Source organism: Georgfuchsia toluolica, from assembly GCF_907163265.1.
Taxonomy (GTDB): domain Bacteria; phylum Pseudomonadota; class Gammaproteobacteria; order Burkholderiales; family Rhodocyclaceae; genus Georgfuchsia; species Georgfuchsia toluolica.
The window spans coordinates 2,182,306-2,408,442 of record NZ_CAJQUM010000001.1 but is presented as its reverse complement, the minus strand read 5'-3'; the positions used below and the strand labels follow the sequence as shown (position 1 = coordinate 2,408,442).

Annotated in this window: 217 protein-coding genes and 3 pseudogenes (1 of these 220 only partly in view); 90 read left to right on the top strand and 130 right to left on the bottom strand. The window is 59.1% G+C overall.

Features of this window, described 5'->3' with window-relative positions; translation table 11 throughout:
- Positions 1 to 168 carry the 3' portion of an acyl carrier protein gene (locus tag K5E80_RS11380; RefSeq protein ID WP_220636264.1) on the top strand. Its footprint begins 75 nt before the window's first position, so only the last 168 of its 243 coding nucleotides appear in the window; its start codon lies beyond the left edge, outside the window; the stop codon is at positions 166 to 168.
- A 33-nt stretch (positions 169 to 201) separates the two neighbouring features.
- On the opposite strand, the gene K5E80_RS11375 is transcribed toward K5E80_RS11380, so the two are convergent.
- Positions 202 to 999 (bottom strand): helix-turn-helix transcriptional regulator, encoded by a 798-nt coding sequence (locus K5E80_RS11375; RefSeq protein WP_220636263.1) that lies wholly within the window; start codon positions 997 to 999, stop codon positions 202 to 204.
- 257 nt (positions 1,000 to 1,256) lie between these two features.
- Between K5E80_RS11375 and leuC the strand changes: the two genes are divergently transcribed.
- The 3 genes from leuC to leuB all read left to right on the top strand — a co-directional run bounded on the left by leuC (position 1,257) and on the right by leuB (position 4,552).
- Positions 1,257 to 2,666 (top strand): 3-isopropylmalate dehydratase large subunit, encoded by a 1,410-nt coding sequence (gene leuC, locus K5E80_RS11370; protein ID WP_220636262.1) that lies wholly within the window; start codon positions 1,257 to 1,259, stop codon positions 2,664 to 2,666.
- Positions 2,667 to 2,679: 13 nt separating this feature from the next.
- Positions 2,680 to 3,321, top strand: a complete 642-nt coding sequence (leuD, locus tag K5E80_RS11365) for a 3-isopropylmalate dehydratase small subunit (RefSeq protein WP_220636261.1) — start codon at positions 2,680 to 2,682, stop codon at positions 3,319 to 3,321.
- Between the two features lie 169 nt (positions 3,322 to 3,490).
- Positions 3,491 to 4,552 (top strand): 3-isopropylmalate dehydrogenase, encoded by a 1,062-nt coding sequence (gene leuB, locus K5E80_RS11360; protein ID WP_220636260.1) that lies wholly within the window; start codon positions 3,491 to 3,493, stop codon positions 4,550 to 4,552.
- 142 nt (positions 4,553 to 4,694) lie between these two features.
- On the opposite strand, the gene K5E80_RS11355 is transcribed toward leuB, so the two are convergent.
- The 29 genes from K5E80_RS11355 to K5E80_RS11215 all read right to left on the bottom strand — a co-directional run bounded on the left by K5E80_RS11355 (position 4,695) and on the right by K5E80_RS11215 (position 32,265).
- A complete protein-coding gene (locus K5E80_RS11355) occupies positions 4,695 to 5,399 on the bottom strand; it encodes a hypothetical protein (protein ID WP_220636259.1) in 705 nt (234 codons plus the stop codon).
- 311 nt (positions 5,400 to 5,710) lie between these two features.
- The gene (gene cimA / locus K5E80_RS11350) at positions 5,711 to 7,330 is read right to left on the bottom strand and encodes a citramalate synthase (protein ID WP_220636258.1); all 1,620 of its coding nucleotides are present in this window, start codon (positions 7,328 to 7,330) and stop codon (positions 5,711 to 5,713) included.
- A gap of 55 nt (positions 7,331 to 7,385) precedes the next feature.
- Positions 7,386 to 9,497: a bifunctional aldolase/short-chain dehydrogenase gene (locus K5E80_RS11345; protein WP_220636257.1), complete on the bottom strand. Its 2,112-nt coding sequence runs from the start codon at positions 9,495 to 9,497 to the stop codon at positions 7,386 to 7,388.
- Positions 9,498 to 9,670: 173 nt separating this feature from the next.
- Entirely contained in the window at positions 9,671 to 10,711 is a 1,041-nt protein-coding gene (gene mtnA, locus K5E80_RS11340; RefSeq protein WP_246590954.1) for an S-methyl-5-thioribose-1-phosphate isomerase, read from the bottom strand.
- A 9-nt stretch (positions 10,712 to 10,720) separates the two neighbouring features.
- Complete coding sequence (locus K5E80_RS11335) at positions 10,721 to 11,248, bottom strand: adenine phosphoribosyltransferase (RefSeq protein WP_220636255.1); 528 nt, start codon at positions 11,246 to 11,248, stop codon at positions 10,721 to 10,723.
- A 181-nt stretch (positions 11,249 to 11,429) separates the two neighbouring features.
- Positions 11,430 to 12,317, bottom strand: coding sequence for an S-methyl-5'-thioadenosine phosphorylase (locus tag K5E80_RS11330; RefSeq protein WP_220636254.1), 888 nt, complete (start codon positions 12,315 to 12,317; stop codon positions 11,430 to 11,432).
- Positions 12,318 to 12,480: 163 nt separating this feature from the next.
- Positions 12,481 to 13,245, bottom strand: a complete 765-nt coding sequence (gene lsrF / locus K5E80_RS11325; protein ID WP_220636253.1) for a 3-hydroxy-5-phosphonooxypentane-2,4-dione thiolase — start codon at positions 13,243 to 13,245, stop codon at positions 12,481 to 12,483.
- 288 nt (positions 13,246 to 13,533) lie between these two features.
- Positions 13,534 to 14,229, bottom strand: coding sequence for a monofunctional biosynthetic peptidoglycan transglycosylase (gene mtgA, locus K5E80_RS11320; protein WP_220636252.1), 696 nt, complete (start codon positions 14,227 to 14,229; stop codon positions 13,534 to 13,536).
- Positions 14,226 to 15,041 carry a shikimate dehydrogenase gene (gene aroE, locus K5E80_RS11315; protein WP_220636251.1) on the bottom strand — a complete coding sequence of 272 codons (816 nt, stop codon included), beginning with the start codon at positions 15,039 to 15,041 and terminating at the stop codon, positions 14,226 to 14,228. The genes mtgA and aroE overlap by 4 nt, the downstream gene beginning before the upstream one ends.
- 131 nt (positions 15,042 to 15,172) lie before the next feature.
- Positions 15,173 to 16,105: a TonB family protein gene (locus K5E80_RS11310; RefSeq protein ID WP_246590953.1), complete on the bottom strand. Its 933-nt coding sequence runs from the start codon at positions 16,103 to 16,105 to the stop codon at positions 15,173 to 15,175.
- Positions 16,106 to 16,114: 9 nt separating this feature from the next.
- Entirely contained in the window at positions 16,115 to 18,184 is a 2,070-nt protein-coding gene (locus K5E80_RS11305) for a ribonuclease catalytic domain-containing protein (protein ID WP_246590952.1), read from the bottom strand.
- Positions 18,185 to 18,401: 217 nt separating this feature from the next.
- On the bottom strand, positions 18,402 to 19,700 hold the full coding sequence (locus K5E80_RS11300) for a DUF1329 domain-containing protein (RefSeq protein WP_220636250.1): 1,299 nt from the start codon (positions 19,698 to 19,700) through the stop codon (positions 18,402 to 18,404).
- A 371-nt stretch (positions 19,701 to 20,071) separates the two neighbouring features.
- On the bottom strand, positions 20,072 to 20,896 hold the full coding sequence (locus K5E80_RS11295; RefSeq protein WP_220636249.1) for an undecaprenyl-diphosphate phosphatase: 825 nt from the start codon (positions 20,894 to 20,896) through the stop codon (positions 20,072 to 20,074).
- Positions 20,897 to 21,077: 181 nt separating this feature from the next.
- A complete protein-coding gene (locus tag K5E80_RS11290; RefSeq protein WP_246590951.1) occupies positions 21,078 to 21,590 on the bottom strand; it encodes a YbhB/YbcL family Raf kinase inhibitor-like protein in 513 nt (170 codons plus the stop codon).
- 57 nt (positions 21,591 to 21,647) lie between these two features.
- The gene (locus K5E80_RS11285; RefSeq protein ID WP_246590950.1) at positions 21,648 to 21,995 is read right to left on the bottom strand and encodes a PsiF family protein; all 348 of its coding nucleotides are present in this window, start codon (positions 21,993 to 21,995) and stop codon (positions 21,648 to 21,650) included.
- 58 nt (positions 21,996 to 22,053) lie between these two features.
- Positions 22,054 to 23,007 carry an HPr(Ser) kinase/phosphatase gene (gene hprK / locus K5E80_RS11280; RefSeq protein WP_220636246.1) on the bottom strand — a complete coding sequence of 318 codons (954 nt, stop codon included), beginning with the start codon at positions 23,005 to 23,007 and terminating at the stop codon, positions 22,054 to 22,056.
- Complete coding sequence (gene ptsN / locus K5E80_RS11275; RefSeq protein ID WP_220636245.1) at positions 22,992 to 23,450, bottom strand: PTS IIA-like nitrogen regulatory protein PtsN; 459 nt, start codon at positions 23,448 to 23,450, stop codon at positions 22,992 to 22,994. Before ptsN ends, hprK begins: the two co-directional genes overlap by 16 nt.
- A gap of 51 nt (positions 23,451 to 23,501) precedes the next feature.
- A complete protein-coding gene (hpf, locus tag K5E80_RS11270) occupies positions 23,502 to 23,822 on the bottom strand; it encodes a ribosome hibernation-promoting factor, HPF/YfiA family (RefSeq protein WP_220636244.1) in 321 nt (106 codons plus the stop codon).
- 10 nt (positions 23,823 to 23,832) lie between these two features.
- Positions 23,833 to 25,281 (bottom strand): RNA polymerase factor sigma-54, encoded by a 1,449-nt coding sequence (locus tag K5E80_RS11265; RefSeq protein WP_220636243.1) that lies wholly within the window; start codon positions 25,279 to 25,281, stop codon positions 23,833 to 23,835.
- Between the two features lie 18 nt (positions 25,282 to 25,299).
- On the bottom strand, positions 25,300 to 26,055 hold the full coding sequence (lptB, locus tag K5E80_RS11260; RefSeq protein ID WP_220636242.1) for an LPS export ABC transporter ATP-binding protein: 756 nt from the start codon (positions 26,053 to 26,055) through the stop codon (positions 25,300 to 25,302).
- A gap of 2 nt (positions 26,056 to 26,057) precedes the next feature.
- Positions 26,058 to 26,495: a regulatory protein RecX gene (locus tag K5E80_RS11255; protein ID WP_220636241.1), complete on the bottom strand. Its 438-nt coding sequence runs from the start codon at positions 26,493 to 26,495 to the stop codon at positions 26,058 to 26,060.
- Complete coding sequence (gene recA, locus K5E80_RS11250; protein ID WP_220636240.1) at positions 26,492 to 27,511, bottom strand: recombinase RecA; 1,020 nt, start codon at positions 27,509 to 27,511, stop codon at positions 26,492 to 26,494. The genes K5E80_RS11255 and recA overlap by 4 nt, the downstream gene beginning before the upstream one ends.
- Positions 27,512 to 27,614: 103 nt before the next feature.
- Positions 27,615 to 28,100, bottom strand: a complete 486-nt coding sequence (locus tag K5E80_RS11245; RefSeq protein ID WP_220637309.1) for a CinA family protein — start codon at positions 28,098 to 28,100, stop codon at positions 27,615 to 27,617.
- Complete coding sequence (locus tag K5E80_RS11240) at positions 28,100 to 28,615, bottom strand: phosphatidylglycerophosphatase A family protein (protein ID WP_220636239.1); 516 nt, start codon at positions 28,613 to 28,615, stop codon at positions 28,100 to 28,102. Before K5E80_RS11240 ends, K5E80_RS11245 begins: the two co-directional genes overlap by 1 nt.
- Complete coding sequence (gene thiL / locus K5E80_RS11235) at positions 28,612 to 29,604, bottom strand: thiamine-phosphate kinase (protein ID WP_220636238.1); 993 nt, start codon at positions 29,602 to 29,604, stop codon at positions 28,612 to 28,614. Before thiL ends, K5E80_RS11240 begins: the two co-directional genes overlap by 4 nt.
- A 15-nt stretch (positions 29,605 to 29,619) precedes the next feature.
- A complete protein-coding gene (nusB, locus tag K5E80_RS11230) occupies positions 29,620 to 30,054 on the bottom strand; it encodes a transcription antitermination factor NusB (RefSeq protein WP_220636237.1) in 435 nt (144 codons plus the stop codon).
- Positions 30,055 to 30,138: 84 nt separating this feature from the next.
- Positions 30,139 to 30,612, bottom strand: a complete 474-nt coding sequence (ribH, locus tag K5E80_RS11225; protein WP_220636236.1) for a 6,7-dimethyl-8-ribityllumazine synthase — start codon at positions 30,610 to 30,612, stop codon at positions 30,139 to 30,141.
- Positions 30,613 to 30,658: 46 nt separating this feature from the next.
- Complete coding sequence (ribBA, locus tag K5E80_RS11220; protein WP_220636235.1) at positions 30,659 to 31,762, bottom strand: bifunctional 3,4-dihydroxy-2-butanone-4-phosphate synthase/GTP cyclohydrolase II; 1,104 nt, start codon at positions 31,760 to 31,762, stop codon at positions 30,659 to 30,661.
- 119 nt (positions 31,763 to 31,881) lie between these two features.
- A complete protein-coding gene (locus K5E80_RS11215; protein ID WP_220636234.1) occupies positions 31,882 to 32,265 on the bottom strand; it encodes an endonuclease domain-containing protein in 384 nt (127 codons plus the stop codon).
- A gap of 59 nt (positions 32,266 to 32,324) precedes the next feature.
- Here K5E80_RS11215 and K5E80_RS11210 point away from each other — a divergent pair, with 59 nt between their 5' ends.
- The 9 genes from K5E80_RS11210 (at position 32,325) to K5E80_RS11170 (ending at position 40,579) form a co-directional block, all read left to right on the top strand.
- Entirely contained in the window at positions 32,325 to 32,495 is a 171-nt protein-coding gene (locus K5E80_RS11210) for a hypothetical protein (RefSeq protein WP_220636233.1), read from the top strand.
- A gap of 122 nt (positions 32,496 to 32,617) precedes the next feature.
- Complete coding sequence (gene galE / locus K5E80_RS11205; RefSeq protein ID WP_220636232.1) at positions 32,618 to 33,625, top strand: UDP-glucose 4-epimerase GalE; 1,008 nt, start codon at positions 32,618 to 32,620, stop codon at positions 33,623 to 33,625.
- 111 nt (positions 33,626 to 33,736) lie between these two features.
- A complete protein-coding gene (locus tag K5E80_RS11200; protein WP_220636231.1) occupies positions 33,737 to 33,988 on the top strand; it encodes a helix-turn-helix domain-containing protein in 252 nt (83 codons plus the stop codon).
- 41 nt (positions 33,989 to 34,029) lie between these two features.
- On the top strand, positions 34,030 to 35,313 hold the full coding sequence (locus tag K5E80_RS11195) for a type II toxin-antitoxin system HipA family toxin (protein WP_246590949.1): 1,284 nt from the start codon (positions 34,030 to 34,032) through the stop codon (positions 35,311 to 35,313).
- A gap of 107 nt (positions 35,314 to 35,420) precedes the next feature.
- Positions 35,421 to 35,777 carry a VanZ family protein gene (locus tag K5E80_RS11190; protein ID WP_220636229.1) on the top strand — a complete coding sequence of 119 codons (357 nt, stop codon included), beginning with the start codon at positions 35,421 to 35,423 and terminating at the stop codon, positions 35,775 to 35,777.
- A 117-nt stretch (positions 35,778 to 35,894) separates the two neighbouring features.
- On the top strand, positions 35,895 to 38,066 hold the full coding sequence (wbaP, locus tag K5E80_RS11185) for an undecaprenyl-phosphate galactose phosphotransferase WbaP (protein ID WP_220636228.1): 2,172 nt from the start codon (positions 35,895 to 35,897) through the stop codon (positions 38,064 to 38,066).
- 24 nt (positions 38,067 to 38,090) lie between these two features.
- Positions 38,091 to 38,924: a 6-hydroxymethylpterin diphosphokinase MptE-like protein gene (locus tag K5E80_RS11180; RefSeq protein ID WP_220636227.1), complete on the top strand. Its 834-nt coding sequence runs from the start codon at positions 38,091 to 38,093 to the stop codon at positions 38,922 to 38,924.
- Positions 38,921 to 39,757, top strand: a complete 837-nt coding sequence (locus K5E80_RS11175) for a glycosyltransferase (protein ID WP_220636226.1) — start codon at positions 38,921 to 38,923, stop codon at positions 39,755 to 39,757. The genes K5E80_RS11180 and K5E80_RS11175 overlap by 4 nt, the downstream gene beginning before the upstream one ends.
- Before the next feature lie 6 nt (positions 39,758 to 39,763).
- Entirely contained in the window at positions 39,764 to 40,579 is an 816-nt protein-coding gene (locus K5E80_RS11170; RefSeq protein WP_220636225.1) for a glycoside hydrolase family 16 protein, read from the top strand.
- 135 nt (positions 40,580 to 40,714) lie between these two features.
- Here the strand turns inward: K5E80_RS11170 and K5E80_RS11165 are convergent, their stop codons facing one another.
- From K5E80_RS11165 to K5E80_RS11120, 10 genes are all read right to left on the bottom strand, one after another.
- Positions 40,715 to 41,590 carry a class I SAM-dependent methyltransferase gene (locus K5E80_RS11165; RefSeq protein WP_220636224.1) on the bottom strand — a complete coding sequence of 292 codons (876 nt, stop codon included), beginning with the start codon at positions 41,588 to 41,590 and terminating at the stop codon, positions 40,715 to 40,717.
- Between the two features lie 13 nt (positions 41,591 to 41,603).
- On the bottom strand, positions 41,604 to 42,797 hold the full coding sequence (locus tag K5E80_RS11160) for an O-antigen ligase family protein (RefSeq protein ID WP_220636223.1): 1,194 nt from the start codon (positions 42,795 to 42,797) through the stop codon (positions 41,604 to 41,606).
- Positions 42,798 to 42,900: 103 nt separating this feature from the next.
- Positions 42,901 to 43,689, bottom strand: coding sequence for a hypothetical protein (locus tag K5E80_RS11155; protein WP_220636222.1), 789 nt, complete (start codon positions 43,687 to 43,689; stop codon positions 42,901 to 42,903).
- On the bottom strand, positions 43,679 to 44,884 hold the full coding sequence (locus tag K5E80_RS11150) for a hypothetical protein (protein ID WP_220636221.1): 1,206 nt from the start codon (positions 44,882 to 44,884) through the stop codon (positions 43,679 to 43,681). Before K5E80_RS11150 ends, K5E80_RS11155 begins: the two co-directional genes overlap by 11 nt.
- A 93-nt stretch (positions 44,885 to 44,977) precedes the next feature.
- Positions 44,978 to 45,733: an SDR family NAD(P)-dependent oxidoreductase gene (locus K5E80_RS11145; protein ID WP_220636220.1), complete on the bottom strand. Its 756-nt coding sequence runs from the start codon at positions 45,731 to 45,733 to the stop codon at positions 44,978 to 44,980.
- Positions 45,730 to 46,662 carry a phosphoglycerate dehydrogenase gene (locus K5E80_RS11140; protein ID WP_220636219.1) on the bottom strand — a complete coding sequence of 311 codons (933 nt, stop codon included), beginning with the start codon at positions 46,660 to 46,662 and terminating at the stop codon, positions 45,730 to 45,732. Before K5E80_RS11140 ends, K5E80_RS11145 begins: the two co-directional genes overlap by 4 nt.
- Positions 46,659 to 47,366, bottom strand: coding sequence for an acylneuraminate cytidylyltransferase family protein (locus K5E80_RS11135; RefSeq protein ID WP_220636218.1), 708 nt, complete (start codon positions 47,364 to 47,366; stop codon positions 46,659 to 46,661). The genes K5E80_RS11140 and K5E80_RS11135 overlap by 4 nt, the downstream gene beginning before the upstream one ends.
- 46 nt (positions 47,367 to 47,412) lie before the next feature.
- The gene (locus K5E80_RS11130) at positions 47,413 to 48,294 is read right to left on the bottom strand and encodes a glycosyltransferase family 2 protein (RefSeq protein ID WP_220636217.1); all 882 of its coding nucleotides are present in this window, start codon (positions 48,292 to 48,294) and stop codon (positions 47,413 to 47,415) included.
- A gap of 11 nt (positions 48,295 to 48,305) precedes the next feature.
- Complete coding sequence (locus tag K5E80_RS11125) at positions 48,306 to 49,055, bottom strand: MBL fold metallo-hydrolase (protein ID WP_220636216.1); 750 nt, start codon at positions 49,053 to 49,055, stop codon at positions 48,306 to 48,308.
- A 171-nt stretch (positions 49,056 to 49,226) separates the two neighbouring features.
- The gene (locus K5E80_RS11120; protein ID WP_220636215.1) at positions 49,227 to 50,429 is read right to left on the bottom strand and encodes a Wzz/FepE/Etk N-terminal domain-containing protein; all 1,203 of its coding nucleotides are present in this window, start codon (positions 50,427 to 50,429) and stop codon (positions 49,227 to 49,229) included.
- 151 nt (positions 50,430 to 50,580) lie between these two features.
- Here K5E80_RS11120 and K5E80_RS11115 point away from each other — a divergent pair.
- A pseudogene (locus K5E80_RS11115) lies at positions 50,581 to 51,744 on the top strand (IS4 family transposase).
- Positions 51,745 to 52,040: 296 nt separating this feature from the next.
- Here K5E80_RS11115 and K5E80_RS11110 read toward each other — a convergent pair.
- The 9 genes and pseudogenes from K5E80_RS11110 to K5E80_RS11070 form a co-directional block, all read right to left on the bottom strand.
- Positions 52,041 to 52,154 (bottom strand): annotated as a pseudogene (locus K5E80_RS11110) (IS5/IS1182 family transposase); the annotation flags it as partial.
- Between the two features lie 138 nt (positions 52,155 to 52,292).
- Positions 52,293 to 52,838: a dTDP-4-dehydrorhamnose 3,5-epimerase gene (gene rfbC, locus K5E80_RS11105; RefSeq protein ID WP_220636214.1), complete on the bottom strand. Its 546-nt coding sequence runs from the start codon at positions 52,836 to 52,838 to the stop codon at positions 52,293 to 52,295.
- A gap of 49 nt (positions 52,839 to 52,887) precedes the next feature.
- The gene (gene rfbA, locus K5E80_RS11100; protein ID WP_220636213.1) at positions 52,888 to 53,772 is read right to left on the bottom strand and encodes a glucose-1-phosphate thymidylyltransferase RfbA; all 885 of its coding nucleotides are present in this window, start codon (positions 53,770 to 53,772) and stop codon (positions 52,888 to 52,890) included.
- A 2-nt stretch (positions 53,773 to 53,774) separates the two neighbouring features.
- Positions 53,775 to 54,683 carry a dTDP-4-dehydrorhamnose reductase gene (rfbD, locus tag K5E80_RS11095; RefSeq protein WP_220636212.1) on the bottom strand — a complete coding sequence of 303 codons (909 nt, stop codon included), beginning with the start codon at positions 54,681 to 54,683 and terminating at the stop codon, positions 53,775 to 53,777.
- A gap of 54 nt (positions 54,684 to 54,737) precedes the next feature.
- On the bottom strand, positions 54,738 to 55,091 hold the full coding sequence (locus K5E80_RS11090; protein ID WP_220636211.1) for a four helix bundle protein: 354 nt from the start codon (positions 55,089 to 55,091) through the stop codon (positions 54,738 to 54,740).
- Between the two features lie 24 nt (positions 55,092 to 55,115).
- Positions 55,116 to 56,180 (bottom strand): dTDP-glucose 4,6-dehydratase, encoded by a 1,065-nt coding sequence (gene rfbB / locus K5E80_RS11085; protein ID WP_220636210.1) that lies wholly within the window; start codon positions 56,178 to 56,180, stop codon positions 55,116 to 55,118.
- A gap of 164 nt (positions 56,181 to 56,344) precedes the next feature.
- Positions 56,345 to 56,662 (bottom strand): GNVR domain-containing protein, encoded by a 318-nt coding sequence (locus K5E80_RS11080; protein ID WP_220636209.1) that lies wholly within the window; start codon positions 56,660 to 56,662, stop codon positions 56,345 to 56,347.
- A 3-nt stretch (positions 56,663 to 56,665) separates the two neighbouring features.
- Positions 56,666 to 57,547: a Wzz/FepE/Etk N-terminal domain-containing protein gene (locus tag K5E80_RS11075; protein ID WP_220636208.1), complete on the bottom strand. Its 882-nt coding sequence runs from the start codon at positions 57,545 to 57,547 to the stop codon at positions 56,666 to 56,668.
- Positions 57,548 to 57,550: 3 nt separating this feature from the next.
- Complete coding sequence (locus K5E80_RS11070) at positions 57,551 to 59,698, bottom strand: SLBB domain-containing protein (RefSeq protein WP_220636207.1); 2,148 nt, start codon at positions 59,696 to 59,698, stop codon at positions 57,551 to 57,553.
- 602 nt (positions 59,699 to 60,300) lie between these two features.
- Here K5E80_RS11070 and K5E80_RS11065 point away from each other — a divergent pair.
- The 5 genes from K5E80_RS11065 to K5E80_RS11045 all read left to right on the top strand — a co-directional run bounded on the left by K5E80_RS11065 (position 60,301) and on the right by K5E80_RS11045 (position 65,993).
- On the top strand, positions 60,301 to 60,564 hold the full coding sequence (locus tag K5E80_RS11065) for a hypothetical protein (protein ID WP_220636206.1): 264 nt from the start codon (positions 60,301 to 60,303) through the stop codon (positions 60,562 to 60,564).
- Between the two features lie 118 nt (positions 60,565 to 60,682).
- Positions 60,683 to 61,324, top strand: coding sequence for a YjbF family lipoprotein (locus K5E80_RS11060; RefSeq protein WP_220636205.1), 642 nt, complete (start codon positions 60,683 to 60,685; stop codon positions 61,322 to 61,324).
- Positions 61,325 to 61,340: 16 nt separating this feature from the next.
- Positions 61,341 to 64,868, top strand: coding sequence for a YjbH domain-containing protein (locus K5E80_RS11055; RefSeq protein ID WP_220636204.1), 3,528 nt, complete (start codon positions 61,341 to 61,343; stop codon positions 64,866 to 64,868).
- A 36-nt stretch (positions 64,869 to 64,904) separates the two neighbouring features.
- The gene (locus K5E80_RS11050) at positions 64,905 to 65,537 is read left to right on the top strand and encodes a methyltransferase family protein (protein ID WP_220636203.1); all 633 of its coding nucleotides are present in this window, start codon (positions 64,905 to 64,907) and stop codon (positions 65,535 to 65,537) included.
- Between the two features lie 3 nt (positions 65,538 to 65,540).
- Positions 65,541 to 65,993: a hypothetical protein gene (locus K5E80_RS11045; protein ID WP_220636202.1), complete on the top strand. Its 453-nt coding sequence runs from the start codon at positions 65,541 to 65,543 to the stop codon at positions 65,991 to 65,993.
- A 44-nt stretch (positions 65,994 to 66,037) separates the two neighbouring features.
- Here the strand turns inward: K5E80_RS11045 and K5E80_RS11040 are convergent, their stop codons facing one another.
- Positions 66,038 to 66,646: a riboflavin synthase gene (locus tag K5E80_RS11040; protein ID WP_220636201.1), complete on the bottom strand. Its 609-nt coding sequence runs from the start codon at positions 66,644 to 66,646 to the stop codon at positions 66,038 to 66,040.
- Positions 66,647 to 66,769: 123 nt separating this feature from the next.
- On the opposite strand from K5E80_RS11040, the gene K5E80_RS11035 reads away from it, so the two are divergent.
- From K5E80_RS11035 to K5E80_RS11010, 6 genes are all read left to right on the top strand, one after another.
- On the top strand, positions 66,770 to 68,215 hold the full coding sequence (locus K5E80_RS11035; protein WP_220636200.1) for a HAMP domain-containing sensor histidine kinase: 1,446 nt from the start codon (positions 66,770 to 66,772) through the stop codon (positions 68,213 to 68,215).
- Positions 68,212 to 68,811: a hypothetical protein gene (locus K5E80_RS11030; RefSeq protein ID WP_220636199.1), complete on the top strand. Its 600-nt coding sequence runs from the start codon at positions 68,212 to 68,214 to the stop codon at positions 68,809 to 68,811. The genes K5E80_RS11035 and K5E80_RS11030 overlap by 4 nt, the downstream gene beginning before the upstream one ends.
- Positions 68,808 to 70,145: a sigma 54-interacting transcriptional regulator gene (locus tag K5E80_RS11025; RefSeq protein WP_220636198.1), complete on the top strand. Its 1,338-nt coding sequence runs from the start codon at positions 68,808 to 68,810 to the stop codon at positions 70,143 to 70,145. Before K5E80_RS11030 ends, K5E80_RS11025 begins: the two co-directional genes overlap by 4 nt.
- Positions 70,146 to 70,368: 223 nt before the next feature.
- Positions 70,369 to 70,605: a glycine zipper domain-containing protein gene (locus K5E80_RS11020; protein WP_220636197.1), complete on the top strand. Its 237-nt coding sequence runs from the start codon at positions 70,369 to 70,371 to the stop codon at positions 70,603 to 70,605.
- A 15-nt stretch (positions 70,606 to 70,620) separates the two neighbouring features.
- On the top strand, positions 70,621 to 71,154 hold the full coding sequence (locus tag K5E80_RS11015; RefSeq protein ID WP_246590947.1) for an outer membrane lipoprotein: 534 nt from the start codon (positions 70,621 to 70,623) through the stop codon (positions 71,152 to 71,154).
- A 20-nt stretch (positions 71,155 to 71,174) separates the two neighbouring features.
- Entirely contained in the window at positions 71,175 to 71,558 is a 384-nt protein-coding gene (locus tag K5E80_RS11010) for a hypothetical protein (RefSeq protein WP_220636196.1), read from the top strand.
- A gap of 42 nt (positions 71,559 to 71,600) precedes the next feature.
- Here K5E80_RS11010 and dsbD read toward each other — a convergent pair whose 3' ends face one another.
- The 6 genes from dsbD to K5E80_RS10980 form a co-directional block, all read right to left on the bottom strand.
- Positions 71,601 to 73,361, bottom strand: coding sequence for a protein-disulfide reductase DsbD (dsbD, locus tag K5E80_RS11005; protein ID WP_220636195.1), 1,761 nt, complete (start codon positions 73,359 to 73,361; stop codon positions 71,601 to 71,603).
- 3 nt (positions 73,362 to 73,364) lie between these two features.
- Positions 73,365 to 73,694: a divalent-cation tolerance protein CutA gene (cutA, locus tag K5E80_RS11000; RefSeq protein WP_220636194.1), complete on the bottom strand. Its 330-nt coding sequence runs from the start codon at positions 73,692 to 73,694 to the stop codon at positions 73,365 to 73,367.
- Between the two features lie 52 nt (positions 73,695 to 73,746).
- Complete coding sequence (locus tag K5E80_RS10995; protein WP_220636193.1) at positions 73,747 to 74,538, bottom strand: ABC transporter permease; 792 nt, start codon at positions 74,536 to 74,538, stop codon at positions 73,747 to 73,749.
- Between the two features lie 23 nt (positions 74,539 to 74,561).
- Positions 74,562 to 75,533: an ATP-binding cassette domain-containing protein gene (locus tag K5E80_RS10990; RefSeq protein WP_220636192.1), complete on the bottom strand. Its 972-nt coding sequence runs from the start codon at positions 75,531 to 75,533 to the stop codon at positions 74,562 to 74,564.
- A 212-nt stretch (positions 75,534 to 75,745) separates the two neighbouring features.
- The gene (locus K5E80_RS10985; protein WP_220636191.1) at positions 75,746 to 76,228 is read right to left on the bottom strand and encodes a putative toxin-antitoxin system toxin component, PIN family; all 483 of its coding nucleotides are present in this window, start codon (positions 76,226 to 76,228) and stop codon (positions 75,746 to 75,748) included.
- Positions 76,225 to 78,060: a PHA/PHB synthase family protein gene (locus tag K5E80_RS10980; protein WP_220636190.1), complete on the bottom strand. Its 1,836-nt coding sequence runs from the start codon at positions 78,058 to 78,060 to the stop codon at positions 76,225 to 76,227. The genes K5E80_RS10985 and K5E80_RS10980 overlap by 4 nt, the downstream gene beginning before the upstream one ends.
- 105 nt (positions 78,061 to 78,165) lie before the next feature.
- Between K5E80_RS10980 and K5E80_RS10975 the strand changes: the two genes are divergently transcribed.
- On the top strand, positions 78,166 to 78,465 hold the full coding sequence (locus tag K5E80_RS10975) for a hypothetical protein (protein ID WP_220636189.1): 300 nt from the start codon (positions 78,166 to 78,168) through the stop codon (positions 78,463 to 78,465).
- Between the two features lie 294 nt (positions 78,466 to 78,759).
- Here the strand turns inward: K5E80_RS10975 and K5E80_RS10970 are convergent, their stop codons facing one another.
- From K5E80_RS10970 to K5E80_RS10905, 14 genes are all read right to left on the bottom strand, one after another.
- Positions 78,760 to 79,380, bottom strand: coding sequence for a DUF2478 domain-containing protein (locus tag K5E80_RS10970; protein WP_220636188.1), 621 nt, complete (start codon positions 79,378 to 79,380; stop codon positions 78,760 to 78,762).
- Positions 79,381 to 79,632: 252 nt separating this feature from the next.
- Entirely contained in the window at positions 79,633 to 80,100 is a 468-nt protein-coding gene (locus K5E80_RS10965) for a CBS domain-containing protein (protein WP_220636187.1), read from the bottom strand.
- 45 nt (positions 80,101 to 80,145) lie between these two features.
- Entirely contained in the window at positions 80,146 to 80,619 is a 474-nt protein-coding gene (locus K5E80_RS10960) for a hypothetical protein (RefSeq protein ID WP_220636186.1), read from the bottom strand.
- Positions 80,620 to 80,863: 244 nt separating this feature from the next.
- Positions 80,864 to 82,027: an NnrS family protein gene (locus tag K5E80_RS10955; RefSeq protein ID WP_220636185.1), complete on the bottom strand. Its 1,164-nt coding sequence runs from the start codon at positions 82,025 to 82,027 to the stop codon at positions 80,864 to 80,866.
- A 284-nt stretch (positions 82,028 to 82,311) separates the two neighbouring features.
- A complete protein-coding gene (gene narI / locus K5E80_RS10950) occupies positions 82,312 to 83,034 on the bottom strand; it encodes a respiratory nitrate reductase subunit gamma (protein ID WP_220636184.1) in 723 nt (240 codons plus the stop codon).
- Positions 83,031 to 83,726, bottom strand: coding sequence for a nitrate reductase molybdenum cofactor assembly chaperone (narJ, locus tag K5E80_RS10945; protein WP_220636183.1), 696 nt, complete (start codon positions 83,724 to 83,726; stop codon positions 83,031 to 83,033). The genes narI (K5E80_RS10950) and narJ overlap by 4 nt, the downstream gene beginning before the upstream one ends.
- Position 83,727: 1 nt before the next feature.
- Positions 83,728 to 85,260, bottom strand: coding sequence for a nitrate reductase subunit beta (narH, locus tag K5E80_RS10940; RefSeq protein WP_220636182.1), 1,533 nt, complete (start codon positions 85,258 to 85,260; stop codon positions 83,728 to 83,730).
- On the bottom strand, positions 85,257 to 85,853 hold the full coding sequence (locus K5E80_RS10935) for a DUF6448 family protein (protein WP_220636181.1): 597 nt from the start codon (positions 85,851 to 85,853) through the stop codon (positions 85,257 to 85,259). Before K5E80_RS10935 ends, narH (K5E80_RS10940) begins: the two co-directional genes overlap by 4 nt.
- On the bottom strand, positions 85,850 to 89,623 hold the full coding sequence (locus K5E80_RS10930) for a nitrate reductase subunit alpha (protein ID WP_220636180.1): 3,774 nt from the start codon (positions 89,621 to 89,623) through the stop codon (positions 85,850 to 85,852). Before K5E80_RS10930 ends, K5E80_RS10935 begins: the two co-directional genes overlap by 4 nt.
- Before the next feature lie 165 nt (positions 89,624 to 89,788).
- Positions 89,789 to 91,456: an MFS transporter gene (locus K5E80_RS10925; RefSeq protein ID WP_425514557.1), complete on the bottom strand. Its 1,668-nt coding sequence runs from the start codon at positions 91,454 to 91,456 to the stop codon at positions 89,789 to 89,791.
- Between the two features lie 49 nt (positions 91,457 to 91,505).
- Positions 91,506 to 93,002, bottom strand: coding sequence for an MFS transporter (locus K5E80_RS10920; RefSeq protein ID WP_220636179.1), 1,497 nt, complete (start codon positions 93,000 to 93,002; stop codon positions 91,506 to 91,508).
- 65 nt (positions 93,003 to 93,067) lie between these two features.
- Complete coding sequence (locus K5E80_RS10915; RefSeq protein WP_220636178.1) at positions 93,068 to 93,484, bottom strand: universal stress protein; 417 nt, start codon at positions 93,482 to 93,484, stop codon at positions 93,068 to 93,070.
- A gap of 191 nt (positions 93,485 to 93,675) precedes the next feature.
- Positions 93,676 to 94,347: a response regulator gene (locus K5E80_RS10910; RefSeq protein WP_220636177.1), complete on the bottom strand. Its 672-nt coding sequence runs from the start codon at positions 94,345 to 94,347 to the stop codon at positions 93,676 to 93,678.
- A 5-nt stretch (positions 94,348 to 94,352) separates the two neighbouring features.
- A complete protein-coding gene (locus K5E80_RS10905) occupies positions 94,353 to 96,287 on the bottom strand; it encodes a type IV pili methyl-accepting chemotaxis transducer N-terminal domain-containing protein (RefSeq protein WP_220636176.1) in 1,935 nt (644 codons plus the stop codon).
- 261 nt (positions 96,288 to 96,548) lie between these two features.
- Between K5E80_RS10905 and K5E80_RS10900 the strand changes: the two genes are divergently transcribed.
- Both K5E80_RS10900 and K5E80_RS10895 read left to right on the top strand, forming a co-directional pair.
- On the top strand, positions 96,549 to 97,226 hold the full coding sequence (locus K5E80_RS10900; protein ID WP_220636175.1) for a YceH family protein: 678 nt from the start codon (positions 96,549 to 96,551) through the stop codon (positions 97,224 to 97,226).
- Between the two features lie 48 nt (positions 97,227 to 97,274).
- The gene (locus tag K5E80_RS10895; RefSeq protein ID WP_220636174.1) at positions 97,275 to 97,592 is read left to right on the top strand and encodes a hypothetical protein; all 318 of its coding nucleotides are present in this window, start codon (positions 97,275 to 97,277) and stop codon (positions 97,590 to 97,592) included.
- 6 nt (positions 97,593 to 97,598) lie between these two features.
- On the opposite strand, the gene K5E80_RS10890 is transcribed toward K5E80_RS10895, so the two are convergent.
- The 11 genes from K5E80_RS10890 to tyrS form a co-directional block, all read right to left on the bottom strand.
- The gene (locus K5E80_RS10890) at positions 97,599 to 98,282 is read right to left on the bottom strand and encodes a transglutaminase domain-containing protein (protein WP_220636173.1); all 684 of its coding nucleotides are present in this window, start codon (positions 98,280 to 98,282) and stop codon (positions 97,599 to 97,601) included.
- A 95-nt stretch (positions 98,283 to 98,377) separates the two neighbouring features.
- Positions 98,378 to 99,841, bottom strand: a complete 1,464-nt coding sequence (gene ubiD / locus K5E80_RS10885; protein ID WP_220636172.1) for a 4-hydroxy-3-polyprenylbenzoate decarboxylase — start codon at positions 99,839 to 99,841, stop codon at positions 98,378 to 98,380.
- A 65-nt stretch (positions 99,842 to 99,906) separates the two neighbouring features.
- The gene (locus K5E80_RS10880; RefSeq protein ID WP_220636171.1) at positions 99,907 to 100,452 is read right to left on the bottom strand and encodes a M15 family metallopeptidase; all 546 of its coding nucleotides are present in this window, start codon (positions 100,450 to 100,452) and stop codon (positions 99,907 to 99,909) included.
- Between the two features lie 10 nt (positions 100,453 to 100,462).
- Complete coding sequence (locus tag K5E80_RS10875; protein WP_220636170.1) at positions 100,463 to 102,316, bottom strand: C1 family peptidase; 1,854 nt, start codon at positions 102,314 to 102,316, stop codon at positions 100,463 to 100,465.
- Between the two features lie 228 nt (positions 102,317 to 102,544).
- Positions 102,545 to 103,429, bottom strand: coding sequence for a 4-hydroxybenzoate octaprenyltransferase (gene ubiA, locus K5E80_RS10870; RefSeq protein ID WP_220636169.1), 885 nt, complete (start codon positions 103,427 to 103,429; stop codon positions 102,545 to 102,547).
- A complete protein-coding gene (locus K5E80_RS10865) occupies positions 103,426 to 103,947 on the bottom strand; it encodes a chorismate--pyruvate lyase family protein (RefSeq protein WP_220636168.1) in 522 nt (173 codons plus the stop codon). Before K5E80_RS10865 ends, ubiA begins: the two co-directional genes overlap by 4 nt.
- 22 nt (positions 103,948 to 103,969) lie before the next feature.
- The gene (locus K5E80_RS10860) at positions 103,970 to 105,283 is read right to left on the bottom strand and encodes an MFS transporter (RefSeq protein WP_220636167.1); all 1,314 of its coding nucleotides are present in this window, start codon (positions 105,281 to 105,283) and stop codon (positions 103,970 to 103,972) included.
- 115 nt (positions 105,284 to 105,398) lie between these two features.
- Entirely contained in the window at positions 105,399 to 107,426 is a 2,028-nt protein-coding gene (gene recG / locus K5E80_RS10855; protein ID WP_220636166.1) for an ATP-dependent DNA helicase RecG, read from the bottom strand.
- On the bottom strand, positions 107,419 to 107,799 hold the full coding sequence (locus tag K5E80_RS10850; protein ID WP_220636165.1) for a Rid family detoxifying hydrolase: 381 nt from the start codon (positions 107,797 to 107,799) through the stop codon (positions 107,419 to 107,421). The genes recG and K5E80_RS10850 overlap by 8 nt, the downstream gene beginning before the upstream one ends.
- A gap of 42 nt (positions 107,800 to 107,841) precedes the next feature.
- Entirely contained in the window at positions 107,842 to 108,438 is a 597-nt protein-coding gene (locus K5E80_RS10845; protein WP_246591098.1) for an SPOR domain-containing protein, read from the bottom strand.
- A 110-nt stretch (positions 108,439 to 108,548) separates the two neighbouring features.
- Positions 108,549 to 109,739 carry a tyrosine--tRNA ligase gene (gene tyrS, locus K5E80_RS10840; protein WP_220636163.1) on the bottom strand — a complete coding sequence of 397 codons (1,191 nt, stop codon included), beginning with the start codon at positions 109,737 to 109,739 and terminating at the stop codon, positions 108,549 to 108,551.
- Positions 109,740 to 109,814: 75 nt separating this feature from the next.
- Between tyrS and K5E80_RS10835 the strand changes: the two genes are divergently transcribed.
- Together K5E80_RS10835 and K5E80_RS10830 are read left to right on the top strand one after the other, a co-directional pair.
- Positions 109,815 to 111,146 carry a M23 family metallopeptidase gene (locus K5E80_RS10835; protein ID WP_220636162.1) on the top strand — a complete coding sequence of 444 codons (1,332 nt, stop codon included), beginning with the start codon at positions 109,815 to 109,817 and terminating at the stop codon, positions 111,144 to 111,146.
- A 9-nt stretch (positions 111,147 to 111,155) separates the two neighbouring features.
- The gene (locus tag K5E80_RS10830) at positions 111,156 to 111,485 is read left to right on the top strand and encodes an anhydro-N-acetylmuramic acid kinase (RefSeq protein WP_220636161.1); all 330 of its coding nucleotides are present in this window, start codon (positions 111,156 to 111,158) and stop codon (positions 111,483 to 111,485) included.
- Between the two features lie 51 nt (positions 111,486 to 111,536).
- Here K5E80_RS10830 and erpA read toward each other — a convergent pair whose 3' ends face one another.
- The 6 genes from erpA to rplM form a co-directional block, all read right to left on the bottom strand.
- Positions 111,537 to 111,887: an iron-sulfur cluster insertion protein ErpA gene (erpA, locus tag K5E80_RS10825; protein ID WP_220636160.1), complete on the bottom strand. Its 351-nt coding sequence runs from the start codon at positions 111,885 to 111,887 to the stop codon at positions 111,537 to 111,539.
- Between the two features lie 34 nt (positions 111,888 to 111,921).
- Positions 111,922 to 112,323, bottom strand: coding sequence for a bactofilin family protein (locus tag K5E80_RS10820; RefSeq protein WP_220636159.1), 402 nt, complete (start codon positions 112,321 to 112,323; stop codon positions 111,922 to 111,924).
- Positions 112,324 to 112,345: 22 nt separating this feature from the next.
- Positions 112,346 to 112,996 carry a DUF6776 family protein gene (locus K5E80_RS10815; protein ID WP_220636158.1) on the bottom strand — a complete coding sequence of 217 codons (651 nt, stop codon included), beginning with the start codon at positions 112,994 to 112,996 and terminating at the stop codon, positions 112,346 to 112,348.
- Between the two features lie 86 nt (positions 112,997 to 113,082).
- The gene (gene argC / locus K5E80_RS10810; protein ID WP_220636157.1) at positions 113,083 to 114,111 is read right to left on the bottom strand and encodes an N-acetyl-gamma-glutamyl-phosphate reductase; all 1,029 of its coding nucleotides are present in this window, start codon (positions 114,109 to 114,111) and stop codon (positions 113,083 to 113,085) included.
- 86 nt (positions 114,112 to 114,197) lie between these two features.
- The gene (gene rpsI, locus K5E80_RS10805) at positions 114,198 to 114,590 is read right to left on the bottom strand and encodes a 30S ribosomal protein S9 (RefSeq protein WP_220636156.1); all 393 of its coding nucleotides are present in this window, start codon (positions 114,588 to 114,590) and stop codon (positions 114,198 to 114,200) included.
- Between the two features lie 2 nt (positions 114,591 to 114,592).
- Positions 114,593 to 115,021 carry a 50S ribosomal protein L13 gene (gene rplM / locus K5E80_RS10800; protein ID WP_220636155.1) on the bottom strand — a complete coding sequence of 143 codons (429 nt, stop codon included), beginning with the start codon at positions 115,019 to 115,021 and terminating at the stop codon, positions 114,593 to 114,595.
- Positions 115,022 to 115,485: 464 nt separating this feature from the next.
- Here rplM and K5E80_RS10795 point away from each other — a divergent pair, with 464 nt between their 5' ends.
- On the top strand, positions 115,486 to 115,902 hold the full coding sequence (locus K5E80_RS10795; RefSeq protein ID WP_220637306.1) for an OsmC family protein: 417 nt from the start codon (positions 115,486 to 115,488) through the stop codon (positions 115,900 to 115,902).
- Here the strand turns inward: K5E80_RS10795 and coq7 are convergent.
- From coq7 to K5E80_RS10780, 3 genes are read right to left on the bottom strand one after another with little or no spacing between them, the layout of a single operon-like run.
- Positions 115,899 to 116,519, bottom strand: a complete 621-nt coding sequence (gene coq7 / locus K5E80_RS10790) for a 2-polyprenyl-3-methyl-6-methoxy-1,4-benzoquinone monooxygenase (RefSeq protein ID WP_220636154.1) — start codon at positions 116,517 to 116,519, stop codon at positions 115,899 to 115,901. The two genes, K5E80_RS10795 and coq7, sit on opposite strands and share 4 nt — an antisense overlap.
- Positions 116,516 to 117,037, bottom strand: coding sequence for a CNP1-like family protein (locus K5E80_RS10785; RefSeq protein ID WP_220636153.1), 522 nt, complete (start codon positions 117,035 to 117,037; stop codon positions 116,516 to 116,518). The genes coq7 and K5E80_RS10785 overlap by 4 nt, the downstream gene beginning before the upstream one ends.
- Entirely contained in the window at positions 117,034 to 117,561 is a 528-nt protein-coding gene (locus K5E80_RS10780) for an RNA pyrophosphohydrolase (protein ID WP_220636152.1), read from the bottom strand. Before K5E80_RS10780 ends, K5E80_RS10785 begins: the two co-directional genes overlap by 4 nt.
- Before the next feature lie 108 nt (positions 117,562 to 117,669).
- Between K5E80_RS10780 and K5E80_RS10775 the strand changes: the two genes are divergently transcribed.
- Genes K5E80_RS10775 through K5E80_RS10765 form a run of 3 tightly spaced genes read left to right on the top strand, consistent with a single transcriptional unit; the run spans position 117,670 to position 121,375 of the window.
- Positions 117,670 to 119,376, top strand: coding sequence for a proline--tRNA ligase (locus K5E80_RS10775; protein WP_220636151.1), 1,707 nt, complete (start codon positions 117,670 to 117,672; stop codon positions 119,374 to 119,376).
- Positions 119,367 to 119,960 (top strand): lytic transglycosylase domain-containing protein, encoded by a 594-nt coding sequence (locus K5E80_RS10770; RefSeq protein ID WP_246590945.1) that lies wholly within the window; start codon positions 119,367 to 119,369, stop codon positions 119,958 to 119,960. The genes K5E80_RS10775 and K5E80_RS10770 overlap by 10 nt, the downstream gene beginning before the upstream one ends.
- A gap of 50 nt (positions 119,961 to 120,010) precedes the next feature.
- Positions 120,011 to 121,375, top strand: a complete 1,365-nt coding sequence (locus tag K5E80_RS10765; protein WP_220636150.1) for a TrpB-like pyridoxal phosphate-dependent enzyme — start codon at positions 120,011 to 120,013, stop codon at positions 121,373 to 121,375.
- Positions 121,376 to 121,546: 171 nt separating this feature from the next.
- On the opposite strand, the gene K5E80_RS10760 is transcribed toward K5E80_RS10765, so the two are convergent.
- The 3 genes from K5E80_RS10760 to ffh form a co-directional block, all read right to left on the bottom strand.
- Entirely contained in the window at positions 121,547 to 122,827 is a 1,281-nt protein-coding gene (locus K5E80_RS10760) for an OmpP1/FadL family transporter (protein ID WP_220636149.1), read from the bottom strand.
- Between the two features lie 313 nt (positions 122,828 to 123,140).
- On the bottom strand, positions 123,141 to 124,004 hold the full coding sequence (locus K5E80_RS10755; protein ID WP_220636148.1) for a YihY/virulence factor BrkB family protein: 864 nt from the start codon (positions 124,002 to 124,004) through the stop codon (positions 123,141 to 123,143).
- Between the two features lie 5 nt (positions 124,005 to 124,009).
- Positions 124,010 to 125,365 carry a signal recognition particle protein gene (gene ffh / locus K5E80_RS10750; protein ID WP_220636147.1) on the bottom strand — a complete coding sequence of 452 codons (1,356 nt, stop codon included), beginning with the start codon at positions 125,363 to 125,365 and terminating at the stop codon, positions 124,010 to 124,012.
- A 76-nt stretch (positions 125,366 to 125,441) separates the two neighbouring features.
- Here ffh and K5E80_RS10745 point away from each other — a divergent pair, with 76 nt between their 5' ends.
- From K5E80_RS10745 to nudB, 8 genes are all read left to right on the top strand, one after another.
- A complete protein-coding gene (locus K5E80_RS10745; protein WP_246590944.1) occupies positions 125,442 to 126,260 on the top strand; it encodes a cytochrome C assembly family protein in 819 nt (272 codons plus the stop codon).
- A 168-nt stretch (positions 126,261 to 126,428) separates the two neighbouring features.
- Positions 126,429 to 127,721 (top strand): HlyC/CorC family transporter, encoded by a 1,293-nt coding sequence (locus tag K5E80_RS10740; protein WP_343213245.1) that lies wholly within the window; start codon positions 126,429 to 126,431, stop codon positions 127,719 to 127,721.
- Between the two features lie 137 nt (positions 127,722 to 127,858).
- Positions 127,859 to 129,082 carry a type II secretion system F family protein gene (locus K5E80_RS10735; RefSeq protein ID WP_220636145.1) on the top strand — a complete coding sequence of 408 codons (1,224 nt, stop codon included), beginning with the start codon at positions 127,859 to 127,861 and terminating at the stop codon, positions 129,080 to 129,082.
- A 143-nt stretch (positions 129,083 to 129,225) separates the two neighbouring features.
- Entirely contained in the window at positions 129,226 to 130,086 is an 861-nt protein-coding gene (locus tag K5E80_RS10730) for a prepilin peptidase (protein ID WP_220636144.1), read from the top strand.
- Positions 130,087 to 130,181: 95 nt separating this feature from the next.
- Positions 130,182 to 130,451: an FmdB family zinc ribbon protein gene (locus K5E80_RS10725; RefSeq protein WP_220636143.1), complete on the top strand. Its 270-nt coding sequence runs from the start codon at positions 130,182 to 130,184 to the stop codon at positions 130,449 to 130,451.
- A 26-nt stretch (positions 130,452 to 130,477) separates the two neighbouring features.
- Positions 130,478 to 131,098, top strand: a complete 621-nt coding sequence (locus K5E80_RS10720; RefSeq protein WP_220637303.1) for a DUF502 domain-containing protein — start codon at positions 130,478 to 130,480, stop codon at positions 131,096 to 131,098.
- A gap of 47 nt (positions 131,099 to 131,145) precedes the next feature.
- Positions 131,146 to 132,945: an aspartate--tRNA ligase gene (aspS, locus tag K5E80_RS10715; protein WP_220636142.1), complete on the top strand. Its 1,800-nt coding sequence runs from the start codon at positions 131,146 to 131,148 to the stop codon at positions 132,943 to 132,945.
- A 19-nt stretch (positions 132,946 to 132,964) separates the two neighbouring features.
- Complete coding sequence (gene nudB / locus K5E80_RS10710; protein ID WP_220636141.1) at positions 132,965 to 133,420, top strand: dihydroneopterin triphosphate diphosphatase; 456 nt, start codon at positions 132,965 to 132,967, stop codon at positions 133,418 to 133,420.
- Here nudB and K5E80_RS17200 read toward each other — a convergent pair.
- Positions 133,389 to 133,577: a cysteine-rich CWC family protein gene (locus tag K5E80_RS17200; protein WP_220636140.1), complete on the bottom strand. Its 189-nt coding sequence runs from the start codon at positions 133,575 to 133,577 to the stop codon at positions 133,389 to 133,391. The two genes, nudB and K5E80_RS17200, sit on opposite strands and share 32 nt — an antisense overlap.
- A gap of 136 nt (positions 133,578 to 133,713) precedes the next feature.
- Here K5E80_RS17200 and K5E80_RS10700 point away from each other — a divergent pair, with 136 nt between their 5' ends.
- The 3 genes from K5E80_RS10700 (at position 133,714) to slmA (ending at position 135,880) form a co-directional block, all read left to right on the top strand.
- Positions 133,714 to 134,130: an Hsp20/alpha crystallin family protein gene (locus K5E80_RS10700; RefSeq protein ID WP_220636139.1), complete on the top strand. Its 417-nt coding sequence runs from the start codon at positions 133,714 to 133,716 to the stop codon at positions 134,128 to 134,130.
- Positions 134,131 to 134,241: 111 nt separating this feature from the next.
- Positions 134,242 to 135,126 (top strand): acetylglutamate kinase, encoded by an 885-nt coding sequence (gene argB, locus K5E80_RS10695; protein WP_220636138.1) that lies wholly within the window; start codon positions 134,242 to 134,244, stop codon positions 135,124 to 135,126.
- A gap of 178 nt (positions 135,127 to 135,304) precedes the next feature.
- Positions 135,305 to 135,880: a nucleoid occlusion factor SlmA gene (gene slmA, locus K5E80_RS10690; RefSeq protein WP_220636137.1), complete on the top strand. Its 576-nt coding sequence runs from the start codon at positions 135,305 to 135,307 to the stop codon at positions 135,878 to 135,880.
- Between the two features lie 12 nt (positions 135,881 to 135,892).
- Here slmA and hemB read toward each other — a convergent pair whose 3' ends face one another.
- Both hemB and yihA read right to left on the bottom strand, forming a co-directional pair.
- Positions 135,893 to 136,909, bottom strand: a complete 1,017-nt coding sequence (gene hemB, locus K5E80_RS10685; protein WP_281420240.1) for a porphobilinogen synthase — start codon at positions 136,907 to 136,909, stop codon at positions 135,893 to 135,895.
- A 218-nt stretch (positions 136,910 to 137,127) separates the two neighbouring features.
- Entirely contained in the window at positions 137,128 to 137,733 is a 606-nt protein-coding gene (gene yihA / locus K5E80_RS10680; RefSeq protein ID WP_220636136.1) for a ribosome biogenesis GTP-binding protein YihA/YsxC, read from the bottom strand.
- Positions 137,734 to 137,854: 121 nt separating this feature from the next.
- On the opposite strand from yihA, the gene K5E80_RS10675 reads away from it, so the two are divergent.
- A complete protein-coding gene (locus K5E80_RS10675; protein WP_220636135.1) occupies positions 137,855 to 138,514 on the top strand; it encodes a c-type cytochrome in 660 nt (219 codons plus the stop codon).
- Positions 138,515 to 138,852: 338 nt separating this feature from the next.
- Here the strand turns inward: K5E80_RS10675 and K5E80_RS10670 are convergent, their stop codons facing one another.
- From K5E80_RS10670 to argS, 4 genes are read right to left on the bottom strand one after another with little or no spacing between them, the layout of a single operon-like run.
- On the bottom strand, positions 138,853 to 139,614 hold the full coding sequence (locus K5E80_RS10670) for an SDR family oxidoreductase (RefSeq protein WP_220636134.1): 762 nt from the start codon (positions 139,612 to 139,614) through the stop codon (positions 138,853 to 138,855).
- A 9-nt stretch (positions 139,615 to 139,623) separates the two neighbouring features.
- On the bottom strand, positions 139,624 to 140,259 hold the full coding sequence (locus K5E80_RS10665; protein WP_220636133.1) for a thiol:disulfide interchange protein DsbA/DsbL: 636 nt from the start codon (positions 140,257 to 140,259) through the stop codon (positions 139,624 to 139,626).
- A gap of 12 nt (positions 140,260 to 140,271) precedes the next feature.
- Complete coding sequence (locus K5E80_RS10660; protein WP_220636132.1) at positions 140,272 to 140,904, bottom strand: SPOR domain-containing protein; 633 nt, start codon at positions 140,902 to 140,904, stop codon at positions 140,272 to 140,274.
- Entirely contained in the window at positions 140,904 to 142,661 is a 1,758-nt protein-coding gene (gene argS, locus K5E80_RS10655; RefSeq protein WP_220636131.1) for an arginine--tRNA ligase, read from the bottom strand. Before argS ends, K5E80_RS10660 begins: the two co-directional genes overlap by 1 nt.
- A gap of 140 nt (positions 142,662 to 142,801) precedes the next feature.
- Here argS and ubiB point away from each other — a divergent pair, with 140 nt between their 5' ends.
- From ubiB to recQ, 4 genes are all read left to right on the top strand, one after another.
- Positions 142,802 to 144,340: a ubiquinone biosynthesis regulatory protein kinase UbiB gene (gene ubiB, locus K5E80_RS10650; RefSeq protein ID WP_220637301.1), complete on the top strand. Its 1,539-nt coding sequence runs from the start codon at positions 142,802 to 142,804 to the stop codon at positions 144,338 to 144,340.
- A 106-nt stretch (positions 144,341 to 144,446) separates the two neighbouring features.
- The gene (locus K5E80_RS10645) at positions 144,447 to 144,659 is read left to right on the top strand and encodes an AbrB/MazE/SpoVT family DNA-binding domain-containing protein (protein ID WP_220636130.1); all 213 of its coding nucleotides are present in this window, start codon (positions 144,447 to 144,449) and stop codon (positions 144,657 to 144,659) included.
- Positions 144,659 to 145,036, top strand: a complete 378-nt coding sequence (locus K5E80_RS10640; protein WP_220636129.1) for a type II toxin-antitoxin system VapC family toxin — start codon at positions 144,659 to 144,661, stop codon at positions 145,034 to 145,036. The genes K5E80_RS10645 and K5E80_RS10640 overlap by 1 nt, the downstream gene beginning before the upstream one ends.
- A gap of 28 nt (positions 145,037 to 145,064) precedes the next feature.
- Entirely contained in the window at positions 145,065 to 146,885 is a 1,821-nt protein-coding gene (gene recQ / locus K5E80_RS10635) for a DNA helicase RecQ (protein ID WP_220636128.1), read from the top strand.
- A 183-nt stretch (positions 146,886 to 147,068) separates the two neighbouring features.
- On the opposite strand, the gene K5E80_RS10630 is transcribed toward recQ, so the two are convergent.
- The 14 genes from K5E80_RS10630 to K5E80_RS10565 all read right to left on the bottom strand — a co-directional run bounded on the left by K5E80_RS10630 (position 147,069) and on the right by K5E80_RS10565 (position 157,055).
- A complete protein-coding gene (locus K5E80_RS10630; protein WP_220636127.1) occupies positions 147,069 to 147,323 on the bottom strand; it encodes a hypothetical protein in 255 nt (84 codons plus the stop codon).
- A gap of 91 nt (positions 147,324 to 147,414) precedes the next feature.
- Positions 147,415 to 147,777 (bottom strand): transposase, encoded by a 363-nt coding sequence (locus K5E80_RS10625; protein WP_220636126.1) that lies wholly within the window; start codon positions 147,775 to 147,777, stop codon positions 147,415 to 147,417.
- A gap of 138 nt (positions 147,778 to 147,915) precedes the next feature.
- Complete coding sequence (gene hisD, locus K5E80_RS10620) at positions 147,916 to 149,220, bottom strand: histidinol dehydrogenase (RefSeq protein ID WP_220636125.1); 1,305 nt, start codon at positions 149,218 to 149,220, stop codon at positions 147,916 to 147,918.
- Positions 149,217 to 149,855: an ATP phosphoribosyltransferase gene (gene hisG / locus K5E80_RS10615; protein ID WP_220636124.1), complete on the bottom strand. Its 639-nt coding sequence runs from the start codon at positions 149,853 to 149,855 to the stop codon at positions 149,217 to 149,219. Before hisG ends, hisD begins: the two co-directional genes overlap by 4 nt.
- A 40-nt stretch (positions 149,856 to 149,895) precedes the next feature.
- Positions 149,896 to 151,146 (bottom strand): UDP-N-acetylglucosamine 1-carboxyvinyltransferase, encoded by a 1,251-nt coding sequence (gene murA, locus K5E80_RS10610; protein WP_220636123.1) that lies wholly within the window; start codon positions 151,144 to 151,146, stop codon positions 149,896 to 149,898.
- On the bottom strand, positions 151,139 to 151,384 hold the full coding sequence (locus tag K5E80_RS10605) for a BolA family protein (RefSeq protein ID WP_220636122.1): 246 nt from the start codon (positions 151,382 to 151,384) through the stop codon (positions 151,139 to 151,141). Before K5E80_RS10605 ends, murA begins: the two co-directional genes overlap by 8 nt.
- A 14-nt stretch (positions 151,385 to 151,398) precedes the next feature.
- The gene (locus K5E80_RS10600) at positions 151,399 to 152,154 is read right to left on the bottom strand and encodes an ABC transporter permease (RefSeq protein WP_220636121.1); all 756 of its coding nucleotides are present in this window, start codon (positions 152,152 to 152,154) and stop codon (positions 151,399 to 151,401) included.
- Between the two features lie 115 nt (positions 152,155 to 152,269).
- A complete protein-coding gene (locus tag K5E80_RS10595; RefSeq protein ID WP_220636120.1) occupies positions 152,270 to 153,181 on the bottom strand; it encodes an ABC transporter ATP-binding protein in 912 nt (303 codons plus the stop codon).
- A gap of 38 nt (positions 153,182 to 153,219) precedes the next feature.
- Positions 153,220 to 153,501: an STAS domain-containing protein gene (locus K5E80_RS10590; RefSeq protein WP_220636119.1), complete on the bottom strand. Its 282-nt coding sequence runs from the start codon at positions 153,499 to 153,501 to the stop codon at positions 153,220 to 153,222.
- The gene (locus K5E80_RS10585; protein WP_425514540.1) at positions 153,498 to 154,151 is read right to left on the bottom strand and encodes an MlaC/ttg2D family ABC transporter substrate-binding protein; all 654 of its coding nucleotides are present in this window, start codon (positions 154,149 to 154,151) and stop codon (positions 153,498 to 153,500) included. Before K5E80_RS10585 ends, K5E80_RS10590 begins: the two co-directional genes overlap by 4 nt.
- Before the next feature lie 2 nt (positions 154,152 to 154,153).
- Positions 154,154 to 154,906: an MlaA family lipoprotein gene (locus K5E80_RS10580; protein ID WP_246590943.1), complete on the bottom strand. Its 753-nt coding sequence runs from the start codon at positions 154,904 to 154,906 to the stop codon at positions 154,154 to 154,156.
- A 63-nt stretch (positions 154,907 to 154,969) separates the two neighbouring features.
- Positions 154,970 to 155,443 (bottom strand): outer membrane lipid asymmetry maintenance protein MlaD, encoded by a 474-nt coding sequence (gene mlaD / locus K5E80_RS10575; protein ID WP_220636117.1) that lies wholly within the window; start codon positions 155,441 to 155,443, stop codon positions 154,970 to 154,972.
- Entirely contained in the window at positions 155,444 to 156,214 is a 771-nt protein-coding gene (gene mlaE, locus K5E80_RS10570; protein ID WP_425514556.1) for a lipid asymmetry maintenance ABC transporter permease subunit MlaE, read from the bottom strand.
- Positions 156,215 to 156,239: 25 nt separating this feature from the next.
- A complete protein-coding gene (locus K5E80_RS10565) occupies positions 156,240 to 157,055 on the bottom strand; it encodes an ABC transporter ATP-binding protein (protein ID WP_220636115.1) in 816 nt (271 codons plus the stop codon).
- A gap of 52 nt (positions 157,056 to 157,107) precedes the next feature.
- On the opposite strand from K5E80_RS10565, the pseudogene K5E80_RS10560 reads away from it, so the two are divergent.
- The 13 genes and pseudogenes from K5E80_RS10560 to K5E80_RS10505 form a co-directional block, all read left to right on the top strand.
- Positions 157,108 to 158,025: pseudogene (locus K5E80_RS10560) on the top strand (sigma-54-dependent transcriptional regulator); the annotation flags it as partial.
- Positions 158,026 to 158,093: 68 nt separating this feature from the next.
- Positions 158,094 to 158,567 (top strand): AAA-type ATPase lid domain-containing protein, encoded by a 474-nt coding sequence (locus tag K5E80_RS17050; protein WP_484840041.1) that lies wholly within the window; start codon positions 158,094 to 158,096, stop codon positions 158,565 to 158,567.
- A 151-nt stretch (positions 158,568 to 158,718) separates the two neighbouring features.
- On the top strand, positions 158,719 to 160,140 hold the full coding sequence (locus K5E80_RS10555; RefSeq protein ID WP_220636114.1) for an ExeA family protein: 1,422 nt from the start codon (positions 158,719 to 158,721) through the stop codon (positions 160,138 to 160,140).
- 136 nt (positions 160,141 to 160,276) lie between these two features.
- A complete protein-coding gene (locus K5E80_RS10550; RefSeq protein WP_220636113.1) occupies positions 160,277 to 162,091 on the top strand; it encodes a type II secretion system protein GspD in 1,815 nt (604 codons plus the stop codon).
- Entirely contained in the window at positions 162,088 to 163,401 is a 1,314-nt protein-coding gene (locus K5E80_RS10545; RefSeq protein WP_220636112.1) for a tetratricopeptide repeat protein, read from the top strand. Before K5E80_RS10550 ends, K5E80_RS10545 begins: the two co-directional genes overlap by 4 nt.
- Before the next feature lie 41 nt (positions 163,402 to 163,442).
- Positions 163,443 to 165,146, top strand: a complete 1,704-nt coding sequence (locus tag K5E80_RS10540; protein ID WP_220636111.1) for a GspE/PulE family protein — start codon at positions 163,443 to 163,445, stop codon at positions 165,144 to 165,146.
- A gap of 7 nt (positions 165,147 to 165,153) precedes the next feature.
- Positions 165,154 to 166,356, top strand: coding sequence for a type II secretion system F family protein (locus tag K5E80_RS10535; protein ID WP_220636110.1), 1,203 nt, complete (start codon positions 165,154 to 165,156; stop codon positions 166,354 to 166,356).
- A complete protein-coding gene (locus tag K5E80_RS10530) occupies positions 166,356 to 167,900 on the top strand; it encodes a hypothetical protein (RefSeq protein WP_220636109.1) in 1,545 nt (514 codons plus the stop codon). The genes K5E80_RS10535 and K5E80_RS10530 overlap by 1 nt, the downstream gene beginning before the upstream one ends.
- Positions 167,901 to 167,948: 48 nt before the next feature.
- Positions 167,949 to 168,509 (top strand): hypothetical protein, encoded by a 561-nt coding sequence (locus tag K5E80_RS10525; protein WP_220636108.1) that lies wholly within the window; start codon positions 167,949 to 167,951, stop codon positions 168,507 to 168,509.
- Positions 168,506 to 168,940, top strand: coding sequence for a hypothetical protein (locus K5E80_RS10520; RefSeq protein ID WP_220636107.1), 435 nt, complete (start codon positions 168,506 to 168,508; stop codon positions 168,938 to 168,940). The genes K5E80_RS10525 and K5E80_RS10520 overlap by 4 nt, the downstream gene beginning before the upstream one ends.
- 11 nt (positions 168,941 to 168,951) lie before the next feature.
- Positions 168,952 to 171,192: a hypothetical protein gene (locus tag K5E80_RS10515; protein WP_220636106.1), complete on the top strand. Its 2,241-nt coding sequence runs from the start codon at positions 168,952 to 168,954 to the stop codon at positions 171,190 to 171,192.
- 24 nt (positions 171,193 to 171,216) lie between these two features.
- Positions 171,217 to 172,026, top strand: a complete 810-nt coding sequence (locus tag K5E80_RS10510; RefSeq protein WP_220636105.1) for a prepilin-type N-terminal cleavage/methylation domain-containing protein — start codon at positions 171,217 to 171,219, stop codon at positions 172,024 to 172,026.
- Positions 172,027 to 172,261: 235 nt separating this feature from the next.
- Entirely contained in the window at positions 172,262 to 173,584 is a 1,323-nt protein-coding gene (locus K5E80_RS10505; RefSeq protein ID WP_220636104.1) for an adenylate/guanylate cyclase domain-containing protein, read from the top strand.
- Positions 173,585 to 173,606: 22 nt separating this feature from the next.
- Here K5E80_RS10505 and K5E80_RS10500 read toward each other — a convergent pair whose 3' ends face one another.
- The gene (locus K5E80_RS10500) at positions 173,607 to 175,331 is read right to left on the bottom strand and encodes an ATP-binding protein (RefSeq protein WP_220636103.1); all 1,725 of its coding nucleotides are present in this window, start codon (positions 175,329 to 175,331) and stop codon (positions 173,607 to 173,609) included.
- Between the two features lie 185 nt (positions 175,332 to 175,516).
- Here K5E80_RS10500 and K5E80_RS10495 point away from each other — a divergent pair, with 185 nt between their 5' ends.
- On the top strand, positions 175,517 to 176,218 hold the full coding sequence (locus tag K5E80_RS10495; protein WP_220636102.1) for a prepilin-type N-terminal cleavage/methylation domain-containing protein: 702 nt from the start codon (positions 175,517 to 175,519) through the stop codon (positions 176,216 to 176,218).
- 439 nt (positions 176,219 to 176,657) lie between these two features.
- Here the strand turns inward: K5E80_RS10495 and K5E80_RS10490 are convergent, their stop codons facing one another.
- On the bottom strand, positions 176,658 to 178,628 hold the full coding sequence (locus K5E80_RS10490) for a monovalent cation:proton antiporter family protein (protein ID WP_220636101.1): 1,971 nt from the start codon (positions 178,626 to 178,628) through the stop codon (positions 176,658 to 176,660).
- Positions 178,629 to 178,860: 232 nt separating this feature from the next.
- On the opposite strand from K5E80_RS10490, the gene K5E80_RS10485 reads away from it, so the two are divergent.
- From K5E80_RS10485 to K5E80_RS10465, 5 genes are all read left to right on the top strand, one after another.
- Positions 178,861 to 179,856: a KpsF/GutQ family sugar-phosphate isomerase gene (locus tag K5E80_RS10485; protein WP_246590942.1), complete on the top strand. Its 996-nt coding sequence runs from the start codon at positions 178,861 to 178,863 to the stop codon at positions 179,854 to 179,856.
- Positions 179,856 to 180,377, top strand: coding sequence for a KdsC family phosphatase (locus K5E80_RS10480; protein WP_220636100.1), 522 nt, complete (start codon positions 179,856 to 179,858; stop codon positions 180,375 to 180,377). Before K5E80_RS10485 ends, K5E80_RS10480 begins: the two co-directional genes overlap by 1 nt.
- Positions 180,374 to 180,949 (top strand): LPS export ABC transporter periplasmic protein LptC, encoded by a 576-nt coding sequence (lptC, locus tag K5E80_RS10475; protein ID WP_220636099.1) that lies wholly within the window; start codon positions 180,374 to 180,376, stop codon positions 180,947 to 180,949. Before K5E80_RS10480 ends, lptC begins: the two co-directional genes overlap by 4 nt.
- Positions 180,946 to 181,485: a lipopolysaccharide transport periplasmic protein LptA gene (lptA, locus tag K5E80_RS10470; protein WP_220636098.1), complete on the top strand. Its 540-nt coding sequence runs from the start codon at positions 180,946 to 180,948 to the stop codon at positions 181,483 to 181,485. Before lptC ends, lptA begins: the two co-directional genes overlap by 4 nt.
- A 328-nt stretch (positions 181,486 to 181,813) precedes the next feature.
- Positions 181,814 to 182,377: a phasin family protein gene (locus K5E80_RS10465; protein WP_220636097.1), complete on the top strand. Its 564-nt coding sequence runs from the start codon at positions 181,814 to 181,816 to the stop codon at positions 182,375 to 182,377.
- 46 nt (positions 182,378 to 182,423) lie between these two features.
- Here K5E80_RS10465 and K5E80_RS10460 read toward each other — a convergent pair whose 3' ends face one another.
- From K5E80_RS10460 to crcB, 3 genes are all read right to left on the bottom strand, one after another.
- Positions 182,424 to 183,209 (bottom strand): competence/damage-inducible protein A, encoded by a 786-nt coding sequence (locus K5E80_RS10460; RefSeq protein ID WP_220636096.1) that lies wholly within the window; start codon positions 183,207 to 183,209, stop codon positions 182,424 to 182,426.
- Positions 183,210 to 183,390: 181 nt separating this feature from the next.
- Complete coding sequence (hrpA, locus tag K5E80_RS10455; RefSeq protein ID WP_246590941.1) at positions 183,391 to 187,161, bottom strand: ATP-dependent RNA helicase HrpA; 3,771 nt, start codon at positions 187,159 to 187,161, stop codon at positions 183,391 to 183,393.
- Positions 187,158 to 187,541 (bottom strand): fluoride efflux transporter CrcB, encoded by a 384-nt coding sequence (gene crcB, locus K5E80_RS10450; protein ID WP_220636094.1) that lies wholly within the window; start codon positions 187,539 to 187,541, stop codon positions 187,158 to 187,160. Before crcB ends, hrpA begins: the two co-directional genes overlap by 4 nt.
- Before the next feature lie 64 nt (positions 187,542 to 187,605).
- On the opposite strand from crcB, the gene K5E80_RS10445 reads away from it, so the two are divergent.
- From K5E80_RS10445 to K5E80_RS10420, 6 genes are all read left to right on the top strand, one after another.
- Positions 187,606 to 189,378: a glutamine--tRNA ligase/YqeY domain fusion protein gene (locus K5E80_RS10445; protein ID WP_220636093.1), complete on the top strand. Its 1,773-nt coding sequence runs from the start codon at positions 187,606 to 187,608 to the stop codon at positions 189,376 to 189,378.
- Between the two features lie 11 nt (positions 189,379 to 189,389).
- Complete coding sequence (locus K5E80_RS10440; protein WP_220636092.1) at positions 189,390 to 189,902, top strand: DUF3617 domain-containing protein; 513 nt, start codon at positions 189,390 to 189,392, stop codon at positions 189,900 to 189,902.
- Between the two features lie 5 nt (positions 189,903 to 189,907).
- Positions 189,908 to 190,105 (top strand): hypothetical protein, encoded by a 198-nt coding sequence (locus tag K5E80_RS10435; RefSeq protein WP_220637384.1) that lies wholly within the window; start codon positions 189,908 to 189,910, stop codon positions 190,103 to 190,105.
- Positions 190,102 to 190,914 (top strand): orotidine-5'-phosphate decarboxylase, encoded by an 813-nt coding sequence (pyrF, locus tag K5E80_RS10430; protein WP_220636091.1) that lies wholly within the window; start codon positions 190,102 to 190,104, stop codon positions 190,912 to 190,914. Before K5E80_RS10435 ends, pyrF begins: the two co-directional genes overlap by 4 nt.
- A gap of 273 nt (positions 190,915 to 191,187) precedes the next feature.
- A complete protein-coding gene (locus K5E80_RS10425) occupies positions 191,188 to 191,949 on the top strand; it encodes a sulfite exporter TauE/SafE family protein (protein WP_220636090.1) in 762 nt (253 codons plus the stop codon).
- A 43-nt stretch (positions 191,950 to 191,992) separates the two neighbouring features.
- Complete coding sequence (locus K5E80_RS10420) at positions 191,993 to 192,463, top strand: HugZ family pyridoxamine 5'-phosphate oxidase (protein WP_220636089.1); 471 nt, start codon at positions 191,993 to 191,995, stop codon at positions 192,461 to 192,463.
- 60 nt (positions 192,464 to 192,523) lie between these two features.
- Here the strand turns inward: K5E80_RS10420 and K5E80_RS10415 are convergent, their stop codons facing one another.
- Together K5E80_RS10415 and K5E80_RS10410 are read right to left on the bottom strand one after the other, a co-directional pair.
- On the bottom strand, positions 192,524 to 193,147 hold the full coding sequence (locus K5E80_RS10415) for a response regulator transcription factor (RefSeq protein WP_220636088.1): 624 nt from the start codon (positions 193,145 to 193,147) through the stop codon (positions 192,524 to 192,526).
- A complete protein-coding gene (locus K5E80_RS10410) occupies positions 193,137 to 194,678 on the bottom strand; it encodes an ATP-binding protein (RefSeq protein ID WP_220636087.1) in 1,542 nt (513 codons plus the stop codon). Before K5E80_RS10410 ends, K5E80_RS10415 begins: the two co-directional genes overlap by 11 nt.
- A 398-nt stretch (positions 194,679 to 195,076) precedes the next feature.
- Between K5E80_RS10410 and gdhA the strand changes: the two genes are divergently transcribed.
- Positions 195,077 to 196,426, top strand: a complete 1,350-nt coding sequence (gene gdhA / locus K5E80_RS10405; protein ID WP_220636086.1) for an NADP-specific glutamate dehydrogenase — start codon at positions 195,077 to 195,079, stop codon at positions 196,424 to 196,426.
- A 64-nt stretch (positions 196,427 to 196,490) separates the two neighbouring features.
- Here the strand turns inward: gdhA and tolA are convergent, their stop codons facing one another.
- Entirely contained in the window at positions 196,491 to 198,047 is a 1,557-nt protein-coding gene (tolA, locus tag K5E80_RS10400; protein WP_220636085.1) for a cell envelope integrity protein TolA, read from the bottom strand.
- A gap of 347 nt (positions 198,048 to 198,394) precedes the next feature.
- On the opposite strand from tolA, the gene K5E80_RS10395 reads away from it, so the two are divergent.
- Positions 198,395 to 198,886: a flavodoxin family protein gene (locus tag K5E80_RS10395; RefSeq protein WP_220636084.1), complete on the top strand. Its 492-nt coding sequence runs from the start codon at positions 198,395 to 198,397 to the stop codon at positions 198,884 to 198,886.
- Between the two features lie 106 nt (positions 198,887 to 198,992).
- Here K5E80_RS10395 and K5E80_RS10390 read toward each other — a convergent pair whose 3' ends face one another.
- The 3 genes from K5E80_RS10390 to infA form a co-directional block, all read right to left on the bottom strand.
- Complete coding sequence (locus K5E80_RS10390; protein ID WP_220636083.1) at positions 198,993 to 199,238, bottom strand: hypothetical protein; 246 nt, start codon at positions 199,236 to 199,238, stop codon at positions 198,993 to 198,995.
- A 30-nt stretch (positions 199,239 to 199,268) separates the two neighbouring features.
- Positions 199,269 to 201,230, bottom strand: a complete 1,962-nt coding sequence (locus K5E80_RS10385) for a DEAD/DEAH box helicase (protein WP_220636082.1) — start codon at positions 201,228 to 201,230, stop codon at positions 199,269 to 199,271.
- A 427-nt stretch (positions 201,231 to 201,657) separates the two neighbouring features.
- A complete protein-coding gene (infA, locus tag K5E80_RS10380) occupies positions 201,658 to 201,921 on the bottom strand; it encodes a translation initiation factor IF-1 (protein ID WP_220636081.1) in 264 nt (87 codons plus the stop codon).
- Between the two features lie 302 nt (positions 201,922 to 202,223).
- On the opposite strand from infA, the gene K5E80_RS10375 reads away from it, so the two are divergent.
- From K5E80_RS10375 to K5E80_RS10360, 4 genes are all read left to right on the top strand, one after another.
- Positions 202,224 to 202,664 carry a CBS domain-containing protein gene (locus K5E80_RS10375; RefSeq protein ID WP_220636080.1) on the top strand — a complete coding sequence of 147 codons (441 nt, stop codon included), beginning with the start codon at positions 202,224 to 202,226 and terminating at the stop codon, positions 202,662 to 202,664.
- A gap of 352 nt (positions 202,665 to 203,016) precedes the next feature.
- The gene (locus K5E80_RS10370; protein WP_220636079.1) at positions 203,017 to 204,024 is read left to right on the top strand and encodes an AI-2E family transporter; all 1,008 of its coding nucleotides are present in this window, start codon (positions 203,017 to 203,019) and stop codon (positions 204,022 to 204,024) included.
- A 16-nt stretch (positions 204,025 to 204,040) separates the two neighbouring features.
- Entirely contained in the window at positions 204,041 to 204,793 is a 753-nt protein-coding gene (locus K5E80_RS10365; RefSeq protein WP_220636078.1) for an MgtC/SapB family protein, read from the top strand.
- A 571-nt stretch (positions 204,794 to 205,364) separates the two neighbouring features.
- Entirely contained in the window at positions 205,365 to 205,925 is a 561-nt protein-coding gene (locus tag K5E80_RS10360; RefSeq protein WP_220636077.1) for a hypothetical protein, read from the top strand.
- A 421-nt stretch (positions 205,926 to 206,346) separates the two neighbouring features.
- On the opposite strand, the gene pabB is transcribed toward K5E80_RS10360, so the two are convergent.
- Positions 206,347 to 208,080: an aminodeoxychorismate synthase component I gene (pabB, locus tag K5E80_RS10355; protein ID WP_220636076.1), complete on the bottom strand. Its 1,734-nt coding sequence runs from the start codon at positions 208,078 to 208,080 to the stop codon at positions 206,347 to 206,349.
- Positions 208,081 to 208,233: 153 nt separating this feature from the next.
- Here pabB and K5E80_RS10350 point away from each other — a divergent pair, with 153 nt between their 5' ends.
- A complete protein-coding gene (locus K5E80_RS10350; RefSeq protein WP_220636075.1) occupies positions 208,234 to 208,785 on the top strand; it encodes a cob(I)yrinic acid a,c-diamide adenosyltransferase in 552 nt (183 codons plus the stop codon).
- A 231-nt stretch (positions 208,786 to 209,016) separates the two neighbouring features.
- Here K5E80_RS10350 and K5E80_RS10345 read toward each other — a convergent pair whose 3' ends face one another.
- From K5E80_RS10345 to aroG, 3 genes are read right to left on the bottom strand one after another with little or no spacing between them, the layout of a single operon-like run.
- Complete coding sequence (locus K5E80_RS10345) at positions 209,017 to 209,886, bottom strand: decaprenyl-phosphate phosphoribosyltransferase (protein ID WP_246590940.1); 870 nt, start codon at positions 209,884 to 209,886, stop codon at positions 209,017 to 209,019.
- Positions 209,874 to 211,403: an ArnT family glycosyltransferase gene (locus K5E80_RS10340; RefSeq protein ID WP_220636074.1), complete on the bottom strand. Its 1,530-nt coding sequence runs from the start codon at positions 211,401 to 211,403 to the stop codon at positions 209,874 to 209,876. Before K5E80_RS10340 ends, K5E80_RS10345 begins: the two co-directional genes overlap by 13 nt.
- Before the next feature lie 46 nt (positions 211,404 to 211,449).
- Positions 211,450 to 212,517, bottom strand: coding sequence for a 3-deoxy-7-phosphoheptulonate synthase AroG (gene aroG, locus K5E80_RS10335; RefSeq protein ID WP_220636073.1), 1,068 nt, complete (start codon positions 212,515 to 212,517; stop codon positions 211,450 to 211,452).
- Positions 212,518 to 212,659: 142 nt separating this feature from the next.
- On the opposite strand from aroG, the gene K5E80_RS10330 reads away from it, so the two are divergent.
- Positions 212,660 to 213,616, top strand: coding sequence for a GGDEF domain-containing protein (locus tag K5E80_RS10330; RefSeq protein WP_220636072.1), 957 nt, complete (start codon positions 212,660 to 212,662; stop codon positions 213,614 to 213,616).
- A 369-nt stretch (positions 213,617 to 213,985) separates the two neighbouring features.
- On the opposite strand, the gene K5E80_RS10325 is transcribed toward K5E80_RS10330, so the two are convergent.
- Positions 213,986 to 215,956: a hypothetical protein gene (locus tag K5E80_RS10325; protein ID WP_220636071.1), complete on the bottom strand. Its 1,971-nt coding sequence runs from the start codon at positions 215,954 to 215,956 to the stop codon at positions 213,986 to 213,988.
- A gap of 813 nt (positions 215,957 to 216,769) precedes the next feature.
- Here K5E80_RS10325 and K5E80_RS10320 point away from each other — a divergent pair.
- From K5E80_RS10320 to K5E80_RS10290, 7 genes are all read left to right on the top strand, one after another.
- The gene (locus K5E80_RS10320; RefSeq protein WP_220636070.1) at positions 216,770 to 217,360 is read left to right on the top strand and encodes a hypothetical protein; all 591 of its coding nucleotides are present in this window, start codon (positions 216,770 to 216,772) and stop codon (positions 217,358 to 217,360) included.
- Positions 217,361 to 217,406: 46 nt separating this feature from the next.
- Entirely contained in the window at positions 217,407 to 221,030 is a 3,624-nt protein-coding gene (locus K5E80_RS10315; RefSeq protein WP_220636069.1) for a nitrate reductase subunit alpha, read from the top strand.
- Positions 221,031 to 221,051: 21 nt separating this feature from the next.
- Positions 221,052 to 222,605 (top strand): nitrate reductase subunit beta, encoded by a 1,554-nt coding sequence (narH, locus tag K5E80_RS10310; protein WP_220636068.1) that lies wholly within the window; start codon positions 221,052 to 221,054, stop codon positions 222,603 to 222,605.
- Positions 222,606 to 222,610: 5 nt separating this feature from the next.
- Complete coding sequence (locus K5E80_RS10305) at positions 222,611 to 223,318, top strand: hypothetical protein (protein WP_220636067.1); 708 nt, start codon at positions 222,611 to 222,613, stop codon at positions 223,316 to 223,318.
- Between the two features lie 21 nt (positions 223,319 to 223,339).
- On the top strand, positions 223,340 to 224,071 hold the full coding sequence (gene narI, locus K5E80_RS10300; protein ID WP_220636066.1) for a respiratory nitrate reductase subunit gamma: 732 nt from the start codon (positions 223,340 to 223,342) through the stop codon (positions 224,069 to 224,071).
- Positions 224,041 to 224,715, top strand: coding sequence for a hemerythrin domain-containing protein (locus tag K5E80_RS10295; protein ID WP_220636065.1), 675 nt, complete (start codon positions 224,041 to 224,043; stop codon positions 224,713 to 224,715). The genes narI (K5E80_RS10300) and K5E80_RS10295 overlap by 31 nt, the downstream gene beginning before the upstream one ends.
- 138 nt (positions 224,716 to 224,853) lie before the next feature.
- The gene (locus K5E80_RS10290; protein ID WP_220636064.1) at positions 224,854 to 226,134 is read left to right on the top strand and encodes a DUF3422 family protein; all 1,281 of its coding nucleotides are present in this window, start codon (positions 224,854 to 224,856) and stop codon (positions 226,132 to 226,134) included.
- The last annotated feature ends 3 nt before the right edge of the window (positions 226,135 to 226,137 follow it).

The following is a 226,137-nucleotide window of genomic DNA, read 5'->3' as shown; positions in this document are numbered from 1 at the left end:
TTGCAGCCAGACCAGCCATTGCGCAAGCAGGTCGATCTCGATTCGATGGACTGGCTGAATTTCCTGCTCGGCTTGAATGAAAAGACGGGAGTGGAAATACCGGAGTCCGACTATGCCAGGCTGGTGACGCTCGACGATGTTGCGAACTATCTCGTCGCCAAGCAGTAACCCTCACGCAAGAAAAACCAATTCCCCATCAACTCATCGAACCTGGGCCGGACTCAGTACCACCAGCTTCAGGTGCTCCTGTTCCACCGGCCGCAGGGTGATCTGGCGGTAGGCGACGAGACCGCGCCTGGGGTGGTGGAAGGAACGCTCCCCGCCTTGACGTTCGAGCACATCATGCTGTTTCCAGAAGCGGGAGAACTCGGGGCTCGCCTGCTTCAGTTCTTCCACCAGGCGCTGCAATGCCGGCTCTTCGAAACGGCTGCGGCAGTCGGCGCGGAATTCGGCAGTGATGCGGCGGGCGCGGGTTTCCCAGTCTACGACGAAGTGCCGGGCGTGCGGCTGCAGGAAGACAAAACGCAGCATGTTGGGCGGTGCACTGCCCACAGCCTGCGGCTGGTCCAGCCAACCGGCGAACAGTTCGGCCGCCTGTCTATTCCATGCGAGTATATCCCAATAGCGTCCCATGAGGTAGGCCGGGATGGTGATGTCGGCGAGTAGATCGGCAAGCGTTTCCGGCGCACCGTCGGCTTCCGGCACCGCCGCGTGCGGATCGCGCCGCCCCGCCATTTCGAACAGATAGGCGCGTTCGGTGCCAGTCAGCCGCAGCGATTGCGCCAGCCGATCGAGCACTTCGGGCGACACCTTCACCTCGCGCCCCTGTTCGATCCAGGTGTACCAGGTCGGGCTGATGCCGGCGAGCTGAGCGGCTTCCTCGCGGCGCAGGCCTTGCGTGCGACGGCGGCTGCCGGTGGCAAAGCCGAAAGCCTCTGGCGCAGAGCGCTTGCGCATGGCTTGCAGGAAGGCGCCAAGTTCCTGGCGACGTGTGTTCATGGACGAATTCCAGTTAGTGTTGATACTAGTATAACTACTAGGCTTGTTCCGGTATCCAGCGCAGTCTATATTTCCATTCTGGAAAAGCACTTAGCCACAGAGGGCACAGAGTTCACAGAGGAAAGACAATGCCTTGCATAAGCTGGCGGTCTCACCCGGAGGGTGAGCGTGGCAATCGTCCGAAACCCCGCATTTTCTCTGTGTCCTCTGTGACCTCTGTGGCTTGAGGTTTTTGTATTCATCGAAAAGGAGTCGTCATGCCCGGCAAAACGCTCTATGACAAATTGTGGGATTCGCATGTCGTCAGGGAGGAAAGCGATGGTACCTGCCTAATTTATATCGACCGTCACCTGGTGCACGAAGTCACCAGTCCGCAGGCCTTTGAAGGCATGCGCCTCGCCGGCCGCAAGCCATGGCGCAAGGACAGCATCGTCGCCAACCCCGACCACAACACGCCGACCAACCACTGGGATAAGGGCATCGAGGAGCCGATCGCGCGCCTGCAGGTGGAGACGCTCGACAGCAACATCAAGGAATTCGGCGCGCTGGTGTATTTCCCGTTCAAGCACGCGAACCAGGGCATCATCCATGTCATCGGCCCGGAAAACGGCACCACGCTGCCGGGTATGACAGTGGTTTGCGGCGACAGCCACACCTCGACCCATGGCGCTTTCGGCGCACTGGCGCACGGTATCGGCACGTCCGAAGTCGAGCATGTGCTGGCGACGCAAACGCTGGTCGCCAAGAAATCCAATCGCATGCTGGTCAAGGTCGAAGGCACCCTGGGCCGCGGCATTACTGCCAAGGACGTGGCGCTCGCCATAATTGGCAGAATCGGTACTGCCGGCGGCACCGGATATGCCATCGAGTTCGGCGGCTCCGCGATTCGCGGCTTGTCCATGGAAGGCCGCATGACCGTTTGCAACATGGCCATCGAAGCCGGCGCTCGCGCCGGCCTGATCGCGCCGGATGAAAAAACCGAGGCCTACCTGAAGGGCCGTCTCTACGCACCCAAGGGTGCGGACTGGGACAAGGCCGTGGCCTACTGGGCGACGTTGCCGTCGGATGCCGATGCAACTTTCGATGCCGTGGTCGAATTGCGTGCCGAAGACATCGCGCCGCAAGTGACTTGGGGCACCTCACCGGAACAGGTGCTGCCGGTCGGCGCCAAGGTGCCAAATCCCGCTGCCGAAGCCGATCCGGTCAAGCGCGGCGGCATCGAGCGCGCCCTGCAATACATGGGGCTTGCTGGTGATACACCGATTACCGACATCCGCGTAGACAAGGTGTTCATCGGCTCCTGCACCAACTCGCGCATCGAAGATCTGCGCGCGGCGGCCAGCATCGCCAAGGGCAAGCAAAAGGCTGCCAGCGTGAATCAGGTGCTGGTGGTGCCGGGTTCCGGCCAGGTCAAGCGCCAGGCCGAAGCCGAAGGCCTCGACAAGATTTTCGTCGCCGCCGGTTTCGAGTGGCGCGAGCCGGGCTGCTCGATGTGCCTGGCGATGAACGCCGACCGCCTGGCGCCGGGCGAGCGCTGCGCCTCGACTTCCAACCGCAATTTCGAGGGGCGCCAGGGGCAGGGCGGCCGCACTCACCTCGTCAGTCCGGAAATGGCCGCCGCCGCGGCGATTGCCGGCCATTTCGTCGATATTCGTACTTTGCTCTGAAGGGAATCCTGCCATGAAATCATTCAAGCAACTCAAGGGCCTGGTGTTCCCGCTCGATCGTGCCAACGTGGATACCGATGCGATTATTCCAAAGCAATTCCTCAAGTCGATCAAGCGTTCCGGCTTCGGCCCCTACCTGTTCGACGAGTGGCGTTATCTCGATCACGGCGAGCCGGACATGGATTGCAGCAAGCGTCCGCTGAACAAGGACTTCCTGCTCAACCAGCCGCGCTATGCCAAGGCGCAGATCCTGCTGGCGCGCGACAATTTCGGCTGTGGTTCGAGCCGCGAGCATGCGCCGTGGGCCATCGACGGCTACGGCTTCCAGGTCATCATCGCGCCCTCGTTCGCCGACATCTTTTTCAGCAACTGCTACAAGAACGGCCTGCTGCCCATCGCCGCGCCCGCCGCGATGGTCGAGCGCATGCTCAAGGAAAGCCTCGCCAGCGAAGCGTATTACCTCGACGTCAATCTTGAAGCGCAGACCGTGACGCTGCCATCCGGCGATTCGTTCGGCTTCGACATCACGCCGCACCGCAAGCACTGCCTGTTGAACGGCCTCGACGAAATCGGCCTGACCCTGATGCATGCCGAAGACATCAAGACCTTCGAGGTGAAGCACAGGGCCGCACAGCCTTGGCTGTTCTCCGCATAAAAGTATGATGCCCATCTCTCGCCTGTCATTCCCGCGAAGGCGGGAATCCAGGGACTTTTTATTGCCAAGACACCGGATTCCGGCTCGCGCTGCGCGCTTCCGGAATGACGGAGAATTTGTTATCCAATATCGTAATGCTCAATAATCAGACCACGACAAGGAATCCAGCATGAAAATCTGTTACCTGCCGGGCGACGGCATCGGCCCCGAAATCATGGCGCAGGCCCTGCGCGTGCTCGACGTTTTCCGCAAGGAGGGCATGAAGATCGAGTTGGAACAAGCCCTGCTCGGCGGCGTCGCGGTCGATGCCACCGGATCCCCCTATCCCGAGGCCTCGCAGAAACTCGCTCGTGCCGCGGACGCCGTGCTGCTCGCCGCTGTCGGTGGTCCCAAGTGGGACACCTTGCCGCGCCCGCAGCGTCCCGAGCGCGGCCTGCTCGGCATCCGCAAGGATCTCGGTTTGTTCGCCAACCTGCGTCCGGCCGTGCTTTATCCGGAACTCGCCAACGCCTCATCCTTGAAGCCCGAAATCGTTTCGGGCCTGGACATCATGATCGTGCGCGAACTGACCGGCGACATCTACTTCGGCGAACCGCGCGGCATCAGCGTCGAAGACGGCAAGCGCATCGGCCGCAACACCATGATCTACAGCGAGGACGAAATCCGCCGCATCGGCCACGTCGCCTTCAAGGCAGCGCAGAAGCGCGGCAAAAAGGTCTGTTCGGTCGACAAGATAAACGTGCTGGAAACCACCCAGCTCTGGCGCGACGTGATGATCGAGCTGTCCGCCGAATATCCGGACATCGAACTCAGCCACATGCTGGTCGACAACGCGGCGATGCAGCTCGTGCGCAATCCGAAGCAGTTCGATGTCATGGTCACCGGCAACATGTTCGGCGACATCCTTTCCGACGAAGCCTCGATGCTGACCGGCTCCATCGGCATGCTGCCCTCCGCCTCGCTCGACGCCAACAACAAGGGCATGTATGAACCTTGCCACGGCTCGGCACCCGACATCGCTGGCAAGAACCTGGCGAACCCGCTGGCGACGATCCTTTCGGTAGCGATGATGATGCGCTACACCTTCGGCAACGAAGCGGCGGCGGCGCGGATCGAAGCCGCGGCGAAGAAGGTGCTGGCGGCGGGCTATCGCACGGGCGACATCTACGAGCCAGGGACGAAGAAGGTTTCCTGCTCCGAGATGGGCGACCAGGTCGTCGCTGCACTGTAGCCCCCGAGACGGCGCTGCCGCCTATTGGATGACTGTCAGATGCGTAGCCGTTCGTGGTGAGCTTGTCGAACCATGAACGGCTGCGCACTGCGCGCCTTCACCCCCTTTATCCAGCTCGGGACATGCTTCGAGCAGGAGCCAATCAAGAGTAGGTCAGAACCAGATGCATACCATCTGCATATAAAATGTCGGCTGAAATCGGCGTCAGGGTGCCGGCCGCATCAATCCGATAACGGTCTTGTTCAGTAGCGATCAATGTGTCGGAAGCATCGTATATATTGGATATCAGATTCACGATAGCGGTGTTTGCGGTATCCGCTTCAATAACATAAGTAGTTATCTGCTTGCCGTCGCCGGTTGCCTTCGTGCTGTCTGTGTAGAAGGTTTTTGTCCCGATTGTCCCCGTTGCGCCGACAGTTACGGAAGTAGGCATTGACGGCGGCGTTAACCAAACATCATAGCCGACGGCGACATCGGAATTGCCAAGCGGAACATAGTTGCTGTCGTAATAATCGAGAGTCGTATCTGTGATGGATGCCGGCGTGCAGTTGCTGAGCGACATCGTGAGCGTCGTTGTTGCAGACAGGCCGGCCACCCCTTCAAAGGTGGCGGCGGTATTGGCCGGCGATGTTGAATGTGTGCCAGACCCGGTGCAACTGCCAGTAACGGTAAAGCTTTTCGTTAATCCATTGACGATAAGCGCTTTGTATCCGGTCTGCAATGGAAAAGACAATGTGGAAGCCACGGGCCCCCTGCTGCCGCCACCCCCGCCGCCGCCGCCACCACAGCCTGAAAGGGTAATCAGCAACACGAGTGTCTGCGCGATAATTGCCAGTGCTTTATACATATCGTTCCCCCATCAATAACGACGAAAAAGAGGTTGTGACGACAGCTTGGCGGTTAATCAACAAGCGCCATGGCCTGATTGCTGATACTTAAGGCATATCCCGAATTGGCATAAGCAGCTGCTTCGCTTGCTCCCGTGGCGAAGTTAGAGCGAGTCGGTGGAAGCGTCGACCGTTCTATGCTTCTATCCTGCCACTATGCGCATTGGAAGGCAATCGGAATTGTCTGATTTGTGACCGGTTCGGGCCGGTCTTCGGCAGGCTCAGGGCGAATGGTTGCACGATTCCTGCAACCATTTATCCGGGTCTCGGCTCAGCGCGGCGCGGTCTGTCGTTCCTGTTCCCGCACCAGCTTGTACTCGATGGCGTCCACCAGTGCCAGCCACGAGGCGTTGATGACGTCGGTCGAGACGCCGATGGTGGTCCAGCTCTCGGTGTGATCGGTCGATTCGATCAGCACCCGCACCTTGGCGGCGGTCGCCCTGTCGGAGTCGAGCACGCGCACCTTGTAGTCGGTAAGCTTGACTTCCCTGATTGCCGGATAGAAGCGCTCCAGCGCCTTGCGGATGGCCTGGTCGAGCGCATTGACCGGACCGTCGCCCTCGGCGGCGGTGATTTCTTCCGTGTCGCCGACGCGAATCTTGATCATGGCAGATGAATTCACGCCACTGGCTGAAGGTTCGTCGACGATGACCTTGAATTCCTTCAGTTCGAAAAACGGCTGGTACTTGCCGAGTTCCTTGCGCACGATGAGTTCGAAGGAGCTTTCCGCCGTCTCGAACTGGTAGCCCTCATGCTCAAGCTGCTTGAGGCGGTCCATGATGTGCTGGGTTTGTGGTGAATTCCGTTTGATGCCCGGATCGATGGCATTGATCAGCGCCAGCAGCGTGCTGCGCCCGGCGACTTCCGACATCAGGATAGTGCGGTGGTTGCCGACCAGTTCCGGATTGATATGTTCGTAGGCGGTTGGGGTTTTATTGACTGCGTCGATGTGCATGCCGCCCTTGTGTGCGAAGGCGTGGCTGCCGACATAGGGCGCCTTGTCGTTGGGCGCCAGGTTGGCGATCTCGCTGGCGAAACGCGCAATCGAGGTCAGATGCTTCATGCATTGCGGCGGGATGCACTCGAAGCCGAGCTTCAACTGCAGGTTGGGAATGATCGCGCACAGGTTGGCATTGCCGCAGCGTTCGCCGATGCCATTGAGCGTGCCCTGCACTTGCGTGGCGCCGGCCCGCACGGCAGCCACAGAATTGGCCACGGCCATCTCGCCGTCATTGTGACAATGAATGCCAATGGCACACTTAAAGCGGCTGCACACGACCTTGACGATGTCGAATATCTCGTCCGGAAAGGAGCCGCCGTTGGTGTCGCACAGGCACAGGCAGCCGGCGCCGGCCTCGGCCGCCGCCGCCAGTGTCTGCAGGGCATAGCCGGGATTGGCCTTGTAGCCGTCGAAAAAATGTTCGGCATCGAACACCACTTCCAGCCCGCCCTGCCTGAGGTGGCGAATGGTGTCGCCGATCATGCGCAGGTTCTCGGCCTGCGTGGTGCGCAGAATGTCGGTGACCTGGAAGTCCCAGCTTTTGCCGAAGATGGCGACGGCGCTGGCACCGGCCCGCAGCAGCGACTGCACATTGGCGTCGGTGGCAGCGTCGCCGCCAACTTTGAAGGTGCTGCCGAAAGCGATGATTTTTGCGTGCCTGAGCCTGAGTTCGCCGAGGCGGGCAAAGAATTCGAGATCCTTGGGATTGGAGCCGGGGTTGCCAGCCTCGATATAGCGAATGCCCAGTTCGTCGAGCCGCTGCACGATCTTGATCTTGTCTTCGACCGAATAGGAAACACCCTGGGCTTGCGCGCCATCGCGCAAAGTCGAATCGTAGATGTCGATCTTGGTCACGTTTTGCACTTCGCTGGTATGGGTGATTACGGTCATGGGGTGGCCCCGCAAGGTGCCGTCATTTTAGGCGATTGGGCCGATTTTAGGCCCCTCAGCGCGGGAACGCTTCGACCACGCCGCCGTCGACCGGGATCGAGGCGCCCGTGGTCGGTGTCTGGTTGCTGGCCAAAAACACTACCGCGTTGCCGACATGCCGGGCGCGTACCCGCACGCGCAGCAGGTTGCGGTTGCGGTAGTACTCGGGCAGCTCGTCGAGCTTCATGCCGCGGCTCTGCGCGCGGTCGGGACCGACCGTCGCCCACAGGCCGGATTCGATGTCTTCCTCGGCGAAGATGGCGTCGGGATTTATCATGTTCACGCGGATGCCCTCGGCCGCCAGTTCGATGGCGGAAACCTTGGCGAGCTGGTGTCCGGCCGCCTTCGAGGCGCTGTAGGCGCCGAAGTCCTTGCCCGGGCCGAACACGTTCTTCGACGAATTGACGACGATGTTGCCGCCCAGACCCTGGGCGCGCAGCACGCGCACGCCCTCCTGGATGGTGTGGAACATGCCGATGAAATTGACATTCATGACGCGCTCCAGGTCGCGCTGCGCCAGATCGGCGACCGCGGCGACGTGGGCGATCCCGGCATTCGGCACCACCACATCGACGCCGCCATAGCGCCGGCAGGCCTCGGCGAAGCCGGCGCGTACCGATGTTTCGTCGGTGACGTTCATGGCGATGCCCGTGGCGCTGCCCGGCCCGTATGTCGCTTCGATATCCGCGACGACGTGGTCGAGGCGTTTTGCCTCGATGTCCGTAACCACCACGTGCGCCCCCGCTTCGGCGCAGGCGCGGGCGATGCCGAAGCCGATGGCGCCGGCGCCACCGGTGATCAGCACCACCTGGCGTTCCAGCGGACGCGGCGCCGCGCGGCCAAGCTTGGCCTGCTGCAGGCTCCAGTATTCCATGGCGCACAGATGCTCGGGCGCCGCGGCCTGGTAGCCGCCCATCCCGTGTGCGCTGCCTTGCACGCGCAGCGTCTGCACGGTGATATCGGCGGCGATCCGCGCTTCGCGCTTGCTGCGGCCGAAGCAGAAAGCGCCCGCGCCGGGAATCAGCACGACGCGGGGCAACAGGTCGAGCGTGGCCGTGGCGGTTTGTTCCGGGTCGAGATGTTCGCTCACGTAGGCCCGATAGCGCTGGCCGTACTCTGCCACCGCTGCGGCGAGATGCGTGCGCATATCCTCCGTCGAATCCGTCGCCAGGGCCGGCACGAACAGCGCAAACGGTCGTACCCGAATGACATGATCCGGGGTGATCGGCCCGGCAGCGGCCAATTGCGCCGCCTCGGCACTGTTCACAAACGCCAGTACTTCGTCGTCTGCGCGCCAGTCGAGGATCGGGCGCCGGTAGGGGTTGTCTTCCTCCCCGCTTTTCTCGGCGAGCACGCCGCGCAGTACCGGCGCGATGCGCGCGGCGAGCTCCGCGGCCGGTGTTTCGCACCGATAAGCGGGCGTGAGACGTCGCGTTGGTTTGCGCGATGCGATGAATTTTTCGCACGCGGTGACGATCTCGATGTGACGCTCATAGGCGCCGCGGGCATCCTCGCCGAAGGTGAACAGGCCGTGCTGCGCCACCGCGACGCCGATCGCGTCGGGTTGCCGCTGTAGCGCCGCCGCGACTGCTTCGGCCAAGGGAAAACCGCAGGCCACATAAGGCAGGATCACAACTTGCGGCCCGAGTGCGGCGGCAAGCAGGCGCTCCCCCTCTGGCTGGTTGCTGAGGCATAGCAGCGCCTCGGCGTGCGAGTGATCGATGTACCGGTGCGGCAGGAAGGCGTGCAACAGCGTTTCCACCGACGGCGCCGGCGCGTTCGCATCGAACCGGTTTGCCAGCAACTCGTTTGTCATCGGTGCATCGGCAAGCGCCGGCAGCGTGCGCAGGCGTTGCAGCCGGGCGAGGTCGAGCGCCGTGAAGCCCGCCGGTTCGATGTTGAAGAGGTCGGCGCCGGAGCCCTTGACGTAGAGTGCAGGCACCTCTTCGTCGAACAGGTTGCGCACCGATCCCTTGCACGAGGTGTTGCCGCCGCCATGAAGCACCAGCGCCGGGTCCGCTCCGATCAGGCGCGAGCCGTAGGCGCATAGTGCCAGATCACGACCCCACTGCGCCCCCCACATGTTGATCGCCTTGTCGGCGTCGCGGTCGTTCCATAAATTTTTCATCCTGAAAACCTTAATTCAAGCCACAGAGGACACAGAGAACACAGAGAAAACCAGATTCCGAACACTTCGCCATATCGCCTGGGGGCGATAAGTCACCCGTTCGTAACAATAGAGGTTTCCTCTGTGAACTCTGTGTCCTCTGTGGCTAACTGCTTTTTCCCGGTTCATATATGTCATTTGAAAAGCGCGGCCACGTTTTGCCGGTTGGGTTGCTTGACGACGCCCTGCTCGGTAATCAGCGCCGTCACCAGTTCCGCCGGCGTGACGTCGAAGGCGGGATTGCGTACGGCAACGCCCGCCGCCGCCCACTGGCAATCGCGAAACCCCGTGACTTCGCTGGCATCACGTTCCTCGATCGGAATCGCGTTGCCATCGGGAATGCCGAGATCAATGGTGGATAAGGGGCAGGCCACATAGAACGGGATGCCATGACGCCGTGCCAGCACTGCCACCATGTAGGTGCCGATCTTGTTGGCGACATCGCCATTGGCGGCGACGCGGTCGGTGCCGACGATGACGGCGTCGACCTCGCCCCGGCTCATCATGAACCCCGCCATGTTGTCCGTGATCAGGGTGACCGGAATCTTCTCCTGCACCATTTCCCACGCCGTGAGCCGGGCGCCCTGCAAAAAAGGCCGGGTCTCGTCAGCGATCACCGATATTTTTTTGCCGGTTTCTACTGCCGAGCGGATCACGCCCAGCGCCGTGCCGTGTCCGGCCGTCGCCAGCGCGCCGGCATTGCAATGGGTCAGCACCCGCGCCCCGTCGGCCAGCAGTGCCGCGCCATGCGCGCCCATGCTGCGGTTGATGCGGATATCTTCGGCCAACACTTCATGCGCTTCCGCCAAAAGCGCATTGGCGAACTCGTCGCCGGAAGCGCCGCCAAGCCGGTCCCACAAGGCGCGCATGCGTTTCAAGGCCCAGAACAGATTGACCGCGGTCGGCCGGCTCGCCGCCAGGACGTCGAACGCCTTCGTCATTGCGCTGCGCCGCTCAGCGGCGGACGCAGCGCGCAACTTGAGGGCTTCGAGCGCCACGCCATAAGCCGCCGCGACACCGATCGCCGGTGCGCCGCGCACCACCATGGCGCGAATGCCTGCGGCCACCGACGCGGCATCGGCATAGGCGAGATATTCGAAACGCGCCGGCAGCACGCGCTGATCGATCATCTCCAGACAGCCGTCCTTCCAGCGCAGGGTTTCAACTTTTTCCAATGGCATAACTCAATTGCCCTCGAATTCAGAGAGCGCAAACACCTTGTGCCTGAGTTTTTCCAGCCGCTTGCGCCCACCCAGATCAGGCAGGTCGATGACGAAAGCGCATTCGACGATCTTGCCGCCCATGGTCTCGATCAGTTTCACGGCGGCCTCGGCGGTGCCGCCGGTGGCGATCAGATCGTCGACCAGTAGTATCTTTTCGCCCCTGCCGATGGCATCGACGTGGATCTCGATCTTGTCGGTGCCATATTCGAGCTCGTATTCCTGGCCGACGGTCTCGGCCGGCAGCTTGCCCTTCTTGCGGATCGGCACAAAACCCACACCAAGCTGATAGGCCAGCGCGGCACCGATGATGAAACCGCGCGCCTCGATCCCCGCCACCTTGTCGATCTTCATGCCGGTGTAGTGATTCACCAGATCGTTGACCATGACGCGGAACCCCACCGCATCCTTGAGCAGGGTGGTGATGTCGCGGAACATGATGCCCTGCTTGGGGTAGTGGGGCACGGTGCGGATGCGGGATTTGATCGGCATCAATTACTCCGTTGTCATTAATTTCAAAGAGTCATGTCAAGAATTGCGAGCGCAGCGAGCCTAATGGTCGCCTCCCCCGTGAGGGGGGAGGCTGGGAGGGGGCGGGCCTTTCTTCTGCCTTTTCGGCCAAGTTACCCAGCACTTCATCGAATGCAATCCTGTTTGGTTCCAGCTTGGTCGGTTAGGCATTCAGCAGGCGGCCGGCAACGGCATCGAGCATCTTCATCACCTCTGGATCGCGTGCTTCCGGGGCAGTAATCAGTGCATATTGCAAGGCGGTGCGGCAGCTGCATTGGTCGGCAGCCTGGTCGTTGAAAGCGAACGGCGCGACCGCCTTGACCAGGGCGCGGGCCTTGTCGGCGTTTGCCAGCAGCACCTTGACAATGGTATCCACTGTCACGTCGTCATGCTGCGGATGCCAGCAGTCGTAATCCGTCACCATCGCCACCGTCGCATAACAAAGCTCGGCCTCGCGCGCCAGCTTGGCTTCCGGCATGTTGGTCATGCCGATCACGTCGCAGTTCCAACTGCGATACAGCTCGGATTCGGCGAGGCTGGAGAACTGTAGCCCCTCCATCACCAGATAAGTGCCGCCGCGTATCGTCTCGATGCCGGCCGCTTTCGCCGCCGCTTCGATGTGGTCGCCCAGCCGCCCGCATACCGGGCGTGCCATCGAGACATGGGCCACCATCCCGGTGCCGAAGAAACTCTTGTTGCGGGCAAAAGTGCGGTCGATAAACTGGTCGACGATGACGAACATGCCTGGCCGCAAGTGCTCGCGCAGCGAGCCCACGGCGCTGACCGAGATGATATCGGTGACCCCGACCCGCTTCAAGGCATCAATATTGGCGCGGAAGTTGATCTCCGAGGGCGGGATCCTGTGACCGCGTCCGTGGCGCGGCAGGAACACCAGTTGCTGACCGTTCAGTTCGCCGAACAGCAGCTCGTCGGAAGGTTCGCCGAACGGGGAGGAAACTTTTTGCCAGCGTGTATTCGTGAGGCCTGCGATGTCATAGACGCCGCTGCCGCCTATTACCCCCAGCACCTGGGGCTTGTTTTGCTGTGCCATGCGGGAACTCCAAAAGAAACCTATAAACCCAGAAACTTCAATTCAAGCCACAGAGATCACAGAGAACACAGAGAAGAAACAAGGTTTGGGCTTTTCCTCTGTGAACTCTGTGCCCTCTGTGGCTAATGCTTTTCGGATAACTCGGAGAGCAAGCCGAGTCCGTTCACAGGGAACGGAACGCCTCGGCGGGACTCTTCCGTTCCTGCACCACCTGCTTCACGGCGCGAATCATGCCGACGGGATTGGCCGATTGGAAGATGTTGCGGCCCATGTCCACGCCGACCGCGCCGCGGGCAATCGCGTTGTCGGCCAGTTGCAGTGCCTCCAGTTCTTCGATCTTTTTGCCGCCGGCGATGACGACGGGCGCGGGGCAGCCGCCCACCACTTCCTCGAAGTCATCGCAGTAGTAGGTCTTCACAATGCGCGCGCCGAGTTCGGCGGCGATGCGGCAGCAGAGACCGAGATAGCGCGCGTCGCGCACCATGTCACGGCCCACCGCCGTGACGGCGAGCACGGGAATGCCGACTTTCTCGCCCTCATCGACCAGCTTTGCCAGATTCGCCAGCGTGCGGCGCTCGTTCGGCGAGCCGACGAAAATCGAAATGGCCACAGCGGAAACATTAAGTCGAATGGCATCTTCCATCGAGACCGTGAGCGCTTCGTCGGAGAGTTCGCCGAGGACGCTGGTGGCGCCCGATACCCGCAGCACGATCGGGACGCGCTGGGTGGCGTCGATGCACTGTCGCAGCACGCCGCGCGTCAGCATCAGCGAGTCGGCGTAGGGCAGCAGCGGCGCGACGGTTTCCCCCGGCCGCTCCAGCCCGGTGGTCGGGCCCTGAAAATAGCCGTGGTCGACCGCCAGCATCACGGCGCGGCCGGTTTCGCGCGGGATAATGCGCGCGAGACGATTCTGCATGCCCCAGTCCATTAAAGCTCCTATCGATAATCAGTGTTGTGAAGATGAATCAGGAATTTGCCAATAATAAACCTAGAAAAAGCAGTTCACCACGGCGAACACGGCGACACGGCGAAAACACAAGGCATGGCAGGCATGCGGCGCCTCACCCATCGGGTGAAACGAAGTCCATTGGCAAGCTTTTGATTTTCCGCCGTCCCACGGGGATCCCACAGGGATTCCCTGTGGTCATTTCCTTTGCTTGTGCCCGCCGCGTCGTCGTGGTTCAAATGAGGTTTTCAGGATAAATGACTACGCCGCCTATGGCACCTCGGAATACTGCATGCGTCCCAGTACCCGTTGGGTGCGGTAGTTGAGGTAGGCCGAGTAGGGGTTCTTCTCATACTTGCGTGGCGCCGGCAGCATGACGGCGAGGCGCGCCGCCTGCTCGGCGCCGAGCTGTGCCGCCGATATGCCGTAATAGCGCCGTGCCGCAGCCTCGGCGCCGAAAATGCCCTGCCCCCATTCCACCGAGTTCAGGTACACCTCAAGAATGCGGCGCTTGTCCCACAGCGCTTCGATCATTACCGTGATGACGGCTTCCTCGACCTTGCGCCAGGGCGTCTTGGAGGCGGAGAGAAAAAGATTCTTCGCCAGCTGCTGGCTGATGGTGGAGCCGCCCGCGACCACCTTGCCGCGGCGCTGGTTCTTTTCCAGCGCCTTTTGCATGCCTTCCCAGTCGAAGCCGTCGTGGTCGACGAACTTGTCGTCCTCGGCCGCGACGGCCGCCTGCTTGAGGCGCAGCGATATCTTTCCGTAGGGCACCCAGACATGCTTGAGCTTGGCCTTGGGGTTTTTCTCCTGCATCTGGTCGAGGCGTTGCGACATGAAGCTGGTCATGTTCGGGTTGAAGTACTTCCACCACACCACCCAGCCCAGATACCAGCCCTGCCAGAGCAGGCCCAGTATGGCCAGCAAGGCCAGCCCCTGCTTGAAGCGACGAGTCACGCTCTTCATGCGCCGCGCAGTTCCCTCAACACCGGCACCGTATCGGGACGCACGCCGCGCCAGACGTAAAAGGCTTCCGCCGCCTGTTCGACCAGCATGCCCAGTCCATCGGCCACGCGCGCACCAGCCAGGGCGGCCCGGCGCATGAAAGCAGTCTCGCGGCCATAGAGCATCTCGTAGGCCAGGCAGCCGGGAGCGAAAATGCCATCCGGCAACGGCAGTTCAGCGTTGGCCAAACCCGCCGAGGTGGCGTTGATGACCAGATCGAAAGATTGACCGGCGAGCGTTGAAAATTCGCTACAACTCAAGATGCCATGTGCATCGTCAGTAAAACTGTCGACGAGCTTCATGGCTTTCCCTGCGCTGCGATTGGCGATGACCAGAGATCCTGGTTCTTCATGCAGCAGTGGCAGAACCACGCCGCGTGCGGCGCCACCGGCGCCAAGCAGCAGTACACGCTTGCCGATGATCGAGAAACCCAGATTGGTTTGCATGTCGCGCACCAACCCTGCGCCATCGGTGTTGTCGCCCACAATGGCGTCTTCTGCAAAGATCAGCGTATTCACCGCACCCGCCGCCTTTGCCCGCGTCGTCAATTGGGTCGCAAGACGAAAGGCAGCTTCCTTGAATGGCACAGTAACATTCGCACCACAGCCGCCGGCGGTGATAAACCCGCGCACGCTTTGTTCAAAACCATCGAGCGGGGCGAGGATGGCTTCATAGCGCATGTCCTGTCCGCTCTGTCGCGCGAACAGCGCATGGATCCGCGGCGACTGGCTATGCGCGACGGGGTTGCCAAAAACGGCGTAGTGATCAGTCATGGGTTATTCAGGCAGTTTTGGGCAAGAACAAATGAAGGTCTGCAAGGAGGAACCGTTTTTCAGAGAAGGCTGACATGCGCGCAGCGAATGTTAAGCGCAGCGGCCGGAACTAAAAACGGCGTAGCGATCAGTCATCGATTGGCTGCTTGCGTCTGCACCATGTCCTCGCGCGTGAAGGCCCATTTGCGCGTGATTTCGATGATGTCGGTGTCGCGCTTGATGTTGTCGGGGAAAGCGGCATAGGGCGCCGCCATGCGCACGATGCGCCTGGCGGCATCGTCGAGCAGTGGCACGCCGGAGGAACGGTTGACCTCGACGTCCTTGAGTTGACCATCATTGAGAATGGTCACGGTCAACACGAGGCTGCCATACCAGCGTCCCCTGGCTGCTTCGGGATAGTTGAGGTTGCCGATACGCTCGATTTTTTGCCGCCAGTCCTCGACATATTGTGCGAAACGGTATTCCTCGGCGCGGATGCCGATATTCTTCTTGCGCGGGCGCTTGTTGTATTCATTCGTCTGCCGGTCGATTTGCGCTTCGAGTCGCGCGATCGCCATGGCGCGGCTGGCGAGGTCGAGCCCGGACTCGGCGGGCTGCTCCTGCTGCCGCACTGGTGCGTCGTTGTGTTTCGGCGCCGCGTTGCTCAGCGCCTTTGCCTTGAGCTGGGTCATGAGCTGGCGCTGCTGCGCTTCGAGCCGGGCCACGCGCTGGCGCGCCTCGATGACATCGTTGCCTTCGTGCGTCGCTGCCGAGGGCGGCAGCGGCGTAGCGGCGCGTTCGTTATTTTCGCTGTCGCCACCGCCATCGAGATTGGTTTGCGCATGGACCTGCGCATTCTTCGGTTTGTGCGCGTGCTTGCTGTTGACGAGGACAACGTCGAGCGCGTTCTCGGCATTGCGCAACAGCGCTTCGGGCAGACGAAAATGGATCGAGAGCAGGATAGCGTGGAACATCAGCGACGCCGCCATCGCCAGCGTGAAATTTCGCTGGGAGGGGGGCATCGCGGCAAGGAATGCCGGCCAGGCAAAAGGCGGCCCGGGGTGTCTGGCGGCTACTGAAGACATGTGGAGATTTTACTCTCCGCCCTCCCCCTCTTCGGCTGCTTCTAAAGCGACATCAGTGGCATCTGATGCCAACAATTCCACGTATCGGGCGCGAATGGCGGCATCGAGCAGATCGATTTTTTCGATCTCGATGCTGACGCGCGTGCCGCGATCGAGTGCCGGCAGCGAGGGCAGGCGCATGAACAGCGGCATGTCTTCCAGCACCACCAGGTTTTCACGCACCACCCGTGCCGTTAAGGTATCACGCGCGTTCTGCATGAGTGCGCGCAAACACCAGTAATGTTCCATGCCGCGCTGGAATTCGGCATAGGCGGCGTAGGTCAGTTCGAAATCGCGCAGTGCCGAGAGCAAGGCCTCCGACTTCGCAGTGAATGGCGGCGGCGTCTGCTGCAGCAGCGCAATGAGCTGCCATTGATTGACGAGATCAACGTAGCGGCGCAGCGGCGACGACGACCAGGCATAGCAATCGACGCCGAGGCCTTCATGGGCTGCAGCGACGGTGGTCATGCGTACCTTGCCTGCGCTCTGGGCGCGATACAGGCCGGCCACACCGGCATCGCGCAGCAGCGCCCCCCAGGTGGAGTTGGCGACAATCATGAGTTCGGCGACCAGCATGTCGAGCGGGCTGCCGCGCGGGCGCTCGTCGATCTCGACGTGGCCCTTGCCCAGCGCCGTGTCGGCGTTCCAGTCGACATGGAAGTTGTAGTCCTTGCGCTGCGCCGCCGCGCCCGCCTTGCCGCGGCCGGCTTCAAGCACGGTGGCGAGTTCCCACAGGCGGCGCAGTTCGTCGCTGAAGGGAAACTCGGCGAGGCCCGCGGCCAGCGTCTCGGCGTTGAACAGCGGCTCGATGTCGTGGTGGCGCAGGTTGGCCACCACCGGCACGCGCTCGATGCGCGTCTCGTGGCCGCGCAGCTTGAGATCGGGCGCGACATCGAGATAGAGCGACAGCGCGGGTACCGTTTGCCCCGCCGCGAGCGTGAAGCGCTCGACCACAACTTCGGGCAGCATGGTGATCTTGCGCCCCGGCATGTAGACGGTGGACAGTCGTGCACGCGCGACCTGGCCCAATGTCGAATCGGGCGTCACGCCCAGCCCCGGCGCGGCGATGTGGATGCCAACGCGCAGGCTGCCATCCGGCAACACCTCGATGGAGAAGGCATCATCGATCTCTGTTGTATGGGCGTCGTCGATTGAGAAGGCTTGAACATTCGCCATGCTCAGTTCAAGTCCTTCCCCATCGCCATATTGTTTGCCTTCCCCCCGCCCCCCGGAGGGCTCGCTTTGCACAGCTCGCCCGCTCGGTTGGCTCGGAGCATTGCTCCTCGAAACCCCACCCTCGCCCCATGGAAGGGGGTGACTATCAGGGCGCTGCGCGCCATTGTTATTTGACGGCATCTCGTAAGGAGGAAATCCCGTTCCCTGCGGGAAATACTCGAACAGGAAACGGCCGAGGTGATATTCGTGCGTATCGCGGATCGCGCCACATTGCTGCATCAGGGCAGCGACCGAAAGCCCGCTCTCGGCACAGGCGGTCTCCAACGCCTTGGTCTCCAGGCGGTTGCGGTCCGGCTTGTAGAGCAGTTGCGGCAGCATCGACACAAACTCGTCGGGCAGCTTGCCGGCCTTGAGGTCCGCGACCATGCGTTCGACGGTAAGTGCCTGCTGCCGCTTTTTCTCTTGCCCTGCCAGTGCAGCCTGCAAAATCTCGGACGGCGCCTTGCGGAAGCGTCCCTTGCCCTTGCGATGGAAATACATCGGCGCGGCATGCAGGCGCAACAGCAGTGCGGTAGCTTCCACCGCACCCGGTGCGTGGCCGTAATAATCGGCGGCGAATTCCTCGAAGCCGAATTCCTGGTCGGGACAGGCTTCCCAGAGGAAGTCGGTGTCCATTGCGGCGGCAGCTTCTTCGGCGGCTTTGATCAACTCTGCCGCACTGGGCTGGGCAAAGTGCAGCAGCACGTTGGCCGCCTTGACCTTGACCCGCTTGCCGCCGGGCAACTCGACCTGCAAGGAGGTGTTGTTGTCGGCAAGGATGTGGCCAGCCTTGAAGCTGCCTTCGTCTTCAAACAGGATGTTCATCGGGCTGGCGCGGACGGGGCAGTCAAGACATCAAACCCGCGCATTTTCGTCAGGGGCGCGGATTATAGCGTGGCGCCAACGGCGGCAATATCGTCGCCACAAACCGCACGTCTGACGCCGGGCACTGCTCGTTCATCACCACTCATGCTTCATACGAGCGCCGTCCCAATAGAAGAAAAATCGTGGCCTTCCCCCCCATTACTACACTTCATTGGCATCAATCTCCGCGCATGTTCTGAACCTGAAACAGTGACGGACGGTTAACCGTAGCATCAACCCGGCTCTTGAACTGGCCCGTCGTGCAGTGCATAGCCTGGACATCGACCGCAGAGAAGGCATCGTCAATCGGCGTGCCGGTACCCTTGTTCTCGGGCAGATGAAAATCTGGGTGAGTCTTGCCGAGAGTCCCGATCTTCCATAGTTCCCCCCTGCGATCGTAAATCAGTGCTCGGCTGATTTGCATGGACTGGGCGTCCAGGTAGAAAATGCGCTTGCTGACTGGATGACCGGCTGCGAGTGGTACCGCTTCAAGAACGAACACCTTGCGTAGCTGCCAAGTCACATCCGGAAAACAGCCGCCGTAGCCGCTGAAGTTTACAAAGCGGTAACCATCGGCCTCGGTCGGCATGTCGCTGGCGAGCGACAACTCATTGTGATTGAAGATTGGCAGCAGCAGGATCTGGCTACCGCGGTAGGCCCATTTCATATCCGAAATTTGCGCGTTGTAGCCTTCGAAATCCTCGATCATCACATCCGACCCAAGGAAGGCATCGGTCGTCTGACCTGTTGCCAGACGGCGTACTCTCCGCTGAAAACCGAAGTACATGTAGGCGTCGTCTATCCTGTGGTCGTCGTCATAGCGATGAATCAGCAGTTGCGTATCTTTCAGATCCAGCGGCGCCAACACCCTGGCGTAAATTCCCAAAAACAAATTGGCGGGATTTGGTGTGATTTCTGGCGCCGGGTCGCGTGTGCGGTGCTTGTATTTGAGAAAATGAAAGCTGAAGTTGACCGTGCGCTCCACGTTCCCGGTCCTCATGTCGCGGTAGCGCCAATAGAATGGAAAAATTGTGGCGTTTTCGCCAACGCCTGCGCTGTACTTGAAATTCAAGGCTAACTTTTCTCCGGCACGGGGATCCTTGATATCTGGCTCCTCAATGAATGGCCGGCCTGCGCCATAAGCTTCGATGTCCCCGCTTCTGGGTCCCAAGCTGGTCTTGCCCATGCTCTTACGGGTTGCTTCCAACTTCGCTGGATCGACCGGGAGGGCCGTGGTCGGCATCACCTTCACTTCCTGCCAACCATTCTTGATGGTCAAGTAGAGACCGGGGTCAATTGCCTCCTTGAACTGCTCGACATTGTTCTTGCGGATAACGGTACCGGCGACAAGGCCAGGGAACTTTGGGTAGCCCGATCGGTAGGGGTTAAACGATTGTTCCAGGTCATCCGAACTTGCAGCAACCGCACCGCTACCAAGTGCGACAAGCAGCCAGAACACACCAATATATCGGTTCATCCTTATGACTCCAATGCTGTTGTGCTATCAGGTTAATGCGATACGCCTACTATGGCGAGAAGGGAATGGACAGGTTCGTCGCTGGCCACTACGCACGTGGCAGCCCATCAATAATAAGGGACACACTCATTTTTAGCATCTACACCAAATCGGTTTATCTGGATTGAATTGGCAAATACATATTGCATTTATGCAATTGTTGTACTGTCTTGATCTAGTCCTTGTTGCCCGGTTTGTCATTGCGAGCCTCGGAGGGGCGCGGCAATCCAGCGGTGGATCGCCACGGGTGAGTGGCTCTTGCGATGACCGAAGGGAATCCCTGTGGGATGACGGTTGCCATATTTACCTTGATTTATGAAATTTGCAATAGATCAAGGCGCCGCCCAGTTCACCATGTCGAGTTTCCAGGTGGCGATGACGACAATGCCGAAGGCGATGCGATACCAGGCGAATAACGTGAAGTCGTGGCTGCTGATATAGCGCAGCAGCCAGCGCACACAAAAGAATGCCGAGACGAAGGCGGCGACAAAACCGGTAGCCCACATGCCCAGATCGTCGGTGGAGAGCAGGGCGCGTTCCTTGTACAGCTCGTAGGCGGTGGCGGCGAGCAGGGTGGGGATCGCGAGAAAGAAGGAGAACTCGGTCGCGGCGCGGCGCGACAGGCCGAACAGCAAGCCGCCGATAATGGTGGCGCCGGAGCGGGAGGTGCCGGGGATCAGGGCGAAGGCCTGCGCGCAGCCAAGCTTGAAGGCGTCGATGACATCCAGTTCATCCACGCTGTCGACACGAATCCTGTGCTGGCGCCGCTCGGCCCAGAGGATGACGAAACCACCGATGATGAAGGCCAGCGCCACCGGCAGCGGCTGGAACAGATGTGTCTTGATGGTTTTCTGGAACAACAGGCCGAGAATCGCCAGCGGCAGGAAGGCGATGACGAGGTTCAGCGTGAAGCGCTGTGCCGCACGGTCGCTGGGCAGCCCGCTTAACACGGCGGCAATGCGCACACGGTATTCCCAGCACAGCGCAAAAATGGCGCCGGACTGGATGACGACCTCGAACAGTTTGCCCTTGTCATCATTGAAGTGGAGCAGGTCGCCGACCAGGATAAGATGGCCGGTACTGGAGACAGGCAGGAACTCGGTCAGGCCTTCGACGACGCCGAGAATCAATGCGTGAACAATGCTGACGATATCCATGTCGGGGAAGTTGAATAGTCAAAAAATAAGTGGCGCGGAGCAATGTGCCACCAAACTATTGTCATTCCCGCGCAGGCGGGAATCCAGGGTCTTGAAAGTCGCTGGATTCCGGCTCACCGCTGACGCGGCGTCCGGAATGACGGCTGCTTGTTGTATGTTTCGATATCGCCGTGTCGTTCTGCTAGCGACCGTAGCGCGCGGTGAAGCTGGCCTTGGCTATGGTGTTGCCATTGATGTTGTAGCCGACCATCGCCCCGGGGGCATCCTGCGGCAGGTCGAGCTTGTCGGTCTTCAATGCATGCAGAGTGAAAATGTAGCGATGCGGTTTGTCGCCCTCTGGCGGGCAGGGACCGCCCCAGCCGGGCATGCCATAGTCGGTGCGCGTTTGCAGCGATCCGGCAGGTGCCTTGCCGGAAGAAGGATCGCCCGCCCCCCGCACAAGTTCTTTGGCATCAGCCGGGATATTGATCACCAGCCAATGCCACCAGCCGCTGCCGGTCGGCGCATCGGGATCGTATACCGTCAGGGCAAAGCTCTTCGTTTCGGGCGGGGCATTCTTCCAGACAAGTGCCGGCGAAACATTGCAGCCCGTGCAGCCGAAACCGTTCAGGACAAAGTCCTCGGGAATGGGCTTGCCGGCGGGCAGGTCTGGGCTTTCCAGGGTAAAGGCAGTGGCAGTTGCGGGAATAGTCATGGACATCTCCTTTCAATCAAACCGGTTGCACTTTGCAGCGCAACCGGTTGGTAAAGACTACTTCTTGTCGGCGGAGAGACATTCTTTCATGAAGGCCTTGCGCTCGTCGCCCTTGAGCGCCTTGGTCTTGGCTTCGGCGTTGCAACTCTTCATCTTGTCCTGTTGCGTTATTTTGGCATCTTCAGCCTTTGCAGCCGGTTCTTCTGTCTTTGCGGCGGCTCCTTCCTTCTTGGCCGAGAGACAGTCCTTCATGAAGGCCTTGCGCTCATCGCCCTTGAGCGCCTTCTCCTTGGCCTCGGCATTACAGGTTTTCATCTTGTTCTGCTGGGTGGTTGCGGCCAATGCCTGCCCCTGCAGGCCAAACACAAATGCCGCCGCTGCCAGCGTGCCGATCAGTTTGCTCATGTGCATCTCCTTTGCAGAATTAATTGGCATATGCCGGGAGCGATTCTACCGCTTCCTGTCACGTTCCGGATAGTTCGCCGGGATCTGCATTCAGCGCCTCCTGCTGGCGGTCAAGAAATTCCTGCATACAGTCGATGCCGCGCAATTTGAGGATGGTCGAACGCACCGCCGTCTCCACCAATACTGCCAGGTTGCGTCCGGCGGCGACGGGAATCGTCACTTTGCGAATTGGCACACCAAGAATCATTTCTTCCTGCGCGTCGAGCGGCAGCCGCGCCGACTGGGGAACTCCGGCCAGAGGACGTTGCAAATGGGTGATCAGACGCAGGCGCATTTTGCGCCGGCAGGCCGTCTCGCCGAATACGGTGCGCACGTTGAGCAGACCCAGCCCGCGCACTTCGATGAAGTTGCGCAACAGTTCGGGGCAGCGCCCCTCCAGCGCATCGGGGCTGATGCACGACACTTCCACGACATCATCGGCGACCAGGCCATGGCCGCGCGAAATCAGTTCCAGGCCGAGCTCGCTCTTGCCGACGCCGGAGTCTCCGGTGACCAGCACGCCGATACCGAGCACGTCCATGAACACGCCATGCAGCGTGACGGTCTCGGCAAACTTGCGCGAAAGATAGCTGCGCAAGGAGTCAATGACAACGGCGGACTGCACCGGCGTTGAGAACAATGGCATGTTGCCGGCCTTGCACGTTGCGATCAGCGATTCGGGCAGGGGACTGCCATCGGCGACGATAATGCCGGGTGAATTGGCGGCAATGATCCCCTCGATCGGGCGACGCAGCCGCTCGGTCGGGTGTTTCTCTGCCCATGCCCACTCGGGAGCGCCAATCACCTGCAAGCGGTCGGGGTGGATCAGGTTGAGGTGCCCGACGATATCGGCCGGCGAACTGCTTTCATGGCCGAGGGTGATGGAGCGATTGAGATCGCCGCAGATATGGGTCAGTGCCAGCTTGTCGCGGCGTTCATCGAACAGCTCGGCGATGGTCAGTTGGCGACGCATTGGTCGATCAGCTCCTTGATGGCCGCTGCGTCATGAGCGGCGGCCAGTTGATCACGGAATGTCTTGCTGGAGAGCATCTGCGCCAGTTCAGACAGCAAATGCAGGTGTTTTTCGGTGGCGGCTTCCGGCACCAGCAGGACGAACAACAGGTTGACCGGCAGTCCGTCGGGAGCATCGAAAGGCACTGCAGCCTTGAGGCGAAACAGGGCGCCCACTGCTTCCTTGAGGCCCTTGATGCGGCCATGCGGAATCGCGATGCCCTGACCGAGGCCGGTTGAAGCAAGTTTTTCCCGCGCGAACAGCGCCTCAAACACCGTCGCCCGGGCGATGCCGTTCTGATTTTCAAACAGCAATCCGGCCTGCTCAAACGCGCGTTTCTTGCTGCTGACGTCAAGATCGATAACGATGTTTGAGACAGGCAGGATTTTCGCGATCTGGTTCATCGGCAGGCGTTGGCCATGAGAAACGGCGCAGTATACCCCGGACAATTCGGCTTATTCCCCGGCTTCTGGTGCGAGCTTGTCGTGCGGATGGTCGGTCACCTTTTCCTTGTGCTTGACCACCTGGCGGACCAGTTTGTCGGCAACCGCGTCGATCGACGCATACAAATCGGCGCCGGTGTCGTAGGCGTGGATGTCCTTGCCTTTCACATGCAGCGTCACCTCGGCCTTCTGCAAGAGTTTTTCTACCGAGAGAATGACGTGGACGCTGATGACGTGATCGAAGTGGCGGATGACGCGATCCAGCTTCGAGGTGGCATAGTCGCGGATGGCAGGCGTGACTTCGATGTGATGTCCGGTGATATTGATGTTCATGATGACTCCCTTAAAGCGACTTGCGCAGGTTAACCGGCGGGATACTCAGGGACTCGCGGTACTTGGCGACGGTGCGCCGCGCCACCACGATTCCCTGCTCGCCGAGGATTTCCGCGATGCGGGCATCCGAGAGCGGCTTGTGGCCGTCCTCGGCGCTCACCAACTGCTTGATCAGCGCCCGGATCGCGGTGCTGGAAGCCGCGCCGCCACTGTCGGTGGCAACGTGACTGCCGAAAAAATATTTGAGTTCAAACGTTCCGCGCGGGCTGGACAGGTATTTCTGCGTCGTCACGCGCGAGATGGTCGATTCGTGCAAGCTGAGGGCATCGGCGATTTCACGCAATGTGAGCGGGCGCATTGCCACTTCGCCGTGATCGAAAAATGCGCGCTGGCGGTCGACGATGGCCTGCGCCACGCGCAGGATGGTGTCGAAGCGCTGCTGCACGTTCTTGATCAGCCACTTCGCTTCCTGCAATTGCCCCGCCAGCCCGCTGCCACGATTGCGCTGCAGGATGTTGGCATACATGCGATTGATGCGCAGGCGCGGCATGGCCTCGCGATTGAGGCTGGCGGTCCATTTGCCGCGCAGCTTCTTGACCATGACATCGGGAGTCACATAGCGCGCCTCGGAGGCCGAATATTGCGCGCCGGGCCGCGGATTGAGCGAAAGAATCAGCGCATGCGCCGCGCGCAGGTCTTCATCGCCGCAGCCGAGCGCCTTGCGGATGCGGGTGAAATCGCGCGCCGCCAGTTGGTCGAGATGATGACTGACAATGGCCAGCGACAGTTCGCGCAGCGGCCTGGTTTCATCGTCAGTATCGAGGTTATGCAATTGCAATTCCAGGCATTCGCGCGGGCTGCGCGCACCGACGCCAGAAGGATCAAGACTCTGGACATGACGCAGGGCAATCCGCAATTCCTCGAGGGCTTCCTCCTCGGACTCGCAAAAGCCCTCCGGCAATACCGCCACCAGATCTTCCAGCGGCTGCGCCAGATAGCCATCCTCATCGAGTGCCTCGACGATGAAGTGCACGAAACCGCGGTCACGATCAGACAGTTGCGTCATGCCCAACTGCGCCAGAAGATGATCGCGCAGGCTGGACACTGCCGTCTGCGTCTCGGCGAAATCGTTGTCCTCGTCGTTGGCATCGCGCGGCGAGCCGCCGGAAAAGCTTTCATTGCTCCAAGGCGTGTCCTCGCCGTCATCGGCGCCATTGTTGGAACTTTCGGCGGGAGGCTGTTCGCTCGATTGCAGCGAGGGCATTGCCTCTTGTGCCGGCACGAAGGCGGCGCCGTCGGTATTGGGCTCGTCACGCTCAAGCAACGGGTTGGCTATCAGGAATTGTTCGATTTCCTGATTGAGATCCAAAGTAGACAACTGCAGCAACCGAATCGACTGCTGCAGCTGCGGCGTCAGGGCCAGGTGTTGGGAAAGTCTGAGTTGTAGCGTCTGTTTCATAACCTGGCGGGGGGAGCACTACATGCGGAAATGCTCGCCCAGATACACCTTTCTTACGTTTTCATTATGGACGATTTCTTCGGGATGACCAGAAGCAAGCACTTCACCGGCATTGATGATCGTGGCGCGATCGCAAATCCCCAGCGTTTCGCGCACGTTATGGTCCGTGATCAGTACGCCGATGCCTCGGTTGCGCAGGAAGCCGATGATTTTCTGGATATCGAGCACGGCAATCGGGTCCACGCCGGCAAAGGGTTCATCGAGCAGGATGAAGCGTGGTTCGGTGGCCAGGGCGCGGGCGATTTCAACACGGCGCCGCTCGCCGCCCGACAGTGAGGCTGCCCGGTTGTCCTTGATGTGGCTGATGTGCAATTCCTGCAGCAATCCATCGAGCCGACCTTCGACTTCCTGCTCGTCGAGGTTCTGCAACTCCAGGATGGCGCGGATGTTGTCGCTCACCGTGAGGCGGCGGAACACCGAGTTTTCCTGCGGCAGGTAGGACAGGCCAAGCCGGGCACGCTGGTGGATCGGCATATGCGTCAATACCGCATCATCTATATGAATGGCGCCGCCATCCGACGCCACCAGGCCGACGATCATGTAGAAGCAGGTGGTCTTGCCGGCGCCGTTGGGGCCGAGCAGACCGACCACTTCGCCGCCGTTGACATCGAAGGACACGTCCTTGACCACCGGATGCGATTTATATTTTTTGTGCAGATTGTGGGCACTCAAGCGTGCTGCCGGTTTTTCTGCCGTCGTGCTTGCTTCTTCCATGGTCACTCTGGATCCTGCCCCTTCAACAAGCGGCGTATGACATCGACGGAAAATCCGCGCGATTGCAGAAACCGCACCTGGCGCGCCCATTCGTGCGGATCCCGCGGCGCAGTGCGGAACTTGCGCTGCCAGATGGCGCGGGCGCGTTCGAGTTCGCCCGGAAGTTCCGCGTTTTCCAAACCTGCGGCGATGGTGTCGGCGTCAACACCTTTGGCGCGCAGCGTCTGTTTGAGCCGGGCAGCACCAAAGCGTGCGCCGTGGCCACGCAGATAGCTGGCCGTTGCACGCTCATCCGAGAGCAAGCCGCAACCGGCGAGATCGGCGAGCACGGCGTCGATTTCGGCGGTCGTGCCTTCGCCTTCAAGTTTTTTGCGCAACTCTGCATGGGTGTGTTCGCGTCGGGCGAGCAGGCGGATCGCCTGCTGGCGCAGTTCCTTCATTCAGTAACGGGCGCGGCTGCCAGGGCGGTGACGCCGACAGCGGCGCGAATCCTGTTCTCGATCTCGGCGGCGATTTCCGGATGATCGTTGAGATACTCGCGCGCGTTGTCCTTGCCCTGCCCGATTTTTTCGCCGTTGTAGGCATACCAGGCGCCGGATTTCTCGACGAACTTGTGTTCGACGCCAAGCTCGACGACCTCGCCCGTGCGCGATATTCCCTCGCCATAGAGAATATCAAAGTGCGCTTCGCGGAACGGCGGTGCCACCTTGTTCTTGACCACCTTGACACGGGTTTCGTTGCCGATGATTTCGTCACCCTTCTTGATCGAACCGGTACGGCGGATATCGAGGCGGATCGTAGCGTAGAACTTCAACGCATTGCCGCCAGTGGTGGTTTCCGGGTTGCCGAACATGACGCCGATTTTCATGCGGATCTGGTTAATGAAAATCACCAGCGTGTTGGTGCGCTTGATATTGGAGGTCAGCTTGCGCAGTGCCTGGCTCATCAGGCGCGCTTGCAAGCCGGGCAACTGGCCACCCATTTCGCCTTCAATTTCCGCCTTCGGAGTAAGCGCCGCGACCGAGTCCACCACAATCAGGTCAACCCCGCCGGAGCGCACCAGCATGTCGGTAATTTCCAAGCCCTCTTCGCCGGTATCGGGTTGCGATATCAGCAGATCGCCGACGTTGACGCCAAGCTTGCCGGCGTACACCGGATCGAGCGCGTTTTCGGCGTCGATATAAGCGGCGGTGCCGCCCGCCTTTTGTATCTCGGCCACGACTTGCAGGCAAAGCGTGGTTTTGCCCGACGATTCCGGGCCATAGATTTCGACCACGCGACCGCGCGGCAAACCGCCGACGCCGAGCGCAATATCAAGACCGAGCGAGCCGGTAGACACTACTTGCAGGTCGTTATCGATCTGTGCCTGGCCCATTTTCATGATCGAACCCTTGCCGAACTGCTTTTCGATCTGGGCCAGCGCCGCCTGCAGCGCCTTGCTCTTGTTGTCGTCCATGTGGAATCCTTCCTGAAGGTTGGTGAAATTATGGCACAGATGTTGCCTAGCCAAGGTTACATAAGGGAGTGGCTCGCTACATGAGCCAGCGGACGAATCCGGGTTACACCTGTTCAAGCTGGCGCAGCAGGCCTTCGAGCGCAAACAGCACTGCCAGGCGACGGACACTCGTGCGATCGCCGGCAAAGTGGCGGGTAGCCGTTTGCGGTGTTCCATTCCTGCGGCACCAGCCGAAACAGACTGTGCCGACCGGCTTATCCACGCTGCCGCCGTCAGGCCCGGCAATGCCGGTCACGCTGAGCGCGACGCCGGCGGTGCTGTGCGCCAAGACGCCCAGTACCATTGCGGCGGCAGTGGCTTCGCTCACTGCGCCATGCGCTGTCAGCGTTGCCGCGGCGACATTGAGCAAGCGTGTTTTCGCCGCATTCGAATAAGTGACGAAGCCGCACTCGAACCAGCCCGAACTGCCGGCCGTTCGCGTCACTACTTCCGCGACCCAGCCGCCGGTGCAGGACTCGGCTGTCGCCAGCGTAAGGTTTGCCTTTTGCAGCGTTTTACCGACTTGCCGTGACAACGCATCAAGTTGCATCAAATACGACCCCACAGTTGTTGGGCCAGCAACAGCACCAGCACCGTATAACCTGCGGCGACAACATCGTCCATCATCACGCCCAAGCCATTCTTGACCTGTTTGTCGAACCAGTTGGCCGGAAACGGCTTGATGATGTCGAAAAAGCGAAAAGTCAGAAAAGCCAGCAATTGCCATTCAAGGGCAGACAATGAAAACCCCGCGGGCACAAACATCAGCACGGTCCAGAACGGCACGATCTCGTCCCAGACAATGGCGCCGTGATCGACGACGCCGAGGTGACGCCCGGTGATATTGCAGACGATGATGCCGAGGATGAACAACACAGCGAGGGCCTCGAAAATGATCGCGGCGCTGGGCAACAACAAAACGAACAGCGGAAAGGTGATCCAGGCGAACAGAGTGCCGGCAGTGCCCGAGGCAAACGGCGACAGGCCGCTGCCGCAGCCGCAGGCGATGAAATGCGCGGGGTGGGCAAACAGGAATTTCAGCGGCGGCGGGATGGATTTTTTCATTTGTGCCCAAGAAAATGGTCATAGCCAAGGCGGCCGACCGCCACCTTTTGTCCGTGGCTGTCGATCAGGCGAAGTTTATCTGTGCCCTTCTGTGCAATCGATCCTATGCGAGTAAGCGCTAACTGGAGAGAGCTGGCAAGCGATTCGATGCGGGGCCGAAACCCGGCCGCAGCAGTAAATGCCAATTCATAGTCATCGCCCCCGGCCAGTATGCAATCGCGCACCAGATCCTCGGGTACCCGACCGTCGGCGAGCAATGTCGGCAGACGATCCAACTGAATTTCCGCCGAGACATGCGAGGCGTCGAGGATATGGCCGAGATCGGCCAGCAATCCATCCGAAACGTCGATTGCGGCCGAAGCGACATTGCGCAAGGCGAGGCCAAGCGCTATCCGCGGTTGGGGGCGATGCAGAGCGGCGAGACATTCGTTCCTGGCCGCATCGTCGAGAACGCAGCGCCCCTGCAAATGCGCCAGCCCGAGCGCCGCGCGGCCGGGTTGGCCGGAGACCCAGACATCGTCGCCTACGCGGGCGCCGGAACGCAACAGCGCCTGTCCGGCAGGCGCTTCGCCGAGGATGGTGACGCAGAAATTCAGCGGCCCGCGCGTAGTATCGCCGCCGATCAGTTCGATGCCGAAGGCGTCGGCGCAGGCGAAAAAGCCACGCGCAAAGGCAGCGATCCATGCCTCGTCGGCCTCATTGGCAACCTTGGGCAGCGCCAGCGCCAGCAGCGTCCAGCGCGGCGTGGCGCCCATCGCGGCGAGGTCGGAGACATTCACGGCCAGGGTTTTCCAGCCCAACGCTTCGGGCTCGGCATCGGGCAGGAAATGCGTGCCGGCCACCAGCATGTCTGTGGACATCAGCAACTGCATGCCGGTTGCGGGTTCGATGATGGCGGCGTCGTCGCCGACGCCGAGCAGCGCACTGGGCGCAGTGCGCTTGAAGTAGCGCTCTATCAAATCAAACTCGGAAGGTGTCTCGGCGGGCATGAGACTGCCTTGCGTCTAGCGCGGCGCTGCTTCCGCGGACCGCAACGCCGGCGCCAGTTTGTCGAGCACCCCGTTCACGAACTTGTGTCCGTCGGTGCCGCCGAAGGTCTTGGCTAGTTCGATGGCTTCGTTGATAACCACGCGATACGGCGTCTCGATCCGCTCTTTCAGTTCGCAGGCGGCCAATAGCAGGATGCAGCGCTCGATCGGCGATATTTCGCCCCACGGCCGCGATATATGCGGCTGCAACAGATCGCGCAAGGTATTTGCGTTAGTCATGACATCGTCGAGCAGGGTCTGGTAGAGCTCAAGGTCGGCTTTGTCGAAACCGGCCACGCTTTCAGCTTGTACCCGGATCGCCGCCACGTCCTGCCCGCCGACCTGCCATTGATAAAGCCCTTGCACGACAAATTCGCGCGCCCGATGGCGTGGCGATTTCACGGCCGCCATGTCACCGTCCTTTTTCGCGAAGCGATTCGTTAGTCACCTCCCTCGCGTGGCGAGGGAGGTTGGGAGGGAGTGCCGTCATTTGTGTCACCGGCGAATCTCCCTCTGGAGATTCGCCATTTCGACTGCGGCTTGCGCCGCCTCGGCGCCTTTTTCCGCCATGCGCGCCAGGGCCTGGTCGTCGTTCTCAGTGGTTAGCACGGCATTGGCTATCGGCACGCCGGTCGCCAGTTGCACATCGGTAATGCCGCGTGCGGACTCGTTGGAGACGATCTCGAAGTGATAGGTTTCACCGCGGATCACGCAGCCCAGCGCCACCAGTGCGTCGTACTTGCCGCTCTGCGCCATGGTTTGCAGGGCGAGTGGAATCTCCAGCGCACCGGGCACAGTGACCAGCCGGATGTTGTCGGTGGCGACGCCAAGGCGCAGCAGTTCGGCGCAACAGCCCGAGAGCAGGCCCTCGCCGATGTCTTCGTTGAAACGGCTCATGACGAGGCCGATGCGCATGCCCGTGGCGGCGAGACTGGGTTCGATTTCGGGAATTTGCCTGTCGCGTGCCATGTCCGTCCTCCTGCTGGCCCTCTGCGAGTTTGATGGGCGTTTCATATCAATCCTTTGCTTCGTCGGGCGAAATGTAGCCGCAGACTTCCAGGCCGAAACCGCTCATGCTCGGCATTCTGCGCTGCGACGACATGAGCAGCATCTTGCTGACGCCAAGGTCGCGCAGGATCTGTGCGCCGATGCCGTGATTACGCGGATCCCAGGCGAGCGCTGGACGTTTGCCATCGGGAGCGTCGAGTGCGGCAAGCATATCCTGCCCCATTTGCGGGCTGTGCAGCAGCACCAGTACACCGAGGCCGCGCCGGGCAATGGTTTTGAGCGCGCGATCAATGCTGAAACTGGGATGCCGTCCCGGATAATCGACAAAATCGAGAATCGACATCTGCTCATGGACGCGCACCGGCGTCTCAGTCTCGGCGCTGATGGCACCTTGCGACAGCGCCACATGCACCTGGCCGTTGGTCTTGTCCACATAGGCGCGCAAATGAAACTGGCCGTGCGCGGTGCTGACTTCCTTTTCCGCGACGCATTCGACCAGCTTGTCATAATTGGCGCGATAGTGAATCAGGTCGCGGATGGTGCCGACCTTGAGCTGGTGCTCGCGCGCGAATTCGAGCAGGTCGGGCAGGCGCGCCATGGTGCCGTCATCCTTGAGGATTTCGCAAATCACGGCGGCCGGCGTGAGGCGTGCCAGTTGGGCCAGATCGCAGCCGGCTTCAGTGTGACCGGCGCGCACCAGCACGCCACCTTTCTGCGCTTCGAGCGGGAAAATGTGGCCTGGCTGCACCAGATCGCTGGGCTTGGCGTCGCGCGCCACGGCAGCCCGGACGGTGCGCGAGCGGTCGTGGGCCGAGATGCCGGTGGTTACGCCTTCCGCCGCCTCGATGGAGACTGTGAAGGCGGTGCGATGCTGCGACTGGTTATCGCTCACCATCGGCGGCAGGTTCAACTGGCGGCAGCGTTCCTGCGTCAGCGTCAGACAGATCAGACCGCGGCCGTATTTGGCCATGAAGTTGATCGCTTCCGGCGTGACATGCTCGGCCGCCAGCACCAGATCGCCTTCGTTTTCGCGATCTTCGTCATCGACAAGGATGACCATGCGCCCGGCGCGGATGTCGGCAATGATATCGGTAGTGGAACTGACGCTCATGGTGGGAAAAATGTTGCAAGGAGGAGGCGCGCATTTTACGCGGGATTGGGCATCCTCTCTATTTATCGGCCTGTCCTGGTTGCCAAACGAAAGTGGTCGACGCTCCAACCCCCTCCCCTTCAAGGGGAGGGCAGGGGTGGGGATGGGTCCGATTCGCCCAATTTCCGCCAAATGGCTTCAACGACGGCATCGGTTTGCTCCAGAACATCGTTGTTCCAGAAGCGCAATACACGAAATCCCGCTGACATCAGCCGACAATCCCGAACGCGATCCCGCGCACTATCCAGGTGCTGGCCACCATCGAGCTCAACGATCAGGCGCTTTTCAAGACTCACAAAATCGAGCACATAGCCATCGAATGGATGTTGCCGGCGGAACTTGACGCCAGCGAGTTGGCCGCCCCGCAAGCGTTGCCACAGACGTCTTTCGGCGTCGGTTGCATTCTTTCTCAGGTCGCGCCGAAACTCTCTGTCGTCAATGGAACGGTGAGCCTGGCCTTTCATGTCTTCATGCTACCCCATCCCCACCCTGACCCTCCCCTTGAAGGGGAGGGAAGCATCCAGTGGAAATCAAATCATCAGCCACTGTTACTGAAGATATGTTCAAGGGGCTACGCAAGTGGCTTAATGTTGCGGGTGATGCCGCCATATTGCCACGCCTGGTCTGTGCGGCACCTGAAAGCTATACGCGTGCAGGCATTGATGTGCGCCGCTGGCAGGAAACGGCGAAATAGCTTGCCACCCGCCTGATTGCGCGTCCTTGCGACTTGAACCTTGAATCTTGCATCTTTGACCCATTGGCCAAATGGGCGATAATCGCTCCTCAGTTTTGGCACTTCCACAAAGAACAAACTCAATGATATTGGTCACCGGCGGTACCGGCTATATCGGTTCGCACACCTGCGTTGCACTGGCAAAGGCGGGGCACGAACTGCTGATCCTCGACAACCTCTGCAACAGCCAAGCAGATGTGGTGGACCGGCTGGAAACTCTCTGCGGCAAGCGCCCCGCTTTCATCCAGGGCGATGTGCGCGATAGTCAGTTGCTCGGCGATCTGTTTGACCGCCACCCCATCAGTGCCGTAATGCATTTTGCCGGCCTCAAGGCCGTGGGCGAATCGGTAGCAAAACCGCTCGAGTATTACGACAACAATGTCCATGGCACGCTGCAACTGCTGGCCGCCATGCGCAGGGCACAGGTCAAGACCTTTGTCTTTTCGTCGTCGGCCACTGTCTATGGCGACCCGGCCAGCGTGCCGATCCGCGAAGATTTCCCGCGCTCGGCGACCAACCCCTACGGCCGTAGCAAGCTCATCATCGAAGATATCCTGGCCGATCTGCATCGCGCCGAGCCAGACTGGCGTATGGCGCGGCTGCGCTACTTCAACCCCGTCGGCGCCCATGAATCCGGACTGATTGGCGAAGATCCGCAAGGCATCCCCAATAACCTGATGCCTTTCGTCGCCCAGGTCGCCGTCGGCAAGCGTGAATTCCTCAACGTCTGGGGCAATGACTACCCCACTCCAGATGGCACCGGCATACGCGATTACATCCACGTCGTGGATCTGGCGGAAGGCCATGTCGCCGCGCTCGACTACCTCAAGCGGAAGGGTGGGTTGCTTACCGTCAATCTGGGGACCGGCCGGGGCTATTCAGTGCTGGACATGGTCAAGGCCTTTGAAATAGCCAGCGGCCGCTCAATTCCCTACCAGATCGCCTCCCGCCGCGCCGGCGATATCGCCCAGTGCTGGGCCGACCCAAGCCTGGCGCGGGAGATGCTGAACTGGAAAGCAGAACGCGGGCTGGATCAAATGTGTGCCGATGTGTGGCGGTGGCAGCAGGGTTCCCGCTCGGCGCATCCCTGAGTCTCTTTCCCCGATTTCCACCCAATCCTCGGAATCAACCCTATAGGGTATCTATTGAGTATATCCCTTACAGGGTATATAGTGCGGATATGCCTTACAGGGGGGTATTCAATGGAAACCGTCGCCAGGACACCGCAGCAGCTTTCGCAGATTCTGCGCGCCCAACGCAAACGCAAGAGCATCACGCAGAGCGGCGCCGGCGCCAGCGTCGGGCTGCTGCCGAAGACCATTTCCGCACTCGAAACCCGGCCCGAAGGCAGTTCCATTGAAAGCCTGTTCCGGATGTTGTCGGCACTGAATCTTGAACTGGTCATCCGGGAAAAATCGCCGGCGGGATGCGGCCAAGCCGGATCGGAGTGGTAATAGTGGGGCGGCGTTCAAAGACCCAAGCCCTGGGTGTCTGGATGAATGGCGAGTTGGTCGGGCGCTGGTCGGTCGATGCCCAAGGCGTTCACCACTTCCAGTATGACGACTCCTGGATCGGGTCACCCCTGGGCCGGCCTATTTCCCTGTCAATGGCGCTTACGAACCGCAAATATAGCGGCCCCGTGGTCAAGCACTACTTTGACAACCTGCTTCCCGACAACCAGAAAATTCGCGAGAGGATTCAACAACGCTTCGGTGCCAAGTCTCAAACATCTTTTGACCTGCTGGCGGGAATCGGTCGTGATTGCGTTGGCGCGCTTCAACTCCTGCCGGACGGCGACTCTCCCGGAGACTTCCGGCGCATCGAAGGCGAAGCGTTGAGCGAAGCGCAAATCGAAGGCATCCTGACCCATATTCCAGTGTTTGGCCGGTACCAGGATGACGATGAGTTCCGCATCTCCCTTGCCGGCGCTCAGGAGAAAACCGCGCTCTTGCTCCATGCCGGCGCGTGGAAGAAACCTTTGGGCGCAACGCCAACCACGCATATCCTGAAACTGCCCATTGGCCATCATGGCCATGGCGGAATCGATCTCACGACTTCGGTGGAAAACGAATGGCTGTGCGCGCAAATATTGAAGGCCTACGGCGTACCGGTGGCCGATTGCTGGCCGGCGAAGTTTGGACAACAAGCCGTCCTTGTGGTGGAGCGCTTCGATCGCCGGATTTCCGCGGATGGCAAATGGCTGATACGGCTGCCGCAGGAGGATATGTGCCAGGCCAAGGGCGTTTCCGCAGCGGCAAAGTACGAAAATGAAGGCGGGCCAGGCATTGAATCGATCATGAATCTGCTGTTGGGTTCCAGCGACGCAGAGTTGGATCGCCAGGACTTCTTCCGTACTCAGGTAATTTTCTGGTTGCTCTGCGCGATAGACGGGCATGCAAAGAACTTCAGCATTTTCATCGAACCGCGTGGCGGATTCCGGCTGACGCCGAGGTATGACGTAATGTCGGCCTACCCGGTCGTTGGCAATGCCCCCCAACGCATTCCGGAAAAGAAGCTCAAGATGGCCATGGCATTGCATGGAAAAAATGCGCATTACAAGTGGAGCGAAATCAAGCGGCGCCACTTTAATGACCTTGCAAAACATTGCGGATTCGAGGCGCCGGGGAAGCGCATCGTCCGCGAGTTGGTCGAGAGAACCCCGGCGATTGTCGAGGCCGTTTCCGCCGGGCTTCCGCAAGGATTTCCTGCAACCGTCGCCGATCCGATCCTTGTCGGCCTGAAAGCAACAGCGCTTCGGTTGGCGAGGGAAACTGAATGATGAAAGCCGCCTGCTCCTGCTGGGCTTGATCGGAGTGAGAGACCAGGGTCGTGGCGATTCAGTTCTACCCTCCGTCATAATGTAAAATCATCGCCATGAATGCAGCAATGCACCCTCTCATCAACTCACTGGCGCGCGCGGCGGCCGTCTTGCTCACGCTCGGCCTCTTCACGATCGGCAGCATCCCCAACGTCGGCCATGCCTTTCCCGGCGTATTGCATTGGGTGGCGCACCTTGCCGTCTACGCGATGATCGGCCTTACCTCCTCGCTCGGTTGGCCCCGGCAACCGGCGCTCCTCATTGCGGTGCTGATCGCGCTCATCGGCTTCGCCCATGAAGCCACCGAAATCGTCACGCATGGACATGTCTTTGAAACCGCGGATGCGATCGTCAACGCCATTGGTACCATCATCGGCGTGGCGATTCAGCGCATAACGCAACGAACACTACGGCTTCGCCCATGAAGCCACCGAAATCGTCACGCATGACCATGTCTTTGAAACCGCGGATGCGATCGTCAACGCCATTGGTACCATCATCGGCGTGGCGATTTAGCGCATAACGCAACGAACACTACTCCAATGAGCAAGGAAATCAGCACTGCCGCTCTCGGCAGCAATCACATCGCCTCGGCGCAACAACATACCACTCAACCCAAAATGTTTCCCCGCCGCTCGCTTATCGTCCTTGTTGTTCTCGTCCTCATCGCCATCGGCTTGATCGTCCTGCCTCAGCCAACGCTCTATTACCCCCATGTCGTCATGGAAGCCGGCGGCGGCATGCGGCTCGACTTCCTGCTCAACGGCCGGCAGGACAAGGCGGCCTGCGAAAACACAGCCGCTTCCGTGGTCAACGCCATCACTACCAGTTGTCATTTATGCCGCACCGACATCCAGGCCTGCATCGAAAATCCAACCGCCGAACTGCGTCAACGCTTCGATGAAACCCCGCTCTCCGTTGCCTCCGCGCGTATCGCCAATGGGGTCATTCTCTACACTGCTCCGCACGCGGACGCCGCGCTCCTTGCCTGCCGGGAAAGCGAACATCAGGCTACACTCAGAGGCGACCGAGCCAAAGTCGCCTGTTATCCCGCCGGCGCGGCACGACCCCATACGGCTTTCGAGGTACGGCAAAAGGAAGCAGCGGATAACACCTTCACTTCCTTAATGGACCTTGTCGGCAGTCTGATTGCCGCCTTGACCCTGGCCATTGTCGCCACCTACATACGCCACCGGCGTTATCTTGCCAATCCCGCCATAGGCCCCGCCGGTATCCTTATCCTGCCGACCTATCCATGGCTTCAAAAGTTCACCCTGGCCAGTGTCGATGTCCTCATCCTGCTCGGCACCTTCATCGCCATTTCCTGGCCGGCGAGCGACGATTTCTATAGCTGGAGCCGGCTTGACCGTGACGCCGTCATCAGCCAGGCCGTGGTTATTGTCATCACCATCGGCTGGTTCTGGCTGCTGCTGGAGCACTATGCCCGACGCCGCCCCTTCTGGGACGAACTGCGCGCAATCATTCGCGTGCTGGCCATGATGTTCATGGTTTCCAGCGCCGTTGCCTTTGTCGCCGACCTGGAAACCGGCCGCACCAGCCATCTGATTGCCTGGGGGCTCAACTTTATCCTGATCCCGCTTGGACGCTACGGTGCGAGACACCTGCTCGACGACCTCGGCCTCTGGCAGCTCCCTGCGGTCATCGTCGGCACCGGCGAAAACGCCCGCGCCGCCTTGCTCGCCATCAATAGCGAGCGCGAAATGGGCTATCGCATACTCGGTTTTATCAGAGTCGATACTAACTCGTCATCCCAAGGGAGCCCTCTTCGCTCATTGCCAGGGGACGCAACCGACGGAGCCATCCACACTAGCCTCACCATCGGCCAGGAAACATTCCCCATCCTTGATCAATCACAGCCATTGGATCTAGTGCTCCAAAACCTTGACAATCCCAGGGTCATCGTCGCATTCGACTCGCTTATCGATCCGGAAAACCAAACCATTATCCAGAGCCTCCTCTCTACCCACGCCAACATTCACATCATCCCGGCATTGCGTGGTCTGCCCCTCTTCGGTACCCAGGTTTCACATTTTTTCAGCCATGAGGTGCTGTTTCTCACGGTACGCAACAATCTTTCGCGTCGCGGGTATGTCTGGATCAAGAGGTCATTCGATTTGGTGGTGGCCAGTTTGCTACTGATTTTGTTGTCACCATTCTTACTTGCACTGGCCATCCTGATCCGACGCGAAGGGGGTACAGCAATCTATGGACACACTCGCATTGGACGAGGCGGTAAGCCTTTCAAGTGCCTCAAGTTCCGGTCCATGCGGCCGGATGCGGACAAAATTCTCAAGCAACTGCTCGAGAACGACCCCGCTGCAAAAGCTGAATGGGAAAAGGACTTCAAGCTCAGGAACGACCCGCGCATTACTCCCGTGGGCCATTTTCTGCGCAAGACCAGCCTAGACGAACTCCCCCAGCTCATCAATGTCGTCAGAGGCGAAATGAGCCTTGTCGGCCCGCGGCCCATCGTCACAGCCGAGCTGGAGCGCTATGAAGACAGCGTAGACCTCTACCTCCAGGTGCGCCCGGGGGTCACCGGACTATGGCAGATCAGCGGCAGAAACGAAACCAGCTACGCCCAGCGCGTAAGCCTCGATGCATGGTATGTGCGGAACTGGTCACTCTGGTATGACATAGCCATTCTATTCAAGACGATAAATGTGGTATTCAATAGGCATGGGGCTTATTGACTTGTTTTTGGACTGGAAATCAGCATGGAAACTCGGGTGAAGAATCTGGCGAAGCAGGCGTTGCATGCCATGGGCAATACCTATCTGGAGGAACCCTTCTCGGTTCTTGCGTCTTCCTCCAGCGCCCTGCGGCGCTTTCATAATGCGCATCGTGGCGAACGGTGCTTCATCATCGGAAACGGCCCCTCCATAAACCAGATGGATTTCGGCCTACTGGAAAACGAATACACCTTTGCCGTTAACGGCATCTTTTACAAGACAAAAGAGAACGGTTTCCGGCCCTTCTATTACGTCGTGGAGGACTACCACGTCGTTCGTGACAACGCGCCAAGCATCCGCGACTACGAACCAAGGCAAGGCGGGGCCAAATTCCTGCCGGCACGCTTCAGGCACCAATTCCTCCGTTCCCAGGGCGATACCTACTTTCTCAACATGAACCGTGGTTTCTACGAACCCCGTTCCGCCTATTACGAAACTCCCCGATTCTCTGTCGATGCCGCGCACAACGTATATTGCGGGCAATCCGTCACAATCGTAAATCTGCAACTGGCCTATTACATGGGGTTCTCTGAGGTGTACCTGATTGGAATGGATTTTTCTTATCAGATACCCACCACGGCGATCAAAGAAGGCGACGTCATTGAGTCGACCGAAGATGATGTGAACCACTTTCATCCAGACTATTTTGGCAAGGGGAAAAAGTGGCACGACCCGAAACTGCACAATGTGCTCAAGAGCTATCAACTCTGCAAGCTGATGTTTGAACTGGATGATCGCAAGGTCTTTAACGCCACCCTCGGCGGGAAACTGGAGGTTTTCCCCCGCGCTGATTTTTCCAGCCTGTTCGCGAGAGAATGATGGCGCCTGCCCCCTTGTCGGTCCTGATGGCCGTCTATCGCAACGATAACTTGCAGTATCTGCGGGACTCTTTTGATTCCGTAGCCGTCCAGATACCCGCGCCGGAGCAAATTGTCATCGTCCGCGACGGACCGGTTCCATCAGAGATACAGCACTTTCTTGATGAATTGCAGGCATCGCGGCCGCATCTGGTGACCCTCGTGCAACTGCCACAGAACAGAGGTCTGGCCGAAGCCCTGAACGAAGGGCTGAAAGCGTGCCGAAACGATCTCGTTGCCAGGCAGGACGCCGACGATGTCAGCCTGCCCGGCCGGTTCGCGGTGCAGTTGCGGAGCTTCCACCAGGACCCCGGATTGGCCCTGGTAAGTTCTTGGTATGAGCAATACGATGAGAAACTTTCCCGGAAAGAATCCGTCAGGCGAGTGCCTGAATGTCATCAGCACATCGCGAAGTATGCCCGCTATCGCACGCCCTTCAACCATGCCGCCGCTGTTTTCAGGAAGTCGCTGGTCGAAAAGGTGGGCGGGTATCCCCAGATAAACGGCCTATGTGAAGATTGGTGGCTCGCGCTTCGCCTTTTGAAGGACAACCAGCGCCTGCATAACGTCCAGAGTTCCCTCGTCAAGGTCAGGGGAGGAGGCAACTTTTACGGCCGCAGGCGAGGATGGGCCTACATCGCGCAGGAATACAGAAATCTTGTTGGCCTGCGCAGAGAGCGTCTCTTGACTTTCAGGGATACTATGGCGAATCTGCTTATCCGCCTGCCCATAAGGCTGTTGCCCGTTTCGCTGCTGCGCATCGTTTATCTGGGCCTGCTTCGCTCATGGAGGTAACGAGAAATGACGGCCATTCTGTTTTCCCTGCTCATGTTGCTGCTGCCTGCCACTGTTCATGCCGCCGATTGGGAGTTGGCATGGTCGGACGAATTTAATTACAGCGGACTTCCGGATGAAAGCAAGTGGGGCTACGAGGGTGGATTCACCCGAAATGAAGAGGCACAGTGGTACTCCATTCGCCGGAAGGAAAATGCCAGGGTGGAAAACGGCCTGCTGATCCTCGAAGCCCGAAAGGAACAAATCCCGAATCCGGGTTACAAGTCGACGGCAACCAACTGGCGGCAGAGCAGGCCGTACGCGCAATACACCTCGGCGAGCTTGATCACCAAGAACAAGGCCAGTTGGGCCTATGGCCGCATTGAAGTCCGCGCCAAACTCCCCAAAGGGAAGGGCCTATGGCCAGCAATCTGGACTATTGGCGCCAATATAGATCAGGAGAAGTATCCAAAATGTGGCGAGATCGACATCATGGAATATTACGGGAAGATTCCAGATCAGATATTTGCCAACCTTCACTTCGACAAGAATGGAGCGCGCACCTCGTCCTCGGGGAAAATGGCGCTAGATAACGCCAGCGGGAGCTTTCATGTATTTGCCATAGAATGGGATCATGACCGGATTGATTTCTTTGTGGATCAGGTGAAATATCATTCCTTTGCCGTGTCATCTGCCGACTCTGGAGACTACAACGCATTCCGCAACGAGCACTACTTGCTGATAAATCTGGCAATGGGAGGCGCTTCGGGCGGGTCCATTGATGATTCGATATTGCCCGCGCAATTTTTGATCGACTACGTTCGAGTGTACCGTCACAAGTAGCGCTATAAACTATGGCCAAAAATCCCCCTCAATATGTGGCCCGACGCGTATTCTCGGCCATGACTAAATAGCGTCTGCGCGACGTGCATCCTTGCCATATTGGCAAGGATGCGACAAATCCATCAAAGCCGCAGCTTACCCAGTTGCGTTACCTGAACTTTCCTTATCATAGAAAGTAATCCTAGGCTGTGGCTTTTTCCATAGCTCAATCATGTCCTTGCAGCTTATCAGATCCTCAAAAACGCCAGTCCTGTAAGGGTGATTCGTCAATGGAAAATTGGCAAACGATTTTTTCTCCGCAGAGGCGCTTTTGTTTTTGCGGATTAAAACAAGAAAGTGCGGGACAGGGTCTTCCGGGTCATTCGATATCTCCAAAATCTCGTATGGCGCTTCACTAAGGCATCGATCTAAAGCTTCGGCCGTGATCTTTGCGCCAGTACGGCGAGAGCCAGTAGCTTGCGTGTGATGAACCTGAAAGGTGAAGAGATATAAACCACCATCCTTCAGAACTCGCAAGACTTCCTTGACGTAACCACCGATTACATCGAAATCCGGAATATGTTGAATGACACCAGTGCACAGAACATACTCAATCGATTCATCAGCAAACGATCCAAGTGTGTGACCATCGTTTGCGTAAAATGAAATATTTGGCGCTGACGAGCAATATTTTCGGGCTGCCCGAAGGATCTGCTTGGAGATGTCGACTGCATGGACATGCTGAAAACGGCATGCAAGTGGCAGCGTATATCTGCCCATACCACAGCCCAACTCGAGAATCTCGCTGTGCCCAAGCGGCGTGCCGCCGTGTTCTTCGAATCTGCGCATCATCACATTAAGCAAACGAAGTCCGTAGATGTGAAATTCACGACTATTCCCACTATTCCTTTTCTCCAAAGTTATCGCTAGCTTCGGATTAATGAGTGCCACCCATCCCAGAAGCCCTCCCCAATACTGACCCTTCAAATACTTCGTTCTGCGATTACGGCTCGCTTGATCAACTCCATGCATTGTGTATTCCCTTTTATATGACATTACGGACCCCATTGCCCACGCGTAGTGGAAGCGGATGCAACAACCTCCACGCGGACATAAGCAAAAACAGATAGAAAAAAACCAGGTTGTTTTGATTCAACGTTAGGTCTACTCCCCCGGCCAAGATTGAATAGAAGAAGAAACCTAACACCAACGGCCAAGCGATGTAATCACCCCTTTGCGGGGCTTGCAGAAGGGTGTGCATTCGATGGAAGGCCACTCCCATCACGGAAAGCAAACCGATTAGTCCGAAATCGAGTACCACCTGAAGTGCCGAGCTATGAACATTCATTTTTTCAGGATCAATCCCGCGGAGGTGCTCAAATAACTGTGAATACCCCTGCGAAGCCCCCGACGGCACTTGGCCTTGGTAGCCCCAGCCAAAAATCCACTCCAGAGCACTAAAGGTCCTTGCCCGGTCCCAGACCGCTTCCCAAATAACATCGCGCCCCGACAACAGCCCGCCGCTAGCACGGACAAGAGCCGCATAATCACCCAAAATCCAATTGATCGTATTGAATATCATGAGGGTAACCAGGGGATAAGCGATCACTACAAGCGTTATTAATAGGGTGGGAAAGTAGCGAATGCGCCGGATCAGATACGCCAAGGCAAGGATCAGCAGCGTTAAGAAGGTGAAGCCTAGGGCGCCTCTACTATCAGAAAGCAAGAGGCTTAGCGCGCACATCATGAGCAATGCGAAGTTGAAAAAACTGCGCTTGAGGAAAAAAAATATAAAACTTGATACGCTGGCAAGGCCTGCGACCACACCAAAACCATTAACCCCCAGAGAAAAGGGAAAGAAAACCCGCTGCACATTCAGGCCGAGCAAGCCCAAAATAGACGCTGCGCCTGTTTCATCACCATAGGGATTTTCTGGCAGAGGGACACCGATGAGCCAGCCGATGAGATTCAACGCGACGTAAACCTGCACGCCGCGCCAGCAAGCATGCGCTGGAATATGCAGCCTTCTCCATGAAGGAAAGCCAAGCAACAAGATGACCCAGATTAATGTCAGCGCAAGCATCTTTATTGGCTCAAAGTTGCCGTCGATCACTGCGCGCAAATAGGCAATCGTTACCAGCAGAAGAATCAATACCGGCAAGATTGCGGATTTATTCAAGCGATAAAAGAAACCCGGTCTAAAAATGGTAGGGACGCTGAGGGTGAGGCAATAGGCCATAAGAACGGGTACACCAAAGGCCGCTCGAATTCCCCCCAAGGACATCATAACCAACGCCCAGGGAAGCATCAGAACCGAAGTGTATGCGATTAACCTGGCCACACTAGGTAACCTTTCCCTGATCGACACATTGAGAAATTGACCGCGCCAAGTACTGGAATCCGGCTTGGGTAAAATGAATATTGTCTATCGTATCCTCAATGATCTGCGTTCGTTCCCAACTTCTCAACCCGATTTTCGTACCTTTGAAGAGCCGGTCTATGATTTCCTGATACTCAAGAATTGAATTCATGTTCTTGGGTCGCTCCCGGCGATAATTTCCCACCCAGTCAGCCAGAACTGGATTTACTCCGATCCAGATCACTGGCTTAGGCAATGAATCAATTGCCGGAAGGATATGCTTTTTCAGCACTTCAATTCCATACAGACTCGCCGTCTGTTCTCCTTCATACTCTTCTTCATACAATCTGGGGGGAAAATCCCTGAGCGCCTCCTTGCCGAACAGGGATTCGATGCGTCTGGCTTTAGCCCCGAGAATTTCCTTTGCCTGGTTGAGCGGCCGCGGCGAAAAATCGACGATTCCCGCATGGAGGATGATGAAGTCAACCTCGCACAAATCGAGTTTCCGGACGTCATAAAGAAAATCAATGAGCGTGGTGGGGCTGTAGCGGCTAATGGAATACTCGGTGCGATATCGGGTTGCAAGATCGTGCACATAGGACCGGATCGGGTTTTTCTTGCAATACCAGAGGTCCGCCCTGAATCCCCGGGAATCGGTGAATACATAAAGCCGTGCGGTGCCCTTCCTCTTTAGTCGCGCCAATGCACGGTAATAGGCATCCGCAAGCAGGCGAACGCCGCCGTAGACCGGATGCAGCCATTTAGTTGCCATGCAACTGCCTCCATCTGAATAAAACTACTGTAGCGACCAGCGCATTCGACACCACCAGGCCCGCGGCAAAAAGAATTGAAAGCCCCGTTGCCTTCGCCAGCAGCAGTCCGCTCAGGGCCAGAAACAAATAGCCCACGTAGCCGCCGCGAACGGAATAGTCCTTCATGCTCAACAGCAGCTGCGACATCAGGGTCGCGACGCGTTCCAGCAGCCATCCGACCGAGATCAGCAGCAGCAGTATTCCACCTTCGATCCGGAGTCCCGCCGGCATCCAGAGGTTCCAGAATGGCGATGCCACGTTGAGGGTGGCAAACAAGACAAGACAGATCAACAAAGATTGCCGGTAGTTCGTTCTGAACAGCGAAAGCGCTTCTTCGTGAAGCTGGCCAGCCAGCCGCATGGTGATCTCCGGCATCCTCACTATCAACGGCAGGGAAGCCATTTCACAGATCAATGCACCGATCCTGTAACTCAGGAGGTAGGCGGCCTCCAACTGATTGCCCGTGGCCGCATTGAGGGCCAGCAATCCCAGGTTGACGGACAGACTGCCGCCGAACGCGATAAACGCACTTTGAACCAATCCCGAGTATTCGAATGCCGACCTGGCCGGAATCTTGTTTTCCTGAAGGAAGCGGAGAGACTGGGCCTGTCGCGCCCGGATACCTTTGACCGCCAATCCGAGCATGGATCCCACAATGTGGACCATGACGAACCATTCATAGTTTTGCGCCCACATGCTGGCAATGATGACCAGAAATGCCAGCACGCCCTGCAACTGAACTTCGAGCTTCTGAAGATTGAAGGGGCTCAGGTGCGCGCGCGCGCGACTTTCATTTGTTTTGAAATAGGCAAATCCGCCCAGCAACACGGTCATTGGAAGCCGCATCTCGCCCGACAACGCGAAATAGGCTGCCAGGGTACAGCCCATTGCCAAGACAAGGTAAACCCCGCGCTGGTGGGAATAACATTTTCTTAGCTGGTCCGCGTCAGTTCCAGCACGCAGGAATTCCCGCATGAAGTATTGGGACAACAATCCGTCAACCGCGTTTATCGCCGCCGTCAGCGTGATGTAGAGAATCCACGCCTTGACGTTACCGGAGCCGTAACAGTACTGGACGACGACCACCAGCCCCAGGCCCAGCAGGATGCGCAGGATGAGATTGGCCCAGCCAAAAAGATTGGTCTTGTTGAACATCGCGGTCAACGGCGCTCGATGTTTTGCGGAAGAAAGCCGTCCGGGTCCGTGGTTCGAGACAACTTTGCTCAAGGCCGGCCGAGGGGAAGGCGATCAGACGGGATCATGCAAGCGCGCGCGCATTCCGCCATCCAGCCCGAATTCCGCGCCATTGATGAATTTCGCATCGTCCGACGCAAGAAAAAGAGCCAGGGCCGCCACCTCGCCCGGCTCGCCGAGTCGGCCCACGGGATGCATGCCGGCGAGGTCTGCCAGCGCGGCCTTTTTACCTTCGAAGCCCGCGAGCAGCATGGGGGTGGCGATGGCCGCCGGACAGATGGCATTGATGCGGATGCGCCGGCCCAGTTCCACCGCGAGGCTGCGGGTGAGGCCGCCCAGGGCGCTCTTGCTGGTTGCATAGGCGGTAAATTCGGGTTTCGTCAATGCGGCATGAATGCTGCCGATGTTGATGACGCTGCCGTTCGCTGCCTCCAGTTCCGGCAGAAAGGCCTGTGTCAGCAAGAAAGGCGCGACAAGATTGATGTTGAGGGTACGCGACCAATCTTCGACCGTGAGCCGTTCAACCGGCTTGACGACCTGGAGGGCGGCATTGTTGATGAGCACGCCAAGCGGGCGCGCCTCCAAAGCGTGACGTATCCGGGCCATCGCCGCGACCCGTGCTTTCTCGTCGGTGCAGAATTGATCCAGATCCACAGGCACGTAGGCATGACTCGCCGTCGCCTCTTCGGGTAACGCCTGATCGGTGCCGACCACGTAATACCCGGCCTCGGCGAAAGCACGGCAAAGAGCGGCACCGATCCCGCCGGCCGAGCCGGTGATGATGGCCGCGCGACCGCGTGCTTTTTTCATTGGATGCCGAGAAAGCCGAACAGCTTGCCGATGGCAATCTCGCTGGTGCGCCGCACCGCATCGGCGGTATTCGAGGCGTTATGCGATCCGAAAACGCAATGCGGGTGCTGGCGCAAGGGCGAGCCGGCTGGCAGGGGCTCGGTCTCGAAGACGTCGAGGGCCGCCGAATGGGCGTGCCCTGATTCCAGGGCGGCGATCAGCGCGGTTTCGTCGATGATCGGACCGCGGGCGACATTGACGATTCGCACGCCGGGCTTCGCCATGGCGAGCGTGTCCGCGTTGATCATATGATGACTGGAGGGTGTCAGCGCGCACGTCACGACGATGTAATCCGCCTCTGTCAGCCGCTGGGGCCACTGCGCGAACTCGACGGCGGCCATCGCCGGCAATCGGGACGCCGCCGGATCATGGGCGATCACTTTCATGTCCGCCGCCAATAGGCGTTTGGCCGTATTCCTGCCGATGTCGCCGTAGCCGATGAGTGCCACCGTCTTTCCGGCAAGTGAGATGCCCCGGGGCTTGGGCCAGTTGCCTGCCCGCACGCCACGGTCGATCTGGAACGTCTCCCTCGCCAGGGCGATGACGTAGCCAACCGCAACGTCCGCGACCTCGGCGCCGAACATATCGGGAGTATTGGTGATGGGAATGTCAAGATCCTTGCAGGCGGCGAAATCGACATTATCGACTCCGATTCCCCATTTGACGGCGGCCTTGAGCTTGCCCGCCTTCCCGGCGGTGAATACTTCGCGGCTGGCGGGATCGTCTCCGATGATCCAGCCATCGTGTCGCGGCACCAGTTCCTTGAGCTCCGCCACGGACAAGGTCTGCACTACCTTGGGGGCCGTCAGTCCGATGCCTTTGGCATCAAAGCTGGGGCGGAACGACTCGATCATGCCGAGCATGGGGGGGCAGGTGACCAGCACTTTCATGCGGCGTTTCCTTTCGTTTCCCGCAGGTAGCGAGCAGCTACCACGGCGAGGTCCCAGTCGTCCTGGTCGTCTATGTCGATGGATTCAAAGCGCGGGCCTTCGAACATCATCGGCCTTTTCCCGATCCGTGCGCCCGTGGCGGCAAAGCTGCCGCGCGTGAAGATGTACAGATTGGAGTTTTCCTCAAACCATGGCTCCAGGTCCTGGGTGCGTATGAGATTGTCGGGATCATGGTTCACGGGGCTGCAATCCGCGCGATAGAAACGCGTTTGTATCTTGTCGACAGTGAACAGCGAATCGGCGCGGCCATCTTTTTTCGCCTGTTCGAAGGTCTCGATCGCGCGGCGGATGGTGTCGGCGCTCATCAGCGGGTTGGTGGTATGGGTCATCAGGTAGGTATCGGCGGCAATGTTGGCGACGTCATCGGCAAGCACTTTGTTCATGCTGACCAGGTCGCCGCAGATTTCAGGCTTGCGGTCGCGGATCAGGACGCGATCCGTGTCGGTCAGTCCATTCTCGGCAAGAATGTGCCGGGCATCGGTATTGATGACGATCCGGTCGATTTCGTCCACTTCGAGCAGGGTATCAAGAATCCAGCGGAACAGCGGCTTTCCGTTGAAGTCGCGGAAGTTCTTGCCTTTGACCCGCTCGCTATTGGCTTTCATGGGTAGCAGAGTGACGATTTTGCTGGTTTTGCTGCTCATTTCAATCCTTGATGGAATGTTGGAATCGGTTTGACTTCATGTTGAATCAGCGGGGATAGAAGTAACGCTCCTTGCGCTGCCGGGATATTTTCCGGTGATAGTGGTTGCCCCGGTACGAGCCCCAGTATTGGGAGATCCGGTACATGACGATCTCGGGCGCGTATTTTATGAATTGCCCGCTTTGTATTGCCTCGCCGCAGTCATGGAAAATGGACGTGCATGTGTAGCGCAGAAAGTCGGAGAACGACAAGTGCACTTCTGGCATGATGTATTGTAGGGCGATTGCTTCCCGCTCGAAGCGGTTTTTGATGCGGCTCCAGGTTTCGTCGTGCAGGTGCTGAACGACCGCGTCGGCAACGTAACCGATAGCCATGCCCTTGCTTGTGAGCTGCTTGGCGAAGTGCATGTCCTCCAGTCCGGTCAGGCTTTCGTCGAACGGGTTCTGCTGCCACACGCTTCGCAGTATTGCCGAATTGGCGTTGTTGCAGAAAAACCCTTCCTGTGGCACCTGGCTTGCCGGCGGGAAATATTTCTCGAAAATCCGGCACTCGCTGAAACGGCTGGTGCCATTGCCGATCTGCCGGCCATAAACGAGAACCACCCTGCCATCCGCGAGCGGGGCAACGATATTGGCAAGCCAGTTGTCGTTTGCGGGTATGCAGTGGCCGCTGACGATAACCAGCGCGTCTCCTGATGCGGAGGCGCAGCCCAGATTGAGGGAGCGGCCGAACGAGAAGTCTTCCTTGCGAATATGTTCAATGTTGCAATCGTAATGTTTTGCAATGTCCAGCGTTTGGTCCGTGGACCCTGAATCGACGACAACCACCTCGCTTTCCACGCCGGGGGAGACCTGCGACCGGATTCCCTTGAGCAGATCGGGAAGATGGCGCGCTTCGTTGTAGGTACGGATGATGATGCTGGCTTTCATTGGCTACGACTTCATATCTGGGTGGGATTGAGCAGCATGCGAAACGGCGGCTGCGCCAGGCGGAAATAAGTTTCTATTTCTTCCCGATAAACGCTATTGGGAACAAACATATCCCAATGCATCGGGACAAGAGTGGCGACCTGAATATTCTCGGCAAATTGAAATGCTTCGCGAACGGACATGTTGCCGATAATTCCACGAGCTTCGCGGTAGTAATTGCACTCGTTGACCGGAAGGATGGCCACGTCAATCGGTTTGAAAGCGCTTACCGCCTCTATGACTGAAGTGTTGAGTGAGGTATCGCCGGAATGGTAAATACGCTTGCCACGGTATTCGATGAGGTATCCGACGTAACGCGAACTGCCCTGCGGATCAACCTCGATTTCCGGGTGTGCGGCAGGTAACGGATGAACCCGGAGGTCATTGCCCAGCGAAAACCAGCCGTGCTCGGCACGGACAAACCTTGTTGTCTCGATGCCCTGAGCTGCGAGGACATCGCCGACATCCTGCGGGCCCATGAAATGGCATTGACATGATGCGCAGGATAGTGGCACCAGGGTCTTGACGTCGCAATGGTCCATGTGCGCATGGGTAATTAATACCCAGTCAGCATCATCAACCATTCGTGGCGTCTTCCAGACCGGCACCTGACGCCGGAATTCCGGACCGTCGGTCTCTTCAACGCTATTGGGGGTCCACGTACAGGGTAACCATGCCGCACTGAAAGCGAAATCCTGCCTGTCCCAAGGGGATGACGGCAATGGGATTGTCTGGCGTCGTGGCGTGCATCAGCGGGTCTCGTCCTTGCGTGGTCTAACAGCCGGTCTTGCTGCGTTAATTAATGAGCCCGTTCCCTTTCCGCGGAACGGTTCACGAACCGCGCGTGGCTCTGGCCGGAACGAAACAGGTGATTCACAATGACGGGAACCGGGCTAGCGCTTGCGCCATGACAAATAGCGCCGGAACGTATCCAGCCGCTCGGCGTTTTGAGGATTCCGGCGTTCCATTTCCAAGCTTTCCTTGATAAAAACCCACAATACCGCCGCCACCCCGGCCACCAAGGTGGAAAGCAAGATAATAAGAATGCGTTTGCGCCAGGATTGCCTGTCCGGCACTATCGCCTTATCGACAACTTGAACCAGCGCCGGGTCCTTGGCTTCGTCGATCCTGGCCATCTCCAGTTGCTGGGCGAGGAGTTCATATACCGATTCATAATATTTTACGTCGCGCAGCAGGCCGAGATTCTTCATGCCTTGCGTGGTTGGCGGCTTATCGGCGGATGCGGCGTCCCCCGTGCCTTCCATGCGCGCGAGTTCGTGCTTCAGGGCGGCCACCTCCTGCTGCACCGCGAGCAATTGCGGGTTCTGGCTGGTGGCGAAACTGCGCATAGCGCCGATCTCCACTTCCTTGACGGCCACTTGGGCGCGCAGGCGCGCCGTCGTTTCAACCAGGGCGCGTCCCTGCGTGTCCACCTTGACCAGACCTCCTTCGCTGATGGCCGCGCGCGCCGAGGTTTCCACCTTGACGAGATTGTCGCGCGCCTGTTCCAGTTGTTTTTCGAAGAACAGGCGGCGCTGCGCCGCTTCGGTCACGGCCAGGGTCTTGGTCAGGGCGAATAATTCATCCACATAGGCATTGGCCATGTCGGCCGCCCGCTTCGCATCCTCATCATCGACATCGATGCTGATGATGCCGTCCTTGCCGGCGGTAATCGTGGTTTTGTCATCGAGTCTCTCGCGGGTCTTGCTCTGATAATCCTGTTCGTAGACGGCATTGAGGTCAAACCGCTTGATCAGGTTGTCCGCGACGGTCCGGCTGTTCAGCATGCCCACATAAAGATCCGCCGGGTTCTTGAGGCCCGACGCAACCCCCGCCAGACCCGCCAACCCGCCCAACTGGGCCAGCATGGCCGATGCAGCGGACTGGCCCTGCTGGGGCGGGAGAATTTTCGTCGTCGCCGTATAGACATTGGGCAATGCCAGCGCTAACGCCGTGGCCAGGATTGCCACGGCCAGTGGAAAGCCCAGCACTAGTTTCTTGCGCTTTGCCAGCACGATGCCCAGATCAAGCAGGGAAATCTCGTCTTCGCGTTCCATGTGGTCGGCAATTGCCTGGGTATTTTCAGTCGTTCCCATATTTTCTCAGTACAGTAGTGTCCCAACGTTTTCACGCCGGAGTCATGTAACAAGTTGAAGAAAAGAGGATATTCCGTGTTCGAAACTGGTTTCGATTTGAACGGCGCTCGTAGCATTCCAGGTTCTTCCAGCCGGACTGCGGGCGTCGCCAATGAACACGGGCAAACTTGTCTTTGCGCAGGTCATGACGCATCTGCCGCTGACCACTTTTCGTCGCTGTGTCGCCCGCTACGACGGAGAATACAAGGTCAAGTATTTCACCTGCCTCGACCAGCACCTGTGCTTGGCTTTCGCACAATTGACCTACGGGGAGAGCCTGCGCGACATCGAAGTCTGCCTGCGCAGCCAAGCAGGCAAGCTCTATCACATGGGGTTTCGCAGCACCGTGGCGCGGGACACACTGGCCAACGCCAATGTCGTGCGCGACTGGTGCATCCAGGCCGGTTTTGCCCAGAGCCTGATCGGTATTGTCAGGAAGCTCTATATCGACGAACCCTTCGGCGTCGATCTGTCCAATACAGTTTATGCGCTGGATGCCACGACCATCGCCCTTTGCCTGTCGGTGTTCCCCTGGGCGCCGTTTCGTTCCACCAAGACGGCGGTAAAAATGCATACGCTGCTCGACCTGCGCGGCAACATCCCGAGCTTCATCCACATCAGCGAAGGCAAGTGGCACGAGATCAATATCTTCGACATGCTGGTGCCCGAGGCGGGCGCCGTCTACGTCATGGATCGAGGCTATATTGACTTCGAGCAGTTGCACCGGCTGCACCAGGCCGGCAGCTTCTACGTCATCCGTGCCAAGTCGAACCTGCGCTTCCGGCGGCGCTATTCCATGGAATTGGATCGGGCCGTCGGCATCATCTGCGATCAGATCGGTACGCTTACCAGCTTTTACTCGACCAAGGACTAACCGGCGCCGTTGCGTCGAACCCGCATCATGAACGACACCGACAAGACGCTGGTCTTCTTGACCAACAATACCGACTTGCCGGCGCGAACCATCGCCGAGCTTTATCGCTGCCGCTGTCAGGTCGAGTTGTTCTTCAAGTGGATCAAGCAGCATCTGCGTATCAAGTCCTTCTTCGGTACCTCGGAGAACGCGGTCAAGTCCCAGATTTGGAACGCCGTGTCCGTCTATGTGCTCGTCGCCATCCTCAAGAAGCGGTTGAATCTCTCCGCTTCGCTCTACGAAATCCTACAAATCCTGAGCCTCACCATGTTCGAGAGAACCCCCCTGGATCAGCTACTTGCTCGCATTCCGCCTGCATCAGATCAACCGGAAAATCCCAACCAGTTGATCCTGTTCAATTAACGCCGGGACACTACTGATGTTGAGTATTTTCCTAATTTTTCTTGCATATAGCGATAAGCGACTTCTGACTTTGAAAGAAAATCTTGAAATCGCATTGGGTTGACTCACTGCTTCAACCATTTCCGTACTCCTATATCCTGAGCAAATAAGTTTGACCTTATAGGCAACAATAGTAAATTGTATCCTCATTCGTACTGGCAGTGCATCGGTGATCCCTAGCCGCCTTCGGTGACGCGTTTATCAATGGCACTCGTTGCTGTTTGCGTCTTCCGCCGCACCTCGACCAAGATTGGATCCAAGGTGCCATCGACGGAGAAGTGCTCCTTCGAGAGCAACCCCTTCTTGTCAGCCAAGGCCATCACCTCGGCGAAGAAGGATTCGACCACTTCGCGGGCAAGCAGCTGGTCGCGGTGTCGGCGCGCGTTCGAAGCGTCACCCAACAACGTCTCTACCTCTGTTGGCCTGCAATATCTGGGGTCGACACGAACAACAACGCGAGAAGAGGACTGAGATCCAGTACTGAGGGCCCGTGGGATGACATTTCAAGCCTATTCATAGCAATCCGCATCGGCCAAGTGCTTCCCCTCCGCATCTTTTTTGGCGAGGGTTGGCGGAGTTGTTAATGGCCACGCAATAGCTAAAACCGGGTCATTCCACAGCAGGCAACGTTCAAATTCTGGATACCAGTAGTCGGTGGTCTTATAGAGGAACTCTGCTGTTTCCGATGTTACGCTGAAGCCATGCGCGAACCCCGGTGGTATCCAGGCCATGCGCTTGCTCTTTGCCGAAAGTGTAAAGCCCACCCATTTACCGAAGGTGGGCGAGGCTTTGCGCAGATCTACGGCGACATCAAAGACCTCGCCTGCAATGACCCGGACCAGCTTGCCTTGCGGATACTGGATTTGATAGTGCAGCCCACGCAGCACGTTCTTGGCTGATTTCGAATGGTTGTCCTGCACGAACTGGACATCGAGGCCGGTGGTTTTCTGAAAATCTCTGGCGTTGAAGCTCTCGTAGAAGAAGCCGCGCTCATCGCCGAAAACTTTTGGTTCGATGATGAGGACGTCGGGAATGGCGGTGGGGATGACTTTCATAATTCAAGATACAAGATGCAGAGCGCGAGGTTCAAAAGGCAAGGGGCGCCTACCTTTCCTTGAGCAGGCCATGGAGGTACTGGCCATAGCCGTTCTTGGCCAGGGGTTGCGCCAGGTTTTCCAATTGAGTGTCATCGATCCACTTTTGCCGCCAGGCGATTTCTTCGGGGCAGGACACTTTGAGTCCCTGGCGACGCTCGATAGTTTCAATGAAGTGGCTGGCTTCGAGCATCGACTCGTGGGTGCCGGTATCCAGCCAGGCATAGCCGCGGCCCATGGTCTGGACACTCAGTAGACCACGCTCCAGATAGAGGCGGTTGAGGTCGGTTATTTCAAGTTCGCCGCGGGCGGAGGGCTTGAGGGACTTGGCCAGTTCGACGACGTGTTGATCGTAGAAATACAAGCCGGTAACGGCATAGTGGGATTTTGGCGCCTGGGGTTTCTCTTCCAGGCTCACGGCCTTGCCTTGGGCATCGAATTCGACCACGCCATAGCGTTCGGGGTCATTGACGCGGTAGGCGAAGACGGTGGCGCCGCTTTGTCTTTGGGTCGCTTCTTGCAGCAGGCCATTGAAGTCGTGACCGTAGAAAATATTGTCGCCGAGCACCAGCGTGCAGCAGTCGTTGCCGATGAACTGCTCACCGATGAGGAAGGCTTGGGCGAGGCCATCGGGCGAAGGTTGAACAGCATATTTAAGGTAGAGGCCCCACTGGCTGCCATTGCCCAGAAGCTGCTCGAAACGCGGTGTGTCCTGCGGAGTAGAAATGATGAGGATGTCGCGTATGCCCGCCAGCATGAGAGTGCTGAGAGGGTAATAGATCATCGGCTTGTCGAAGATTGGCAGCAGTTGCTTGGACACAACTTGCGTCGCGGGATAAAGCCGGGTGCCGGAGCCGCCAGCCAGGATAATGCCTTTACGGTTGACTTTTGGCATATTCAATTTGCTTCCAAGTATTCTTTTAACATTCTATCAACACCCTGTCGCCAATCCGGCAGTACTATCCCGAAAATATTTCGAATCCTGGAAGTGTCGAGCCTGGAATTCAACGGCCTTGGTGCCGGTAACGGATATGCAGATGTTGGGATCGGCAGAACGGCATCTAGTGCTACTCGTATATTGCTCGCACCGCCTTTTTCGTTCATGCGCGCATATTCGATCACGTGCCGCGCATAGCCATGCCAGCTCGTCTCCCCGCTTGCGGTCAGATGGTAAAGACCGGCGAGATCCGGGCTGTTTCGTACTGTGCGCAGAGCCAGCGCTGTAATGTCGGCCAGCAATTCGGCCCCGGTAGGGGCTCCAATCTGGTCGTCAATCACGGTGAGCCGGTCGCGCTCCCGCGCCAGGCGCAAGATGGTCTTGGCGAAGTTGCTGCCATGCGCCGCATAGACCCAACTTGTTCGAAATATCAGGTGCCTTTCGCACTTGGCAACTTCTATTTCTCCCTCCAGCTTGGTGCGTCCATAAACGCTCAGAGGACTTGGTTTATCCGTTTCGCGCCACGGTGCAGAACCACTGCCGTCAAACACATAGTCGGTGGAGTAATGCACCAGCCAGGCGCCGAGCTTTTGAGCTTCCACCGCTAGCACGCCGGGCGCCAGTGCATTGAGGATATGCGCGAGTTCAGGTTCCGATTCAGCCTTATCCACGGCGGTATGCGCCGCCGCATTCACGATTACATCGGGGGCCACCTGGCGAACCGTGGCGGCAAGCCCCGCCAGGTCTGCAAAGTTGCCGCACAGCCCAACACTATCGAAATCCAGTGCAATGATTTCGCCGAGCGGCGTCAGGCTGCGTTGCAGCTCCCAGCCTACCTGCCCGCCTTTGCCGAAGAGGAGAATTTTCATGATATGAAAGGTTCAAGGTTCAAGGTTCAAGGGGCAAGGTTCAAGGGGCAAGGATCAGGAGGTTCTGGAGCGGACTGATTTGATCAAGCCATGGAGCATTTTGGAAATTTCTTCTGCTTGGATAAGCCAGCATTTACCTGTCTCGTGCTCGATATAGCCGATGTCCATGCCGATATATATTTGCGTCCTGAGTTCTCCTGCAGAGCCTTTGGCATAGTTCAAGAAATTGGCAATTTCTTTATCTGTTGCCCGTTCATAGCCTTCTGCAATATTAGAAGGTATGGAAAGCCCTGCGCGGGTAATCTGGTCGCGAAATCCAAAATCCTTTAATTCGGCCATGCTTTTGTATAGATCGGCGCTAAGTCTTGCCGCTTTTTTCCAGACATCAAGTTCTTCAAACCGGGGCATGATTCAAGGGGCAAGGGACAAGATTCAGGGTTTGCCGTAATGCTTGACGACCCAATCGCGGTACTCGCCGCTTTGCACATTGGCCACCCAAGACTGGTTATCGAGATACCACAGGACGGTTTTGCGGATGCCGGATTCGAAGGTTTCCAACGGTTTCCAGTCCAGCTCGCGTTCGATCTTGCCGGCGTCAATGGCGTAGCGCTTGTCGTGGCCGGGGCGATCGGCAACGGAAATTTTCTGTTCGCGATAGCTGCGGCCATCGTGCCGTGGTTTTAATTCGTCGAGCAGGGTGCACAGGGTATCTACCACCTGCAGATTGGTCATTTCATTGTGGCCGCCGATATTGTAGGTTTCGCCGGGCAGGCCACGCTCGAACACAAGGCGCAAGGCACGGGCGTGATCATCGACGTAGAGCCAGTCGCGCACATTGTCGCCCTTGCCATAAATCGGCAACGGTTTTTCAGATAAGGCGTTGAGGATCATCAGCGGAATCAGCTTTTCAGGGAACTGGCAGGGACCGTAGTTGTTGGAGCAGTTGGTGGTGACTACCGGCAGCCCATAGGTATGGTGCCAGGCGCGAACCAGATGATCGGAAGCTGCCTTGGAGGCTGAATACGGGGAATTCGGCTGGTACGGCGTGGTCTCAGTGAAGAAGCCCGTATTGCCCAGGGATCCATACACCTCGTCGGTTGAAACATGGTGGAAACGGAAAGTGGATTTTGCGGCATGCTCCAGGCTGCTCCAGTAACCGCGAACCGCTTCCAGCAGCGTGTAGGTTCCCGAGATATTGGTCGCAATGAAATCGCCGGGGCCATGAATCGAGCGATCCACGTGAGACTCGGCGGCCAGATGGATGACGCCTGCCGGCTGGTAATGATCAAAGAGTGTATCCAGTGCAACCCGGTCGCAAATATCGGTTCGCGAAAACTGATAGCGTGGATTGTCCATCACCGAAGTGAGCGACTCAAGGTTGCCGGCATAGGTCAGCTTGTCAATATTGACAACATGCCAATCGGTTTCCGCCATCAACAGGCGAATCAGGGCTGACCCGATGAAGCCGGCGCCGCCAGTGACGAAAATGGTTTTCACGTTTTCAGGTACAAGATGTAAGACTCAAGGGGCAAGGAAAGACGGGCTTTTTTCCACGTCCAACCATTAATGCCAGATTGCAGTGGATGATGGTTTTGTCATTGGTATATGCGAAACGGCCGCTGCGGCGCACCTATCGACAATGAGGGTTTGATCAGGGCTGCTTATCCCTTGCGCCAGGACCAATAGCGTCTGAATGTCGCCAGCCGCTCTGCGCTTTCAGGGTTCTGGTGTACCTTTTCCAGGCCTTCCTTGACGAATGCCCACAATACCGCCGCGAACCCTGCCGCCAGGGCGGAGAGCAACACTATCAGACTGCGTTTGGGCTTGGATTTGCGATCTGGCACTACGGCTTTGTCGACGACCTGAATCAGCAATGGGGCCTTGGCTTCGTCGATTTTGGCCATCGCGAATTGCTGGGCCATGAGTTCGAAAACCGTTTCGTAGTATTTCACGTCGCGCAGCAGGCCGAGATTCTTCATGCCTTACGTGTTTTGCGGCCTGTCGGTGGATGCGGTGTCGGCAGTGCCTTCCATGCGGGCAAGTTCGCTCTTCAGGGCGGCTACCTCCTGCTGCGCCGCGAGCAATTGCGGATTCTGCTCGGTGGCAAAGCTGCGCATGGCACCGATTTCCACTTCCTTGACGGCTACTTGGGCGCGCAGGCGCGCCGTCGTTTCAACCAGGGCGCGCGCTTGTGTGTCTACTTTGACCAGCCCCCCCTCGCTTATTGCCGCGCGCGCCGCGGTTTCGGCCTTGGCGAGATTGACGCGCGCCTGTTCCAGTTGCTGTTCGAAGAACAGACGGCGCTGCGACGCTTCGGTTAACGCCAGGGTCTTGGTCAGATTGAATAATTCATCCACATAGGCATTGGCGACCTCGGCCGCCCGCTTCGGATCCTTGTCGTCGAACTCGATGGTGATGATGCCGTCCTTACCGGCGGTAATCGTGGTTTTGTCATCGAGTTTCTCGCGGGTCTTGCTCTGATAATCCTGTTCGTAGACGGCATTGAGTTCAAACCGCTTGATCAGGTTGTCCGCGACGGTCCGGCTGTTCAGCATGCCCACATAAAGATCCGCCGGGTTCTTGAGGCCCGACGCGACCCCCGCCAAACTCGCCAACCCGCCCAGCTGGGCCAGCATGGCCGATGCCGCGGACTGGTCCTGCTGGGGCGGCAGGATCTTCGTTGTTGCCGTATAGACATTGGGTAATGCCAGCGCTATCGCCGCGACCAGAACTGCCACGGCCAGTGGAAAGCCCAGCACTAGTTTCTTGCGCTTGGCCAGCATGATGCCCAGATCAAGCAGGGAAATCTCATCTTCATCTTCCACGCGACCGTGGATTGTCTGGGTATTTTCAGTCGTTCCCATCTTTTATTTATTCAAGGTGTGTACGGCAGCTGCCGCCAAGCCAAAATTGGCAAAGATCTGGGAAATATCTTTCGTACCGCGCACAAAGGCGTTCCAGGTGGTTTCCACATCGACTTTTTCAGGCACAACGATAATGTCGCCGGGAAGTGCTTGCTGTCCTTTGACACTGCTCAACCAGCGGCCGAAATTGGAAAGCACCATGCCGCTGGCGCGCATGACGAACGCGCCATCCTCGTCGGCTGTCGCGCTAACTCCCGATTGTTCGAGATAGTCCGAGATTGTCTTGCCGGGTTGCCAGAGCATTGCGCTTTCGGTATTGACCGCGCCAAAGGCATGTACAAAATCCGGACGGTTCGGTACGAAAAGCCGATCACCGTTTTCGAGGCGAAAGTCGGGAAGTTGAGCAAAACCTTTGTCCTGGGGAGATACATTGAGCGCAATTCTACCGGTCGCCTTGAGTTCGCGCAGTTTTTGCAGAAAGCGATTACGTGACGTGGCTTCCAAAGCCACCTGAGCCTGCGCTTGCTGGGCCGCCGCCGTATCAGTTACGCCAAGATTGGAAAGGTTTTTTTGTGATGCCTGCAGCATCTGCTGTTCGAGACGACTCACGAATTTGTCAAGATTTTGCTGTTGTTGTGTGCGCACCGACTCACGGTAAAACTCCGTCCCAAAGAGAAAGGCATCACCCGTCAAACCGCCGGCTTTCTGCAATACGCCAATCAGGCTGTCGCCGGATGTGACCTGATATACGCCCGGTTTCTGAACCTCGCCTTCGACCCGAACGAAGACGCGGCGCTTGGTAATCGGCACACGCACATCATTGATCGAAAATACGGTCACCGTGTCGCCGGCCTGGAGCGGCACATCGTCGCTACCGCCGGGACTCGCGAGGGCCTTGCCGAGATCGAAGGATATGAGTTTGACACTCAAGTCGCTGCGATTGAGACGTTCCACCACGGCATAATCCCAATTGATCTCATCGTAGAGATTGCCAATATCCCGCGTCAAATTCTTTGGCTCGCGAGCCTCGCGATTCTGCTTCAACAGAGAAGCGCGGGATCCCGGCACTTCCTTATTAGATATCGAATCGGCTGCTGTCATGTCATCATGATTTTGCCGCTGCAACGAAGCACGGGATACCAGCTCTTCCCTGTTTGGAATCAAGCTGGTTACTGTCATGCCATCATGATAAGGAACCCGCAGCGTGTCATAAAATGTGCCCCTTAGCGTGACGGCGTTGGAAAATTCGGGCCGCATGGGAAGGACTGTTAGCAGGTCACCGGACTTTAGCGACTTCTTCAAGCCCTCTTTATCCAGAGCAAATTCCTCCACGCTACGCGGCCGGCTGTTGCCCGGCTCGATACGTTCCAGCAAAGCACGGCGCGGGTCTGCGACCACGGGTAGCCCCCCCGCCAATTCCAACACGCTTTGCACGTCGGCGGACTGATCTCTCACCTCATATATCGCGGGCTTTTCAACCGCCCCGGCCAGCGCCACATAGCCGGCTGCGGCGGGGATGACAATCACATCCCCATCGATCAGTTTGACATCGTTGGATTTATCCCCCTTGGCGAGAAAGGCGTAAAAATCCAGTTCGGCGATTTGTTTTCCGGCGCGCAAAACCTGCACATGACGCAATGAACCGATCTGGTTGGGCCCGCCGGTATCGCTGAGTGCCGTTACCAGCGTGGAAAGGCTGGATACCGTATAGGTCCCCGGCCGTTTTGCCTGCCCCACCACATAAATGGTGATAGTGCGCAATTGGCCTAGCGTTACGTTCAGATTGAAGCCGTGAAAGTATTTGCTGATTGCGTTGTGAACCACTTCTTCGGCATCGGCCGCGCGGACACCGGCCACAGAGACGGTGCCGACTTTGGGAATACTGATGAGACCGTTGCGGTCTACAACTGCCCGCAGGTCGATATCAATCGAGCCCCAACCCCGGATCAGCAGTTCATCGCCGGGCCCGAGTGGATAGTCATTGGGGACAGGTGCGCCCTGTGCGGGACGGGCCGAATCTGCACCTTCAAAAAAATCCGCACCATAAATGGGCAACAGTTTGCCGGTAGCTTCCAGCATGAATTTCTGGAAATCGTTGGGCTCATTGCGTGGGATTATTCGCGGCAACTGCCGCGCCGGAACGGGTTCCATTCCCGGCTGTGCGTTCGGTTGGGCGGGATTACTGACGCCGCCGCTGCCGCCGATACGGGGATTCTGATATGCAGCCGGAGCGGCCCAGTCGCCTGGCACGGCAGACCGATCCTGAGAGTCGGCAGACATGTCCGCCGCATAGGGCGCCTGTGACTCCCGGGTCGACAAGCTCTGGGCACCCACTCCCATAGCACCCAGCAACAATACGCACACTACCGATTGAATAACCGCGGTTTTTAACGAAATCAATCTGATTTCCTCAGTTTGTCAGAAAAATGCCACATACTGTACGCCCGAATGCCCAGGTTTTTATCGAATACCAGCGGATAACAGTGGCCTATCCTGCAATACAATGCTCCGCTCGTAATGAAAAAGCTCCGCATGGCCAACCCAATTCAACATCTCGGCGAGCGAAGCAGAGTGTAACCCATGTAAGCCTTACACCAATGATGTGACAAAAATCGCTTGCACATGCCATAAAATTTTACTAGTATTCAACGCTGAGTAAAATCTCGATGGATTCGTATTCCGGATTTTTATATAGTGCGGGGCTTTACCTCTTGCCTTGCTGAGCTATCAGTCACTTTTCTGGAGATTACCAAATGAGTAAGAAGATGCGTTTGATTTCGCTGCTGGCCGCCACAATAATGGCTGCAGGGCAAGTTGTTGCTGCTGAAGAAACTCCCGCAGCTGGAGCCGGTGCTGAGGGTGGAGCAGGTGCCGCAGTTGCAACTGATTCAGCCGTTGGATCCGTCAGCACGGCAACCATTGTCGCTGTCGCCGTTGGTGTCGCTGCCGTGGCCGCAGCAGCATCCAACAGCGACAACAACAACCACCCCGCCACCACGACCACGACCACGCAATAACGATCTCGTTGTACCATCAAAGCCCCAAGGAGTTCCTTGGGGTTTTTTTTGGCTGTTTATTTCGACACCTTTGCGCTTATACCCTCATCTCCCGTTCCTCTCCGTGCGCAGCCTGTATTTGATTGTCATCCCCCTGCTGCTCGCCGCCTGTACCTCGGGAACATCGGCCATCGTTCGCACCCTCGAACTGGCTTCCAACAGCGGGGTTCAGGAAACGGCCGCACCCACCACGCCCGGAATTTCCTATATCCGCGTCTTGAGTGAGGGGCATACCGCCTATCTCGCCCTGGGCTATGTCGAGCCGGAGCCGGAAGGCAATACAGAAATATGGTACAGCGCCAAGGGTGAGGTGCTGAGGCTGCGCAATGGCCGCATCGTCGGCACCACAGGCCTGGCTACGGATTGGCGGGAAGTCAGGTTGCCCAAGCTGCCGCCGTGGTCCCACATCGGAAACTCTCCCCTGCAATACCAGCGCTCACGCGACGAGATGCCGGATTATCGTTTCGATATTGCAGAAACTGTGTCCGTCCGTGCGGTAATGCCGCCCAAGACCAGCCAGTTAAAAGACCGCGATCCCGCAGGACTCCGCTGGTTTGAGGAAACCGTCACAGCAGGGCCGCAGATATCAAAGGAACTCCCGCCCTCGTTATATGCGGTCGAGCTTGCCAAAGACAAAGAGCTAGTGGTCTATGGCGAAACCTGCCTGACTGCAACCCTTTGTCTGGCATGGCAACGCCTGCCCAAAGGAAGTACCAATTGATCAGGCGGCAATCCTGATGACTCACGCGAAACGGAAAGTCATTGCCGCGCTGATCGGCTCACTGTTTGCTGCTGCCGCCATGGCGGGGGAAACCGGGATCCGCAGTGGCGAACGCCTAAGCGACTGGATATTGCGGCAACGTGATGCCGGCAACAATTATCTGCCGGGATTGAGCTGGAGAACGCCGGAACAGAAACTCCCGCAAGCGCGGATGCAGCAGCAACTGCTCGATACCCTGATCGCAGCACCCGATTTCCCCGTCTCTGCCGACATTCGCCGCAGGATGGCGGCATGGATCGGGACCTTGCCGGTAACCGGACGAGTCCCGCTTGCCATGACGGATCCAAGGTGGCTGCAGGCGCATCCCGAAGCTGACCCGGTACTGCAAGCGGGGCAATCGGTACAGTTGCCGCGGCGTGACAACACGATAACGGTGGTGAATGGCAGTCTGCAGCGCTGTACCCTGCCGCATAGGGCCGGGGCCGAAGCCACGACGTATCTGCTGACTTGTTTCTCCAAGGGCGCCTTGGCGATTGACCGGGTCTGGCTGATACAACCTGATGGTCATGTCCTGAACCTGGCCGTCGCCGCATGGAACCGCGAGGCGCAAAGCGAACCCGCGCCCGGTGCGCTGATCTGGGCACCAGAACGAGACACGGAATGGCCGGCATGGTTCTCCACCCGGCTCGCGCAATTCCTGGCCTCGCAGAAACCGGGGTTTGCAGAGCAGGCAGCAATATTGGCGACTGTTGCTCCCGCCGCTCCGCCGCCCGGTCCCGATGCACTTGCAACGTGCGCGCGCAACCGCGTCGTCAGCGCCAACGACTGGGGCCTTATCGGGCTGCTGCAAACGCCGACCGCCCGCATGGCCGTTACCGGAGACATGCGCTTCGGGTATAGCCATGTCTACCCCTATACCCGCGGCAATATTCTGTTCCAGCCGCTTGACTGGCTGGAAGCCGGATTCCGCTATACGGCGATCAGCAACCAATCGTATGGGCCCGGTATCAGCCAGAGCTACAAGGACAAAAGCATTGACGTGAAATTCCGCCTGGCGAAGGAAACAGCGTCGACGCCGGAACTGGCGTTGGGCTTTATCGATATTGGTGGCACAGGCCTGTTTTCGAGCGAATATCTGGTGGCGAACAAGCGCTGGAATGATTTCGACGCGAGCCTGGGACTGGCCTGGGGATACATGAGTAGTCGAGGAAATATTCGCAATCCATTTTCAATATTTAGTAAGGGATTCCGAACCCGGAAAGGCAATCAAGGAAGCTCAATCGGCCAGACCACCGGCAACTTCAATACGAATTCTTATTTTACCGGGCCTACCAGCCTGTTCGGCGGTGTTCAGTACCACACGCCCTGGAACCAGGCCCTCACCCTGAAACTCGAACTTGACGGCAACGATTACAAGCACGAGCCCTTCGGCTACGCCCCCGGCGCCAAATCGTCGTTCAATGCCGGGCTCAATTATCGACTGTCGGACTCCGTCGATCTGTCGGCCGCACTGGAGCGTGGCAATCGACTGATGTTCGGATTTACATTCCACGGCGGCCTCGACAAGATCACCGTGCCCAAGCTGCTCGATCCCCCCCCGGTGCCGGTGCGCCAGCAAATGCCGGTGAAGGCCCCGGACTGGAGCAAGACCGTGGCCGACATCGAGGATCACACGCTGTGGACGATTGGCGACATCTCGCTGCATGGCAGGGAATTGTGTCTGACGATCAGCAAAAGCAGCGGGGTCTATTGGGCCGACCGCATCGAGCGTGCCGTGCGCATATTGCATCGGGATGCACCGGCCAATATCGAGCGCTTCGTGTTCCGACACGTTGAGCGTGGTGCTTCGATCACCGAACAGGTGGTCTTGAGAGAACAATGGCTCGTGCAACATACACGCTTCCTGTTGCCCTCCGAGCGCACCGACATTGTCACGGCACGCCGGCCGAATACCAGTCTGGTAAGGGAGACGCCCGTTTGGCATGGCGAGCCGGACTGGTTCGATATCGGTCTGACGCCGACCTTCTCTCAAACGATCGGTGGGCCGGATGGCTTCTTTCTGGTCCAGGCCGGTCTTGGCGCCCGCTCGGAACTGAAGTTCAACGAGAGTACCTGGACGTCCGGGTTCCTGAATCTCCGGTTGATAGACAATTACAGCAATTTCAAAACCGACGGTCCCAGCGACCTGCCCCGCGTGCGCACCGATCTGCGCAAATATCTGGTGACCTCGCGCGTCACCCTGCCGAACCTGCAAGTCAATCATGTCGGCACACTGTCGGACACTCAGTACTACAGCGTCTATGGCGGTTATCTCGAACCCATGTTTGCCGGTGTCGGGGGCGAGTGGCTGTACCGGCCCTGGCACAGCCCGTTTGCATTCGGAGTCGATGTCAATCATGTCAAGAAGCGCCAGTTCAACCAGGGCCTGGGGCTGCTCGACTACAGCGCCAATACGGGCCATGTGACCTTGTACTGGGAAACCGGATGGCATTCGATCGAAGCCAGCCTGAAACTGGGACAGTATCTCGCCGGCGACAAGGGCGCCACGATCGATGTCCATCGCACGTTCGATAACGGCACCGTGATGGGGGCACTGATGACCAAGACCAATGTGTCATCCACCAAATTCGGCGAGGGCAGTTTCGACAAGGGAATCTACCTGTCGATTCCCTTCGATGCGATCCTGCCCCGCTCCAGCGGGCAGATGGCCAACTTCTCCTGGCACCCGCTCACCCGCGATGGCGGCGCCATCCTGGAGCGGGCATTCAGCCTGTTCGACTTCACGCGCGGCCGCAACCGGCGCATGCTGTCGTATCGCGAACCAGATAATGGCCAATGGAACGGCGAAGATGCGCCGATGCCCGACCCCGATCATTCGATGTTCAAGGATGTCGGCAGTTCCGGCAAGCGACTTGTCCGCCAGATCGGAGCGACACCGTTGGAGACGCTGCTCATGGGTGGCGGTATCGTATTGGCATCGTCCCTGCTGGACCAGCCGGTAAGCAAATGGGCCGCGAAACACCAGGGCGGCAAGTGGGACCGCATGGGCCGTACCGCCACTGCCATTCCTATCGGATTGGCCATCGGCACCGGTTTGCTCTGGACCGGCCTCGGTGACGAAGCGGCATCCAACACCGCCTGGACTGCAATAAAAGCCGCGGGGCTGACCTACGCCACCGGCGAGTTGACCCGCTTCGCGGTAGGCCGGGCCAGGCCGGAAGCCGGCCAAGGTACTCATCATTTCTCCAGTTTCAGCCACAAGGGATTCACCTCCAGCTTCCCCTCCCAGCACATGGGTGTGGCCTTTGCGCTGGCAACGCCGTTTGCGGAGCGCTATGGCGCGAACTGGCTCTATGCCGTAGCGGGAGCAACGGCCTTCGGCCGCGTCCAGCAGCGGCAGCACTTTGTTTCGGACACGGTCGCAGGCAGCCTCATCGGTTATGGCATTGGCAACCTGATGCTCGACCAGGAGCGCGGCAGAAACAGGCCAAGAATCTCCATTGGTCCGGACCGCTCGCTCCGTGCCTATTGGGAATTCGATTGAATGTTATGGAATCGCGCATCGATCCATGACGCGGTAATGCGGCTGCCGATCGTCTGCTTCACGGCCTTTTGGCTGCTCCGGGAATTCAGGGGGCTGCAAAACCTGGTCGGAGCACATCCCTATTTCGAATGGAACCCGCGCTTTCAGCTTGGCGTGATCGCCCGTGTCACCCTGTTGCTGCTCTTGCTGTGCTTCGCCCTTCTGCATCTTGCACGGCGCCAGCCGATACAGAAACTGCCTGGATGGCGGCCCCGGATTGATGCCCTGCTGGGACTCACCACCGCCTATTTCGCATTGCTGCTGCCCCGCCCTCCCGCTGCGCCAATTTGGGACGGGCTTTCGATTCTGTTCATGCTGGGTGGAAACCTGTTTTGTATCTTCGCGGCACTTGATCTCGGGCGCTCGCTGAGCATCATGCCGGAAGCGCGCCGTCTGGTGACGCGCGGAATTTATTCTGCAATCCGGCATCCGCTCTATCTTGGCGAGACGATTGCGTTTTTTGGTGTATTCCTCCAGATCCGCTCATGGCCGGCATTCGCGATCATGGCCGTGCAGCTTTTTTTTCAGATCCGCCGCATGATCTGGGAAGAAACGGTCCTGGGCAAAGCGTTTGCCGAATACGGCGAATATCGGAAGCGCTCCTGGCGTCTGATTCCTGGATTTTATTGACCCATGTTGCGCACATTCGCTGTTGTCTTTGGTGTGCTTGCCTTGATAGTCGCATTGTCTGCTGCAGCCATTGAATACCTGCCAGCCACCTTGTATTTTCCGATCGTTCGACTCCATAGCGGCGGCGAACTCGATGTCACGTTCCTTGGCGCAGGCTTCGCCAATAGCGAAGCCTGCGCGACAAAGTCCGATGAACTGGCTAAGCCCCTAAAGGCAAGCCGCGCAGGAATCATTACCGCGGCCTGCGCCAGAGGACTCGACGACGAATCCCGGAAACTCTTGTCCAGGGCTGCGCTGGATGTGCCAACGGTCAGAATGCAGAATGGCGTTGTGATTGTTTTTCAGTCACGAGAGCCGCGATTATCGTTGGCTGCCTGCTTGCAGAGCGAGGCGGCAAGCCGTTCCTTTGGCGTTGAGAGGCGATTGAAATGCATTCCGGCGGGTAATCCACGCTAAATTATTTTAGCGCCAGTGATTTCGTTTAATACTCCATCGCATGGTCAAGTCATATTCTGGATGTCTTCGGACATGGATAGCATGCGCTCAACATAGCGGGCAATCAGGTCGACTTCAAGATTGACGCGGCTGCCTGCCGCCAGATGCTTGAACGTGGTCACTTCGATGGTGTGCGGGATGAGGTTGATGGAAAATTCCGGCCCGTTGACCCAGTTGGTGGTGAGGCTGACGCCATCCACCGCGACAGAACCCTTGCGCGCAATGTACTTGGCCAGTTCCTGCGGCGCGCGAATCACCAGTTCGTGCGATTCGCCGATGGGCTCGAATTTGAGCACTTCGCCGACGCCATCGACATGGCCGGACACAAGATGGCCGCCGAGCCGGTCGGCCAGGCGCAACGCCTTTTCCAGATTGAGCGGGTTATTGCCGGCGAGGCCGGCGGTGCAGTTAAGGGTTTCGCGCGAAACCTCTACGCTGAAACTGTCGGCGCCGACTTCGATAACGGTCAGGCAAACGCCATTGCAGGCAATGGAATCGCCGATCGCGACGTCGGACAGATCGAGCGAGCCTGCCTCAATGGTCAGCCGCACACCGTCTTCCAGTGCCTGTGAAGTACGCACCTTGCCTGTGGTTGCAACAATTCCTGTAAACATGGGTCTATCGCTCCGTGAATATCCGTGCGCAGTTTACCGGAGTGGCAACTGCCCATGCGTTAATAATGCGCACAGGCGTAGCATAGGCATCCGCTATCCTGCCCCGGTACGGCTCTTGCTCACATGAATGGCGTGAAGCTTCGTTATCCGATTCGCTACCCAAAATCCTTCTTCAAGCTGCTTGCGGCGGGCTTCGTGCTGGCTGTGCTACCGCTGGTTGCTGGCCTGCTCTTCAATATGGTCGCCATTCAGCGACTGGCCAACCAAAGCCAACGCGCGGTGTATGAGGCTGCCCGCATCGTGCATGCGACGCGCGAGTTGAGCGAAACCGCAACCGCGCTCGAGCGCGCCGCGCAGCAGGGCATCGTGCTGCAGGACAGCGCACTATGGGACAGTTATCTGGACTTGCATCGCCGCTTTGTCGACACAGGCGCCAAGGTTGCGGCACTGTCACCGAGCGTATCGATTCGCAATGATCTCGATGCGCTGATGAAGACAGAACAGGAAATCAACGACTCACTCTCCGCAGTCGGCGCCAAATCGACGCAGGCACGGGAAATCGCACGCCGTTACGAGGAAGTCACGTTTGGCGCGCGCGATTTGCTCGCGCGTTCCTCCGCGATTATCGATCAGGAGGTTGAATCCCTGCGCAGTTCGGCGGAGAAGACCGAAGCGACCCTAAAACAACAGTTGTTCATGCTGTTGCCGGTGGCATTTTTTGTGGTCGTCGGATTCACTTATCTGCTGGCGCGGCCCATTGCGCAAATCGAGCAGGGCATCCGTGACCTTGGGGAACGCCGCTTGGATAAGCGCATCGAGGTCTACGGCCCCGATGATCTCGAACAACTCGGGCGCCAGCTCGATTGGCTGCGCTTGCGCCTGGTGGAACTGGAAGAACAGAAGAGCCGCTTTCTGCGCAATGTCTCGCACGATTTGAAGACACCGCTTACCGCGCTGCGCGAGGGTTCCGATTTATTGGCCGAACAGATAGCCGGCCCACTCACCGAGCGCCAGCAGGTAATCGTGCGCATCCTGCGCCAGCACAGCCTCGATCTGCAACGATTGATCGAAAAATTATTGCAGCATGGCGAGCAGGAATTCCAACAGGCTTCCATCAAGCTGCAGCCGCTGAATCCCGCCGAGATCATGCACCGGATTGCCGACAAACAAGTGCTGCCGATGGCGGCGCGCGGCATCCGCCTGAACCTGCAAGTCGAAGAATTCCCAATGCGAACCGATGCCGAGCGCCTGCGCATCATCCTCGACAACCTGATCTCCAACGCGGTGAAATATTCGCCAGACGGCGGCGTGGTCGGCGTGTCGATCAAGCGCAACGGCAGCAGCGCCGCATTCGAGGTCACCGACGAGGGCCCCGGCGTGGCCGCCGAAGACCGCGACCATATCTTCGATCCCTTCTATCGTGGGCGCACCGCCGGCAGCGGCTTGGTGAAAAGCAGCGGCATCGGTCTTTCCATCACCCAGGAACATGTCCTTGCTCTAGGTGGCAAAATAGACGTTGGCAGCGGTCACGGACAATTTACGGTACATCTGCCACTGAATACCCCATGAAGACATTCACGATAATTATCGCACTTGTCATGCTGCTGACGGGTTGCGCGCAACTCTCGCAGTTGCGCACACAAATTGCAGACAATGGCTACTACTGGATCAAGCCGGGGCAGGCGCATGCCAGCGGCAGGGCAGCCGCACTGCTTTACTACGCGGATTATGTGCGCAACCTCAACGCCACTGATTACGCACAGGAAGCCGAACATGTGCGGTTGCTCTATACCAGTGAGAAAACTGATTTTCGTCTGCTGCAATATGCGCTGGCACTGTCTGTTCCCGGCGGTGATGCGCGCAAGGCGCAACAAATGATTGAACCATTGCTTAAGAAAAACAAGTCCGCCGACACGGAACTGGATGCACTGGCCCAGTTGCTCGATTCGGACCTGGCGGAGCGGCGGCGTCTCGAAGCCGAGACCAGGCAGGCCGAGGCTGAGGCTAAACGGGCCGAGGCTGAGGCCAAACGAGCAGAGGCCAGCGCCAGACGCGCCGAAGCCGGGGCCAAGCGCGCCGAGGAGTTGGAGAAACAATTGGAAGCCATTAAGAATATCGAGAAAAACATGATCGAGCACGGCAAGAGCGGCGGTGAAAAGCAATGAACGCGAAGTGCAACCTGTTACTGGTCGATGATGACAAGGATCTGCTCAAGCTGCTGACCATGCGGCTTGAGGCCGCCGGCTATACCGTCACCGCGGTCAGCAGCGGCGAAGAGGCGCTGGCGCGCATCGGCATCGAGCGGCCGCAATTGGTGATTACCGACATGCGCATGCCGGGCATGGATGGTTCGGCCTTGTTCGATGCCATACGCGTCAGCCATCCGGCCCTGCCGGTGATGATGCTCACCGCGCACGGCAGCATTCCTGATGCGGTGGCCGCCACAAATCGCGGCATCTTCGGCTATCTGACCAAGCCCTACGATGTTAAAACCTTGATCGAACAGATCGAGCGCGCGCTGAACCTTTCCGCCAACCGCGCGGACGGTGGCAAAGTCGATGAGTGGCGCCGTGAAATCGTGACGCAGAACGCGGTAATGGAGGACCTGCTGGCCCAGGCCATGCTTGTTGCTGCCAACGATGTCAGTGTGATGCTGGCCGGCGAATCGGGCAGCGGCAAAGAAATCGTGGCGCGCGCCATCCATCGCGCCAGCCCCCGCCACGGTGAAGCCTTCATTGCCGTGAATTGCGGCGCGATTCCGGACAACCTGCTCGAATCGGAATTGTTCGGCTATGTGCGCGGTGCATTCACCGGCGCCAACAAGGATTACAAGGGCCTGGTGCGCGAAGCCAACGGCGGCACCCTGTTCCTCGACGAAATCGGCGATATGCCCTTGTCCTTGCAGATCAAGCTGCTGCGCGTGCTCGAAGAACGCGAAGTGCGTCCGGTCGGCTCAACGTCGACCTATCCCGTCGATATCCGCGTCATCAGCGCGACCCATCGCAACCTGGAAACGGAGATGGCTGAAGGACGTTTCCGCAGCGACCTGTTCTATCGCCTCAACGTTGTAAGACTGGCGCTGCCGTCGCTTGCCGAGCGCCGCGACGATATCCCCCTGCTCGCGAATCATTTTCTCAAGAGCGTTGCCACGCGCTATCGCAAGGAGGTCAATGCCTTCGCGCCCGATGCGATGGATTTGCTGGTACGCGCCAGTTGGCCCGGCAATGTCCGTCAATTGTTGAATGTGGTGGAGCAGGCGGTGGCGCTGTCTACCGCTCCGATCATTCCGTCGACACTGGTGCAGAAAGCAATCCGCGAACTCGAAGACATCGTTCCCTTCGACGAAGCACGGCGGCGCTTCGAGGCCGCCTATCTGACGCAATTGCTGAAAATGACCGGCGGCAATGTGGCGCAGGCCGCCAAGCTGGCGCAACGCAATCGGACGGATTTCTATAAATTATTGCAGCGTCACGCACTGGAACCCGGGCTTTTCAAATAACCCATCTGTCGCAACGCAGCGACAGATCAATTCCATGCACTTCAGATGTTTATACCCTTTGGCCCGGTCCATGTTGCCAGGCGGCGACATATTGGCTTCGAGACGTTGTCGAGTGACTGTCTAAGCCACTGTTTGTATTGAAAGTTAACATTGGCACGGCGATTGCGAGAACTCTTCCAACAGATGACCCCATGAAGGAGTTGTCATAAGAGAGGACCGCAGGATGAAAACACTTGCCTCCATTGGCCTTATTGCGCTGCTACCGCTCCTTGCAGCGCCATATACGAATCTAAGCAAAGAAAACATCGGCACCGTTACCGGGGCCTTGATCGGTGGCGCCACCGGTGCGGCGCTGACCGGCATCTATCCCGGTGTCATCGGTGGTGCAGTGGTGGGCGCCTATTTTGGCAACCGCATCGGCGGGGATTTCGATTTCCAGCCACCGACTGCAGACCGCTAACAGCAGGAGACCATTATGGAAATCCTTGACCGCCCCAAACTACTTTATCCCTCCCTGGTGATTGCGGCGATTGCCGTTACCGTCTTCAGTTTGCTCGGCATCGCCACACTTACCGGCGCATTGCCGTTCGCGCATTCCGAAATGCGCGAAGCGACGGCTGCCAAAACCCAAGCAGAGAGCGACCGTATGACGTCGAAAAAACTGGCGGCGACTTGCCCCAGTTGTGGAACCGTTGAATCGGTGCACGCAGTTCAGGTCAAGGGCGAAGGCAGCGGCGTCGGCATTGTCGCTGGCGGCATTGCCGGCGCCCTGCTCGGTAATGGTATCGGCCGGGGCGCTGGCCGCAGTCTCGCCACGGTCGCCGGGGCGGCGGGTGGCGCTTACGCCGGCAACGAGATCGAGAAAAACACCAAGAAACACATCAGCTATCGCATTCGTGTCCGCATGAGCGACGGCAGCATTCGCACCTTGCATCAAAGCGAGGCGCCCGGCGTCTCGGCTGGAGACCGCGTCAAGATCGTTGACGGCACCATTGTGCAGCTATCGTAATCGCAAAAGGAGAAATCGTTATGCTGGAATCCACCGAAATTACAAAGCCTGAATTGCTGGCAATGACCGTGATCGGGTCGGCCTATATGCTCAATGGAATGGTGTTTCGTGTTTGTGCCGGTTCCGCAGCCGCAGTGAAGGTAGCTGCCGTGAAAGCCTTGAACCGGATGCGCATCAAGGTCGTCTCGATTACCAAGGATGCCGGGCAGGATGTCATCCTCGCCGTGTCAAACGAACATATGGTGGAGGTGCGCGTTAAGACGCTTAATCCGCAATCAGTTCGGATGTGCATCTCCGCGCATCAAGATGATGATCAAAACGATGTGCAGACTGCGGCCGAAATCATCGCTTGTACCGAACGCCTGCTCGCCCATCCCGAATCGTCCTACGCGATCACCAGGTGAGGTGGGGCGTTTGCCGCTTTCAGCCAGGGCGGATGGTCATTACTACGGCGCCGCCGCGTGCTTCAGCACGGGAATGAATTGCTCCGGCGGCTGGTAGCCGATGATGCGCAAGGACTGATTCTCGATGCCTTGCCTGAAGAACAGGATTCCCGGTGGACCGACCAGGCCGAAGCGTTTCAGCAAGGCGGCATCGTCTGCGCTGTTGGCCGTCACATCCGCCTGCAGCAGGGTGAAACCGGCGAGCGCCTGTTTCACCGCAGTATTGGAAAAGGTATTGCGCTCCATTTCCTTGCAACTGGCACACCAGTCGGCATAGAAATCGAGCAACACCGGCTTGGAGGAATTTTTCAGACGCGCGTCGAGTTCCACGAGCGTGGCGACGCGCTCGAAATGCGGCGCGCTTTCCGCCGCCACGGTCTGGCCGAGAAACGCGAGCGGGCGCAAAGGATCGCGCGAACCGCCGAGCGCACCAGCCAGCATTGCCGTGCCGGCCAACAGCATCACCAGGCCGATGCCTTTCCAGAACTTTTGCCAGCCGCCGGCATTGGCTGGCAGTAAATCGAGCGCATGCATGTAGATTGCGGGCACGATCAACAACGCCGTCCAGCCCAGCAACTGTGCCCAGACCGGAATTACCGGAGAAACCAGCCACAGCGCCGTGGCCAGCAACAGCACGCCAAAAAATTTCTTTACGGCGTCCATCCAGGGCCCTGTCTTCGGCAACAGCGAGCGCGAAAACACGCCGACCACGAGCAGCGGTGCGCCCATGCCCAACGCCATCGCGAACAGCGCCCCGCCGCCGAGCACCGCATTTCCGGTTTGCGCAATGTAGAGCAGCGCGCCTGCCAGCGGCGCCGCCACGCAAGGGCCGACAATCAGCGCCGACAGGGCGCCCATGATGGCCAATGCCGTCACCGAACCGTTGCGGCGATTCGCGCTTTCCGACAAGCGGCTCTGCAGGGCACTGGGCAGTTGCAGTTCGTAAAAACCAAACATCGACAACGAGAGCGCGACGAAAATCAGCGCGAAGCTGCCAAGCACCCAGGCGTTTTGCAAGGCGGTCGACAGCAGCGTGCCGGAGTAACCAGCCGCGACACCCGCCGCAGCATAGGTTACCGCCATGCCAAGAACATAGGCCAGGGTGAGCGCGAAGGCGCGCGCATGGGTCACCGCGTGACCGTGGTTGACGATGATGCCGGAGATGATCGGCACCATCGGCAGCACGCAGGGCGTGAAGGACAGCAAAATACCGAAGCCGAAAAAGGAGGACAGCACCAGCCACAGGCTGCCGTTATGCAGCAGGCGGCCGATACGGGAAGTACTGTTGGCATTATCGAACGGTTCGAGCTTGCCCATGGCGGGAACCATGGCGGGACTGGCGCTCAACTCGACGACGGCCTGTTGCGGCAGGGGCGGATAGCACACGCCGAGATCGGCGCAGCCCTGCACTTTCGTTTTCAGCGTCCAGCTCGCCGTGCCGGCCGGTGCCTCGAAGGGAATTAACACTTTCACTTCATGGCGATAGGCTTCGACCTTGCCGAAGTTGGGATCGTCATGAAATTCGCCGGCTGGCGTTTGCGCCGTGCCGAGTTTGACGGTCTCCGGTTCGGCGGCGAACTTGAAGCGCGCGCGATACAGATAGTAGCCATCCGCGATCTGCCAGCGCGCCTCGACCAAGCCTGGTTCAACCACCCGTACCGAGCCAAGCCGGAAGGCCTGTGCCGCTTCCAGCGGCGCATCGGATGCGAACGCGGCGTAATGAACAAGCAGGGTCAACAACAACGAAAAGATACGCATCAACATGGTTTAATTTTCCGGATTTTCACGGGTTTCCTCGGCGACCCAGTCGACATAGGCCGGCAGGCCTTTGCTTAGAGGGACAGCGACAATCTCGGGAAGTTCGTAAGGATGTTGCGTGCGGATTGCCCGTTCCAGCGCAGCGTAGCGTTCCGCAGTGGTCTTGATCAGCAGCGGCACTTCTTCCGCAATCTCGATTTTCCCCTGCCAGCGATAGACCGATCGGCATGGCGCAAGAATGTTGACGCAGGCCGCCACGCGACTTTCGATCAGGTTGGCGGCAAGCGCCTGCGCGCTGGCCGCATCGGGCAAATGGGTGAAAACGAGCAGGGTTTCCATGTCCGCATTCTAACGCCACGCCTGGCAGCGTCCGTGATGTCGGGACCTCTGCTTATTTAAGCAAACGCCGGCGCGCCAGCTTCAGCGCGATGGCGAAGGCGATGACGGTGATGGCGGCAAGAAAACCGGTATGGAGCAGCGCATGATCCGGCCACTGGCCCGCAAGCAGCGGCCGCACCAGCAATACAGCGTGCGTGAGGGGCAGCGCATGGGCTGCCGCCTGCAGGGGCAGCGGCAACTGCGAGAGCGGGAAGAACACGCCGGAGAGCAGCGTCATCGGGGTGATGAACAGCGTGAAGTAATACATGAAAAAATCATAGGAGGGCGCCAGCGCGGTGACGATCAGGCCCAGCGCGCCAAAGGTGAGACCGACCAGAAATACCACCGGCAGCACGAGCAACGCGAGCGGCGAGTGGGCCAGGCCGAGCAGCAGGATGACGATGAAGATTGCCATGCCCGACAGCAGCGCCTTGGTGGCCGACCATACCAGTTCACCGGCCACGACGTCGTCGAGCGACAGCGGCGCATTGATGATGGCTTCCCAGGTGCGCTGCACATGCATGCGCGAAAAGCCCGAATAGAGGGTTTCAAAGGTTGCCGCATTCATGGTGGAGGCGCACAACGTGCCACCGGCGAGGAAGGCGATGTAGGAGCCGCCATTCACCTGTGGCATCAGCGAACCGAGGCCATAGCCGAGGCCGAACATGTAGATCATCGGGTCGGCCAGATTGCCCAGCACCGAGGGAATCGCCAGCTTGCGCCAGACCAGGAAATTGCGCTGCCAGACATGACGCCAGCGTAGTGACCACAGGTCGGCAGCGGTGTTGGAGATCGCGGCACTCATTATTTTTCCCTTTCCCACAAACGTCAGTCGCGCAGATCCCTGCCGGTCAGCTTGAGAAACACGTCTTCCAGATTCGCCGGCCGGTGCAGCACGCGCAAGCCCGGCCGCATTGCAAGATGCTCGAGCAGCGTGGCCGGTTCATCGACATAACAGAACAGCGTCTCGCCGGTCATTTCGCAACGCCGCGCATATTGCCCCGCTTCGCGGTGTGCCCACTCGATCGACTGCGTATCCCCGGCGTCGCCAAAGACCTCGACCACATGCGGCTCGATATGTTGCGCGATCAGCTCGCGTGGCGAACCCTGCACGACGATGCGGCCGGCATCCATGATCGCCAGCCTGTCGCAGAGGCGCTCGGCCTCGTCCATGAAATGCGTCGTCAGCAGAATGGTCTTGCCCTCGGCGATGAGCCGCTTTAACCGATCCCAGATCAAGTGCCGCGCCTGCGGATCAAGGCCGGTGGTGGGTTCGTCCAGCAGCAGCAGGTCGGGGTCGTTCACTAGCGCCCGCGCCAGGGTGAGGCGACGCTTCATGCCGCCTGACAGCGTGCGCAAACCGGTCTTTTCCTTGCCGGCCAAACCGGCGAATTCGAGCAGGTCGAGGATGCGCGCGCGGACATACGCGTCGCTGAGGCCGAAGTAGCGGCCATAGACCAGCAGGTTCTCGGCGACGGTGAAATCCGGATCGAGATTGTCGAATTGCGGCACCACGCCGACACGCGCACGCGCGCTGCGCGCCTGTTGCGGCACCGGTGCGCCAGCCAGTATGATAGTGCCGCTCTCCGGCGTGGTCAGCCCGAGACAGCAGCGCAGCGTGGTGGTCTTGCCGGCGCCGTTGGGTCCGAGCAGGCCGAAACATTCGCCGCGCTTGAGTTCGAAGGAAATGCCGGCGACCGCGGCGCGGCCGTCATAGGATTTGACGAGATCGCGAACCGAAAGCGGAGAATGATTCAACGTAGCTTGCTGGTTGGCGGATGCCGGAACGGGAGGTGCCATGATTGAAGGGGCAGAAGCGATGTATCGATTTTGATTCTACAGGGAGCTGGAGCAACCTTCATTTCCGACCATCAACAACCGTTTCGGTATCAATGAGGCCTTGCTTGGAAACAGCCTATTGATGCGGCAAACTGATGTTTGGATAACACCCTTCACCCCAGCCCTCTCACAATGGGAGAGGGAGAAATCAGCGGCACGATGAAGTTGATACTTCATCCCGGATCATAAGCAGGCTCGACGGCAGACAACTCTGCCAGCACCGCATCCGGCGTGACGATGTGGAACAGGCCGGCAAGCTTGTTCCTTCTTGCCATTTTCAGCAGCGCCTTGTCTGCCGTGACCAGCCACCCAGCGCCTGCATTGCGCGCGAGTTCGAGAAATTTCTGATCATCGCGGTCGGAACAACGCGGCAGGACGACAGGAAATGTCTTGCGCGGGTGGCCGGCCTGGGCAATGGCGCTGTAATCGCAAAGGATTTGCGCCTGTTGTTCGGCGCCGAGCTTGAACTGGCTATAGCCGAGCACGCGCTTGAATTCGGCGAGGCAGTGTTCGTCGGTGAGCGCAATCCATTTGCCGCGGTCAACATACTCTCGCAGCGGAGCAAACTTGCTGTCCGCGAATACCCAGAGCGAGAGCAGCACGTTGGTGTCGAACACGACGCGTGCCGGTGCGCCATCGAGTCCGTGCCGAATCATTTCTTTACGCTTGCCTTCGGTTGCTGGTTGAGGTGGAACTTGGCAAACGAGCCAGGCGTATCCTCCAGCACCTTCAGTTTGCCCTTTGCCGGATTGCGCGCAGGCACCATGTCATCGCCGTTGAGGGAAGCTATCCATTTTTGCCAATCCGTCCACCACGATCCCTCGTGCTGCTTTGCATCGGCCAGCCAGGCATCCGGATGGTCGGGCATGATCTTGCTGGCATTGGTCCAGTAGCAATACTTGTTGGCGGCGGGCGGGTTGACGATACCGGCGATGTGGCCGGAACCGGCGAGCACGAAGCGCGTCGGCCCACCCAGTGCGGTAGCGCCAAGGTAAGTGCTCTTCCATGGCGCGATGTGGTCTTCGAGAGTGGAGATGAAATAGGAGGGCGCCTTGTTCAGTGAGATGTCGATCGGGACACCATCCAGTTCGATGCCACCCGGGACTCGCAATAAATTCTTTAGGTACATGTTGCGCAGATAAAAGCTATGCATCTTGTAGGGCAGGCGTGTGGAATCTGAATTCCAGAACAGCAAGTCGAACGGGAATGGCTCCTTGCCCATCAAGTAGTTGTTGACGACAAAGGACCAGATCAGGTCGTTGGCGCGCAGGCTGTTGAAGGTACCGGCCATATCCGAACCTTCCATGTAGCCGCGCACTTCCATCTTCTTTTCCAGGGCGGCAACCTGCTGCTCATCGATGAACGTGCCGAGTTCGCCCGGGATTGAAAAATCGAGCAGGGCAACGAAGAAGGTTAGCGAGGCGATGCGCTTCTGCTTCTTCGCGGCAAGATAGGCCGTGGTGGCGCCGAGGAGGGTGCCGCCGAGGCAGTAACCGATCGCATTGACTTCCTTTTCGCCGGTTTGTTTCTCGATGGCGTCAAGCGCAGCCAGTGCGCCGTGAGTGAGGTAGAAGTCGAAACTCTTCGCGGCGAGCTTCGCATCCGGGTTGACCCACGAAATGCAGAATACGGTATGGCCCTGATCGGTGGCCCACTTGATGAAGGAATTGTTCTGGCGCAGGTCGAGGATGTAGTACTTGTTGATCCACGGCGGCAGGATCAGCAACGGTTTTTTGTACTGTTGCGCGGTGGTCGGGTTGAATTGCAACAACTGAATAAGTTCGTTCTGGAATACCACTTTCCCCGGCGTCGAGGCGACGTTTTCGCCGAGCACGAAAGCCTTATCGTCGGTCATCTTGACGCGCAACTGACCATCGCCGGCCTCGATGTCACGCAACAGGTTGTTGAAGCCCTTGAGCAGATTTTGCCCATGGCTCTTTACCGTCTCGCGCAGCACCTCGGGATTGGTCAGCGCAAAGTTGGTCGGCGAGAGTGCGTCGACGAACTGGCGCGTGAAGAAGGTCACCTTCTTGCGCGCCACTTCGTCGAGCCCTTCAACATCGCTCACCGCTCCCTGCATGTGGCGCGCCGTAATCAGATAGGACTGCTTGATGAAATCGAACAGGAAATGATCTTCCCATTCCTGATCCTTGAAGCGCCTGTCGTCTCTGGCGGGTTTTGCGACGGGCGTGGTATTCATGCCAGAAAAACGCAGCATGGAATGCTGCCAGAGCGAAAAATAGTCCCACACCAGGCCCATTTGCACCTGCGCCAGCTTGTACGGATTGGCGAGCATCTTGGCCATCATGTCCATGAAGGCCTGCGCGATGCCCAATTCGTCGGCGGGTGGTGTGGCGCCCTTCTCAAGCTGGCGCTGCAGATGTTCGTTAATCAGCTTCGAGGCGCGCTTGGCTACCTCGGCATAGGTTAAGGCAACCTCTTTCGGGTCGGGGAGCTGATGTTGTTCTTTATGATCGTGTTTCGACATCGAAATCTCCTGATCGTAGACACTACAGACAAGACAACTGGCACGAGGAGTGAACAGGCTGGGGAATAAGCCAGACTCCACTTGGCCTGAGAGGCAGGTTGCCGAATGCAGGCATTCTATACTGGACAAACAAAATATTGTTGCAACGCAACAATATGCTTATTGTCATACGCCATTCGTTCGCTCCGAACAGCCGCGCTGCGGGGGGGGGTGGCCTGGGCCTTCGTCGAGGCAGCGCACTTCGCATTGCGTTTCTGCCCGGAGGCCAAGCGCTTTTACGAGCGCAAGAAAGCCAAGACCAACAGCATCATCGCCATCAAAGCGTTAGCGCACAAGCTGGCACGGGCTTGTTATCACATGCTGAAGGAGAACAAGCCATTCAATGTACACAGGTGCTTTGCCTGAAGGTTTGGCACGGCACGATGAGTCACCTAAGGGGCCTGGAGCAAAGCCATGAGCCTGATTGAACGCCGTGTTGCGCCTCTTGTTTTACCGATGTCACCGATTTCTGTTTCTGGATCGCCCGGACTGCGAGCTACTTTGGGATTGGTGCCGAAGATGCGGCAACCACGATTCTGTCCAATTACTTGGACGCGGGACGGGCCGAGGTTTTTCCGGGGCGGCATAGCCGCCCGGGCGATTGCAATGTGGAAGCAAGATGTACGGTAATTGCTGTCGTAGCAGATTTACTAAATCACATCACGATTTATCATGATGCGTCGTCGTTTTACCACTTGACTCGGGCCGACTAATGGGTGGCCCCTTTAGCTGTGATAAGTCGGAAAACCACGCTTCCAATGCCTCGCGCTGTGGCCGCAATTCCTTGGCGGCACCCCCGGTAAAGCGCCGCCAGTCGTTGAGATATTTCTCGACTACCACTGTAATCAGGGGCACACCTTCCGCCATCAAGGCCAGCATCTCGGCGGCGAAACCGCCACCGGTCGCTTCCAGTTCACCGAAGCGGTTGGCGACGACGAGGTCGGGCTTTTCGCTGAGTGCGCGGCGCAGGACGGCGCTCGCCGCTGCGATGCTTATTTCGTCGAGACCGCAAGAGGTAGAGCCGGTACCGAGATTCTGGAAGAGTGGAAAACACTCGCCGCCGTCGAGGTCGACGAGCATTGCTGACTCCTTGTCGGTATCATCCTTGTATTGCTGTATCAGACCACACACGCGCCGACCGCTTGCGCGCAGACCAAAAACAAAATCGGCAAGCAGGCCGTCGGCGGTGCCGTGTTCGGCATGGACGATGGCAGCAATGTGGGGCCAGTCGCTGCTTTCGTCCATGTTGGCATCAGTAAAGGTAAAAGGGACCAGACTCATTATATTTTTCACAACCCTAGTTCACCCTGATTTTGCATCCAGTTATCAAGAGAGAGAACCCGGTTATCTTTCGTCACCACACCGATTCTGTCTATCTGGATTGGATTAAACGATACATCCAGTATTTTGGCAAGCGCCATCCGTGCGAACTGTCTGCCCCGCTTGTCGAGCCCCGGGTGGAATTAATCTTGAAAATTTCAGACCATTGGCCAATGCCCTTCGAAAGGCCTGTCCTGAGCTTTGCCGAAGGACTCAGGGCGAACGGATATATGTAAGACTCTGGATTCCCTCTTTCGAGGAAATGACCGAAGGGGCCAGCCGGCTTTGCACTGCGCGCAGAATGTCAAAGCGCGTGATGGCGCCCACCAGGCGGCCATTCTCCACCACCGGAAAGCGACGATAAGGCACCTCCAGGAAAAGCCCGGCGACGTAATAGATGTCCATATCGGGCGGGATGGCCTGCACCGCGGAAGCCAGGGTCATGAAGTTTTTCACTTGCCCCTTGGGAAGTACGCAATCCGCGTCCCCCAGCGTCAGCAGTTTGAGGCAATCGAGTTCGGTGAGGATGCCCAGCAACTCTCCCTTGCTGTCGACCACGGGCGCACTGGTGACTCTTTTTTGCAGCAGGAATTTCACTGCCACCATAATGTCAGTCTCCGGGGACAGGGTATCGACATAGTTGTCCATGAATTCCCGAACCAGGGGTAGGTGCATGTTCATATGGCCCTCCGCGCACGCAACGCCTGCATTGCGGCAGACGGTTATCTATTGATAATACTTTGCTGCGATCTCCTCGCTGGCACGATGCAAGGCCAGGCAGTAATCCTGGCGCAGTGCGCTCTCATCGACCTGATCCCAGTGCAGGCCGCATAGACCGAGGGCAGTCTGCATGGCCTCGGCAAAGGCTTCTTCGTCGTAATCAACGTCTTCGCTGTCGATCATCTTCTGATAACGATCGACGAAGGTCTCTGCCGCCGACTCCGCCAACTGTTGCATGATCAGGTCGATATCGGCGGGATTTACCCTCAGCACCGCCTCCATACCCTCCTCACCCTCGCCCGGCTCCCAGTTGCCGAGGGTGACTAGCAGGCCCGTCAACTCGGCGATTTCATCCATCACACGTTCCGCAACGACATGGGTGCTGTTCGTCACCCACACCCGGCGCGGCAAGCCGTGTTCGAGATAGACATCGCCGCAGGTCGGCAAACTCACCCACCCATTTATAAAGGCGCGTCCCATGCTGATTTCCTCCGTTTGGTTTGCAGCAACAGCAACGACGATTTCCGTGTCGCTACAACCCACATCATCTGTTTTCTTTATAGCGCGTGGCCGGCGTAAGGCAAATCGGGATTGGCCCGCCACAGCAGGTCCGGCCAATCGCCACTATCTGACTGGGACCAAAGAGCTCGACTGCGCATGGTTCGGCAAGGCATGTCCTGGGCGGGGACGAGGGGACTTACCACAAACAAACTTTGGCGCTTCCTTAGTACGTCTTCCCATCCACCCGCGCTTGCATCAGGAAAGGGATGTAGCGCCAGCCAAGCAGCGCAAAACAGGCAAACCAGCACAGCGCCGAGAACTCGACCCAGCGCAGATAGAGCGCCGGGAAAAATTGCGGCGCGACGATGCGCAGGACGAAGGCGGCCATCATGATCCAAAGCGCCAGCTTGTCGCGCCCATCGAACACCACTTTGCGGCCGGTATGGCCGTTGCAGATGCGAATCAGCATGGCCGGAATGATCAGACCCATGACGCCGAAAGCAAACACATGCACCGAGACACTGCCGACCCAGGCGGCGAGATGCAGAACGCCGGCAACAATGACCAGCAGTTGCGCGGTGAGCGCCAGATATCCAAGATACATGATGCCGGTATCAAGCCGGCGCAGGGCCAGCTGCGGTTTCCAGAACATCAGGCGCAACAGGAGCAGCAGGGCGAGCAGCAGTGCGATAACGGCGGCCAGCCATTGCGGCAGCAGGCTTTCGAATACAAATGCCAGCGCCAGCAGCCTGATCGAACTGTCGAGCAGCTTATTGCGCAGGATGTCGACCTGGAACACGCCCTTCATGAACTGCGTCAGGGTGCGTTCGAGCATGAGCAGAAAAGCCATGCGGAACAGTCCAAGCGTCATGCTGTAGCCGATGGCGGAGTAAGCCTGGCTCAGCAGCAGGTTCTTGGCGAGCAGGAAGGCAGGCAGGACCAGCAAAAAGAACAGGTTGCCACTGCGATAGCTATCGGTTTCGCGGTAGCGCAGCAGCGTCCACAGCAGCATGGCGATGATCGCCGCCAGGAACAGATTGTTCGTAATGGCAAATAGCAAGGGCGGCAGGCTGCCCGCGAACCACATGCCGGCACGTTCGATGAGCCAGGCGACAACCAGCAGAATCAGCGTGTTGCCACGATAGCCGCGAATATTTACCCAGTTCTTGGTGGCAGTGAGCAGGAAGCCGCCCAGCACGCTCCAGCCGAAGCCAAAGAACATTTCGTGCGCATGCCATTGAACTATGCTGAATGGCAGCGCCGGCAGTGTCAGCGCGCCGGAGAACACCAGCGCCCAGAGAATGGGGAGTGCCATTCCGGTGAGAAAAGCGAGGGTAAAGAAGGGGCGGAAACCTGCAAGCCAGAGTGAGTGTTCGGAAATTTTCATTATTTAACCCAGAAAATGCAGTTCACCACAGAGTACACAGAGGACACGGAGGAAAACAAGACATTACCGTCTCTTATCCCTTTACCCATCGGGTGAGATAGGTCAATTTCGATTTTCTCAGGTTTCCTCTGCGTCCTCCGTCCCACGGGGATTTCCTCAGGTCTCGTCCTCTGTGGTGAGAATTGAGGTTTTCAGGTTCAAAGAAAGATCATCCCCTTGTCTTCAGGAGCGGCTGCTCAAGTTTCCGACATGACGCGATCCTCTTTAGGTCCCGCACCGGGCTATTATGGCAGGTTATGGCCAGCCGGCAGGTTCAGGCGCCGTGCGCGTACCATCTGGTAGGGCCGCACGAGGTAGGTCAGCGCGCCGAAGCCGCTCCAGATATGCACCAGGCGCGAGAACGGAAATAGCAGCGCGATCGTCAGGCCGAGGAACAGGTGCAGCTTGAACAGGATCGAGACATCGGCCAGGTAATCGGCTGCGCCGCCGCGGAAAGTCGCGATATGTTGCGCCCATTCCACCAGCTTGATCATTTCACCGCCACTCATGTGCTGCAAGGACACCGGAATCGTCAACAGGCCCAGCGCCAGCTGTGCCGCCAGCAACAACAGGATGACGATGTCCATCGGCGAACTGTTCTTCAGAATGCGCGCATCGCCGAGGCGGCGCTGGGCCAGCAGCAGGGCGCCGGTCAGACCGAGGACACCGCAGGTGCCACCGCCGTAGATCGCGATCAACTGCTTGTTGGCCAGCGAGAGCCCGAGCGTATGCCAGACTTCGAGCGGCGTCAGCAGGCCGCCCAGATGGCCGAAGAAGATGCCGAGCACGCCGATGTGGAACAGGTTGCTGCCCCAGCGCAGGCTGCCCTGGCGCAACAACTGCGAGGAGTCGCTTTTCCAGGTGTATTGATCGCGGTCGAAGCGGAGCAGGCTGCCGAGCAGAAGCACCGTCAGGCAGAGGTAGGGGTAGTAGCCGAACAGCAGCATGTCGAGCCAGGTTGTTGTCATGCTCGGTCTCCTTCGATGACGTATGATTTTTTGATGATATGAACGGGTTGTGGCTGATCGGGTTTGGCTTGTCCCCGCGATGAGCAACCGCCGAATATCTGCGGTTCTTCCCAGCTGGCGTCGAGCGCTTCATCGGGCGCGAGTTCGACCGTTTGCGTCTCCGTACCGGCCAGTTCGAGCAGCGCGGCGAGAACGCTGGCATAGCAACTCTGATGCCGTTGCAGGGCCGTGAAAACCGCGCTCAGGATATGTGCCATCTCGGCCAGGAAAGCACGCGCCTCCTGCGGCGGCTGCGTCGACACGAATTCGAGCACCGCCGGCAGATAGTCGGGCAGTTCCTCAGGCGCCAGGTACAGCCCGGCCTTCTCATAGGTTTGCGCCAGGTCGATCAGCGCCGGGCCGCGCTCGCGCGAATCGCCGTGCACATGCTCGAACAGATGCAGCGAAGTGGCCCGGCCGCGGTCAAACAGTTCGACGTAGCTTGATTCGGCGTCGAGCGCGTCTGCCTGCGCCAGCGAGTCAATCAGTTCGTCGAGCCCGGTGCATCGAGCGGGCGATAGCACCCCCTCGCCGTGCAGCGCAGCGCGCAGTTCCGGCAGATGCCGGCGCAGTTCCGCATCGGGATAGCTCAGCAGCTTCGCTAGTACGCGCAGGGTGCGCGGCGCATGGGGAATCCGGTTTGGCGTGTTCATCTCAGACCACCGCCTTGATCGGAATCGTGCGCCGTCCGCTGCCGCCGAACAGGCTCTTGTCACTGCTGCCTTCCGAGCAGCCGTTGCCGAACGAGAAGCCGCAGCCGCCGCGCACGTCGAAGGTGTTCTCGGCGTATTCGCGGTGCGTGGTCGGTATGACAAAGCGGTTTTCGTAGTTGGCGATTGCCATTACGTGATACATCTCCTCGACCGTGGCTTCGTCGATCTGCACCTGCTTCAGCACGGCCGTATTGACACGGTTGTCGACATGCTTGTCGCGCTGGTAGGTGCGCATCGCCAGCATGCGTTCGAGTGCACGCACCACCGGTGCCGTGTCGCCCGCGGTGAGCAGGTTGGCAAGGTACTCGATGGGGATGCGCAACTGGTTGACGTCGGGGATTTCGCCATTGACGCCGACCTGCCCCGCATTCGCGGCAGCGGTGATCGGCGACAGTGGCGGCACGTACCAGACCATCGGTAGCGTGCGGTACTCGGGGTGCAGCGGCAGTGCCACTTTCCATTCGACCGCCATCTTGTAGACCGGACTTTTGCGCGCTGCTTCCATCCACGCGTCGGGGATGCCGTCGCTGCGCGCCTGCGCGATCACCTGCGGATCGTTGGGGTCGAGGAAGATGTCGAGTTGGGCCTGGTACAGGTCGCCGTCCTGCTTGACACTCGCCGCCTGTTCAATCCGATCGGCATCATAGAGCAGCACGCCGAGATAGCGGATGCGGCCGACGCAGGTCTCGGAGCACACCGTCGGCTGGCCGGCTTCGATGCGCGGGTAGCAGAAAATGCACTTCTCGGCCTTGCCGCTTTCCCAGTTATAGTAGATCTTCTTATAGGGACAGCCGGAGACGCACATGCGCCAACCGCGGCACTTGTCCTGGTCGATCAGCACGATGCCGTCTTCCTCGCGCTTGTAGATCGAGCCCGAGGGACACGACGCCACGCAGGCCGGGTTGAGGCAGTGTTCGCACAACCTGGGCAGGTACATCATGAAGGTGTTCTCGAACTGGCCGAGCATATCCTTCTGCAAGTTCTCGAAGCCCTCGAGGTTCTTGTCTTTGCTGCGCTTGGCGAACTCGCCACCGAGGATTTCTTCCCAGTTCGGGCCCCACTCGATTTTCTCCATGCGCTGGCCAGTGATCAGGCTGCGCGGCCGTGCGGTCGGCGCGGCCTTCATCTCGGGTGCCGAGTGCAGGTGATCGTAGTCGTAGGTGAACGGCTCGTAATAGTCGTCGATCTGCGGCAGGTTGGGGTTGGCGAAGATGTTCAGCAGTAGCTTGGCTTTGCCGCCCTGGCGCAGCTCGATCTTGCCATTCGCTTTGCGCACCCAGCCGCCGTTCCACTGGTCCTGATTCTCCCATTGTTTCGGATAGCCGATACCGGGCTTGGTCTCGACGTTGTTGAACCAGGCGTACTCCATGCCTTTGCGGCTGGTCCACACGTTCTTGCAGGTCACCGAACAGGTGTGGCAGCCGATGCACTTGTCGAGGTTGAGCACCATGCCGATTTGGGCGCGAATTTTCATGACGGCTCCTTATGGTTGTGGGTGATCGGCGCGCCGTGGGCCGCGGGCGATTCTGCTACATCGTGGAGTCGCTCCACGTAATGCAAGTACTCGACGTAGGCGCTCGCGGCGGCGCGACCCGCAGGCACGTCGTTGGGGTCTTTCGCCGCGGCGCGGCGCTCGATCACCTCGTGAAAGCTTCGCTCGAGGGCCGCGCGCAGGCGCTCCATGACGAGCGCATCGACCCTGTCGAGCTTGCCCGTGCGCAGCGACCCGTCGGCCGCGGCGACCGCCGGATGCGTCTCACCGGCCGGCTTGAGTCCCGTGTAATCGGCACCCTCACCCATGCGATGGATCCGGACCAGCGTCTCGAAGAAGTAGCGATCGGCGAGCTCCTGCGCCGCAGGACCGCCTTTGCGCACGGCAAGCGCCTTCGCGAAGGCCTCGCGAATTGGCGCCTCATCGGCGGCGCGGACCCACACGAGCGCGGGATTCAAGTTGCCGCTATCCAACGCCTTGCGCGCCGAGGTGACCACCGGACCGTCGAGCGTGTCGCAATGCGCGAACGCGGCGCCCGCCCATGCCAGCATCAATGCCACGAGGAATGTTTTCATTGTGCCGCTCCTTCCGTCTCCTGGTCGAGCCAAGCGACCTTGTTCATCTTGCGCACCACGACGAACTCGTCGCGGTTGGTGCCGATGGTGCCGTAGTAGTTGAAGCCGTAGCTGAACTGCGCGTAGCCGCCGATCATGTGCGTCGGCTTCAACACGATGCGCGTTACCGAATTGTGGATACCGCCGCGCTGGCCCGTGATTTCGGAGCCCGGCGTATTCACGATCTTTTCCTGCGCGTGGTACATCATTACCATGCCGGGTTTGACGCGTTGACTGACCACCGCGCGCGCCACGATGGCGCCGTTGATGTTGAACAGTTCGATCCAGTCATTGTCGACAATGCCGGCGAGTTTCGCGTCGTCCTCGCTGATCCACACGCAAGGTCCGCCGCGGCTCAATGTGAGCATCAGCAGGTTGTCGGTATAGGTGCTGTGGATACCCCATTTCTGGTGGGGGGTGATGAAGTTCAACGCGATTTCAGGATTGCCGTTCGGCTTGATGCCCTGGATGCCGGCGGTCGTCTTCAAGTCCACCGGCGGGCGATAACTGGAGAAGCCTTCGCCGAAAGCGATCATCCACGGATGATCCATGTAGAACTGCTGGCGTCCGGTCAGCGTGCGCCACGGGATCATCTCATGCACATTGGTGTAGCCGGCGTTGTAGGAGACGGTCTCGGACTCGATGCCGCTCCAGGTCGGCGAACTGATGATCTTGCGCGGCTGCGCCTGGATGTCGCGGAAGCGGATCTTCTCGTCCTCGCGGTGCAATGCCAGATGGGTATGATCGAGGCCGGTCTGCTTGCCCAGCGCATCCCATGCCTTGACGGCGACATGGCCGTTGGTTTCGGGGGCGAGTTGCAGGATGACTTCGCAGGCGTCGATGTCGCTCTCGATCTTCGGCATGCCCTGTGTGACGCCCTCGGCGCGCACCACACCATTGAGTTCACCGAGTTGCGTCACTTCGGTCTGCGTGTTCCAGGCGATGCCCTTGCCGCCGTTGCCGACCTTGTTCATCAAGGGGCCAAGCGCGGTGAAGCGCTTGTAGACGTTGGGGTAGTCGCGTTCGACCACCACCATGTTGGGCGCCGTCTTGCCAGGGATGAGATCGATCTCGCCGCGCTTCCAGTCCTTGACATCGAAGGGTTGGGCCAGTTCCGCCGGACTGTCGTGCATCAGCGGCGACAACACCAGTTCCTTCTCCACGCCCAGATGGCCGACGCAAACTTCGCTGAACTTCTGCGCAAAGCCCTTGTAGATTTCCCAGTCGCTCTTCGCTTGCCAGGCCGGGTCCACCGCCGTCGACAGCGGATGGATGAAGGGGTGCATGTCACTGGTATTGAGGTCGTTCTTTTCGTACCAGGTGGCAGTGGGCAGCACGATGTCGGAATAGAGGCAGGTGGTGCTCATGCGGAAGTCGAGCGTCACCAGCAGATCCAGCTTGCCCTCGGGGGCCTGGTCGTGCCAGACGACCTCGGCTGGTTTGGCCTCCTCGCGGCCGAGATCCTTGCCCTGCACACCGTTGCTGGTACCAAGCAGGTGCTTGAGGAAATATTCGTGACCCTTGCCCGACGAACCGAGAATATTGGAACGCCACACAAACATGTTGCGCGGCCAGTTCTGCGGCGCATCCGGATCTTCGCAGCTCATCTGCAATGAGCCATCCTTCAATGACTTGGCCGCATAGTCCTTGGGATCAAGGTGGGCCGCCGCCGCATCCTTCACCACCTGCAGCGGGTTGGTCTTGAGTTGCGGCGCCGACGGCAGCCAGCCCATGCGCTCGGCGCGCACGTTGTAGTCGATCATGCTGCCGCCATACTGCTTGCGGTCGGCCAGCGGCGAGATCACTTCTTCCATGTCCAGCTTTTCATAACGCCACTGATCGGTGTGGGCGTAGAAGAAGCTGGTGGAATTCATCTGGCGCGGCGGGCGGATCCAGTCCAGCGCGAAGGCGAGCGCGGTCCACCCGGTCTGCGGTCGCAGTTTCTCCTGGCCGACATAATGCGCCCAGCCGCCGCCGCTCTGGCCGATGCAGCCGCACATCATCAGCAGGTTGATGACGCCGCGGTAGTTCATGTCGCAGTGGTACCAGTGATTCATCGCCGCGCCGATGATCACCATCGACTTGCCGTGCGTCTTGTGCGCGTTCTCGGCGAACTGGCGCGCCACCGTGATGATCTGGTCGCGTGGCACGCCGGTGATGCTTTCCTGCCAGGCCGGCGTGTAGGGCGTGTCGTCGTCGAAGTTTTTCGCGGCCAGCTCGCCCGGGATACCCCGCGCGACGCCATAGTTTGCGACTTGCAAATCGAATACCGTGGCGACCTGTACCTCGCGCCCGCCAAGCGTGATGCGCTGCACGGGAACGGTGCGCACCAGCACATCGCTCTGCACATTGTTATGGAAATGCTCGCTGACGATGCCGCCAAAGTAGGGGAAGCCGACCTTCGCCGTTGCGGTGCTTGGCTGTCCGCCTTCGAGCAGCGACAGCTTGAGCTTGACCTCGTGGCCGTCGCGCGCATCCCTGGCTTCGAGGTTCCACTGGCCCTGGTCGGCACGCCCGTCGGCGCCCCAGCGGAAACCGATGGCGCCGTTGGGCAGCACCACCTGGCCCGCCTCGTCGAAGGCGACCGTCTTCCATTCCGGATTGTTGGCCTGGCCCAGCTTGTCGTCGAAATCGGAAGCGCGCACATAACGGTCGGGCACGGTGATGATTTCGCCGCTGGGCAGAGTATGCTGTTTCAATAGCACCAACATCGGCATGTCGGTGTAGCGGCGCACGTAATCGTCGAAGTAGGCGCTGCGCTCGCCGCTGGCCGGGAAATAGAATTCCTTCAGGATCACATGGCCCATCGCCATCGCGACCGCGGCATCGGTGCCCTGCTTGGGATGCAGCCAGAGGTCGGAGAGCTTGGCGACTTCCGAGTAGTCTGGCGTCACCGCCACGGTCTTGGTGCCCTTGTAGCGCACCTCGGTGAAGAAGTGCGCATCGGGCGTGCGCGTCTGCGGCACGTTGCTGCCCCAGGCGATGATGTAGCTGGAGTTGTACCAGTCGGCTGATTCGGGCACGTCGGTCTGTTCGCCCCAGATCTGCGGCGAGGACGGCGGCAGATCGCAATACCAATCGTAGAAACTCATGCAGACGCCGCCGATCAGCGACAGGTAACGCGAGCCGGCGGCGTAGCTGATCATCGACATGGCCGGGATCGGCGAAAAGCCGATGACGCGGTCGGGGCCGTATTTCTTGATGGTGTAGACGTTGGCCGCGGCGACGATCTCGTTGATCTCGTCCCAGCTCGAACGCACGAAGCCGCCGAGGCCGCGCACGCTCTGGTAGTCGCGCCGCTTCGCATCGTTCTCGACGATGGAAGCCCAGGCGTCGACCGGGTCACAGTTCATGCGCGCCGCACGCCAGGCCTTGAGCAGGCGGCCGCGTACCAGCGGGTATTTGACGCGGTTGGCACTGTAGAGATACCAGCTATAGCTCGCGCCGCGCGAGCAGCCACGCGGTTCGTGGTTGGGCATGTCCCAACGCGTGCGCGGGTAGTCGGTCTGCTGGGTTTCCCACGTGACGATGCCACCCTTGACGTAGATTTTCCACGAGCAGGAGCCGGTGCAATTCACGCCGTGGGTGGAGCGCACGATCTTGTCGTGCGCCCAGCGGTCGCGGTAGGCGTCTTCCCAGGTGCGGTCTTCGCCGGTGGCTACGCCGTGGCCATTGGAGAAACTTTCCTTGGGTTGCAGGAAGTAAGTCAGTCGATCGAGAAAATGGCTCATGGTTTATCACTCATCTAAGTCGTGGCAAGGCACCCGAAAATTTCGAGCACAGCGAGCTATTAATCGCCTCCCCCGTGAGGGGGAGGATGGGAGGGGGTGGGCCTTTCGCTGTTTTTCAGGCCCAGCATCAAAATCCTTCATGGAAACCATCCTCGTTTGAGCAGCTCAAGGGTTCTTCACATACGCATTGGCGCGCAGGTAGAACCACCAATTCAACACCAGGCACACGGCATAGAAGACGGCGAAGCCGTACATCGCCATCTCGGGCGTGCCGGCCTTGATCTGGTCGCCGATCACGACGGGGGCGATGAAGGAGCCGTAGGCGGCGACGGCGGAAGTCCAGCCCAGCACCGGGCCGGCCTGCTCACGGTCGAAGATCACGCCGATGGTGCGGAACGTGGAGCCATTGCCGATGCCGCTCGCCGCGAACAGCACGACGAAGGTCACCATGAACTGGGTGAAATAGACTTCCGGCGTGGCCGAGTGGTAGGCCTGCATCATCAGGTAGCCGGCGTAGGCGGATGCTACCACCATGACCGCCGAGATGATCTGGGTGACAATCGAACCGCCCACCTTGTCGGAAATCCAGCCGCCCACCGGGCGGATCAGCGCGCCGACAAAGGGGCCGATCCAGGCATAGGCCAGCACCGGGGGCGCGCTCGGGTTGTTCAGCGAGTGCGCCCAGACGCCGGTGACTGGATCCTGGATATGCTGCACGCCGAAGATCACTTTCATTGCCAGCGGCACCGCATTGGAAAAGCCGATGAACGAACCGAAGGTGACGATATACAGTGCCGTCATTGACCAGGTGTGTTTGTTGCTGAATATCCTGAATTGCCGTTCCAGGTTGGCGCGCATGTCGCCGAAGGCGAACACTTTCATCGCCAGCAGTGTGCCGACGATGATCAGCGGCATCGCGACCCACATGTTGAGCAGCCCCAGGCCGAACGGCTTGGGCAGGTAGCAATACAGGCCGAGCACCGACGTCACCAGCCCGAGGAAATACAGCCACACCACCTTGGTGAAGGCGGCCGGGGTGGATCCGATGTTGGGCGAAATCGGCACGAGATTGTTCATGCCGAAGAAGCCGAAGAAGGCCAGCGGTACCAGCAGCAGCAACCAGACGAAGCCGCCGTTTTGGATATAGGTGGGCGTACCCGCCGCGATCTTGCCCAGGATCCAGCCGCTGTCCTTGAGCAGGGTCATGGAACCGCCGGCGAACGTGCCGAACAGTCCGACTGTCATCACCAGCGGGATGAGGATCTGCATGGTGGTGACGCCGAAATTGCCCAGACCCGCATTAATGCCCAGCGCCGTTCCTTGCAGGCGCTTGGGGAAAAAGCTGGTGATATTGGACATGGAGCAGGCGAAGTTGCCGCCACCGATGCCGGACAGCAGCGCGCAAAGCTGGAACACGATGAGCGGCGTGCCCGTGTCCTGCAAGGCGATGCCGGTCAGCAGCGCCGGGATCATTAGCAAGGCGGTGGTGAGGAACACCACGTTGCGGCCCCCGGCGATGCGGATGAAGAAGGTGGCGGGAATGCGCAGGGTGGCGCCGGAAAGCCCGGCGATGGCGGCCAGGGTGAACAGCTCGGCCTGCGTAAACGGGAAGCCCAGGTTGAGCATCTGCACCGTGAGGATTCCCCACATCATCCACACCGCGAAGCCACAGAGCAGGCTGGGCACGGAAATCATCAAGTTGCGATAGGCGATTATCTTGCCGGCGGATTCCCAAAAATCATTATCTTCCGGGCGCCAATCGGCGATATCGGTGGAACCGTATGCAGAAGCACCGCCCACACCTATGGAACCGCGCTGCCCCTTTTTGTTCATCATGATTTGCGTCTCCATTTCATTTTATGAATTCGATAAATCGACCGCATCAATGCCCGCCAACCGCCATCATCTTCTGGTCGACTGACGAGAGATGATATTCCTTGGCGAAGGCGCCTGTCGGCTCGTTCATGAAGAACAGGCAGAAGACAAAGGCCAAGCCCGCCGTGCCGCCGATGAGCAGGAAGAACTGGCTGTCGGTCAGGAAGGTATAGGCGGTGGTATAAATGACGGCGCCGACATTGCCGTAGGCGCCGGTATATCCCGCCACATTGCCGGTGATGCGGCGCTTGACGAAAGGCACCAGCGCGAAGGTAGTGCCGCAGCCGCCGGTCACGAACATGGCGCAGAACATTACCACCAGAACCGCCATTGCCAATGGCCACTGTGGTCCGATCATGCCCATCAGCACAAAACCTGCCGTCACGCCGGCGAGATAGATCAGGTGGGCAAGCTTGCGTGTCGGCGTGCGGTCCGACACGTAGCCGCCGAGTGCGCGCGAAAAGAAGTTCAGTACCGCGAACAGCGAACCGAAGAGGCCAGCCATCACGGGACTCAACTGGAATGTCTTCTGGAAGAAGAAAGGCAGCATTGAAATGATCGCCAGTTCCGCGCCGAAGGTGACAACATAGGAGGCGCAGAGCGTGCCGACCTGGGTAAAGCGGTACTTGTCGTCCTCGGGCACGCCCTTTCTGAGAATCGGCAGGTTGACCTTGAGCAGCGCCACAACCTGATACAGCACGCCGATAAGTACTGCGGCATAGAGGATGTACGAGACATCGGCGGATATATAGCCCTTGCTCGTCACCGTTCTGACCAGAAGGGAAAGGACGCCGAAGACGGGTATGGTCCAGCAAATCGCGATTACCAGATCGCCCCAGGTGGAAACCTCAATGGCCTGGGCCTTCCTTCCTATTGGCCGTTTCGTGCCGACCGGACCGTCGGTGATGGCAAACCAGTAGTAGGTGCCGTACGCGAACATCACCAGGCCGCTGATCGCAATGGACCAACGCCAGCTATCCAGCAGGCTGAGGGCAATGAACGGCAGAGTGATCGCCGCCACCGATGACCCCCAGTTGCCAAGCCCTGCCTCGACTCCCTGGGAGAAGCCCGCGTCCCGTGGCTTGAACCAGAGCGAGGTCATCGCGATGCCAACGACAAAACCGGTACCAACCGTACCCAGGATCAGCCGCGATATCAGCATTTCCGTATAGGTGCTGGCGAAAGCGAACCAGATGCAGGGGAAAGCCATGGTCCATAGCACGAGGCAGAACGTCTTGCGCGGGCCGATCCTGTCGCAGATCATGCCAACGATGACACGGGCGGGGACAGTCAGCGCCACATTGCAGATGGCGAGAACCTTGAGCTGGTCGAGGGTAAGTCCGGTGTCCTTGATGATGGTCGACACCAGCGGCGCCATGTTAAACCAGACGTAGAAGGTGATGAAGAAGGCAATCCAGGTCTTGTGCAGGGCGCCGATTTCCGCTCGCTTGAAGTCGAGCAGATCCAGCCACCCCATCGTTTTTTCATCTGCTTTTGCGGACATTTTCAAAGCTCTTTCTTGAAAGACGTATGAAAACTCAAATTGTCACGTTCGCGTTATGCGCAAAATCAATGCATGATCAGAATGGGACAATCATCAATGTGGTGGATCAGGTAGTCGCTGACGCTGACAGTGACATTGCCGAACCTCACGCCCCCCTTGGGAGGACGGCTCGTAATCACCACAAAATCCGGCTGTTTTTTCCTGACGACTTCCACCAGCATCTTGCGCGGATCACCGATCGCCAGAATCGCGTCTACATCAAGCCCCTGTTCGCTTACCCACTCCGCCGCTTTCTGCAGGCCCGCTTCCCGCTGCGCACGCCACCCCTCGAAGGCTTCCTCGTCGTAGCTGCTGGCGTCGGCAGGTTCTTCCGCAATGGTCACCAGGATGATTTCCAGGCTGGCCCCCTTGAACATCGCAACCGACTTCTCAAGCGCAGACTGCGCCGGTCCCGAACCGTCATGGCAGACTAGAATCTTCATTTTTTCCTCTCTCCCTGATAGAAAAGCGGAGGCTGAAATCATTTTTCACGGAGAAGTTTCCGCTGCCGAGAATGGTAGGAAAAGCGCTGCGCAGCGTCCATCCGCCCGAAGACCGAGAAAAGCAACTATTGTGCAGGGGATATTATTAGTCCGGTCGACGGAAAGCCATGAAGCGAACTAGTTCTTTGTGACTAGGTCTTCGGGGTTAGCCCATGCTCGACGGCATAGACGGCGGCCTGAACGCGACTCGACAAGCCAAGCTTCTTGAGAATGCCCTGGATATGGATTTTCACCGTGCTTTCGGCGAGATCGAGGTCGCGGGCAATTTCCTTGTTGCTCGCACCGCTGACGAGAAATCCGATTATTTCACGCTCGCGCGGCGTCAGTTTGTCGTGGTCGGCTGTAGCTGGCGCAGGCGCCCTGGTGGCGCTACGCACGCTCTGCATCAGCTTGGACGTCATCTGGGCCGATATCACTGCTTCGCCTTCGGCAGCGCGCCGTATCGCATCGACGAGAAAATCGGCATCGATGTTCTTCAGCAGATAACCCTGCGCCCCCGCGCGCAAAGCATCGAGCAGGTCGTCGGCATCTTCCGAGACCGTCAGCATCACCACATGGGCTTCCGGCACTTCCTCGATGATGAGTTGCACCGCCTCATGTCCGGAAATGCCGGGCATGTGCAGGTCGAGCAGGACGACATCGGGCTTGAGCGACTTGGCGCGCTTGACGCCCTCGAGGCCATCGCCCGCCTCGCCGACTACCTCGAATGCCCCATGCCTTTGCAGCAATGCCTTGATGCCGCTACGGAACAGCGTGTGATCGTCAACCAGCAGTACGCGTATGGCTTTTTCCACGATATGCATTGAGCTTATTGAGGCAGCACGAGAGTAACACAGGTGCCACGCCCCGGTGCCGCGTCGATTTCGAGACGCGCGCCGATGCGATGGGCGCGCTCGCGCATGATGCCGATGCCTACGTGCGAACCGCCCTCCTCGACCACGCGCGCCAGATCGAAGCCCTTGCCGTTGTCGCGCACGGAGATGCGCGGCGCACCGTCGCCACGCATTTCCACGTCCACCTTTGTCGCACCCGCATGCTTGCGCACGTTCGACAGTGCCTCCTGGATGATATGCAGCACCTGGATCGTGCTGACCGCGGACGAGGACGCGCGGTAACCGATCTTGTTGAACGATGTCTTGATGCCGGTTTGTCCCTCGAACTTTTCGAGCGCGCTGCGGATCGCGTCGTCGAGTTCGGCATGATCGACCCTGATCCGGAAGTGCACCAGCAGTTCGCGCACGTTGTCGTAACTCTCCTGTATCCCTTCGCGCATGCGCGCGAGTTCGGCACTCGCGATTTCCATCTGCCCGCCGCGCAGGGAGCCCTGCAGCATCTGCGCCTGGATATTGAGGAAAGCCAGCGACTGGGCGATGCTGTCGTGCAGTTCCTGCGCCAGGAGGTTGCGCTCTTCCGAAACGGCCATCTCCTTTTCCCGCACCGCGAGGCGCAGGTTCTCGATTTCGACACCGAGGTGCTGCCCGATTGCCTCCAGCAGACGCAGTTCGTCGCCGGCGAGAATGCGTTCTTCGCGAAAGAACAGGGTGAACATCCCGAATACCTGGCTCTTGGAACGGATCGGGATGGCGGCCATCGCGGCATAGCCATCGCGCATGCAGTTCGCCAGCAACACGACACTCTGTGGCTCCTGCGCGAGGTTTTGCGCAATCGATGCGCCCTGCGCCGCGACATTGCCGCACAGGCAGGTGCCGAGCGGCAGGCGCGCCTCGGCCCTAACGAAGTCATTCGACATATTGTGATTGGCGATGATTTCCAGCTCGCGCGTCGCGCTATTGGTCATGCGCACCACCCCGCCCGAGGCACCGAGCAGATCGCAAAGCTTGAGCAGGACGCCCCGGCAGAGTTCCTCCAGCGTCGCCGGTTCCGCGAGGTAGGCGGTGATCTCGTAAAGCAACGCCAGTTCCCGGTTTTTTTCCTCGACACTGCGGGTCTTGTCGGCCACGCGCTGCTCCAGCGTTGCGTAGAGGTCCTGAAGATGATCGGCCATGCGATTGAATCCGGTGGCGAGTTCACCGATTTCATCTTGCGACACGACGGGCAGGCGCACGCCGAAGTCCGAGGCGGCCATGCGCTCGATGCCGGCCCTGAGCGTTTCCACCGGCGCGATCACCAGGCTGCGGATCAGATAGGCCAGCAGCAGCGTGCCCAGCAGCGAGAAGACGACCAGCATGTTCTGGAACATGTACATCAAGGAGGTGGAATGTGCGTTGCTCCGTTCCACCATCAGCACCAGCTCGTTGATTATCGGCACGTAACGCCGTACCGAATTGTCGAAAGCCGCCATGAGGCGGCTGCGCTCGACATCATCATGCGCTGCCAGCAGCTTATTGATTTGCGGTTTGACATTCGTGTTCCACTCCTGCCGCAAACCGTGCATTTTCTCCTGGACACGCTCATCGCGCGGCAGGAAGAGCGGCCGCTCCGGGTCTCCGACCTCAAGCATGTACAGAGTGCCCTCGAAGTCGCGCATGAAGCGACGAACCTCGTCCAGCGCAACCTCAGGCGACTGAGTGGCATCCAGCGACTGGTGCAGGTAATAGGCGAGGCCATAGGTGCGCATACGTTCCTTGCCGGCCTCGTTGATTGCCGCCGCGCCGCCTTCGAGCTGGTGCGCAACGTTCAGGGTAAGCAGAATTACGGCCAGGGCAAAGACGAAATACAGGAACAGGATGGCATTGATCTTGGCGCCGAGTTTGCGCGGGGCAAGTCTTGTTATTGCGTTCATCGTTTGCGCTTTGCTTATGTCCTTGAGAGTTGCCCGCCGCTTCACCGCCCATCCCGCAACAATGGGTCGCAATCCACGCCGATTTCAAGCGGCCTTCCGTTGCTGGCCGGCTCTTGGAACCAGATTAGGCGGGGTTAGTTTACAGCCGATTGACAAAATCCCGCCCAATCCTGATTCAGTGGCAAGCAACAAAATTTGCTGCCGCTGGTATCCTGACTACTCAATCCTGCGGTATCCAGCCACACTCGAAGCAATGATGATATGAACATTGAACTCACGCTCCACGAAACCCGCGTCATCGGCTGCCTGATCGAAAAAGAAATCACCACGCCCGAGCAGTATCCGCTGTCGCTCAATGCCCTGACCAACGCCTGCAACCAGCGCAGCAACCGCGACCCGGTGCTGGACCTGGACGAGGCCATCGTCCAGCAGGTGGTCGACAACCTGATCAAAAAATTCCACGTCAATGAACAGGGTGGATTCGGCAGCCGCGTGCCAAAATTCCAGCATCGCTTCTGCAATACCAATTACGGCACGCTGAGGTTCTCGCCGCAGGAACTCGCCGTCGTCTGCGAGCTCTTCCTGCGTGGTCCGCAGACACCGGGAGAGCTGCGCAGCCGAGCGAGCCGGCTATGCCGGTTTGGCGATGTAACGGAAGTCGAAGCGGTGCTAATCCAGCTCGCCCGGCGCGAAGACGGCCCCTTCGTGATGCGGCTGCCGCGCGAGCCGGGCAAGCGCGAATCGCGCTATGTGCATTTGTTCAGTGGCAAGGTCGACGGCGCCGATGAGCATGCGGCTGCGGCAGGATTCTCCGACATCGAAGAGCAGGAACATGCGGCAAGCAGCCGCCTGAACCTGCTTGAACAGCGGGTCGCCGGGCTGGAAGCGGAAGTGACGACATTGAAGCAGCTGGTCAGCGATCTGGCCCCTCCCTGCTAGCCGTGCCGGGCGAGGTATATTATGGACGTTGCATGAGGAGGATCACCGATGCGCAAGCTACTGGAAGACTTATGGAGCTTTTTTGCCCTAACCATGATGTTGGTCTGTTTTGGCGGTCTGGCCTTCCACACGTTCAAGACCGGCGGCTGGGCCAGCCAGATCACCGGATGGGCCCTTGACGCAGGATTCCGTCATCCTGTAATGGCGATCCCGGCCGGCATCATCGCCGTCAGCCTGGCCTGGGCTTGCTTGAGCGGAAGGCTGGTGGTTGGCAAGAAAAACAACCGCTTTGGAGATCTACTGGTATTCGCCCTGGTGTTTACCGGAATCTATTTCACGTATAGCTGGCTCAACGCAAAACTCTGATTTCGATTAGTTGGGAGAAAATACCGCCGCCTCGATGCCAAGTCCCCAGGTGTCTACAGGGTAGGCGGCGCGTAGCCCGGCGGCGATGATCTCATAGGGAAAATCCGACCAGCAGCCGTGATTGGCCACATATTCCATGTGGCGCCGGTTCTGCATGTCGAATTCCTGAAAAAGCGCATCGCTGCGGCCATCGAACTCCGTGGGATGCACGCCGAAGCGCTGGCACAGGTCCAGGTTAAAGGCAGGCGCCGCCTTGACCCATTTGTCATTGAGATGAAGCACCGCGTAGCCGTGATAGACGAACACGTCATTGCCGCCCATCCAGCGCTTCAGTTTCTCGCTGGTCAGGTGATTGCTGACATCGGAGAATCCCAGCGCGGCAGGGATCCCGGCTGCGCGCGCAGCCGCTGTCAACAGGATCGCCTTGGGGATGCAATAGCCATGGTCGGCACGATGAATGTTGCTGGCCACATAGGATTCGGGATTGAGCCGAATGGAAAAAGGATCATAACGCCAGCCGTCGCGAACCCAGTAATAAAGCCGGATTGCCTTTTCAATATCGGACGCGGCACCGGCAACGATCCGATCGACTTCGGAACGCAATGAAGGGCTGTCGAAGTCGAGAAATGGGGTCGATGCCAGATATTCGGGGCCTGGCAGGGGGTATTCGCCGGCAGGGGTATGGATCATGTCTGAAGCACCTCGTCGTTATTGCGGCCGGGAAAAGGCGGCCGCATGGATTTAATTTTATGCCTGGAACCATTGCGCTGCTGCCAGCGCACGGCCTATAAACCAAGTTTTGCCCAGAGCTCATTGATCCTCTGCTTCACCGCCTCGTCCATGGCGATGGGGCGACCCCATTCGCGCTGGGTTTCGGCGGGCCATTTGTTGGTGGCATCGATGCCCATCTTGCTGCCGAGCCCGGCTACCGGCGAGGCGAAGTCGAGATAGTCGATCGGCGTGTTGTCGGCGATCAGCGTGTCGCGTTTGGCATCGACGCGCGTGGTCAGGGCCCAGATTACTTCTTTCCAGTCGCGGACATTGATGTCGTCGTCGGTAACGATGATGAACTTGGTGTACATGAACTGGCGCAGGAAGCTCCAGATGCCGAACATCACGCGCTTGGCATGGCCGGGATACTGCTTCTTCATGCTCACCACGGCGATGCGGTAGGAGCAGCCTTCGGGCGGCAGGTAGAAATCCGTGATCTCGGGAAACTGCTTTTGCAGCAACGGCACGAAGACTTCATTGAGGGCGGCGCCGAGCATGGCCGGCTCGTCGGGCGGCTTGCCGGTGTAGGTGGAGTGATAAATCGGATCGCGCCGCATGGTCATGCGCAGGACGGTGAATACCGGGAACTCGGCCTGCTCGTTGTAGTAGCCGGTATGGTCGCCGTAAGGCCCTTCCAATGCGGTCTCGCCGGGGTGGATCACGCCTTCGAGCACGATTTCCGCCCGCGCCGGTACTTGCAGGTCGGGGCCGATGCACTTGACCAGCTCGGTCTTGCTGCCGCGCAACAGGCCGGCGAACTGGTATTCCGATAGCGTATCCGGTACCGGCGTCACCGCGCCAAGGATAGTGGCCGGATCGCAGCCGAGCACCACGGCAAGCGGAAATGGCTGGCCCGGATTTTTTTCGCAATGGTCGCGGAAATCCAGTGCGCCGCCACGCTGCGCGAGCCAGCGCATGATGAGCTTGTTGGGACCGATCAGTTGCTGGCGGTAGATGCCGAGGTTCTGCCGCGGCTTCAACGGCCCGCGCGTGACTGTGATGCCCCAGGTGATCAGCGGCGCGACATCACCCGGCCAGCAGGTCTGGATCGGCAGGCGCGACAGATCGACGTCCTTGCCTTCCCACACCACCTCCTGACACGGCGCGGAGGAGACTACTTTCGGCGCCATGTTGAGCACCTGCTTCAGCAGCGGCAACTTGTCCCACGCGTCCTTCAGTCCCTTGGGTGGCTCGGGCTCCTTGAGATAGGCGAGCAGCTTGCCGACTTCGCGCAGCGCGGCAACGTCTTCCTGGCCCATGCCCAGCGCGACGCGGCGCGGCGTGCCGAACAGGTTGCCGAGCACGGGAAGCGACGAGCCCCTGGGCTTCTCGAACAGAATCGCCGGACCGCCGGCACGCAGCACACGGTCGCAGATCTCGGTCATCTCCAGTTTCGGATCGATTTCGACGGCGATGCGTTTCAGCTCGCCATTTTTTTCCAGCTGCGCGACGAAATCGCGGAGGTCGTGATATTTCATGGCAGCGATGATACTTCAACCGCCTGCCGGAATTTTCAGAGACGAACCGTGGGGTTTGCCAGCTTCTATCCTGTGCTCCCGAAGAGCTTCTTCATTTCCTCTTCGATGCCGGTCAGGCCACAGGCCTTGAGTGGACTCGAATCGACGCGCAGTTGCACATGCGGCCAGTTCTTCAGTTTCGGCCACAAGCCGCCGGGGGTGAGCCCGAGGCTTTTGGCTTCAGCGGCACAAAAACGGTAGCCGTTGCGTCCGTCAAGGAGTTTCTGCGCCGACCATTCCGCCTTGCTATCGACCAGCCAGAAGCAATCCACTGCCTCGCCCCACTGGTGCCAGGAAAAACCTGGCAAGGCATTGGTGACAGGCGGACCGTTTTGCGGACCGACGGACTCGATGCAATGGGCAAGAAAATTGGCGCCCTGGGTCTTGAACTTCACGATCTGCGCATTGATCTGCTCGCGCGAACGGGACTGACGCCACAGCTTTGCCTGCTCGAAGGGAGAGCGCAAAGTAAAGAACGGTCGCATTGGCAGGCCCTGCGCTTCGCAGGCATCAAGCAGGCGGACGACGAGGGGACGAAACTCGGGAACAAGCTGGTTGAGATCGGCGGCCATGGTGTACTCCTCAGCGCTTGAGAATCAGTTTGACGATGCTGCCCCTTGTCACGGCGTCGTCGTCAAATCCGCCATGGCTGTTGCTCTGGCTCTGCCCGCTGGGGACGGCCCAGGCCTTGACATTGTCGAGACCTTGCACGGCATCGGAGAAATATTTCTCCATACCAAGAATGGGCGTGCGTGTACCGTGTTCGAACGATTCGGAGACGAGGTAGAGCAGTGAGCGGCTGTAACCTAGAACCGGCCTGCAAGTGCAGTCGGCCTGTTCGACCGGATCGGTCAGATGGAACTCATGCAAGCGCTTCACCTGGCCATTCTTGAGGCGCGGCACCACAGTTCTGCCGAAGAGGTTGACGGTCACGGCGGGCGCCATCAAGTTGAGACTGTCAAATTTCCAGCCAAGCGGGCAGAGGTGGTCGACCACATGGCTATGCACGATAGAACCCGCCGAGTGACCGATCAGATGCAGACGGTCGCGCTTGGCGTTGAAACTGCTGGACTGCGTGGCGGCCTGATAGAGCAGGCGGCCACCGCTGTTGGCTGCCGCGGAGATGGCTTCGGCGTTTTGTTTCATCTCGCCCCAGATCATGGTGCCGGGCTCGGCCAGCAGTCGTTCCATGCGCTGGTTCCATTGCCGCTTGAACCAGTCGCCTACCCCGCCGGTGGCGCGGGGTTGCCCGCTCACCAGATCGGCAAGATGGTTCTTCAGCGTGGACCAGAGATCGGTCTCCCACATCAGAAAAATGGGAAAGATTTTCGCGTCATACAGGGCGGGTAGCCACTTCGCGATGATTGGCGCCGCATCTTCCTCTCCGGTGAGGCCGCCATGGGCATAGATCGCGATATCGACGGCATCCTTCGGTCCCAGCCCCCAGCGCTTGCGCGCCTCGGCCAGATGCACATCGAACAGCGCTTGCACGTCGGCGGGCTGGGTGCGGAAGCGGCCACTGGTAGAAAGGTGGCCGTTGTTTTCCATGTCGATGATGAAGGGCGAGAGTTCGCGATCGCGCGAGACCGGGTCGCCGGCCAGTTGCACGCGGCCTTTTTCGCTGCGCACAGTGACTGCGCTGGCAATGGCGCGGTCCTGTTCCGTCACGACACCGAGCTGGGCCACCCAACAGTCCATGGCGTTCTTGGTCCAGTCGTCGTAACTCAGGAGTGCCTGGCCCTTGCTGCCCCAGCCCTCGCCCCAGGAGTTCTGGATGATGAAGCCGCGACGGTTGTAGCCGACGATCACGAAGGCATGACCGCCGTCGTCGGGTGCGGCCTTTTCGGGCGGGATCGCCCACCACTCGCCGGTTTTGGTGTTAACGTCGAAGCCCTTGCCCCAAGCGTCGTGGCAAACGGCACTGGCGTAAATAATGCCGACTTCGTTAAGGGCCACATGCATGTCGGTGATGGAGCGGTGGTCGACGCGATAGTAGGCGCCAAGCGGACGCATCGCCGCATCGAGCCACCAGTCCTCGGCCGCGCTCTTCGCGCTGGAGGGCATGGGCATGGAGCGCCACAAATCGGCCTTGCACACGCCATGGCGATACCAACCCTTCATGGCGCCGCGCAGGCTGGAGCCGGTATCGGCGGTGGCGCCGGGAAACTCGTCGTAACGGCGCGCCATCGAATAGATCATGAAGGGCGAGACCGGTAACGCCTTGGGATCGCGCAGCCGCAATAGATAGTTAACCACGTTGGAGAGGGCAAACCCGGTGCACGCCGAGGTCTGCTTCTGGTTCAGCACTGGCAGGGCTATTCTGGGCGTCATTTCCGGCGCCGGACTCAGGGCTACGCTGGGAAGATAGGGACGGTCGCGCAGGTCGAGACTGTCAGGGACGACATTGCGCTGTGGAACCGGCGATGGTTTTTTCATGGCACTTCCTCCGTTGTTCATTTCCACCGCAGCACACAGGCGGGGCAAGCGGGTTGCAGGAAACTATTCAGGACTTGCGCTAGTTGCAGACGGAGGCCTTGAGAATCACAGACCGCCTCCGATCCACAAACATGCGGCAATTTGCCATATTATGCTCATAGTATGCAATAGCGGGCTGGGTTGCAATGAAGCTCCAAGCGCAAGCCCTGCGATGGGGGCTTCGTGGCATTATTTCCACAACGGGAGTAAATTGAACTGGGCGACCAGGCCAGCAAACACCGCCGCACCGAACCAGTTATTGTGCAGGAAGGCCTTGAAGCAGCGCATGCGATCGCGGCCGCGGATCAGGGTGTAGTGATGGCCCGCAATCGCGGCGGCGACAACGAGGCCGGCATAGTAGGCCCAGCCGTAGTGCAGTCTCATGCCGATGCCGGCCAGGATGGCCAACGTAACGGCATAGCACAGCATCACTGCGGTGACATCGAAACGGCCGAAAGTGATGGCCGAGGTCTTGATGCCGATCCTGAGATCATCTTCGCGATCCACCATCGCGTATTCGGTGTCATAGGCGATGGCCCAGAAGATGTTCGCCAGCAGCAGCGTCCAGGCAGTGAGGGGAAGCGATTGCAGCTCGGCGGCGAAAGCCATCGGGATACCGAAGCCGAAGGCGATGCCGAGATAGGCTTGCGGTATGGCGAAAAAACGCTTGGTGAAGGGATAGCTCACGGCGAGGAAAACGGCGACGAAAGAGAGATAGATCACCAGTCGCGGCAGCCACAGGATCAGCAGCAGGGCGCACAGGGCGAGGATCGAAGCGAGCACCATGGCTTCTTTTGTCGATACCCGTCCCGCGGTCAGCGGGCGGTCCTTGGTGCGTTCGACATGCCGGTCGAAATCGCGGTCGGCGTAATCGTTGACCACGCAGCCGGCGGAACGCATCAGCACCGTGCCCAGCATGAAGACCCAGACGACGAGCAGGCCCGGGCGGCCGCTGCTGGAAATCCACAGCGCCCACAGCGTCGGCCACAGCAGCAGCAATATGCCGATCGGCTTGTCGAGCCGCATCAGCTTCTCGTAAAGATCGAGGCGTTCCTTGATTGCGGCAATGTTCATGGTTCGAACCGGCTGATCGGTGGCAAAAAGACTTCGGTCACCAGTAGCGGCAAGCCATGCCGGTAAAACGCCGAGCGGCGCGCCCAGAGCGGGAACTTCGCTTGCGGCAAGGCTTGCAGAATACGCTGTCCGAGCGGATCAGCCGTGGTCACAGCGCGGTAATGCAGGGGACGGCGCACCACGGAACGCTCGGCGAACAGCAGTTCTGCCAGCGGGCGCGAACCGAGGCCGCGTACCGCGCGCCAGGGGCCGCTCGTGTGGCGTTGCGAAACCACGCTATGGGCGAACACCAGCGGCACATCGCCTTCCATGAGCAGCACTTCGCGCACCGTCACGCCGCGGCGATGTCCCAACACGCCGGCTTCTTCCGGCAAGGCGGACATGCAGCGTTGTACCAGCCGGCGCAAGCGGAAGTCATGCCCAACAACGCGGCGGATATGCGCCGTCAGCGAACCCTCGGCAGCGAGCCAGGCGGAGAGACGGCGATCGGGGGGAAGGTGGTGTGTCCAGCGTTTCATTTGCGGCTTGATTTTATCGTGGTCAATTGCCGAAATCGCGAATCCATGCCACAAAGCGTTGACCGAATTCCGGTGCGCTATAAAACAAACCGGCGGCGACCACTGCGTTAATGGCTGCGGCGAGCGCGAAAAGATGCGGAATCGACAATCCGGCAGCAAGCAGGGCGCTGGCGCCGAGGGCACCGGCGACCATGAAGCAGGCATTCACGATGTTGTTGGCGGCAATGGTGCGGGCGCGTTTGTCCTCGGCACTGCGCGCTTGCATGAGGGCATACAGCGGAACGCAAAAGAATCCGCCGAAAACGCCGAGCAGCAGCAGGTCGGCAAGGATGCGCCAGGTGCCGAGGTCGGATAGCAGTTGCGCCAGCGACGACACATGCGCAGGCAATCCGGCCGTCGAAGCCAGCGCGAAATCGAGGCCGAACAGCGTGAGACCGGCGGCGCCGAACGGCACCAGGCCGAGCTCCACCTTGTGTCTGGAAAGACGGTCGCAGGCCAGCGAACCGGTGCCGATACCGACGGTGAAGATCGCCAGCAGCAGCGTGACGGAGAGTTCGTCGCCACCGAGTACGTTCTTCGCGTAGGCCGGGAACTGGGCCAGAAACAGCGCGCCATAAAGCCAGAACCACGACAGGCCGATGATGGCTATGAATACTTCGCGATTCGCGCGCGCGTCGGCGATGCATCGCCAGGTATCGATGACGGGATTGAAGCGAATTGCCAACTGCGCCGCCGCCGGTGGCGCCGGCGGGATACCGCGGCTTGCGACGTAACCGGCCAGTGCAACCGACAACGTGGCAACGGTAATCCACACCGTACCACCGTCGAGCGCTGCAAGCAGCCCGCCGGCGAGGGTGCCGAGCAGGATGGCAGTGAAGGTGCCGGCCTCGACCAGTGCATTGCCGGCGACCAGTTCCTCCGGCCGCAGATGTTGCGGCAGGATGGCGTATTTCACCGGCCCGAATAATGTTGAATGCATTCCCATCAGGAGCAGTGCTGCCAGCAGCACGGCTAGGCTGTGCGCGGCAAAGCCGATACCGGCCAGCGCCATGATGGCGATTTCCATGAGCTTGACGAAACGCGCGACGCACGCCTTGTCGAGCTTGTCGACGATCTGTCCGGCCGTCGCCGAAAACAGGAAAAACGGCAGGATGAAAATGCCGGCGGCAAGATTGCCGAGCAATTCGGGCTTCAACGATGTCCAGCTGGCGGCCTTGAAAGTGAGCAATACCACCAGTGCGTTCTTGAACAGGTTGTCGTTGAAGGCGCCGAAAAATTGTGTGACGAAAAGCGGCACGAAGCGGCGCGTACGCAACAGGCCGGATTGGATGCTCATTGGAAAACCTTCCCCCCAACCCCCTTCCCGAGGCAGGGGGTGACAATAGTTCGCAGGCTATGCCTGTTCCATGCGGTTGGCTGTGCCGTCCTTGGGGCGGCCCGGCGGACGGCATTCATGCTTTTAACAATTGTTCGCGGCCGGCCATCCAGCGTTGCAGATGGCGTTCGGCAAAGTCGGGATAATCGCGCAGCATTTTATCCGCCGCAGCACGCGCCCTATCGACCATCTTCGTATCGTCCAGATCGGCGTAACGCAACAGCGGCATGCCGCTCTGGCGCGCGCCGATGAATTCGCCGGGACCGCGCAGCGCCAGATCCTGGCGCGCGATCTCGAACCCGTCATTGGTCTCGAAAATGACCTTGAGGCGCTGCCGCGCGGTTTGCGACAAGGGCGAGGCGTAGAGCAGGATGCAGACCGAGTCGGTGATACCGCGGCCGACGCGGCCGCGCAACTGGTGCAGTTGGGCAAGACCGAAGCGCTCGGCATGTTCGATCACCATCAGGCTCGCGTTAACTACGTCGACGCCGACTTCGATCACCGTGGTCGCCACCAGGACTTGTATTTCGCCACGTGTGAATGCCTCCATCGCCGCCGCTTTTTCTTCGCCGCGCAGCCGGCCGTGAACGAGGCCGATGCGCAAGTCAGGCATGTCGATGGTGAGATGGGCGAAAGTTTCTTCAGCGGTCTTGAGTTGCAGGGTTTCGCTCTCTTCCACCAATGGACAAACCCAGTAGGCCTGCCGCCCCTGCGCACAGGCATCGCGCACGCGGGCGATAACCTGATCACGCTTGCCTTCGGTCACCAGCTTGGTCTTTACCGGTGTTCTTCCCGGCGGCAATTCGTCCAGCAGCGAGACATCGAGATCGGCGTAATAGCTCATCGCCAGCGTACGCGGTATGGGCGTGGCCGACATGGTGAGTTGGTGCGGTGACGCTGCTTTCTGCTTGAGCGCGAGGCGCTGCCGCACACCAAAGCGGTGCTGCTCGTCGACAATGGTCAGGCCCAACTTCGCGAACGCAACATCCTCCTCGATCAGCGCATGCGTGCCGACTACCAGCCTGGCTTCGCCGCTGGCGATGGCTGTGGCCATTTCATTTTTTTGTTTTCTCTTCAGGCTGCCCGATAGCCATGCCAAAGGAATTCCCAGTGGATCGAGCCAACAGCGCAGTTTGCGGTAATGCTGCTCGGCGAGGATTTCGGTGGGCGCCATCAGTGCCGCCTGATAACCGTTTTCCGCCGCCTGCAACATGGCCAGCGCCGCGACGATGGTCTTGCCGCTGCCGACATCGCCTTGCAGCAGGCGTTGCATGGGATAAGGTTGCGCCAGATCCGCGGCGATTTCGCGCCATGCCTTCTGCTGCGCGCGCGTCAGCTTGAACGGGAGCGCCGCGAGCAGTTTGCCCGTCAGCGAGTTGATTGCCGTCAGGCGCGGCGCGCCGCGCGTCCGGCGTGCGGCATAGGCGCGGCGCAGCGAGAGCTGTTGCGCCAGCAGTTCGTCAAAGCGGATGCGTTGCCAGTAGGGCTGCAACGCGCAGGTCAATTCCATTTCCGATGCAGCACCCGGCGGCTGGTGCAGTTGGTGGATGCTTTCGGCAAATCCGGACAAGCCACCGCGCAGTTCATCAGGCAGGGTGTCATCGAGCGCGACCCGCTGCAAGGCATTGCCGATCAGCTTGCGCAGGGTCGCCTGGCCGACGCCGGCAACGGTCGGGTAGATCGGCGTCAACGCTTGCGGCAAGGGTTCCTCGCCATGCAATACATGGAAGCGTGGATGAATCATTTCGGTGCCGAAAAATCCGCCGCGCACTTCGCCGAAGGCGCGCAAGCACGCGCCCGGCTGCAAGGCTTTCTGCTGGCTGGGATAGAAATTGAGAAAGCGCAGCAGCAGCGTGCCGCTGTCGTCGTGCACATGACACAGCAATTGTCGCCGCGGCCGGTAGGCGATTTCGGTGGAGACGACCTCCAGTTCAAACTGCGCCGCCTCACCCGGTACCGCATCGCGCACCGGCGTAATGCGCGTCTCGTCCTCATAGCGCAGCGGCAAATGCAGCAGCAGATCGGCGTCGCGATGCAGCCCCAGCTTTACCAGTTTGGCGGCGAGCGTCGGGCCGACGCCCGAGAGTTGCGGCGGATTACTCAACGAGAATGACGGCGTCGGCCTCCACCAACGCGCCGCGCGGCAGTTCCTTGACGCCCACGGCGGCGCGCGCCGGATAAGGCGCGGACACGTAGCGCGCCATGACCTCGTTGACCTTGGCAAAGTTGGCGAGATCGGTGAGGTAGATGTTGAACTTGAGAGCGTTATTGAGCGATGTACCGGCGGCTTCCGCCACGGCCTTGAGGTTGTCGAAGACACAGACGATCTGCGCGTCGATGCCTTCGGCCATCTGCATGGTTTTGGGATCGAGGCCAATCTGGCCCGACAGATAAAGCGTATTGCCGCTGCGTACCGCCTGGGAATAGATGCCGATCGCTGATGGCGCGTTCGGGGTCGAAATGATGGTTCTGGTCATGATGTTTTTTTGCATTGAAAGCGCAAGGATACTGCGTTAAACCTAACGGTGGATCACCATCAGCAGGCCGGCATCGAGGCCCATTGCCTTCAGCTTGGCGCGGGCTTCATCAGCTTCCGCCCTGGTCTTGAACGGTCCTACCTGAACGCGGGCTTCGATCTGTGCCGGTACATCGTTCTTCAGCAGCCTGGCAAGCAATTCCTGGGCGTTATCGACATTGTTGAACACCCCCATCTGCAACACGAAATGACGCTCGGTTTGTGCATTTTGTGTCAACGGATGGGGAGGAGCCGGCTTGACAGCCGCCTGTTTCACTTCGGCTGGTTTGGCTGGTGGGTGAAGCTGCCTGGGTAATGGTGCTGAGGACGAGGAACTTTCTACCGGCGCTGCGGATATCTTGTTGCTCGGGACGGCTTGTGGCGGCGGCTCGGGAAGGGTTGTGGCCACCGACATCGGCTTGGCAGCATCGACAATGGCGGACGGTTCGGAGGATGGCACGGGAGCCGCGAACATGCCGTCAATGACCGCAAGCCCGCCCAGCAATGCCGCGATGGCGACCCCGGCGAGCGCAATACGCTTGATCAGACGCCGGCGCAGCGCGTCTTCATCCAGGCTGTCAGGCTGCCGCTCGGTTTCCATCACGGGTCATCTCGACATGCTTCGCCGATAGCATGCTGGCATCTTAGTCGCCGGTCGATACCCGATAAACAAGGATCAAGCGAAGGTTTCGCCCATGTTTCTGTTCACCATCAGGTAAGCGTTACGCGTGCGAATTTGCGCTTGCCGACTTGCAGCACAACGGTGTTGCCGGCCATCAGATGCAATCCTTTGTCGCCGACTTTCTCGCCATCGGCGCGCACGCCGCCAGCCTCGATCATGCGCATCGCTTCCGAGGTGCTGGCCACCAGGCCCGCCTGTTTGAGCACTTGCGGAATTGCGCCGGCAGCAACCGTCAGTTCAGGCATGTTGTCTGGAATTTCGCTGCGCTGGAAGCGGGCGATGAAATTGTGCAACGCCGCTTCACCCGCCTGTGCACCGCCGTGGAAGCGGCTGACAATCTCTTTGGCCAATTCGAATTTGACATCGCGTGGATTGGTTCCGGCCGCAACCTGTTTTTTCAGCGCGCCAATTTCGGCGGCCGATTTGAACGAAAGCAGATCGAAATAGCGCCACATAAGCGTGTCCGGCACTGACATCAGCTTGCCGAAAATCTCGTCCGGCGCTTCGCTGATGCCGACGTAATTGCCGAGCGATTTCGACATCTTGTTCACGCCGTCGAGGCCCTCCAGCAGCGGCATGGTCAGGATGCATTGCTGCGGCTGGGCGTAGTGTCTTTGCAGTTCGCGCCCCATGAGCAGATTGAATTTCTGATCGGTGCCGCCGAGTTCGACATCCGCCTTCATAGCGACCGAGTCGTAGCCCTGCAGCAGGGGATAAAGAAACTCGTGGATGGCAATCGGCTGCTTGTTGCCATAGCGCTTGGAAAAATCGTCCCGCTCCAGCATGCGTGCCACGGTGTGGTGCGATGCCAGGCGGACCAACCCCGCGGCGCCCAACGCTTCGCACCAGGCAGAGTTGAAGCAGATCTCGGTCCTGGCCGGATCGAGAATCTTGAATACCTGCTCCTGGTAGGTCTTTGCGTTTTGCGCGACCTGTTCGCGCGACAGGGGCGGGCGCGTGGCATTCTTGCCGCTTGGGTCGCCGATCATGCCGGTGAAATCGCCGATCAGGAACATGACGTGGTGCCCCAGTTCCTGGAAATGGCGTAGCTTGTTGATCAGTACCGTGTGGCCGAGATGCAGGTCGGGCGCGGTCGGATCGAAGCCGGCCTTGATGCGCAGGGGACGACCGAGCTTGAGTTTTTCGACCAGTTCGGCCTCGATCAGCAATTCATCGGCGCCGCGCTTGATCAGCGCCAGTTGGGATTCGATATCGGTCATTGAATAAGGAGCGGGTTTTGCCTGGAGTCGCATTTTTGTTAAACTGCCCGACCCTGACGCTGACCCCGCTACTTGATGATTGCAGAAAAGAGTTCCATTTTAGCCTACCTCCGTGTCCGCAATACTGAGCGAAGCCGCCATCTGCTGCTCGGTACGGTTGCAGTCATTGGCGCATGTTTCGGCGTGGTGGCTGCGTTTGGCAACGTCTCCAGCGGGCTGGACAACAATTTCCCCCAGCAAAACATCGTCGAATCGTTGTCGCTCTCCCAGGCCACTCCGGTCGTCGAAAACGAGGAGCTGTTCATCCGCGAAGAAAAAGTGCGGCCGGGGGATTCGGCCTATTCATTGCTGGAGCGCCTCGGCGTTGATAATTTCCGCATGATTGATGCCGCGCGCGGCAATGCGCAGGCGCAACCCTTGTTTCGCCAACTCTCCCCCGGCAAGACGATTACCGCCTATCTGGATCGCGCGGGTCAGTTGCGTTCCCTGCTTTTCCCGCTCAATGACAAACAGGATCAGGCACTGGAACTGGATGACACCAAAGAGGGATTAAAGATCACGCAAAAGGTCCTGGCGCTCGAAACCCGTGTGTCCGTCAAATCCGCAGACATCAATTACTCGCTGTTTAGTGCAACGGACGCAGCGGGCATTCCCGACAATGTCGCCTCGCAACTCATAGACATCTTTGGCGGCGACATCGACTTCCACCGCGACCTGCGTAAAGGCGACCACTTCTCCGTCGCTTACGAAACAATCATGCATATGGGCAGGCCGATACGCAGCGGCCACATTCTCGCCGCAGAATTTGTCAACGACGGCCGCAACTTCAAAGCGGTCTGGTTCCAGGATGCCGACGGCCGCGGCGGCTATTACACGCCAGAAGGCAAGAGCCTGCGCAAGGCCTTTCTGCGCTCGCCGCTGGAATTCTCGCGGGTCACCTCGGGCTTTTCAATGTCACGTTTCCACCCGATTCTGCAACAGTGGCGCGCCCACAAGGGGGTCGATTATGGCGCTCCCATCGGCACTCGCGTCAAAGCTACCGCCGATGCGGTCGTCGACTATGTCGGCATCCAGAATGGCTATGGCAAGGTTGTCGTGCTCAGGCACCAAGGCCCCTACACCACGCTGTATGGGCACCTTTCAGGTTTCGCTCCGGGCATACGCAAGGGCAGTCGTGTGGCACAAGGCGATGTCATCGGCTACGTTGGCATGACCGGCCTCGCCAGCGGCCCGCATCTGCACTACGAATTCCGTATCAACGGCATATTCAAGAATCCCCTGTCCGTCGCCTTACCCGGATCTCTGCCTCTGACCAGCGAACAGATGGCGCGATTCCGCAGCGAATCCGGGGTATGGCTGGCGCGCATCGATGCGGTACGGAATATCAACCTGGCTTCAGCCGACTAAATTTGTGGCATGGCGATGACGAATCGCCATGCCGGTCTGATGTCCGGTACCAGCCTGGACGGGGTCGACACAGTATTGGCCGACTTTGGCGGCGATTCCCCGCGGGTGATTGCTTCCTGCCATCTGCCTTTCCCGGTACAGATGCGGCAGGCAGCGCTATCTCTTCAGCAGGCCGGGCATAATGAGCTGCATCGCGCTGCCTTGCTTGGCAATCAACTCGCCGCCGTCTACGCCGAAGCCACGCGGCGCGTAGTTGAACAGGCGGGAACGGCGAGCGATCAAATCAGCGCCATCGGCGCCAAGGGCTCCAGAATATTGGGCACCATCTATTCCGCATAAAACCAGGGGCGCAACGAGACAATCTCCGCGCCCTTGGTTCCGGCAAGAAACTCAGGCCGAAAACGACGATCCGCAGCCGCAAGTGCTGGTGGCGTTCGGATTCTTGATCACGAATTGCGAACCCTCCAAGCCTTCAGAATAGTCGATTTCCGCACCGACCAGGTATTGATAGCTCATCGGGTCGATCAACAGGGTGACGCCGGATTTTTCCAGCACGGTGTCATCCTCGTTGCTGACTTCGTCAAACGTAAAACCGTACTGGAAACCGGAGCAACCGCCGCCGCTGACAAACACGCGCAGCTTGAGTTCCGGGTTGCCTTCTTCGGCAATCAATTCCCGCACTTTATTCACCGCGTTGTCGGTGAAAATGAGCGGCATGGGCATTTCGGTCGGTGCATTCATGTAATTCTCCTGTTGGGGCTATGGGCCGGAACCCTTAGTTGGTGGTGGCCAGCTTTAATTCAACTGACTTCGCTGCAGCGCCCTGGTGAATCAACCGTCCCTGAACAACGGCGCCAAGGTGCATTTCTATCGAATTGTATTCCACATCTCCTGTGACCCGGGCCTTGGTCTGGAGTTCCAGAAAACCGCTGGAATGCAGCTGCCCGATCACCGTACCGTTAACAACCAGATGCGAGACGGTGATTTCGCCCTCGATGCGGGCGTGCTCACTGATTACCAGCGTACTCGACTGGTCTCCAATCGCCGTCACATTGCCACGGATTTCACCATCGACGCGCAAGCCGCCGGTGAAAACGACATTGCCCTCCACCTTGGTACCGGCGCCGACAAGGCTGTCGATCCGGCTTTGGGTCTTGTGTGCAGTTCTCGAAAACATGACGATACCTCCTTAACCAAACTTACACCGTCACTTGTTGTGATGCCACCACCGTCGTGCCCTGCATCAGGCGTACCTCGAGTTTCTTGAGTACGGCATTTGCCGGCAGCGTAAAAGTGCCCTCAATACGGCGAAAATACTTGAAACTGACCAGAAACTTCCGGGTGTCCGGCGCAGCTGCATCCGGGATGTTCACGATAACAGTTTTCCCGCCCTGCTGAACTGTCGCCACCATCTGTAGCTGTCCCTTGAATTCATGATCGGAGCGGGATACCGGAGCCGCCAGCAGGAATCGATAACGGCAGACATCTCCTGCTGTGGCGGCTGGCACCACCAGCATGCGGTGAATGCTAACAGTTCGATTTTTTACTTCGCCCGCGGCAAGGTTCTCGAATGCCGCCAGATCCTCGCGCAAGCTGCTATTTTCAGCCTCCAGCCGCTTTACCTGTTCGCCGAGTTTCTGTTGCGCAGTGCGTTCAATCTGTAGCGAGGCTTCGCTGCCATTGCCAATTGCGCGCAAATGCTCTGCTTCGGTTTCTAGTGCCTCGACGCGGTTGCGCAGACCGCTGAGTTCCTGTTCGGTCGTGGTTTTGTCGCGGCCGGTATAACCGCTACTGACGACATAAACCCAACTCACCAGAGAAATAACGGAAATTAACAGCAAAATCGTCACTAATGCGCGCCAATGCCAAGGAATATGGGCGCGTACTGTCACTCGCGGCGCCGCCATACCAAACCGGCCGCGCAAACGGCGCAGCATCAAGGCAGGACGGGAACGTGCGAAAGTCCGGTACATTCGTCGAAATCAAACATCAGGTTCATGTTTTGCACAGCCTGCCCCGCGGCTCCTTTGACAAGGTTATCGATCACCGAGAGCACCACCAGTGTATTGCCGTTTTGGGGCCTGTGCAGGGCGATGCGACATATATTCGAGGCCCTTACCGAGCGCGTTTCGGGATGCGACTTGGGTGGCAGCACATCGACGAAGGGTTCCTTCGCGTAGCGTTGTTCAAAGATTGCCTGAAAGTCTGCTTCCCTGGTGATGCGTGCGTACAGTGTTGCGTGAATGCCTCGAATCATCGGGGTCAAATGCGGCACGAAGGTCAAGCCAACCGCACGCCCCGCCGCCAGCGTCAGCCCCTGGCTGATCTCCGGCAGGTGCCGATGCCCCGGAACTCCGTAGGCCTTGAAATTGTCGGAGGCTTCGGAAAACAGGATATGCGTTTCAGCTTTGCGTCCCGCACCCGATACGCCGGATTTGACATCGGCAATCAGGCTGCTGACGTCAATGCATCCCGACTCTACCAATGGCAGGAAGCCAAGCTGTGTTGCCGTCGGGTAACAGCCGGGATTGGCCACCAGGCTGGCCTTCCTGATGGATTTCCGATTCACCTCGGGCAGGCCATAGACGGCTTCAGCCAGCCAGCGCTGGCTCGTGTGCGGCATGCCATACCATTTTTCCCAAACGTTGGCGTCCTTGAGCCGGAAGTCCGCGGCAAGATCAATCACCTTGACTCCTGCTTCGAGCAGTGCAGGTGCCTGCTGCATGGCCACCCCATTGGGGGTGGCGAAAAACACGAGGTCGCATTTTTCGAGCGCCGCACTCGCCGGATCAGAGAAAGCCAAGGCCACGCGACCGCGCAAGCTGGGAAACATATCCGCTACCGGCGTACCGGCCTCGCCGCGAGATGTAATGGCAACCAAATCCACCTCAGGATGCTGGGCCAGCAACCTGAGCAGTTCAACCCCCGTATAGCCAGTACCACCGACAACGCCAACCTTGATCATTGCAAGCTCCGTAATGTCTTGGTGAGATATTAGCGCACAGACAAAAAAGCCGCCCGCAGGCGGCTTTTCGAAAGCGTTGAAGCGAATTACCGTTTCGAGAACTGTTTGCGACGGCGCGCCTTGTGGAAGCCGACTTTCTTTCGCTCGACCTCGCGCGCATCACGCGTCACAAAGCCTGCCTGCGACAGAGCGGGCTTCAGCGTCGCATCGTATTCGATCAAAGCACGCGTGATGCCATGACGCACCGCGCCTGCCTGGCCTGATTCACCGCCGCCCACCACGTTGACCATGATGTCGAAGGTGCCCGAATGCTGTGTCAGTTCGAGCGGTTGACGCACGACCATGCGGCCGGTTTCGCGCGAGAAGAACTCGTCGAGCGGCTTGTCGTTGACTATGAACTTTCCGCTGCCCTGTTTCATGAAGACGCGTGCAATCGCCGTCTTGCGACGACCGGTGCCATAGTAGTAATTGGTGGCCATACTTAAATCTCCAGTGCCTTGGGTTGCTGTGCACTGTGCGGATGTTCAGCACCCGCATAGCACTTCATTTTCTTCAGCATTGCGTAGCCGAGCGGCCCCTTGGGCAGCATGCCCTTGACGGCTTTTTCCAGCACGCGTTCCGGAAAACGCTGCTGCAGCTTGGTGAAGTTGGTTTCATAAATTCCACCAGGATAGCCGGTGTGGCGAAAATACTTCTTGTCCTCGGCCTTGTTGCCGGTCACACGCAGCTTATCGACATTGACCACGACGATATAGTCGCCTGTATCGACGTGCGGGGTGTACACCGGCTTGTGTTTGCCGCGCAAGCGTTGCGCAATTTCAGTTGCAAGACGTCCCAGCACTTTGTCAGTTGCATCGACGACGAGCCAGTCGCGCTGGACTTCATGCGGCTTGGCAGAAAACGTTTTCATGAAGAAACCCCGATTTTAATGAGCCTTGGGCAAAAACAAACCCATGGGCGGAATGCGGAAAGCCGCGCATTGTATGTCAGCCATTACAGCAGTGTCAAACCTTTGCCCAAACTACGCATTCAGGCAAAAAAAACGCAACCCCTTGGGGTTGCGCTGAATTCGCCCCCGTTGCGGGGACGAGGAGGAGAAGTTGCTGAATGCTGTAAAATTTTTTCTACAACAATCAAAGTAGAACAATCATAACAAATATTATGCTGCATTGCAATAATATTTTCAGTCTCTTTGATTTATGTCAAATATTAGCTTAACTATATGATTAATTTGGATTGATATGTATCCAATAACATTCTAACAACATATCCGGGCTGCCTGCATTGTGGCAAGCAGCAAGAAAGCCTGACTGGAACAAAATTCGGGTCGGATACAATTCCATGCTTGAATTTCAAGCAGATGGAGCAGGCACTATGGAATGCACGATTCGCTGGCACGACGGGATGAGTTTCATTGCGGAAACCGGGAGCGGACATCTCGTCGCAATGGACGGGGCACCGGAGGCAGGAGGGCGCAATCTTGCCCCGCGTCCAATGGAAATGGTGCTGGCCGGCACTGGCGCCTGCACAGCGTTCGATGTCGTGCTGATCCTGAAGCGTAGCCGGCAGGACATTACCGACTGCGAAGCAAGGCTGATTGCCGAGCGCGCCGAGAGCGACCCCAAGGTCTTCACCAAAATCAATTTTCATTTCGTGGTCACCGGTCGAGGGCTGAAACCGGAAACCGTGGAGCGCGCAATCAAACTATCAGCGGAAAAATATTGCTCGGCGTCCATCATGCTCGGCAAGACAGCCGAAATCACCCACACTTGGGAAGTCGTGGAGGGCTAGAAATAGTAAGTGGTGCGCGTCATCGCGCCGGATATCGCGCGCATCGCCCACTTGACCGGCGGCGGCAATTCCCTGGCGCCAAGTTTGACGGCCGTCCTGGCATGGCCGATTTCATCCACCTTCATCTGTTCGACGATCTCTCGCGAGCGCCTGTCATGTGTGGGCAGGCTGCCAAGGTGGCTTTGCAGATGCTGCTCGACCTGACGTTCGGTTTCGGCGAGAAAGCCGAGGTTCCATTCGTCGCCGCATTTGCCGGCAATGACGCCCATTGCCAGCGAGCCCGCATACCAGAGCGGATTGAGAAAGCTCTTGTGGCTACCCAGTTCAGCGAGCCGGTGCTCAGTCCAGTTAAGGTGCTCGGTTTCCTCGAAGGCCGCGTATGCCAGGGCACGCCGTGTTTCCGGATTGTGCGAAGTCAGACTTTGGCCCTGATAGAGTGCCTGCGCACAAATTTCCCCACAGTGATTGACGCGCATCAGCGCCGCTGCATGGCGCTTTTCGGCCTCGCTCAGATCAGCCTCTGGCAAGGCGGCGCCAGGGACGTCGCGGCGGCTTGGCGCGGGAACAAACAAGGTGCGCAACGCCCTGTCGAATTCAATAATCAGATGGTCGATCATGGCATTCCAGGACGCTTGCCGCGGCGCAGGGCAGCGCGCGCTTCGGCGGCATCACGCGGCGCATTGCCGGGCGGACAAAAAAAATCACGGCTCAACACCGCATGATGTTGGTTCACCAGCTTGTTTTCGATCGGCCGCCATAGCGGATTCGCGACTTTGCTCCAAGTCCCATTAGAGCGCCCGAGCGCGAACAACTTGAACTCAAGCGTGTCGCAACGCATGCCTTCGAGACTGATGTTGCTGGCGCCGCCGGCAGTTTTCACTACCAGCACATAGCGCACGATGTCATCCGTCCCGATGCTGACGGTACTGCCATCGACGAAAAACCGGTTGTGCTCTGTCGGTCCGACATAGAACTCAATGAGGTTTCGCTCAACGGGAAACTCGGGGATTTGCGTCGCAGCTTCCTGCCAGGGTTTTTCCTCGAAATCGTAGGGCTTTTCTGGATCTGCCAGCGCCGCATCCACCATGAAAGCCGAAACCAGAAAGCCGAGAACCAATAAATGATGTCGAATCATTGAGTTTGCACACCGTTCTTGCTTGGCCATTTAGGTTGGCGCTCCGCAGGATGGATAAAAAGGTGCCGCGCCAGTTCGGTCAATGCCTTCTCGTAGACCTCGCGTTTGAAATCAATTACCGAATCCAGCTGCACCCAGTAGCTGTTCCAGCGCCATGCATCGAATTCGGGGTGGCCGCTGGCACGCAGCGATACATCCGTATCGCGGCCGACCAGACGCAACAGAAACCATATCTGCTTCTGCCCCTTGTAGGTGCTGCGCCATTCGCGGCGAACCCATTGCTTGGGTACGTCGTAACGCAACCAGTCACGTGTCCTGCCCAGAACCTCGACATGTTCCGGCCTGAGCCCAACCTCTTCATGAAGTTCGCGATACATCGCCTCCTCGGGCGATTCGCCGCGCTTGATGCCTCCCTGCGGAAACTGCCAGGAGTGTTCGCGGATACGCTTCCCCCAGAAAACCTGGTTGAGACTGTTGGCCAAGACAATGCCGACGTTCGGGCGATAGCCTTCACGATCGAGCATGATGCAATCTTCCAATAACTCACTGCAGTCGATTCTTTCACAATTGCCAGCGGCTGGATAGACCGATCCGCGCAGTAAAATCGCGCTTTCTTAGTTTCAGGTCAGATCATGCGCGCATCACGGTTTTTTATTGCCACACTCAAGGAAGCTCCCGCCGACGCGGAAATCATCTCACACAAGCTGATGATGCGGGCCGGGCTGATCCGCCGTCTGGCGGGCGGCATCTACACCTGGATGCCGATGGGGCTGCGTGTGCTGCGCAAGGTCGAAGCCATCGTGCGCGAGGAAATGAACCGTGCCGGCGCCATCGAATTGCTGATGCCGGCGGTACAGCCCTTCGAGTTGTGGGAAGAATCGGGGCGCGGGCCGAAATACGGCCCCGAACTGTTGCGCTTCAAGGATCGGCACCAGCGCGATTTCGTCATCGGTCCCACTCATGAGGAAGTTATTACCGATGTAGTGCGGCGCGAAGTGAAAAGCTACAAGCAACTGCCGCGGCACTTCTACCAGATCCAGACCAAGTTCCGCGACGAAATCCGGCCCCGTTTCGGCGTCATGCGCGGGCGTGAGTTCCTGATGAAGGACGGTTATTCCTTCCACGCTTCCTACGCGGATCTGGAACGCGAATACCGCAACATGCATGAGACCTACACGCGTATCTTCACGCGTCTCGGGCTGAAATTCCGCGCCGTCGCCGCGGACACCGGTTCCATTGGCGGTACCGGCTCGCACGAGTTTCATGTGCTGGCCGATTCGGGCGAGGATGCCATTGCCTATTGCTCCGCCTCGGATTACGCGGCGAATGTAGAACTGGCCGAAGCACTCGCGCCAACAACACCGCGTGCGGTAGCAACACAGACGATGCAAAAGGTGGCAACGCCGGGCAAGACCAAGTGCGAAGACGTCGCGGCATTCCTCGGCGTCCCGCTGCAAAAAATGGTCAAGGCCGTCGCCGTGATGCGCGCAGAAGGCGGCTTCGGCCTGCTGCTGCTGCGCGGCGACCACGACCTCAACGAAGTGAAAACACAAAAAGTGATCGGCGAATTCCGTTTTGCGCGCGACGAGGAAATTGTCGCCGCGCTCGGCTGCAAACCCGGCTACATCGGCCCGGTGGCTGGGAACAAGATCGCCGTATTCGCCGACCGCACCGTTACCACAATGAGCGATTTCGTCTGTGGCGCGAATGAAGCCGGATTTCATCTAACCGGCGTCAACTTCGGCCGCGACCTTCCTGAGCCTGCGCAAGTCGCCGACCTGCGCAACATCGTCGCCGGCGATCCCTCACCCGACGGCAAGGGCGCGCTCGACATCTGTCGCGGCATCGAAGTCGGGCACATCTTCCAGCTGCGCACCAAGTACGCGGAGGCGCTGAAATGCCAGTTCACCGACGAGCAGGGCAAGGAACAAGTGATGGAGATGGGCTGCTACGGCATCGGCGTTTCGCGCATTGTTGGCGCGGCGATCGAGCAGGGCAACGACGAACGCGGCATTATTTTCCCTGCCGCCATTGCACCGTTTGAAGTCGTCATCGTGCCAATGGGTTATGCCAAGAGCGAGGCCGTGCGCAAGGCCGCCGACGGCCTGCTCGCCGATCTTCTTGCAGCAGGCATCGACGCCATCCTCGACGACCGCGACGAGCGCCCCGGCTCGATGTTCGCCGATTGGGAACTGATCGGCATACCGCATCGCGTCGTGGTCGGCGAGCGCGGCTTGAAGGAAGGCAAGCTCGAATACAAGGGCCGCTCTGATGCCGAAGCCCAGATGCTGCCTGCCGGCGAAGTGCTGTCATTTCTCAAACAAAGTCTGTGCGGCTGATACTGGCTTTTGCGCTGCTGGCATGGGCGCAGTTCGCCCATGCCGGCGCGCAGCAATACGAACCCCTTGCCGCCAGCGTACAGGCCGCATTGCATGAAGCAGTGTCCGACATGGCCTCGCCCGAGCCAAAATTCCCAAGCGTCGTGGAAAAGGTGAACTGGCTCACCGAGATGTCGAAGCGTCTTACAAAGCGCATGCCGGATCGCATCGCGCGCCTTGAATTCCTCAAGACCGTTTATTACGAAGCCCAGCGCGCCGGTCTCGATCCGCAACTGGTGCTGGGCCTGATCCAGGTGGAAAGCGGATTCCGCAAATACGCCGTCTCGGGCGCGGGTGCCCGCGGCTACATGCAGGTGATGCCGTTCTGGACCAAGCTTATCGGTAGCAAGGGCCAGGATCTGTTCCACATGCGCATCAACCTGCGCTACGGTTGTACCATCCTGCGCCACTACCTCGACATCGAACAAGGCGATCTCTACCGTGCCCTCGGCCGCTACAACGGCAGCCTCGGCCAGCCTGAATATCCGAACATGGTGCGTGCAGCGTGGGAAAAGCAGTGGGCCTGGCCCGCACTGCCGCATTGATCTGGTAGCGTTATGCCCTTGCCCGTATGAACTGACCGGAAAGACACAACATGCAAACTCTTCGCATTACTCTCGAACAGAACGAAATCCCCACCCACTGGTATAACGTGGCCGCGGATTTGCGCAGCCCGCCTTCGCCGCCGCTGGGGCCGGACAGGCAGCCGGCAACGCCGGAGCAGATGGGCGCGATCTTCCCCATGCCGCTGCTGGAGCAGGAAATGTCGGCTGAGCGCTGGATTACGATCCCCGAGGAAGTGCGGCAGATCTATGCGTTGTGGCGTCCTTCGCCGCTGTGCCGGGCGCTGCGGCTGGAACAAATGCTGGGCACCCCGGCAAAAATTTTCTACAAGTACGAAGGTGTTTCGCCTGCTGGCTCGCACAAGCCCAACTCTGCTGTGCCGCAGGCCTATTTCAACAAGATCGCCGGCACCAAAAAGCTGACTACTGAAACCGGCGCCGGCCAATGGGGTTGTTCCATCGCCTTCGCCGGGCAGATGTTCGGCTTGCCGGTGCGCATCTTCATGGTCAAGGTGAGCTACGAGCAGAAACCCTACCGCCGCTCGATGATGCAGACCTGGGGCGCCGATGTCTTTGCCAGTCCCACCACGCTGACCCAGGCCGGCCGCGACGCGCTGGCCAAGGATCCCAATAGCGAGGGTTCGCTCGGCATCGCCATTTCCGAGGCCGTCGAAGAGGCCGCCGCCAGTTCCGACACCTGCTACACGCTCGGCTCGGTGCTCAACCATGTGCTGTTGCACCAGACCGTGATTGGCCTCGAAGCCAAGAAGCAGTTCGACAAGGTCGGCCTTTATCCGGACGTCATCTATGGCCCCTGCGGCGGCGGTTCCAGCTTCGGCGGCATCGCCTTCCCCTTCCTCGCCGACAAGGCGGCTGGGGACAAACGCGCCGCGAACCTGCGCTGCGTCGCGGTGGAACCGACCTCCTGTCCGACCTTGACCAAGGGTGCCTACGCCTACGACTTCGGCGATGCCTCGGGCTACACGCCGCTGATGAAGATGTACACCCTCGGCCACGACTTCATGCCGCCCGGCATTCATGCCGGCGGTCTGCGCTACCACGGCGATTCACCGCTGGTGTCACAGCTCCTGCATGAAGGCATCATCGAGGCTATGGCGGTACCGCAGGTCGCCACCTTCGAAGCCGGCATCCAGTTCGCCCGCGCCGAAGGCATCATCCCCGCCCCCGAATCCTGCCACGCCATTCGCGCCGCCATCGACGAAGCCCTGCGCTGCAAGGCCACGGGCGAACCCAAGGTGATCCTGCTCAACCTCACCGGCCACGGCCACTTCGACATGGCCTCCTACGACCGCTATCTGGCGGGCAAGCTCGAAGACTACGACTACCCGAAGGAAGCCATCGCCGCTTCGCTGGCGCATCTGCCTAAGGTGGGGTGATTGGCACACCCGTTCGCGTTAAGCCTGTCGAAATACATACAGCATTCCTGCTCGATTTGAGGTTGCCGGGGTGAGTCCCGGCATTCTCAAAACAACAGCTGTAATAAGCCACTGCACCCGCCACAGTACTTCGCCGCTTTGTGGCGAAGCCCGCTTGTATCCAAGGATTGCTTACAGTTTCCAGCCATAGGCCACGCCAAGAATATCTTCCTCAAGAAAACTTTTCACATCGCCGCCGCCAAGCGCTGCCGGGATCGAGCCCCTGCCATTCGTTGTGTTCTTCGGCGCGTGCACATAGGCCACGCTGAGTTCCGCGCCACTGCTGGTTTTCCAGGTGCTGCCGAAAGTCAGGTGATCCTTAACTACCGCAGGCGCCGCAATGTTGAAGAAGTTTTGGTCGGAGGGAATCGGATTGCCTTTGCAGCTGTATCCGCCACGCAAGGTCAAATTCTTGCTGTACTCGTAGCTGGCGCCGAACTTGACCACGGTGATGTCCTTCCAGCCAAAGCCGCCCCCGTTGGGCGAACCGAGTAGATTGCCCTGCACGGTCAGGTTGGACAGTGGATTGGCCAGGGAGCGCACGCCGCTGTACCTGATTTCCTGGACATCTGCCACCAGTGTCAGGGCGGGTGTGATCTTGTAGGCGATGCCAATGCCATAGTTCTCGGGAACATCGAAGCTGCCGGCATCAGCTAACAATCCCTTGTACTTGTCGAACTTGGTGGCGCTGACCTTTGACACCCAGGTGGCGCCCAGACTCAGCGCCGGCGTGATCTGGCCGATCCAGCCCAGGCGCAGGCCCCAGCCAGTGGAGCTATCCGCGCCACGGTTGGTGACGCTGCCTGGATAGGCGCTGGTGCCAGGGTTGTCAAAGGCGCTGAGTCCATTGGCTGTAAAGCGCTGGTAGATGAAATTCACTGCGGCGCCGAGTGCATGCTGTTCGCTGGGTTTCCAGGCTACGGAAGGCGAAAGCGATAACTGCACAAAGTCGGTGCTGGCACTTCCTTTCGAACCGTATGCGGCGAAGGGATTGCGTGGGTAATCGATATTCAAGCCACCGTTGCCAAAAACGGCAACACCGATGCTAGTGGCATTAGATAGCTGTTTCGTATAACCGAATTCGGGGATAAAAAAGCTCTTTTTATAATTACCGTCATAGCTGCCCGAGGCGCCCGGGACAGAACTGCCGGTGATAGTGGTACCGCGCTCGGGCATGAACCAGGACAGGCCGAAGTCGATCCGATCGCCCACCAATGCCGTGCCGGCAGGATTGTTGCCGGCGGCCAGCGCATCCTGGGGCAACGCGACGCCAACGCCGGCAAGCCCCTGTGACTTCATGCCATAGCCATTAGACAAATAGCCGTTGGTGGCATGGGTGACAGTTGGGAAGAACAAGAAAGAGAGCAGCATGGTGACCAGAATGCGGCTGCTAATTAGAAATGAGAATTTCATGGACATGATCCCCCTGAAGTTTTGTTTTGATAATTCTGATTATTGTATTCAAACTCAAGCTATCTTCACTACGTGGTTGCGCGGTCATTTTACCCCGCTCATTGCGGACTGTTCGGACCATGGTTTCTCGCCCTCCGAACGACTCTTCGTGGCCGATTGTATGCATTCGGCAGTACGTTCAGAAAGCAGTCATTTGCAGAAGTATCGCCGAACCAAATGCAGTCACCTTCGGCCAAATAACCACCGATCACTGGCAACCCTGCGCGAGTTCACCCCACCGAACCCGATAGATTTTTCTACGCACAACAAATACTCATTCCCGCCCCAGCAGTTCATATTCCGCGATCACCTGCGCCCCGAACAGCAACAGCATCGCTGCAATTTCCATGCTGAACAGCGCGATCACCGCCGTGGTCAGCGAGCCGTAGACGATGCTCACCTTCGACAGATGGCCCAAATACCAGATGAACAGGTGGCGGATCATTTCCCAAATTGCGGTAGCCGTAATGCCGCCGATCAGGGCATGGCTGAAGCGGGTGCGACCGACCGGCATGGCGAGATAGATGGCGCTGAAAATCAGCGTCTCCGCGCAGAGGCCCAGCAGATACAGCATCAAGCCCGAGAGGCCGCTCAGGGACCAGTCCCGGCCCATGAAATGAATCGCTTCCTGGGCCAGAGTCTGCAATGCGATGAAAACAAGTGTGACGGCCAACAGCGATATGCCCAGCGCGAGCACGAAGCAATAGGGCAGCACGGCGGAGACGAAGGCGTGACGTTGATGCACTTCCTTACGGTGGACAAAAATGACGGCCATCGATTGTTCCAGCGCCGAGAAGGCGAGGGAGCTGAAGAACAGCATCGTCACCAGCAGCACCGCGCCGATGCCGGTACCCTTGTCCAGGAAACTGGAAACATCGAGCAGCAGCGACGCCGACTGGCTGGGCACCAGCCACTCCAGGTAGTGCCCCATCGCCCCGAGCAATTCCGCCGGGGCCACAAATTGCGAAAGCGTGATAACGGCAAGAATCAGCAGCGGCACCAGCGACAGCAGCGCGTAATAGGCAACGGCGCCCGCCAGCAGCAAGCCCTGGTTCCTGCCGAAGCTCTTGACGACTTGCCAGACAAAGGCGAAGGGGTGTTGCAGGACATGCAGGGCGGCTTTGCTCAGGATGTGCATGGCATTCACCGCATCCCCGGCATCATCCCCTTCATGCCTCGCATCATCTTCGCCATGCCACCCTTGGAGAACTGCTTCATCATCTTCTGCGTCTGTTCGAACTGATTCAGCAGGCGATTCACTTCCTGTACCTGCACTCCGGCGCCGGTGGCGATGCGGCGCTTGCGCGAGGCCTTGATGAGTTCGGGCTTGCTGCGTTCCGTCGGCGTCATCGAATTGATGATGCCTTCGATGCGGCGAATGGATTTGTCTTCCACCGCTCCGCCCGCCTGCTGCGCAGCCTGGGCGAACTGCGCCGGCAGCTTGTCGAGCAGCGAAGCAACACCGCCCATCTTGCGCATCTGCCCGATCTGTTCCTTGAAATCATTGAGATCGAAGCCCTTGCCGGACTTCATCTTCTTTGCGAAATCCTTGGCCTTGTCCTGGTCGATGCCGCGCTGCGCATCTTCGACCAGGCCGAGGATGTCGCCCATGCCGAGGATGCGCGAGGCCATGCGTTCGGGATGAAACTCTTCGAGGCCGTTGAGTTTCTCGCCGACGCCGGCGAACTTGAGCGGTTTGCCGGTGACATGGCGCACCGACAGTGCGGCGCCGCCGCGCGAATCGCCGTCGAGCTTGGTGAGGATGACGCCGGTCAGGGGCAGGGCATCGGCGAAGGCCTTGGCCGTATTCACGGCGTCCTGGCCGAGCATGGCATCGACCACGAACAGGGTTTCGATCGGCTTCAGTTGCGCATGCAGTTCGCGTATCTCGGCCATCATCACTGCATCGATCGCCAGCCGTCCGGCGGTATCGACGAAGAGCACATCGTAGTAATGCTTCTTCGCGTAATCGAGCGCGGCAGCGGCAATGGCGGACGGTTTCTGCTCGCCCGTGGATGGAAAGAAATCGATGCCAGCCTGCGCGGCGACGGTCTTCAGCTGTTCGATGGCGGCGGGACGATAGACGTCGCAACTCACCGTCAGCACTTTTTTCTTTTGCCGTTCCTTGAGCCACTTGCCGAGCTTGGCCGTGGTGGTGGTCTTGCCCGCGCCTTGCAGGCCGGCCATGAGCATGATCGCGGGCGGCTGCGTGGCGAAATTGAGCCCGACCGACTGGCCGCCCATCAATTCGGTCAATTCGCGATGCACCACGCCGACCAGGGCCTGGCCCGGCGTAAGCGAGCCGATGACTTCCTGACCGACTGCTTTTTCCTTTACCCCGGCGATGAAGTCCTTGACCACCGGCAGCGCGACGTCGGCCTCCAGCAGCGCCATGCGCACTTCGCGCAGCATGTCGGTAATATTGTCTTCGGAAAGCCGGGCCTGGCCGCGCAGGGTTTTGACGACTTTGCCGAGGCGCTGGGTAAGATTGTCGAGCATGAGTGGTGTGCCGAAATGAGGTGGACGTGAGGATATGGCGGGGTTGCGTTAAACTTCGTCCATGTCCGGAATTTTAATGCAACTCTTGGCGGCATTCCTCTATGCCGCATTGTCGGCCCGCTTGTGGCAAACCCGCTGGCACGGCCCGCAGGCCTCCCGCTCCGTCGCGAATGGATTGGGGGGGCTTGAACAGACTCTGCTGCTGGCGGCGCTCGTCATTCATGGCATCACGCTGCGCTATGACATCATTGACGGCGACGTGATGCACTTCGGCTACGCTATTGCGCTTTCCTTCATGCTCTGGCTGGCCATTGCGCTTTACTGGATCGAGAGCTTCTATACGCGCATGGAGGGATTGCTGATCATCGGCCTTCCCGCCGCCGCGGTGGCCGCATTGTTGCCGAGCCTGGTACCCGAGCATCATGTACTCGTCAATGCCGGCTCCACGATTTTTCGCTTGCACTTCCTCATCGCCATGCTGGCCTACAGCCTGTTCACGCTGGCCGCCCTGCATGCGCTGCTGATGTCGGCCGTGGAAAAAAATCTGCATCGCGGCCGGCTCTCGCCCCTGCTCTCCGGTCTGCCGCCTTTGCTGTCCATGGAAGCCCTGCTGTTCCGGGTGATCCATATTGCGTTTGCCCTGCTCTCGCTAACCCTGATTTCGGGTATCGCATTCTCCGATACCTTGTTTGGCAAACCGATTACCTTTAACCACAAAACCGTATTCGGCATCCTGTCCTGGCTGATTTTTGCCGGACTCCTGTTTGGCCGGCATTTGCGCGGCTGGCGCGGGCGCGTCGCGTTGCGCTGGACGCTGACCGGCTTTGCCGTACTCTTGCTGGCGTATGTGGGCAGCCGTTTCGTGCTCGAAGTCATTCTCGGCCGTAGTGGCTGAGTGGCACGGATCCTAGTCTCTTACCACTCAAGTCTTGGCAGAATTGGCGAAGAATATCGAGCGAAGCGAGCCAATCAGTAGCCGCCCCTTGAGGGGCGGATGGGTGGGGTGGGCCTTCAATTCGCTTTTCCGGCCAAGAGACCAAGTGCATGATCGAAGGCAGCCCTGTTGGATTCCGGCTCGGCCGGCTTAGGGATGGAGGACATCCCGCTTTCTGCGCAGTTTTGGACGCTGGCTGTACTGCTGGTCTGCTCCGGTTTTTTCTCCATGGCCGAAACGGCCATGATGGCCTCGAACCGTCATCGCCTGCGCCATCTCGCCAGAGAAGGCAACGCCGGCGCGGCATTGGCGGTAAAGCTGCTGGGGACCACCGACAAACTGCTCGGTGTCATCCTGCTCGGCAACACTCTTGTAAATGCCGTCGCCGCGATGGTCACCGGCCATATCGCGCTCACCCTGTTCGGCGAGGAAAAATGGGCGCTTGAAGCCGGTGCAGTATTCATCACCTTCTGCCTGCTGATATTTTCCGAAATCACGCCGAAGGTGATCGGCGCAACGCATCCCGATTGGCTGACGCAGCGCATCAGTTTCATTCTGGCGCCCATGCTGCGCATTGCCTATCCGCTGATCTGGACCGTGAATCTGCTGGTTACCGGACTCCTTAAATTGCTGCACCTGCAGCCCAAGCCGGGCCACCAGGAACTGCGCCTGTCGACCGAGGAACTGCGCATCCTGGTGCTTGAATCAGTGCATGGCATTCCCAGTCAGCACCGCGCCATCCTGCTCAATCTGTTTGATCTCGAAGACATCACAGTTGAAGACATCATGCAGCCGCGCGGCAGCGTTGAAGCCATCGACCTGCAAGCATCGCTGGAGGATATTCGCCAGCAGCTTGCCACCAGCTATCACACCAACTTGCCGGTATATGACGGCGATCCTGGTAATGTTATTGGCATCTTGCACCAACGCCGGCTGCTGTCGCATGTACTGGGCGGCGAGTGGAATCACGACACCCTGCGACAGCAACTAACCGATCCCTACTTCATTCCAGCCGGCACGCATATCTACTCCCAGCTCCAGTTCTTCCAGGAAAATCGCCAGCGACTGGGGTTGGTGGTGGACGAATACGGCGAAATCCAGGGCCTCATCACTCTGGAAGACATCATCGAGGAAATCATCGGCAAATTCACCACCGGCCTGCCGGGGGTCGACAACGAGTTGCGCTGGCAAACAGACAATACCGTTCTGGTTGAAGGCGGCAAACCTCTGCGCGAGCTGAATCGCTCTTTGGGCCTGGATTTGCCGCTGGAAGGGCCGAAGACCCTGAATGGGCTCATCCTTGAGTATTTTCAGGATATTCCCGAAGCAGGCATTAGCGCCAAAATCGGTGGTGTTGTCATGGAAGTAGTGCAAACTCAGGACAAGGCGGTAAAAATTGTCCGGCTCAGCAGGCCAAAATAGTGAAAACCAGTGAGGATTCCGTCATAGGCCGGGCTTTACAAAGCCGCACCGGCCGGGCATCATCAAGGATGGAAAATCGGTTTCCCGCGTATGGGCGGCTGGCTGCATACATGGGGTTCGATTAGGGAGAAGTCTCAATGGCCGCTGCGAAAAAAACCGCGCAAAAAGAATTTATCTACTCTTGGAAGGGCAAGGACCGCTCCGGGAAGGCCATTGGCGGTGAAATGCGGGCGACGGGCGAAGTGGCTGTCCAGACTACCCTGCGCCGCCAGGGATTTATTGTTACCAAGATCAAGAAGCAGTCGGCGCGAAGCGGCGGCAAGGTCGAGGAGAAGGACATTGTTCTATTCACGCGCCAACTGGCCACCATGATGAAGGCCGGCGTACCTTTGCTGCAATCTTTCGATATCGTCGCCAAGGGATCCAGCAACGCCGCCGTAACCCGCCTGCTGATCGAGATCAAGACGGATATCGAAACCGGCTCGAACCTGAACTCGGCTTTCCGCAAGCACCCGCTTTACTTCGACGCGCTCTACTGCAATCTGGTCGGAGCGGGGGAACAGGCCGGGATACTGGAGTCCCTGCTCGATCGTCTTGCCACCTACAAGGAAAAGTCCCTTGCGCTGAAAAAGAAAATCAAGGGAGCGATGAGCTATCCGATCACGATTCTGACGGTAGCTTTCATTGTGACCGCCATCATCATGATTTTCGTGGTGCCGCAATTCAAGAGCGTGTTCTCCAGTTTCGGCGCCGACCTCCCGGGACCGACCCTGGTGGTCATCGCCATGTCGGAGTTTTTCGTCGCTTACTGGTGGGCGGTGTTCGGCGGTATTGGCGGCGCCATTTTCGGTTTCATCTACGTCAAGAAAAGGTCGCTGGCGGTCCAGATCGCCATGGACCGAATGGTACTCAAACTCCCCTTGTTCGGCCCTCTCCTGCAAAAAGCCATCATTGCGCGTTGGACCCGGACGCTGGCAACCATGTTTGCGGCGGGTGTCCCGCTGGTGGAGTCGCTGGAGTCGGTTGGCGGCGCGGCGGGCAACTATGTCTATAAAGTAGCCACCAAGCAGATCCAGAACGAGATCAGTACCGGCAATACGCTTGTTGCAGCAATGCAGAACTCAAACGTGTTTCCGAGCATGGTATTGCAGATGGTCGCCATCGGCGAAGAATCCGGCGCCCTGGACAGTATGCTGGGCAAGGTGGCCGATTTCTTCGAGGCCGAGGTTGACGATGCGGTCGAGAACCTCACTGCGCTGATGGAACCCATGATTATGGCCATCCTGGGCGTGGTTATCGGCGGCATCGTCATCGCCATGTATCTGCCGATCTTCAAGCTCGGTTCCGTCGTCGGCGGTTGATAGATGGCAATGGTTTCCGCGGCCGGCGGTGCGCCGGAACCTGTACTGCTCGTCGCATTCGCTTCGCTGCTGGGGCTACCGATCGGTAGCTTTGGTTCCGGCATAACATGCTTCGCATGTTAGCCTCCACTGAAACTGCTTCGATGCTCACTGTTCTTCAGGATCCATTCAGCTTGATCATTCTTTCAGCCGTGTTTGGCTTGATTGTGGGCAGTTTTCTGAATGTCGTGATCCATCGCCTGCCGAAAATGATGGAACGAGACTGGCAGTGCCAATGCGCCGAGTTGCGCGGCGAAACGCTGCCCAACGCCGAAAAGTTCACGCTGGCTGCGCCGCGCTCGCGTTGCCCGCATTGCGGCCATGCGATTTCGGCAATCGAGAACATTCCCGTCCTCAGCTACCTGTTCCTCAAGGGCCGCTGTCGCGAGTGCAAAGCGTCCATCAGCCTGCGTTACCCACTGGTGGAACTATTGACCGCCGCGCTATTCGGTCTCGCCGCATGGCGCTTAGGTTATTCCGCCGCGACGCTGGGAGCGATGTTTTTCTGCGCCGTCGCCATCGCCCTGAGCTTCATCGACTTCGATACCCAACTGCTGCCCGACGACCTGACGCTGCCCCTGCTTTGGGCCGGCCTGCTGTTCAATTTGTGGGGCACTTACACAAACCTCGCCAGCGCGGTGGTTGGCGTCATTGCCGGCTATCTCTCGCTGTGGTCGGTCTATTGGGGCTTCAAGCTGTTAACCGGCAAGGAGGGAATGGGCTACGGTGACTTCAAGCTGCTCGCCGCTATCGGCGCCTGGGTCGGCTGGCAGGTGCTGCCGTTGACGATATTGCTTTCGTCCCTGGTCGGCGCGCTGGTCGGCATTGCCTTGATCGTGGTGGCGCGCCACGGCCGCAATGTGCCGATTCCGTTCGGACCTTATCTCGCCGCCGCCGGCGTCATTGCCCTGTTCTGGGGCAAACCGCTGACACAAGTCTATCTGGGCAGCGTGCTGCGGGGTTGAAAAAGCGCCGTCTCACCCCCATCCAGGTTGCCCTACGGTGCCTTTTGCCGCAGGCCCTTACGTTATAATCCGACCTTTATTTGGGGGCAACAATCATGCCTATTTACGCATATCGCTGCACAGCATGCGGTTTCGAAAAAGACGTTCTGCAAAAATTGAGTGATGCGCCGCTCAATACCTGTCCCGAATGCCATGTCGACAGCTTTGCAAAGCAAGTGACCGCCGCTGGTTTCCAGCTCAAGGGCAGCGGCTGGTACGCAACCGACTTCAAGGGCGGTAGCAAACCGGCGGCACAATCCAAGCCCGATGCTGCAGTACCTCCTTGTCAAGGCGGCACTGGCGCCTGCCCCTCATCGTGCAGTTGACAAGCCCTGGCTAGAAAGCTTTGGCCCTGAAAAAATATTTCATTACCGGGCTGCTGATTTGGGTGCCGCTGGTGATCACCCTGTGGGTACTCGCCACGATCATCCGCACCATGGATCAATCGCTGCTGCTGTTGCCGGAAGCGTCGCGTCCCGAGCACCTGATGGGTTTCTACCTGCCCGGAATCGGCGTCGTGCTGACGCTGCTCGTGGTCCTCGTCAGCGGCGTTGTCGCGACCAACATTGTCGGGCAGCGTTTTCTGCTGTTCTGGGAAAGCCTGCTATCGCGCATCCCGGTCGTCAAATCGGTTTATCACAGCGTCAAGCAGGTGAGCGACACGCTACTGGGCAATAGCGGCGTTGGCTTGCGCAAAGTGCTGCTGGTGCGTTATCCGCACCCCGAAGCCTGGTCGATCGCTTTCCAGACCAATATCCCGGTCAGCGAAGTCTCAGCCGCGTGCGCGGATGAAATGGTCGGGGTCTTCATTCCGACTGCGCCCAGCCCGGTCAACGGCTTTTTCTTTTTCGTGCGCAAACGCGACACGATAGAACTCGACATGAGTGTCGACAGCGCCCTTAAATACATCATCTCCATGGGAGTCGTCGCCCCAACCGCGCTACATCCTGCCACTCACGCCCAGAACGAATAGCCCCGGCACCGGCATCGCCGGCGCCTTTTTCATCCCATGGAATCAATATGCGTACTCACTACTGCGGCCAGCTCAATGCCAGCCTGATCGATCAAACCGTCACCCTCTGCGGCTGGGCCCATCGCCGCCGCGACCATGGCGGCGTCATTTTCATCGACCTGCGCGACCGCGCAGGCCTGGCGCAGGTTGTCTGCGATCCGGATCGCGCGGAAATGTTCGCGCTGGCCGAAAGCGTGCGCAACGAGTTTGTCCTGCGCGTCACCGGCAAGGTGCGCCACCGCCCGGCCGGCACCGTGAATGCCAATCTGGCTTCGGGTGAAATCGAAATCCTTTGCCACGAACTGGAGATACTGAATCCCGCCGTCACGCCGCCGTTCTCGCTCGACGATGACAATCTGTCCGAGAACGTGCGCCTGACCCATCGCGTCATCGATCTGCGCCGTCCGCAGATGCAGAAGAACCTGATGCTGCGTTATCGCACCACGATGGCGTTCCGCCGCTTTCTCGACGCCAACGGCTTCATTGACATCGAGACACCGATGCTGACCAAGAGCACGCCCGAAGGTGCGCGCGACTATCTGGTGCCGTCGCGCGTACAGCCGGGGCAGTTCTTCGCCTTGCCGCAATCGCCGCAACTATTCAAGCAGTTGCTGATGGTGGCCGGTTTCGATCGCTACTACCAGATCGTCAAGTGTTTCCGCGACGAAGACCTGCGCGCCGACCGCCAGCCCGAATTCACCCAGGTCGATATCGAAACCTCGTTCATGGATGAGCAGCAGATCATGGCCCTGATGGAGGCGATGATCCGCACGGTATTCGAGGAAACACTCGCCGTCGAACTGCCGAATCCCTTTCCGCGCATGAGCTATGCTGAAGCCATGCAGCGTTATGGTTCAGACAAGCCCGATCTGCGCGTAACGCTGGAACTGGTCGATGTCACCGATGCCGTGGCCGACGTCGCCTTCAAGGTATTCAGCGGTCCCGCCAGCTCCGGTGGTCGCGTCGCCGCACTGCGTATTCCGAACGGCGCCAGCCTGACCCGCAGCGAGATCGACGGCTACGCCGAATTCGTCAAAATCTACGGCGCCAAGGGCCTGGCTTATATCAAGGTCAACGATGCATCGAAGCTCAACGAGGAAGGCCTGCAATCGCCCATCGTCAAGAACCTGCATGCCGCAGCGCTGAAGGCCATCGTCGAGCGCACCGGCGCGCAATCCGGCGACCTGATTTTCTTCGGCGCCGACAAGACCAAGATCGTCAATGACGCCATCGGCGCGCTGCGCATCAAGCTTGGCCACGAAAAGGGTTATCTCAATGGCAAGGCATGGGAGCCGCTCTGGGTGGTGGATTTCCCGATGTTCGAGTACGACGAGGAGGGCAAGCGCTGGAATGCCTGCCACCATCCCTTCACCGCGCCCAAGGCCGGCCATGAGGATTTCCTCGCAACCGATCCGGGCAGGTGTCTGGCCAAGGCCTACGACCTGGCCCTCAACGGCTCGGAAATCGGCGGCGGCTCGGTGCGTATCCACCGCGAAGAAGTGCAGAGCAAGGTGTTCCGCGCCCTCGGCATCGGCGCCGAGGAGGCCCGGCTCAAGTTCGGCTTCCTGCTCGATGCGCTCAAGTACGGCGCACCACCGCACGGCGGCCTCGCCTTCGGCCTCGATCGCATCGTTACCATGATGACGGGTGCCGAGTCGATTCGCGACGTGATCGCCTTCCCCAAGACCCAGCGCGCGCAATGCCTGCTCACCGATGCACCGTCGCCGGTCGATGAGAAGCAGTTGCGCGAATTGCATATCCGCCTGCGGCAGAAGGTGGAAACGCAAGTAGAAGTCGGCAAATCCTGAGCAACACGGCAATCCCGGTATGAAATACAAAATACCGGTCTCCGTGCTCGTGGTGATTCATACTCCCGCGCTTGACGTGCTGTTGCTGGAGCGCGCCAAACACCCCGGCTTCTGGCAGTCGGTGACGGGCAGCATTGAAGAAGGCGAAGTCCTGCTCGACACGGCGCAACGCGAGGTACATGAGGAAACCGGTATCGATGCATCCGCGAGCGAGTTCGTGGCATGGAATGTCGTCAACAACTTCCGCATCTCGCTTTCGCCGGAGCGCTTCGCGCCCGATGTCACCCATAACCGGGAGAACGTTTTCAGCCTCTGCGTGCCAGCGGTGATGCCGATACGACTGGCACCCGATGAGCATCTTGCCTATCGTTGGTTACCGTTCCGTGAAGCTGCGGCAGAATGTTTTTCATGGACCAACCGCGACGCGATCCTCATGTTGCCGCTCATATTCCCTTTGAGGCCAACAACTCCTTGAGGCATTGCGGACAGTAGCAGTCTCTTGCATCGGTATCTGCATCAGCCAATACCGGTTGTGCCATACACCAGCAGGTCTTCTCGCCCGATTTTGCACCGCAGCGGAATTCGGCGCCGCACTTCGGGCAGCGGCTGTTTTCATGTATTTCGGAAGACATGGCAAAGATTGTGAATGCAAATGTCAGCAACCGCAAGGAACGCAGGCACTTGAAAACCAGGGAAACATCCCGATTTATCTATTGCGCGGCAAATACACCGCAACTGATTAACCAAACCCGATACAAGGAGAAGCACATGAGCAATCTGACAAAACGTTACGATCCGTTTGACGAACTGTTCCGCGGATTTTTTGTTCGCCCCGTGGATTTCGGCCAGGGCCGTGAAGCGCCGGAACTGCGCGTTGATGTGAAGGAAAACGACAATGCCTACGAGGTGCATGCCGAATTGCCGGGCGTGAACAAAGAAGATATCCACGTCGACATCGACGGCGCCGTGGTGGCGATCTCCGCCGAGCGCAAGCAGGAGAAGGAAATCAAGGAAGGCGAGCGCGTCCTGCGCACAGAGCGCTACTTTGGCAAGGTATCGCGCAGCTTCCAGTTGGCGCAGGAAATCGACGAAAACCAGACCGTCGCCAGGTACAACAATGGCGTGCTGGAACTGACGCTGCCGAAGAAGACCGCCGTACAAGCCAGGCGCATCACGATTCAGTAAGCAATCGTCATCAATGGCGCGCGCCGGGTACGCAAACCCGGCGCGCGCCCTTTTCCTGCCGGCGCGGATAAAATGCGGGCTTCGTTCGCTCAAGAAGCCCGCCATCCCGCCATGACAGCAAAGATTCTGCCGCAGGACAAGGCCGCGATCCTCGCCGAGGCGCTGCCCTACATCAAGCGTTTCCACGGCAGGACCATCGTCGTCAAATACGGCGGCAATGCCATGACGGATGAGAAGCTCAAGCAGAGCTTCGCTCGCGATGTTGTGCTCCTCAAGCTGGTTGGCATGAACCCGGTGGTGGTGCACGGCGGCGGGCCGCAAATCGACGACATGTTGAAACGCGTCGGCAAGACAGGCCATTTCATCCAGGGCATGCGCGTCACCGACGCCGAGACCATGACCGTGGTTGAAATGGTGCTCGGCGGCCAGGTCAACAAGGAGATCGTCAATCTCATCAATCAGCACGGCGGCAAGGCCGTCGGCCTCACCGGCAAAGACGGCAATTTCATTCGCGCCCAAAAACTGCTGATGCCGAGCCAGGAAAAGCCGGGGCAGACGGTTGATTTGGGGCAGGTCGGCGATATCGTCGCCATCGATCCAGCGCTGATCGCCCTGCTCGACAGCGGTGCCTTCATTCCCGTCATTGCCCCGATCGGTGTCGGCGAGGATAACGAAACCTACAACATTAATGCTGATGTCGTGGCCGGCAAGATTGCCGAAGTTCTCAGGGCCGAGAAGCTGGTGCTGCTTACCAACACCCCAGGTGTGCTGGATAAGGAGGGAAAGCTGCTCACTGGCATCACACCAAGACAAATCGACGACATGGTGGCCGACGGGACGCTGTCCGGTGGCATGCTGCCGAAGATCGGCTCTGCACTCGACGCAGCGCGCAGTGGCGTGAAAAGTGTGCATATCATCGACGGCCGCGTCGAACATGCGCTGCTGCTGGAGATTCTGACCGACGAAGGGGTCGGCACTTTGATCAAATCCAAATAAGCGCCAGCATTAGCGTAAAAAAATGTAATAACGAAGTGATTTGTTGTAATCGAGTGCAGCGAGCTAATCAGTAGTCCCGCCCTGGGGCGGGGACGGGTGGGGGCATTCAATTTGCCTTTGCGTTTTATCATCCGCAGGGGTGCAATAATTATTGCATAAGCATTAAGGGGGGAGACAAATGGCTGCAAAACCGGGCGAGCGCAAGCTCCAGATACTGCAAACCATCGCCGCGATGCTGGAGAATCCGGCCGGAGAAAAAGTCACCACGGCGCTCCTGGCGGCCAAGCTCGTTGTCTCGGAAGCCGCACTTTACCGCCACTTCGCCAGCAAGGCGCAGATGTACGAGGGCCTCATCGAGTTCATCGAAAGCGGCATTTTCTCGGTGCTGAACCAGATCGGCGTCGACGAGGAATCTGGCCTGCGCCAAGTTGAATTGATGGTGGCCACCACGCTGCGCTTTGCACAAAAAAATCGCGGTTTGACACGGGTATTGATCGGCGACGCGCTGGTGCATGAAAACCCGCGCCTGCAAGTGCGCATCAACCAGGTCACTGACCGCATTGAAGCCACACTGAAGCAAAGTCTGCGCATAGCCGTGACGCAAGGCAGGCTGCCGGCCGAACATGATGTCGGCGCGCATGCAGCGATACTGGTGGACTATGTCATCGGCCGCTGGCACCGCTTCGTCAAGAGCGGTTTCAAGAACGACCCCATGGACCAGTGGACTCAGCACTGGTTATTGCTGCAGCGCTGAAAACCAGAAACCTTAACTGTTCTTGCCGCTTTTATTCAATAACTCTGCGGCCTCAAGGGCGAAGTAAGTCAGGATGCCGTCGGCGCCGGCGCGCTTGCAGGACAATAGCGCTTCGAGCAGGCAGGCATCGCGCTCGAGCCAGCCATTGGCGAAGGCGGCCTGCAGCATCGCATATTCGCCGCTGACCTGATAGACATAGGTCGGCGCGCCGAATTCATCCTTCACCCGACGCACGATATCGAGGTAAGGCAGGCCGGGCTTGATCATCACCATGTCGGCGCCTTCCTGCAGGTCTAGCGCCACTTCGCGCAGGGCTTCGTCGGAATTGCCCGGATCCATCTGGTAAGTGCGCTTGTCGCCCTTGCCCAGATTCGCGGCGGAACCCAGGGCATCGCGGAACGGGCCGTAGAAACTCGAGGCGTACTTGGCCGAGTAGGCCAGGATGCGCGTGTGGATATGGCGCCTGGCATCGAGCGCCGCACGGATGTTGCCGATGCGGCCATCCATCATGTCCGAGGGCGCCACCACATCGACGCCTGCCGCAGCATGACAGAGCGCCTGTTTCGTCAGCGCCTCGATGGTCTCGTCGTTGAGCACGTAGCCGCTGGCATCAATCAGCCCGTCCTGCCCGTGGCTGGTATAGGGGTCGAGCGCCACGTCGGTAATCACGCCGAGTTCGGGGAATTCCTTTTTCAGGCGCGCCACCACGGTCGGCACCAGCCCGTCCGGATTCCAGGCTTCCGCAGCATCCAGCGATTTTTTTGCGCTATCGATTACCGGGAACAGGGCCAGCGCGGGAACCCCGAGTTTGAGAGTGCGCTCGGCGACCGGCAACAACCGGTCCAGCGAGAAGCGCTCAACGCCCGGCATCGATGCCACCGGCTCACTCCTCGCCGCGCCTTCGAGCACGAATACCGGATAAATAAAATCAGCCGGCGTCAACACGGTCTCGCGCATCATGCGGCGTGAAAACTCGTCGCGGCGCATGCGCCGCATCCTGATGGAGGGGAATGTCCCTGTTGTATTCATGGTGTATTGTGAGATTTATTACGAAACTGTGGAACTATTTTACGTGGTTCCAATCTCATAGAGCAGATGACGTTCTCGCCATCTCCCGCTAACCTCCCTGAGCGGGCGCCTTGATCAAGAGTTAAGGCCTTGCCCCTGGTTTCCTCCCTTTTAACCAGGGGCTTGTTTTTTGCGCTTGCGCAAAAAACAAGCCCTTCCTTATCTCTTATCTCGGCTCGCTACGCTCGTGGATTTTGGTCCAGCCACGTACCAATCGCCGCTTCCGCCTCGTCCATTCCTGTTTTTTTCAGGCTGGAAAACAACTGCAGGGTTATCTTGTCGCCAAGCCTTGCTGCCTCTACTTTTGCGGCGCTCAAGGTTTTGGCCTGTTCCTGCCGCGTCAGCTTGTCGGCCTTGGTCAACAGGCAATGGATCGGCTTGCCAGTCGGCGCAAACCAGCCGACCATCTGCCGGTCCAGCGGAGTAAACGGCCGCCGCGCGTCCATGATCAGCACCAGCCCGGACAGATTTGGGCGCCGCGTCAGATAGTTCTCCAGCAACTCGCCCCACTGGCGCCGCACCTTTTCCGGCACGTCGGCATAGCCGTAACCAGGCAAATCCACCAGGGCCGCGCCATTCTTCATGCGAAAAACATTGATCAACTGCGTCCGCCCCGGCGTCTTCGACACGAAGGCCAGTCGCGTATGACCGACCAGGGTGTTGATGGCCGAGGATTTGCCGGCATTCGAGCGCCCCGCAAAGGCGATTTCGGGCGCAAACGGCGGCGGCAGGCCGGCGGGGCTGGCGACCGAAATTTCGAACTCTGCATGGCGGAACAAGGACATGGAAGTGCCGACCAATGTGGCGAATACGCTGTAAGCAGACAAGCGCGTGGGAAACAGGGCCGCCAGTATAGAATAATAAGTCTCCGCAGCCGCTCTCCCACTTGCAAAGCGAGGAACTCCCATGAGGTCGAAGCATTTCCTGCTGTTGCCGTTGATCCTGTTCACGGGCACGTTGGCACAGGCCAATGAACCTGCCAAGGCGGCACAATTGACACCCAAGGCGGACCTGGTCAAAGGCCAGCAAATTGCCAGCGGTGTTTGCGCTACCTGTCATAATGCCGATGGCAATAGCAGCATTTCCACCAATCCGAAACTCGCCGGACAAAGCGCCGAATATCTCTACAAGCAGTTAAAGAATTTCAGGTCGGTCGATGGCAAGCCCGCCGAACGTCCCAATGCGGTGATGGGCGGCATGGTGATGACGCTCGCCACGGATGATGACATGCGCAATGTCGCCGCATGGTTCGCCTCGCAAACCCAGAAGGGGGGCCAGGCCAAAAACGGGGAAACCGTGGAATTCGGCCAGAAGCTTTATCGCAGCGGCGATCTGAGCAAGGGTCTGCCCGCCTGTGCCGGTTGCCACGGCCCCGCCGGCGCCGGCGTTCCGGCGCAATATCCGCGCATTGGCGGCCAGCATGCGGACTACATCGAAACACAACTGAAGACCTTCCGTTCCGGCGAACGCAGCAACGATCCGAACAAGATGATGCGACTTGTCGCGATCAAGATGACGGATGCCGAAATCAAGGCGGTGGCCGATTACATCGCCGGCCTTCATTAAACCTAGAAAAAGCAGTTCACCGCGGCGAACGCGGCGACACGGCGAAAACACAAGGCATGGCAAGCATGCGGCGCCTCACCCAGCGGGTGAAACGAAGTCCATTGGCAAGCTTTTGAGCTTCCGCTGTGCCCGCCGTGTCGCCGTGGTTCAAATGAGGTTTTCAGGTTAAACCCGGTGGCTTGGCCGGCTTAGCGTGAGAAATCGGCGACGGAGTGCCTTGTGGTATCGAGCGTAGCGAGCTGATTGGTAGCCCCGCCTCGGGGCGGGGATGGGGGTGGTGTGTTCAATTTGCCTTTGCGCATTATCACCATCAGGGGTGGTGCTGGCGACCATGTGCGTTAGAGTCGTAGCCCTCTAGGTTTGCGCCCCGCGCGCGCGGCGAGCCGGTCGTAGATCGCATCCGGCAGCAGGCGCATCAGGGTGGCGACAACGCCCATCTGCCACGGCATCACGGCGCGGCGGGCACCCCGGTCGATGGCGCGCAGCATGCAGCGCGCTGCTGCGTCGGCATCGAGTAAAAAAGGCATCGGGTAATCGTTGGCCGCCGTCATCGGCGTTGCGATATAGCCCGGCGCGATGGTGACGACCTTGACACCACTATCACGCATTTCGACGCGCAAAGATTCCAGATAGGCAAAAGCCGCCGCCTTCGATGCCGAATAGGCTCCCGCGCCGGGCAGACCGCGCACACCCGCTACCGAGGCGATGCCCACCAGCCAGCCGCCGCCGCGCTGACGCATGGCGGCGGCGAACGGCGCGAAGGTGTTGACCATGCCCATGACATTAGTGGCGAAGATGCGCTCGAAGGCCTTGAGATCGCCGCTTTTTTCGGTCAGCGTACCGGCCGAGACGCCGGCGTTGGCGATCACGATATCGGGCAAGCCGGCGCGGGAGATGAAATCGTTCGCGGCGGCCTGCAAAGCCTCGGCATTGGCGACATCGAGCGGGTAGATGAAGCTTTGTACCGGCAGGGTTGCCGCCAGCTCGCGCAACGCGCCTTCACGCCGTGCGGCCAATGCCAGCGTGGCGCCGCGCGCCGCATAAGCGCGCGCCAGCGCCGCACCGATTCCCGATGAGGCACCGGTGATGAAAACGCGCATCAGCGCCGGCTATTTTTTGTTGGCGCGAGCCATGTCGATGATCTGATCGGTCAGCGCGAGCAGATCGTCATAGCTCTGGATGGTGTTCTTCAGCACGACGTAGCGGCCGTCGACCACAATGGTCGGCACGCCCTCGATCTTGTGCGAGGCCGCGAGCTGCAGGGCGCGCTGTACCTTGGCCTGGATGGCGAAGGACTTGTAGATGTCGCTGAACTTCTTCGCGTCGAGCCCTTTCTTCGCCGCCCAAGCCTGGATTGCAGTGTCATTGCTTGCGTTGAGCGACTTGTCGCCGTGAATAGATGCGAAGACGTCGCCGCGCAGCTTGTCTTCAACTTCCATCACGTCGAGCGTGTAGAACAGTTTGGCGGAGGGCGCCCACTGGCCGCCCGCAAACGGTACGTGAATGAAGCCCACGTCCTTGGGCAGCTTCTTGATCCAGGGATTGATGGACGGTTCCAGGTGATAGCAGTGCGGGCAGGTGTAGGAGAAGAATTCGAGGACTTCGATCTTGCCCGGCGCCACATCGGTCGGTTGCGGCGGGCTGAGGAGATCGTAGTGCTCGCCTTTCTGCAGGGGTGCGGCATTGGCGGCGGCCAGAAAAACAAGAAAACCGATAATGGCGAACAAGGTTTTCACGATACGCATGAGTTCATTCTCCTAGGGTTTGCCCGGCTTGGATTCGGTGGACGGTGCCGGGGTGCCGGCTTCCTTCACTTTGATCAGTGTGGCCTGCACGCCGTTCTGCGCCATCAGCGTGCGTACCTGATTCATTTCGTTAGGCGTGGCATAGGGACCGGTACGCACGCGATGCAGCGTGCCCTTGTCCGGCACGGCAACATCCTGCACGCTGGCCTCGACACCGATCAACGCCAGCTTGGCCTTGAGGTTGTCGGCATCGGTGGCTTTCTGGAAAGCGCCGACCTGCAAATAGAACAGTTCCATCGGCACCTGGGCCTGGCCCGATGTCTGGTCATCGACCGGCGGCGGATTTGTCGCATTGTTGCCCGGCGCCGCTTCCTGCGTGCCGGGCAGGATCTTGTAGAACTCGAAGCGCGGTTTTTCGACCGGGGCATCGCCGGGCTTGCCCGGCAGAGGTAGCGCTTCCTGTCCCTTGCGAACGGTCTGGTCCTGCTCCGGCCGGCCATTTTTTTCCTGAAAGGGCAACGGCGCCTTGTTAAGGTAGAGCACGACGCCGAAGGCGATCAATACGCCGATGACGAGGCCGATGAAACCGCCCAGCAGTAATTTGCTGCCCCCACCTGCGCCATGCCTGCCTGATGCATTGTTCATTACATTGACTCCGGTGCCGATACGCCAAGAAGTTTCAAGCCGTTTGCCAGCGTCTGTTTTACCGCCTGTGCCAGAGCAAGACGGGACCGCTGAAGCGAGACATTTTCGACCAGCAGACGTTCCGCGTTATACCAGCCATGGAAGCCGGCCGCCAGTTCTCTGAGATAGAAAGCGACGCCATGCGGCGCATAGTCGCGCGCGGCGGCTTCGATGACCGCGGGGAATTCGCGCAACTGTGCGCATAACGCCAATTCGAGCGGATGAGTCAGCAATGCCGGGTTGGCATGCGCCAGTTCGGCCACCGCCGTTGCCAACCCTGCCTTCGCTTGCACCAGCACCGAGCAGATGCGGGCGTGGGCGTACTGCACGTAGTACACCGGATTGTCGTTCGACTGCGAGGTGGCGAGGTCGAGATCGAAATCAAGCGCAAGATCGGATTTGCGCAGCATGTAGAAGAAACGGCAGGCGTCGTTGCCGACTTCCTCGCGCAAGGCGCGCAGGGTGACGTACTCGCCGGCGCGTGTCGACATCGAAGCCTTCTCGCCATTGCGGTAGAGGCTGACGAACTGCACCAGCGTCACGTCGAGCTTGTTGGCATCGAGGCCGAGCGCCGTCAAGGCGCCCTTCACGCGCGGGATGTAACCGTGGTGGTCGGCACCCCAGATGTCGATCACCTTGTCGAAGCCGCGCTCGAATTTTTCCAGATGGTAGGCGATGTCCGAAGCAAAGTAGGTGTAGAGACCGTTGTCGCGCTGCACGACGCGATCCTTTTCATCGCCGAAGGCGGTGGAGCGGAACCACTTGGCGCCTTCCTTGACGTAAATGTGACCCTGCTGTTCGAGACGCTCGACGATGCGCTGCACGGCGCCAGAGGTGTACAGAGAATTCTCTGAATACCAGACCTCGAAGTTGACGCCGAAGGCAGCCAGATCCTGCTTGCAGTCTTCCAGTTGTTCATTCAGCGCGTACTGATGGATGCGCTGCCAGCCCGTGCCGAGCAGGCGCTTGCCGGCGGCGATAAGACCGTCGAGGCGCTCTTCGATATCGCTCTCGATGGACGGCACATCGGAGAGCACCGCCTCGGTGGCACGCACATGCCTGGCGCCGTCCTCCTGCTTGATACCGAGCGCCATGCTTCTCACATAATCGCCCTGATAGGCATTGGGCGGGAAGGGAATCGTGATGTCGTGCAGTTCGAGATAGCGCAGCCAGGTCGACACGGCGAGGATATCCATCTGCCGCCCTGCGTCATTGACGTAGTACTCGCGCGTCACCGCATAACCGGCGAAGTCGAGTACGGCGGCGAGGCTGGCGCCATAGGCCGCGCCGCGGCCATGGCCGACATGCAGCGGGCCGGTGGGGTTGGCCGAGACGAATTCCACTTGCACTTTGCATCCCGAACCCAGCTTGATACGGCCGAAATCCGCGCCTTGCGCCAGCACTTCGGCGATCACTGCGGTGCGCGCCGCATGCGAGAGCGTGAAGTTGATGAAGCCCGCACCGGCAATCTCGGCCTTCTCGATCAGTAGCGATACCGGCAGCGCGGCGAGCAGCTTTTGCGCGATCTCGCGCGGATTGGCCCGCAGAGCGCGGGCGAGCTGCATGGCCAGGTTGCTGGCGAAATCGCCATGGCTGGCCTGCTTGGGGCGCTCGATCAGGATTTCAGTCGCAGCAGCAGTGGGCGCCACACCGGAGAGTGCAGTGTGCAGCAGTTGCGCAATGTGCGCTTTGAGGTCGGTAGGAGAGTTGGCAGGCATGGGGTGCAAGGCAGTGACGAATCAGGGTGTCTGTCAGCAGTAACCCTTGGCGAAGGCCGCATTATAGCGGCCCAGCCTTTCGCCACGTCATGAAAGCGGGTAAAGTCCCGGCTCCTGCGCTATTAGGATTTATTGCCTTGCTGCGTCTCTTTCGTTTCGCCAAAATCGTTCGCATCGGCCTGGGCTACGGACTCGACCAGATGGTGCCCGAGTTTGCCTCGCCGTTTGTTCCCTTGAGCTGGGGGAAGCGCGTGGTGCGCGGCTTGCTGTTCTGGCGCAATCTCTCGGCCCCGCGCGGCGAACGCCTGCGTGAGGCACTGGAAACGCTGGGGCCGATTTTCGTCAAGTTCGGCCAGGTGCTATCGACGCGGCGCGACCTGTTGCCGCCGGATATCGCCGACGAACTGGCAAAGTTGCAGGATCAGGTGCCGCCTTTCCCCACCCCGCAGGCCATCGCCGAACTGGAGCGCGTTTACGGCAAGCCGCTGGCTGAAGTATTTGCCACTTTCGATCAGGAAACGGTGGCTTCAGCGTCGGTCGCGCAAGTCTATATGGCGACCTTGTTCGACGGCCGCGAAGTGGCGGTAAAAATACTGCGCCCCGGCATCGTGAACGTGATCGAACACGATTTGGCGCTGATGCGGACCGGCGCCGAACTGCTGGAAAGGCTCTGGCCGGAGGCGCGCCGCCTCAAGCCGCGCGAAGTGGTGGCGGAATTCGACAAATATCTGCACGACGAACTCGACCTGATGCGCGAAGCGGCCAATTGTTCCCTACTGCGCAGGAACTTTGCCGGGTCGCCCCTGCTGCTGGTCCCCGAAGTACATTGGGATTTTTGCTCCACCTCGGTGATGGTGATGGAGCGCATGCATGGCACGCCGATTTCGCAGAAGGACGAACTGATCCGCCAGGGCGTCGACATTCCGGCGCTGGCGCGCGCCGGGGTGGAGATTTTTTTCACCCAGGTATTCCGCGACGGCTTCTTCCACGCCGACATGCACCCCGGCAACATTTTCGTCGCGACGGACGCAGCCAATCGCGGCAAATACATCGCGCTCGACTTCGGCATCGTCGGCACGCTCACCGACAGCGACAAGAGCTATCTGGCGCGGAACTTTCTCGCCTTCTTCAAGCGTGATTACAAGGACGTCGCCGAATCCCATGTCGAATCCGGCTGGGCACCGGCCGATACGCGCATCGACGAGTTCGAATCGGCGATCCGCTCGGTATGCGAACCGATATTCGACAAGCCATTGAAGGAAATTTCCTTTGGCCGCGTGCTGCTGCGCCTGTTCCAGACTTCGCGCCGCTTCAATGTCGATGTCCAGCCGCAATTGGTGCTGCTGCAAAAGACTCTGCTGAATATCGAAGGGCTGGGCCGCCAGCTCGACCCCGAGCTCGACCTGTGGAAGACGGCGAAGCCCTTCCTCGAACGCTGGATGAGTGAGGAACTCGGCTTGCGCGGCTTGGCCACCAGCCTGAAAAAGGAGGTGCCGCGCTGGGCGAAGATTCTGCCCCAGTTGCCCCGCCTGGCGCACCAATCGCTGCAACCGCGCGATGACAGTGCGCTGCGCGAGGAACTGCGTCTTCTGCGGCAGGCGCAGCGGCGTCAAGGCTGGTTTCTGGCCGCGATATTCGTCATGGGTTTGACCGCTCTCGGCTTGTACTTCTTCGCCTAAAGATTTCCGGCTCTGCCGCGGCGACGCTGCCTTATCGTGCTGGCTCGAAATGCCGGCCGGCGCTATACTCTTACCAAATCCACATCGTTCAGATTGAGGTAGGAAAATGGCCGCCATTGCAACGCTATCCAGCAAATATCAAATCTCCATCCCCAAGGCTGTCCGCGAGGAACAGCACTGGAAAGCGGGTCAGGAGTTTGTTTTCATTCCCAAGGGCAATGGCGTTCTGGTCATGCCGGTGCCTGAACTGAAGCAGCTTGCCGGGATTGCCAAAGGCGCCAAAGCCACGGGCTATCGGGACCGCAAGGATCGCTATTGATGCGTGTCGTCGATACCTCGGCCTGGATCGAATGGCTGATCGGCGGGCCGTTGAAGAAGACGCTGCTGAAAGAGTTTCCAGACAAGGAACATTGCATTGTACCGACCATCGTCCAGTTGGAACTGGCGAAGTGGCTGGCACGGGAAGTCGGTGAAGATCAGGCGGATCAGGTAATCGCTTTTACGCAAAAATGTGTCGTGGCACCGCTGGATACCCGTATTGCGCTGACCGCGGCCGACCTGCATCGCCAGTACAAGCTGGCGACCGCCGATGCGGTGGTGTATGCCACGGCATTGGAACACGGTGCCGATGTACTGACCTGCGACGTGCATTTCGAGAAGTTGCCAGGCGTGGTCTTGATTCGAAAGCGTGTTTGATATCCGGGTCCGACAGGGCAACAACACCATGAGTAACGCCCGGCACATCCTCCACAGCGTTTTCGGTTATAGCGAGTTCCGTGGCGAACAGGCGGTGATCGTCGATCACGTCTTGCAGGGCGGCGATGCGCTGGTATTGATGCCCACCGGCGGCGGCAAGTCGCTGTGTTTTCAGATTCCGGCGCTGTTGCGATCCGGCTGCGGCATCGTCGTTTCGCCGCTGATCGCGCTGATGCAGGACCAGGTGGACGCCCTATTGCAATCCGGCGTCAAGGCCGCCTTTCTCAATTCGAGTCAGGACTTCGACACCGCAATCGCGACCGAACGCCGCTTGATGACGGGTGAGCTCGATCTGCTCTATGTCGCGCCGGAACGCCTGCTCACCGAGCGTTTCCTCGGCCTGCTCGACCAGCTCAGCGAACAGCAGCGCATCGCCTTGTTCGCCATCGACGAAGCGCACTGCGTCTCGCAATGGGGCCACGACTTCCGCCCCGAATACATCCAGCTCTCCGTGTTGCACGAGCGCTATCCGACAGTGCCGCGCATCGCCCTCACCGCCACGGCGGACGAACTGACCCGGCACGAAATCGTGCACCGCCTGGGCCTGAACGAAGCGCGCCGCTTCGTTGCCAGCTTCAACCGGCCCAATATCCGCTACAGCGTGATCGAGCGCGACAATCCGAGGAGGCAGTTGCAGGGTTTCCTCGCATCGCATCGCGGCGAGGCCGGCATTGTCTATTGCCTGTCGCGCAAGAAAGTGGATGAAACCGCCGCCTGGCTGCAGACACAGGGCTTCAATGCGCTGCCTTATCACGCCGGCCTCGATGCCGGGACGCGGCGTGCACACCAGCAGCGCTTCGTCCGCGACGATGGCGTCGTCATGGTCGCCACCATCGCCTTCGGCATGGGCATCGACAAGCCCGACGTGCGCTACGTTGCCCACCTCGATCTGCCCAAGAGCCTGGAAGCCTACTATCAGGAAACCGGCCGTGCCGGCCGCGACGGCGACCCCGCCGAAGCCTGGATGACCTACGGCCTCAATGACGTGGTGATCCACCGCCTGCGCATTGACGAATCCGCAGCCCCCGACGAACAGAAGCGCATCGAGCGGCAAAAGCTCGACGCCATGCTGGCCTACTGCGAGGCCGCTTCCTGCCGCCGTACCCTGCTGTTGCAATATTTTGGTGAAATTACAAGTGCTTGTAACAACTGCGACACCTGCGCCAGCCCGCCGCAACTGTGGGACGGCACCATTGCTTCGCAAAAGCTGCTCTCCGCCGTGCTGCGCACCGGCCAGCGCTTCGGCAGCGGCCACTTGATCGACTTGCTGCGCGGCAAGCTCAACCCCAGGATCAGCGAATACCGGCACGACCAACTGCCCACCTTCGGCGTCGGCAAGGACCTGGACGAATTTACCTGGCGCGCCGTCGCCCGCCAGTTGCTGGTGGGCGGCATTCTCCACGCCGATGCCCGGCACTTCGGCGCCATTACGCTCACCGAAGCCGCCCGCGCCGTGCTGAAGGGAGAAACCACGCTCATGCTGCGCCGGCCGCGCAAGCTCACGAGCGGCAAAGTGCCGCGTTACAGCCGCGACGACAAGAAAATCGATCTCGATATCGCCGACATGGGCCTGTTCGAGGCCTTGCGCGCATGGCGTTCGACAGAGGCAAAAGGGCAGGGCGTACCGGCTTACGTCATCATGCACGACCGCACGCTGCGCGAAATCGCCCGCACCCGCCCCGCGACACGGGACCAGCTGCTTGACCTTCCCGGCATCGGCGAAGCCAGGGCGGAGCACTACGGCGAAGCGCTGTTGCGGGTGATTGACGAAGCGGCAAGGGGAATGTGAACAGGCCCTGATTTGCCGCGCAAGCAGGAATCCAGCGTCTTTCAAGCCTTGTCGGGACTCGCCGCAGCGAACCCTCCTCGCTCGGCAGCGCAGAGGGGCTTATCCATGCTATGGTGATGATAATGCCACACAAGTACGCTTGTGGAATTTAATTCCAACATGCTTCCTTTAATCGTCATAGCGTTAAAGCTTAATTGTAGTGAAGATATTTTTCTTAATATTTACATTCACATGTGTCCGATTGATTTCATGAAAAATCATTTGTTTATCGATGGGCTTGCCTGAGAAGTCCAGTAGAGCATCAAACACGAGCTTATCGATTTGAGTTTTTTCAAACAAGTTGACCCCGATAATATTGAGCAAAAGCTGTGGAGATACCAGCAGATTCAAGTGTTTGCGGGCGATGATGACAATAAGATAGACGCTGACGGCGATCACAAATCTGTGACTTGACGGCGTTAATGGGGTTGCCGAAGAAATGTTTGATCGGCAAGTTTTGTTTGATCCACTTGAAGAAGGTCTCTACCGATCATCGATTGCGGTAGATCTCGGCAATGGTGAGTGCTGGCAGATCGGATCGATTGGTGAAGAACAGGAGGAACTTGTCTGTTTCGGGATCCCGATAGGAAACGCGGCGCAAGTGATCTGGATAGGCGAGCTTCGATTTGGGAGTAATGAGCAAGATACTTTGGTCGCTGCGCAGACCTGTCGATTTGTCGGCCTCGCACGAGGCGACCCGGGTGTAACGCGTATTGCCTTTGGCACGAACAAAGAAGAAGACATGGCGTTGGTGCAACGATTGCAGTCTGATGAAATCGAGATAGCCGCGGTCGACAACCACAATGGCGCCGGCAGGCCAATGGATCATATCGAGAATGTTGACGTCGTGCACCTTGCCGCCGCTTGGTCTTCGACAGGCACAGACCGAACGGAGCTGAAGGACTCAGGGCGAACGGATATATGAAAGACACTGGATTCCCGCCGGCGTGGGAATGACCGAAGGGAATCCCTGTGGGATGACGAGGGGCCGCTAGTCTTCGTACCGCAGTTCCGCCGCCCGCGCATGCGCGGTCAGTCCCTCCCCGCGTGCCAGCACCGAAGCGACCGGCCCAAGCTTGGCTGCGGCCGCAGCGGGAACCTCGATCAGGCTCGATCGCTTCTGGAAGTCGTAGACGCCGAGCGGGCTGGAGAAACGCGCGCTGCGCGAGGTCGGCAGCACATGGTCGGGGCCGGCGCAGTAATCCCCGATTGATTCCGACGTATGGGGCCCGATGAAAATGGCGCCGGCATGGCGGATTTTTTCCACCAACTGACGTGCCTCCTGCACCGACAATTCCAGATGCTCGGGGGCAATACGGTTGGCGACGGCACAGGCCTCGTCGAGATCGGCGACCTGGATCAGCGCGCCGCGGGAAGAGAGAGAGACGGCGATGGTTTCGCGCCGTGACATGGCCGGCAGCAGCCGGTTGATGCTCTGCACTACGCGATCTATGAAATCAGCATCGGGACAGAGCAATATCGACTGCGCCATTTCGTCGTGCTCGGCCTGGGCGAACAGATCCATCGCCACCCAATCCGGGTTGGTCGTGCCGTCGGCAATGACCAGCACTTCCGACGGCCCCGCCACCATGTCGATACCGACTACGCCGAAGACGCGGCGCTTGGCGCAGGCGACGTAGGCATTGCCGGGACCGACGATCTTGTCCACCTGCGGAATCGTCTCAGTGCCATAGGCCAGCGCGGCGACGGCCTGCGCGCCGCCGATAGTAAATACGCGATCCACCCCGGCCAGATGCGCGGCCGCCAGCACGAGCTGGTTTTTTTCGCCGCGCGGGGTCGGTACCACCATGATCAGTTCGCCGACACCGGCGACCTTGGCGGGAATCGCATTCATCAGCACCGACGAGGGATAGCTGGCCTTGCCGCCCGGCACATAGAGGCCAACGCGGTCGAGCGGCGTCACCTTCTGCCCGAGGCGCATGCCTTCGGCATCCTGATATTCCCACGAATCGGCCTTCTGATGCTCGTGATAGCTGCGGATACGTGCGGCGGCGATTTCGAGCGCCTGGCGGCGTTCGGCGTCGAGCGCGGCAAACGCCTGCGCCAGTTCCGCCTTGGGCAGTTCCAGCGCCGGCATCGACGCCGCAGCGAGCTGATCGAAACGCCGCGTGCAATCGAGCACGGCGTCGTCGCCTCGCTGCCTCACGTCGGCGATGATCTCCGCCACCGCCCGTTCAACGGATTCATCGGTCGAATCGTCGAAGACCAACAGGCGATCGAGCTTGGCCTGAAATTCCGGATCGCTGGTCGTCAGACGCCGGATCGAAACACTCATTTAATCGCGCTCTTGAAGGCTTCGATGATCGGCTGCAAGATGTCGTGTTTGACCTTGAGCGCGGCCTGGTTGACGATCAGGCGCGATGAAATCGGCATGATCTGCTCGACCTCGACCAGGTTATTGGCCTTCAGCGTGTTGCCGGAGGACACCAGATCGACGATGGCATCGGCCAACCCCACCAGCGGCGCCAGTTCCATCGAACCGTAGAGCTTGATCAGGTCGACATGCACACCCTTGGCGGCGAAGTGTTCGCGCGCAGTCAGTAAATATTTTGTGGCGATGCGCAGACGGGCACCGCGTTTCACCGCTGCCGCATAGTCGAAGCCGACGGGAGCTGCGACGCACATGCGGCAGCGCGCGATATTGAGATCGAGCGGCTGGTACAGTCCGGCGCCGCCGTGTTCGATCAGTACATCCTTGCCGGCGATGCCGATATCGGCCGCGCCGTATTGCACATAGGTCGGCACATCGGAAGCGCGCACGATGACCACGCCGACGTCGGCGCGATTGGTGCCGATGATCAGCTTGCGCGAATGCTCCGGATTTTCCGCCGGCACAATGCCCGCCGCAGCCAGCAGCGGCAGGGTTTCATCGAAAATGCGGCCCTTGGAGAGGGCGATGGTGATGCTCATGGGGAAACCTTAAAGGCTATTGTTTTTGAATGTTTTAATTCTACCGTACCCGCTTTACACGGGCGCCCAGCGCAGAGAGCTTCTGCTCCAGATGCTCGTAGCCACGATCAAGATGGTAGATGCGGTCGATCAGCGTCTCGCCCCGCGCGACCAGGCCGGCGATCACCAGCCCGGCCGAGGCGCGCAGGTCAGTCGCCATCACGGTGGCTCCTTCGAGCTTTTCCACGCCTTGCACCACCGCCGCATTGCCGTCGATCTTGATATCGGCGCCGAGCCGGATCAGTTCCACGGCGTGCATGAAGCGATTCTCGAAAATGGTTTCGCGGATGATCGCGGTGCCGTTGGCGACGGCATTGATGGCCATGAACTGAGCCTGCATATCAGTCGGGAAAGCCGGATAGGGGGCCGTGCGCAAACTCACCGAATTCAGCCGCGGCGGCGCCTTGAGACGAATTGAATCGCGCGTCGCGTCGACTTCGCAACCGGCATCCATCAACTTGTCGATCACGGCATCGAGATAGCTGGTCGAGGTACCGCTGAGACGGATATCGCCGCCGGTCGCAGCCGCCGCGCAGAGATAGGTACCGGTTTCGATGCGGTCCGGCATGATGCGATGCGTGGCGCCATGCAGGCGCCCGACGCCGCGTATGCGGATGACATCGGTGCCAGCGCCGGAAATTTGCGCGCCCATCGCCACCAGGCAGTTGGCCAGGTCGACCACCTCCGGTTCGCGCGCGGCATTCTCGATCACTGTTTCGCCCTCGGCGAGGCAGGCCGCCATCATCAGGTTTTCGGTACCGGTCACCGTCACCATGTCGGTGAACAGCCGCGCGCCTTTGAGGCAGGGCGAGCGCGCGTGCACATAACCGTGTTCGACCGACATTTCAGCGCCCATCGCGGATAAGCCCTTGATGTGCTGGTCCACCGGGCGGGCGCCGATGGCGCACCCGCCCGGCAGCGATACCTTGGCTTCGCCACAGCGGGCCACCAATGGCCCAAGCACGAGGATGGAAGCCCGCATGGTCTTGACCATCTCGTAGGGCGCGACCGGATTGTCGAGTCCAGCAGCATCAAGGATGATCGTATCGGTATCACGTGTCGCCACGACTCCCATCTGCTCCAGCAGACGCAGCATGGTATCGATATCGTTGAGCGCAGGAACATTGGTCAGGGTCAACGGCTCCCTGCTCAGAAGCGCAGCGCATAGCAACGGCAAAGCCGCGTTCTTGGCGCCGGATATGGCGACTTCACCCGACAAAACAACGCCGCCTTCAATCAGCAGCTTATCCACGAGTCGTCTTCCATTCGTCCGGGGTCAGGGTTTGCAGCGATAGCGCATGCAATTCGCCGGAATTGAGTTTGTGGAGCACGGTCTGGTAGACGCGCTGCTGCCGTTGCACCCGGTTCAATCCTTCGAATTCGGCGCTGACAATCAGCGCCTCGAAGTGCTGGCCGTCGCCTTTTACTGCAAGATGCTCACAGCCCAGGCCGGCCGCAACCCATTGTTCGATCTGTTTTGGATCAAGCATTTTCAATTCCTAATTTAGTTGCGTATTTTGTAGCCGCGCTTGAGCAGGTTCAACGCAATGGCGGCAAGCACGAGGTAGCAGGCCAGCACGACCAGCAGGCTGCGCCAGGGCGGAATATCGGAAACGCCGAAGAAACCATAGCGAAAGCCGTCGATCATATAGAGCACGGGATTGTAGCCCGACACCTGCTGCCAGAACTCTGACAGGGAATGAATGGAATAAAACACGCCGGAAAGGAAGGTGAGCGGCAGGATGAGGAAATTCTGGAAAGCGGCAAGCTGGTCGAACTTGTCCGCCCACAACCCGCCAATGAGGCCGAGCGTGCCCATTAACGCGCCGCCCAGCACCATGAATATCAAAATCCAGAGCGGGGCGACGAAGTCCAGCGGCGAGAACCACAATGAGACGGCGAGCACGAAAATGCCAACTACAAAGCCGCGCACCACTGAAGCGAGCACATAGGCTGCATAAAACGCAACATAGGAAATAGGCGGCAGGAGGACGAATATGAGGCTACCCGTCACCTTGGACTGGATGATCGAGGACGAGGAATTGGCAAAGGCATTCTGCAACACCGACATCATCACCAGGCCGGGAATCAGGAAGGAGGTGTAAGACAGCGAACCGTAAACCTTCACGTGATCGGACAGCACGTGGGAAAAAATAAGTTGATAGAGCAAGGAGGTCAGCGCCGGCGCAGCGACGGTCTGATAACCCACCTTCCAGAAACGCAGCACTTCCTTTTTTAGCAGCGTCAGAAAACTCGTCATTGGAGCACCTTTCCCCCATCCCCCTTCCCGAGCAAGCGGGTGACGGCGGTTCGCGGGCTGCGCCCGCTCCCTATGCTTGGCTGCACCGCCCTTGGGACGGCCCAGCGGGCGGCGCTCATGTCACCACCTCGCCGGAATGCATGAGCTTGACAAATACATCTTCCAGATCGGGCTTGCCGATTTCCATGTCTTCGATCACGCAGCCGGCGGCGCGCAGTTCCGCCAGCACGTTTTCCACTTCCTCAATATGCTCGCATTGCAGTTGCCATTGCGTGCCATTCTGTCGCGCGTGCTGTGCAATGCGTTCCGGCAGGACATCGCCCGGGCGCAGGCGCAAACTGAGCAGGTGCGAGGAAAATCGCCGCAGCAGCGCGGAAGTGGAATCCAGCGCGATCAGATACCCCGCCTTGAGCATGGCGATGCGGCCGCACTGGCTCTCGGCTTCTTCGAGATAGTGCGTCGTCAGCACAATGGTATGGCCATCCTCGTTGAGGCGGCGGATGAACTTCCACAGCGTTTGGCGCAACTCGACATCGACGCCCGCCGTCGGCTCGTCGAGCACGATCACCGGCGGCCGATGCACCAGCGCCTGCGCCACCAGCACGCGCCGCTTCATGCCGCCGGAAAGGCTGCGCATATTGGCATTGGCCTTGGCGTCGAGATCGAGGTTGGCGAGAATTTCGTCGATCCAGACGTCATTCTTGCGAATGCCGTAGTAACCTGACTGGAACTGCAGCGTTTCACGCACCGTAAAGAAGGGATCGAAAACGATTTCCTGCGGTACCACGCCGAGCAGGCGCCGCGAATTGCGGTAATCGGATTGGACATCATGGCCCATGACGACAATGCGGCCGCCGTCCGGTTTCACCAAACCGGCAATCGATGAAATCAAGGTGGTCTTGCCGGCGCCGTTGGGGCCAAGCAGGCCGAAAAACTCGCCCTGCCGGATCTCAAGATCGATTTGATCGAGCGCCAGGAGCTGTCCGTAGCGCTTTGTCACCTGGCTGATTCGAATGGCCGGCGGCATCGGGGCCTGTTCAGCTACCGCGACGACGGGAGCCTGATTCAGCTTGCGGGCAGCAGGTCACTGACGCCGTAAACCTGGGCGAGGCTGGAAAGGTTTTGTGGAAGGTTAACGATGCGGAGCGTCTTGCCCAGTCTTTGCGCCTCGCGCAGCCAGCCGAACACGATGGCAAGACCGGAGGAATCCACTTCCGTTACCGCGGCAAGATCGAAAGCCGTCACCGGACCGGCAATGAGCCTGGCGCCTTCTTCAAATAAGGCCTTTGCGCCGGTCAGGGTCATCGCACTGTTGACCCTGGCCAACTCTGCCGAAACTTCGATCATTTCTTGACCGTGGCGACAGGCGCCTGATTTTTTGCCTGCAGGGACTTGATCAGTCCGTCAATGCCGCCGCTGCTGATTTCCTGCTTGAACTGATCGCGATAGCTGGTCACCAGGCTAACGCCGGCGACAACGACGTCGTACACCTTCCATGCGCCATCGCCCTTTTGCAACGAATAATCGATGCTGACCGGCTTGGCGCCGGGCTGCTTGATCTCGGTGCGAACCAGGACATCGGTATCGCCCGGCGCCATCTTGAAGGGCTTGAAATGAATGGTCTGGTTCTTGTAGGCCGTCAGCGCATTGGCGTAGGTGCGTACCAGAAGGGCATGAAATTCGTCGGTCAACGTTTTTTTCTGCTCCGGCGTGGCACCGCGCCAGTCACGCCCCACTGCCAGCGCCGTCATGCGGTTGAAATCGAAATTGGGCAGCACTTTGGCCTCGATCAGTTCCACGGCCTTGCGGGTATCGCCGGACTGTATGCCCTTATCATTATGAATAATGTCGATCACTTCGCCGGAAACCTTCTTGACCAGGACATCCGGCGCCACCTCATCCGCCGTCGCAATAGCAGGTGCGGCCAGCAACAGGGACAGGCCGCACAGGGCAACCAGCATACGCAGCGATCGGAAAAGCAGTTGATGTGTCTTCATTTTCATTCCTCCGTACGGGATATCGCATAGACATCGCCGGCAATGGATTGGTTACGCGTGAATCTTGTATCCATCGGCAATGCCGAATCAAAATCCTCGCGTGGCGGAACACCGTCATAAATCAGGCTGCGGCGGCGTTGCAAATAAGCATCACGGATATAGGAATACTTGTCGAGCGCGGCTTCCTCGATAACCTTCTCGGCCGGCAGCAAGGCAGTCCGGTCGCTGATGATCCGCGTCGCCAGCAGGGAGTTGCGCACCGGGACATTGTGAATATTACCTACCGGATCGGCGTAGACATCAAGCGCCAGGCCGGCCGCATCGCGCACATCGCGCGGCCCCCAGAAAGGCACAACGAGATAGGCGCCGGGGCCGGCGCCCCAATGGCCGAAGGTCTGGCCGAAATCTTCTTCATGTTTTTCCAGACCGAAGTCGGTGGCGAAATCGATGAAGCCGAGAATGCCGATGGTGGAATTCACCAGTACGCGTCCGGCATCACTGGCGGCATCGCGTGCCTTGCCTTGCAACAGATCATTCACGCCGATGAACACATCGGCAATGTTGCCGAAGAAGTTGGAAACACCCGTCTTGGCGGGAACCGGCACGACGGCGTCGTAGCCTTTGGCAAGCGGTTTCAGGACCGCCTTGTCCACGCCTTCGTTAAGGGCAAAGACGGCGCGATTGAAACCCTCGATCGGATCCTTGGGATTGCCGGTTGTAGCGCAGCCCCCCAACACGGATACGGCTGCAAGCAATGCGCAGAATCCGATAAATCGTTTTCCCAAAACAGACTTCACTGTTGTTCCTCTCATCCTGCCTTACTTGGCTGCAGTAGTGCCTTCGGCTGCCTTGTTGAACATGAACTGACTGATCAGTTTCTCCAGCACGACCGCCGACTGTGTTTTCTTGATCGTTTCACCCGGTTTCAGCATCTCCGGATCGCCGCCGACCTCGAACCCGATGTACTGCTCACCCAGCAGCCCCGAGGTATTGATGGTGGCAAAAGTGTCGCGTGGAAACTGATAACGATTATCGACCGCCATCGATACCACCGCCAGATAATTTTGCGGATCGAACCGAATATCGGTAACCCGGCCCACTACCACGCCCGCACTCTTGATCGGCGCACGCACCTTGAGCCCGCCGATGTTATCAAACCTGGCCTGTAGTTGATAGGCTGAGCCAGCAGTAGCAGTATCGATGGTCCCGACCTTGAGCGAGAGAAAGCCCACGGCGGCAATGCCGGCGGCGACGAAAAATCCGACCCAAAGGTCGAGCGTGGCACGATTCATTTAAGTACCTCTGAACATGAAGGCGGTAAGCACAAAATCGGCGGCGAGAATCGCCAGCGAGGAAGTCACGACGGTGCGCGTCGTCGCGCCGGAAACCCCTTCCGCGGTCGGTTCGCAATCATAGCCCTCGAACACGGCAATCCAGGTCACGACGACGCCGAAGACACAGCTCTTGATGATGCCATTGACGATATCCTCGCGCACATCGACCGAAGCCTGCATCTGCGACCAGAAGGTCCCCTCATCGACGCCGATGTGCTGCACGCCGATCAGATAGCCGCCGAAAATCCCCATCGCCGAGAACAGCGCCGCCAAGAGCGGCATGGAAATCACGCCGGCCCAGAAACGCGGCGCCACGACGCGGGCAATCGGGTTGACGGCCATCATTTCCATTGCCGACAGTTGTTCGGTCGCCTTCATCAAGCCGATCTCGGCGGTAATGGCGGAACCGGCGCGGCTGGCGAACAGCAAGGCCGCAACCACAGGGCCAAGCTCGCGCACCAGCGTCAACGCCACCAGGGTGCCCAGGGCGGAAGCCGAGCCGAAACGCTGCAGGGTTTCATAGCCTTGCAAGCCGAGCACCATGCCAACGAACAGGCCCGAGACCAGGATGATGATCATCGACAGCACGCCGGCAAAGTAGATTTCGCGAATGGTCAGATGGAAGCGGCGCAACGAGGTTCCCGAATAGAGCAGCGTCGCGAAGAAAAAGCGGGCGGCAACCCCCAGGCGCCAGAGCCTGCTGGTCACCGAATGGCCGAGAAAGCGAATGAAACCAGCGAATTTGCCCAACACGTTACTGAACACGCGCCGCCCTCCCGAAAATATCCTTGGCATAAGCCGGCGCCGGATACTGGAACGCCACCGGGCCATCGGTTTCCCCCCACACAAACTGGTGCACATAGGGTTTGTCCGATTGGCGGATATCCTCCGCCGTGCCTTCGGCGACGATCTTGCCCTCCGACACAAAATAGATGTAGTCCACGATTCTTAGTGATTCCTGAACGTCATGGGTGACGATGATCGAACTGGCGCCCAGCGCGTCGTTCAGGGTACGGATCAATTGCCCGACCACCGCCAGTGAAATCGGATCGAGTCCGGCAAAGGGTTCGTCGTACATGATCAGCATCGGGTCGAGCGCGATGGCCCGCGCCAACGCGGCGCGGCGCGCCATGCCGCCGGAAAGCTCGGACGGCATCATGTCCTTCGCACCGGCAAGACCGACAGCGTTCAATTTCATCATCACCAGATCGTGAATCAGCGCTGCCGGCAGGTCGGTATGCTCGCGCATCTGGAAGGCGACGTTGTTGTAGACCGACAGATCGGTAAACAGGGCGCCGAACTGGAACAGCATGCCCATGCGGCGGCGCATGGCATACAGGCCTTCAGCATCGAGCTGGTCGACGCGCTGGCCCGCCACTACAACCTCGCCAGACGTCGCCTTGAGCTGACCGCCGATCAAACGCAAGGTCGTGGTCTTGCCGCCGCCACTGATGCCCATGATGGCGACCACCTTGCCGCGCGGGATCGTCATGTTGATCCCGGTCAGCACAGGTTGTCTGTCATAAGCAAAATTTACGTTGGTCAGTCTGACCAGAGGCTCTGCACTCATTGAAAACATGGCGGAAAATATCGGCGGATTCTAACAGACAGGCGCTTGCGCTATGATTGCTTCGATGAGCCCGTCTCAGCCTGCCATTTCGCACAAACCCGGTCTGCTGATCGTCGATGACGATCCTTTGATCGTCGACACGTTGAACTTTGTCCTGTCGGCCGACTTCGATGTATTCACATCCGCTTCGCGCGAAGCCTGCATAAGGCAACTGCGCGACGCGCCCCAGCCGCCCTCCCTGGCCCTGGTCGACCTCGGCCTGCCGCCGCGGCCACATCGTCCGGAGGAGGGTTTTGCGCTGATTAGCGAGCTTCTTGCGCACTCGCCCGACATGAAAATCTTTGTCCTGTCGGGCCAGAACGATGAAGCCAACGCACGTCATGCGCGCACTATCGGCGCCATCGAATTTATCGCCAAACCGGCAGACCCGGCAAATATCCGGCATTTGCTCCTCGCTGCCTTGTCATTCGGCGATTCGGCACAGCGCAGTAAACCGGAGGTCGCCGGCAAGGCTACCCTGATCGGCGAAAGCCTGCCGCTACAGAAGCTGCGCACCCAGATCCGGCAATTTGCCGATTCACCCTTCCCGGTACTCATTGAAGGCGAATCCGGCAGCGGCAAGGAAATCGTCGCCACCAGCCTGCATGAATTTTCAGTGCGCCGCGATAAACCCTACTTCGCGCTGAATTGCGCCGCCATCGCGCCGACCCTGGTGGAGCCCACCCTGTTCGGCTATGCGCGCGGCGCCTTTACCGGGGCTGCCAATGCCAAATCCGGCTACTTCGAAGATGCGGCCGACGGCACCCTGTTTCTTGACGAGATCGGCGAACTGCCGCTGGAATTGCAATCAAAGCTGCTGCGCGTGCTCGAGAACGGCGAATTTCAGCGCGTTGGCGAAACCCTGACGCGCAAAAGCCGCGCTCGCGTGATTGCGGCAACCAATCGCGACCTGCGCCGTGAAGTAAAGGAAGGCCGCTTCCGTACCGACCTTTATCATCGGCTCTCCGTATTTACCCTGGATGTTCCCCCTTGCGCGAGATGGGGCGCGATCGCCTTGCCCTGCTCGACCACTTCCGTAACCTCTATGCTCCTGGCGGCAATACCCCATCGTTCCGCCTGTCAGAAGATGCCGAACAGCAGTGGTTGCTGTATGCCTTCCCCGGCAATGTGCGTGAATTGCGCAACATCGTGATCCGTCTCACCGCCAAGCATGCCGGCAATGTCGTGAGCGCCGGGGATCTGGCAGCCGAATTCGACACCCTGAATGAATCGTCCCCGGCATCGCCGACAAGTCACTCCGATCTCGTTTCAACCCTGAGCCAGGAGATACAGGAAAACCCGGGCTTCAGCCTTGATACCTCGTTAAGGCGCTGGGAACAGGCTTATATCGAAGCAGCGCAACGCATCGCACATGGCAATATCAGTCAGGCAGCCCGCATACTCGGGCTTAACAGAACCACCCTGTACAACCGCATGGAAGCGCTCTCGCGCAACTCGGCCGAGACTCAATAGCGCGCATGGTACCCAACGCCACTCCTGAGGATGAAAATGCGCAAAGGCAAAATTACCCCCCCCCACCCCCGCCCCAAGGCGGGGCTACCGGTCGGCTCGCTGCGCTCGGTGGTTATACCCGGCTCTGTTTCCGCTTTTTCACGTTAAAGCCATGTATCTCGATCATTTCGGCCTCGCCGAACCGCCGTTCCGCATCACACCGCACACGGAATTTTTCTTTTCCGGGGCCAACCGCGGCTCCACGCTGGATGCATTGCTCTATGCCGCCACCCATGATGAAGGCATCATCAAAATCAGCGGCGAAGTCGGCAGCGGCAAGACCATGCTCTGCCGCGTCCTCATGGAACGCATGCCCGAGCAGGTTGCCATTGTTTACCTGAGCAACCCTTCGCTTTCGCGCGATGACATTTTCTACGCCATCGCCGACGAACTGGCGCTGACGCTGCCGGAAAATGCCCGCGCCAGCGCCGTTCTCAAGCTATTGCAGAACCACCTGATCAGCCTGCATGCGGAAGGCAGGCGCGTGGTTGTCCTGATCGACGAAGCGCACGCCATGCCGGCGGAAACGCTGGAGCAGATCCGTCTCCTCTCCAACCTCGAAACGAACCACAACAAACTGCTGCAACTGGTGTTATTCGGGCAACCGGAATTGAACGACATATTGGCGCGCGCCGACATGCGCCAGCTGAAGGAGCGGATCACCCACAATTTCATGCTCGAACCGCTGGTGCGCGACGACGTCGCCGAATACATGGAGTTTCGCATGCGGGCCGCGGGCTACAAGGGGCCGAATGTCTTCAGCCCGGCTGCCAACAGGCTGATTCACGATGCCTCCAGGGGCCTGACGCGGCGCATCAACATTCTTGCCGACAAGTCCTTGCTGGCGGCTTTTGCCAGTGGCACGCACCAGATCACCATCAAGGAAGTCCGTGCCGCCATCCGCGACTGCGACTTCAGTACCGCCACGGCTGCCCGGCGTCCGTCACGGAAGTGGCTGCTGGCTGGGGCGCTCGCGATTGGCTTTGTCATTATTGCAGCCGCAGCCACGACTTACCTCGCTCTCGGAGCATCGGCCGCCGCGCCACCTTCTGGCGCCACTCCGGCGCCGCCTGTCGTGCCAATCTCGGCCACCCCCAATGCGGCGGTCACGGCTCCGGTTGCCACGCCGCCCGCTGAAAAGCCTGCCCTTCTCCCCCTCTCCCCCATCCCTTCTCCGACGAGGGGTGAGGGGAGCGCCGCAAGCCGCTCCACGGCTTCAAGTCTGGCGGAGCAAGCCCTGGATCGTGGCAAGACATGGCTTGCCACTGCCCCCGACGAGCGCTGGTTCCTGCAGTTGTATGCCGTGGATGCGGACCAAGCCGGCAATGTCGAGTCCTACCTGCGCCGCCTCGGCGAAACGGTAGATCGCGAAGCCATACATGCCTACCGTTCCGATTTGAGCGGCAAGATGCGCTACGGTGTGATTTATGGCGATTACGCCACACTCGCTGCCGCGTGGGCCGCCGCCGGGAATCTGCCGGCCTGGGTACAGGTCACACATCCTTATCCGCGTCAGGTAAGACGATTACGCTAAATTCCAATGGATTAAACTGCGAGGTAACAGGAAAAGGCAGGGGTTTACCGGCATGTCCCAACACAAGCCTCTGAGTTAAAAACAAAAACAAACTGTTAAGATGTCGGGGTAAGCATCTTCGGACAAGGGATCGCGCGTGCTCGGTCACAATCAGAAAATTACGCTGCTGGCATCCCTGCTGCTGGCCGCCTGCAATCATGCGCCCGTACAGGCCCCTGCCAGCGGCCACTTGCAACAGTCCGACGTCGTCGCCTCCAGCGCGGCGGCAGCAATCCCGCCACCGGTACAGAGCAGCGTTGCGCTGCCGCGTCCCAAGCCGGCGCCCAAGGTCGAAACCTACAGCGTCGTGGTGCAAAATCTCCCCGCACAGGATCTCCTGTTCGCCCTGGCGCGCGATGCGAAATTGAATGTCGATGTTCATCCCGGCATCAACGGCACGGTCACGCTGAACGCCATCAACCAGACCCTGCAACAGTTGCTGACGCGCATTTCCAAACAAGTCGACATGCGCTGGGAACTTGACGGCCCGAATTTGATCGTCACGCCCGATACGCCTTATCTGCGCACCTACACGGTCGACTACGTCAATATGACGCGCGATACCTCGGTCAGCACTTCGGTTAATTCTCAGGTCAGCTCTGGGACAACAACCGGTTCCGGTTCTGGTTCTGGCTCTGGTTCGAGCGGCAACAGTTCAACGACCAAGATCGACAATACGTCGAAGAATCGCTTCTGGGAAACTCTGGAAAAAAACCTAAATGATATTTTGGGTGAAGAAGACAAGTATCTTTGGGAGGTATCTTGCAAAGCGAGCGCAGAAGGGAAAAAGTCTTCTTCTGGCCAAGCATCTGGTTCTGCTTCTCTAAAATCCGAACCCAGCCGTACGGACGTTCAAGCTAACGTCGGGGCAGATAGCAATGATTCTGTTGCAAGTAGCAAGCAAAATGCTTGCGGGCACCTAAAAGAAGCAAAACTAGTAATTGTCAATCCTGAAACTGGTATGGTTGCCGCGAGAGCATCGTCGCGCCAGCATGAAAAAATCATCGAGTTCCTCGACAGCGTAATGAACAGCGCGCGCCGCCAGGTGATGATCGAAGCCACCATTGTCCAAGTCGATTTGAACGAGGGATACCAGCAGGGCATTGATTGGTCGAGGCTCAGATCTGATGGCAGCGGATTTAGCCTGTCACTTCCCACGCTCAGCAGCGGCCAGAGTTCCATCACCCCATTTACCTTGTCCCGAACCGACAACTCAAGCCCATTGAATCTCACGCAGACCGTAAATTTGTTGAGCAACTTCGGAACGATCAAGGTTCTTTCCAGCCCAAAGCTTTCAGTGCTGAACAACCAGACCGCTGTACTCAAGGTGGTTAACAACATTATTTACTTCACCATCGTCTCCAACGTCGCGGCGGGCAATTCCGGCGCTGCGCAAACAGCGACAACCGCAACTCCGCAAACGGTCTCGGTTGGTCTCGTGATGTCAGTAACGCCGCAGGTTGCTTCAGACCGTTCCATCATCCTGAATGTTCGGCCTTCGATTTCGGCAATTTCCGGCTTTGTGACAGACCCCAGCCCCGGCTTGGCAGTGCCCAATCAGGTACCGCAAATCCAAACCAGTGAAATCGAATCCATCATGCGCCTTAACGATGGCGATATAGCGGTACTGGGCGGTTTGATGCAGGAACGCGGCGATTACGAGACCGGCAAGGTCCCCGGTGCCGGGGATATTCCATTTTGGGGCGAGATATTCACCAAGCGCAACAACGCGACCACCAAATCCGAGCTTGTAGTTTTCCTGCGTCCAGTGGTTGTCGAAAACCCCAGCATGATCGGCGATTACCGCACGCTCAAAAAATACTTGCCCGGCCGCAATTTCAACGCCCCACCGGTACACTCCAAGCAGTTCGAGCCTCCATTCGGTATCGACCCCCAGGAGGCAAGCCATTGAGCCTGCTGATGGACGCGTTGAAGAAGGCAGAGCTTGCCAAACGCAAGGCCGAGGTCGAAAGCGCAGCGCCAGCTCCAGCTTCCTCTGAGCCAGCTTCACTTTCCCCTGCTACTGAGAAGTCCGTGCCCGAATCAATTGCCTTCGAGCCGCAACTGCTAGACAACGGGTTTTCGGATACACCGGCTGCCGGCCTGGAGCAGCCGGTCGAACCAGCACCGTCACTGGCCATTGCCCCAGAAGACTTGCTCGCTTTGCAGAAAATCGGCGTTCCCTATGAGCGGCGGCGGCATAAGCGGCAGCTTCACCTACAGCCTGCCGAGGCCGCACACGCCGGCAGCGCCGGAGGCGATGTCACAGAGCGCAAAGCTATACATAATCTGTTTGAAACCAAACAGTCGCCAGCTTCACGCCGGACCTTCGCCATCACCGTCGGCATCATCACGCTCCTTGCCGTTGCCGGCATCGGCGGGTATTTCTGGTATGAACTGCAACCGAAATCAAGTCTCCAGGCAGGTGCCGGCCTCAATATCAAGCAGCCTCCTGCCACGCCCGGCATCCCCCTCGCGGCGACACCAGCTCCAGCGGGCGGCGCGTCCGCAATCCCGGGCCTGGCGACGCCATCCGAGTCTCCGGACAAGGGTCAAACCAGGTTGGCGCGCGAGATCGTTGAGCCCCAGCCAGCCAGGCCGCCGGCAGTCACTCCCATGAAGAAGCTGTTCCAGTTGAGCAAGGCCGCAGAGGCGCGAACCGACCCGGCGCTGGAACGCGGCTATGGCGCCTTGAATCGCGGCGACACGGCCACCGCAAAAACCGCTTATGAGCAGGCGCTCGGCAATGACCCGCGCAATACCGACGCCCTGTCCGGGCTGGCCGTTCTCGCGCAACGCGCAGGCAATCCCGATCAGGCCGCCGATTACTACCTGCGCCTGCTTGAGGCCGATCCGCACAATGCATTTGCGCAGGCCGGTCTGATCGGCCTGCATACGCAGCTAAACCCGGCCGAGGCTGAGATGCGCCTGAAACAGGCGCTCGCCACGCAACCCGATTCGGCGCCATTGAACTTCGGCCTGGGCAATTTGTGCGCGGCGGCCAAGCGCTGGCCGGAAGCGCAGCAGGCCTATTTCAAGGCGGTGACAGCCGACCCGGGCAACCCTGATTATCTTTTCAATCTGGCCGTCAGCCTGGACCAATTACGGCAACCCCGGCTGGCGGCCAACTATTACGCGCAGGCCATTGCCGCAGCCGGGAACCGACCTGCCGGTTTCGACCTGGGCAGAGCGGATGAACGATTGCGGCAATTGCAGCAATAAACCATTTGGCATTACCTGAAACCCCGCCCCGTCCTTCTCGCATGAATGCCACCAACAAAAAACCCATCGGTCAAACCCTGATCACGCAAGGCGTCATCAGCGAAGACCAGTTGCGCATCGCGCTGCAGGAGCAGACCAAGTCGAAACTGCCGCTGGGCAAACAACTGGTCGTTCTTGGTTTTCTTTCCGAAGCGACGTTGCGCGATGCGTTGAGCAAGTCGCTCGGGCAGAAGTCGATTGATCTTTCGAACGCGATTGTCGACGCCACAGCCTTGGCGCTGGTGCCGCGCGATCTGGCCAAGCGGCATACCATCCTGCCGCTCGATTACGCGGCCGATCAACACCGGCTGACCATCGCCACCGCCGACTTGAACGACATCGTTGCCCTCGACAAGCTGCGGACGCTGGTGCCGCAAGAGCTGATCATCGACACCTTGCTGGCAGGCGAATCGGAAATCTCGCGCGCCATCGACCAGTACTACGGGCACGAACTGTCGATCGACGGCATTCTCAACGAAATCGAAACCGGCGAGATCGACTATCGTTCGTTATCGGCTTCGTTCGACGAATACAGCCAGCCGGTGGTGCGCCTGGTCGATGCCCTGCTCACCGACGCCGTAAAACGCGAGGCATCCGATATCCACTTCGAGCCGGAGACGAGCTTTCTGCGCATCCGCTATCGCGTCGACGGCATCCTGCGTCAGATCCGCGCCCTGCACAAATCGTACTGGGCTGCCATGGCGGTGCGGCTCAAGGTGATTGCCGGCATGAACATCGCCGAAACCCGCGCCCCGCAGGATGGCCGCATCACGCTCAACATCAGCGGCCGCCAGATCGACTTTCGCGTCTCCGTGCAACCGACGATTCACGGCGAAAATATCGTGCTGCGGATTCTCGACCGGCAAAAGAGCATCGTCGCGCTCGATGGCATCGGTCTTGATGAAGAGCAACTCGACCAGTTGAAGCTGATGATCGCGCGGCCGGAAGGCATCATCATCGTCACCGGCCCCACCGGCAGCGGCAAGACCACCACGCTGTATTCGATGCTGAATCACATCAACCAGGAGGGGGTCAACATCATGACCCTCGAAGATCCGGTCGAATATCCGATGGCGATGATCCGTCAGACCTCGGTGGCGGAAGCGGCCAAGCTCGACTTCGCCAATGGCATCCGTTCCATGATGCGACAGGATCCGGACGTGATTCTGGTCGGCGAGATTCGCGATGCCGACACGGCGGAAATGGCCTTCCGCGCCGCCATGACCGGCCATCAGGTGTATTCGACGCTGCACACCAACTCCGCTATCGGCGCCATTCCACGCCTGCTCGATATCGGCGTGCTGCCCGACATCATGGCCGGCAACATCATCGGCGTCGTCGCCCAGCGCCTGGTGCGGCATCTGTGCGTGCATTGCCGCCGCACCTACGCCGCCGAGCCGCACGAAACGCGCCTGCTCGGAATGACACGGAGCGGCGATGCGCATCCCGTGCTCTACCGCTCCACCGGCTGCGAACGCTGCGACTTCCTGGGTTATCGCGGACGCATCGCCATCATGGAACTGCTGCGCATGGATGGCGATCTCGACGAGTTGATCGCACGGCGCGCGACCCTGCGCGAAATTCGCGGCGTGGCCATCGAAAAAGGCTTCCATCCGCTGGCAGAGAATGGCCTGCAGCGCGTCCTGGATGGATCGACCTCGCTCGAAGAACTCGGCCGCGTCATCGATCTCACACAGAGGGTGTAGCGCAACCATGGCGATATATCGCTACAAGGCAATGACGGCGGCCGGGCGCACGGTATTCGGCCGTCTCGATGCCGTCAACATGATCGACCTGGAAATGCGCCTGAAGCGCATGGACCTGGATTTCATCAACGGCGACCCGGTCAAGGAAGGACAAGGCTTTACCCGTGCCAGGATCAGCCGCGTCGAACTGATCAATTTCTGTTTTTATATGGAGCAGCTCACCCGTGCCGGCGTACCCATCATCGAGGGCCTCGCCGACTTGCGTGACAGCATGGAAAATCCGCGCTTCCGCGAAGTCACCGCCAGCATGATCGAAAGCATCAACGGCGGCAAAACGGTTTCCGAAGCCATGGCAGAATATCCTTCGATATTCGATGACGTGTTCATCAGCCTCATCAAGGCGGGTGAAGATACCGGTAATTTGCAGGACGTGCTGAAAAACCTAACCGAATCGCTCAAGTGGCAGGATGAACTGGCGGCACAAACCCAAAAGCTCATCATGTATCCGGCATTCATGGGTGTCGTGGTGATCGGCGTCATTTTTTTCATGATGATCTACCTGGTGCCGAAAATGGTCGGCTTCATCAGGAACATGGGCCAGCAGCTGCCCATGCAAACCAAGATTCTGATCGCCACCTCGGAAGCCTTTGTGAACTACTGGTACCTGATCATCGGCATCCCCATCGTTGCCGCCGTCGCAATCAACGTTTCCATCCGCGCCAACCCCAATGCGCGCCGGGCATTCGATGGCTTCAAGCTGAGGGTTCCGATGGTCGGCGACATCCTGCGCAAAATCATCCTGTCGCGCTTTGCCGGCATCTTTGCCATGATGTATGGCTCTGGCATTTCCATCCTCGACTCGATCAAGGCGACGGAAAAAGTGGTCGGCAATGTCGTCATGAAGGAGGCGCTGCAACAAGTAGGGCAGCTCATCTCGGATGGCAAGAATGTGACCGCGGCCTTCCAGAGCGTCGGTCTGTTTCCACCACTGGTGATCCGCATGCTGCGCGTCGGCGAAAATACCGGCGGGCTCGATACCGCACTGATGAACGTCAGCTATTTTTACAACCGCGACGTCAGGGAATCGATCGGGCGGGTGCAGGCCATGATCGAGCCTGCCATGACGGTGACGGTCGGCATCATTCTGGGCTGGGTTATGCTGTCGGTGCTCGGTCCGATTTATGACACGATTTCCAAGCTGAAATTCTAATGCCGCAACGACGACTGCTTCTGCTGGAAGCCAACCGACTCTCTGCCTGGCACTGGCAGGGCGGCCATTTGCATGCCGAGCAGAACTTCGCGTCTGATTCCACCGGCCACGAAGCCTTCGCGAAATACCTCGCCGCCCATGGCAACTCGATCTTTTCCATCATGGCGGATGTCCCGGAAGAAGGTTTCCAGATAGAAGACATCCCCTTCGTCAGCGGCAAGGATCGAAACGCACTGACACAACGCCGCCTCGCGCAATACTATTACGGCACTCCCTTTGCCCTGGCGACTTCGCTGGGACGACAAAAGAGCGGACGGCGCGACGAGAAAATGCTGTTTACCGCGCTTACCCAACCGCGTCACCTGGAGCCGTGGCTTGCTGCCCTGCGCGCGGCGGAGAGGCGGCTCGCCGGCATTTACTCGGCCTCGTTGGCACTTACCGCCCTGCTGCACCACCTCAAATTGCCCGGGCCGCGGCTGGTCCTCTGGCTCACCCGCAGTGGCATCAGGCAAACCTTCATCAATGATGGCAAGCTGTACTTTTCGCGCCTGACGACGCTGGCCGCCGACACGCCGGAAGAAGTCGCCGTTGCCTGCGCCGTTGAAGCGGGGAAGATTTACCAGTACCTGGCGGGACAGCGCCTGATCGACCGTAGCGCCACACTGCAAGCATTGATACTGGCGCACCCCGATCAATTCAGCATTCTGCGCGCCCATTGCCGGCCTTCCGCGGAGCTTGCCTTCGAATACATCGATCTGCTGAGCGAAGCCAGAAAAGCCGGCCTGAAAACTCCGCCACGGGATTCGCATTGCGAATTGCTGCTACTGCATCAATTGGTGCTCCGCCCGCCTGGGCAACAATTCGCGCACCCTGCCGAACTGCATTTTTTCCGCCTCTGGCAGTTGCGCTCGGGGCTGGTCGCGGCAGCGGCGATCATTTTCTTGATCTGCCTGCTTTACGCGGCAAAGCAGTATTGGGACGTCAACACCCTGCAGGAAAATACTCTCCAGATGGCAGAGCAAACACAAGTCGACGAGAACAAATACCAGGCAGTCATGAAGTCGCTGCCACTGTTACCGATCAGCACCGAGAACATGCGCGCGCTGGTAACCCGTTTTGAGGAACTTGACAAACGCTCGCCCCTGATGGAGACCATGTGCATTCCATTGAGCCGGGCGCTCGATGCCATGCCGGGCATCGAGCTTCAGCGCATCTCATGGCAACTGTCAGCAAAACTTCCGCCGTCGACAGAACAAGTTTCCGGTGTTTTGAAGCAACCGCCCTTGAACGTCAGCGGAAGCTACTACGCCATCGCCGAAATCAATGTCCATTTGCCTGTCGCGCTGGCCAATGACCATCGTGCCCTGCTGCAACTGGTCAACCAGTTTGTCACCGAACTGGGCAAGGAAAAATCGCTCGGTGTGCAAATAACGCAACTGCCTTTCGACGCCGAATCCGGCAAAACCATCAAGAGTTCCGACGAGCCTACCCTGGGCCACGCCGAGGCACCGAAGTTTTCCTTCCGCCTGGTGCAGGGATTCTGACGTGATCACTTTGACCAAAAAGGACTGGCCGAAGCTGCAATGGGGGTCGTGCTGTTTATTGTGCTCGCGGCTGCCGGAGCTGCCATCGCCGCCCTTTCCGGCAAGGCGGTGAACGATGCCAACAAGGCCAACCAGCAAGCAAAGACAGCCAAAGACACGGCGCGCAGCAAGGTTGCGCGCGCCGCCGAAGAAGCGTCGACGCTGCGGGAAAAGATCGTAGTCTACCAGGCCCTACAATCGCGCGGCATCATCGGTCAGGAACATCGCCTCGACTGGATCGAAAAAATCCGCAAGATCAAGGAGGCGCACAAGCTGCTCGATCTGAATTACGAACTTGGGCCGCAGCAACCCATCAAGGCAGACGTGGTCGCCCCCAGCGGCAATGCTTTCGACATCATGGCCAGCCCGATGAAACTGCAAATGGCGCTCTTGCATGAGGACGACCTGCTCGGACTGCTATCCGATCTGCGTAACGGCATCCAGGGCTACATCCGCGTCAACCACTGCGACATCGAGCGGGCGGGCGCAGCGCCACCCGCCGCCGGTCCAACGGCCCAGTTGCGCGCAAAATGCGACATCGACTGGATCACCGTGCGGGAGAAATCATGAAAACTCCGCACCGTGCCGCGCTGATCCTGGTCGCGCTGGCAATTCTTGCGCCATGGGCGCAGGCGGAAGAAAAGCTCGGTCGCCTGTTCCTGACGCCTGAACGTCGCGCCATGCTCGAACAGCAGCGCCAATTCAACCTGCAGGAACAAAAAACCCTGGAAGGGGCAACCATTCGACTGGATGGCGTGGTTGTGCGCAGTACAGGGAAAAAGACCATCTGGATCAACGGCCAGGCCCAGAACGATAACAGCAGTCTTGGCGTCGAGACGCGCGTTGCGCCCAACGATCCGGGCCGGGCCAGGCTGACCGAGAGCAATGAACACCAGACCAGTCTGCGCGTCGGACAAAAAATCAATCGCGCCACGCAGGAAATCAACGACGGCCTCGACGGCGGCCGAATCGAGGTCAACCCGCTACCCGGGCGACGCTGAGAGGGACATTCATGAGGCGACATATCTCGCCGCACTCAGCAGGCCGTTCGCAGCAACGCGGTTATGCCCTCCTTATCATGCTAGTGCTGGTGACGATGGGCATCCTGTTTACCCTCGTCAGTCAACTTGATGTGGTAAGCATGAAGTGGGGCCGTTCGCAGAATACCCAAGCCACGCTGTTGCAGGCGAAGGAAGCACTGATCGGATATGCCGCGACTTATCGCGACACGCACGCAGGGGAGGTCTTTGGTTATCTTCCGTGCCCTGACGCAGATGGCGATGGAGCTGCGGAAACGTCCAATACCGACGGCACTTGCGGAGGTTCCGACCAAGCCGTGGTCGGCTTGTTGCCCTATAAAACACTTGGCCTCGGTGATCTACGCGACGCCAGCGGCGAATGTCTTTGGTATGCGGTGTCGCCCGGCCAGAAAGCCAGCATGAACAAAGTGGAGCCGATGAACTGGGATACGCGAGGGCAGATCAAAATCTTCGATAGCGACGGCACGACGGTCTTGGCCGACCCAGCCGACGGCATCGAGGGCGGCGCGGTGGCAGTGATCTTCGCGGCGTCCCCCCCGCTGACTGTCAATGCCACGGGCCGGGGAGGCAACTCCAACAACGTCTGTGGCAATAACGGCAAAGCCGTCTGGGCAGCCTATCTGGAATCCGCGGCTTTCGATTCAAATGGCAACTCAACAGCCAGTCCGTTGATCGTGACCAGAGGAACCATCGACGGCGTCAGCAACAATGACCAGATCACATGGATTACGCCGAAGGAGATTTTCGACAGGGTCAAAAAGCGTAGCGACCAAGGCGGAGTCAACGCGCTATCGACAGCGGCCGCAACGTCTTTGACAGCAAAAATCAACACCGATCTGGTAACGAGTGCCGCGCCAGCAAGCGCGCTACCTGCTACCGATTACGCCACCATTAGCGGCCCGACGCCCTATGCAGGCTATGTAGGCACATTACCGAGCCTGACCATCAGCAGCGACCCTAACAATATCCTGAATACTTTTCTCGACAATTGGAGCAATCAGTACCGCTATGTCGTTTGCAGCAATCTCTGCGGCTATTGCCTGAACGTAGGGGGGCAGAGTTGTAACGGCGCACTGCTGTTCGGTGCAGAGAACCCCGCCGGGGGACCGCGCCCGGTGCAACCGACTCAGTTGACAGATTTATTCGAAACTGACGGGGCAACAAATGGCGATGGCAAAGGCGCGCTTGGCCTCGCCAATGGTACTTCCAACCTCTTTAGCGGCACCTCTGCCTATTCAAGTGGAGCGGCCGACGTGGGAGTCTGTCTGGCGCCCAGCAGCGCAAAACCCATTACTTTCAATTGTAGCCTCACCAATTTCCTGGAGGCTGCGCCCACGAATCTGGTCACCATTTCCGGCCAGAATATTACTTTGGGTAAAGTGGACATCACGACAAACAATGGCTATTCCTCCAGTAATCTGTTCGGTTGTGCATGGTCGAACGACGTGTTGACTTTCGGCGCTGGGCTGCGAACTTATTTCAACTTCGTCATCAGCAACAGCGGGCGCGGTTTCACCCTTTCGATCATCGATGCTATCAAGTACCCCGCTTCGACTGCACCTTGTGGCCGTTCCGATCAGTATCTGGGGTACGCGGGGAACAATGGGGTATCCTCGCCGATAGACCCGCCCAAGATAGGACTTGAAATCCATACAACGACATCCACATCTTCAAGTTCTCAAGGTGGTCCGGGCTACCGTCATGCGGCTTTGGTATATTGGGGCAACAACAATATCTCAGCCGATAATGATGACAACATACATGGCGCTATCAATACGGTTGCCGGCTATCCATCAAATCCGAAAAACCGGGTTGACGACCCCGCCTCCACCGGCGTATCCGGCAACCTTGGTCCAACGCCGTCGGGCAGTGGCGTCTTGGTCACCGGCATTACCGTGCATGTGCGAATCGATATCGTGCGCTCCTACGATGCTTCCGCGCATCAGGGAAGCTATAACATCAAGGCATGGTTGGTAAAAAGCCCTACTGCGGCGCAACTTGCCGATCTGCAAAACATCACCCAGGATTTCATCTCAAGCACATCCGGTAGTCTGGCAACAACTGTTTCAGACGCCTTCACCACGCTGGACCTGCCGACCGGCGCCACGTCGGATCCCGAAGCATTGCAAAAGATCAGGATAGGGTTTACCAATGCCCAAGGAGCCAGCGACCAGGTAATTACCCTCCAGAATTTTGGGGCACTGTCTCGCTAAGCCATAGTTATTTCGCTATCTCAAATGAGCCGGACTATCAAAATCCAAACACATGAAAGACAGCAGGGCTTCACATTAGCGGAACTAGCGGTGGTGCTGGTCATCGTCGGCCTGCTGCTGGGCGGATTGATGATGCCGCTGTCTGCGCAATATGACAGCCGCTATCTCAACGATAACCAAAAAACCCTCAACGACATTCGTGAAGCACTAATCGGTTTTGCTGCCGCCAATGGACGGTTACCCTGTCCGGCCCAGCGCAACATCGCCACCGCGACGGCCAACGCCGGGGTAGAAGCAGTTACTGCGGCCGGCGGACCCTGTGCCTGTTCCGCCGTTACCAGCGGCATAGCCGCCATCGGCGCCACAGCATGCAATGAGAACGTGCCTGGAGGTGTAACCGGGGTGCTGCCTTGGGCCACTCTCGGGCTACCCGAAACAGACGTTTGGGGAAATCGTTTTACGTACCGTGTTACGACACGCTTCGCCCGCGTCGCAAGCGGACAAAACGCTTTCGGTGGAGGTTGCTCACCCACTACTCCTCCAACATCCGCCGCATTTGCGCTTTGTTCTGCAGGCGACATCACGATATATGCCACATCCGGCGGCACTGCATTGGCCAGCAACGTGCCGGTTGTCGCCCTTTCCCACGGCAAAAACGGTGTCGGGGCATGGACAACCAGCGGGATTCAGATTCCCGGCGCAACAGGTGACGAGCTGGAAAATGCCAATGGGGATGATAGCTTCGTCAGCAACACCAGCATCGACGACCAGTTGATCTGGGTATCCCCCAGCATCTTGATGAATCGCATGATCGCCGCCGGCAAGCTACCTTGAACTCGCCACCCGGATTCTGTATTTTGAAACTTGAATCTTCAAAATGCAGGGATTAGGACTTGCCCGCAGCGCCACCTGGATCGTTTCGGTTCCCGCGCTTGATGCAGCGCTGCAACGCGATGGCAAAAGACCTTATTTGTCCCGAAAAACGCCGCCTTGACCCTCACCATCATTTCCTGAGACACTTGCAACCGGCTCGCATATCCCCCGAGAGCATCCAGGTATTCCATCTTCCATGAACCACGCTCCGCCTCCTGACGTTGTGCAGTCCTTCACGGAACGCATACGCAACGCGGGTATCAAGCCCGGTGACAGCGAGCAGGAACGAATCAACAAATCCCTGCTGGTATTCGCGACCGGGCTGTTCAGTTTCGGCTCGATGGTGTGGTTGTCGATGTATTGGATACTCGGGCCCCAGTTCGACTCCACCTGGTCGCTCGTTTTCGAACTGGCGCTGGTCGGCAATCTGTTGCTGTATATCAAGACGGAAAATTTCGATTTCTTCCGCGCCAGTCAACTCGCCCTGTTCCTGTTCGCGCCATTCGCGATGCAATGGGCCATCGGCAATTTCATCACCGCAAGCGGCGTGATCCTGTGGGGGCTACTGGCCCCCTTCGGCGCCATCCTCTGCTTCGGCGTACGCGAGTCGATCGCATGGTTCATTGCCTGGGTAGTACTCACCGCGCTCTCCGGTTTCGTCGACTTTTATCTCGCCGACGGGGAACTGGCCGGGCACAGCGTGCCGGTTCGCACCAGCGTTGTTTTCTTCGCGCTGAATTTCATCTCAGTGGCAACGCTGATCTATACGCTGCTGCGCTACTCGATCAAGGAACAACAAAAAGCCGCACACGCGCTCGAAGATGCTCACGCCTTGCTGCAGCAGGAACAGGTGCGTTCCGAGAAATTGCTGTTGAATACCTTGCCGGGACCGATCGCTGAGCGACTCAAACATTCCAATCAAACCATTGCCGACGGCTATGCCAGCGCCTCGGTGATGTTCGCCGATATCGTGGCATTCACCGAGGTCGCCGCCGGAATGACGCCGCTCCAGGTATTCACGATGCTGAACAGCATCTTCTCCGCCTTCGACGAACTGACCGAGAAGTATGGGCTGGAAAAGATCAAGACCATCGGCGATGCCTATATGGTGGCGGGAGGCATCACGGACGGCACGGAGGATCACGCCGACAAGATTGCGGACATGGCGATGGAAATGCGCCATCTGCTGCATCGCGATTTCATGGTTAATTCCTCCCCCCTCAAAATGCGCATCGGCATCGGCAGCGGACCGGTCATCGCCGGCGTGGTGGGCAAGAAAAAATTCATCTACGATTTGTGGGGCGACACCGTCAACATTGCCAGCCGCATCACCGCCGAAGGCGCGCCGAACACGATCCATTGCGACAGCAAGACCTGGCGCCTGCTGCATGAGCGGTTCGAGTTCGAAAAACCGGAAATGATCAATCTAAAAGGCATCAGCAGCATGTCGGTGTACAAGCTGGTCGGGCGAAAAAGTAAGGGCAAGGCTCAAGATACAGGGTTCAAGCTTCTATCTTGAGTCTTGCCTCTTGAACCTTGAATCAGTACCGCAGGCTGAAGAGAACTTTCCCTGGAAGATTGCTGCTTAACACGAGTGCATAACCAGCCATGTTCGCCAGCCGTGCCAACTGGTAAAGGCCGATGCCCAAGCCGTTTTCCGAAGCTAGTGGGCGGAGACAGATATCCCGTGCCAGTTCGTCCGGCAGGGCCGAGCCGCTGTCGCGTACCGACAGGACGGGCTGCGTGCCACGCATGTCGAGCGCTATCACGATGTCGATGTGCGGCTCGACCGCGCGCTTCTCCAGGGCGTTTTGCAGAAGATTTTCGGCGGCACTGGTAAATAATGCAGAGGGAAGCTTGCCGCCCGGGTCGCCGTGCAGTTCAAAGCTAATGTCGCGTCCTTCATAACGCGCGCTCAGTTCGCGCCACCACCTTGTGCCGGTCATCGATTCCTCTTCCCTGGCATCATCAGGCGCACGCAGCTTGTCCAGCGTCTGCTGTAGGCGCTGGGTAATCAGCGGCAGTTGACGGCGCAGCAGAGGTTGGGCCTTGGGATTCGCTTCATCGTCTGCGCTGCCGATTACAAACAGCAGCGAGTGCAGCGATTGCAACAGGTTCTTGACGTCGTGAGTGACACGCGCCCCGGTTTCATGGACGGCCTGCATGTAGGCCATCTCACGCAATTGACGACTGCTTTTTTTCTCGCTGTAAAAACGCGCCACCAATTGGGTCACCAGGTTGAAATGCCACACCATGACCGGCGGCAGTTTCTGCTGAGTTGCCAGTGTCAACGCCAGTTCTCCCTGCCGGAACACGGTTTTCACGCCACCGGCTTCGATACCTGTCCTGGTGTCGGATCGGGCTGCACCGACAGACCACGAACATGCCACCACCCAGGGCAGCTGCTCCACCAGACTATGGCAGGCGCGATCAAGGAAGCGATGCGGATCTTCTTCTTCTTCGGCCAGATCAGCCAGCGAGCGCAACCATTTCTCGAAGGGCAAACCGATGGACAGCATGTAACGCGAGGCAATTGCGCCCAGGCGCGAAAACCCGGCAACCGGATTCCACAGCCAGCTGGCTATCAACAGCATGACGGCGGCGGTAAATATCACGGTTATCAGTGCCTGGATGTAGTCGATCTGCCGCAGCAACATCAATGATGTGCTGCCCAGCACCAGTACCGACAACATGAGGGTGACGAACAGGCTGTACACCAGATCGATGGCTTCACGTTGCGCACCCTGCTCGCTTCCCTCCGGCAACAACACCATGAATACCAGCAGCATCGCCCCACCATAATCCGCCAACCACGACAGCAGCGCTTCGTTCGCCACCGACCCGGGAATGATGCGGGGCAGCACATGAAACAGGAGCATCACGATCAGATAAGACAAGGACATCAGATAGAACCATTTGACCCCGCCCTGGCTGAAGAAAAATATCCGCCCGCCGACAATGCCGCCGAGCAGGATCAGCCACACGACCAGCAGTACCGATGGCGCGTCGAGCAGGGCGATGACGATGCCGATGCCGATCCATACCAGATGCAGCGCGCTCACCCTCGACTGGGCATTGATGAAGGGCTGCCAGAGCAGAAACAGTGCGAAATGCAGCAGCAGCGGCACCCGGTTATAGGGCGGCGGGATGAGGGGCATCAGGCGCAGATGCAACAAGGCGAACATCAACACCAGCAGGAATTGCCGGCGGGATAGGAGCCATTGCACTGCCTTGGGAGAAGAAAAATGATCGCCGCCGCTATTCATGGGCCGATTCTAATCGCGGGGCCGAAATCCCGCCTGAGCGGAGTATGGCCAAATTCATGACACCACCGTCCACAAACCGGACAACTCACGCGGATTAGCGGGCCAATCGCCATCCTAAACAGCATTTCCCGCGTGGCATGGATTCTGCTATATTCCTGCCGGGCAACACCTACAGGAGAAATAAGATGCCTCGCAAACAAGCTGGTTTTACCCTGGTCGAAATCGCCATCGTGCTGGTCATCATCGGCCTGCTGCTGGGCGGGGTGCTCAAGGGGCAGGAGCTGATCAATAGCGCCAAGATCAAGAACGTGATCAATGATTTCACTTCGACTACAACTGCCATCTATGGGTATCAGGATAGATATAAAAGACTCCCAGGAGATGATGAAGGAACGACGCGTTGGACCACCAGCAACGCCGCTTTTGGAACAGGGAAAATCATCGGTGACCATGATGGAGTCATAAACACCGCCGGGGCAGATTGTGTGTTTACCTCTAACTCTGGCGACACTAATGAATGCTATACGTTTTGGGTCGATTTGCGGCAAGCGGGATTCATCACCGGTAATTTGCTGGATGGACCGCCGCAAAACGCCTATAGCGGCGTATTGGGAATCATGAACGGTCAAGATGCATTCCAATCGGCGGCCGGTGCCGGCACTGGCTTCAAGGGCCCCATTATTTGCGAGTCCAATATTCCGGACAAAGCCGCGATTGCCATAGACAACCAACTCGATGACGGTAATCCATCTACAGGCAGCATCAGGGCAGTATTGCAGACCGGGGCTACAACGCCAGCTACACTGGCTCAGATAAATGGGGTAGCCGCTCCTGCAGCGTACGATGAAAAGGGAACGAACTATTACACAATATGTAAATCCCTGTAAAACGGAACAATGTTCAAAAGCCCGCTCCGGCGGGCTTTTTTATTTCCAAGAGAAATAGGGGACAGACCACGATTATTTTCTGATAATTTGAAATTCTCAGGGGTTCCGCCATGCCCCGCCGCACACGGCTATCTCTCCCTGGCACATCATTCAGCGCGGCAACAATCGTTCGGTCTGCTTTTACTCCGAAGGAAACTACCAGTTCTACCTGAACACCCTCAAGGAGTTTGCCGACAATGCTGCGAGCTGCACGCCTATATGCTGATGACCAATCATGTTCATTTGCTCATGACTCCCGAACGCACAACAGCGCCGGGCTGTTGATGAAATGCCTGGGGCAGCGCTACGTTCATACCGTTCGTGTTGAGCTTGTCGAAGCACAATGGCCTTCGACAAGCTCAGGCGGAACGGAATTTATGCTTTGGACTTGCGGACCTTATTATTTCCCCGTCAGCAATCTCTCTTCACTCGCCGTCAGCGCGGTCGGGACGCCCAGCAGCACCACCACGTCGCCTTCGATAAGAATCTCATTCATGCCGCGGCTGCCACTGGCGCCGCGACGGCGTATCGCGGATATCGAGCAGCCCAGCGCATCAAGCTGCAACTCCGTCATGCTCTTGCCGATGGCATGGGCGCCCTGACCGAGGATGATCGAATGCAAACGCGGCTGATCGTCATCGGACAGATGCTCTCCGGTATCGCTGGCGCCGTGGAAGAAGCCACGCAGCAGGCCATACTGTTGTTCTCGAACCTCGCGCAGGCGACGGATGACCTTGTGCATGGGAATGCCGAGCAGGGCTTGTGTATGTGTCGCCAGCATGATGCTGGACTCAAGGGCCTCCGGCACCACCTCGGTCGCCCCGGCGGCGGTGAGACGCGCGACATCGCGCTCTTCGGCCGCCCGCGCGACCACAGGAATTTCCGGCCGCAGTTCGCGCACGTGCGACAGCACTCGCAGTGCAGCTTCGCAATCGGCGAAGGTAATCACAACGATATGCGCTCTGGCAAGGCCTGCCGCGATCAGGGTTTCGCGTCGCGCGCAATCGCCGTAGCTCACCGCTTCGCCGGCCAAAGCGGCATCGCGGACGCGCTCCGGATCGAGATCGAGCCCAATCGTAGAAATTCCTGACTGGTCCAGGAAGCGCGCCAGATGTTGCCCGGTGCGCCCGTAGCCGCAAAGAATCGCATGTTTTTCGGCGCCCATCGAAAGGGCGGCAATCTCGGTCAACTGCATCGAGCGCGACAACCATTCCGAGGCGACGAAGCGCAATACAATGCGATCAGAATAATGCACGATCAATGGCGCCAGCAGCAGCGACAACACTACTGCCGCCAGCACCAGTTGCAAGAGTTCGCTCGTGACCAGATCAAGTTGCCGAATCTGCGCCAGCAGCACGAAGCCGAATTCACCTCCGGCGCATAGCCACAAGCCGGTACGCAGCGCTGTTCCGGACGAACTGCCCAGTACGCGTGACAGAAGCCCGGCGAGGACAAGTTTGACCAGCAGCAACCCCGCCAGCAGCAGCAGCACCCATGGCAGGTTGTGCAGCACGACGCGCAGGTCGAGCAGCATGCCGATGGTGATGAAGAACAGGCCGAGCAGGATATCGCGGAAGGGTTTGATGTCTTCTTCGACGCGATAGCGATATTCGGTTTCGGAAATCAGCATGCCGGCCAGGAAGGCGCCCAATGCCAGCGAGAGGCCGGCCAGTTCGGTCAGCCAGGCCAGGCCGAGGGTGATGAACAATACGTTCAGCACGAAAAGTTCGGACGACTTCTGCCGTGCCATCATGAAGAACCAGCCATGCATGAGCCGGGGGCCGAAGAAAATCACAATGCCCAGCACAGCGGCGGCCTTGAGCACGGCCAGGCCGAGCGCCCCAAGCCATTCGCCTCCCGGCTGGGAAATAGCGGGCACCAGAATGAGCAGCGGCACGACAGCCAGATCCTGAAACAGCAGGACGCCCACCACCTCGCGTCCATGCCGCGATTCGAGTTCCAGCCGGTCGCCAAGCAGGCGCGACAGGACGGCGGTCGACGACATGGAAAGCGCGCCGCCCAAGGCCAGACCGGCGCGCCAGTCGAAGTCGGCAAAGCGGGTGATCAGCATGGTAATGGCTATCGTTGCCGCCACCTGGACCGTGCCCAGGCCGAATACCAGCCGCTTCATCGTATGCAGGCGGGCTAGCGAAAATTCGAGGCCGATCGAGAACATCAGGAACACCACGCCGAATTCGGCGAGCTGGCGCGTTCCCGCGGAATCGGCGACGAGATTGAGCGCATGCGGGCCGATAACCGCACCGACGATGAGATAACCCATGACCGGCGGCAGGTTGAACGAACGAAACACCGCCACCACCAGCACTGCGGCGGCGAGCAGGAACAATACGGATTCGAGCGATGTGTTCATCGAGCGGAGCAACAATGGCAGATTGTTATAATCACCGTCATCATAACCGCCCTCCGGCCCATACATAACGCTTATGCCTCGGTGACGGCACCCTTGATGATGAAAATACGCAAAGGCAAATTAAACGCCCCCCACCCCCGTCCCCGCCCCAAGGCGGGGCTACCATTCAGCTCGCTGCGCTCGATTATTGCCGGGCGCTCCGTGGCCACATATCTTTCGCGCTAGGCTCAGCATGGCCACCTGCACGCCCCCACAACCGAACGCGAATCGCGCGCTTGAGATGGCGCGCCGCGTCCTCCGTATCGAGGCCGACGCGGTCACCGCGCTATCGCAGCGGCTGGATGCCAGTTTCATCCGCGCCACCGAGTTGATCCTGCACTGCCATGGGCGCGTCATCGTCAGCGGCATCGGCAAATCGGGGCATGTCGCGCGCAAGATCGCAGCCACCATGGCGAGTACCGGTACCCCGGCTTATTTCCTGCATGCCGCCGAAGCGATACACGGCGACCTGGGCATGCTGACCCGCGACGATGTGCTGATCGCCATTTCCAATTCGGGTGAAGGCGACGAACTGTTGACGATTGTTCCCCTGGTCAAGCGCCAGGGCGGCCGCCTGATCGCGATTACCGGCAAGCCGGACTCGGCGCTGGCCAGGGAAGCAGATGTGCATCTCGATGCCGGTGTTGCCGAAGAAGCCTGCTCGCTGAACCTTGCCCCCACCGCCAGCACCACGGCAGCCCTTGCGCTTGGCGATGCCCTCGCGGTGGCACTGCTCGACGCGCGCGGTTTCGGCCCCGAGGATTTTGCGCGCTCTCACCCGGCCGGCGCCCTGGGCCGCAAACTGCTCACCCACGTGCGCGATGTGATGCGGGCGGTGGACGAAGTGCCGACGGTGACAGTCGATACCCTGATTCCGGCGGCGCTGCTTTCCATCACGCGCGGCGGCCTTGGCATGACCGTGGTGCTCGATGCCGATGGTTGTCTGGCGGGCATACTGACAGATGGCGACCTGCGCCGTGCCCTGGAAAAGCGGGGCGACCTGCGCCAGATTGGCGTTGGCGAAATCATGACCACAACACCGCGGTCCATTGCACCGGAACGGCTCGCGGTCGAAGCCGTGGAAATGATGGAACAGTTCAAGATCAACCAGCTGCTGGTGCTCGATGGCGGCGGCCGATTGCTCGGCGCGCTCAACATGCACGATCTCTTCAGGGCGAAAGTCATCTGATGAATGCCGTAGCCAAAGCCGCGCGCGTTGCGTTCATGGGCTTCGATGTCGATGGTGTTCTCACCGATGGCACACTCTACTATTCCGCACGTGGCGACGAGATGAAAGGTTTCCAGGCGCGCGACGGCCACGGCATCAGGATGCTGGCCGATGCCGGCGTGCAAATCGCCATCATCACCGGGCGCGAATCGGACATCGTGACGCAGCGCGCCAGGAACCTCGGCATCAGTCTCGTGCTGCAGGGGATCGACGACAAGCGCGCGGCGATGGAAAATCTGCTGGCACGGCTTGGCCTTGGCTTCGAGCAGGCGGGTTATATGGGCGATGATGTGGTCGACCTGCCCTTGCTACGCGCCTGCGGATTCTCGGCCACGGTTGCGGATGGGCATCCGCTGCTGCTGGATCGCGTCGATCATGTCAGCCCATTCAATGGCGGGCATGGCGCCGTGCGTGAAGTGTGCGAGTACCTGCTTGCCGCGCAGAACAAGCTGGACCCAGCCCTGGCCCGGTACCTCGCATGAGAAGCCTCGGCACTGTCGCATTCCCCATTGCGCTGGTTTCCTTGCTCGCAGCTCTGACCTTCTGGCTGGAACGTGCGGCCAATCCGGAAGACCCGGTGCGCAAGGCGCAGAAACGCCACGACCCGGATTCCATTGTCAGCCAGATCGATGTCCGCCATTTTGATGCCAGTGGCTTGCTGAAGCAGTCAATGCTGGCAGACAGCATGACCCATTACCCGGATGACAACAGCACCTGGGTCGACAAACCGCAGCTGACTTACTTCATGGGCCAGCAAACGACACAACTGCTCGCCAACACGGCCCAGGTCAGCCATGACAACAAGCAGGTATTGTTGCGCGGCGACGTGCGCCTGATCAAGCCGTCAATTGATGATCGCCCCATGACTGTCATGCAAACCGAGGCATTGACGGTATTTCCCGACGACAATATCGCACAGGGCAATTCACGCACCACCATATTGCAGGGAAAAAGCGTCGTCAGCGGCGACAGCATCCGCTACGATGGAAATACCAGCATCACCATCCTTTCGGGGCGAGTCAAAGGTACCTTTTACCGGGTGAAAAAATCATGAACATGAAACTTCTTCCGTTGTTTGTCTTCATCATCTCCACTACCGTGCATGCCGAACGTGCCGACCGCGACAAACCCATCAACCTCGATGCGGACAAGATCACTGTCGACGACGCGCGCAAAGTGCATGCCTTTGAAGGCAACGTGCAATTCACCCAAGGTACCCTGGTCATCAAGGCCGACAAGATCATTGTTACCCAGGATGCCAATGGCAATCAGGCCGGCGTAGCCACGGGCGGGTCTGGCGGCTTGGCGCGGTTCAGGCAGAAGCGCGAAGGCCGCGACGACTATATCGAGGGCGAAGCCGACCGTATCGAAAACGATTCCAAAACCGATAAATCGGAACTCTTCGGCCATGCGAAGATACGTAGTGGACTCAACGAGGTGCGTGGCGAATACATTTCGTATGACGGCAGGACGGAAAATTACGTTGTCACAAACGGTCCCGGCGGCACGGTGGCACAAGGCCCCAAAGCCGGACGAGTACACGCGGTCATTCAACCCAAAAACAAGGATGGAGCCAAACCTGCCCAATAAACGAGGACTTCCACACGTTTAAGGCGCCAGCGGCCTGCTGGCGCCTTTTTAATTTCCGCATTCGCGAAAATGTGGCCACATAAGGGTAGCTTCTTCTTGAAATTAGAATATCAATACATTGATATATATTGATAAATATTTTTTACGCTTCTTTGTTGCATCGCATCAAAAAAGTGTTGACATCTCAATTTTCGCTCCTATAATTGGCATCAATGGTGCATTGCAACATCCCGGAACGAGGTAGTAGCGGAAGGGTGCCCCAATAATCGAATCACCGGATTTTGTTCAGAACCACAGCATCTGACTACATCTTATTGGAGATTACATCATGGCCTACGCAATTCCCGACCAAATTACCGCCGCCAACAAGGCCGGCATCGAAACCCTGTTGACCCTGGCCAACACCGTTTTTGCCAGCACCGAGCGTCTGGCTGCGCTGAATCTCAACGTTGCCCGTTCGGCAATCGAGGATTCCGTATCCAGCGCCAAGGGCCTGTTCGGCGTCAAGGATCCGCAGGAACTGATCGGCTACCAGTCCTCGCTGACCCAGCCCGCCGTTGAAAAGGCCGTCAGCTATTCGCGTAGCCTGTACGAAATCGCTTCGCAAACACAGGAAGAAGTGGGCAAGGTTTTTGAAGCCCAATTCGCCGAGCTGAACAAGACCGTGAGCGCCGCGCTTGAGCAAGCCGCCAAGAACGCCCCAGCCGGTTCCGATGTCGCCGTTGCAGCCATGAAATCCGCCATGGCTGCCGCCACCTCTGCTTACGACAGCGTGGCCAAGGCCGTGAAGCAAGTGACCGAAATGACTGAAGCCAATGTTGCCGCCGCTACCAACGCGACGGTCAAGGCTGCCGGTGCCGCGACGCCGAAGTCGAAGAAGGTCGCCGCCTGAACTACTGAATCAACCGTCTCCTCCTCCAGTCCGCAACGGACTGGTTTTAAGCCCCAGTCTTAGGACTGGGGTTTTTTTTATCTACGGTGTAGCTGAAGCCGAGGGTAGCGACCTCCCTGCACATATCCTCAAATGCCGAGTCTACTTGCGCGGGATCACCGCGCACCCCCAGTTCGACATGCGATGGCGTCGTTGCGTCGCCAAACGACGGCAGGCTGAATACCAGCAGCCCGGCATAATCCTGCTCCAGCCGCCTCATCAAGGGCAACAGTGTGCCTTCATTGCCGCCCAGGATGATGATCGATTTTTCCGCCTCGGCCTTGCGATGAAAAAGATCGCGGTAATAGGTATCGAGCACCCATTCGATCATCGGCCACGCCATCTCCGGAAAACCGGGGACGAAGTGATGATCGCGCAAACTGAAACCGGGAATACGATTAACCGGATTCGGTATTATCCGGCTGCCTTGAGGAAAAGCACCGAACTGGAGCATTTCGTCCGTCACTTCGCGCTTTCGCTCGATGCTCATGGCACGTATCTCCCGCTCGGCAGCGGGATGCACTTCCAGCGGCAAACCCGCCGCATCTGCCGCGCATCGGCGCGTGCGATCGTCCGGCGTAATGCCGATGCCGCCGAAGCTGAACACCACGTCGTTCGTACCGAAACTTTGCCGCAGGACTTCGGTAAGACGGACCGGATCATCGCCAACGTAGGTTACGACATCGAGCCTCAATCCTCGCCCTGACAGCAACTCGCGGGTTTTCGCGAAGTGTTTATCCTGGCGCTTGCCGCGAATGATTTCGTCGCCGATGATGATCGCTGCGAATCCCATAAAAGCCTCCACAAAAACCCCTAAACCATTTAGCCACAGAGGACACAGAGTGCACAGAGAAAAGCAAAATCAAAAAACCAAAGGACATGCTTTCCGTTTGCCAGACTCAATTCATTGTCTGATGTTTTTGACTTCCTCTGTGTTCTCTGTGTCCTCTGTGGCCAATTGCCTTTTCGTTGTCCTACCTCGGCCGTCCATCCCACATCTTCTGCAACCGCTTTACCGATACCGGTGACGGTGTCCGTAATTCCTGCGCAAACAGCATGACGCGGAGTTCTTCCAGCAACCAGCGAAATTCTTGCATAAATGCATCCGCTCCACCGCTGCGCAGTAGTTGCAGGTGCTCGCGCTCAAACTCCCTGGCGACGGCCCGCCACTCGCCCATCAGGCGAACATCACGCGCGGGGTCGGTGCGCATCTTGTCGAGGCGCAAGTTGACGGCCTTGAGGTAGCGCGGAAACTGGGAGAGGCGCTCGTAATCCGTCGTCATGATGAAACCCTTCGCCAGCAGTCGGTCGATCTGTGCCGAAATATCGGTGCACGCCGGGCCGAAGGCTTTCTGCGCAGCGGCCAGTTTCTTTTGCAATATCTGATATTCCGCCAGCATTGAACCGATCAGGCGCGCGATTTCCTGTGCCACCAAGACGAAACGCGAACGCGCGGCGGACACGCGGGCATCGAATTCGGCGCGGTTCACCGGTAGCGGCGGCGTCATGCAGACGCGGTCGAGCGTCGCGAACAGCAACTGCTCCTTCAGCTCATTCTCGGAACCCATGGCCATGAACTGCAAGGCCAGATCGCGCAGGCCGGGCAGGCCCTTCTCGATGTACTTCACCTGCTCCTTAAGCGCGAACGTGAACAGACGGCGCAGTCCGGCACGGTGCATTGCGCGCGCCTTGTCCTCAGTGTCGAACGCGCGCAATGAGACGCTCGTTCCCTCGTCCACCAGCGCCGGGAAACCGACGGTCGTCCTTCCCGCCACCTTGATTTCGAGCAGATCAGGCAACTCTCCGAAAGACCATTCGGTCAGTTCCAACAGCTCCCCTTCGTTCTCGGTGCCGGAGGGAATGCTCATTTCCGCAGCGGCATAACTCTGTGCCACACGTTCGCCGTATTGGTTCCTTAGTTCGTTCAGGGAATGCGAGAACCCCAGCGTCCCGCCATGCTCATCGAGCAGGCGGAAGTTCATGGCCAGATGCGGCCGCAACTCGCCGGGCCGGAAGGCGTCGAGCGGCAGTTTCATTGCGAGCGTTTCTTCCACCGCAGTGCCAAGCGCGCGAACCAGTGGTTCGTCCTTGTCATGAGAATTTTCGCAAAACTCTCCGGCAAAGGCATCAAGCGGCTGCAGGCGATGGCGGTACTTTTGCGGCAGGGTCTTCAACAGCGCCACCACCTTCTCCTTCAGCAACCCCGGCACCAGCCACTCGCACCGCGTCGCCGGTACCTGATTCAACAGGGCAAGCGGCACCGACAGGGTAATGCCGTCATCCGCCGCGCCGGGGTCGTGCTTGTAGGCCAGCGCGAGTTTCTGTCCGCGGACGTCGACATGGGGCGGAAAGGCGTCGGTGGTGATGCCCGCCGCCTCGTGCCGCATCAGTTGTTCGCGTTCGAGATAGAGCAGCTTCGGCTCGGCCTGCTCGGCCTCGCGCCGCCAGTGTTCGAAGGCGGCAAGCGTGACGATGCCCTGCGGCAGCCTGGCGTCGTAGAAAGCGTGGATTAGCTCTTCATCGACCAGCACATCGGGGCGGCGCGATTTGTGTTCGAGATGTTCGATGTCGCGCATCAGCTTGCGGTTATGCTGAAAGAATTTCCATTTGCGCGACCAGTCCTCATTGACTTCGCCATTCACCAGCGCGGAGCGGATCAATATCTCGCGCGACAGCTTCACATCGCGCGGACCGTAGTGGATGCGCCGCCGCGCGTAAATGACAAGACCATGCAGGGTCGCGCGTTCCCAGGCCGCGACCTGACCCGGCCCTTTCTCCCAGTGCGGTTCAAAGACATGGCGCTTGACCAGATGCGTGCCGACTTCCTCCAGCCATTCCGGCTCGATCTTCGCCACGCAGCGCGCAAACAGGCGCGAGGTTTCGACCAGTTCGGCGACGACGATCCAGCGCCCGGCTTTTTTCACCAGACTGGATCCGGGGTGGATAAAAAACTTGATGCCGCGCGCACCGAGGTAATGCGGCTCGTCCTCGCTCTTCAGGCCGATATTGCCGAGCAGGCCGGTCAGCAAGGCCTTGTGGATCGCCTCATAGGAAGCGGGCAACTGGTTCTCGCGCCAGGAATGTTCATGGCATAGCGTGGCCAGTTGTCCATGCACATCGCGCCATTCGCGCAAACGCATCCATGAGACAAAATTCTGCCGGCACCACTGGCGCTGCTTGTTGCTGCTCTCGTGCTTCCAGATTTCTTCACTGTCCTGCCACAGTTTCAGCCAGGAGAGGAATTCGGATTTTTCATCCTTCCACCTGGCGTGCGCCTGATCGGCGCTGCCGGCCTGCTCCTGCGGCCGGTCGCGCGGATCCTGCACCGACAAGGCCGACGCGATCACCAGCATTTCCTTGAGGCAGCCTCGGTCGCGCGCCGCCAGAATCATTCTTCCGACCTTGGGATCGAGCGGAAGCTTGGCCAGTTCGCTGCCGACCTTGGTCAATTGCTTGTCGTCATCGACCGCACCGAGTTCGGCCAGGAGTTGGTAGCCATCCGCGATCATGCGCGGTGCCGGCGCTTCGAGGAAGGGAAAATCCTCGACATCGCCCAGCTTGAGCGACTTCATGCGCAGGATCACGCCCGCGAGCGAGGAACGCAATATTTCCGGTTCGGTGTAGGCCGCGCGCTTGTTGAAGTCTTCCTCATCATAAAGGCGAAAACAAATGCCGGATGACACGCGCCCGCAGCGTCCGGCACGCTGCTTCGCCGCGGCCTGCGATATCGACTCGACCTGCAACTGCTCGACCTTGTTGCGGTGGGAATAGCGTTTGACGCGGGCCAGGCCGCTATCGATCACATAACGGATGCCGGGCACGGTGAGCGAGGTTTCGGCGACGTTGGTCGCCAGCACCACGCGGCGGCCTTGGTGTGGGGCAAAGACACGGCTCTGCTCCTGCGCCGTCTGTCGCGCGAACAGGGGAAGTATTTCGAGTCCCGGCGCACTTTTGCCAAATGAGTGTTTGCGCAAGGCTTCCGCCGCCTCGCGAATTTCGCGCTCGCCGGGCAGGAATACCAGCGCATCGCCGGGCCCCGCCCGGTGCGCTTCGCTCACCGTATCGACGATGGCGTCGTTGAGATCACGCTCGCGGTCATTGTCAAACGGGCAATAGCGGGTTTCGATCGGATAGAGGCGGCCCGACACCTCGATCACGGGTGCGCCGTCGAAGTGTTTTGAAAATCGCTCCGCATCCAGCGTTGCCGAGGTCACGATGACCTTGAGGTCGGGGCGCTTCGGCAATAGCTGCTTGAGATAGCCGAGCAGAAAGTCGATATTCAGGCTGCGCTCGTGTGCCTCGTCGATAAGGATCGTGTCATAGGCCCGCAGCAGCGGGTCGCGCTGTGTCTCGGCAAGCAGGATGCCGTCCGTCATCAGCTTGATATAGGTGTCAGGCGAAACCTTGTCGGTAAAACGTATCTTGAAGCCGACGTAGCGGCCGGGTTCGCTCTTCAGTTCCTGCGCGATGCGCGTAGCCGTGGCGCGCGCCGCGATACGGCGCGGCTGGGTGTGGCCGATCAGACCGGCACAGCCGCGCCCGAGTTCGAGACAGATCTTCGGCAGTTGCGTGGTCTTGCCCGAACCCGTCTCGCCGCAGACGACGATGACCTGATGTTCGTTGATCGCCTTGGCAATCTCGGCGCGCCGCACATTGACCGGCAGTGCCTCGTCGTAGGCAATGGCCGGACGCGCACCAAGACGCAAACGCAGGCGCGCCGCAATTTGTTCTTCGCGGGGATTCACGCCGCGAGTCGGTGGATGGTCCAGATGCCGAGCAGGGTCATCAGCAGCGAGCCGCCAACATGCAGGCCGATGGCGCCGAACGCCCAGCCCCATTCGGCGCGCTGGATCAGGGAAACGACTTCCGCCGAAAAGGTGGAAAACGTCGTCAGTCCGCCGAGAAAGCCGGTGATGAAGAACAGGCGCAACTCCGGCGACAGTTCGACATTGAGGTGAAACACCGTGACGGCGGCGCCAACCAGATAACCGCCGACCAGATTGGCCGCCAGCGTGCCCATCGGCACCGCCGGAAACAGCGGGTTGAGCCACAGGCCCAGCACCCAGCGCAACCAAGCGCCAAACGAGGCGCCGATGCCAACCGCCAATAGTCCGATCCAGTTCATCGGCTCAATTTTATCCGACCCGGTAGAATTGCGGCTTCGCACCAATCATTACTTGAAGCCCACCATGGCCGACGCAGCAAAACACAACGCCTCCACCGCCGTCCCGGCCACTAATTTTATTCGTCATATTGTCGAAGCCGACCTTGCCGCCGGCAAGTACGCATCACGGCGCTGGTCGGGCAAGCCTGGCCCCGGTCCGCAGCAGCAGGCAGGTGCGCCGGACCCGGCCAGGATCCGCACCCGCTTCCCGCCCGAACCAAACGGCTACCTGCACTTCGGCCATGCCAAGTCGATCCTGCTCAACTTCGATCTGGCGCGCGATTTCGGCGGCATTTGCCACCTGCGTTTCGACGATACGAATCCGGAGAAGGAAGAACAGGAATATGTCGACGCCATCATCGGCGCGGTGCAATGGCTGGGCGGCAACTACGGCGAACATCTCTACCATGCCTCGGACTACTTTGACTTCATGGTCGAGGCCGCCGAGTGCCTGATCAAACAAGGCCATGCCTACGTCGACAGCCAGAGCGCCGAAGACATGCGCAGCCAGCGCGGTTCGTTCAGCAAGCCGGGCCAGGACAGCCCGTTTCGCCAGCGCAGCGCCGAGGAAAACCTCGGCCTGTTCCGTCGCATGAAGGCCGGTGAGTTCGTCGACGGTGCCCATGTGTTGCGCGCGAAAATCGATATGGCTTCGCCCAACATCAACCTGCGCGACCCGGCGATCTACCGCATCCGCCATGCCGAGCACCATCGCGCCACGGGCTGGTGCATCTATCCGATGTACACCTTCGCCCATCCGATCGAGGATGCGCTGGAGAACATCACCCACTCGATCTGCACGCTGGAGTTCGAGGATCAGCGCCCCTTCTACGACTGGCTGCTGGAGCGGCTTGCCGAAGGCGGCCTGCTCGCGAAACCGCTGCCGCAGCAAATCGAATTCGCTCGGCTCAATCTCACTTACGTCGTGCTCTCCAAGCGCAAGCTGATCCAGCTGGTCGAGGAAAAGCACGTCGACGGCTGGGACGATCCGCGCCTGCCGACCTTGGTCGGCGCGCGCCGGCGCGGCTTCACGCCCGAAGGCTTCCAGTTGTTCGCCGAGCGCATCGGGGTCTCGAAATCGGATTCATGGATCGACATGAGTGTGTTCGAGGAATGCCAGCGCGAAGTGCTCAACGAAACCGCGCCACGCCGCATTGCCGTACTCGATCCATTGAAGCTGATCATCGACAACTACCCGGCCGATCAGGAAGAACTGTGCGCAGCGCCCAACCATCCGCAGAAGCCGGAGTTGGGCAAACGCCCAGTACCCTTCTCGCGCGAACTCTGGATCGAACGCGAGGACTTCGTCGAGGCGCCGTCCAAGGGCTACTTCAGATTGTTCCCCGGCAACCTGGTGCGACTGCGCTATGGCTTCGTCGTCAAATGCACCGGCTGCGACAAGGACGGTAATGGCAACATCAGCGCCGTGCATGCCGAGCTGCAGCCTGATTCGAAGTCCGGCACGCCCGGCGCTGACAGCTACAAAGTCAAGGGCAACATCCACTGGCTCAGCGCCAGACACTCGCTCGCCTGCGAAGTGCGCTTGTACGACCGGCTGTTCGCCGTACCGAATCCCGGCGCGGGCGAGCGCGATTTCCTGCTCGACCTCAATCCGCACGCAAAAACCGTCATCACCGCACAACTCGAGCCTTCGCTCAAGAATGCCAAGCCTGAAGAACGCTTCCAGTTCGAGCGCCATGGCTACTTCGTTGCCGACTTGATAGACTCGAAGTCCGGCACGCCGGTCTTCAACCGCGCCGTCACCCTGAAGGATTCCTGGTCCAAACCCGCCAAATAGGAGAAGCCGTCATGAAGAAGTCGCTCACTTTGCTGGTTGCCTGTTTCAGCGTCGTTTGCGCCAGCTCCGCCCATGCCGAAGGCATGAAGCCCGGCCTGTGGGAATTCACCACCCAGACGAGCGGCGCGGGCATGCCCGCAATGCCGGCGATTCCCGAAGCCCAGCGCAAGCAGATGGAGGCGATGGGCATCAAGATACCGCAAGCCGGAGGCGGCATGGGCGTCACGACCAAGGTCTGCATCACGCCTGAACAGGCGAAGAAGGGCGTGCCACCCAACAGCGACAAAGATGGCGAAAAATGCGAGCAGACCGACGTCAAGACCAGCGGCAAGACCACGAGCTGGAAGATGGTTTGCAGCGGCAAGCACAAGATGACCGGCAACGGCTCCGTCACCTATGACAGCCCCGAACACTTCAGTGGCGAGACCACGATGAACATGCAGGACGGACCGCAGGGAGCGATGACAATGAACAACAAGTTCAGCGGCACTTTCGTTGCCGCCAACTGCAAGCAGGGCAGGTAAACATCATGGGAAGCGGATGGGGCTGCCCTCACGAAGTCAATGACACCTGCACCAGGGTGAACAACCTGCCCTGCGACCCGGGCATGAAAGGCTGCGTCCTGCACGGTCGTTTTGTTTTCATCAACAAGGATAAAAATACCCGGTTGCGGGAAAAGCAGGACCGCGAAAAGACCGACGACGTCGACGACGAGAACACGTCATGAATTTCAACGCCGCCCTGCGTGCCGCATGGTCCGCGCACAACAGCCTGCTCTGCGTCGGTCTCGATCCCGATCCGGCGAAGTTCCCCGCGCACCTGCAGGGCAGGCCGCAGATGATTTTCGAATTCTGCAAGGCCATCGTCGATGCCACCGCCGATGCCGTGTGCTGCTTCAAGCCGCAGATCGCCTACTTTGCCGCGCAGCGCGCCGAAGCACAGTTGGAACAATTGATATCGCATATCCACCTCGCACATCCCGGCATTCCGGTGATCCTCGACGCCAAGCGCGGCGACATCGGCAGCACGGCGGAACAGTATGCGAAGGAAGCCTTCGCGCGCTACGGCGCCGACGCGGTGACGGTAAATCCCTATCTCGGTCGCGATTCGGTTGAGCCTTATCTGGCCTGGCCAGGCAAGGGCGTGATCCTGCTCTGCCGCACTTCCAACCCCGGCGGTAGTGATTTGCAGTTTCTCGATGTTGGCGATGAAAAATTGTATGAGCGTGTCGCGCGGTTGGTTGCCAACGAATGGAACACGAGCGGGCAATGCGCTCTCGTTGTTGGCGCCACCTTTCCCGCCGAAATCGCGCGCGTGCGCGAAATCGTCGGCGAACTGCCGCTGCTAGTGCCCGGCATCGGTGCCCAGGGCGGCGACATCGAAGCCACGTTGAAAGCGGGCAAGACGAAAAATGGCACCGGCCTGATGATCAATTCCTCGCGCGCCATCCTCTATGCCGGCAAGGGCGCTGATTTTGCCGCAGTCGCACGCAAGGCAGCATTGCAGACCCGCGACGACATCAATCGCTGGCGCTAGGGCCTGCTCACACTTGGGCGGCTGGTGCGAACGAGGCGAATCTGTTGCAGGGCAAGGCGCGAGGAGTGCGATTTGGTTGTTCCAAATAAACGACGAGCAACGCCGCCATGCGGCAGATTCGCCCGTTCCCTCCGGGTTGCAGCGAAATGCGGCGTCTGCGGCGTTGTCGGGCTTGCCAAGGGGGATGGCCATTGGCTGCGCCCTCCGCCTTGCATCCATCCGCATTTCGCCAGCAACGCATCACGCCGGCCAAGTGTGAACAGGCCCTAATTCTTGTCCGCAACATCCGACCTGATTTTCCTTGCTATCGCCGCGCTCGGCGCCGGCTTCGTCGATGCGGTTGCCGGTGGCGGCGGATTGATCCAGTTGCCGGCATTGTTCGTCACGCTGCCGGGTGAGGTACCCGCGACGCTGTTCGGCATCAACAAGGGCAGCAGTGTGTTCGGCACGCTCAATGCGGCATGGCGCTACAGCCGGCGCATCGCGCTGTCCTGGCACGTGTTGCTACCCGCCTCGGCAGCGGCCCTGCTCTGCGGCTATATGGGAGCAGCGGCGGTTGGATGGATACCGAAGGCCGCGATGCGCCCTCTAGTTCTGCTGCTGTTGCTCGGGGTATGGCTCTATACCTGGCTGCGTCCTGGTTTCGGTAAATCGAGCGGACGCATGCCGACAAGACCCTTGTTGCCCGCACTGGCCGTCGGCGGACTGCTTGGCTTCTACGACGGCTTCTTCGGCCCGGGCACGGGCAGCTTCCTGATCTTTGCCTTCGTTCGCGTCTTCGGCCTCGATTTTCTTGCCGCCTCCGCCAGCGCGAAATTCGTAAATGCCTTGACCAACATCGCGGCACTGGCCTGGTTCATCCCGCACGGCCAGATCGTCTGGCCGCTGGTAGTGGTCATGGCGCTATGCAATGTTGGCGGCGCAACGCTAGGCTCGCGGCTGGCGCTGAAGCACGGCAGCGGCTTCGTGCGTGTCATCTTTCTGCTGGTGGTCGGTGCGCTGATCCTGAGGCTCGGCATCGACATGGTGGGATAACGCGGGCAGCATCCCCTCCCGCGCCAACCCATATAATTCTCCGATGAACCCCGCCTACGCCCAGATACTCAGAGAACTGCTGCGATCACAGGAAATCGCCGCGCTCGGCACGTTGCATGACGGCCAGCCCTTCGTTTCCATGGTGCCATTCGCGCTGCTTCCCGGCAATGCGAATTTCATCATTCATGTCAGCCGGCTCGCGATGCATACAAAGGACATGTTGTCGAGTCCGAATGCCAGTCTGCTGGTGGTGGCACCGAGGGCTTCCGGAATCACCGCCCAGGCATTGGCGCGGATCACCGTGCAGGGCCAGGCCCTGCTCTGTACCGACGCCTGCCATGCCGAAGCGAAGGCGGCCTACCTGTCGCGCTTCCCGCACAGCGCCGAGATGTTCGGCTTTGCCGACTTCTCGCTGTTCATTATTCAGCCGAGTTCGATTCGCTTCGTCGGCGGCTTTGGCCAGGCCACGAGCATCACGCCCGAGACATTCGCCGACATCCTGAGCCGGGGCTAGATCAAAGCACTTGCCAGCGAACAAAGGCCGCGGCTTGGCCGCGAATACAGCCGGAGTGATTCAATGCGCCTCAATTCCGCGCTGTATCAAGTACTGGCGAACCAGATCTGCCACGCTGTCGGTTTTCAGTTTAGCCATCAAGTGCGCCTTGTGCACCTCGACGGTACGGACGCTAATCCGCAGGATTCCGGCAATTTCACGGTTATGCCTTCCTGCCACTACCAGTTCCATTACTTCCGCCTCTCGTGGCGTTAATGTTTCAAGCATGCGGCGAAAACCACTGCGCCGTGCCTCCACATCTTGTGCGGCAATTTGTCCGGCCATCGCTTCTTCGATTGAGCTGATAAGCTTGGCGTGGTCGATCGGCTTCTCGAGGAAATCGACCGCCTGCGAACGAAATGCCTCTCTGGCCGAATTCACGTCTCCATGCCCGGTTATTATGATGATTGGGATATGGCTGCCTTGCTCCAGCAGCCGCTTTTGTAGCGCAAGGCCATCCATTCCCGGCATTCGGATATCGATCAGCAGACAACCAAACCACTCGGGGCGATACGCATCCAGAAAGCTTTCCGCGTCGGCAAAGATAACCACCGAGTATCCACGCAAACCAAGCAGCAGACCAAGCGCGTCGCGTACCGACGGGTCGTCTTCGACAATGAAAACTGTTTTGGCGCTAGGAAGCATCTTCAGGTTTCCCCTCGACAGGAAGAACAACTTCGAACAAGCCGTGGCCGATGACCTTGGCCAGCAGATTGCCGCCATGCGCTTCCACGATTGCGCGGCTGATGGGCAGCCCAAGGCCAAGGCCGCTGGTCTTGGACGAGTGGAATGCCTCAAACAAGCGCTCAGCCATTGCGGCAGTCAGGCCCGGGCCGCTGTCTTCGATGCGGATACGCAACCAGTTCGCATCATCAATGTACGCAGAAATATGGATCTGGCGGTTGTTAACCGGGCACTCGCAGACTGCATCAAAAGCGTTGGATAACAGATTGCGCAGAACGACCTCGATCTGCAGGCGATCCACCAGCAGCGTACGATCCGGCAATTGATCGATCATCAGATCGATGCTGCGCTGCGCCGCTTTGACCGAGAATGAGGCCGTGGCGCCATCGATAAGTTCAACCAGACTGATGCGCTCCAGCCTGGTTGCGCCGGTACGAAAAAAATCCCGCAGCCGGCGCACGACATCGGCAGCACGGTGCGACTCCACAACCATGCGGCGGATCGTATCGTGAAGCAGCGCGCCGGTTTCACCTTTGGCCAGCAGTTCCTCACTGGCGCTGCCATAGGCAGAGAGAGCGCTGAGCGGCTGATTGAGTTCATGTGCCAATGCAGCTGCCATCTCGCCCGCAGCCGCAAGGCGCAAGGTTTGCTGCAGTTCCATGCTGACGCGTTGTTTCTCATCCACGACCACGCCGATAAAGAAACCCACAAACGCCAGCACGGCCCCCAGCATCTGCAGCTCAAACATGGTGATGGAGACCAGATTGACCCACTGCGCGGCGACGATAACTCCGGTGGGAAGCACAAATGCCGCAATGGCTGCACCGGCCAGCCCCTGTCTTGCTGCAGCCCATACAACAGGCAGGAAGAGGAGGTAGAAATACTTGAAATTGCCGCTATCGCTGAAACCAAAGGCAAGCCATAGCATTGCAATGCCGAGCAAACCGTAACCAAGGGTTCCCCAGCTTGAAAGAGCTTTTTTCAAACGCTCGCGGCCAAGGCGCTCGGAAAACATCCAGAAAAACGGCATCGTCACGATGATGCCAACGCAATCGCCCACCCAGAAACGGGCAAATGCAATCGCCCACTCCTGCGCCGGAATCAGACCGGCAAGGCTCACCATGGCGATATACAGGCAGCTTGTTACAAGCGTGGCTGTGACGATGATGAACAGCCAGGAGAGCAGGTTCCGCTGGTCGTGGAGGACTTCGCTACGGCCAAGGCGAATGCGCAACAATTCCGCAATCGAACCATAGCCAATCACCATGAATGCGGACAGCGCGACGTTAAACAATAACGGTACCGGCATATGCCGGATCAGCAGCTCGGAAACCAGAATTGCACCAAACCAGGGGAGCGCAGCAATCCTGCCATATCGCAACCAAAGCACCAGGCCAAGCGCGGGAGGCGGATTCCACGGCGTGATGTTGAGTCCATGCATCGGATGCATGTAAGTCAACCCGTCGATAGCGACGTAGATGGCAACAAACACCAATGCCTGCAAATACCGTCTAAATTGGATATGCATCACTATTGATAATGACGATTTAGCGCGCATTGTCCTCCTCCGCGCGATCCAGCGCATCAGCGGCGCACCTACGTTAATCACCTATATTCATCTCCAACTTTGCCGATAGGTGCACCAAATGGGCATTTCATCAGCAACAAAACTATTTATAGAAGCATGAGTTCCGTAGTGGGAATCGCGAATATTCACGCCAAGTGTTTTCTTCTACCGTGATATGTTTGATCTTTGGATTCTCATGTGCGGGTTTTTTGCATCCAGTTAAATTGACGCAACGCTCTCACGAAAAATAAAGAACCAAGCAGAAGTCGGCATTGATCCCCGGTGGAACGATGGGACTACCAATTTTTTTCATGGGAGGCATTATGGCAGTGGTATTGGAAGAGAAGATCGAGTCGATATATCAGCAAGTCAAGGCAAGAAATCCTGGGGAGAATGAATTTCATCAGGCGGTCAAGGAGGTGCTCGAATCGCTCGGGCCTGTCCTTGTCAAATACCCGGAATTTTCCCACCACAAGATCATCGAGCGCATCTGCGAGCCCGAGCGCCAGATCATCTTTCGCGTGCCATGGCAGGACGACAAGGGTGCGGTCCACATCAACCGTGGCTTCCGCGTCGAGTTCAACAGCGCCATCGGCCCCTACAAGGGTGGCCTGCGCTTTCACCCGTCGGTCTACCTCGGCATCATCAAGTTCCTCGGTTTTGAACAGCTTTTCAAAAACGCTCTGACCGGCATGCCGATCGGCGGCGGCAAGGGTGGCTCCGACTTTGACCCGAAAGGAAAATCGGACAACGAAATCATGCGCTTCTGCCAGAGCTTCATGACTGAGCTGTACCGGCACCTTGGAGAATATACGGACGTACCGGCAGGGGACATCGGCGTCGGCGGCCGCGAACTCGGTTTCCTGTTCGGCCAATACAAGAGGATCACCAACAGGTATGAATCGGCCGTACTTACCGGCAAGGGAATCGGCTGGGGCGGATCCCTGGTACGTACCGAGGCAACCGGGTATGGGGCTGTCTATTTTGTGCGCGAAATGCTCAAGGTGCGCAAGGATTCGCTCGAAGGCAAGACCTGCGTGGTTTCCGGTTCCGGCAACGTCGCGATATACACCATCGAGAAGCTTAACCAACTGGGGGCAAAGGTCGTTGCCTGTTCCGACTCGAATGGCATCATCGTGCACGAGAAGGGAATCGATCTCGATCTCGTGAAAAAATTGAAGGAAGTTGAGCGGCGCAGGATAGCCGACTACGCGACCTATCATAAGGATGCCAAGTACATTGCCGGCGGCAATATCTGGGAGGTTCCCTGTCAGGTTGCGATGCCTTCTGCGACGCAGAACGAGATCAATGGCAAGGATGCGAAGACGCTGGTGAAAAACGGCTGCATTGCCGTGGGCGAAGGCGCGAACATGCCCACGACCCCGGATGGCGTCAAGGTTTTTCTTGACGCAAAGATCGCCTACGGACCGGGCAAGGCAGCCAATGCCGGCGGTGTGGCGACGTCGGCCCTGGAGATGCAGCAGAATGCAAGTCGCGATTCGTGGAATTTCGAATTTACGGAGAAAAAACTCGACGAAATCATGACCAACATCCACACAGCAACCTACGAAACAGCAGAAGAGTTTGGCGCATCCGGCAACTACGTCATTGGGGCAAATATTACGAGTTTCATCAAGGTAGCCAATGCCATGGTGGCACTCGGACTGATCTAACCTATGTAGGGATCACTGGCGGACCGCCTGTAACGGAGCGGCCGCCGGTGACGCCATTCCCCGTTCACTCGCCGGTAATTGTTGGCCGGTAATCCAGGAAAACCCAGGTGCGGGTGAGATCAACAACGTCATACATTCGCTTCATGTCAGGCGGGAACGGCGCAAACGGCGCACTCATGGTCACAATCCGCAGCACGGCTTCGTCCAGATCCTTGTGTCCGCTGCTTTTCACGACGCGCACGCCGGCAAGCGTGCCATCGCTGTTGATGCTCACGGTTGCCACCAGGGGATCGTAGACAAGGTTCTTCGACAACGTCGGATAATTCAGGCTGCCGATGCGTTCTATCTTCTGCCGCCAGCCTTCGCCGTAAAAGGCCAATTGTATTTCTTTGGGGTTTCTGCCCAGAATACTGCCGTGCCGTGGCCGGACAGGTTCTGCGCTTTCAATCCCCGGCAAGCCCATCTGTCCGCCCCTGATCGCATCGATCGCCCGCCGCGCAAGATCGCTGCCTTTCCCCGCAGTTGGCGCGCTTCCACTTTCCTTGCCGCCATCGGGTTTGCCTGTCCCCATATTTGAAAGGCGGTCCTGTTGTTCCGCCAGAATTTTTCCCGCCGCATCTTTTGCGGCCTTTTCTGTGGCGAGTTTTTCGGCTTCGCGCTGGTGTGCCAGGGCTTTGGCTGCGGCCTGCTGCGCCAGGGCAGCTTCTTCTCTCGCTCTGGCCGCAGCAGCCTGTTCCTCGGCCTGCTTTCTCTCCAAGGCCAGCTCCTTCTCCCGCGCAGCGGCTACCTGGGCGGCTTTTTCCTTTTCAATCCGCGCCTGTTCCTCAGCCATTTTCTGTTGCTCTGCCAGTTTTTTTTCCGCAGTCTCTTTAGCGGCTTTTTCTGCGGCGAGTTTTTCGACTTCGTGCTGGCGTGCCAGGGCTTCGGCTGCGGCCTGCTGCGCCCGGGCAGCTTCCTCTCTCGCTCTGGCCTCAGCAGCCTGTTCCTCGGCCCGCTTTCTCTCCAAGGCCAGCTCCTTCTCCTGCGCAGCCGCTGCCTGGGCTGCCTTCTCCCCTTCAATCCGTACCTGTTCTTCAACCGTTTTCTGTTCGGGAGCAGGGGTTTCTTTTTTATGCTCAGCGCCTTCCTGCTTGTTCAGCGTTTCGTCACCTCCAACAGGCCGGCTCCATGTACTTGTCTTGTCCGTGCTCAACACGGCGACATCAGCGGCGGGCGCAACAATTTTCGGCGCTTCTGACGTCACGCCTGCGACAGGACGCTTCTCCACCGATTCTGGCGGGCGCGTCTCAAGCTTGGCAATGCTGGCGGTGACAGGTTCGGGCGGCAGATTTGACGGCGGAGGTTCCCGGTTCAGCGAACCGGGAGTGTGCTGCTCGCTACTGCCGACAACAGCCTGGGTAGCCAATTCCGGTAGCGACTTTTCCACCACTTCCTGGTTATGCAGGATCGCATTCAGCATTGGGATGCTGGCAGTCTTGGACTCTTCCGGCATCCCGAACCTGGGCAAACCACTGTCCGAGTCGCCGAACTGCAGAGAGAGAACCAATGCATGTAGCGCCAGGCTCAGCAGCAGAGCCTTTGCGAAATTGTTCCACCTGTGTCCGGTAATGCGAGAACCCATAATGGTTGAAGCTACAGGAGTCGAATTTTTTTGCGGCGCCTTTAGTCAAGGCCATTCGTATCTTAAGCCAGAAAAGATTTTTGGCCTCGCTTCTTTCACCCCGAATCTGTTGTGCTGTCGCTCCCGGAAAGCCAAGAACGCCAGGGCATACGACCATACCTGATCCTCAAGCGGCCGATCGGAAATTCAAGGGCTATTCAAGTCTGAAGTGCAACGGAGTTATGGCCCTTGGCGTCGGAAATGTAGGCAATATAAAAGCGAAGGTCTCGCGCGCAAGACTGGTGTACGCTCTGGCTTGTCGGCCTGCTTCGGCGCCAGCATACCTAGGGAGGCAATCAGGGTTGCAAATGAAAATTTTGCTCGTAGTCTATCACTCGATGACCGGTGGTACTGCCCAGATGGTGCAAGCAGCAGCGGCCGGCGCGGCCACCGAAACTTCGCTACAGGTGAGGGTGCTGCGTGCGCCAGACGCAGGCGCGGACGATTTGCTGGCGGCCGACGGTTATATTTTTGCAACCCCGGAAAATCTTGCTGCCATCTCCGGTGTCATGAAGCACTTTTTCGATCGGACGTATTACCAGGTACTGGAACAGATCAACGGCAAGCCCTACGCCGCCATGATCTGTGCCGGCAGCGACGGCCATAATGCTGCCCGGCAAATCGAGCGCATCGCAACCGGCTGGCGGCTGAAGTCCATAGCGCCTCCCCTGATCATCTGCACCCACGCCCAGACGAAGGCCGAAATCCTGCGTCCAAAGCAAATCGACGCGGCACACCTAGAAGAGTGCAAGAATCTCGGCGCCACGATAGCAGCGGGGCTCGCCATGGGCATTTTCTGAAATGCCTGATCCGGCCGACTCTCAGGACGCTGGAGCAAGCGCGAGTAACTCTCCACGATCAACCGGACACCTTCAATCAGTTCGGGCGTGGCGCGCGGTGCGATCATCATTTGCGAAATGCATACAGCGCCGTGCAAAGGCCGGCTCCGACCACATACATCATCCAGGTCTCCGGCGTTATGTAGGTGTAGAGCATCAGGGTGATGCCGATCCATTTCGGAATCGGGAGCGATGCCTTCTTGCCATAGCGATAGGCGGCATAGCCAATGATGCTGAACAGAGCGATGCCGGCAAGATAGGCGGGGCTCGGCAGCGTCAGTCCCATCGATGCGGGCGTGTTCAGCTCATCCATTGCCAATAACCCTTCAGCGCAGCAAACAGCTTAATGGGCCGAGCCCGGTGACGCTTTTTTCTTGAACGGCTTCTTGTCGAAGGGCGGCTTCTTGTCGAAGGACGGTTTTTTGTCGAATGGGGGCTTGGACGACTTGTACGGTTTTTGCGGCTTGTCCGCCCAGGGCGAGACCGAGGTCTGTGGCGACCTTGGAACACGCGGCGGACGTTCTCCTGCATCGGATCTGCCGAACTTCTTGTGCGCAGGGCGCTCGGTGGCGCTGCTGTCGTCAACGGCGATATCCATCGGCCGACCGCGCAGGCGGGTTTTTTGCAGCAACTGAAGCGTATCTTCAGGCAGTGTCGGCAACTCCACGGTACTGAAGTCGTCGAACAGATCGATCTGGCCGATGTAGCGGCTCTCGATGCCGGCTTCGTTGGCGATGGCGCCGACGATGTCTTTCGGCGTCACGCCGTGGTTGCGGCCGGCGTCGAGCCGGTAGCGCTGCCTGGGGCCTGTCGGATCCCACACGCCGCTATTGCCAACGGTGCCGCCGGCACCTTTGGCGCTCTTCACCGGCTTGGTGATCTGCTTGCGCCCGGCAGCGGGCTTTTCAAACTTTTCGAACTTGTCTGCCTTGTCGAACTTCTCGGACTTTTCCGGCTTGGAAAACTTCTCTGGCTTTTCGTATTTTTCCTCGATCTGCAACGGGCGCTCGGCCTGTGCCAGATAGACCAGCGCGGCGGCGACATCTCGCGCGCCGAGGTTTTGTTCCTGCATCAACTGGCGCACCACGTTCTCGAAAAATTCGAGTTCCTGCGTCGCGATGGTATCCATCACCTGCTGCTTGAACTGGGCGACGCGGCGATTGGCCACCATCTCCTTGCTCGGCAGCTGCATTGGCTCGATTGGCGAACGCGTCGCGCGCTCGATGGTCCGCAGCATGCGCATCTCGCGCGGTGCGACGAACAGAATCGCGTTGCCGGTACGTCCGGCGCGGCCGGTGCGGCCGATGCGATGGATGTAGGCCTCGCTGTCGTAGGGAATGTCGTAGTTAATGACATGGCTGATGCGCGACACGTCGAGGCCGCGCGCGGCGACATCGGTGGCGATGACGATATCGAGCGCCTTGTTCTTGAGCTGTTCGACGACGCGCTCGCGCAGGCCCTGCACCATGTCGCCGTTCAAGGCCGCCGCGGCATAACCGCGCGCTTCGAGCTTTTCCGCCAGTTCCACGGTTGCGGTCTTGGTGCGCACAAAAACCAGGGCCGCATCAAAATCCTCTTCGACTTCTAGAATCCGCGTCAAGGCATCGAGCTTGTGCAGACCACTCACCTGCCAGTAGCGCTGGCGGATCGCGGTTACCGTCGCGGTGCTGTTCTTGATCTTGATTTCGCGCGGCTCGCGCATGTACTTCTTCGCCACGCGCCGGATCGGTTCCGGCATGGTGGCCGAAAAAAGCGCCGTCTGCCGCTCCGCGGGGGTATGTTCGAGTATCCATTCGACATCGTCGATGAAGCCCATGCGCAGCATCTCGTCGGCCTCGTCGAGGACCAGCGTGCGCAGGCCCGCCAGGGTGAGGCTCTTGCGCTCCAGGTGATCCATGATGCGCCCCGGCGTACCGACGATCACTTGCGGGCCACGCGACAGCGCGCGCAATTGCACCACCATGCTCTGTCCGCCATACACTGGCAGCACATGGAAGCCGGCGAGATTGCGGGCGTAGCTCTGAAACGCCTCGGCGACCTGGATCGCCAGTTCGCGCGTCGGCGTCAACACCAGTACCTGGGGCCGCTTGTCGGCGACCTCGATGCGTTGCAGCAGCGGCAGCGCGAAGGCCGCCGTCTTGCCGGTGCCGGTCTGCGCCTCGCCGAGCAAGTCATCGCCCGCGAGCAGGTGCGGGATGCAGGCGGCCTGGATCGGCGATGGCGTTTCATAACCGAGCGCCTCCAGCGCCTGCAGCAGCGGCGTGGACAGGGCGAGTTGATCGAAGCGTTCGATAGAATTTGACATGGCAGGTACCGCGGGATGGCAGCGCGGGGCGGACGTGCTGCGGGGAGGGGCGCTATTGTCTCGCAATCCCGCGCCATTTAGGGATAATTCGATACATCAAGCCGGAATCAAAGGCACCGCACTGGCTACCCTTGCCTTCTGCACTCCCGGGGCAACCCTCGCTTTCGCCATGGCGCATCTATGGCAGCGCGTGCGCAATTCGCCCTGGCGCGAGCGCATCCAGGGCGGCGGTCTGCTGCCGGCGACGGTAAGGTTCCGCCTAACTGCTCGCCAACAGCGCCGCGGGCCGGCATGGGGCGGGGTCCGCCATTGCGATCGCGTGCGCCATCGCCGTGTGGCGCACGAAGCTGAACCCCCTGTGACTACTGGCGGCGGGAGCAGTACTGGGAATGGGCGGGTTTGTGCAAGGTCGGTGGAGGCCGATGCGTCAAACCCTGCGGCGCTGCGGAGAGGGGGCGGGAGCGCCGCGCCCTTCGATATGACGGAACGTTATGCGTCCCTTGCTCAAATCATAGGGAGAAAGCTCCAGCGACACCTTGTCGCCGGCGAGGATCCGGATATGGTGTTTGCGCATCTTGCCTGCGCTGTATGCGACGAGATCGTGACCGTTGTCGAGCGTAACGCGAAAGCGCGAATCAGGCAGCACTTCCATCACCACGCCATTCATTTCGAGTAATTCTTCTTTGGCCATGGCCGTTGTCTCCGGGTTGGGGCGAAGCTCAAGGCCGCACGGGATGATGAAGGAAGGAATACCGTGAAAATGGGTACCGAACCAGACAGCAACAGCACTGCTCGAATATCGCAGGTGCGCACTATGCGCCGTATCCGGTGCAATTGCAAACAAAATTCCCGCTGCCCACAATGGCGATCATGCAAGCGCAATATTTGCCAGCGGCTTGGCGTGTGGCTTTCCCGGGCCGGACTCAGGCTGCTTGCTCTGCGTACCCTACGCGACTGATATAATATGCATTACTTCCATACGGAGAATCGCTCATGAAAAGCGTGGCTCAAATTCTTAAGTCGAAAGCCGACCAGACTATTCACAATGTCGCGCCGACAACGTCGGTATTCGACGCCGTCAAGCTGATGGCCGAGAAGAACGTCGGCGCGCTCCTGGTGTTGGAGGACGGCAAGATCGTCGGCATTTTCACCGAGCGCGACTATGCGCGGAAGATCGCCCTCAAGGGCCTGTCGTCGAGAGAGACATTGGTCCGCGACATCATGATATCCAGAGTCATGTATGTGCGCCCGACCCAGACCAACGAGGAATGCATGGCGCTGATGACCGATAACCGTCTGCGTCACTTGCCCGTCCTCGATAACGGCAAGCTGATCGGCCTGATCTCCATCGGTGACCTGGTGAAGGACATCATCTCCGAACAGAAATTCATCATCGACCAGCTCAAACACTACATTGCGGGTGACATGGGCTAAGGGCGCAAGGGCTGCGTCCTGCTTTCATTCTATCGATCGTGCTGATGTGAAGCCCCCATCAGCCCCATTGGGGAAGAGTTTCCCCAACGCCTCCTGTTCATTGCCGTCCAGCGTCCGCTGAAAGCACGAATCCTTCATCCGGTTAGAGATTGCCATGCCCGGCCAGATTGCTGGCTGTGGCCGCTTCGGCACCCCAATATAAAAGCGCAACAGGCTTCGCATGCTGTCGGCATTAGTTCCGGCCGGCTGCAAATGGTATCGCATCCCGTATTGAGGCCTGGCTCCCGTCCCATTGAGTTTATCCCCCGCACAGGCGAGAATCCTCATATCGGATTAACGGGCTTATAACAACATGACGATATCCGCTTCCCGCATTCGCATCGCTTCCTGGCTGATTGCTGCTCTGGTTTTGTTTCTGGTGGTAAAGCTCCATCTGTTGCCCGCGCTGATATCCGGTCTCCTGGTGTATGAACTGGTGCATTTGCTGGCGCCGAAACTGGTCCGCGTGGTGTCCGGTCCTCGCGCCAAGCAGGTGGCGCTGGTGCTGCTCAGCGCGGTCATCATCGGCGCTTTGATCGCGGCGGGCGGACTGCTGATGGCGCTGTTCCGCGGCGACGGCGGCGGATTCGCCGCGCTCGGCGGCAAGCTGGCCGACATTATCGAGCGGGCACGCACGGAACTGCCGTCCTGGGCTGTGCAATCCATGCCCGACAATGCTGATGCCCTGAAGAATGCGATAGTGGATTGGCTGCGCACCCATCTCGGCGAACTGCAACTGGTTGGGATCGAAGCCGTGCGCTCGTTGGCGCATATCCTGATCGGACTGGTCGTGGGCGCGATACTCGCCCTGCGTACCGAACTGCATCCGCAACAGATGGGGCCGCTTGCCGAAGCGCTGATGGAGCGCGCCCGGCGCCTGGCCGACTCGTTTCGCCAGATCGTGTTCGCACAGGTGCGCATTTCGGCCCTGAACACGATTTTCACCAGCATCTACCTCCTGGCCGTGCTGCCGGCATTTGGCGTCGACCTGCCGCTGATCAAGACCATGATCATGGTGACGTTCATCGCCGGGCTGCTGCCGGTAATCGGCAACCTGATCTCGAACACGCTGATCGTCATCATCAGCCTGGCCCATTCGCATAACGTCGCCATTGCCTCGCTGGCATATCTTGTGGTCATACACAAGCTGGAATACTTCCTCAATGCGCGCATTGTCGGTGGCCGCATTTCGGCGCGAGCATGGGAGTTGCTGATCGCCATGCTGGCAATGGAGGCAGCGTTCGGCATGGCCGGACTGGTGGCAGCGCCGATCTACTACGCCTATCTCAAGAACGAGTTGCGCGCAGTGGAACTGATCTGACCGAGGGGAGACAGACATGGAACCGTTCACCCCGGAATATCTGAAAAGTTTCTGGACCGTATCCGAGGTCGCCATCAATATCGAGGTGTTTATGAACCTCACCGGCGCCTTTGTGCTCGGTCTGATACTTGGCTATGAACGCTCCTATCACGGCCGCGCCGCGGGCATGCGCACCTATGGCCTGGTGTGTACGGCCTCCGCCGGACTGGTAGCGATCTGCGGCTACCCGGCCTTCTGGTTCGGCGCACATGGCCTGCAGCAAGTCGGGGCCATTGACCCGACCCGCGTGATCCAGGGTATCGTCACGGGTATTGGCTTCCTCGGTGCTGGTGTCATATTGAAGGAGGGTCTCTCGATCAGCGGACTCACCACCGCAGCATCGATCTGGGCATCGTCAGCCGTCGGCGTGCTGGTCGGCGTCGAGCTTTACTCCGCCGCCATTCTGCTGACCCTGCTCTCGGTCACCTGCATGATGTGGGTATCGCGGCTCGAGACCTGGCTGCCGCAACACCATGCCGTGCAGGTTGTGATGCACTTCCGCCCCGGCTTTGAGCCACGCGAAGCAGCCCTGCGCCAAATGGCGCTGCAACGCGGCTATGAAATCGCGATGGGCACGCTATCCATCGGACTCAAGGAAAATTGTGCCGAATGGCGCTTCGTGGCGGTCGCGCTGAACAGGAAATACGGATTATCGCTATCCGGCCTGGCGAGCGAACTTACCGCGTTCGAAGGCGTCGCCAGCTACCAGTTGGCTTATACGAGAAATTAGTCATTTGCAGGCCGCGCATGCCGCAGATGAGCCTGATCCATGCCGCATGCGGAAAACAATTCGAACCTGGAACCTTTCTTGTGCACGCGGGGACTTTCTTCGGTCGTTCCCGCGCAGGCGGGAATCCAGTGGCTTTCTTCCCTGTATATCCGTTCGTGTTGAGCTTGCCGAAACATGAACGGCATAAGGGAGATAGCCGGGACTCGCCCCGGAGACGACCTACTTTCTTGCTCGTGCAAGAAAGTAGGCAAAGAAGCACTCCCCGCTGCACCGGCCTCACTTCGTTCGGCTGCCCTCGCTCCAGAAGATTCGCCAGACCCGCGTCGCAAACTCGCCTGCGGCTCGGACAGCGACGCCGGACTTCCCCCGGCGAACCTTCCTCCACTCGGCGGCGCAGAAGGGGTTTAACGTGTCGAGCAATGGACATCACTTTTATTGATATGTATGCTGTTGGCGAAATGAAAACACCATGCCTAGATATGGATACCAATTGCCATACATGGCTATTTGATGACATGCCCCGCCATTTCTCGACGACATCTACTTCACGTTAGCCCGCAGAACCCCAATCATGCGCTTTACACTTTTTTATCGCGGCCCTCTCAAGTCGAATCGCGGCGTCGACGATAAGCAGGCAATTCGCCGCGCTTTTCATCCGCAACTCAAGCAACTTTGGGCGCAACCGCCGCTGGCCGATTTTACCGACTGGCTCAAGCCAGAACCAAAGCCGGGTGACATCACACTTATTGAGCAAATTGGAAGTTTTCAGTTCGCTCCACTCGTAAGTGAGAGCATTCACATGGTGGTTGAGTTGAATATCACGATGCTACGGCCTGGCGCGCCAGGAGAGTTAGTTAGCCATGCTGGTGATCTTGATAACCGGATAAAGACCTTATTGGACGCACTGCGAGTTCCACGAGAAGCGACTGCTCTGCCTCGCGGCGATGCCCCTAGCGAGAGTGAAACGCCATTCTTTTGCCTCCTTGGTGACGACCGACTCGTCACCCATCTAAATATCAGTACCGACTCGTTGCTTGAACCGGTCTCTAATCCGTCAGAAGTTGTCCTTCTGCTAGAAGTGATTACGCGGGCGACCCGTTTGACCTATGCGAACGTTGGACTCTCTTCGTGATGTTAATGCGGTCTAATCCATCATATATGAACTCCGCGCCTGCGGTGATCCGTCGGTGACTTCCACGTTGAGGCTGTAGAAACCGAAAACTATTGGGACTAGTGTGAATTGAATTTCTGGCTCTACTTTGCGCACTCGTCGAGATAGCATGGACAAGCCCCCTTCTGCGCCGCCGAGTGGAGGAAGGTTCGCCGGGGGAAGTCCGGCGTCGCTGTCCGAAGCCGAAGGCAAGTTTGCGATGCCGGCCCGGCGAGCCTTTCGCAGCGAGGGGAGCCCGAAGGGCCGGTGCAGCGGGGAGTGCTTCTTTGCCTACTTTCTTGCACGAGCAAGAAAGTAGGTCGCCCGCCGGGGCGAGTCCCGGCCATCGGATGTCAATAAACCTCTGGATTCCCGCCTACGCGGGAATGACCGAAGGGAATCCCTATGGAATGACGGGGCCGACGATCTGCGCCAATAACTCCCCGCGCACACTATTGATAAACCAGAGCCGCGTTGCGCGCGCCAGGTCGGCGCGCATGACGATGGCTTCACTGACTTCGCCGCTTGCCAACAGTTCCGCGCGCAACACTCCCGGCAGCAGGCCGCAGGACAGCGGTGGGGTAATGCGCTTACCGTCAAGTTCGACGACGACATTGCCGCGCGTGAATTCGGTGACCTCGCCGCGTTCATTGAAGAGCAGCGTGTCGAAAATGTCCGCGCTGGCCGGCGCATGGGGCGCATAGATCGCGCGCTCGCTGGTCTTGTGCTGCAGGGTTTCGCTGCCACTGTCGATGGGCGTCAGCGCCAGGGCAACGCGCACGATAGCGGGACTGGCTTCCAGTGCATGGGTTTCGAGCTTTACGCTACCGTCGCGCCCCAGCAGCAGCCGGACGCGCCAGGCGCTCTTCGAATGCTGCCGCACGTTGCCTTCCAGTTTGCGCCGTATCCCATCAACATCGCAGTCGAAGCCGAAATGTTCCGCGCTGTCCTGTAGACGACGCAGGTGCCGGTCGAGCAGCCAATAGTGCCCGGCCTCCAGGCGCAGGGTTTCAATCAAGTCGAACGCGGCCGTGGCGTGCAGCAGGAAGCGGCGCTTCACCAGCCATTCGGCATATTCCGCCGCAGCCGTGGAATCGAGGGTGATGCCGCTGCCGATGCCGCAGCGTGCCGTGCCGGTCTTCGCGTCCACCGCCACGGTGCGGATGGCGACATTGAACGTGGCGTGGCCATTGGGACGAATCAGGCCGATGGCGCCGCAATAGACGCCGCGCGGTGTCGACTCCAGTTCGGCAATTGCCTGCATGGCCGCCACCTTGGGTGCGCCGGTCACCGAGCCGCAGGGAAACAGGGCGCGAAACACATCAACCAGCGTCACCTCCGTCCTGGTCTTGCAGCGCACGGTCGAGGTCATCTGCCACGCCGTCGGCAGCGGTTCGATGTCGAACAGTCGTGTCACGGCGACCGAACCGGTCTCGGCCACACGCGCCAGGTCGTTGCGCAGCAGATCGACGATCATCAGGTTTTCGGCCCGTTCCTTCGCCGAATCGCGCAACGCGTCGACCGATGCGGTGCGCGGTGCGGTGCCCTTCATCGGCCGCGTGGTCAGGGTGCGGTCCGGCGTCCAGTCGAAGAACAGTTCGGGCGACGCCGAGGCGATCTGCCACTCGCCGCCGTCGAGATAAGCGCCATAGCCGTCGGGCTGGGCTTCGCACAGCGCGGCATACAGCGCCGCGGCGCTGCCGGAAAACTTGGACTCCAGCCGTGTCGTGTAATTTACCTGATAGTAGTCGCCGTTGCCGATGGCGGCACGGATGTCCGCGATACCGGCATCGATGGCGCTGCGTGACGCCGTCATCGACCAGCGCCCGCAGGCAAAGCTGTCGCGATCCTTTGCGTCGGTCGTCAGCGCTTCGTCATAACTGCCGTACACCGCAAAGGCGGCAAGCGGCAGCGCCGCTGTAGCCGCCTTGACTTGCAAGGCGGGGTCGAAGGCCGGTGCCGCTTCATAGGCAACGAAGCCGACGACCCAATGTTCATCGCGCGCCGCCGCTTCCGCCTGCGCAATCACAGTCGGCACTTCGTCCAGCACATGTGTGATGAATAATCGGTGCGGCTGGACGAAGCGCATGCGCCAGCGCCCGCCGTCGATGTCGGGGAAGTCGATTTCGCAAATCATGGTGGGGAGTGTAGCTATAATCCAGAAAAGCTCAATTCAAGCCACAGAGATCACAGAGAACACAGAGAAGAACAAACCAGATTTTGCCTTTGCCTTTCCTCTGTGAACTCTGTGTCCTCTGTGGCTAACCGTTTTTCGTGGGATGATTTCCGCATGGGACACCGGCTTTCGAAAATCTACACACGCACCGGCGACGATGGCAGCACCGGGCTGGGCGATGGCTCGCGCACCGGCAAGGATGCCCTGCGCATTGCGGCCATGGGCGACGTGGATGAGCTCAACTCGCTGCTGGGTCTGCTCCTGTGCGAGGAACTGCCTGGCGAGGTGCGCACCCTGCTGTCTGGTATCCAGAACGACCTGTTCGATCTGGGCGGCGAAGTGTCGATTCCCGGCCATGCCCTGCTCGGCGAAAACCAGCCGGCCCGGCTTGAGGCGGCGATCGATCGCTTCAATGGCGAGTTGCAGCCGCTCAAGGAATTCATCCTGCCCGGTGGCAATCGCGCCGCGGCGATCACCCATCTCGCACGCGCCGTCTGCCGCCGTGCCGAACGCAAACTGGTGACGCTGGCGCGCAACGAAGTCGTGACAATGACATCGCGCCGCTATCTGAATCGTCTCTCGGATCTGCTGTTCGTGCTGGGCCGCTGGCTCAACAAGGCGGCCGGCGGAACCGACGTGCTCTGGCAGAAGAACCAGAACGGGTAACGCGCATGATCGCCAGTGCCATCCCTTGATGATGAAAATACGCGAAAGGCAAATTGAAGACCCCCACCCCCATACCTGCTCCAGGGCTTGCCCTGCATGGCTCGTCCGTCTCGGCGGCGCAAAGCAGTGCTTTGCGAAACCCCACCTCACCCCCCGGGGCGGGGCTACTGATTGGCTCGCTGCGCTCGATAGTCACAATGCGCGCCGTTTTGCTTTTTCACGCTAAGCTTATTACAGGCGTCCAGCCAGAACCGCCAGCACCATTGCCAGCCAGCCGGCGACCGCCGCAATCAGATGCGGGTCGGACAGCAGTTCGCGCGCCGGGTCGCCGCCAGCACCGCGTCGTTGCAGGCGGAACAGGTAGTGCAGCAATCCATAGAGCACGAAAGGCACGGTCAGTATCAGATGGTTGCTGCCATGCAGGAACATGGTTTCGCTGCTCACGGTGTACAGGCTGTAGGTCACTACGGTGCATGCGGCGGTAATGGCGAGAAACTGGTCGAGCAGCGCTTCCGAATATTGATCGAGCACGCGCCGATGGCCGGCGGCGTCTTCGGGCAGTGCCGCAAGTTCGGCGCGGCGCTTGGCGAATCCTAGAAACAGCGTGAGCATGAGGCCGCACAGCAGCAGCCATTGCGAGGGGGCGATGCCGATGCCGACGGTGCCAGCGAGCAGGCGCAGCATGAAGCCGCTGGCAATGAGGAAGACATCCAGCACTACGACATGCTTGAGGCCCAGCGTGTAGGCGATGTTGATTGCGATATACAAGAGGAATACCCAGGGCGCGCTGGATGCGCCAAACGCCAGCCACAGGCCGGCCGCCATGCAGACCGCCATCAAGGCCAGCGCCGCATTGACACTCACTGCGCCGCTGGCGAGCGGCCGCTGCCGCTTGAGCGGATGGAGGCGATCGGAAGCGCGGTCGAGGAAGTCGTTGAAAATATAAACCGCCGACGACAGCAGGCAGAACGCGACAAAGGACAGCAGCGCCTGTTCCACCTTGGCGCCATCATTCCAGGCGTGCGCAAACAGCAATCCGACCAGCACGAAGCCGTTCTTCAGCCACTGGTGCGGGCGCAGCAATTTGATCAGCGGCGGCACGATGCCTCCGGGAAATAACGTTGGCAAAAATAGCAGGCCGTTTGCGGCAGCCATGCGGGTATCGCATAGTATTTGCGTTTCACCGTGGCCAGCACGCTAGCGCGGTAGCGCGGATAGTTGAAGCCATGTCCGAGCACGAGATAAAAATTCGTGCCGCGCAGGGTAAAGGATTCCACTCGCACGTCGTGGAAATATTCCGCGTATTCGCCGGGCTCCGGCGCGCTCTTCTTCAGGATCAGGATGTTCCTGCCCTCCAGCGGGCGGAAATCGGTGAGAACATCGTCATGCCGCGCATGGCTCGACGCTTCGCCGAAGACGAAGAAGTAATGGCGGCTGTTCCAGCCCTGCGTCGCCGCATCGGCATAGCCGTCGCTGGCGAGGACGTAATCCTTTTCGTAGGGCTTGAGCCGCGCCGCGATGCGTTCGCCCTCGAAGGCCAGTACCGCGCTGTTATACCACTTGGAGCGCTGCAACGTCTCCAGCGGCAGTTGCGCCATGACGATAAACGCTACGACATGCAGCGCGGCGAAACCGAGAATGAACTTGCCGATCCGCGCCAGCGCCGGGTTTTCCAGCTTGAGCGCCAGCAGCATGAAGACGAAGGGCAGGAAGGACAGCACCCAGTGCAGGCCGATGGTCTTGACCAGCGAAAGCAGCGCAAACAAGGCGAGCGGGACGAAGGCCAGGACGACGAGGGATTTCGTTCGGGCTGAGCCGGTCGAAGTCCGTACCGCCCGCGCCAGTCTCCACACAACAGGCGGCGTCAGCAGATATCCCATTGTCACGAGGTAAAGCAGCGGGGTCTGCCACGACAGCCCTGCACCGCCGTGGCGGTTGATGAAATTGAACATGACGTTCGGCCAGCAGTGGCCGGCATTCCACCACGCCATCAGCGCCAATGCGGGCAGGATGCAGAGATAAGTGAGGATGAGGCCGGCCAGTTTCCTCCGGCTTGGCCGCCACAAGGCGTCAACGAGATAGGCGAAGCCGAGGAAGGCAACGAAATACTTCGATAGCACCGCGCCGGCAAGGAAAACACCGGCCAGCAGGTACCAGCCATAACTGTCATCGTGCGCAGTTGCATTTCCTGCGCGCAGCCAGGCGAGCCCCGAGAACACCGAAAAATAGATCAGCGGCGTATCGGTGGTGATGAGGACATTCCACACCGCGGCCGGGGCCAGCAGGGTGAACAGCGTGGCCCACCAGCGCCGTTCGTCGTCGATCTCCGGCCAGATGCGCGGCAGCATGAAGGCCACCGCGCCGGCGATGACAAAGGGCTGCAATACCGAGGTCAGGCGCAGCCACCAGGCTGCTTCGCCAAGCGCCAATTGCGCCGCCAGCCACCAGCCGATCATCGGCGGGTGATCGTAGAAGCCCCAGTCGGGAATCTTTCCCCACCAGATGAAATAGGCTTCGTCGCCGGTGATGGGCAGCGCCGCCGCGAGCCAGAGACGGAACACCAGCAGCGGCGCCAGCGCCCAGAAAAATATTTTGCGCGGACTAGGGCGTGTTCTCATTCAGCCGGCGCACCGCCGTGCCAGCCTTGAATCTTGAACCCTGAATTCACCGTGTTTCCAGCACGGTACGCCGCTTGCGTACCGCCTCGGCGAGCAGGTTCAGCACATCAAGGCTGTCTTCCCAGCCGAGACAGGGGTCGGTGATGCTTTGTCCGTATTCGAGCGGTTTGCCCCGCGCCAGATCCTGGCGCCCCTCCTTGAGATGGGACTCGATCATCACGCCGCTGATGCGGTCGTCGCCATTGGCCATCTGGTCCGCCACATCGCGGGCGACATCGATCTGGCGCTTGAACTGCTTGTTGCAGTTGGCATGCGAGAAGTCGATCATCAGGCGTGCCGCGAGACCGGACTTGGCCAGATACTGGCAGGCCGTATCGACGCTGGCTGCGTCGTAATTTGTCTCTTTGCCGCCGCGCAGGATGACGTGGCAATCCTCATTGCCGGAGGTCGACACGATAGCCGAGTGTCCGGCCTTGGTCACCGAGAGAAAATAGTGCGGGCTCGCCGCCGCCTTGATCGCATCGACGGCGATGCGGATGTTGCCGTCGGTGCCGTTCTTGAAGCCGACCGGACAGGACAGCCCCGAAGCCAGTTCGCGGTGGATTTGCGACTCCGTGGTGCGCGCGCCGATGGCGCCCCAGCCGATAAGGTCGGCAATGTATTGCGGCGTGATCATGTCGAGAAATTCGGTGCCCGCCGGAAGGCCCATTTCATTCACTTCCCAGAGCAGCTTGCGCGCCAGGTGCAGCCCTTCATTGATGGCGAAGCTGCCGTCCAGGTGCGGATCGTTGATCAGGCCTTTCCAACCCACCGTGGTGCGCGGCTTTTCGAAATAGACGCGCATCACGATCACCAGGTCGGCAGCGAGGCGGTCGCGCTCCGCCTTTAGACGAGTGGCATATTCCAGCGCCGCCTTGGTATCGTGGATCGAGCAGGGGCCAATGACGACCACCAGCCGGTCGTCGGCGCCGTGCAGTACGCGATGAATGGCCTGACGCGCTTCCCAGGTGGTCTGCGCCGTGGCTTCGCAGTCCGGCAGTTCGCGCAGCAAATGGTCGGGCGGAGCCAGTTCCTTGATTTCCCTGATGCGGAGGTCGTCGACAGCATGTTTCATGGTGATGGAAGTGGGCCGGATCAGAATCGGATTTTACCGCATGGCAGCAATCCGCCACCGCCGCAGCGTGACGGAATTGTCTTGCGTTGGGCCTGCACTAATGGCTATGCTCTAGAAAATAGACAGGAGGCAAGGGAACAACATGCTGTCAAATGCGGATCGTGCCCAACTCGAGGCGGGCAAGCTGTTCGGCCTGGTCGGAATGGAGGAAGTCGGGCATCTGCTCGAAACCTGCACCATCGAAACCATCGAAGCGGGTGTGCACCTGCTTGAACCGGGGGTTCCCAATCACCATCTTTACATGGTGCTGGATGGCGAGTTGCTGGTCTATCCCGGTGGCACCAGTCTGCCCGAACATGTGGCGCTCAGGGGCGGCGACTGTGCCGGCGAAATGTCGCTGATCGACGGCCAGCGGGTCTCCGCCCTCGTCGTTCCCTCGCGTACGACACGGCTGCTGGTAATTCCCCACGATGTTCTCTGGACCATGATTGAGTGCTCTTACGTCATCGCGCGCAACCTGCTCGGCATTCTTGCCGGACGCTTGCGCAACAACAATCTGGCGCTGGTCGCCAGCCACGAAGGCAGCCTCGAATTCGAATCGGCCGTAAGCGTCGATGCGCTGACCGGTCTGCACAACCGGCACTGGATGCAGGATGCCTTCACTCGCGCCATGCAACGCTGCGAGCGCGATGTGACGCCGCTTTGCCTGATTCTGGTTGATATTGACAATTTCCGCCACTTCAACGGCAAATATGGCCACGTCATTGGCGACAATGTACTGCGCCGGATGGCGCAAAGTCTGTCCGAAGGCTTGCGTTCGCAGGATTTGCTGGTGCGCTACGGGGTCGATAAGTTCGCCCTGTTGCTGCCGGAAACCACTCTCGACAAGAGTTGCCAGATCGCGGAACGGTTGCGGCTGTCGGTGGCAGGGCAGGCAGTGCCGGTCGGCGACAATGCGACCGAATCAATCACCATCTCCTGCGGCGTCGCCGGCATAGACACCAACGATACGCTCGACACCCTTCTCGCCGCCGCCGATGACGCGCTGCTGCGCGCCAAGCAAAACGGCCGCAACCGGGTTGAGAGCGCGGAGCGCTGAATAGGGGCCCTGGTTGTTTAGTCCCAGAGTGTGCTGGTGTGATTTATAGCCAGCTAAAAGGGGATGACGTATAGGATAAATATTGCATGGAAGCCCCGTGCGAGAGAGGCAGTGCGTCGAGCGAAACAACATAGTAAAGCGAACCTGAACGAACTGTCGACCACCGGACTTTCACAATTGCGATCACCTGAAGTGGTCCCAAAATGCAAAAAAACCCAACCTCGGTGGCTGGGCTAAGTACAAGAAACGGTACAAGGGCCAATCCTTGGTGAGTCTCCTGGAACAGCCGAGGATACCCTCTGAATTATTTGCTGCCCCGGAAGTGTTGAGGTATTCCGGGGCGCGTGACCTGTCAAATTGCAGCGGCTGTTATTGGGTCGACACCGATTTGCTAACCGCCAGTCTGCGGCCATAGGCGTCAACACCACTGAGCCAGATCCCTGCATTGGTTACCGTTCCGGTGGTCAACGCGGTTCCCAAACCCATCAAGGCACTGGTGGCTGTGGACAACAGGTCCTTCTCAACGTGAATGTAGGATGCACCTGTTGTCGTATTTGCCCAGAGATCCAGATGCTCGGACATAAGCCCTGTCGGCATAGTCCAAGTGACATTGGCCGACTTGCCGCCGGCCGCCACCGCGTTTTGCATCATGCTTGGGGTGATGTCTACTCCGTCAATCGTGATGGCCGTGATGCTCGGGAACGCCGCCGCTGAAAGCGTGCTGGTTATGTAGGGCTGTTTTGGCAAAGTCAGCGTGTAGCCTGAACCATTGAGACTGTTGCCGTTGCTGTCTTTCAGGATGGCGGTATATACGCTATTGTCCAGCGCCTGGGCAATGATGACGCACTGGGTATTCGCGACAAACGGCCCTTGAGTACCATTAACGGTTGACCCGCATTCGGGGATCACGTTGTTGTTATAGTTCGGCAGCTCCACATCGAACCAGGTATTTTGAATGTCCTGCACCATGGTCACACCACCCGCAGGCAGACCTGGCCCGGTGACCACTGCCTTGACAGCTAATGCGCCTGGGTTGTTGGTGTTGTAGGAGTGGGGATCAATATTCATCCACAGCCCATTTGTCATGGATGAACCCTGTGTTGTTCCTCCCCCCATAGTATTCATGCTAGTCCATTCATCGCGCTGCGCCTGGGCAGTGATCGAAACATCCGCAATCCGTCCATCGCCTTGTACTAGCCAAAGACCATTGACCTTGGCCATCTTCAATTGAATTTTTTCGGTGAACGTGGCTGGATTGTTGGAGGTGATGTCTGCCGTCAGGGTGCCGGTGATGCTCCCAGGGTCAAGCGTGATAGCCACATTGCTGAATTTCAAGCCGATTGCATCCGGATCTGTAGACAATTCGCTGGCAAACTGGGCAAACGTCTGGCCATCCATCATGAAGTTGCTGGAGGTGTCGAAAACGCCGCTGTTCTGCAACGTCGTCATGCTGGGAAGGCTGGTGGCAAACAAGGCCGCGAAACCATCGAGTTTTGCAATTACTGCCTGCAAATCGGTCACTCCCTCAGCGTTCATGCCCGACAACTTGGTGCTGTCTACCGGGGTCGCATCATCCGTTGATGTGGCGGCATTGTCTGTGGCGATAACGGCTTGGGTCAGGGCATTTTTGAGTGTAACAATATTCGTTGCCGTATCTGTCTCGACCTTGACCAGGTCAAGAACCGCATCCATACCGGAGTGATCGGCCGCGAACGAGGTACGCAGCAGGTCGATACTGTCGCTGATGCCCATGGTCGTCAGTACCGGCTCCAGCTTGGCATGAAGTGCGCTTTGGGCCGCAGCCAGTTTGTCTGCTGTTATCAGGTCGCCAATCTTGGCAATATTGGCTGGGTCGCTGAAATATGTCTCAGCCATTTGGGCGGCAATGTTCGACACCATCAGGTCAGTAAATGGCGTGACGTTGACGGTACCGCCCACGTCGGCCGTCGTTGCTGCGGAGTAGTAGGTAACGCTGGTATTGCCCACCGTACCTGCCGCCTTCAGCACGAAGGGGCCGGTCATGCCACTGACGTCGATCGAGTAGTGGCCATTTGCTTCTATGGTTGCGCCTTTGGTTGCGCCTTTGCTGTCGGTGATAAGAACGGTGCCGATGACGGCTGCCCCGCCAGCCACCGTGCCGGAGAGAGTCGTCGAGGCAGCAGGAGTTGCGGCACCACCACCACCACTACCGCAACCAGCTAATAAGATACCAGCAATTGCGCCAGCCAATGCGAGTTTCTTGAAGTTGCAAGATAACATGTCAATTCCTTGTAGAATTTTTAAGGGAGGAGATTCAAGTCCGAAGTGCACGGTGTTATGCCGCAAATGTGGCGGCATCATGAATGCCTCGTGAGGTATTTTGAAGCTGAGGCATTTTCCGGGTCTGGCAGTTAAGGTAGTGTGTGGTGAAAACGATGCCACTGTGAAATGATGGTGTTCAGACGCATCTTCTTCGGAAAGAGCTGGCTAATCAGAGGAAGTGACGTTTATTATTATTAATAGATCATTATATCGGTTCATACAGCAGTTCTCATGACACAGGATGAATTTCACGATTTTTAACATCTCTTTGCTCATGGGCCGGTTTATTCAGTGCCGTCGGAACGACTGCCGGAATCAAACGAGCGCTTAAGGCTGAAATGACGTTTTCACAACTCTTTATTGAGTATGGCGAAAGTCACGGCAAAATGAAAAAAGCCTGCTCTCCACTCCGCCTCGCAGCGACGCAGTTACTTTGAGTTTCGCGGTCATGGCTTGCCCCGACACGGACCTCCGCTGTGCTGTTTGCGTGCCCTCACGGGCGCATGGTTCCCGCTTGCACGGAGGCGACGAAACCCTGGTTCATAAGTCGCTCTTTGTGTGCAATGCCACACCAGTTCATCGTTCCCGGATCGGTGTTGAGGAGCATCCCGTCTCATCGCCTCGCCGCTTCACCATGCTGCGGTGCCTAATGAGTAATCAGTAGAAGCTTGATTTTAATCATTTCTTGTTGCGCTGCATTTTGGGTACATTCTCACAGACCTGTTGTTTAGCGCGGCATGTAGTGCAGTTTTGGGCGGATAAGCATGAAACCGCTGTCGGCGCCATGCCGCGTGTGCACTTGCCTGTTGCATGTTTGTTTCATTTGTTGCCGCTTGGCGAAAGGTCATTCCCATGAACAATCGACGATTCATGCGCGGCTTGCTCCATGGTCTCATCTATGGTGCTTTGCTGGTTGCTGGGTGCAGCGCGTTGGCGCAGGACACCGCTGAACCAAACGTGGCAGCCGCCGCTGTGGTACCGGCACATGGAATGGTTCGCCAGGGACAAGACCTGTTTCTCGGCGCCAGGCGTTTTAGTGCCGGCGGCCCTGCCTGCAATTCCTGTCACAATGTTGTCAATGACGCGGTCATCGGCGGCGGTACGTTGGCCATGGACCTGACCGAGACGTTCGAGCGCTTTGGTGCCGAAGGCATCATTGAAACCTTGCCCCGCAAAGACGCCCCGTCGCCGTTCCCGGTCATGCAGGCAGCTTACCAGGGTCGCGAAATCACGGCCGAAGAGGGCAATGCCCTGGTGGCTTTCCTGCAAGAAGTCTATGACAAGCGCGCGACGCAACAACCCAACGATATCCGCACCAAGATGCTGCTTGCCGGCATCGGCGGCGTCATCATGCTGTTGTTGCTGTTCTCCCTGATCGGGAAAGGACGCAAGCGGCGCTCGTTGAACCAGGAGATGTTCGACCGGCAGATCAAGACGGAATGACTGCTCGAATTGCGCAACAGTCGAGGGATTTACGTAGGAGACGCACATGGGCTGGATCAAAGACATCATCGCGCCGGATACGCGCAAATGGGAAGAGTTCTATCGCAACCGCTTCCAGCATGATCGCGTGGTGCGCAGCACCCACGGCGTCAATTGCACGGGCGGCTGTTCCTGGCAGATCCACGTCAAGGAAGGCATCGTCGTCTGGGAAACGCAGCAGCTCGATTACCCGCTGCTCGAGGACAAGCTGCCGCCCTATGAACCGCGCGGCTGCCAGCGCGGCATTTCCTTCTCCTGGTATTTGTACAGCCCGCTGCGCATCAAGTACCCGCTGATCCGCGGCGCCCTGGTCGACGCCTACCGTTCCGAGAAGCAGCGAGCCGGCGACCCGATGAAAGCGTGGGAAGCGCTGCAAAGCGATCCGAAGAAGCGCCAGGCCTACCAGACCGCGCGCGGCAAGGGCGGCTTCCGCCGTACCAGCTGGGACGAGGTGATGGAAATCATGGCCGTCGCCAACATTTATACCGCCAGGAAATACGGCCCGGACCGCGTCTTCGGCTTCTCGCCGATCCCGGCCATGTCGATGATCAGCTATGCGGCCGGAGCGCGCTTCCTCCAGCTGTTCGGCGGCGTCAATCTGAGCTTCTACGACTGGTATTGCGATCTGCCCAACGCCATGCCGGAAATCTGGGGCGAGCAGACCGACGTCTGCGAAAGCGCCGACTGGTACAACGCCAAGATGATCGCCGACATGGGCGCCTGCCTCAACATGACGCGCACGCCGGACTGCCATTTCTTCGCCGAGTCGCGCCACAACGGCACCAAGACCGTCGTCTTCTCGCCCGACTTTTCCATGATCAGCAAGTTCGCCGACCAGTGGGTGCCGCTCCATGCCGGTAGCGACGGCGCCTTCTGGATGGCGGTTGGCCACGTGCTGCTCAAGGAATTCCACCACGAACAGCAGACCCCGTATTTCATCGAGTACGCCAAACGCTACACCGACAGCCCGATGCTGGTGGTGCTCAACAAGGAAGGCGACCGCTACATTCCCGGCCGCATGCTGCGCGCCAACCAGCTGGCGCAGTACAAGGACATCGAGAACGGCGACTGGAAGTTCGTCAATATCGACGCCAGGACCGGCAGGCTGGTCGTGCCCAAGGGCGCCATCGGCCACAAGTATGACAAGGGCGGCGCGGGCGGCCAGTGGAACATGAAGTATGAGAACAGCATCGACGATGCCGCCTTCGAGCCACTGCTGACCCTGCTCAGCCAGAACGACGAAGTGGTGCAGACCGAATTCACCGAGTTCGGGCTGGACAAGAAGGCGCTGCGTGGCGTGCCGGTAAAGCACCTCGACAGTACCGAGGGTAGGCTGGTGGTGGCGACCATCTACGACCTGATCATGGCCCAGTACGGCGTCGGGCGCGGCCTGACCGGCGACTATCCGCCGGACTACAGCGACAAGGATGCGGCCTACACACCCGCCTGGCAGGAAATCTTCACCGGCATCGACGCCAAAACCGTCCTGCAGTTCGCGCGCGAATGGGGCAACACCGCCAGGGTCACCGAAGGCAAGTGCATGATCATCATCGGCGCCGGCGTCAACCAGTGGTACCACGGCAACCTGATCTACCGCGCCGGCGCCATGGCGCTGCTGCTCTCCGGCTGCGTCGGCAAGAACGGCGGCGGTCTCAACCACTACGTCGGCCAGGAAAAGCTGGCGCCGGCCGATTCCTGGGCGACGATCGCCCTGGCCAAGGACTGGCTGGCCGGCAATCGCCTGCAGCAGGCGCCGATCTGGCATTACATCAACAGCAGCCAGTATCGCTACGACGGGCACTTCGCCAACTACAACAGCGTGCCAAAGAACAAGCTCACCGACATGCACAATGCCGACTCGATCTTCATGTCGGTACGCAACGGCTGGATGCCCTTCTTCCCGCAGTTCAAGCAGAACCCGCTGGAACTGGGCAAGGAAGCCATCGCCGCAGGCGCCAGGGACGACGACGGAATCAAGAAGCACGTGCTGGAAAAGCTCAAGAGCAGGAAGCTCGAGTACGCGGTCGGCGACCCGGAGGCGCCGGAGAATCACCCTCGCCTGTGGTACATCTGGCGCGGCAATGCCATCTGCGGCAGCATGAAGGGCATGGAATACTGCCTCAACCACTATCTCGGCACGCATCACAACATCATTGCCAAGGACTCGCGGGAACGCCCAAGGGAGATCAAGTGGCCCGAGATGGCGGCGACCGGCAAGATGGACTTGGTGGTCGATCTCAACTTCCGCATGGACTCCTCGGCGCTGTATTCCGACATCATTTTACCAGCCGCTTCCTGGTACGAAAAGGCCGATCTCAACAGCACCGACCTGCACACCTTCATTCATCCGCTCTCGGCGGCGATCACGCCGGTCTGGGAAGCCAAAACGGACTGGGCCATCTTTCGCGATCTGGCCAGGGCGACCAGCGAGGCGGCGAAGAAGTATCTGCCCGAAGTGCAGGTCGACGTCACCATGGCGCCGCTATCGCACGACACGGCCGACGAGATCACCCAGCCGCACCTGCAGGACTGGTACAAGGGCGACTGCGAAGCCATTCCGGGCAAGACCATGCACAAGCTCGGTGTGATCCGGCGCGATTACACCAGGCTCTACGAGAAGTTCATCAGCCTCGGCGAGAACGTCAGGACCGCCGGCCTCGGCGGTCACGGCAACCACTACATGTGCGCCGAGCAGTATGACGAAATGCTGGCTTCCAGGCACTTTGCCACCGAGCAGCAAGATGACCGGACCTACCCATCGCTGAAGGACGACGTCTCGGTGTGCAACGCCATCCTGCACCTGTCCACCCTGACCAACGGCGAGCTGGCGGTGCGCGCCTACCGCAACATGGAGAAAAAAACTGGCCTGGAACTGACGCATATCGCCGAAGGGGCCAAGGATGTGCGTATCAACTATGGCGACCTGCAGGCGCAACCGCGCCGCTACAACTCTTCGCCGCTATGGTCTGGCCTGATGAACGACGGCAGGGCCTATGCGGCATTCACCTACAACATCGAGAAGCTGGTGCCCTTCCGCACCCTCAGCGGCCGCCAGCACTTCTACCTCGACCACGACATGTACATCGCCTACGGCGAGCATCTGCCCACCTACAAGCCTTCGCCCAAGCCGGAAGCCTTCGGCGACCTGAAGGAGACGCTGAAGGCCGGCAAGGCCAAGGTGTTGAACGTATTGACTCCGCATGGCAAGTGGCATATCCACTCGACCTACGGCGACAACCTGCGCATGATGACCTTGTCGCGCGGCGGCTACCCCACCTGGGTTTCCGAACAGGATGCCGCGGAACTGGACATCAAGGACAACGACTGGATCGAGGTGCACAACGACAACGGCGTCTTCGCCAGCCGCGCCATCGTCAGTTCGCGCATTCCGAAGGGCGTCTGCATCGTCTATCACTCGACCGAGCGCACCATCGGCGTACCCAAGTCGCAGGTGCGCGGCGGCAACAAACGCGCCGGCGGCCTGAACAGCTTCACCCGCGTGCACCTCAAGCCCAACCTGCTCGCCGGTGGCTACGCCCAGTTCTCGTATCACTTCAACTACTGGGGGCCGGTCGCCTGCAACCGCGACACGCACGTGACCATCACCAAGATGGACAAGGTCCGATTCTGAGCCGGCGCCAAGGAGATAAACATGGATATCCGTTCGCAGATTTCGATGGTGTTTCACCTGGACAAGTGCCTCGGCTGCCACACCTGCTCGGTCGCCTGCAAGAACATCTGGACCGACCGCAAGGGTGCCGAATACATGTACTGGAACAACGTGGAGACCAAGCCGGGCACCGGGTTCCCGACCAGGTGGGAAGACCAGGGCATTTACAAGGGCGGCTGGGAGAGCGTCGGCGGCTCCTTGCAACTCAAAGGCGCCGGCAAGCAGAAGGGCTTGCTCAACATCTTCCACAATCCGAACATGCCGGTGATCGACGACTACTTCGAACCGTTCACGTACAAGTACCTCGATCTGATCGAGTCGCCCGAGGACGACTGCCAGCCGGTTGCCCGACCGGTATCGCTGATCACCGGAAAACCGATGGACATCAAGATGGGGCCGAACTGGGACGACGATCTCTCCGGCACGCCCGACTTCGCGCGCAAGGACCCGAACCTGGCCAGCCTGGCGCCGGCGGAGCAGGAGGCGATGTTCCAGTTGGAGAAGATGGCCTTCTTCTACCTGCCGCGCGTCTGCAACCACTGCCTGAATCCCGCCTGCGTCGCCTCCTGTCCCTCGGGCGCGATCTACAAGCGCGGCGAGGACGGCGTGGTGCTGATCAACCAGAATGTCTGCCGCGCCTGGCGCATGTGCGTCACCGCCTGCCCCTACAAGAAGACCTACTACAACTGGAATGCCGGCAAGTCGGAGAAATGCATCCTCTGCTATCCGCGCATCGAATCCGGCCAGGCGCCGGCCTGCATGCACACCTGCGTCGGCCGCATCCGCTACATCGGTGTCCTGCTCTACGATGCCGAGCGCATCGAGCGGGTGGCGTCGGCGCCGGAAGGCGATCTGGTCAACCGGCATCTGGAAATGCTGCTCGATCCCTTCGATCCGGAAGTGATCGCCTCCGCCAAGGCCAACGGCATCGCCGATTCGACCATCGCCGCGGCACAGAACTCGCCGGTCTACAAGTTCGTCAAGGAATGGGGCCTGGCCTTGCCGTTGCATCCGGAGTACCGCACCCTGCCCTCGCTGTTCTATGTGCCGCCGCTGCTGCCGGTGATGGCCAGCATCAAGCAGGTGGATAACACCGCGCAAAACGCCAAGCTCAACGACATCTCCAAGATCTGGGAGGACAGTTGGCTCTACGACACTTCGACCGCCGACTTCTTCGGCGGCATCGACGATGCCCGCTTTCCGCTTCAGTATCTGGCCAACATGTTCAGCGCCGGCAATCTCGAGCAGGTCAAGGACCGCCTCAAGAAGCTGATGGCGATCCGCATCTACCGACGCTGGAAGACTGTCGGCGATATTTCCGAGCAGGCGGCACTGGCGGCACTGGGCAAGGTGGGTTACAGCGTGGATGCCGCCGACGGGGTCTATGCCCTGACTTCGCTGGCCAAGTTCGATGAGCGTTTCGTGATTCCCGCCGCGCATCGCGAGCAGGCCATCGAGATGCTCGAATTTACCGGCGACCGCAAGGGCAATGCCGGCTTCGGCTTCAAGGAAGACACCATGCAGAGGGGGATGTGAACGCGATGAACTATTCCCACTACACCCGGTTGGCCGAGCTGTTCGATTTTCCCGACGCCGATTACCTGGTCCGAGCCAGACAGTTGCCGGCCTTGCTCCTTGATCGCTATCCGCAGGCCGCAGCCGAGCTGCAACTCTTCCTCGATGTGATCCCCCCTTCGGCAAACGATCTGCAGGAGCTGTACACCCGCACTTTCGAGATCCAGTCGCTGACCACGCTTTCGGTCGGCTACATCCTGTTCGGTGACGATTACAAGCGCGGCGACCTGCTCGCCAACCTGAACCGCGAGCACATGCTGGTCGGCAACGACTGCCGTGGCGAACTCGCCGATCACTTGCCGAACATGTTGCGCCTGGTCCCACTGCTCCAGGATGCGGATCTCCGCGAGGAGATGGTGGCTGAACTGCTGCTGCCGGCCGTCGCGCTGATGATCCGCGAGTTCGACCCTGAGCGTGTGCAAAGAAAAGACAGGAACTACCAAAAGCATTACAAGACGCTGATCGAGACGCCGGTCGCCGACAAGAACATTTTCTGTCGCGCCTTCAAGACCCTGCTCCAGGTGATGAACCGGGACTTCGAGGCCGCCGGCGGCGGCATCCTGGCGGACATCATCGCCAGACATCAGCGTTCCGACTTCCTTGGAATGATCGAGAAGGAAATGGAAGTGGAAGCTACCGCGAACATGCACAACAACAGCGGCTGTGACCACTGATTACCGGAGAGAGGCCAAATCATGAGCGCACTCACTAATTTACTCATCGTCGCCCTGCCCTATCTGGCCGTCGTGCTTTGCGTGATCGGCTGCATCTACCGCTACCGGGTGAGCGGTTTCAAGTTTTCTTCGCTGTCCTCGCAATTCCTCGACAGCGACAAGCTCTTCTTCGGCAGCATGCTGTTCCACTGGGGCCTGCTGGTCGTCCTTGCCGGTCATCTGCTGGCCTTCCTGTTTCCCGGCTGGGTGCTCCACATCTACAGCAGTCATGCCAACCTGGTAATTTTCGAAGAAATGATCGGATTCACCTTCGGCCTGGGCGCCCTGCTCGGCCTGGTCTGGCTTTTCATTCGCCGCATGGGCAACCAGCGCGTGCGAGTGGTGACCAGCCGCATGGACATTTTCATCGAGGTGTTGCTCATCTTCCAGATTGCGCTTGGATGCTGGATCGCCTATGCCTATCGCTGGGGATCGACCTGGTTCGCCAGCAATCTCTCGCCCTATCTCTGGTCCCTCTTCAAGCTCGATCCTCAGACTGCCGCGGTGGTCAGCCTGCCCGCCCCGGTACTCATCCACATCGTGGCAGCTTTCGTCATCCTGGCGCTGATCCCTTTCAGCCGCCTGGTGCATTTCCTTGTGGCGCCCTTCACCTACATTGCGCGGCCCTATCAGCAGGTCATCTGGAACTGGGACCGCAAGCGGATTCGCGATCCCAATACGGCATGGTCCAACACGCGGCCGAAGAACAACTGAACGCCATGGAGTTCGTTCTGCATCGGGTCGACCCCGTCAACAAACAAGGCCTGCATGGACTGACGGCATTCGAAGGGCTGTCACCCATGGACCCACCCAACGCCTACGCGCCACCAAACATCGAGCCGGCGGCGCTGGAGGACATGCACCCCTTCCTGCGGCACCTGGCGGCGGAACACGTGCCATTCCTGCGCGAACTAGACGCCTTCGAAGAAACCATCCTGGACATCCGGAAAAATGGCTACACCAGGGTCGCGGATGCCCAATTGCGCCACTTTCTGAATTTCTTCAACGAGCATTTCATCGCCCATCACCGGCACGAGGAAGCCGCGCTCTTTCCCCTGCTCAAGCGGCGTCTCCTTGAAACCGGCGAACACGGTGGCGGTCCGGACCCGCAGACTCCGGTTGACCTGATGCAGGACGAGCATGTCAAAGCCATCCAGCTCGCCGCGGTGATCCTCAATTTCCTTGGCCTGGCGTTCCGCTTTCGGGATCAGCAGACACGCCTGATCATCCTCGACGCTGCGCTTGAGCAGGGAAAATTTCTGGTCGAATTGCTGCGCCTGCATGTCTTTCGCGAGGACAACGTACTCTTTCCGCTGGCGCACCGGCTAATTATGCCAGCCGAGTTCGAGCAGATGTGATCCCCCTCTGCTTGATCACCGTAACTGAAGTGGAGACACCCGCCTTGAGCGACAAGTTCCTTGTGGTACTGGTTTGCAATCCCGCATTCGGCGGGATAGAGTTTATAGGGACCATAGTGGTTTTCTCCCCTATTCAACATGCCGCGCCCGCTGACTCCACCTGATCATCCGCAACGCCATGTACTTGCCAACGAAGTACATGCGCGACCACTCGAACCGCTGTCAATACCGGGGCGCGTGGTTTACCTCGCAGTACTAATCGAGCCTGCAGAGCGGTCCGCCGAGCACGCGCAGCTCACCTTGCTGTGCGAGAGCTACGCCGCCGCTGCGCCGCCGGTGGATGCGATTTACTACAGCGTGAACCTGGGCGCGCTCCGATTGCGTTGGGAAAAACACGCCGAGTTTTCAAGTTACGCCTTCCATGGCGATGGTGAGGTATCCGCCGAATGGCTCGCCGCTATTCCGGGCCGAACCTTGGTGTCGGCAATTGCCAAGGTTCATGCGCGCAGTCAGTCCGACCCGGACGCGACGCATATTGCAGCACTCTTTGAGCACAACGATGTGGTCGGCGCCGACATCGGCGCTGGTGTAGCTCATGTATTCAGTGACTTTCGCATTCATCCTGACGGCTATCTCCGCTTTGAGGTATTCGACCACGGGTTATCGCGACGCCAGGCAGGACGCACGGTGCAGCGGCTGTTCGAGATTGAAACCTATCGCATGATGGCATTGCTCGCGCTGCCGGTGGCTCGCACAATGGCCCCGCAACTGCGCGAAATGGAGCGCGAAGTCGCGTCACTCGCCGCTCTGATGGCCGGACAGGCGAGTACCAGCGAACAGTTGCTCGATGCTCTCACTGGCATGGCAGCACGCCTGGAAAGAGACATTGCCGAGTCGCGCTTCCGCTTCGGCGCGGCACAAGCTTATTACGACCTGGTACTCGCGCGCATCGCCGAGTTGCGCGAGCGTCGGCTTCCGGGAACCGAAACACTTGGTGAATTCATGGCGCGGCGCCTCGCCCCTGCCATGGCTACCTGCGAGTCGGTAACGCGGCGCCAGCTTGAGTTGTCCGAGCGCATCGCACGCGCGAGCAACCTGCTTTCCACCCAGGTTGGCATCGTACGCGAGCAACAGAACTCCGAGCTGCTCGCTTCGATGAATCGTCGCGGCCGATTGCAGCTGCGTTTGCAGGAGACCATCGAAGGGCTGTCGGTCATTGCCATTACGTACTATGCGGTCGGCCTCGTGGGCTACGGCGCGAAAGCGTTAACCCACGCCAACTGGCCACTCGATCCGGATATCGCGATGGGTGTCTCAATTCCAGTCATAGGCCTGCTGGTGGCGCTCGGACTACATTACGTGCGCCGAACGATCATTCGCGTCGAAGACAACGGCATCCCTGCGGAGAGCAAGCACTGAACG

What these genes read in the sequence shown, in the direction of transcription:
- K5E80_RS11375 (WP_220636263.1), bottom strand. Translation starts at nt 999, where the DNA reads ATGAACACACGTCGCCAGGAACTTGGCGCCTTCCTGCAAGCCATGCGC.
- leuC (WP_220636262.1), top strand. Translation starts at nt 1,257, where the DNA reads ATGCCCGGCAAAACGCTCTATGACAAATTGTGGGATTCGCATGTCGTC.
- leuD (WP_220636261.1), top strand. Translation starts at nt 2,680, where the DNA reads ATGAAATCATTCAAGCAACTCAAGGGCCTGGTGTTCCCGCTCGATCGT.
- leuB (WP_220636260.1), top strand. Translation starts at nt 3,491, where the DNA reads ATGAAAATCTGTTACCTGCCGGGCGACGGCATCGGCCCCGAAATCATG.
- K5E80_RS11355 (WP_220636259.1), bottom strand. Translation starts at nt 5,399, where the DNA reads ATGTATAAAGCACTGGCAATTATCGCGCAGACACTCGTGTTGCTGATT.
- cimA (WP_220636258.1), bottom strand. Translation starts at nt 7,330, where the DNA reads ATGACCGTAATCACCCATACCAGCGAAGTGCAAAACGTGACCAAGATC.
- K5E80_RS11345 (WP_220636257.1), bottom strand. Translation starts at nt 9,497, where the DNA reads ATGAAAAATTTATGGAACGACCGCGACGCCGACAAGGCGATCAACATG.
- K5E80_RS11335 (WP_220636255.1), bottom strand. Translation starts at nt 11,248, where the DNA reads ATGCCGATCAAATCCCGCATCCGCACCGTGCCCCACTACCCCAAGCAG.
- K5E80_RS11330 (WP_220636254.1), bottom strand. Translation starts at nt 12,317, where the DNA reads ATGGCACAGCAAAACAAGCCCCAGGTGCTGGGGGTAATAGGCGGCAGC.
- lsrF (WP_220636253.1), bottom strand. Translation starts at nt 13,245, where the DNA reads ATGGACTGGGGCATGCAGAATCGTCTCGCGCGCATTATCCCGCGCGAA.
- mtgA (WP_220636252.1), bottom strand. Translation starts at nt 14,229, where the DNA reads ATGAAGAGCGTGACTCGTCGCTTCAAGCAGGGGCTGGCCTTGCTGGCC.
- aroE (WP_220636251.1), bottom strand. Translation starts at nt 15,041, where the DNA reads ATGACTGATCACTACGCCGTTTTTGGCAACCCCGTCGCGCATAGCCAG.
- K5E80_RS11310 (WP_246590953.1), bottom strand. Translation starts at nt 16,105, where the DNA reads ATGTCTTCAGTAGCCGCCAGACACCCCGGGCCGCCTTTTGCCTGGCCG.
- K5E80_RS11305 (WP_246590952.1), bottom strand. Translation starts at nt 18,184, where the DNA reads ATGAACATCCTGTTTGAAGACGAAGGCAGCTTCAAGGCTGGCCACATC.
- K5E80_RS11300 (WP_220636250.1), bottom strand. Translation starts at nt 19,700, where the DNA reads ATGAACCGATATATTGGTGTGTTCTGGCTGCTTGTCGCACTTGGTAGC.
- K5E80_RS11295 (WP_220636249.1), bottom strand. Translation starts at nt 20,896, where the DNA reads ATGGATATCGTCAGCATTGTTCACGCATTGATTCTCGGCGTCGTCGAA.
- K5E80_RS11290 (WP_246590951.1), bottom strand. Translation starts at nt 21,590, where the DNA reads ATGACTATTCCCGCAACTGCCACTGCCTTTACCCTGGAAAGCCCAGAC.
- K5E80_RS11285 (WP_246590950.1), bottom strand. Translation starts at nt 21,995, where the DNA reads ATGAGCAAACTGATCGGCACGCTGGCAGCGGCGGCATTTGTGTTTGGC.
- hprK (WP_220636246.1), bottom strand. Translation starts at nt 23,007, where the DNA reads ATGCGTCGCCAACTGACCATCGCCGAGCTGTTCGATGAACGCCGCGAC.
- ptsN (WP_220636245.1), bottom strand. Translation starts at nt 23,450, where the DNA reads ATGAACCAGATCGCGAAAATCCTGCCTGTCTCAAACATCGTTATCGAT.
- hpf (WP_220636244.1), bottom strand. Translation starts at nt 23,822, where the DNA reads ATGAACATCAATATCACCGGACATCACATCGAAGTCACGCCTGCCATC.
- K5E80_RS11265 (WP_220636243.1), bottom strand. Translation starts at nt 25,281, where the DNA reads ATGAAACAGACGCTACAACTCAGACTTTCCCAACACCTGGCCCTGACG.
- lptB (WP_220636242.1), bottom strand. Translation starts at nt 26,055, where the DNA reads ATGGAAGAAGCAAGCACGACGGCAGAAAAACCGGCAGCACGCTTGAGT.
- K5E80_RS11255 (WP_220636241.1), bottom strand. Translation starts at nt 26,495, where the DNA reads ATGAAGGAACTGCGCCAGCAGGCGATCCGCCTGCTCGCCCGACGCGAA.
- recA (WP_220636240.1), bottom strand. Translation starts at nt 27,511, where the DNA reads ATGGACGACAACAAGAGCAAGGCGCTGCAGGCGGCGCTGGCCCAGATC.
- K5E80_RS11245 (WP_220637309.1), bottom strand. Translation starts at nt 28,100, where the DNA reads ATGCAACTTGATGCGTTGTCACGGCAAGTCGGTAAAACGCTGCAAAAG.
- K5E80_RS11240 (WP_220636239.1), bottom strand. Translation starts at nt 28,615, where the DNA reads ATGAAAAAATCCATCCCGCCGCCGCTGAAATTCCTGTTTGCCCACCCC.
- thiL (WP_220636238.1), bottom strand. Translation starts at nt 29,604, where the DNA reads ATGCCCGCCGAGACACCTTCCGAGTTTGATTTGATAGAGCGCTACTTC.
- nusB (WP_220636237.1), bottom strand. Translation starts at nt 30,054, where the DNA reads ATGGCGGCCGTGAAATCGCCACGCCATCGGGCGCGCGAATTTGTCGTG.
- ribH (WP_220636236.1), bottom strand. Translation starts at nt 30,612, where the DNA reads ATGGCACGCGACAGGCAAATTCCCGAAATCGAACCCAGTCTCGCCGCC.
- ribBA (WP_220636235.1), bottom strand. Translation starts at nt 31,762, where the DNA reads ATGAGCGTCAGTTCCACTACCGATATCATTGCCGACATCCGCGCCGGG.
- K5E80_RS11215 (WP_220636234.1), bottom strand. Translation starts at nt 32,265, where the DNA reads ATGAAAGGCCAGGCTCACCGTTCCATTGACGACAGAGAGTTTCGGCGC.
- galE (WP_220636232.1), top strand. Translation starts at nt 32,618, where the DNA reads ATGATATTGGTCACCGGCGGTACCGGCTATATCGGTTCGCACACCTGC.
- K5E80_RS11200 (WP_220636231.1), top strand. Translation starts at nt 33,737, where the DNA reads ATGGAAACCGTCGCCAGGACACCGCAGCAGCTTTCGCAGATTCTGCGC.
- K5E80_RS11195 (WP_246590949.1), top strand. Translation starts at nt 34,030, where the DNA reads ATGAATGGCGAGTTGGTCGGGCGCTGGTCGGTCGATGCCCAAGGCGTT.
- K5E80_RS11190 (WP_220636229.1), top strand. Translation starts at nt 35,421, where the DNA reads ATGCACCCTCTCATCAACTCACTGGCGCGCGCGGCGGCCGTCTTGCTC.
- wbaP (WP_220636228.1), top strand. Translation starts at nt 35,895, where the DNA reads ATGAGCAAGGAAATCAGCACTGCCGCTCTCGGCAGCAATCACATCGCC.
- K5E80_RS11180 (WP_220636227.1), top strand. Translation starts at nt 38,091, where the DNA reads ATGGAAACTCGGGTGAAGAATCTGGCGAAGCAGGCGTTGCATGCCATG.
- K5E80_RS11175 (WP_220636226.1), top strand. Translation starts at nt 38,921, where the DNA reads ATGATGGCGCCTGCCCCCTTGTCGGTCCTGATGGCCGTCTATCGCAAC.
- K5E80_RS11170 (WP_220636225.1), top strand. Translation starts at nt 39,764, where the DNA reads ATGACGGCCATTCTGTTTTCCCTGCTCATGTTGCTGCTGCCTGCCACT.
- K5E80_RS11165 (WP_220636224.1), bottom strand. Translation starts at nt 41,590, where the DNA reads ATGCATGGAGTTGATCAAGCGAGCCGTAATCGCAGAACGAAGTATTTG.
- K5E80_RS11160 (WP_220636223.1), bottom strand. Translation starts at nt 42,797, where the DNA reads ATGGCCTATTGCCTCACCCTCAGCGTCCCTACCATTTTTAGACCGGGT.
- K5E80_RS11155 (WP_220636222.1), bottom strand. Translation starts at nt 43,689, where the DNA reads ATGGCAACTAAATGGCTGCATCCGGTCTACGGCGGCGTTCGCCTGCTT.
- K5E80_RS11150 (WP_220636221.1), bottom strand. Translation starts at nt 44,884, where the DNA reads ATGTTCAACAAGACCAATCTTTTTGGCTGGGCCAATCTCATCCTGCGC.
- K5E80_RS11145 (WP_220636220.1), bottom strand. Translation starts at nt 45,733, where the DNA reads ATGAAAAAAGCACGCGGTCGCGCGGCCATCATCACCGGCTCGGCCGGC.
- K5E80_RS11140 (WP_220636219.1), bottom strand. Translation starts at nt 46,662, where the DNA reads ATGAAAGTGCTGGTCACCTGCCCCCCCATGCTCGGCATGATCGAGTCG.
- K5E80_RS11135 (WP_220636218.1), bottom strand. Translation starts at nt 47,366, where the DNA reads ATGAGCAGCAAAACCAGCAAAATCGTCACTCTGCTACCCATGAAAGCC.
- K5E80_RS11130 (WP_220636217.1), bottom strand. Translation starts at nt 48,294, where the DNA reads ATGAAAGCCAGCATCATCATCCGTACCTACAACGAAGCGCGCCATCTT.
- K5E80_RS11120 (WP_220636215.1), bottom strand. Translation starts at nt 50,429, where the DNA reads ATGGGAACGACTGAAAATACCCAGGCAATTGCCGACCACATGGAACGC.
- rfbC (WP_220636214.1), bottom strand. Translation starts at nt 52,838, where the DNA reads ATGAAAGTCATCCCCACCGCCATTCCCGACGTCCTCATCATCGAACCA.
- rfbA (WP_220636213.1), bottom strand. Translation starts at nt 53,772, where the DNA reads ATGCCAAAAGTCAACCGTAAAGGCATTATCCTGGCTGGCGGCTCCGGC.
- rfbD (WP_220636212.1), bottom strand. Translation starts at nt 54,683, where the DNA reads ATGAAAATTCTCCTCTTCGGCAAAGGCGGGCAGGTAGGCTGGGAGCTG.
- K5E80_RS11090 (WP_220636211.1), bottom strand. Translation starts at nt 55,091, where the DNA reads ATGCCCCGGTTTGAAGAACTTGATGTCTGGAAAAAAGCGGCAAGACTT.
- K5E80_RS11080 (WP_220636209.1), bottom strand. Translation starts at nt 56,662, where the DNA reads ATGAAGAATCTCGGCCTGCTGCGCGACGTGAAATACTACGAAACGGTT.
- K5E80_RS11075 (WP_220636208.1), bottom strand. Translation starts at nt 57,547, where the DNA reads ATGGGAACGACTGAAAATACCCAGACAATCCACGGTCGCGTGGAAGAT.
- K5E80_RS11070 (WP_220636207.1), bottom strand. Translation starts at nt 59,698, where the DNA reads ATGGAACCCGTTCCGGCGCGGCAGTTGCCGCGAATAATCCCACGCAAT.
- K5E80_RS11065 (WP_220636206.1), top strand. Translation starts at nt 60,301, where the DNA reads ATGAGTAAGAAGATGCGTTTGATTTCGCTGCTGGCCGCCACAATAATG.
- K5E80_RS11055 (WP_220636204.1), top strand. Translation starts at nt 61,341, where the DNA reads ATGACTCACGCGAAACGGAAAGTCATTGCCGCGCTGATCGGCTCACTG.
- K5E80_RS11050 (WP_220636203.1), top strand. Translation starts at nt 64,905, where the DNA reads ATGCGGCTGCCGATCGTCTGCTTCACGGCCTTTTGGCTGCTCCGGGAA.
- K5E80_RS11045 (WP_220636202.1), top strand. Translation starts at nt 65,541, where the DNA reads ATGTTGCGCACATTCGCTGTTGTCTTTGGTGTGCTTGCCTTGATAGTC.
- K5E80_RS11040 (WP_220636201.1), bottom strand. Translation starts at nt 66,646, where the DNA reads ATGTTTACAGGAATTGTTGCAACCACAGGCAAGGTGCGTACTTCACAG.
- K5E80_RS11035 (WP_220636200.1), top strand. Translation starts at nt 66,770, where the DNA reads ATGAATGGCGTGAAGCTTCGTTATCCGATTCGCTACCCAAAATCCTTC.
- K5E80_RS11030 (WP_220636199.1), top strand. Translation starts at nt 68,212, where the DNA reads ATGAAGACATTCACGATAATTATCGCACTTGTCATGCTGCTGACGGGT.
- K5E80_RS11025 (WP_220636198.1), top strand. Translation starts at nt 68,808, where the DNA reads ATGAACGCGAAGTGCAACCTGTTACTGGTCGATGATGACAAGGATCTG.
- K5E80_RS11020 (WP_220636197.1), top strand. Translation starts at nt 70,369, where the DNA reads ATGAAAACACTTGCCTCCATTGGCCTTATTGCGCTGCTACCGCTCCTT.
- K5E80_RS11015 (WP_246590947.1), top strand. Translation starts at nt 70,621, where the DNA reads ATGGAAATCCTTGACCGCCCCAAACTACTTTATCCCTCCCTGGTGATT.
- K5E80_RS11010 (WP_220636196.1), top strand. Translation starts at nt 71,175, where the DNA reads ATGCTGGAATCCACCGAAATTACAAAGCCTGAATTGCTGGCAATGACC.
- dsbD (WP_220636195.1), bottom strand. Translation starts at nt 73,361, where the DNA reads ATGTTGATGCGTATCTTTTCGTTGTTGTTGACCCTGCTTGTTCATTAC.
- cutA (WP_220636194.1), bottom strand. Translation starts at nt 73,694, where the DNA reads ATGGAAACCCTGCTCGTTTTCACCCATTTGCCCGATGCGGCCAGCGCG.
- K5E80_RS10995 (WP_220636193.1), bottom strand. Translation starts at nt 74,538, where the DNA reads ATGAGTGCCGCGATCTCCAACACCGCTGCCGACCTGTGGTCACTACGC.
- K5E80_RS10990 (WP_220636192.1), bottom strand. Translation starts at nt 75,533, where the DNA reads ATGGCACCTCCCGTTCCGGCATCCGCCAACCAGCAAGCTACGTTGAAT.
- K5E80_RS10985 (WP_220636191.1), bottom strand. Translation starts at nt 76,228, where the DNA reads ATGATTCGGCACGGACTCGATGGCGCACCGGCACGCGTCGTGTTCGAC.
- K5E80_RS10980 (WP_220636190.1), bottom strand. Translation starts at nt 78,060, where the DNA reads ATGTCGAAACACGATCATAAAGAACAACATCAGCTCCCCGACCCGAAA.
- K5E80_RS10975 (WP_220636189.1), top strand. Translation starts at nt 78,166, where the DNA reads ATGCAGGCATTCTATACTGGACAAACAAAATATTGTTGCAACGCAACA.
- K5E80_RS10970 (WP_220636188.1), bottom strand. Translation starts at nt 79,380, where the DNA reads ATGAGTCTGGTCCCTTTTACCTTTACTGATGCCAACATGGACGAAAGC.
- K5E80_RS10965 (WP_220636187.1), bottom strand. Translation starts at nt 80,100, where the DNA reads ATGAACATGCACCTACCCCTGGTTCGGGAATTCATGGACAACTATGTC.
- K5E80_RS10960 (WP_220636186.1), bottom strand. Translation starts at nt 80,619, where the DNA reads ATGGGACGCGCCTTTATAAATGGGTGGGTGAGTTTGCCGACCTGCGGC.
- K5E80_RS10955 (WP_220636185.1), bottom strand. Translation starts at nt 82,027, where the DNA reads ATGAAAATTTCCGAACACTCACTCTGGCTTGCAGGTTTCCGCCCCTTC.
- narI (WP_220636184.1), bottom strand. Translation starts at nt 83,034, where the DNA reads ATGACAACAACCTGGCTCGACATGCTGCTGTTCGGCTACTACCCCTAC.
- narJ (WP_220636183.1), bottom strand. Translation starts at nt 83,726, where the DNA reads ATGAACACGCCAAACCGGATTCCCCATGCGCCGCGCACCCTGCGCGTA.
- narH (WP_220636182.1), bottom strand. Translation starts at nt 85,260, where the DNA reads ATGAAAATTCGCGCCCAAATCGGCATGGTGCTCAACCTCGACAAGTGC.
- K5E80_RS10935 (WP_220636181.1), bottom strand. Translation starts at nt 85,853, where the DNA reads ATGAAAACATTCCTCGTGGCATTGATGCTGGCATGGGCGGGCGCCGCG.
- K5E80_RS10930 (WP_220636180.1), bottom strand. Translation starts at nt 89,623, where the DNA reads ATGAGCCATTTTCTCGATCGACTGACTTACTTCCTGCAACCCAAGGAA.
- K5E80_RS10925 (WP_425514557.1), bottom strand. Translation starts at nt 91,456, where the DNA reads ATGAACAAAAAGGGGCAGCGCGGTTCCATAGGTGTGGGCGGTGCTTCT.
- K5E80_RS10920 (WP_220636179.1), bottom strand. Translation starts at nt 93,002, where the DNA reads ATGTCCGCAAAAGCAGATGAAAAAACGATGGGGTGGCTGGATCTGCTC.
- K5E80_RS10915 (WP_220636178.1), bottom strand. Translation starts at nt 93,484, where the DNA reads ATGAAGATTCTAGTCTGCCATGACGGTTCGGGACCGGCGCAGTCTGCG.
- K5E80_RS10910 (WP_220636177.1), bottom strand. Translation starts at nt 94,347, where the DNA reads ATGCATATCGTGGAAAAAGCCATACGCGTACTGCTGGTTGACGATCAC.
- K5E80_RS10905 (WP_220636176.1), bottom strand. Translation starts at nt 96,287, where the DNA reads ATGAACGCAATAACAAGACTTGCCCCGCGCAAACTCGGCGCCAAGATC.
- K5E80_RS10900 (WP_220636175.1), top strand. Translation starts at nt 96,549, where the DNA reads ATGAACATTGAACTCACGCTCCACGAAACCCGCGTCATCGGCTGCCTG.
- K5E80_RS10895 (WP_220636174.1), top strand. Translation starts at nt 97,275, where the DNA reads ATGCGCAAGCTACTGGAAGACTTATGGAGCTTTTTTGCCCTAACCATG.
- K5E80_RS10890 (WP_220636173.1), bottom strand. Translation starts at nt 98,282, where the DNA reads ATGATCCATACCCCTGCCGGCGAATACCCCCTGCCAGGCCCCGAATAT.
- ubiD (WP_220636172.1), bottom strand. Translation starts at nt 99,841, where the DNA reads ATGAAATATCACGACCTCCGCGATTTCGTCGCGCAGCTGGAAAAAAAT.
- K5E80_RS10880 (WP_220636171.1), bottom strand. Translation starts at nt 100,452, where the DNA reads ATGGCCGCCGATCTCAACCAGCTTGTTCCCGAGTTTCGTCCCCTCGTC.
- K5E80_RS10875 (WP_220636170.1), bottom strand. Translation starts at nt 102,316, where the DNA reads ATGAAAAAACCATCGCCGGTTCCACAGCGCAATGTCGTCCCTGACAGT.
- ubiA (WP_220636169.1), bottom strand. Translation starts at nt 103,429, where the DNA reads ATGAACATTGCCGCAATCAAGGAACGCCTCGATCTTTACGAGAAGCTG.
- K5E80_RS10865 (WP_220636168.1), bottom strand. Translation starts at nt 103,947, where the DNA reads ATGAAACGCTGGACACACCACCTTCCCCCCGATCGCCGTCTCTCCGCC.
- K5E80_RS10860 (WP_220636167.1), bottom strand. Translation starts at nt 105,283, where the DNA reads ATGAGCATCCAATCCGGCCTGTTGCGTACGCGCCGCTTCGTGCCGCTT.
- K5E80_RS10850 (WP_220636165.1), bottom strand. Translation starts at nt 107,799, where the DNA reads ATGACCAGAACCATCATTTCGACCCCGAACGCGCCATCAGCGATCGGC.
- K5E80_RS10845 (WP_246591098.1), bottom strand. Translation starts at nt 108,438, where the DNA reads ATGGAAACCGAGCGGCAGCCTGACAGCCTGGATGAAGACGCGCTGCGC.
- tyrS (WP_220636163.1), bottom strand. Translation starts at nt 109,739, where the DNA reads ATGACCGATATCGAATCCCAACTGGCGCTGATCAAGCGCGGCGCCGAT.
- K5E80_RS10835 (WP_220636162.1), top strand. Translation starts at nt 109,815, where the DNA reads ATGATTGCAGAAAAGAGTTCCATTTTAGCCTACCTCCGTGTCCGCAAT.
- K5E80_RS10830 (WP_220636161.1), top strand. Translation starts at nt 111,156, where the DNA reads ATGGCGATGACGAATCGCCATGCCGGTCTGATGTCCGGTACCAGCCTG.
- erpA (WP_220636160.1), bottom strand. Translation starts at nt 111,887, where the DNA reads ATGAATGCACCGACCGAAATGCCCATGCCGCTCATTTTCACCGACAAC.
- K5E80_RS10820 (WP_220636159.1), bottom strand. Translation starts at nt 112,323, where the DNA reads ATGTTTTCGAGAACTGCACACAAGACCCAAAGCCGGATCGACAGCCTT.
- argC (WP_220636157.1), bottom strand. Translation starts at nt 114,111, where the DNA reads ATGATCAAGGTTGGCGTTGTCGGTGGTACTGGCTATACGGGGGTTGAA.
- rpsI (WP_220636156.1), bottom strand. Translation starts at nt 114,590, where the DNA reads ATGGCCACCAATTACTACTATGGCACCGGTCGTCGCAAGACGGCGATT.
- rplM (WP_220636155.1), bottom strand. Translation starts at nt 115,021, where the DNA reads ATGAAAACGTTTTCTGCCAAGCCGCATGAAGTCCAGCGCGACTGGCTC.
- K5E80_RS10795 (WP_220637306.1), top strand. Translation starts at nt 115,486, where the DNA reads ATGGAATGCACGATTCGCTGGCACGACGGGATGAGTTTCATTGCGGAA.
- coq7 (WP_220636154.1), bottom strand. Translation starts at nt 116,519, where the DNA reads ATGATCGACCATCTGATTATTGAATTCGACAGGGCGTTGCGCACCTTG.
- K5E80_RS10785 (WP_220636153.1), bottom strand. Translation starts at nt 117,037, where the DNA reads ATGATTCGACATCATTTATTGGTTCTCGGCTTTCTGGTTTCGGCTTTC.
- K5E80_RS10780 (WP_220636152.1), bottom strand. Translation starts at nt 117,561, where the DNA reads ATGCTCGATCGTGAAGGCTATCGCCCGAACGTCGGCATTGTCTTGGCC.
- K5E80_RS10775 (WP_220636151.1), top strand. Translation starts at nt 117,670, where the DNA reads ATGCGCGCATCACGGTTTTTTATTGCCACACTCAAGGAAGCTCCCGCC.
- K5E80_RS10765 (WP_220636150.1), top strand. Translation starts at nt 120,011, where the DNA reads ATGCAAACTCTTCGCATTACTCTCGAACAGAACGAAATCCCCACCCAC.
- K5E80_RS10760 (WP_220636149.1), bottom strand. Translation starts at nt 122,827, where the DNA reads ATGAAATTCTCATTTCTAATTAGCAGCCGCATTCTGGTCACCATGCTG.
- K5E80_RS10755 (WP_220636148.1), bottom strand. Translation starts at nt 124,004, where the DNA reads ATGCACATCCTGAGCAAAGCCGCCCTGCATGTCCTGCAACACCCCTTC.
- ffh (WP_220636147.1), bottom strand. Translation starts at nt 125,365, where the DNA reads ATGCTCGACAATCTTACCCAGCGCCTCGGCAAAGTCGTCAAAACCCTG.
- K5E80_RS10745 (WP_246590944.1), top strand. Translation starts at nt 125,442, where the DNA reads ATGCAACTCTTGGCGGCATTCCTCTATGCCGCATTGTCGGCCCGCTTG.
- K5E80_RS10735 (WP_220636145.1), top strand. Translation starts at nt 127,859, where the DNA reads ATGGCCGCTGCGAAAAAAACCGCGCAAAAAGAATTTATCTACTCTTGG.
- K5E80_RS10730 (WP_220636144.1), top strand. Translation starts at nt 129,226, where the DNA reads ATGCTCACTGTTCTTCAGGATCCATTCAGCTTGATCATTCTTTCAGCC.
- K5E80_RS10725 (WP_220636143.1), top strand. Translation starts at nt 130,182, where the DNA reads ATGCCTATTTACGCATATCGCTGCACAGCATGCGGTTTCGAAAAAGAC.
- aspS (WP_220636142.1), top strand. Translation starts at nt 131,146, where the DNA reads ATGCGTACTCACTACTGCGGCCAGCTCAATGCCAGCCTGATCGATCAA.
- nudB (WP_220636141.1), top strand. Translation starts at nt 132,965, where the DNA reads ATGAAATACAAAATACCGGTCTCCGTGCTCGTGGTGATTCATACTCCC.
- K5E80_RS17200 (WP_220636140.1), bottom strand. Translation starts at nt 133,577, where the DNA reads ATGTCTTCCGAAATACATGAAAACAGCCGCTGCCCGAAGTGCGGCGCC.
- K5E80_RS10700 (WP_220636139.1), top strand. Translation starts at nt 133,714, where the DNA reads ATGAGCAATCTGACAAAACGTTACGATCCGTTTGACGAACTGTTCCGC.
- argB (WP_220636138.1), top strand. Translation starts at nt 134,242, where the DNA reads ATGACAGCAAAGATTCTGCCGCAGGACAAGGCCGCGATCCTCGCCGAG.
- slmA (WP_220636137.1), top strand. Translation starts at nt 135,305, where the DNA reads ATGGCTGCAAAACCGGGCGAGCGCAAGCTCCAGATACTGCAAACCATC.
- hemB (WP_281420240.1), bottom strand. Translation starts at nt 136,909, where the DNA reads ATGAATACAACAGGGACATTCCCCTCCATCAGGATGCGGCGCATGCGC.
- yihA (WP_220636136.1), bottom strand. Translation starts at nt 137,733, where the DNA reads ATGTCCTTGTTCCGCCATGCAGAGTTCGAAATTTCGGTCGCCAGCCCC.
- K5E80_RS10675 (WP_220636135.1), top strand. Translation starts at nt 137,855, where the DNA reads ATGAGGTCGAAGCATTTCCTGCTGTTGCCGTTGATCCTGTTCACGGGC.
- K5E80_RS10670 (WP_220636134.1), bottom strand. Translation starts at nt 139,614, where the DNA reads ATGCGCGTTTTCATCACCGGTGCCTCATCGGGAATCGGTGCGGCGCTG.
- K5E80_RS10665 (WP_220636133.1), bottom strand. Translation starts at nt 140,259, where the DNA reads ATGCGTATCGTGAAAACCTTGTTCGCCATTATCGGTTTTCTTGTTTTT.
- K5E80_RS10660 (WP_220636132.1), bottom strand. Translation starts at nt 140,904, where the DNA reads ATGAACAATGCATCAGGCAGGCATGGCGCAGGTGGGGGCAGCAAATTA.
- argS (WP_220636131.1), bottom strand. Translation starts at nt 142,661, where the DNA reads ATGCCTGCCAACTCTCCTACCGACCTCAAAGCGCACATTGCGCAACTG.
- K5E80_RS10645 (WP_220636130.1), top strand. Translation starts at nt 144,447, where the DNA reads ATGGCCGCCATTGCAACGCTATCCAGCAAATATCAAATCTCCATCCCC.
- K5E80_RS10640 (WP_220636129.1), top strand. Translation starts at nt 144,659, where the DNA reads ATGCGTGTCGTCGATACCTCGGCCTGGATCGAATGGCTGATCGGCGGG.
- recQ (WP_220636128.1), top strand. Translation starts at nt 145,065, where the DNA reads ATGAGTAACGCCCGGCACATCCTCCACAGCGTTTTCGGTTATAGCGAG.
- hisD (WP_220636125.1), bottom strand. Translation starts at nt 149,220, where the DNA reads ATGAGTGTTTCGATCCGGCGTCTGACGACCAGCGATCCGGAATTTCAG.
- hisG (WP_220636124.1), bottom strand. Translation starts at nt 149,855, where the DNA reads ATGAGCATCACCATCGCCCTCTCCAAGGGCCGCATTTTCGATGAAACC.
- K5E80_RS10605 (WP_220636122.1), bottom strand. Translation starts at nt 151,384, where the DNA reads ATGCTTGATCCAAAACAGATCGAACAATGGGTTGCGGCCGGCCTGGGC.
- K5E80_RS10600 (WP_220636121.1), bottom strand. Translation starts at nt 152,154, where the DNA reads ATGACGAGTTTTCTGACGCTGCTAAAAAAGGAAGTGCTGCGTTTCTGG.
- K5E80_RS10595 (WP_220636120.1), bottom strand. Translation starts at nt 153,181, where the DNA reads ATGCCGCCGGCCATTCGAATCAGCCAGGTGACAAAGCGCTACGGACAG.
- K5E80_RS10590 (WP_220636119.1), bottom strand. Translation starts at nt 153,501, where the DNA reads ATGATCGAAGTTTCGGCAGAGTTGGCCAGGGTCAACAGTGCGATGACC.
- K5E80_RS10585 (WP_425514540.1), bottom strand. Translation starts at nt 154,151, where the DNA reads ATGAAGACACATCAACTGCTTTTCCGATCGCTGCGTATGCTGGTTGCC.
- mlaD (WP_220636117.1), bottom strand. Translation starts at nt 155,443, where the DNA reads ATGAATCGTGCCACGCTCGACCTTTGGGTCGGATTTTTCGTCGCCGCC.
- K5E80_RS10565 (WP_220636115.1), bottom strand. Translation starts at nt 157,055, where the DNA reads ATGAGTGCAGAGCCTCTGGTCAGACTGACCAACGTAAATTTTGCTTAT.
- K5E80_RS17050 (WP_484840041.1), top strand. Translation starts at nt 158,094, where the DNA reads ATGGGGCGCGATCGCCTTGCCCTGCTCGACCACTTCCGTAACCTCTAT.
- K5E80_RS10555 (WP_220636114.1), top strand. Translation starts at nt 158,719, where the DNA reads ATGTATCTCGATCATTTCGGCCTCGCCGAACCGCCGTTCCGCATCACA.
- K5E80_RS10540 (WP_220636111.1), top strand. Translation starts at nt 163,443, where the DNA reads ATGAATGCCACCAACAAAAAACCCATCGGTCAAACCCTGATCACGCAA.
- K5E80_RS10535 (WP_220636110.1), top strand. Translation starts at nt 165,154, where the DNA reads ATGGCGATATATCGCTACAAGGCAATGACGGCGGCCGGGCGCACGGTA.
- K5E80_RS10530 (WP_220636109.1), top strand. Translation starts at nt 166,356, where the DNA reads ATGCCGCAACGACGACTGCTTCTGCTGGAAGCCAACCGACTCTCTGCC.
- K5E80_RS10520 (WP_220636107.1), top strand. Translation starts at nt 168,506, where the DNA reads ATGAAAACTCCGCACCGTGCCGCGCTGATCCTGGTCGCGCTGGCAATT.
- K5E80_RS10515 (WP_220636106.1), top strand. Translation starts at nt 168,952, where the DNA reads ATGAGGCGACATATCTCGCCGCACTCAGCAGGCCGTTCGCAGCAACGC.
- K5E80_RS10510 (WP_220636105.1), top strand. Translation starts at nt 171,217, where the DNA reads ATGAGCCGGACTATCAAAATCCAAACACATGAAAGACAGCAGGGCTTC.
- K5E80_RS10505 (WP_220636104.1), top strand. Translation starts at nt 172,262, where the DNA reads ATGAACCACGCTCCGCCTCCTGACGTTGTGCAGTCCTTCACGGAACGC.
- K5E80_RS10500 (WP_220636103.1), bottom strand. Translation starts at nt 175,331, where the DNA reads ATGAATAGCGGCGGCGATCATTTTTCTTCTCCCAAGGCAGTGCAATGG.
- K5E80_RS10495 (WP_220636102.1), top strand. Translation starts at nt 175,517, where the DNA reads ATGCCTCGCAAACAAGCTGGTTTTACCCTGGTCGAAATCGCCATCGTG.
- K5E80_RS10490 (WP_220636101.1), bottom strand. Translation starts at nt 178,628, where the DNA reads ATGAACACATCGCTCGAATCCGTATTGTTCCTGCTCGCCGCCGCAGTG.
- K5E80_RS10485 (WP_246590942.1), top strand. Translation starts at nt 178,861, where the DNA reads ATGGCCACCTGCACGCCCCCACAACCGAACGCGAATCGCGCGCTTGAG.
- K5E80_RS10480 (WP_220636100.1), top strand. Translation starts at nt 179,856, where the DNA reads ATGAATGCCGTAGCCAAAGCCGCGCGCGTTGCGTTCATGGGCTTCGAT.
- lptC (WP_220636099.1), top strand. Translation starts at nt 180,374, where the DNA reads ATGAGAAGCCTCGGCACTGTCGCATTCCCCATTGCGCTGGTTTCCTTG.
- lptA (WP_220636098.1), top strand. Translation starts at nt 180,946, where the DNA reads ATGAACATGAAACTTCTTCCGTTGTTTGTCTTCATCATCTCCACTACC.
- K5E80_RS10465 (WP_220636097.1), top strand. Translation starts at nt 181,814, where the DNA reads ATGGCCTACGCAATTCCCGACCAAATTACCGCCGCCAACAAGGCCGGC.
- K5E80_RS10460 (WP_220636096.1), bottom strand. Translation starts at nt 183,209, where the DNA reads ATGGGATTCGCAGCGATCATCATCGGCGACGAAATCATTCGCGGCAAG.
- crcB (WP_220636094.1), bottom strand. Translation starts at nt 187,541, where the DNA reads ATGAACTGGATCGGACTATTGGCGGTTGGCATCGGCGCCTCGTTTGGC.
- K5E80_RS10445 (WP_220636093.1), top strand. Translation starts at nt 187,606, where the DNA reads ATGGCCGACGCAGCAAAACACAACGCCTCCACCGCCGTCCCGGCCACT.
- K5E80_RS10440 (WP_220636092.1), top strand. Translation starts at nt 189,390, where the DNA reads ATGAAGAAGTCGCTCACTTTGCTGGTTGCCTGTTTCAGCGTCGTTTGC.
- K5E80_RS10435 (WP_220637384.1), top strand. Translation starts at nt 189,908, where the DNA reads ATGGGAAGCGGATGGGGCTGCCCTCACGAAGTCAATGACACCTGCACC.
- pyrF (WP_220636091.1), top strand. Translation starts at nt 190,102, where the DNA reads ATGAATTTCAACGCCGCCCTGCGTGCCGCATGGTCCGCGCACAACAGC.
- K5E80_RS10420 (WP_220636089.1), top strand. Translation starts at nt 191,993, where the DNA reads ATGAACCCCGCCTACGCCCAGATACTCAGAGAACTGCTGCGATCACAG.
- K5E80_RS10415 (WP_220636088.1), bottom strand. Translation starts at nt 193,147, where the DNA reads ATGCTTCCTAGCGCCAAAACAGTTTTCATTGTCGAAGACGACCCGTCG.
- gdhA (WP_220636086.1), top strand. Translation starts at nt 195,077, where the DNA reads ATGGCAGTGGTATTGGAAGAGAAGATCGAGTCGATATATCAGCAAGTC.
- tolA (WP_220636085.1), bottom strand. Translation starts at nt 198,047, where the DNA reads ATGGGTTCTCGCATTACCGGACACAGGTGGAACAATTTCGCAAAGGCT.
- K5E80_RS10395 (WP_220636084.1), top strand. Translation starts at nt 198,395, where the DNA reads ATGAAAATTTTGCTCGTAGTCTATCACTCGATGACCGGTGGTACTGCC.
- K5E80_RS10390 (WP_220636083.1), bottom strand. Translation starts at nt 199,238, where the DNA reads ATGGATGAGCTGAACACGCCCGCATCGATGGGACTGACGCTGCCGAGC.
- K5E80_RS10385 (WP_220636082.1), bottom strand. Translation starts at nt 201,230, where the DNA reads ATGTCAAATTCTATCGAACGCTTCGATCAACTCGCCCTGTCCACGCCG.
- infA (WP_220636081.1), bottom strand. Translation starts at nt 201,921, where the DNA reads ATGGCCAAAGAAGAATTACTCGAAATGAATGGCGTGGTGATGGAAGTG.
- K5E80_RS10375 (WP_220636080.1), top strand. Translation starts at nt 202,224, where the DNA reads ATGAAAAGCGTGGCTCAAATTCTTAAGTCGAAAGCCGACCAGACTATT.
- K5E80_RS10370 (WP_220636079.1), top strand. Translation starts at nt 203,017, where the DNA reads ATGACGATATCCGCTTCCCGCATTCGCATCGCTTCCTGGCTGATTGCT.
- K5E80_RS10365 (WP_220636078.1), top strand. Translation starts at nt 204,041, where the DNA reads ATGGAACCGTTCACCCCGGAATATCTGAAAAGTTTCTGGACCGTATCC.
- K5E80_RS10360 (WP_220636077.1), top strand. Translation starts at nt 205,365, where the DNA reads ATGCGCTTTACACTTTTTTATCGCGGCCCTCTCAAGTCGAATCGCGGC.
- pabB (WP_220636076.1), bottom strand. Translation starts at nt 208,080, where the DNA reads ATGATTTGCGAAATCGACTTCCCCGACATCGACGGCGGGCGCTGGCGC.
- K5E80_RS10350 (WP_220636075.1), top strand. Translation starts at nt 208,234, where the DNA reads ATGGGACACCGGCTTTCGAAAATCTACACACGCACCGGCGACGATGGC.
- K5E80_RS10340 (WP_220636074.1), bottom strand. Translation starts at nt 211,403, where the DNA reads ATGAGAACACGCCCTAGTCCGCGCAAAATATTTTTCTGGGCGCTGGCG.
- aroG (WP_220636073.1), bottom strand. Translation starts at nt 212,517, where the DNA reads ATGAAACATGCTGTCGACGACCTCCGCATCAGGGAAATCAAGGAACTG.
- K5E80_RS10330 (WP_220636072.1), top strand. Translation starts at nt 212,660, where the DNA reads ATGCTGTCAAATGCGGATCGTGCCCAACTCGAGGCGGGCAAGCTGTTC.
- K5E80_RS10325 (WP_220636071.1), bottom strand. Translation starts at nt 215,956, where the DNA reads ATGATGCCGCCACATTTGCGGCATAACACCGTGCACTTCGGACTTGAA.
- K5E80_RS10320 (WP_220636070.1), top strand. Translation starts at nt 216,770, where the DNA reads ATGAACAATCGACGATTCATGCGCGGCTTGCTCCATGGTCTCATCTAT.
- K5E80_RS10315 (WP_220636069.1), top strand. Translation starts at nt 217,407, where the DNA reads ATGGGCTGGATCAAAGACATCATCGCGCCGGATACGCGCAAATGGGAA.
- narH (WP_220636068.1), top strand. Translation starts at nt 221,052, where the DNA reads ATGGATATCCGTTCGCAGATTTCGATGGTGTTTCACCTGGACAAGTGC.
- K5E80_RS10305 (WP_220636067.1), top strand. Translation starts at nt 222,611, where the DNA reads ATGAACTATTCCCACTACACCCGGTTGGCCGAGCTGTTCGATTTTCCC.
- narI (WP_220636066.1), top strand. Translation starts at nt 223,340, where the DNA reads ATGAGCGCACTCACTAATTTACTCATCGTCGCCCTGCCCTATCTGGCC.
- K5E80_RS10295 (WP_220636065.1), top strand. Translation starts at nt 224,041, where the DNA reads ATGGTCCAACACGCGGCCGAAGAACAACTGAACGCCATGGAGTTCGTT.
- K5E80_RS10290 (WP_220636064.1), top strand. Translation starts at nt 224,854, where the DNA reads ATGCCGCGCCCGCTGACTCCACCTGATCATCCGCAACGCCATGTACTT.